This is a genomic window from Bacillus sp. Root131 (genome assembly GCF_001429475.1).
In the GTDB taxonomy this organism is placed as follows: Bacteria; Bacillota; Bacilli; order Bacillales; family Bacillaceae_G; genus Bacillus_A; species Bacillus_A thuringiensis_S.
In genome coordinates, this window is record NZ_LMJQ01000001.1 from 706,913 (window position 1) to 937,598 (window position 230,686).

Below are 230,686 nucleotides of genomic sequence, written 5' to 3' on the forward strand. Positions count from 1 at the left end.
GAGTGATAAGTTGTGAAAAAGTTCAAATGGAGCATCTTGTTGTTTATTATTTTAGCTCTTGTACTATCAACAGGGGTCTCCTATTTAGCATTAAATCAAAATGTTAAGAAAGCTAATGAGAATACTACACCAAAAATGACAGTTGCGTTGGTAAATGAAGATCAGGGCACTGTTTTTGAGGGCAATAAAATAGCATTTGGGGATCAATTTGTTAAAAATGTAAATAAAAATACGAAACAAGAATGGTACGTAGTTAGTCGCGGGGTAGCAGAAAATGGATTGAAAAATAATAATTACAATATGATGATTGTTATTCCAAATGATTTTTCTAGGAAAGCAGTTGCGATTGATTCAGAGATTCCGGAGAAATTAACGTTAAACTACAAAGTAAATGCAACTGGGAATAAGGATTTGAAAGCTGAGGCAGAAAATACAGCTTCTGTTATTTTAGAAGATTTCAATAAGCAAATAATCGACGTTTATTTTGCGAGTATTATCGGTAAGCTACAAGGTGCACAAGATAATATAGGTAAAATAATTGAAAAAGGAAACGTTCAAACAACTATGTATAAAAAAGATATACATAGTCCGTTAGCAAATTACACAAATCAATTTAAAACAGTACAAGATTATACAGGTGTTTCTGTTAATAGTTTCAAAGGATTTCAGGATGTTTTAAAAGGTTTCGGTCAAGCGTTAGATGAAGGGAATAAATCTAACAGTACGTACTTAGATGGTTTTAATAACTTTCAAAAAATGCAAACTGATAACAATTTGTTAGCGAATAATTTCACAAATCAATTCAATCAATATATGAATGATATGAATACAGGCGATGCTTTAAAGCAATTAAGTGCATTGGAATCAGCTAATAAAAGTATTTCAAATCAATTTACGTTTTCAGAGAAAGAACCAAATGTTTTAACTGATGCTTCAGCAGTTCAAAAATATTTAGCAGATGTAAAAAAACAAGTATCTGAATATGATACAGAACTTGCTGGAAAGTTAGAAGGTGATATTCAAGAGACGGTAATTAAGAAGTTAAAGCAATCTATGTCGAATGATGGAAAGCAAGAAATCTTCATAAATACATTAATGAAACAACCAGATGCTCGAATAAAGAAACAAATCGAGAATTTAATTGCGAAATTACCTAGTTTAAACATGGAAGAAATCGGTCAAAGTGATTTACCAGATGCAACGAAATTACAACTGCAAAATGTAATTCAATTTACAAAAAAATATAATAAAGAAAATAATTTTTATTATGATCCTGTAAATAAAATATCTTTAGGAAACGCAATTAAAGAAGTGAAGGATAGACTTTATACAGAGAGAATTACATTTAGTGATACTGCGAAAGTAATTAAAATGGAATCGCCGCAAATTTTGAAGATAAAGATTCCAGAAGAATTTAAATTAGATGGAAGTACAGAAGCTTTATATATTGATGATGTGGATCGTACAAGTGACTTTCTACAAAGCGAAGCAGGAGAAATTACAATAGCTCCTCGTAATGAAGGGGATATAAAGATTGATCTGCATGTGAAGTTAAAAGATCCAAACATCAATATAGATGTTTTCTCTCCTGTAATGTGGCAATGGGAATTGAGTGGGACTCATACAAAAGAAACTAGTCCTGAGAAAGAAGAACCTAATAAAGAAGAACCTAATAAAGAAGATAAAGGAACACAAACGGAAAATAGCAAGGTGGAAAATGTGGTTCATAAATCACAGTATGGCATAATGCCGTTAGTACACAATGCTAAAAAACCTATTATCAAAAAAATGGAAAACACAACAGGCAATAATGAAGGAAACCAAGGAGGCGGAACAGGGAAAGATAACGGAACTGGAGGAAACCCAGGAGGCGGAACGGGAACAGGTAACGGAACTGGAGGAAACCAAGGAGGCGGAACGGGAACAGATAACGGAACCGGAGGAAACCCAGGAGGCGGAACGGGAACAGATAACGGAACTGGAGGAAACCAAGGAGGCGGAACGGGAACAGATAACGGAACTGGAGGAAACCCAGGAGGCGGAACGGGAACAGATAACGGAACTGGAGGAAACCCAGGAGGCGGAACGGGAACAGATAACGGAACCGGAGGAAACCCAGGAGGCGGAACGGGAACAGATAACGGAACTGGAGGAAACCCAGGAGGCGGAACGGGAACAGACAACGGAACTGGAGGAAACCCAGGAGGCGGAACGGGAACAGACAACGGAACCGGAGGAAACCCAGGAGGCGGAACGGGAACAGATAACGGAACCGGAGGAAATCCAGGAGGCGAAACGGGAACAGATAACGGTAAAGTTATTGAAAGTACAACGAATCAAGTTATACATCAAAAAACAGAAAAAATAACAGATATTACTTCTAGTGTATTAATAAAAGAAGCAGTAGATACAGTTGAAAGTTATCAAGGTTTAATGAGCCTTTACGAAATGTATTATGGGATTGATTTAAGAACGAAAGATGTAGGTCCTAAGTTAGAAGAGGGAAGTTTAGATGCAATTGCGACGGACCAATCTTTGTACTACGTATTAAATAAACAAAGCTTAATCGATTTAATTTCAAATCTTGTTTCATCAAGTATTACTACAGAAATAAAGCAAGATATGTCAGGTTTAAAACAAAAAATAAACTCTTATCAACAATCTATTACTAGTGCGGATCAAAATTCTATGCTACTAGCGGAGAAATTAAATGGAACGACGCAACAAGCAACTAGTATGAATGAAAATTTAGGAGAGTATGTAAAAGGTTTAGCGAAATGGCGTGAGAATAGCTTAAAGCTAGTTGAAGAGCAGCAAGTAGTAACAACAAATCATGCTGGTGAGCAAACGGCTGTTTTATCGTTAGATTCTGGTATTAAATCATTAATGATGCAAAGTCAGTCATTGGTCGAAAGTTCGAAGCATAGTTTAGCAACTTCAGACGATGTATATAAAACATTTGATCAAATTAATGGACAAGCAAAAGAAATTCAAGACAGCGGAACGACAATTGTTTCAAAAGCTGATTTATTATTAAATGACTTTACAAAGAAAATGGAAGATGATAAATCATTCTCCAAAAACTTTACGAAAATTTTAGCGAATAGTCGTATTGGAGATCGTCAAAATGAAATGCTATATGACTTTTTAGCTAGTCCAGTTCAAAAGCAAAATGATGGAGTAATTGTAGCAGGTAATGCTTTTACACCGTACTTAATTGTATTAACTTGTTTCATTGTTGCATTATTTACAGCATACGCAATTGCGAATCAAGAAAAGAAACGAATGCAATCGGATCATTTTGAAGAGAAATTCTCATTAATTGATATGAATGTACCAACTACAGTAGTAGCTTTCGGTATATCAATTGTGGAAGGAATTAGTATAGGTATCATTTCTGGGCGTCTTTTAAAGTTCGGTCAGGATCAAAGTTTACTATGGATTGCGTTCATCACATTTATTATGATGGCGTTTGTATTGGTCTCAACCTACTTATTACGACAAATAAAAATGGTAGGAATGTTTATACTATTAGTATTTTTAAGCATGTACCTATTTTTAACTGAGGCAGTTGGAAGTAAAGTAGATCAAATGTCTTCTGTCGGAAAGATACGTCAATTCTCACCGCTTCAGTATATAGAAAGTTTTCTAAATGATTTTATTAGTGGTAAAGATACTGGGAAAGTTATTTTTGTCGTATTGTTTGTAATTGCCATTATTGGATTGGTTAGTAATCTATTTGTATGGCATAAGAAATGGGAGGAAAAAGAAGTAAATGATCAAACAATGGAGCATAGTGGCTAAGTTATCATTTCTCTCTATCCTTTTACTGTTTGTCGCGCTACCGATAAGGAGCGCGGCTGACAGTTATCTTGGTGATGATGGGAAGATTAAGTTTAAAGTGGATCGACTTGAAGAAAGCGACCAAGAAAAAAATAAAAAGGAACATAAGGAAACAGAATTAGATAAAGCATCAATTGAGTTATTTAACCAAGATATAGAAGAAGAAATTGAGAAAAAGAAAAAGAAAGAACAAAAAGATATGGAAGCTCTGCGAGATTCTCTTTTTATAAAACAAAAAGAGAATAATAGTGTTAAAGATACGAAAAATAGTTTGTTTAGCAGTGAATACATTGTCAGAAAAAGTGCAGATGAAGTAGCGAGTAATGAAACAATGAATGAAGAGCCAATTAGTATAACAATAATATTATTATTTGGCGGTGGCATTTTACTTATTTGCATCGGTATTTATACGGTTCTTCGTAAAAGTTGGAGGTAAAGCGATGGCAATACAAACACATATTAATGTCACAGTAGATTTTAATAAATGGAATGGAAATACATACGATTTGCGTATTCCGAATCACCAATCTATTAAATATTTATTGAAAAACTTATTAGATACGCTAAAGATTGATAATCATGAAGGTTCACATTTTGTAATTAAAGTGAAAAATAAGTCAATTGTTTTAACAGATAATGATCGTTTAATTGATCACCAAATAACAGATGGAGATATTTTGCAAGTTTTATAAAGAATATTTTTTACTTTTAGTTATTTGAAAATAAGTTATTACGGGTTATAAAGAAAAGGAGAAGAGGATAAACATGACGGAAAAAATAATTCAAATTGATGCAATGAACTATCAATTTCAAATAGAAAAAGAAAATTGGAAATTGGAGATGACCAAATCTCAAACACGTATAAAAGACTTCCGTCAATTCGATATAATTACGGGCGTATCATCTGAATTTGTACCATTAACAATAGAAGAAGCGGATGATATGTTTACGTTTCTATATCAAGTAGATAAAAAATTATATAAGTGGGACAATCTTAGCCGTTTTGGAAGAAATGAGAAATTAAGACTACTTCGGAATGTTGCGCAGTTTCGTAAATATTTGAATAAACGAATCACGTTCTTTTTACATCCAGACAATATAGTTTTTAATGCTAATTTAATACCAAGTATTATACATAGAGGAATTCGAGATATTGTTCCACCAACCCCGTTATCAGAAGAACAATTTTTAACACAATATAAGTGTCTAATTATTGCTTTATTCTCCCAAAAACATAACTTTGATGATTTGTATGCTGGGTTACTAAAAGATGCAAAAGAAACAACATTTGAACAGACCGTTGCTCAAATGGAAAGCTTAGATGCATTACTGCAGTTTCTTGATGACAGCTTTGAGAAGGAACAAACAAAAACAGAGAAAAATATGCAGTTAGTACCTAAAAAAAGCTATAAATCGTTTAAATACTTAGCTTTTTCCTTCATAGCGGCGACAGTTATTTTAGCTGCTCCTTTAATATATTTCACTTTTATAAAATTTCCTTATCAAAATAAATTGTTAGAAGCAAATGCAAGTTTCATAGCAACTGATTATGACAAAGTCATTACGCAATTAAATGAAGAGGAATTTGAATTATTACCGATTGCATCTAAATATGAGTTAGCATTTGCATACATTACAGCTGAAAAACTAGGTGAAGCTCAAAAGAAATCGATTATGAAAAACATTAGTTTGAAAAGTGATGAAAAGTATTTGCTGTATTGGATGTATAACGGAAAAGGTAATTTTGATAAATCATTAGATTTAGCTAAGACACTTGATGATCCTCAGCTTATTATGTACGGCCTTGTTAAACAAATTGAATCACTGAAAAATAATCCGGATTTATCAGGAGAAGAACGTGATCAAAAGTTAAAAACATATGAGCAACAATTAGATGAATATAAAAAGAAATATGGCAGTTCATCAAGCGATAAAAATTTGTCGGACACAGAGAAAAAAGAGTAAGCACTTGATGAGACAGTTGAAAAGGAGCAGTGAACACGGATGGAGCAACTATTAGTATTGACTTATGGAGACAAAATATATAAGTGCACATTACATCCAAATGAGCAATCAATAGTGTCGATTGGAAAAGAGTGGACAAATGATATTACGAATCCAAGTTTAGAACAAGAAATAGAGTTAAAGTGGAATAATGAAGTAAATGCTTGGATGGTACAGGATCAATTAATAGAATTCAATAAGGAAGTTGAGATTGGAAAAACAAGAGATGTGAGCTTGAAAATCTTTATATCTATTATTGGCACAACTAAAGTGTTTGATATCGGAACGAAACTTTCTCTTACAGTGAGTCGAAACGATTACGATGATATTTCTATTACCGGGACTAGTGTAGATTTAATGCTATCTCGCGAAACGTTGTACGATTCTTTTAAAGTGAACGTGTATGGCGGGGATGTATTTCATAATTATACGAAGTTAAAAGATAGCGTTATGTTGGAATCAGGAGACGTATTATATTTTGATGGTATTTTATTGGAGATTGGTAGTGAAGACATTCAAGTACTTTCTTCAGAAGATAAAGTGAAATCTGCGTTACCTATTTTAGTAGAATCAGAAACGAATTATCAAAGTGGTTATCCAGACTATCATCGTTCACCACGTATTATTTACCGTGAACCAGAAGAGAAAATGACAATTGCAAAGCCTTCAAGTATGCCATCAAAACCAACGGAGCATTTAGCAAGAATCATTGCACCTTCACTTGTCATGATTGTCGTAACTGTATTACTTGCTATTTTCATGAAATATGGAATGTTTATTATCGCATCGATTGCGATGACATTAGTAACAATCATTGTTTCTGTCACATCGTATATTAAAAATTTGAAGCAATATAAAGTCGACATTGTTGAACGAGATAAAAGCTATAGAGAGTATATAAAACAAAAAACGAAAGATTTACATGCAGAAAGTGAAAAACAGCGTCACGCATTACATTATCACAATCCAAATGTAGAAGTAATACGTAATATGGCAGTTCAAGTAAATCCTCGAATTTATGAAAAAACAATGTTACATCATGATTTCTTAACATTTAGCGTTGGAACAGGACAAGCTAATACGAGTTTTGAAATTCAATTTAATGAAGAAGAATTTAGTCAAACGAAAGATGAATTAATTGATATAGCACGTGAACTAAGACAGCGTTATCTATCATTGGAAGATGTACCAGTTGTAACAGATTTAATGAATGGACCAGTCGGTTATATTGGTCAACGCTCTTTAGTGTTAGAGCAATTACAATTATTAGTTGCACAAACGGCTTTATTCCATAGTTATTATGACTTGCAGTTTATTACTATTTTTCCGGAAGAAGAAAAAGAAAAATGGGATTGGATGCGCTGGTTACCTCATGGAAGTGTTCGCGATATAAATGTACGTGGATTTGTATACCATGATCGTAGCCGTGATCAAGTGTTAAATAGTTTGTATCAAATATTGAAAGAACGAAAATTAAAACTAGATGAAAAAAGTTCTACTAATGAAAAAATGTACTTTGCACCGCACTATGTCGTTCTCATTACAGATGAAAAACTAATATTAGACCATGTTGTTATGGAATTCTTTAATGATGATCCGAGTCAATTAGGTGTATCACTTGTATTTGTACAAGATGTTATGCAAAGTTTACCGGAGCATGTGAAAACGGTAATAGACATAAGAGATGCAAAACAAGGGAACATCATCTTAGAGCAAGGAGAACTTGTTAACCGTCAATTTAAACTAAATCATGTGCCAAAAGGATTCAATTTAGAAGATATTTCACGGGCATTAGCACCATTAAATCATTTGCAAAACTTAAAAAATAGTATTCCAGAAAGCGTAACATTTTTAGAAATGTACGGCGTTGAAAAAGTAAAAGAACTGAATATCACAAGTCGTTGGGAGAAAAATGCAGCGCATAAATCTTTAGCTGTACCACTTGGGCTACGTGGTAAAGAAGATATCGTAAACTTAAACTTACACGAAAAAGCACACGGACCACACGGATTAATAGCAGGTACAACAGGTTCAGGTAAATCGGAAATTATCCAATCGTATATTTTATCTCTAGCAGTCAATTTCCACCCGTACGAAGTAGCCTTTTTACTAATTGACTATAAAGGCGGCGGAATGGCGAATTTATTCAAAAACTTACCGCATTTATTAGGAACAATTACGAACTTAGATGGAGCACAAAGTATGAGAGCGCTCGCATCAATTAAAGCTGAATTACAGAAAAGACAACGATTATTTGGTGAAAATGATGTAAACCATATTAATCAGTATCAAAAACTGTATAAAGAAGGCTTAGTAAGTGAGCCGATGCCGCATCTATTTTTAATTAGTGATGAATTCGCAGAACTGAAGTCAGAACAACCAGAATTTATGAAAGAGTTAGTTTCAACAGCGCGTATCGGTCGTTCGCTCGGAATCCATTTAATATTAGCTACGCAAAAACCGAGTGGTGTTGTAGATGATCAAATTTGGAGTAACTCGAAATTCAAACTAGCATTAAAAGTTCAAAATACGTCAGATAGTAATGAAATTTTAAAAACACCGGATGCTGCTGAAATTACATTACCAGGACGTGCTTACTTACAAGTTGGGAATAATGAAATATATGAACTATTCCAATCAGCTTGGAGCGGAGCAGACTATGTAGAAAACAAAGAAGATAAAGAACATTTAGATGCAACGATATATGCAATAAATGATCTAGGACAATATGAAATATTAAGTGAAGATTTAAGTGGACTTGGTAGTAGTAAAGAAGTAATAAGCGTACCATCTGAACTGGATGCTGTCATTGACTACATTCACGATTACGCAGAAATAAATGAAATTGAAGCATTAGCAAGACCGTGGTTACCACCACTTCCAGAAAGCGTATATTTACAAGACTTACATGCTATTCAGTTCAAAGAAGCATGGACGAAAGAAAAGAAACCATTACAAGCAACAATTGGTCTACTAGATCAGCCTGAATTACAATCACAAAAACCATTAACATTAGATATTAGTAAAGACGGACACGTAGCGGTCTTCTCAAGTCCAGGCTACGGAAAATCAACATTCTTACAATCAGTCATTATGGATGTAGCTCGTCAACATAGTCCGGAGCATTTGCATGTGTATTTAGTGGACCTTGGAACAAATGGTCTTCTACCTTTGAAAGGATTACCTCATGTAGCGGATACGATTACGATTGATGAATCTGAAAAATGTTTAAAGTTTGTTGAAAGATTAACTCAAGAAATGAAAAATCGTAAACGATTATTAAGTGAATATGACGTTGCAAATATTGAAATGTATGAAAAGGCAAGTGGGAAAGAAATACCACATATTATTATTGCGATCGACAATTATGATGCAGTAAAAGAAGCGAAGTTCTATGAAAGCTTTGAAATGCTAATTATGCAAATTGTCCGAGATGGTGCAAGTTTAGGAATTCATACCTTAATTAGTGCAGGGCGACAAAATGCACTTAGAATTCAATTGTACAATAATATTAAAATTCAAACTTGCCTATATATGATTGATCAAAGTGAAGTAGCTAGTATTGTAGGGAGATCTGATATAAAAGTGGAAGAAACAGCAGGAAGAGCGTTAATAAAACTAGAATCTCCTACATTATTCCAGATTGCATTACCTACGAAAGCAGAAGATGAATTACAGCAAATTCAATTATTACAACAAGAAGCAAATGATATGGATCGAGAATGGGATGGAGAACGTCCGAAGGCAATTCCAATGATGCCAGAAGTGATTGATATTGCTACTTATCGTAAAAATAAAGACGTTACAAAAGCTCTACAAGCAGCAAGAATTCCAATGGGGCTTGATTTTACAAACGTAGAAGTTGTAGCTCATGATATTGCAGTGAATGATCATTTAATGATTTATAGTGTAGATGATAGTATGAGAAAACAAATTGTATCTAGCATCCTATCTCAATTGAATAAAGATTATTTTGAAAGTGTGACGTTGGTGGATACAGCAGAGTATAGTTTCGTTCAATATAAAGACGATGTGACGCACTACATTGTAGACGAAAATGAAATAAATATGCATGCAAAGTATTGGATGGAAGTAATTCGTGAACGAGCTCTTGAATTAGCACAAGCAAGACAAGAAGGTAGAGAAATTCCTGCATTCACAAAACAACTCATTATCATGACAAATGTTGAAGAGTTTAGTAAATTTGTTTATTTAGAAATGGAAGATGCAGCAACTTTAATTGATCTATCTCGTACAGTAGGCATTTACTTTGTATTAGCAGGTCACCACGACTACATGGACCGAAATCGTGAAGCTCTACCTATGAAAATGAGAAGTAAGCTAACAGCAGCAATTATCGCAATGCCATTAAATGATCAAAGTATCTTCAACATAAAATATATAAGCAACGAAGCGCCATTAGGTAAAGATGAAGTGTATTACTATCAAAAAGGGAACATAATGAAACTAAAAATGCCTAGAGTAACTAACGAGGTGACAGTATGAAATTAAAGAAGAAAGCTAAGGTGATGATAGTCGTGTCAATAGTGGCAAGTTTATTAAGTGGATGTGGTTTTGGGGAAAAGCAAATAGATTATAAGCCATTTGTCAAAGCTTTGGATGAAGGTGACATGAGAAAGGTTATGTCTGCGAGTGATGATGGGTATGCGTATGTGAAGGAACGGGTTATTGATTTTACGACAGAAAAAAATGGTGATGACAGAATTCATAATACACTATATCAAACTACTGAAGGTATATATAATTTGAAAGAAAAATTGTTATATGGAATAACGTCTCAAAAAATAACAAGTAAAACAAAAGATATAAAGGATAGGCATAAGGATATTAATTATAAAGAAGAAGAAAAATATAATACCAACTTTATGTATAAAAACGGAAAACTTCAAGGTTCGGATTCAAATTTAGATATTTCTCCTGTGAAATTGATATTTAATAGATTACAAGGTGTAGGGAATTTAAAACTGAAAGCAGATGGTAATAGAAAAAAATTTAATGAACCAAATTCAGTTGGATTTACTTTAACAGAAGCACAATTTCAAGAAATAATTAATGATAAATTAAAATTGCAATATAATAAATTTGAAAATGCATCAATTGTACTTAACTTTAACGATTCAATAGACAATGAAAAACACCCAATGCAAATAACAGAATTAACAATTTCAATTGACTATGAGAAGAAAAATGATGAAGGTAAAATGTTAACGCATAGTCAACAAATATATGTTTATTTTAGTAGTAAAAAAGATAACAATCAGGAAGCTAAGAAAGAGTTTGTAAATTATGAAAAACAATATAAAAATAAGTAATTAAATGGGAAGGTGAAGTGGTTTGACGAAAGGTGTGGAAAAGACAGAAAATTATAGATTGACTTCGGATTGGGGGAAATTGAAACTAGCAGGAGAAGATATATATAGTTTCAATAACAGCGAAGAGCCATATAATAAAACAGGAGAAAACGGCAGGGAATTAAACATAAATACTTTAGAAGAAAAATTTGGTGCAACACTTATAGAGGTTGAAGTGGATAAAGATACAGGATTTGCAGCTTATGCCTTTAAGGATAATAAAACAGGAGAAGTTGTTATTTCGTATGTTGGAACGGAAGCTGGAAAAGACAATAATAGTGATGTAGTAGTGGATGCGGAGATAGGTGGTCATAATTTAACCAATGCAAATAAATTAGTGTTTAATGATTGGGAACATGAGTTAGAAGTAAAACAATATGATCAAGGAGAGGCATTTTACGAAAAAGTGAAACAATATGCTGATGGTAAAACCATTAGTATAACAGGACATTCTTTGGGCGGAGGTATTGCAAATACAGTAGCATTAAGGCATCAAGAAGACGATATTGATGTTTTGGCGCTAAATCCAGCACCAGTTTTAAATCGAGATGTAGATAAGTTTGGTAATGGCTTTGATATGAAAAATGTTCGGAATATCATTAATCAGAATGATCCACTACATATTGGGATAAAGGCAGCAGACTTCACACTTCCAGGAAGAATGTATAAAATCCCAAATCAAGCAGGACACTCATATGCTTTTACAGCGAAGGATTATGATGAAAGTGGGCACCTAATATGGCTTGATAAACTAGCAAGTGATAATGATACAGGGTGGGATATTATTCCGGGGATTCTGGAGCTTTCCCAATCTACTGGTGCAATATATACAGGAACTATAAATGACGTATTTCATAGAAAAGTTTCTATCCAGGAAGAAAAAATAGCTGGAAATGCAATTAATTTGATACTAAGCGTAACGCCAATTTCTACTATTTTAGGTGGGATATTATGGTACTCGGACGTTATGCAAGGTAGCAAGGAGCTTGAAAAGCTAAAAGATATAGTTCAAGAAGGTTTTTCAAGATTAAATACAAAGTATGAAGGGCTAAAATCCCAAATTACAGCAGAAGCAATTCAATTTAGCCTAATGGCTACAATTGAAATTAAAGGCACAGTAGATACAGCTGTAGAGTGGATTGAAACAACTTTAGCGAAATGTAAGGAAAAAGTTTTAGAAGTATTAGAGTCTGTATTTAATACTGCTATAAATTTTTTGGCTGGAAGTGTTGTAGTATATTTAGCTACAAGTGAAATTTTAGAAATTGCAAAAGAAGTAGCAGCTTCTTACGTGCAAGATTTACTAGATTTGTTTAAAGGAGATTTTGTGGTAGATACAAATGTAGCTGCAATTGTATCTGAACATATATTAAGTCATCGTCACTCATTATTAAATCTCTTTATGAATGATAACAGCAGGGGGATAAACCGTTCTTTATTAGGTGAAATTGCTAAAGATGTAAAGGAGTTATCAAAAGATTTAAAGCAATTAAACAACGATGTTTCAGAGGCAGTATTTTCTATGTTTGCAAAAGATGAAGAATTAGGGGCAGTTTCATATTATTAAAACTCCAAGTTTATAAATTTAAAAGAGAGGGGTATGAAGGTGGATTTACATACGATAATGTCAAGAGTTCATAGTACATTTCCAGCTAGTGGTGGACGAGAACAAATTATAAACGTTGTAGTGCAATTGGAAAAAGCAGCTGCATCTTTAACTGGGGATATTAGAAGGTTAGAGAGTAGTATTGATAGTACATTACAAGGGAAAACACGTGAGGCATTTATTGATCGTATCCGTCAATTAGAGAAAAAAAGACAAAAAATAGAAGAGAAAATTAGCGTACTAAAAGGGACAGTGAATTAATATGAAAGATTATATGGATAGAGTATTACCTTTAGGCAGTGTTGTGAGATTGGCTCTTAAAGAAGGGGAAAATGTAGAGTATGTAATCACTACGAGAGGTTTATTACTTGATGAAAACACATTCTATGATTATGGCGGAGTGTTGCATCCAGTGGGTTTAACCGAAGAGACATATAAATTATTTAACCACGCGGATATTGCAGAGGTTAAATTTGAAGGGTATCGAAATAAAATTGAAGGTCAATTCGCAGCTAAGTTTAAAATGTGGCGGAATGAGTTTGTTGAAAAAGTAATTGAAAAAAATAAAAAGAAACAACAAGAACAAGAGTTAGAAATAAAGGGAAAAAAATAAATTAAAAAGGAAATAAGCTTTCCTCTTCCAAAATGGAGAGAGGGAAGCTTATTTTGATTGATTAAGGGTGTCAGTATGAAGTTAAAGAAGAAAGTTAAGATGATGATAGTTATGTCAATAGTAGCAAGTTTATTAAGTGGATGTGGTTTTGGGGAGACAAAGATAGAGTATGAGAGATTAGTAAAGGCGTTGGATGAAGGGGACATGAAGACTGTTATGTCTGCTAGTGATGATGGGTATGCGTATGTGAAAGAAAGAAGCATATATGGGACTTTTGAGGAAAAAGAAGACGGTACTCATAGTAAAACAATCTATCAAACAACAGAGGGGATTTATAATACCGATGAGAAAAAATTATTTGGAGAAACAACGGAGGAAATAGCTACGAATATTAAAAATGAAAAAGAAAAGGCGGATAATAGTAATTACAAAGAAGAAGAAATTTATCATACTAATATAATGTATGAAGGTGGGGAAGTGAAGACTGTAAAAAAGGTATTTGATGTGTCCTCTGTTAAATTAATTATGGATCGCTTACAGGGAATAAAAGATTTGAAAGCGTCAGAAGATACAAAGGGATTCGATGAACCGAATATTGTTAGTTATAGTCTAACAGAATCTCAGTTTCAACAAGTACTAAACGATAAATTAAAGTTAGAATATGATGAATTTATTGGTAGCTCAATTGGATTGCACTTTAATGCTATAAAAGATTCAAAGAAAGGATCTATGGGACTATTAGAAATAAGAATAGCTGTAAGTGTAAAGAAAGAAAATGTTTTAAAACAACAGCAAATATTTGTAAGCTTTAATGATAAAAAAAGTAATAATAAAATAAAAGAAGACTATTTGAACTATCAAAGACATTTTAATTATGTAGGTGATTAATGTGACCAAAAGATTAATTAATAAAATAATTATTATGATGGTAGTAATGATTCTATTAGGTACGTGTAGTTTTGGTGAAAAAAAGATAGATTATGAGCCGTTTGTCAAAGCTTTGGATGAAGGAGATATGAGAAAGGTTATGTCTGCGAGTGCTGAGGGATATGCGTATGTGAAAGAACGAGTTGTTGATTTTACTATAGAAACAAATGGTGATGAAAACCATTATAATACGCTATATCAAACTACTGAAGGTATATATAATTTGAAAGAAAAACTGTTATATGGAATAACGTCTCAAACAATAACAAGTAAAACAAAAGATGAAGAGGATAGACATAAGGATATTAATTATAAAGAAGAAAAATATAATACAAACTTTATGTATCAAAACGGAAAAGGTCAAGAATCTGATTCGAATTTGGATGTTTCTCCTGTGAAATTGATATTTAATAGATTACAAGGTGTAGGGAATTTAAAATTGAAAGCAGGTGGTAATAGAAAAAATTTAATGAACCAAATTCAGTTGGATTTACTATAACAGAAGCAAAATTTCAAGAAATAATTAACGATAAATTAAAATTGCAATATGATAAATTTGAAAATGCATCAATTGTACTTAACTTTAATGATTCAATAGATAATGAAAAACACCCAATACAAATAACAGAATTAACAATTTCAATTGACTATAAGAAGCAAAATGATGAAGGTAAAATATTAACACATAGTCAGCAAATATATGTGTATTTTAGTAGTAAAAAAGATAACAATCAAGACGCTAAGAAAGAGTATGTAAATTATAAAAAGTAATATGAAAATAATAAATGATTAAATAAGTGATTGAAAGGCCGAAAGTTGAGGAGGATTTAGGCGATAACAATTACTTCTGGTTGTATTATGATGGAATATTTAGAGAGAATAGTATGGTGAATGTTTCATAATTATTTCTAGTTGTAGTGGAAATAATTTGAGAATAAACGCCCCAATTGCTGGAGTAGATGCAACAATTGGGGCGTTTATCCCGCTTTAATGGGCAGTAAGACCCCCACCTCAAAATTCAGCGAAAGCAAAGAAGTTAGGTGGGGGATCAACTGCCCATAAAAGTCCGATTGGTTCAACTAATAATCAGTGGGGGATGGAGAAAACCCCCACTGATTAAAGTTTCACTTTATCTGTCTAAATTTAGTTTGAATGCATACCATTTTTTAGTTAGAGTCCTCGCTCCTCAAGTAGTTTCTTCATAATAACGGTGTGAAGTTTTTGTGTAATCGGCTTTTATTGCTAAGTTACAACTATTTCCTCTTATAGAGTACTTCTTATTATCGATACATCGTCCACATTCCAATGTCTTTAAATCCTAGTCGTTTATAAATTCGTCCAGCAGCTGGATTGTTATAAAATAAACAAAGTGTTCGGCCTTCTTTCGTAAAGTCTTGGATCATTTTTTGTAATATGAGTGAAGCGTAGCCATTTCCACGATAATTCGGGTGTGTACATACACCAACTACCATAGCGGATAATGAATTTTCAGCGGAAGTAGAGGCGGATGTTAAGCCTGATGAGGTGTTATCTATGAGTGACCACTCTTTTAGTTATTCGTTTAGGAAAATTATAGAGGTTACAGACTTGTGAGTCAATAACTATTCAGTTGGAACTTGTGAGATAGTATTCGACAAAAGTAGGAGACTAAAATAGGTGCCGTCTCAGGTGGTATTGATAGGGGGGGAATTGGGAATAAATAGAATAACTATTTATGAAAACTAAGAGGAGGAATATAAAATGTTTAAGTGGTTTAAGAGGTTTGTGAAGTGGGTTAACGGGCCCGTTAATCTAGATCAGGCTGCTATTGAGTTTTATATCGGTGACGATAGAGTCGTTCTCATAGGTGCTGATGCGATGAACTTTGTAGCTAACTTTAATAAGAAATACAAAACTCTATATGTTGAAAATAAATTAACTGGAATGAATATACGATTTAGGGTATTTCATGTGGGTACCTACAAGAGAACAACTTATAAAGCAAGTACTGGGGAGGTAGGAAACTAATGGATATTATGGAGATAGTAATGAAAAAGTGGTTTGCTGGCTCGGTCGCCTTGTTAGTTGTAGCTTATAGGGAGTTGGTTCTTCCCGTGGAGCGATGTACCTAAAAAGAAGTGAGCGAGGTGCAATCTCTAACCAATTAAAGTAACTGTCAGATGATACTAAATAGCAAAACCTCCCCCTCGATGCGATGCTTGTGAGCATATACACAAACAGAGCTATGGCGGTGAACTATCTCCCGAAAGTGTCCGAACTCTAGAGGGCGAAAGTCACTACCTCGAAAGTAAACCCTCCCGAAAGTGAGTGCATACAATCATGCATACTCCTGAGTCATAACCCTATGAGTACGGCATTCCTTGTGTATATCTATACAGGGCTTACCCACAGTTACCATGCAGATAATTATGCAGGCTATACCATAGTAGGTACACTGAGAGCAGGTGGCTCTAGGACTGTAGCTTATTTGTCTGTCTCTATGACTACTTCCTATAACAAGGATTATGTTAACAAGCACCACACTACCCTATGCCTACTCGTTGCACACAGTAGAGATCGCCTACTCGTGCGCTGTGTTGTCTTGCCTATCATGTAACGCTCCTGTGTGTACCTGTGAGGATGACAACACTTGGGTGATACTAACATTACCTCTACACTTATGACTCGTTATGATGGCTCCCGAGCGGTCTGAGGGCATTCTCGTTAGTTTCTCGTGAGCTGGCTGGCTCAAGGGTACCCATATTTTCCTGACAGGGGGGCAGGTAGGCACGCACGCATCGTGTGTTACACAGTAGAAAATATACTAATCAGCGCCCTCCTAGTTATTCCTAATAGTCTCCATATCACTCAGGTGAACTCGTTCGACACACCTTCGGAGTACGATCTCCCAAGACGCTCCCTCATCAGGTCTGATAAAATTTAAAATATTTCTTCCTATTAGCGCCACCTACTGGGTTACACCCATAAGTCACTAACATGTAGAAAACTAGGAGTCAGCCTACTCATGGGTAACCTTGTAGTTCATCTTTAAAGACCTTCCATCTCTAGTATTTAATTATTCAAATGCCTAGTAGTGCTGGCGCAATTTAGCAACAATCTACTCAAGTTGTACACTTATAGTCGCTAACATGTAGGAAACTAGGAGTCGGCTACTTCGGGGTTTACTCAGGGACTATGCTCAACATAGGTCGTCCTCATAAGGTATTTAAATATATTCATATATGAGATAGTAACCCCTAGAGTCGGCAACCTACTTGTATACACCTGTTAGTTTTGCTACCTCGTATCAACTATGTTGTCATTTTATTTCAACCCCTAGTTAACTTGTTAGATGAGATTAACCAGTATCATGACGGTATCACCTCCTAAGTTACCTAATAATCTTCCTTAAGTGTATATATCTTGGAGTGAAATACATGAGATTTACCTAAAATAGTCACACTTTTGTTACTAAACTAATGAGCTTAACTTTAGAGATACATCTGAACAGTTAACCAAGAGTGTCTATCTCGTAAAGAAAATAAACAAATACCTTACGAGATAGCAACTCTATAGCTAACTATCAAGTTTATAACCTAGCTGATTCATCAGCAGATACAATCCTGATAGAAAAGCTATAGAGATACCTCCTCATATAGATTCTAATGTATTTAAATATTTTAAAAACAATAACTCCTAGAGCTGGCATCTGAATAGTTACCGAATAGGATATTTGCTCGTTACCGAGCTAGTAGAACCATTCAGTTAACCTAATAGATTACCATCTCAGGTATTTTATATATTGGAATGAGAAGGGACAAACTCTAGGGGATGTACTAATGGATGGTACACAGAGGAGGGAAACTGTTTTGTACACAGATACAGAAAAACGAACTGATAAAATTGAACGTATCCCTTGGGGGAGTAAGGATGATGGTAAATCAATTGAGGAAATCTCATACACCAAAATGAGGACGACTGCTGTCTTGTCGAAAACCAAAAGTTTAATAAATAAAGAATTTATACATATATCTTGTGTCTTATTTTGAAACGTAATACAATATATAGAGATGGTAAGGTTAACTTATTATTATATTACATGGTTAACTGTCTTGTCAATAAAAAACACCGGAGGGAGAAACGAATGAGTACACCACTAACGATTGACGAACTAAGAGGAATGTCTGTAAAGGAAGCGATATTACTAGGAGCTGACGTTATTTCACCCGCTCAGAAGGAAGCACGAAAAGGAAAACCTAAGGATAATTACAAGGAAGGCAACCGCCAGTTCACTATGGTGAGAGAGGAGATAAAAGAAGTGAATGAATACTTGTCATTAGAAAACTCAGGAGTGATGATGTTCCTATTAGGGTTTGCCAAGCTGGGTGAGAACGGATCTTTATATTACCGTGAGGAAGGTAAAGAATCTGAGTTGCTTTCAGTTAGCAAACTAGCAGATCTACTAGGGAAGACACCTAGAGCAACAAACATTATCCTAGCAGAACTGGAAAAGTTAAGTCTTATCGTTAGAACTAAGAAAGGTCGCAACACAACCATCTCACTAGGAGAACAGTTCTTCAATGTAGGCAGCTACGAGGGTAAAGACTTGTTTACAAAGGTATACAAAGGTAAGTTACTCGAGGTAGCCAAAAAGATTTCCTTCTCGGAGTTAGGACTCTTCTTCAAACTACTTGGTCACTTCCATTACGATCTACACGTACTAGTGGACAACCCTCATGAGGTGAAAGTATCAGAGTTAAATATATGGAGTCGGAAACATGTTGCTCCCTCGGTTGGTTGCTCGGCTGATTTCGCTAAGAGAGCTATCCCTAAGTTAATCAGAGCAGGCTTACTCATGGAGATTAGTTCCGCTAAGAAATTGATTATCTTGAATCCCCTACTTGTAAGTAAGAAACTGAGAACGCCAAACATAAAGGAGCTTGCTGAAGCTATCGAGTTGGCAAGCTTCACACGTGAAAACTTCAAAAAGTGACGATACCTCGTAATGCCTCGAAAGTAACACCCCTAACCTATAACCCCAAGGAGGAAACCCAATGAACATTTACTCAAGAGAAACAATCCTAGAAGTACTAGCTGAATTGAAATACTACGGTAAAAATATAACCGAGGCAGGACTAATGAGAGACCGTCCTCGTTTGTATAACGCCATTAGATGCTATTTTGAAAGCCTAGAAGATGCGATCTCCAAGGTTACACCTATACCGGTACAGACTTACAGATGGACTATTAAGGAGGAATGCTAATGAGCAGAATCAAATGGAGTAAGGAATTAATTCTTAAGAAGATACAGGAGTTAGAAACTCAAGGAGTTAACTTTGGAGGTGGATCTATACAGAAAACTAATCGTTCTCTGTATAGTGCTGGCTGTAGACTCTTTGGCAACTGGTCTAGTGCTTGCGAGGAAGCAGGTGTATTAGTGCCAGCTAACCCTAAAGTAACTACGGCAGAAGTACTCAAAGTGTTTGAACCACCTCAGGAGGATCAAGTGAGCCAGTCTAATAAGGCATATGAGGACTTTAGAATAATAACTCCAGATTATGAAGAGTACACTAGAAAACTAACATGGAGACTGATAGGAACAATCGGATTAGCATCAGATCCGTTTAGTTTCATCCCTGAGAAGACAGGAGTTAACGTGAAAGTCTTCAATGGTTGGCTAAGAGGAAGCGAAACAATGGGGTACGATGATATGGTCACAATAGGGAAATACCTGAGGGAGCTGGCTCAATAGAAGTTGGTTCTCTTTTAGTATGTACATGTATAGACAAGTAACACAATCACTACTATATATGTAGGAAGTTAATTAGCTAGGTTGCTACTTTATATATGAAGCAATTAATTAGGTATTCTCATGAGGTAGCTGATTCGTGGTTTCTGAGGGGTCTCCTGTTTCGGCTATCTCATGAGGGTTCCTTCCCTCCTTCCATGTGTGATTTCATTGTTCATTCTAGCTGACTCTTGCGGAACGGAAAACCCTTGAGTCGGCACCCCTTAGTTACATTGCCTGTAGGGTGTCATTCTCCCTCAAGTATCACCACCACTGATTGCTAAGGAGCTGGCAAACTACAGGGAGTGTAACTCCAAATAATCTCTTGATTGTAACACCTTGATAGCTGCGATCTATCAGGGTGTTGCTCTAAGATTAAATCTGACATGTATATGACCCTCCTGAGGGGTTACATACGAACCTGTATATCCTCCTGAGATATATAGCTTCTTCTGTACAAGCTAGTTGGGGAACTAGTGAGGCAGACAGTGAGGGTTATTCTATTCAGTGGGGACTGAGTAGGGTAATCCTATTTTTTTAAGTATACTAACTTGCATTACCATATAGCGTTAACTATTACGAATAGAAGAGGGGGAAACAAATATGATTAGCAAACAAGAATTAAACGATGAGTTGCGGACTCGGTGGAAAGCTCAACAGGAGCACTACGGAACACCTATTGTGTTCTTTGCTAATAAGATTGGCTTTAGTAAGACGACTGTTAGGAGATGGATTGAAGGATCGTTCGACTTCTCAATGGGTTCGGCTCAAGTGGTACAAGCTTATTTAAATCAATAACGAGAACGCTGACTCCTAAGGCGCTGAAGCCCTAGAGGTGGAGCCTCAGGAGTTATCTTACTCACTATACATATTCAAACAAGTTTTCCATAACGATTCTAGGAGGTAGGACAATGAAGAAATCAGCCAAGTTAGATGCAAGCCAACAAGAAATCGTCCTCAAGTTAAGTCATGTGAGAGACATGTTTGCTCACAGAGTGGCCATGAAAGACAACCTCATGTTAGGAAACCATATGCCAAAGCTAAAGAGATTAGCTAAGGAAAAGGGAGTACTTGGTGAGGACGGTCAAATTCCTGTCGAGTATGCACAAGCGTATTACGATGAGGTCGCTAAAGTGTCCGCTAAAGTGGATAAGGACTTCGAGGAGTTCAAGAAAGCATTCGATAAATATTTTGGAGAGTAATTGTTCTCTATCAATACAGAACATTGAGGTCGCCTAACTAGGTGGCTTATTTGTCGTTCTCGGGGTGGTACTCTCCCAGCTTCTCAGCTAAAGAAGACAAATATACATAGCACCCTAAGAGGTAGCTACAGGAGGAATATACTATATGGCAGATTTAACTTTAGGACAACACCCTTTACTAAAGAAAGCATTCTTGGATGCACGATTCAAACATCTAACAGAGAAACGCTTCATTGCTGACTCTCTATTTATGAAAGTGAGTGCGGATGCTTTAGCGGTTAAATACTTCAAGGACGCTGACGTAGACTCACAAGGACGTTACAACTATGAAGAAGTCCCTGAGGTAGGTGAAGGATCTAGCTACAAGCGTATCGGCTTATCAGAAGTAGCTAAGATTGAGATGATCCGTAAGTACGGCTTAGAGGCAGCTGTCTCTTATGAAATGCAAAAGTGGGGACAAACAGGCGTATTCGAACGAATCTTCCTTAAATTGTCTAACTCAGTAGTGGCTATGGTTAACACTATGGCTTACGACAAGATTCACTCTGAGCCTAACATTGGAGGACGCACAAAGACGGGTGCAGCAGGAGACGAAACTTGGGATAATGCCACTCTAGGCGCTGACAAAATGATTAGCGATATCATTGACGCTAAGGCTTCAGCTAAGAAGTTTGGCTATTCTCTTGATACGATGGTTATCTCTACAGAGACGGAAGCACTGTTCTTGAAGAATAAAGGTATTCGTGATGCTCTACGTGAGAACAACACAGATATCGCTTTACTAAACGGCTACATTGGTAACTTCTTAGGGTTGGACGTTATCGTTGATGAGAACTATAGTGATGACCAAGTGTTAATGTTACAACGTGGAATCCTTGGAGACATCGCCGATGCGGAGCCATTGAAGTCTCATACGTATAACCAAGAGGAAGACTCTACTACGATCTTACGTGTGAGCCGTTTCACTACAGCTTACGTAACAGATCCGAAAGCAGTTTACTTACTTAAGAATATCAAAGCTTAATAGCTTAACACTGGGGGTCGGCTATTGGCTGGCTCCCTATTTTTATTTACCAGGAGGCAGGACAACCATGATAGAAAAATTCAATGAAGGCTCAATCACTGGGGGAGACTTACTCAAAGATGCTGTACTATTTTTGGAGGGAACTCACCGAGGTAAACCATATACAAAGCAAGACTTACATACCCTTGCTAACTCGTTTAACAAGGCTGACAATGTACCAGTCCAGTTAGACCACAGTGAGAGCGCAAAGGACACTGTAGGCTTCTTAGAGAGCGTATCTGCACAGGGTGGCCAACTCTTAGGTAAGCTACGTATCATTGACGAGAAGGTAAAGGAACGAGTAGACAAGGGACTTATGAAGAAGGTCTCCGTGTCATTCTACACAGACACTACCGGTAAGCCTACACGTTTACGTGAAGTTAGCCTAGTAGCTTTCCCACAAGTCAAGGGAGCGGAACTGTTTAACGAATCACTAAGCGAGGACGAACAATTCTATAGAAACTATGTAGCTGGTCTAGGGATTGGCTCAAGAGGGAGGAAACTATAATGGGTAAAGGAATGAAAGGACAGCCTATGGAGTGGAAAGACGAGGAAGCAAAGAAGCGTTCTCTAGCAAACTTACAGCCTAATGCGGCTATGAAGCACGGACTACGTAGCCAGAACTTTGAGGCTACATTAACAGAAGCAGAGCTTCAGCAGATTGCTAAGACAGAGAGCGACATCTTAGCACAGCTAGGAGATTCAGCGACCTCTACAGACAAGATCAATGCAGAGAGATACGCTATTGCACTCATCAAGGTACAACGAGCTGACCAAATTGAGAACGTATCTATCAAGTATAAAGACTTCACAAAGGAGCTTCTTGAGATTGAGAAACAGTTAGGCCTAGACAGACGTTACCGATTGAGTAAGTCTAACACTGAGAATCCTTCTAATACTGATTGGATGCTTAGCTTGTTTGATGGTGCTAACGAAAAACTATAGGAGGCAGTCTCGTATGGATAAACTACATGTATTGTATACTGTGAAAGTTAAGTTTAAGGGAGAAGAAGCTGGGGAGAAAGTCCTGAAAAGGAAGCACCTCTCTAAGTGCGCTAAGGGGAAAGTATCTGACCAGCTCCAGTTTGTCTATGACTTCTATAGCCAACTATATAATACGAATTACACTGAGATGGTAGGACTAGACATGAAGTTTATCTCAGTAGCTGAATACGATGAATTATACCAAGAGGTATACGAGTGAGGAATGAATGCCGATGAGGAAGGAAGACACGGAGTTTAAACTTAGAGTGATGATTCTGCTATGGGTTGTACTATACGGAGCATTCGCTATGTTAGTACTCTTTAATATCTAGAAAGTAAATACCGAGGTAGCGTTCCTGAGTGAGAAAATATCACTTAAAGAATATGCTATCTCTTTTTTTATAACTTTTCGGATGTAACCTTACAGAGAAAATGCATAGTCGTAACATCTGGGTATTACCACAGTAAGCCAGCTTTACAAAAGGTATTTTATTTCTAGATTGACTACTCTATAATCAGATTTGGAAGGTGGTGATAAGATGATACCTATGCTGAAATACAAAGATATTTCAAGGCAAACGCTAGAAGTAGAGTTTATCGTAGGTTCAATGTATTTTACAATTAAGGATGAATACAAACGTTATGTCCATTGTATATTCTCGATTGGAAGAGCTCGTGAGTTTGTGAGAATCTTAAGTAATGGAGAGATGGCTGAGGTGTTTGATCGTGGAGGAGATTTATTGAGAGTTCGTCCTATGAGAGATGACCATCTCGCTATTGAAATTGAATCGAAGGGGATGAGTAAGGGGTTTGTGTTAGATAAACAGCAAACTCAAGAGTTATCTAATTGGTTTCAACGAGTGCACAAACTATAATTTCAATTACCGTAATGGTAACCCCGAGGAAGAAAGCAAAAGAGCCGACTCAATGAGAGCCAGCTCGAGGGTTATTACTTCATGAGTTAAAAGTTCTCCTCAGTTAATTCATTTAAATTAAAACTAAGAGTCTTAGAGATTTTGCCAGCCCGTAAGATAACTACATACGTAAGGCCTAGTTGGAATGTATCTACTTTGCAAACTTTATTAGTAATACGAGATAGTGAGTCTTGGAAGTTAGATACTAGAGTATCGATCTCCTCCATAGCGATATCTAAATTAGTTGGTTGAATAGTGTTTGTTGTCATAAATAATCTCTCCCTTTAGTTTTTATTTATCTACACGAGATAGGTAATACTTACAGGTGTACAATCATGAGTGAAACGATGTAACCGACTGCGTAAAGAAAGGTAATGCTGCCGCCAGCTACCAAGGTTGATTTAACCCACTCTTTAAGTTTCAACTTATTCGCCTCCCGTGAGGTCGAACCTTTACAGCTATTCCTGCTCATGATACTATAGGGAGGAAAGAGCCTTATAGGTTCGACTGAATTGCGTAGCCTTATCCAGTGAACTCGCCAAAGTTTACTACTGGGTAGGGCTATTTGTGTTTCACTTATCTACTATAGACTTTCCTTCATTGATACGCTCAAAGGCTATATCTACGAGTTCTTTACGCTTACTCTGTGGTAACAACTTGAGAGCGCTGAACAGTTTATAAAATCTTTGAGCCTCTTCAATGCTTTCCAGCGAGTAGGCGTTCATAACTCGTGTGAAGTACCTGAGTTGTTTCTCCTGCATGTGTTCACCTCCTTGCTGTTGCATCTATCTTAGCATAGCATAAAACAGTTGCGCAACCGTTTTGTTTAACTTTTTTAGATTTATTTGCTTCGGGTTTAAAATGAACCTCCAAGACTCACTCTGAGAAGGGGAACTCACTAGACCTCACATGAGGTTTGCACAAGTGAGATGGATTAATTAGGTACAAAAACACTAGAGTCGCCCTCGTAGAATCCTGTACAGAGCAATCTGAGAGTCTGTTTCTATCTCGTGTGCTACTATCGAGCATGCTAACTGGCATATACTTGATTGGTTGCCAATAGGTGCAACCCATCGAGCATAGCTAAACAGAACTACCTCAAGGGTGAACAAGAGGGAGGACAGCAACCAGATAGCAGGGATTATTACTCACAGTAATAGCTACTGGAGGAAATTAAACAGACGACACTTAAGAGATCGCTGAGCAGTAGATAACTTCTGGGCCAGAACTCCATAGAAGTAGCCAGTGAAATCACGTACACGTTTAACCTTGCTAGCAAGCACACTAGCTCGTACTGATGAGACAGCGATCTCTACAGTGTCAACTAGATCAGGAGCATGTTTTTTTGCAGCCATTTGTACTTTGCTCCAAAGTTTATAAACAGCTTGTACATCCAAATAAGGTAATGCTGCTATAGAGAATTGAGTAGGTACGCCAATAGCATCCAAGTGAGCTAGTCCTAACTCGTGTGCTACGTAGGTTTTATTATTAGAGCTTTTAGTTTTAGAAATAATTGTATCTGTATGAGCTGGTGACTCCTCAATGCACTCAGGAGTAGGCTCCTCAGCTACCTCGCATTGTGACTCCTCAAGATGACTCTCGAATGGATTAATAACCGTTATAGAAGCACTATAGCCACCTTTAACAGGTTTATACTGAGAGTGTCTTGTGATGATTCCCTTCTCAGCTAAAGACTTGAGGGAGCGCTGTACAGTACGTCTCACGTATCCAGTTAGATCTGCTAGTGTATCTGTCTTAAGGTAACTGACTCCAACGAATTTACAACTATAACTAGCAATCTTCCATAACACAGTTAGATCACGCTCGCTTAGATTGTACTTCTCAATGTATTGCTGGACAGACTTGTCCATCTCGGTTACAGAATTAAATGATTGGTATTTTCGTAGTTCCTTCATAGTTATCCTCCTGAATAGGAGATACTTGCAGATTACACCACGAGATAGTAGAATAAGAGCAAATAACTCCATAGTTATTTTGTGTGAGAGAGTCCTGTCTGGTCGCCAAACTAGAAGCAGGGCTCTTTTATATTGCCTTAAAAGTCGAACCTATTAAGTGGGTTATACTTATCGTTTGATTCAGCTAACGAGTTACCGAAAGCATGTAGGTAAACCTCAGTAGTTCTTATTTGGGAGTGATGCATCAGCTTACTCAAGGTGTATATATCCATGCCAGCTCTTAAACAGTTACTTGCATAGGTATGCCTAAACATGTGAGCTGTAGTTTTGAAACCCATGCGTGAAGACAATCTGGTGAACATTAACTTGACAGCGTTCACTGTGAGTGGGTTACCTCTGTGGTCATTAAACACATGAGCAGGCAACTTAATGTAGTACTTCTCGCAGAATAATCTCCACTCGTACAACTCCCGAGCTACCTTATCCGTTAACGGAGTAGACAGGCTCTTGCGATTCTTCCCAAAGATAGTGATAGTCTTATTGAGTAGATCCACAGAATCCCACCTCATGGATACCAGCTCGCCTAGTCTTATGCCTGTACCCGCGAGGACGACTATCACGGTATGACCTCTGTAGCTGTACAACGTGTTTTCTCGAGAGCGCATCCTCCTGTAGTATCTAAGCATCTGCTTTATCTGTTCATCGGAGTAAACCTTGATGGTCTTGTCCGTCTTAGCCGGCTTAATCTTGTTAGTGGGATTGCTGCGGATCTCTATAATGTCCTCATCCTCTAGGTACCTAAAGAATGTCTTCAAGTGCTGGAGCTTACCATTACGAGTGACCACTGTGTTTCCTCTCTCCTTGGAACAGTAGAGGAGGTAGCCCTTTATAACTGGTGGAGTAATATCCTCGATGTTAATGATCTCCTTCTCAACAACGAGCCAGCGAGAAAACTCATTGAGTGTATCTCCATAGCTCTGTATTGTCCTAGGAGCTAGCCCGCTAAGTTCTTTATCCTCTAGGTAATCCTTAATCATAAATCTAAGTAGTGCCATTTAGTTTCCCCCTTGAGTACGCACAAAAAGACCACCTCCATAGGCTACTTGTGAGTAACCTAGAAAGTGGTCTCTTGTGAGAATATTGTTTCTGTCATAGATAACCATTCAGCTTGACCTTGTGAGGCTTGTCCTGCCTCGGGTGAATTAACTCGCCTGTCCTACCATAGCGGATAATGAATTTTCAGCGGAAGTAGAGGCGGATGCGATGATCACGCCATCTTTTTCAATATAGTATGTGCGTCCTGTATTTGTTTCGATAGTCTGCCTTAATATTTTCTCTGATTCATTGGTAGTCGGAAATTCAGCGATGTCACTTCGTAATTTCATAATTCGTTCTATATCATCGAGTGAGGCAAGTTTAATTGTTTCATGAATTGGTGTGCTAGGTAAGTTGTTGTCATTTAGACATTCGCAAAAATACATTTCATTTTTAGTACCTAGTTGTATATTTGAAGCAGTTTCAAATTGTTCTACGATAGTCGACTTACCAGAGAGTTTAAGTGGCTTATATGCGGAAAGAAGTGCCTCATAATCAGTGGTAATAAATTCTTCTTTACTATAGGGTATAAATGAATCGTGGAATCGGAGTAGAATTGATTTTAATGTTCCATTCTCTTTAAATACTCCCCATAATTCTTGAAAATCTGTGTCATAACCGAAAGCTTCAATATCTCCAATAATAAACAAGTTAAGGGCTGCTTCTTCTTTTAGATAAGCGAATACTTGTTCATGATCTTTCTTTGTTAATTTTCGCATCATAACGAATCGACCTCTTTTTTATTTTTCTAAATATTACAACTTAAGTTTTTTGAAATCAATATAAAATTTTATGTTTAGTTCACAAACTTTCGGAAAAACTAGGAAAGATATGACAAAGGAGGTTATGAACGGTGGATCATCCAATTCAAGGGTTAATGAAAGCAGCAATGGAAAATTTAAAAGAAATGGTTGATGTAAATACGATTGTTGGAGAGCCTGTTCAAACGGCTGACGGTGGTGTGGTGTTAACGGTTTCTAAAGTAGCGTTCGGTTTTGGAGCAGGAGGTTCTGATTTCCAAACGAATGATGGACAAAGAGCGAACGGTAACGCTGCATTTGGTGGCGGTAGCGCGGGTGGTGTTTCGATTACACCAGTAGCATTTCTTGTGGTGAATAAAGATGGAGTAAATATTCTTCATTTACAAAATGCGACACATTTAGCAGAAAAAATGATTGAATTAGCTCCGCAAACAATTGATAAAATTCAATCGATGTTCCAAAAAGAAGAAAAGAAAGAGGGAAATCATCATCCTCAAAACCCTGATGAAATCCTTTAAAAACGCCTGCTTATGAGCAGGCGTTTTTTCTTGTAATCACTATGTAATAAAACACATGAAATTGTAAATAGTTTTTGAAGTTTTTTCTATGTTTCTAAAATTTTTCATGTTAAAATATGCTATAGAATTGAAACATATAAAACGAAGGTGGCTAGGTGCTTTGTCTGGAGGATCTGACCAAGTAAAGAATATGATATATATTAATGGTAATCGTCGAGGTCATTGTTTTATTACATCAGGAATTACGTTTAAAGAGTTTGCGAGTAACATCCCTTCACCGCTTCATCAAGTGTTGCTTTTGAAGCACAACTTTGAATGGACGGATTTTCATTATCATACTTTATTTGAATATGTTGAGGAAGAAAATATACATAAGTTAATTCAAGCAGAGATTGATGAATTTGATGAATTTTGTTGGGTAGATTTTGATGATGCAAGCGATTTAGATGAATTAGAGCCGAAAGAAATTGCAGAATTATTATATTTGGCTCACAAAAAAGAACCACTTGCAAGAACATTCTTTCCGCTGTTGAAAAATCGATTTGTTTATTTTTCACATGATGACGGATGGTACAACAAAGTGTATTATCGTAGAATTGCTGATTTTGTAGGAATGTTAAGTAAAGTCATTCCGTATAAACTCGGTGCTTTCGGTAAGAAACGTTTTTCTTTCTTCCAAAAATCAAAAATTTTCCCAGCAATTTCAAAAGAATTGATCATGGGGCTGATTCCACTAATGGAAGATGGTCTTTACATAGATCTAGCAGGGAAGATTGAGTCAAGAAGAGGTCTTGAAATTCCGGTATATGTAGTTGGTTCGTATGAAAGTACGGATGAGGTGCTAGATAATATCGATGAATTGAAAGAGGAAGCAACAGAAACAGGTTGGCTCATTTTTGATAAGAAAGAACAAGAGTGGCAATGGGTTGTTGACTAAGAAAACTTGGCGCATGAAGTCAAGTTTTCTTGTCATTTGAAAGGAGTACAAATGAAGAAATATTATACAATTGTGGGTATTATAAGTATTATTCTCGTGGCAATATTACTTATAACTTGTCCGAAAGAATCAGATTTTAAAGTGTATGTAGAGGATAAGTATGCGTTGAATTGTAATGAGAGTAGTTTTGAATGCACGCAAAATGTAGATGGTAAAAAAGAAAAACTACAATTTGAAAGTACAGATGCACGAAATGGTGTATTCTTTATGACTGTAAAGCAAACATTTAAAACAGAAGCTGGTGTTTCAAAAGAATATAGCGGAGTAGGAATGTTTGGTACATTTCTTTTTGTTTCAGAGAAGACTTTCTAGTAATAGAAGGTCTTTTTCTTATGCTTATGTTCATATAGATGAAGTAAGACAAGCATAGGAGGGGTAGTAATGAAGAATACATGTATCGTTTGCGGTGGTAAGGAGTTTTTTTCCTCAACTTTGTATGCACGTACGAAACAAGATTGGGCATATGCACAAAATATGTATCGATTTGAAAAAGTATTTATTGAGCATCGAGATGAAGAAAATTATCCAGTGTTTCAAGAAATTACAGCGAAACATTGTTGTGGATGCGGTCATATTATGTTGTATCATGAATGAACACACCAAGTATAACTTGGTGTGTTTTTTTAAAACGCTGACAAAGCAAGCGGATAAAGTAAAGTAAATAAAACAGAAAAACTACCAAAACCAATTGCTGTATATCCAAGTGTTCTTGCTCCGAAATTGACAGCTAATAGGCCAACTAAAATTGCTAGGGAGCCGAGCGTAACGGGATAAAAAGCAATGGAGAATAACGAAAGAAATAAAGCGACATAGCCTACCATTGCACCGGTATTTGTACCTTCTATTTCATTTGCAATTTCTTTACGCTTATGTCTAATTGGTATGCCAGCTGGTGATATTTCAGCTGCATACTCTTCGTTTTTTTCACCACTTTTAAAATGATGATTTCTCTTTCTTCGCATGTACATCCCTCTCTTTCAATTGGGTGTACCTATAGTATCTTACATAAAGAGAAGAACATGAGTATGAGTTAAACCCAAGTAAAGCAAAAATTGGAGAATACGTATTCCATCGTTCGTATGTCCATCACGACTGATTATCAGCCAGCGACAATTGGATTTTTATGAGCAATTCTCTCCCATTAACTGGTCCGCATCCATTGAATTTTGGGGTAGGTGTCTTACTGCAAGCGGGATAAAACAGGAATTTTGGAAAATGATGTAGAATGAAATGAATGATAATACGTGAAGGTAGGGGAATGTATGACAACATTTAATTGGCATGAATCAGCAGAGAAGAAATGGGATAGTAGTGCGGAGTTTTGGAATCAAAATAGTCAGGAAATGTGGGATAGCGGGAGCAGAAGTACAATTATTCCGTTTTTTGAACAATACGTGAAGAAAGAAGCACAAGTGCTCGATGTTGGTTGTGGTGATGGTTACGGTACATATAAATTAAGTCGCGCAGGCTATAAAGCAGTGGGAGTAGATTTATCGGAAGTGATGATTCAAAAAGGTAAGGAGCGCGGAGAGGGACCAAATTTATCTTTTATAAAAGGAGATCTTTCTGCATTACCATTTGAAAATGAGCAATTTGAATCAATTATGGCAATTAATTCTTTAGAATGGACGGAAGAGCCATTACGAGCGTTAAATGAAATAAAGCGTGTGTTAAAGAAAGATGGATATGCATGTATTGCAATTTTAGGACCGACAGCAAAGCCACGAGAGAACAGTTATCCTCGCTTGTATGGAAAAGACGTTGTTTGTAATACGATGATGCCTTGGGAATTTGAACAGTTAGCGAAAGAACAAGGTTTTGAAGTTGTAGATGGCATCGGCGTATATAAGCGCGGAGTAAATGAGAAGATGCTAGGTCAACTACCTACAGAGTTACAACAATCGTTAACATTCTTATGGGTATTTATGTTAAAAAACGTATAAAGAAATGAAAGAATTTTTAGGAGGTAAATAAGTGCAGAAAATACAAAAAACTGATACAATATCATCAGAACCAATTAAAGGGGGACTAGGGTATATGACAACTACTACAACAGTGAAATCCGATATTGAAATCGCACAAGAAGCGAGTATGAAGAAGATTCAAGAAATTGCAGCTGATTTAAATATTTTAGAAGATGAATTAGAGCCATACGGGCATTATAAAGGTAAGTTATCTCTTGATATTTTTAAGCGCTTACAAGATGAGAAAGACGGTAAAGTTGTTTTAGTAACAGCGATTAACCCAACTCCAGCTGGAGAAGGTAAATCAACAGTAACAGTTGGTTTAGGTCAAGCTTTTAATAAAATTGGTAAGAAAACAGTAATTGCACTTCGTGAACCATCTCTTGGACCAACGATGGGATTAAAAGGTGGAGCAGCAGGTGGCGGTTTTTCACAAGTCGTACCAATGGAAGACATTAACCTTCACTTTACTGGAGATATCCATGCGATCACAACTGCCAATAACGCATTAGCAGCGTTTATTGATAATCATATCCAACAAGGAAACACACTTGGAATTGATACGCGTAAAATCGTTTGGAAACGCTGTGTTGACTTAAATGATCGTGCCCTTCGTAATGTAGTAATTGGTCTTGGTGGACCTGTACAAGGTGTACCACGTGAAGACGGTTTTGACATTACAGTAGCATCTGAAATTATGGCCGTGTTCTGCCTTGCAACAGATATTCAAGACTTAAAAGCACGTCTATCTCGCATCGTAGTTGCTTATAACTTTGCAAATCAACCTGTAACGGTTAAAGATTTAGGTGTAGAAGGTGCGTTAACGCTATTATTAAAAGACGCATTAAAGCCAAACTTAGTACAAACGTTAGAAAATACACCAGCTATTATTCATGGTGGACCATTTGCGAATATTGCTCACGGTTGTAACAGTGTTATCGCTACGACAATGGCAGCAAAATTAGGTGATTATGTTATTACAGAAGCTGGATTCGGTGCTGATTTAGGCGCTGAAAAGTTTTTAGATATTAAAGCCCGTGCAGCTGGTATTAAACCAGAAGCAGTTGTTATTGTTGCGACTATTCGTGCGCTTAAAATGCATGGCGGCGTTGCAAAAGATCAATTAAAAGAAGAAAATGTAGATGCATTAGCAAAAGGTATGGAAAACTTACAGAAGCATGTTGAAACAATTCAAAGCTTCGGTGTGCCTTTCGTAATTGCAATTAATAAATTCATTACAGATACAGATGCAGAAGTTACATACTTACAAGAGTGGTGTAATGAGCGTGGCTATGCAGTATCCTTAACAGAAGTTTGGGAGAAAGGTGGCCAAGGCGGAGTTGATCTTGCTGAAAAAGTACTAAAAGAAATCGAAAAAGGTGAAAACAACTACGCACCACTTTATGAGTTAGAATTACCCTTAGAAGAAAAAATTCGTACAATTGCTCAAAAAGTATATGGCGCAAAAGATATTGAATTTGCTCCGAAAGCACGTAAGCAATTAGCTCAATATGAAGGAGAAGGTTGGAGTAACCTACCAGTTTGTATGGCGAAAACTCAATACTCTCTTTCTGACGATGCAACAAAATTAGGTCGTCCATCTGACTTTATCGTTACAATTCGTGAGTTAAAACCATCTATCGGTGCAGGCTTTATCGTTGCGTTAACAGGTACAATGTTAACAATGCCAGGTCTTCCAAAACAACCAGCAGCACTTCAAATGGATGTAAATGAAGATGGAAAAGCAGTAGGTTTATTCTAAAAGGTTGTAATTCATCTCGTTTATCTGTAAACTATATATACATCAAGTGGCGCCTTTCCATCGAAAGGCGCCTGTTTTTTGGAGGAAATTATGTTTGATCCAACTGCTTTTGACAATTTAAAAGTAATCGTAGAAGGTGCTGTGTATGATTTTGATCTACATGGAGATATTCTTGTAACAGATCGAAAAGATATGATGGACCTTGCTTCATTAAGTCGTATATATCATATCTCATTTCAATTAACAGAACCGTTTGAACCATTAGTAGAAGCAACATTTTCATTATCTGTGGATGCAAAGAACTTGTCTGGTGAAATACTAGAAGTGCCTCAGTTTACACCAGGTTGTGAAATGAAGCTAGCATTTTCATTCCCGTTAGAACAACCAGAAGTAGGATGCGAAGAAATTGAAACTTTAATGCGTTCTATATGGGGAAAAGAAAGAATGATTATGCAGAAAGTTTCATACGAATATAATAAGCAAGCGATTTCATATCATAATAAGGTAGAGGTTCTATTTCAAAAAGCGATTACAGAAGACCATGTTGATGATTTAATAGCTGTTATTTCAAACATGATAGAAACGGTGCGAACAATACAGCATTTTCTTCAAAAATAGAGATAAAGGAGAAAAACAAATGATAAAAGATATGCAACCATTTTTACAAGAAGCTTGGGAGAAGGCTGGTTTTAAAGAATTAACTGAAATTCAAAAACAAGCGATTCCAACTATTTTAGAAGGACAAGACGTTATAGCTGAATCTCCAACTGGAACAGGAAAAACATTAGCGTACTTATTACCCCTTTTACATAAAATTAATCCTGAAGTAAAACAGCCACAAGTTGTTGTTTTAGCGCCAACACGTGAACTTGTCATGCAAATTCATGAAGAGGTTCAAAAGTTTACAGCAGGAACTGAAATTTCAGGGGCATCTTTAATTGGTGGTGCAGATATTAAGCGCCAAGTTGAAAAATTAAAGAAACACCCGAGAGTAATTGTCGGTTCACCAGGACGTATTTTAGAATTAATTCGAATGAAAAAGTTAAAGATGCATGAAGTAAAAACGATTGTATTTGATGAGTTTGATCAAATTGTAAAACAAAAGATGATGGGCGCAGTACAAGATGTAATTAAATCTACAATGCGAGATCGTCAATTAGTATTCTTCTCGGCGACAATTACAAAAGCGGCAGAAGATGCTGCACGCGATTTAGCAGTTGAACCACAATTAGTGCGTATAACACGTGCAGAGTCAAAAAGCTTAGTTGAACATACGTATATCATTTGTGAGCGACGCGAAAAAAATGATTACGTAAGAAGAATTATGCATATGGGCGATGTAAAAGCAGTTGCTTTCTTAAATGACCCATTCCGTTTAGATGAAATTACTCAGAAATTGCAATTCCGTAAAATGAAAGCAGCAGCTCTTCATTCAGAAGCAAGTAAGCAAGAGCGTGAAGCGACGATGCGTGCATTCCGTGGTGGGAAACTAGAGATTCTCCTTGCTACTGATATTGCAGCACGCGGTATCGATATTGATGATTTAACACATGTAATTCACTTAGAGTTACCAGACACAGTAGACCAATACATTCACCGCTCAGGACGTACTGGACGTATGGGTAAAGAAGGAACAGTAGTTTCTCTTGTAACAGAACAAGAAGAACGTAAATTACTGCAATTTGCGAAAAAACTAGGCATCGTATTTACGAAGCAAGAAATGTTCAACGGATCATTCGTAGAAACGAAACCGAAAGCACCAAAGAAAAAGAAACCAGCATTTACTGGGAAGAAAAAGCCTAGATAAATAATGGGGAAGGCGTAACTATTTGTAGTTACGTCTTTTTTTATTTGCAATTGAATAATACAAGGAGGTTTATTAATGGTTATTAAAATGTATCTATCATCATTTTTTAAATCAACATATGTAAAAGGAAGTAATATAAAAAAAGTCGAATATTAAATTGATGCGAAATAATAAAAAGAAGGTACATATATGGATAGGAAATTAGGAATGTTTTTGAATACGAAACATATTGAAGTAAACGAAGGAATACAAAAAGCAAGGGAATGGGATTTAGAATATATTCAATTATATGCTATGAATAAAAACTTCAACTTAGCTAATATTCCAGTGGTAGAATGGACTGCTTTAAAGAAAAGCTTATCTTTTAATGGAATAAAGATTCCATCATTAGCAATTAGTTTTGGAGAAAATGGAATTACAGGAACAGAAGTTGACAGTGCAATAGATCAGATTAAATATATTACTGACAGAGGTTTGGAGCTGGGAGCAAAGATAATAACAGCTCATATTGGGAAAGTTCCAGATGATGAAAAAAGTGAGTACTATGATAAAATGATACGGGTTTGTTATGAGATAGGGGAATTAGCATTCAAACTTGGGGGAGTCTTTGCTATTGAGACGGGATCTGAAAAAACAATAGTATTAAAACAATTTTTAGAAACTGTAAACTCGAAAGGACTAGCTGTTAACTTTGACCCAGCAAATTTAATAAGTGATGTAAATGAAAATCCGGAAGAAAGTTTATTACTATTAAAAGATTATATAGTACAAACTCATATTAAAGATTGTAAAGAAGTGAAAAGCGATCGTTCAAGTAAGTATATAGAAGTAGCAGTAGGAAATGGTGAAGTGGATTTCGATATATTTTTCAAAGTATTAGATGAAATTGGATTCGACGGATATAACATGATTGAAAGAAATGATTATTTTGACGAACTGGATGGGATGAGTCAGTCGATAAATTTTGCAAAGAAGTACATACCAACTCAAAAGGAATAACGATAGCACCTGTGGAAACCTACATAGAATATAAAAAACCATTAGGGGGAAATGAAATGATCCATAAAGTTGGACAAATTATGCTGTATGTAAATAATCAAGATGAGGCAGTAAATTTTTGGACGGAAAAGGTAGGGTTTCATGTAGTAGCAGAGGAAGATAACAAGCAAGGAATGAGATGGATTGAAATCGCTCCGACTAATGGTGCTGAAACGAGCATTATACTACATAATAAAGAAGTTATTTCGAAAATGAGCCCAGAATTAAATCTTGGTACACCGTCCTTAATGTTCTTCTCAGAAAATCTGGATCAATTATATGCAGATTTAAAAAATAAAAATGTTACTGTTGGAGAAATGGTAACTATGCCTTCTGGTAAAGTATTTAACTTTGCTGATAGCGAAGGGAATTATTTTGCGGTTATGGAAAAGAACAAATAGTAATATTACTATGTGAAAATCCCCCTCAAATATATTGAGGGGGATTACATGTTTGAAGTGGATTTTTCATTAGAGAATTGATTAATATAAAATACGCCTTTTTCAATGGCTGTCTCAATATAACCAACGATTTGGTCAAACGTAAACACTTGTAAGTCTTCATGCAAATTTTGCTCCGGATACAACATATCTTCAAAAAGATACTTTCGAAAAGAAAAAACGTTTTCTTTAGAAACTTCTTCAATATCCATGATGTGAGCCTCTTGGTTGAGAAGAGAGAAGAGTTGCTGTTCTGTATCGTAATGATGAAGCAACTTTGCATTTAATAATTTAAAATCGTTATAGTACAGGGGTGCGATCGTTTCGTCATTTTCGATTCTATTTTTTAGCCAAGGTAGAAAAAAGCCGCTTAGCCAATTGTCATCGGCAATGAGATGGGTGTAATAGCCTAAGAGAAAAGGGGAATCCATATGAGCTTTATATTTTTGAAAAAAAGAATTGAAATCTATCCTTCTCGTATAGTTTTTCGTTGTACCAGCGTAAAAGTGTGAAGTTCCTTTTTCTTCTGCTGAATGAACCGCATCAGGGGCTACACCTCCAAGTATGAAAGAAGTTTTATCTTGGATATATAGTTTTTCGGCAATCTTGATAGCGATAATAGCATGCATAATTCGTGATCCCATGAATGACACCTCGGTTTCAAGTATTCATTTCAGGAAGAGGACTGAACAGTTAGTATTACTTTCCCTGTACTTTTTCTACTTTCGACCCATTCATGTGCTTTCCCTGCATCTTGAAGCGGAAAAGATTTCGTTGCTTTTACTTTTAGACTGCCATCACGTAAATAACGGAAAACTTCATTTGCAGTTTCTTGGAGTAGTTCAGGACGTTTTTTTCGTGTAGTGCCAAAGCTAAAACCGAGTATAGAGCGACAACTTGCGTGTAAATCTTTCGTTTGGAAATTACCAATTTCACCGCTAGCATTACCGAAATGAATGAGGCGACCATAATAAGCGAGACAATTTAAACTTTTTTCTGAAACCGTTCCAGAAATAGAGTCTAAAATTACATCAACCCCTTCACCGTTTGTCAGTTCGTTGACTTTCTTTACAAAATCCTCATCTTGGTGACAAATAACATAATCAGCTCCAGCATTTAAAGCTATTTTTCTTTTTACTTCACTTCCGACAGTACCAATAACGGTTCCAGCCCCTAATCGTTTTGCAAGTTGAATAGCTGTTGTACCAATTCCGCCAGCCGCAGCATGAATGAGTACAGACTCGCCTTGTTGAAGCCTTGCAACATTTGCGAGTAAATTATAGCTTGTAAAAGATACAATCGGACAAGCAGCTGCAGTTTGAAAATCGACTTCATCAGGTAAAACGAAAGTAAGGTTTTCGTTTGCGACAACGTATTCTGCGTAAGATCCATTTTGAGGAAAAGCAATGACACGTTGTCCAGGATGAATATTTTTCACTTGAGAACCGACACGTTCTACAATACCAGCGGCATCTATCCCTGGTATAAAAGGTAGTGCTTTATTTCCTTTTTTACCATAACGGGATTTAATATCGGCGAAATTCACACTAGTAGCAACAACACGAATTAAAACTTGATCTTCTGAAATAGCGGGTATATCCACATCTGTATATTTCATCACTTCAGGACCACCGAACGACGTTACAACGATAGCTTTCATTATATGTCCTCCTAAATTTGACTATATAAATCATTTTAAATCGTCATTAGAAATTGGAAAATTATATAATAGTTATGTGTGATTATAAGTGAAGCTTATGAACTGATTGAATCATTATATTAATTTATATAAAAAAAATTGAAAAATCGAACGAAATAGTAATTACTTGCCAATATATAGTGTAGGACAAAGGAGGGATGGTATGTGAAGGATGAAACAGTGTATACAAATTTAATCCAATTGACTTTATCAGGAAATAAAGAAGCGTATAGCGAATTGTATGATAAAACGATTCAAGAAGTATATAAAACAGCACATTTTTTAATTGAAGATAAAACAGATGTAGATGATGTCGTTCAAGAAATATACATACAACTATATGAATCGCTTCGTAAGTATGATAGTGAGAAGCCATTTCGTCCTTGGCTAATTGGACTTGCGATTAAACAAATTCACTCTTATAGAAGAAAGAGGTGGATGCGACTACGCATTATAAAAAAAGCAGAAGAGCAAAGAAAACCAGTACAAATTGATTTTTCTAACGATGTTGTAAGTAAAATATCAAACAAAAAACTAATTGAACTCATTCATAAATTACCGTATAAATTGAAACAAGTTATTATCTTAAGATACTTACACGATTATTCACAAGAAGAAGTAGCACAAATATTACATATTCCAATTGGTACTGTGAAATCTAGAATTCATTCGGCATTAAAGAAACTACGTCAAAAAGAGCAAGTAGAAGAAATCTTTTTAGGAGAGGTAGGGAATGTGAAATGAGTTTAGATTGTAGAGTTAGAGAATCTATACGAGAAGAAGCGAAGGGGATTGTTGCCCCGCCGGAGTTAAAAGAAAAAGTAATCGTTCAAATTAAAATGAATCAAGGAGGGCGTAAGAGAAAGAAACATCTTATTGCAGGAGTGCTTGCAGCAGCTCTTTTAATCCCGACGACTGGTTTTGCGTATCAATCTATTATGGCGGATGGTATATACGGATCTTTTGAGAATTTAAAAAAACATGCCGGAGCAATGACATTAGAAACGTATATGCGTTTTAATGCAAAATTATCAGAAGCGAAAGATGAAATGGGTACGAAGGAATATGAAGAGTTTACAAAAGAAATGAAAAAATTAACTAGTGCAAAGCTTGCGTACGGAGATTCGAACGGTAATATAGATTACGATCAATTATCACCAGCTAAAAAAGAGGAATTGAAAAAGGTAGTAATGGAGCTTCATCCGTATTTTGATAAATTAAATGGCCATAAATCTAGTAAAGAAGTACTAACTCCTGAAGAGTATGAACAATATATGGAGGCATTAATGTCATATCAAACTGTGTTAGTAAAAACGAAATCGAGTGGCGGGATAACAGTAGAAGAAGTACCTGAGGCGTACAAAGAAAGATTTATTAAAGCGGAGCAGTTTATGGAGTATGTAGATGAAAAGGTGAGATAAGTAAAAAAGCTCAAAGCTTTCTTTCGTTTAACTATTACATATTGAATATGTAAACAATAAAAAATGAGTATACAATCTACGTGATTGTATACTCATTTTATTATTACTTAAATTTCCTTACCGCATGAATAGCGACTCTTACAAGTAATATCGCACTTATAAATAAACCACCGTAACCAACGACACTTAAAAATTGATCATTTGGCTCTGTCGCACTGTTTGCTAAATGCAATACGCCTACCGAAATCCCACCAAATGCAGTTCCAATAAATGCAATGAGGAATTGTGAGATAAATGTAGTAATAAACGATGCATTTGTTTCTTCAGAGAAAAAGCCAACCTTAACGGATAGTTCTCCGTTTTCTAGTTTTGAACTTAAATCATCTAGTTTTCTAGGAATGCGTCGCATGGCAGGTAACATAGCGAGTAATTCGTTTGTTGCAGCTTCTTTTAAACTAGAATAATTGTTAACTGACATGAAACTAGCTGCATGATCTTTCGCAAAGCGTTTCGCTTCGTCCATTAAATTGAATTCGGGATTTAGTTGCAGCATCGTTCCTTCTAGCGTAATTAGAGAACGGAAAGCCCCTGCAACCATTGGATAAAATGCTAATTCAAACTCAGCGATTATTTGAAATAGCCCCTGAATGAATTCTTCAGAACCATTTGTAGAACCATACGTACTTTGGATTAATAATTGACTGATAGATTGTTCTAATTCCTCTTTATCAACATTTGGCTTCTTTTCAACTAATTGAAGCAGTCCATCAAGCAAGACATAAGAATTTTTGCGCTCAAAGCCGATAAGTAGTCGCTTGAATGCATCTTGTTGTAGTGTTCCTAATCGCCCGACGGAACCGAAATCAAGTAATGCAGGTGTGCCATCACGAAGAACATACACATTACCTGGATGAGGGTCTGCATGGAAAATACCTTTAAAGAAAATTTGCTCTAAAATACAATCAAAGAGTTGTCGTTGTACTTTTTTCGTATCAATTTGTAATTCATTTAATAATGCTGACCCACTTTTAACACTTACTCCATCTAAAAATTCAAGCACAAGTATTTTTGAATTACTGTATTCTTTATATACTTTCGGTATTTTTACTTTCGTTTCGCTATTTTTTAGTGAATCAGACACTTGTTCGAAGTTACGAGCCTCAATTTTGAAATCAATTTCTTCTTTCATTGCGATGGAGAAGCCATGTGCTAAATCAAGAAATCCGATATTTTTAGCCCAAGTTGATTTGTTGGAAATCCATAAAGAAAAATGAATTAAAATATCTAAGTCACGTTTAATTGTCTCAGAAATATTAGGACGTAGTAGTTTAACGACGACATCCTGGTCGTTTTCTTTCAACTTCGCTTTATGTACTTGGCCAATAGAGGCGGCAGCTAACGGTTCCATTTCAAAGGAGCTGAAAATTTCATCTTTTGGTATATGTAGTTCCTTTTTTAATATTTCTTCAACTTGTTTTTGTGATAAACGCGTTACATTTTCCTGAAGGTTTGATAACTCGTGAATAAAAGCAGGTGGTAATAAATCAGAGCGAGTTGATAAAACTTGTCCGAATTTAATAAATACACCGCCGCATTCTTCTAGTGTATTTCGAAGTGAAGTGGCGAGCTTACGATCTGCTTCTGGCGAGCGCTTTAAAGCTAAATATTTACCCATTCCGTGTTTTATTGCAATAGAAGAGACACGCATATATCTTTTTTGTCTACCAACCTTTGCGAAGAATTTTGAAATAGGATTTCGGCTTTCCGTTACTACGTCATCCATTTCGCCTCGTCTAATAGGATCAAATAATTCAAAAACTAGGTAACAAAGCATGGATACAATTAATGAGCTTCCTAGCCAAAAATATCTATCAACACCGACAACCGATTCATCTTGATAGCGTAAATATAAAAACCAATACAGAGCTGACGTAAGTGAAACACCTAAAGTTGCTGCACTTGCTTGTTTGAAAAGATTTAGTTTTGTACCAATTAGTCGACCACTAATAAAAGACATAATGATTGCTAGTAGAAAAAATTGAAAAAACATTGTATCATTCCTCCGAATTTTATTCGATAACTGTATTATACAGGAATATAATTATTCTAAAAACAAGCCAAGGAGGTACAATCCTTGACTTGCACGATTAAATAGAGCATTCAATTATATTTTTTCATCGTTGCATTGTCCTTTTGTATAAAACAATCTAATAGTGAATAACCAGCTATTAAACTAATTATCGTAACAAAAGTTGTATTTATAAGAATAACATTAGCTAAATAAGGTAGGTATTCGCCAAGTGGTGAGAAAAGTAGTGCTGGAGAAAAGGAAATTAATATTGTAGGCACTGTAATAGCGATAAACTTATCCGGTTGAAAACTCCAGTTTTGTTTACTTGTTTCGTGATTAATGGATTGAAGGAATCGTAATAAAATGCCGACCAAAAGAGGAAAGAGTGTAAAGTAGAATAATCTTGGATAAACGTTAAAGTTCACTTGCGCGTCTGTATCTAAATAAAATTGAATCTTCACTCCAACAAATAATAATAAGACGATAAATAATGTGAAGCAGAGGTATAGCATTACTCTTTGCATTATATTCCACCATCCTTTACTCAAAATATATTCAAAAAAAGAAGAGATATACAATAACTACTGTTGTATATCTCTTCTTTTACTGTTAGTTAATAGTGGAGTTTGCTTTTTCTTGCTTCGTGAAATAATCAATAATGCCCATCGCACTAATTTCTATATCTAGATGTAAAATGTTATAAACGGAATGATCTGCTGGAACGTTTAACTTTGTAAGATGAGAAGAGATTTTATCCATTAATAAAGTTTGTAAAGCTTTAGTCGCTTCATCGAAATCATTATACTGTTCAAAGACTTCCTTACCAGTATGAACGAAAATAGGTAGCCAATGTTCCAGTTGATTATATATTTCTGTAACATGAGAGGATGCGCCGTAATGACCGAAATAAATAGTATCTACATTCATGCTTTGAATGTGATTTTTAGAAGCAATCATCGCATCTGGTTGGAATTGTGAAGGGGACGTTGATGGTAGATATAACTCTACATCAACGTCTGCGAGTTCTCTATAATAAATTCCAATTGTATCGCCAGTAAAAATCCCGTTTGTTAATGAATCGTGAATGCTAATATGGTGCTTCGCATGCCCTGGTGTATCATAAAATGTAAGGATGCGGTCTTCTGCAATTTTTAACGTATCACCATGTTGTACAATATGAACACGTTCTTCTTCAATTGGAAGAATTGGATCAAAGAGTTTATCGAAATCTTCTTTGTACACAGCTTTTGCACCTAAAATAAGTTTTGTTGGATCAATCATATGACGAGCACCACGAGAATGCACATATAACGTAGCATTTGGGCATTTTTCCATCATTAAACCAGCAGCACCGGCGTGATCTAAATGAACATGTGTAACGATAATGTTTTTAACTTCGTTTAAATCAATATGTAATTGTTGTAAGCCGTCTAAAATATACGGAAGAGAAGGGGCTGCACAAGTTTCAATTAAAGTAATATCTTCACCTAATAAAACGTACGTACCTGTTCGTTCATTATGCTGTAAATCGAAATCATCAATAAGATATAGGTGAGAAGATAATTGCTCTACTTTTTTCATATTTACCACTCCTTATATATTACATGTTTCTATTATACGCTAAAATAGAAAAAAGGCAGAAAACGAAAGCTCGTCTTCTGCCTTTTGTAATACTATTATTTCGTTTGTTGTTTATTAATAGACATAATGAACAGTCCAACAATCCCACCAACTAATGGAAGCATAATTTCTCCTGCTAAATTAAAGTAGGAGCTTAAGAATAAACCATTTACATCGATTACCCAGCCAGTAACATACAATAACATCATATATAGTACGAAATAAAACTCGCGATTTGAAATCGTTTCATGTTGTGCAGTTTTCATAATGAACACCATCCTTTTCTTTTATAATGGAATATAAACTGTCACATTTTATTCACATTTCGATTGTAAAACTTTCCATCATAAAAGTCTAGTAGTTTGTGCCGAATTTTCGAACGGAAATAAAGCGCTATCATTATAGCGTATAAGTACGTAATAAGAGCTGTATATTCACGAATGTAGTATAGTATAAACATAGAATGATAGTGAAGAGAGGGGCAAAGACAATGACAGTTTATAATTTTTCAGCTAAAACAATTACAGGTGAAGAAAAATCGTTAAAAGATTACGAAGGAAAAGCACTTCTTATTGTAAATGTAGCTAGTAAATGTGGTTTCACACCGCAATATAAAGGATTACAAGAGGTGTATGATAAATATAAAGACCAAGGACTCGAAATACTCGGATTTCCTTGTAACCAATTCGGGGGACAAGAACCAGGTACAGAAGCGGACATTACTAGTTTTTGTGAATTAAACTACGGTGTAAACTTCCCAATGTTTGCAAAGGTTGATGTGAAAGGTGATAAGGCTCATCCTTTATATACATACATGACAGAACAAGCACCAGGTTTACTCGGTATGAAAGCAGTGAAATGGAATTTTACGAAGTTTTTAATCGGAAAAGACGGGAAAGTAGTAGGGCGTTTTGCGCCGCAGACGAAGCCGGTAGATTTAGAGGTTGAGATTGAGAAGGTACTTGGAGAATAATTAGGAGTTTCACTTTATTAAAAAACGTCTCAAAGAACAATGTAGTTCTTTGAGACGTTTTCTTTAAACTCACATTTTCAAGATTAAATAACTGTATCAAAGCCATCTGATTTAGGTAGAGAACCTGCTTTTTTCATAAGCACTTCCCATAAGTGTACGGATGTCTTCCATTCTGCTGCAGCCTGCCCCTGTTGATACATAGCGTTCTCATAACTGGCAGTAAGTTGTTGCATATCGGCCGATTTGTAAAGTGTATCGATATGGAGAGCGTATTCTCGGAATGTTTGACTTTCACCCCGTGGTATGCCAATTCTCGCAAATTGTTTTAAAAGTGCACCGTAAGCTTTTTGATAAACAGCATCATCTTTTCGGTATCTATAGAAATGAATAATAAGAAATGTCATCCATTTCATTCTAGTGATGAAGAGAATGTATCCCATAATACTAATTAGTATCGTAGAGAGGAATACGTACCACCAAGAAAAACTAGTTTTAGAATTTGTGACCTTTTTAGTAGAAGCTTCTTCTGTATGTTCTATTAAACTTTTAAGTTTTGCTTCATTATTTCGTTGGTGTATTTGCTCGTTATTAGAATTATTTGCTTCGCTATTTTGTGAAATAGGAGCAGGCGTATTATTTATAAAATTATAGGGATTGGTAAATCCTTTTGTTGGTTCGAATGGAATCCATCCGTATCCTGGGAAATATACTTCGACCCAAGAGTGTGCGTTATCGTTCGTGATTGTATAAACATCCGCACCTTCTGCAGAGGCAAGTGTATTGTCAAGAGTTCCTTCTGTATAGCCTTTTACCCAGCGAGCAGGAATCCCGGCAGAACGAAGTAGTACAATCATAGACGTCGAAAAATTATTACAGTAGCCGCTTTTTGTATCGAAAAGGAATTGATCTACATAATCTTGGCTTTTGGCAGGAAATAAGACATTCGTTGATTCGTATGTAAAAGAGTTGTCTGTGAAGTAATTTTCAATAGCTAATACTTTATCATATCGGTTGTCTTTATCATTTGTAAGATTGGCAGCCAAGTCTTTTACGCGCTGTGGTAATGACTCGGGAAGTTGTGTGTACTTTGTCATAAAATAAGGATTTGTTTCTTGACCTTCATTTGTTTTTACAGCTTTCAAGTTTTCTATGGAAAACTCAGGGATCTCATATGTTACTTTATACGAATGTAAAGTAGTAGAAGAGTCTCCATTTATTGTATAAATTTTTTCTGAAAACGAGTTAACACTGTATGATACATCAGAAGAAGCCTCAACTGATACTAATCCTGCTGGATAGGTAAGGTGAGGATAACTTTTTAGCATGGTAATTGTTGCCTCAGTCGTTTCCGTTTTTGTATTTTGTTCGTACCAGCTTACGACGTCGTTTTTATTTTTAAAAGAAACCTTTTTCGGATTTTCAGAAATTTCCCAGCCTTTTCCTGTATAAAAATCTTTTGTTTCTACTCGCCAATATTGTTTGTTTTGCGTTCGTGCTGTGAAAACAATTGTAGGATCCGCCTTAAAAGGACCACCTAATCGCGAGTCATCTAAACCATACCCAATTGTAGAAACTTTTTGTTCTTTACTTGCTTCAGATGTGTTGAATTTTAAAAAATCCATTGGGTTTGGCCATTGAGGGCCAAATTTTGGAGCAAAGTATGCGATGGTTGCTAATAATACAATAAATATTGTAAGTGGTCTAAGTAATTTTGAGATTTCCCTAGCATAATTTTGTAAGTGTTCGCGCTCTTTTATTCGTTCTACTTGAAGAAGACTAAGCATAAAAAAGCCGATGACAACAGTACGAATAATAGCGTAGTTTGCATTGTATAAATGTAAGTTATGAAAAGTTGCGATATAAATAATAGTCAATACAAGAAATAAAAACCCACGTTTTTTATGAATAATCCAAAATGAAGTGAAAGAACTCAAAAACCAAAATGAGAGAAAAAATAAAACCGTCGGAAAAACTGGAGAAATATCTAGTAAATTCCCTTGGAAAAATAGGGAGGAATTTCGAGACATATCAGAAAAGAGTGTTGTTAGCCAAGATGGATTTATAAAAGCATTTTTATAATATAGGGAATGAATGATAAATAGGACTGTGACAATTTTTATTGGAATCTGCCACCTCGTTTGAAAAAAAGAGAGAGCGAAGCAAATTCCTATAAATGTTACGAAAATATCTAATCTACCTACATTTGTAATACCTATAAGAGGTCTTATCCATTCTAGTAAAAGAAGAAATACACATGCATGCATGAAGAATTTGTTCGTATCCCACTTGTATTTTGCTTGTAATGTTATCATTTGCTCACCTCAAAAAACACGTTTGTATACCGGTTTTCATAAACCGTGTTTACAAATATTTGTCGTTTTTTTAGAGTTTCTAATATACTGAGTTCTCGGTGTGAAAGTTGATTCGCTTTTTCTTTCACGACAAAAATCATACATTTTCTATTTCTTATAGCAGCACAATCAGCCGCCTTTTGAATATCGGGAGAAAGATTACTTGTCACGAGTATAACCGTGACGGGCTCATAAATTTTTCTTAGTTCTATTTCTACACTCTGGGAGAGCGGGAATACACTGTCTGCTTGTACTTTTGCTAAATGACAAAGGATTTGTTGTAACTGCGTATCTCCATTATCTAAAGGGAAAATAGTTTGTTCTTTTCCGATAGACACGAATGATGCTGGTGAATTTTGTTTCAAGACAGCCCTTACGATAGAGGCAGTAAATGTGACGACTGATTCGAATAGAGGAGACTCGGTTCTGTCTATGAATATCATGATATTATGGCTGCGCTGTTGTTCAAACTCTTTTGTCATAATATTGTTTGTTCGTGCAGTTGCTTTCCAATCAATCCATGAAAAGCGATCTCCAGGTTTATAGTCTCTGACACCGACAGAGATTGTAGAGTCTTTTGCAGAATTTATATTTGCTGAAAGCGCTCCTTGTTCGAAATGATTTTCCAATTGTCGATACGCTATATCTACATACTGGGGATAGACTAAAAATGTATCTGGAACTGAAAAAGTTACTTCTTTCTCCATCATGCCGAATAAATCGCCAGTTTTGACACGAACGCTTGAAAAAGTGTGCTCGCCTCTAGGGATTGTGTCAATAACATATTGAAACGAAATATTTCGTTTCAATCCTGGGAAGAGTACTACCTTATTCATCTTTGTTTGTTTACAACTTATAAATTGTGGTGGCAGTTCATCTTCTATAACTAAATAAAGTAAGGGAAAAGGAAATTTTCTTTTTATTGTAATCGTGCTTACAAATTGTTCTCCTACTACATATCCATTTTGGTTTGTTGTTCGTTTTACTTCAGCGTCCCGTAAAGCGTAGAAGGGGAGTAGTAGTGAATAAAGAGCAATGGGAATTGTGCTGTAAAATAAAAACCAACTTACAAACCCTCCTTGAAACATAGCGTACACAAATGTTAAGACTAGGCATAAAGGGAGTAGCAATAACTTCATAACGTGATATAGCGCTCGCAGCATTTGTTTCATCAAGGGTTCATCGTCCTTTGAGTCGGCACGGTAGTTCGTGCAACGATTTTTGCGATAACTTGTTCTCCTGTTATCCCTTCAAATTTTGCTTCCATTTTTAGAATGAGCCTATGCGCTAAAACGTAAGGAGCTAAAAATTTAACATCGTCTGGAATAACATAATTTCTGCCATGGATAAATGCATAAGCTTGTGAAGCTTTCATTAAAGCAATTGAGCCACGTGGACTTGCTCCTAGCTGTATAGAGCTATACGTACGAGTCTGATTAACAAGCTTTACAATGTAATGCTTAATTGCTTTGTCCATACTTACTACCCGTACGCTTTGTTGTAAATAAAGTAATTCTTCTATTGTAGTAATGGCCTGTAATTGAGAGAGTGGATTTGTTTTTTCCATCCGGTTTAAAATTTCAAATTCTTCTTCTGGTGTAGGATATCCCATTTTTAGTTTCAATAAGAAACGATCGAGCTGAGCTTCTGGTAGAGAATATGTTCCTTCATATTCGACCGGATTTTGTGTAGCCATGACAAAGAACGGCTTTGGTAAAGGCCTTGTAATGCCATCTATTGTAATATTGCCTTCTTCCATACATTCAAGTAAAGCAGATTGTGTCTTAGGAGATGTACGATTAATTTCATCAGCAAGTACAAAATTCCCCATAATTGGTCCAGGCTTGAACTCAAATTGGAGCTCTTTCGGATTATAAATAGAAACTCCTGTTACATCTGATGGCAGTAAATCAGGTGTAAATTGAATTCGCTTGTAATCCGCATCAATGGATTTAGAAAGAGCACGTACTAGCATTGTTTTGCCGACACCAGGAACATCTTCTAATAGCACATGACCTTCAGCTAAGAGAGCTGTCAAAGCTAAGATTGTTTCTTTTCGTTTTCCGACCATTATTTTTTCAATATTATTGATTATTTTTTCTACAGTGGGATGTAATGAATCAAGCTGGGGCATCGTAATCCTCCTAATTTTATTATCGTTTTCTAATCTATTTAGTGGACAAATTTATAATTATATTTGCAGGTAGTAAAAATTTTGTCATTAATTCTAAGAATATTCAGAATATTTATTTCGATTACATCTAGTATAATTGTTTCCGTAACTAAGGGCAATACAGTAAATAATGATTTGTAGTTTTATGTAAAATATGTCTGGATATAAAATAGTATTGTTAAAGAAAAAATTCCTTATATACAATTTCTAAACTCTTTCTTATGGCAGTTTTGAAATAATATCAAAACTCTTTTTTATATATTTATAAAGAAAAACGTAGGAATTTCTCCTGCGTTTTTCTTTTGCAAAATAGTCGATACCTCAAAATACCATTCTCCTAATAATCACGATTAATCATAACCCTTCAAAACGGAATAAAAGATTTTCTCACAAACTTATTTTCTACTGAATTTTTGACAATCTCTTGAACTGTGCGAAATGTCACATCTGTATTTTACAACCTCTCTTATAGTAAGGGTATGTAAGAGAGACGTATTAAAGGAGTGAACAGTATGAAGAAGAAACCTTCAGCACTAATGAGACGTTTAAAATATTTTTCACCAATAGATCGTTATAACGATAATCATACTCAAGAAACATATGAAGATCGTGAATGGGAGAATGTGTACAGAAAGCGTTGGCAGCATGATAAAGTAATTCGTTCTACACATGGTGTGAACTGTACTGGTTCATGTAGCTGGAATATATATGTGAAAGATGGAATCGTAACTTGGGAAGGACAGGAGCTTAACTATCCAACTACAGGTCCAGATATGCCTGATTTTGAACCACGAGGATGTCCGCGTGGAGCGAGTTTTTCTTGGTATATTTATAGTCCACTTCGTGTGAAATATCCGTATGTACGTGGTGTTCTTTGGAGTATGTGGCAAGAGGAATTACAAAATAACAAGTCACCACTAGATGCTTGGAAAAGCATTGTGGAAAACCCTGAAAAAGCACGCAAGTATAAGCAGGCACGTGGTAAAGGGGGATTCATTCGTGCGAATTGGGATGAAGTGTTACAACTTGTTTCTGCTTCATTACTCTACACAGTAATGAAATACGGTCCAGACCGAAATGTTGGTTTTTCACCAATTCCAGCTATGTCGATGTTAAGTCATGCTGCTGGTAGTCGTTTTATGCAACTTATGGGCGGGCCAATGCTTAGTTTCTATGATTGGTACGCAGATTTACCACCAGCTTCTCCTCAAATTTGGGGCGATCAAACAGATGTACCAGAAAGTAGTGACTGGTATAACTCTGGTTACATTATGACATGGGGTTCAAATGTACCGATGACGAGAACACCAGATGCTCACTTTTTAGCAGAGGTTCGATATAAAGGAACGAAAGTCGTTTCTGTCAGTCCTGACTTCGCTGAATCTACAAAGTTTGCCGATGATTGGATTAGTGTAAAACAAGGTACAGATGGTGCACTTGCGATGGCAATGGGGCATGTGATCTTACAAGAGTTTTACGTAGATAATCAAGTGGAATATTTCACAAAGTATGCGAAGCAATATACTGATTTTCCTTTCTTTGTCACATTGAAACAAAAAGGAGATCAATTCGTTGCTGATCGTTTCTTAAACGCTTCTGATATTGGACGCGAAACGAAGTTAGGAGAATGGAAGCCTGTTCTTTGGAACGAGAATACGAATGATTTTGCAACACCTCAAGGCACAATGGGCTCACGTTGGGATAACGAAAAGAAATGGAACTTGCGTTTAGAAGATGAAGAAACAGGTGAAAAGATTGACCCACGTCTTTCTTTACTTGGAATGGAAGAATCGATTGGAACTGTACAAATTCCGTACTTCTCTGATGATGGAAACAAAGTATTAGAACGTACAATTCCAGTGAAAAAGGTTATGACAGAAGAAGGCGAAGTGTTCGTTACAACTGTATACGACTTAACGTTAGCAAATTACGGCGTGAACCGAGGGCTTGGCGGACAAGAGCCGAAAGACTTCAATGATGATGTACCGTTTACACCTGCATGGCAAGAGAAAATGACAGGAGTGAAACGAGAACTAATTATTCAAATCGCTCGTGAGTTCGCACAAAATGCCGTTGATACAAATGGTCGCTCGATGATTATTGTTGGAGCTGGTATTAACCATTGGTTTAATTCTGATACGATTTATCGCGCAGTTTTAAATCTTGTTCTTCTAGTTGGAGCACAAGGAGTAAACGGCGGGGGATGGGCGCATTATGTTGGGCAAGAAAAATTACGACCAGCAGAAGGATGGCAAACAATCGCGATGGCAAAAGATTGGCAAGGGCCACCGAAATTACAAAATGGTACATCTTTCTTCTATTTCGTAACAGATCAATGGCGCTATGAAGATACACCGGTTGGACATCTAGCATCACCAGTAGAAGGCAACTCTCGTTATCAACATCACGGTGATTACAACGTATTAGCGGCACGACTTGGCTGGCTACCTTCGTATCCGACATTCGAGAAAAATGGGATTGAATTATATAAAGAAGCTGTTGCTGCTGGTGCAACAACGCAAGAAGAAATCGGAAAATATGTTGCACAAAGATTAAAAGAAAAAGAACTAAAATTTGCGATTGAAGATCCAGATAACAAAAACAACTTCCCGCGCAACTTATTCGTATGGCGTGCGAACTTAATTTCAAGTTCTGGTAAAGGACACGAATATTTCTTAAAACATTTATTAGGTACAACAAACGGGTTAATGAATGACGATAGTGATTCATTACGACCAGAAGAAATTAAATGGCATGAAGAAGCACCAGAAGGGAAGTTAGATTTACTTATTAACTTAGATTTCCGTATGGCTGGAACAGCGCTTTATTCTGATATCGTCTTACCTGCTTCAACTTGGTACGAAAAACATGATTTAAGTAGTACAGATATGCATCCATTTGTGCATCCATTTAATCCAGCAATCGGTTCACCGTGGGAAGCGCGCTCTGACTGGGATATTTTCACTTCACTTTCTAAAGCTGTGTCAGATTTAGCGAAGAAAATTGATCTTGAACCAATGAAAGAAGTTGTTGCAACGCCACTTCTTCACGATACACCGCAAGAATTAGCGCAACCACTTGGCAAGATTAAAGATTGGAGCAAAGGTGAGTGTGAGCCAATACCAGGTAAAACAATGCCACAAATTCATGTTGTTGAAAGAGATTATAAAACAATTTATGACAAAATGACTTCGTTAGGACCAAATGCGGGAAAACAACCGATTGGTACGAAAGGGATTTCTTGGTCCGCAGAAAAAGAGTATGAGCAATTAAAGAGTCGATTAGGAGTTGTTCGAACGGATTCTATTGCAAAAGGTTGCCCAGACATAAAAGAAGCAATCAATGCTGCTGAAGCGGTATTAACACTTTCTTCTACAACAAATGGTCATATGGCTGTAAAAGCATGGGAAGCACTTGAAAAACAAACGGATTTAAAATTACGTGATTTAGCAGAAGAACGTGAAGAAGAATGCTTCACATTTGAACAAATTACAGCGCAGCCAAAAACAGTAATTACTTCTCCGGCCTTTACAGGTTCTGAAAAAGGTGGACGTCGTTACTCACCGTTTACAACAAATGTGGAACGCCTCATCCCTTGGAGAACAATCACTGGACGACAATCTTTCTACTTAGATCATGACATGATGAAAGAATTTGGTGAAACGATGGCAACGTTTAAACCGATTCTGCAACATAAACCGTTCCGTAAATCACGACCTGAAGTAGAAGGAAAAGAGATTACGTTAAATTATTTAACGCCGCATAATAAGTGGTCCATTCATAGTATGTATTTCGATTCATTACCAATGTTAACGCTGTTTAGAGGTGGTCCAACTGTTTGGATGAATAAAGAGGATGCTGAAGAAGCTGGTGTAGCAGATAATGATTGGATTGAGTGCTTTAATCGTAACGGTGTTGTTGTAGCCCGTGCTGTTGTAACGCATCGTATACCGAGAGGAATGGCGTTTATGCACCATGCACAAGATCGTCACATTAACGTACCTGGTACGAAATTAACAAGTAACCGCGGGGGAACGCATAATAGTCCAACTCGAATTCACGTAAAACCGACACATATGATTGGTGGATATGGTCAATTAAGTTATGGATTTAACTATTACGGTCCGACTGGGAACCAGCGTGACTTAAACGTTGTAATTCGCAAACTGAAGGAGGTAGATTGGCTTGAAGATTAAAGCACAAGTCGGAATGATAATGAATCTAGATAAATGCATCGGCTGCCATACTTGTAGCGTAACGTGCAAAAACACCTGGACAAATCGTCCAGGTGCTGAATATATGTACTTCAATAACGTAGAAACGAAGCCTGGAATTGGTTATCCGAAACAATGGGAAGATCAGGAGAAATATAAAGGCGGTTGGGAATTGAAAAATGGTGAAATTCAGCTGAAATCTGGTTCGAAAATGAAACGTCTTATGAACATTTTCCACAATCCAGATCAACCAACAATTGATGATTATTTTGAACCTTGGAATTATGATTATGAAACGTTAACAAATAGTCCGCAACGTAAGCATCAACCAGTTGCTCGTCCGAAATCAGCAATTACAGGCGAATTTATCGACAAAATTGAATGGGGTCCAAACTGGGAAGATGATTTAGCAGGCGGACATATAACAGGATTGCAAGATCCGAACGTAAAGAAAATGGAAGAAGAAATTAAAACAGATTTTGAAAACGTCTTTATGATGTATTTACCACGCATATGCGAACATTGTATGAATCCCTCGTGCGTATCATCTTGTCCATCTGGTGCGATGTATAAACGTGAAGAAGATGGGATTGTTCTTGTCGATCAAAATGCATGTCGCGCATGGAGATTCTGCGTATCATCTTGTCCATATAAAAAAGTGTATTTTAACTGGCAAACGAATAAAGCTGAAAAATGTACAATGTGTTTCCCACGTATTGAAGCGGGTATGCCAACGATTTGTTCGGAAACATGTGTAGGACGTATTCGGTATATTGGGGTAATGCTATATGACGCTGACAAAGTAAAAGAAGCAGCTTCTGTTGAAGACGAAAAAGATTTATATGAATCTCAGCTTACTGTTTTTCTAGATCCAAATGATCCAGAAGTGGCAGCTGAAGCGAAAAAACAAGGAATTCCTGAAGAATGGATTAAAGCGGCGCAACAATCGCCAATTTATAAAATGATTATCGATTGGAAAATTGCTCTACCTCTTCACCCAGAGTATCGTACAATGCCAATGGTTTGGTATATCCCGCCGCTTAGCCCGATTATGAATATGGTGGAGGGAAAAGGTAGTAACTGGCAAGCAGAAGAGATTTTCCCTGCTATTGATAATATGCGTATTCCAATTCAATATTTAGCGAATTTACTCACTGCGGGGGATGAATCACACATTCGTCTTACATTGAAGAAAATGGCTGTTATGCGAACGCATATGAGAGCACTTCAAATTAATAAAGAGCCAAATGAAGCTGTATTAAAAGAACTTGGTTTAACGAAACAGGATGTAGAAGATATGTATCGTCTTCTTGCTATCGCGAAATATAAAGATCGCTTCGTTATTCCGACATCTCACCGTGAACAAGTGGCAGATTTATATAGCGAACAAGGAAGCTGTGGTTTATCATTCACAGGTGGTCCAGGCTCTTGTATGACAATTTCTTAAATAAAGGGGGCAGAAAATTATGAAACAAAGTTTACAAACAGCTTTTTCTTGTTCTTCTTTTCTTCTCTCCTATCCTGAACTAGGGTGGAGAGAAGCTTTAACTGAATTGCAAGAAGAGGTTGAAACAATAGAACAAGAAGACGTTAAAGCGTCACTTACAGGCTTTATAAAGCAAGCGCTAGATAAAACGAATGATCAATTCATTGATAGTTACGTATATACATTCGATTTTGGGAAGAAAACAAATATGTATCTTACTTATATGAACACTGGTGAACAAAGAGAAAGAGGTATTGAATTACTAGAGTTAAAACAACATTATAAAAAATCAGGTTTTAGCGTAACAGATAAAGAACTACCTGACTATTTACCACTTTTACTTGAGTTTTTTGCAAATGCAAATGAGCAAGACAGTGAACCAATTATGAGTAAATACACGGAAAATATACAAGCATTACATGTTCAATTAAAAGAAGCGGGTAGTATGTATGAACCAATTCTTGCGTCTGTGCTACTCGCTATCGAAACATGGGGTGTACAGACAAATTAGAAAGGAGCGTTGTCAAAATGATGGATCAATTTCTTTGGGTATTGTTTCCCTATATCATTTTTGCGATCTTTATCGGTGGACATATTTTTAGATACAACTATGATCAATTTGGATGGACATCAAAATCTAGTGAACTATTAGAAAAGAAGATGCTCCGGGTCGGAAGTCTATTATTCCACTTTGGGATCATGTTCGTAATTGGCGGCCATGTTATGGGGATTTTAATTCCAGAAGCTGTATATCGTTCAATAGGTATTTCTGAGCATATGTATCATGTAGTAGCAATTAGTTTTGGGCTTCCGGCAGGTATTGCTTCTATTATCGGTTTAATTATATTAACGTACCGCCGTGTAACAGTAAAGCGTATCATTGCAACGAGTACAAAGGGAGATTATATTGCGCTTATTTTATTACTTATCGTAATGCTAGCAGGACTTTCTTCAACATTTTTAAATATAGATTCAAAAGGATTTGATTATCGTACAACGATTGGCCCTTGGTTCCGAAGTCTCTTTATTCTCCAACCGAAAGTTGAATATATGATGGAAGTACCAGTATGGTTTAAAATTCATATTCTTGCAGGAATGGGTTTATTCGCAGTATGGCCATTTACAAGACTTGTACATGTATTTAGTGCCCCAATTAAATATGTAAGCCGTAGTTATGTAATTTACAGAAGACGTATTCCTAATGAGTTGAAAAAATAATACTGCTGTAAACGGATAGGAGCTAATGGTTAAAACGAAACGAGGTCTAATATGGAAGGCCTCGTTTTTGTTTATATAGGGAATAACCGTTAATAAGTAGCTTAAATTGAAAAAAGATTAGCATCTAAATAAGATGCTAATCAATGCTACAAACAGAGGCAGAGCAATCTTCACAAGCAATTTCACATTTTAAAAATTGTAAATCGTGGATTGTAATCTTTCCTTTATGAATAGAAATTGTACCTTGCTTTTTTAATTCATTTAACATTCGATTTACACTTTCACGTGAAGTTGCACAGAAATTAGCAAGTTCTTGATTCGTTAATGGTAAATCGATGAGAATCCCATTTTCTTTTAATACACCGTAACTATTTGTCATTCGTATAAGAGTAGAATACAGGGCACCTTTTTTGCCGTGTAATACTAAATCTCGGAACTTCGTTTGCATTCTTCTTAAATGTTCACTAATCCATTTCATAAATTCAAATACAAGTGCGGGTTTTTGGAGCAATGCTTTTTCTAAGGTTTCACGCTTTATAACCCCTACTTCAACATCTTCAAGGCATTTTGAATTTAATAAATACTTCGCATTGTCCGTGAATAATGTTAATTCTCCAATAATGTCGTATGCCGAACAAATACGGAGTGTTAATTCTTGCCCGTCAGCACTTAATTTACTAATTTGTACTTTTCCTGAGTGGATGATATAGAGCTCTGTTGCCTCCATACCTTCTTGAAAAATAAAACTACCTTTTTTAATTTGCATTTTATATTCAACAGATGCAAGTAATTCTTTTAAATCTTGAGATAATGTCATACTGTTTGCCACAGTGATCACCTTTCTTCTTATAAGCAATACATTTCCTATTTTGAGTGTAAGTATGATGAAAATGCAAGAGCTATTTTAAAAATACATTGAAATTTCAATGACCGTAAGGGGGAAGTGATTTTCAATTTTTAGTTTGAAAAATTCAATAGACAAAGTGGATGAGATTAAAGATGTGAACAAAATTCGAACGGATTTGTGAAGAATTTTTGAATGGGGAAAGTAATGTGAGAAAAGTCACATTGAATATGTAGCTTCTTTTTTATAATGAAGGCAAATAAAAAAATGAAAGCTTACTAAGGATTACAGCAGAAAAGAAGGGATATAGATGCACGAGAACATGAAAGATTCTTTAGAACGGCCACTTCAAGATTTACGTATTTCAGTTATTGATCGTTGTAATTTTAGGTGTACATACTGTATGCCTGCTGAAGTGTTCGGACCTGATTACGCTTTTTTACAGGAAGAGCTTTTATTAACGTTTGATGAAATAGAAAGATTAGCGAGATTATTTATAAGTCTGGGAGTCAATAAAATTAGGCTTACTGGCGGTGAACCGTTATTGCGTAAAGACTTACCGATGTTAATTGCAAGACTTGCAAAGCTAGAAGGCTTAAAAGATATTGGACTCACAACAAACGGTATTCATTTAGCAAAACAAGCAAAGGCGTTAAAAGAAGCGGGATTAAAACGTGTAAATATTAGTTTAGATGCGATAGAGGATTATGTCTTCAAAAAAATTAATGGACGAAATGTAAATACAAAACCTGTACTGAAAGGAATTGAAGCAGCAAAGGCTGCTGGATTAGAAGTAAAGGTAAATATGGTCGTAAAAAAAGGAATGAATGATAGTCAAATTCTTCGTATGGCTCGTTATTTTAAAGAACAAGACATTCAGCTCCGTTTTATAGAGTTTATGGATGTGGGCAGTACAAACGACTGGAACTTTGAACAAGTTATTACGAAGGAACAATTAATAGAGAAGATTAATCGCGTATATCCAGTTGAGCCCGCTCAGCCTCGTTACTTTGGAGAAGTTGCGAAATTGTATCGATATGTAGGGAGCGATGCAGAAGTTGGGTTTATTACTTCAGTATCTGAGTCATTTTGTTCTTCTTGTACGAGAGCTCGTATCTCGGCAGACGGCAAGTTTTTCACGTGTCTATTTGGAACGAAAGGAACGGATTTGCGAACGCTTCTTCGAGGAAATATTTCTGATGCATCACTATTAAAAATTTTACAACATACATGGCGATATAGAACAGATCGATATTCAGATGAAAGAACGGCGGAAAGTACAAATCAACGTCCAAAAGTTGAAATGTCCTACATTGGCGGATAGTGAGAGGAGGATTCCCTATGCAAGAGCGATATGCAAGGCAAATATTGTTTTCTGGAATTGGTGAAATAGGACAAAGAAAAATAAGAGAAAAGCATGTGCTCCTAATTGGTGCAGGTGCATTAGGAGCTGCGAATGCAGAAACACTCGTTAGGATGGGAATTGGGAAATTGACAATCGCTGACCGTGACTACGTGGAATGGAGTAATTTACAGCGGCAACAGTTATACATAGAAGAAGATGCGCAGCAATGCAAACCGAAAGCAATTGCAGCGGCAGAACATGTAAGGAAGATTAATTCTGAAGTAAAAATTGTACCAGTTGTAACGGATGTCACAATGCAAGAAATAGAAGAGTTAACAAAAGAAGTGGATCTCATCATAGATGCGACTGACAATTTCGATACGCGCCTACTTATAAATGACATTTCACAAAAAGAAAATATACCTTGGATATATGGTGGATGCATTGGAAGTTACGGTGTAACGTATACAATTCTTCCTGGGAAAACACCATGTTTTCGCTGTCTAATGGATCATCCTATGGGCGGTGCAACATGCGATACAGCCGGAATCATTCAGCCAGCTGTACAAATGGTCGTTGCTCACCAAGTAACAGAGGCGATGAAAATATTGGTGGATGATTATGAGTCGTTAAGAGGAACGATGTTATCATTTGATATTTGGAACAATCAATATCTTTCATTAAAAGTAAATAGACAGAAAAAAAGTACATGTCCATCTTGTGGGAAATCACGAACGTATCCAAGTCTAGCATTTGAAGCGCAGATGAAAACGGAAGTGCTATGCGGACGGAATACAGTTCAAATCCGTTCAGGAATAAAGAGAGATCTTAATTTAAACGAAATTCAAAAACGATTACAAAAAAGTGTACATGTCCAAAAAACGCCTTACTTACTATCATTTCTAATTGATGAATATCGTTTCGTTTTATTTACAGACGGTAGGGCATTTATTCATGGAACAAATGATGTGAAAATAGCAAAACGATTATACGCAAAATATATAGGATGAACAGAAAGAGCGTTGCCCCTTATTAAAACGAGGTGAAAAAGAATGTTAGAAAAACGTATACCAATTCCGGTGGCAGAAGCAGTGGCACGTGTAATGAAATACGCTCATCAAGGTGAAATAGAAAAGGTTTCTCTTATAGAAAGTTACGGAAGAATTCTTGGAGAAGATGTTATTGCAGATCATGATGTCCCTCACTTTGATCGCTCTCCATACGACGGGTTTGCGATTCGAGCAGAAGATACAAAAGAAGCGAGTAGTAGTAACCCCATTCAGTTTGAAGTGATTGGCGAAATTGGAGCAGGTTTTGTTTTTCCAGAAGAAGTGAAACCATTTCAAACTGTCCGTATTATGACAGGTGCCGCAATTCCAGCCGGATGTAATGCAGTTGTTATGTTAGAGCTAACTGAAGGATTTGAAGAAAGTGAAAAGACTTATATGAAATTGAAACGCTCCTTTATTGCTGGGGATAACATTTCTTTTAAAGGTGAAGATGTAAAACAAAATACCATCCTTGTGAAAAAAGGGACTGTTATTAACCCTGGAGTAGTGGCGCTTCTTTCTACGTTTGGTTATAGTACCGTTTACGTTGTAAAACAGCCGGTTATCGGAATTGTAACGACAGGAAGCGAACTGCTTGAAGTACATGAACAATTAAAGCCAGGGAAGATTCGAAATAGTAACTCCTATATGATAGCTGCTCAAGTTGAACGAGCGGGCGGAGTTGTACAGTATTATGGACAATTCGCTGACGATTTTGAGACGTGTTATAACACTGTGAAAAAAGCGATAAAAGAAGTCGATATTTTAATTACAACTGGTGGCGTTTCGGTAGGAGACTATGACTATTTACCTGCTATTTATGAGGAATTACGAGCTAATGTGCTTTTCAACAAAATAGCGATGCGACCAGGAAGTGTGACAACTGTAGCTGAGCTAGAAGGAAAACTATTATTTGGTCTATCTGGTAATCCTTCAGCTTGTTATGTCGGTTGTGAATTATATGTTCGGCCAGTCATTGGAACATATTTGCATAGAAAAGATTCGCACGTATATCGTACAGAGGCAATATTACAGAAAGACTTTCTGAAAGCAAACCCATTTACTCGTTTTGTACGAGGGAAAGTGGAAATTGTAGATGGAACATTGCAAGCTACACCAGTTGGTTTAGACAAATCTAGTGCAATTTCTTCACTTGCAGGGGCGAATGCATGTATCGTCCTGCCGGGAGGAACGAGAGGATTTAAAGCAGGAATAACTGTCTCGGTACTGTTATTAGAATCAAGCGCCGGAAGTGAGTGGCCGTGGGAAGAACCACTTCGATCATACAAATAATAGAAAAATAGATTGCTAACTTATACAAAGATAAGAGGTGCAAGATGGCACATACGTATTATGAAGTAATTGATACACCTATTTCAATTGAAGAAGTTACAAACAAAGTAATTCGTCGTGAATGTGGCGCAGTTGCGACTTTCATTGGTACTGTTAGAGAATTTACGAAAGGCCGTCGTACGCTATATTTAGAGTATGTAGCATATAAGTCAATGGCGGAGAAACAGCTTAAGAGAATTGGCACCGAAGTAGGAGAGATGTGGCCTGGGACAAATGTCGCCATTACACATCGCATTGGTACATTACAAATTTCTGATCTTGCTGTTGTCGTCGCTGTTTCTACACCACACCGGAAAGCTGCCTATGAGGCGAACGAATATATTATGGAGCGTATAAAACAAATTGTTCCAATATGGAAGAAAGAGTTTTGGAAAGATGGTGAGTCATGGATAGGTGATCAGTTAGAGAAGGTAGCGTATGCAAATGGTGAGCCTGGAAAGGAGATGAGAATATGATTGAAGTACTATTATTTGCACATTTACAAGAAGAAGTAAGTAAGTCAGCATTACACATAGGTTGTGAAAATATTACGGTTGCTGAACTAAAGGAAGTCCTTATTACGAAATACAACGTAGCAATTTCAAGTGAGATAATGGTCGCTATAAATGAAGAGTATGCAAATGAGGATGATATCATTCAAACTGGCGATGTCATAGCAATGATTCCGCCAGTAAGTGGTGGTTGATTCTTTTCAGCCTAATCATGTTAGGACGTGATTAGGCTGGAGGGAATGAATATAACTATGCATACATAGGAGGGAACAGGATGAAAGGTCCTAATTTTCAATTAAGTTTACAAACTTCTAATCTAGTTATCGGTTTTATGGTATGGGTTATTTTATCATCATTAATGCCTTATATTAAAGCGGATATTCCATTAACTGCGGGACAAATTTCTATGGTAACAGCAGTACCGGTTATTTTAGGTTCTGTTCTTCGTATTCCAATTGGCTATTGGACAAATCGTTTCGGAGCAAGAAAATTATTCTTTATTAGTTTTATTCTATTATTATTTCCTGTCTTTTATATTAGTGTTGCCAATTCTATGATGGATTTAATTATTGGTGGATTATTTGTAGGAATTGGTGGAGCTGTATTCTCAGTAGGGGTAACTTCTTTACCAAAATACTTTCCGAAAGAGAGCCACGGTTTTGTAAATGGTATTTACGGTGTCGGTAACGCCGGAACAGCAATCACTTCGTTTTTAGCACCTGTTATCGCAACTTCAGTTGGTTGGAGAACGACAGTACAATGTTATTTAGTTTTACTTGCAGCATTTGCACTTATGAACTTTTTATTAGGTGATCGTAAGGAGAAAAAGGTGAATACACCATTAATGGAACAAATAAAAGGTGTATATAAAAATGAAAAACTTTGGTTTTTATGTATCTTTTACTTTTTAACATTCGGATCATTTGTCGCATTTACAGTATACTTACCAAACTTTTTAGTATCTCACTTCGGATTAGAAAAAGTAGATGCAGGTATGCGGACAGCCGGATTCATTGTACTCGCAACAATTATGCGCCCGATTGGTGGTTGGCTCGGTGATAAGTTTAATCCATTTAAAATATTAATCTTCGTATTTATCGGTTTAACACTTTCAGGTATTATTTTATCATTTATGCCTAGTATGAACGTGTATACATTTGGTTGCCTACTAGTCGCATTTTGTGCAGGGATTGGAAATGGTACAATCTTCAAACTCGTTCCAATGTACTTCTCAGAACAAGCCGGTATTGTAAATGGGCTCGTTTCAGCTTTAGGCGGACTAGGAGGATTCTTCCCGCCACTAATTTTAACATTACTATTCCAATTAACAGGTCATTATGCAATTGGATTTATGGCGTTATCAGAAGTCGCACTTGCTTGTTTAATCATTACAGTATGGATGTATAGCCAAGAGAAATTGTTAGTGATGTTAAAGAATCATTAATAAGGAAAAAGAACCATCCCAAAGTATTTTGGGATGGTTCTTTTAGTAATAGGCTTCAACATGTTTTTATTGCTATCTCAACAAACGCTTGTTTTCTATAAGAATGTGCTTTTAAAATGAAAAACAGAAGGTTGATGGAATTTTATTTTAAAATATAGATGTCAAAAGTTATTTAATTAAAGGGCAGATTAGTTAAGGAAATCTTAAATCTATTCTAAAGATCGAACTCATTTTTAGAATGCAAATATTTAATTGAATCGGGATGTTTAGATGAAAAAAATATAAGTCCACTCAAGATAAACAAGTATCAGGTGTGTTAGGTGACTCAAGCGACAAGTATGGAATTGATGTAAGTATTCTTCGCATAGTAACTGCAGTATCAGATTTTTTTAGGGCAAGATTTTTTGGTAAGGCTAACGGATATTGTGAAAAAAGTACACTTAAACTAAAGAATACAGTTTAGTTCAATAAGATAAAGTTATGAATTTGTATAAATAATCTATAATTTTCTTTATGAGTCATATTTGATATGTTAAAGAAAAGAGAGCGTTTAATCCAACTAAAATATATGTAGAATGAGGTTTTAAATGATTATTTTTATTATATTAGACGTAATATTACCAATATTAATATTGCTGCTAATTGGTGCAATTTTACAAAGGAAGTTCCAATTTAACTTAAAGCAGCTATCTACACTTATTACTTATTGCTTGATGCCAGCGGCTGTATTTATGAATATATATGATATTAGTATAGAGACAGGTTTGTTGCTCCAGATAATATACTATTTAATGCTTTATAGTTTGAGTCTGATCATAGTAAGTCATTTCATTTCAAAAACATTAAAGTTAGAAAAAGGAGAAAGTGCAGCTCTAAAAAATAGTATTTCGTTAATGAATTCCGGTAATTATGGATTACCAGTAAGTCAATTGATTTTCAGTCACAATCCAGTGGGGGTTTCCATTCAAATTTTTATTGTGATTTTCCAGAATCTTTTAACTTATTCATATGGGATATATAACTTACTATCAGCAACAAAAACAATCGGAAGTATTATTCAATCATTTCTAAGACTGCCTGTACTTCATGCGCTTGTATTAGGGGTTCTCTTTCAATCTTTTAAAATTCAAATACCTAATTCTATCTTTCTACCTCTTAATCAGCTTGCGAATAGTTTTGTTGCAATAGCAATCATATTGCTAGGAGCGCAATTATCTAACATTAAGCTTAATTTTTTCCATCGAGTCATAACATGGGCTTTAATTGGAAGGTTACTGATAGGACCATTATTAGCACTTGCCATGATCTATCTACTAAACATTGATGGTATTGTTGCACAATCATTATTTATTGCAAGTTCTTTTCCTACTTCAAGAAATACATCAACCATTGCTATGGAGTATCAAATAGAGCCTGAACTACATGCACAAATCGTTTTATTTTCAACACTTTTCAGCATTGTTACAGTAACTGTCGTTATTTATTTGTCATATATTTTGTTTTGAATATACGTGCAAAAACGAATAGATTTGAGGCGATAAATGATGGACGGAAATCCCATCGATATGAGAAGAAAACAGTCTTAGATATATTGGGTGTCGTTTACAATTGTACCATGTCTGATAATCAAGCAGTTTAATTCAAAAAAAGGAAACGCATTAGGGGTTATTTCGGATGCAAATCTTTAAAGCATCTACATATAGACTTGCGAAAAAAGACACAATTTCGCTTATAATTGACGTTACATGAGCTTAGTTTGATAGCGATGGGGTGGGAGTGTCAAGTAAGAATTTTTTCTTTATTGATTTTATGCGGTTTTTCCGCAAAATTGTAACTAAGGAGGGATTCCAAGTTGAGTAAACAGAATATCAGCACAACAGTTTCAGGAGATATAATTGTTACCCATCTAGTTGGAAATATAAAAACAGATGATGTGTATGAATGGTTTAATGGTTTTGAGCAGGTTTGTCAGCAATTCATTTCTGAAGGGCGGAAATACAAATTGTTGGTGGATAGAAAAGGATACACGCCAAATCATTTTTCTGTTCAAAAAGTATGGAAAGAGAAGTTCTTCAATGAAATCATTTTGAATAACAGTAAGGCAATTGCATTTCTCCTTGAAGAGGGGGAGATAATGGATTATTTACAACAATCTAATACGAAAGAATCTGTGAGATTTTTTGATGATTATGAACAAGCGCTAATTTGGTTGAATGAATATCCAATATAAAACCTGTATTGAAGCAGTTGCTCTCAAGCAACTGCTTTTTTTGTCCGTAATTGTTGCCGCTATTTTTCTTCACAGATTCTTGTCCAATTGTTTGTCTGATCCTAAAAAGCGAAACTAAAGCAAAAGGAACAAACGCCTCTAAAAAACGTTTGTTCAAAGTTAATTACTATTTTAGCTAAGTGATAGATTACATTTTATGAGTACGAGAAAGCTTGTTTATAAGTTTAGGAAATATAGATGTTAGTTCCTGCTTCAAATGCTTCGTAAACGATGGATCTTTACCTGAAGTTGAAATAGTGACAACATATTCATCATGTCGGATGACACCAGGTGTGTGAAACGATGATTTTGTACCATCACTTACGACGTTAACCCACTGGAAATCATGGGCGGCCTGTTTGACCATCATATTTACAGCATGTTGATTTGTAGCTGCATAAATAAGATGAGCATCTTTAATATCATTATTACTAAAAGCTTTTTGCTTCCAAGTAATATAAGGAAGTTCCTTCATTTCCTCGCAAATTTCTGGGCTGATAACGGTGACAAAAGCGCCTGTATCCTTTAATCCGGACGCTTTTCGATATGCGATTTTACCACCACCAACTATAACGACCACTTTTTTATTTAAATTAAACATAAGAGGGTACATGTTATACATATATGCATTCCTCCATTCGTTCTAATAATGTTAACTTCATGTATCTATCAAACTGAAGACAGTTACAAGTTGTAACGTGATCGTATTTTTTTGCATGCAATTTAATTTTTTGAAGTAATAATCCGGTAAAGAGAAGGTACGGCATGACATATACATGGGATGAAGTCGATGTTATAGCCTTGAGCTCAGCAGTAAAAGAGGGAGTTCCTTTCGTTAAAAAGGAGCACGATACTGGCATACTGAGTTTTCGTTCGACGACTGCTCCGATTTGTTGTAATTCATGTAACGGCTGTGGATCACTACTGCCTCTCCCTACGAGTAAAACACTACTACCTTGCATTGGCATAGTTTCACGTATTCTTTTTACTACAAGTTCAACCATATGTGGATGTGTACTAAAAGGTTGTACAACTGAAAATGTTATATGTGGATATTGCTTTTGTATTTTCTCTATCTCAAAAGGAATATCACGTTTATAGTGAGCTGCTGCAAATAATAAAACAGGTACAATCATTATTGCAGTTGCACCCTCTAGTATTGCTTCTGTAACTGCATCCGAAATGGTAGGTGTCGTTAGTTCTAGGAAAGCTATTTTTTGAATCCGTTCGTTACGTTCTTTTATAACAGATTGAATAAAGTGAATGAATTGTTCGTTACCTTTTTGTAAGCGGCTCCCGTGTCCAACATATACAATTCCTTTCATCGTACCACCAAATCTTTCTTCATAATCATGTCTTGTAATTGCTCATCTACATTATGAAAACCGACTTTATTCGCATAGTATAAAGTTGGAACGTCGGTATACGAGAATGGGAGAGTAAGAATATTGATAAAGCCTAGGCGTTTTATTTCTGCTAGAAACGTATCAATAGAAGCACGACCTTCAAATACAATGCTGTCCCATGAGAATTCAGAAAGCATACGGGAATGAATTTCATCGAAGCGATGATCAATTGTGTACTCATGAGTCATCATATAGGAACCAGCACCAATTTTTTCTTGAATAACAGCAATTCGGTTAATGTTTCGTCCTAAATAAATCGTTGAATTCGAAGAAAATTGCGCAGGTTTACTTAACAATCCATATTGCATAAGCTTTTCTTGAATAGAAAGGTTCATATACTGAAGCTCTGCCTGTAAGGAGCGAATATCTTTATGATATTTACTACATGATTGCACTAAGATGTCTACACTCTCAGCGGAACAAAATACAAGACGATCAACGTTAAAAATCTTATTAATTTGTTCAGAGGTTAATGTGTATTCTTTCTTTTGGAAAATTGGAATTTGATATATTTCTGCACCGGACTCTTGTAACATTTGCTTTATTGCGCTTTTTTTATTTGTTGCAGATGCAAGTAAAACTTTCTTGCCGTGCAATGGTTTACGTTCTTTCCAAGCAATTTGATTCCGTAAAGTAACAACATCACCAACAATTGACATAGAAGGGTTAGAAATATTTTCGTCTTTGACGATAGAAACAATGGTGGACAGTGTCCCTGTGACTACACGTTGTTTACCAGTTGTACCCCATTCAATGACGGCTACTGGTGTATCTTTTTTCTTTCCTGCTTGTAGTAAGTTTTCACAAATTGTAGGTAAGTTTTTTATACCCATGTAGTAGGCGATCGTGTCGCTATTATAGGATGAATTATATTTTCCATGATCGGTTAAAGGGCCTTTTGCATGCCCAGTTAATAAAGTGATGCTATTACTGTAGTTACGGTGGGTGAGGGGGATACCTGCATAGCTACTAGCGGCGATGCTAGATGTAATACCTGGTACGATTTCATATGGAACGTTCGCTGCTGCTAAAGTTTCTGCTTCTTCACCAACGCGGCCAAAAATAGATGGATCTCCGCCCTTTAATCGGACAACGATTTTTCCTTCTTGTGCGAATTGAAGGAGGTGGGCGTTAATCATTTCTTGTCGCATAATATGATTCTTTGGCATTTTGCCGCAATACATAAGTTCACATGTTTCTTTTGTATAACTAAGAAAGAAAGGGTTTAATAAACGGTCATATAAAACGATATCTGCACGCTTTAAACAATCTATCGCTTTCTTTGTAATAAGCCCTTCATCACCTGGTCCTGCACCAACTAAATATACATATCCGTTCATAATCGCACCTCTTCTATTTTTATGTAAAAGGAAGCCAGAGGAGGCTTCCTTTCGTAAATTACATGTTTATATAAATGTCACCATCAATAACTTCTACTTCGTATGTTTGGATACAGCCGTCATCAGGTTTTTGCACTTCACCTGTTAGTAATGAAATTTTCCAATCATGCAGTGGACAAAAGACGAATTCTCCAGATACAATTCCTTCTGCTAACGGTCCGTTTTTATGAGGACAACGATTTTCTACAGCTCGAATATCTCCATTTGAAAGGCGGAATAGGGCGATAGACATACCATTCATTTGCACCTCTTTACCGATTTGAATAGGAAGGTCTTCCGCACGCATAACTTTTATTTTTTCTTTCGTTTGTATCATATAGATCACAGCTCCTTATTTCACAGTTTCTACTTCATACATCGCTTTTAATGATTTCGTTTCTAGTGCTTGTCCCCATGCTTCTTTATATGTGCCACGAGCTTTTTGGAAACGTTCATTTAACTTAGTGACCATATTTGCATCTTGCAGTATTTCTTTTATGTGATCGAAGCCTAAACGTTCTGTCCAGTAGGCAGTACGCTCTCCATAAATACCAGTTTCACGATAATATTGCATATAAGCTGTAGCGATGCGAAGGACATCATCTTCAGTAGGGACAATCATTACAAAATCAGCTTCGCGTACTTCCGTACCACCATTTCCGCCAATATAAAGTTGGTATCCATTTTCGACACAAACAACGCCAAAATCTTTCGTCAGTACTTCCGCACAGTTACGCGGACAGCCCGTTACACCCATCTTCATTTTATGAGGTGTATCTACCATTTCTAATGATTGTTCAAGCAACATACCAAGTCCTAATGAATCTTTCGTACCGAAACGGCAGAAGCGAGAACCAACACATGATTTTACATTACGAAGCGATTTTGAATATGCATATCCCGAAGTCATATGTAAGTCAGCCCATACGTTAGGTAAATCTTGCTTCTTAACACCATATAAGCCGATTCGGCTTGCACCTGTAATTTTCACAAGAGGAACATCGTACTTTTTCGCAACTTCAGCAATTTTCATTAAATCATCAGCTGTTGTAACGCCTCCGTACATGCGTGGAATAACAGAGAATGTACCATCGTGCTGGATGTTACCATTCATTCTTTCATTAACGAAACGGGACGATTTATCATCTTCATATTCTTCTGGAATCGCCATACGTAAATAGTAGTTTAAAGCAGGACGACATTTTGAACAGCCTTCTTCATGTATAAAACCAAGAACATTTCGTACTTCTTTTGGAGATTTTAAGCCTTTCTCGTGAATGGCCGCTACGACTTCATCACGGGATAAAGTTGTACATCCACACATACCGGCAGATAGCGCTGAGGCATCAAAAGCATCTCCAAGTGTATGAGATAAAACTTGTTCCACAAGCGGACGGCATTTACCACAAGAACCTGCGGCTTTCGTACAGCCCTTAACTTCTTCAAAAGTCGTTAACTCTTGTTCTAAAATGGCGTGAACGATTGTACCTTTCGTAACACCATTACATCCGCAAATCGTGTCATCCGCACTCATTGTAGCAACGTCAAGTGCACTTTCTTCACCAGCTTTGTGGAGAAGGGAAGCGGCTGTATATTCTTGTATATCCTCTTCTTTCTTTAACATGCTAAAGAGGCGTGTACCGTCAGCTGTGTCACCATATAAAACGATACCGACGACTTTATTGTCACGAATTAATACTTTTTTATAGGAACGTTTACATTCATCAAAGATGGATATTGCTTTCGTTTGGTCATCTTCATAAATTTGGCCAGCAGAGAATAAATCACAACCTGCAACTTTTAATTGTGTACCGACGATACTGCCCGTATATCCATCAGTTTGTAAATTCGTTATATGTTTTGCTAATATCGCACCTTGTTCATAAAGAGGAGCAACAAGTCCATATGCGATACCGTCATGTTCTGCACATTCTCCAACTGCATAAATGGATTCATCATTTGTTAGCATATAGTCATTGACTACAATACTGCGATTTACAATTAAACCAGCATCTTTTGCTATTTGCGTATTTGGGCGTATTCCGACAGCCATTACGATTAAATCACAATCTACAACTTCACCATCTTCAAATTGAATGCCCTCAACATGGTCTGTACCAAGAATTTTTACAGTTTTCTTTTCCATTAGAAATTGCATGCCTTGCGCTTCTAAATCTTCGCGTAATAGAGAAGCTGCTTTGGCATCTAGTTGTTGCTCCATTAAGCTTGGCATTAAATGAACGACATATACGTCCATTCCTAAATCAATAAGACCTCTTGCAGCTTCTAAGCCAAGTAATCCACCACCAATGACAACAGCCTTTTTCTTTTCATTAGCGGTATCAATCATAAATTGTGTATCTTCAATAGTTCGAAATCCTGTTACGCCAGGAAGAGTAGAACCTTCAACGGGCAAAATAAAAGCACTAGAACCTGTTGCGATAATTAGTTTGTCATATGTAAGAGTACGATTTTTTTCTGTGATGATTATTTTTTCTTCTCGGTTAATACTTTGAACCCTTTCATCTGTATACAAAGTTATTTCATTTTCCTCATACCAACTATATTCATTCATAATGATATCTTGCATATTTGTTTTGCCTTGTAAAACATGAGAGAGCATAATGCGATTGTAGTTTGGATGTGGTTCATCTCCAAAAATAGTAATCTCATATGAATCACTATCATGTTTTAATATTTCTTCCATACAACGTATGCCAGCCATACCATTTCCGATCATAACTAAACGTTTTTTCATTTTCGTTTCCCCTTTTTATGTGAAGTATTGAACAAAGGATTATATTTCTATTATAAAAAATTTAAAAAGAGGGAGATGTGATATTTATCACATTTTTACAATGATTCACAAATTGTTAAAATTCGGACTTATTCGAGAGGGATGTGTATATTCTTTACCAAATGAAAAAACAGGACATAAGTATTTACACTCATGTCCTGCACTTAATTTACACTCTCGTAATTGCACGTGGAAATAAAATGTTATTTTCTAAATGAATATGCTCAAATAAATCAGACTCTAGTGCTTCAAGGCGTTGGTAAACAAGTCGATAAGTGCCGCAAGCTCCTTCTGGAGGAGTAAAGTCATTTGTAACTTTACGAAGCTCTTTAATAATGTTGCCTGCGTGGTTATGTTCATTTTCCAACTCATCTACTACTTTACGTAACTTCACATAGTTTTCTTCAGTTGGATTTTGTTCAAATTCTAAAATTAATGGAAAATCTTCTGTTTCTTCTTTAATTAAATGTTGTTCTAGTTCCATCTTTAGTTCATGAAATAGCTTATGAATTTGAGCTAAATGAGGCTGACTTGCCCCATGAACACGTAATACTTTTGTCACATACGGACTTAATTGTGGCAACTCTTCATTTAAATAGCGATGATGCTTATTTATAACATAATCAATCAATTCGCGATAAGAAGCATTTTTCCAATCAATTTCAGATTCATTTAATCGTTTCATATTATTATAAAGCGTATTTAACTCTGTAAGCACTTCAGTAGCTGATAAATTTCTTTCATGAATTGCATCAATAAGCGGTTTATTGCCACCACAACAAAAATCTATTCTATATGATTTAAAAAGATCACTAGCTTTCGGGAATTGTGTAACGATCTCACCGACAATAGAAGTTTCAGTAAATGTATGTTTCATATGAACGCCTCCATAAAGTTTGAATGTAATTACTAAATTAAGAATAGCGATAAATGAAAATCAATGTGGTGATTGAAATCACTTATTATGTGTCATTTTTGAGAATAATAGTATGAAATTTATTTAAGAACACATCTAAATAAGAGAAAGGGATATTAAATGTAAGGCATTACAGTAAAAAAAGAAGCTTTTACTAAGCTTCTTTTTTATTACTATTATTCGCATGCAACTCCATCGCCGTCTCTATCTAGTTTACGACTATATCCTGGTTGATCTTTATATAGAGGAGCTTTCCCCGCAGCTCTAACTGCATCACAATTTTTGTAATATGCACTACTAGTATTTCCTGAGGTAGGTTGTGTTTGAGTTTGCTGTGCTTTTTGCTCTTCTTGTTGCTTACGAGCTTGTTCATCAGCCTGACGTTTTTGCTCTTCTTGTTGCTTACGAGCTTGTTCATCAGCCTGACGTTTTTGTTCTTCTTGTTGTTTACGAGCCTGTTCATCAGCTAGACGTTCTTCATCCTCTTGCTTACGAGCTTGTTCCTCGGCTAGACGTTTTTCATCTTCTTGCTTACGAGCTTGTTCCTCGGCTAGACGTTTTTCATCTTCTTGCTTACGAGCTTGTTCCTCGGCTTGACGCTTCTCATCTTCTTGCTTACGAGCTTGTTCCTCGGCTTGACGCTTCTCATCTTCTTGCTTTTGAGTTTTTTCGTCAGCCTCTTTCTTTTCTAGTTCTTTTTTCTTTTCGCTATCTTTTTGTTCTTCATTGTTAGAGGCAACTTTTGTACTAGTTGCTGTCGTTTTTTCAGAAGAAGGAGCTGAAATACCTAATAGCGCAACAAAAATGACAAATAATACGGCTGTAATAATAAATTGTTTTTTTGCTACACCTGTTTTCTTAATAACAGATAATATTGCAAGTACAAGGAAGAATATAAATAGAATGAAACTTAAAATAGCAAAAAATTCGATGACTGGGTGTTCAGATTTTGTTGTACCAGTCACTATTAATATAATTGAAATCATAAAAAGAATAACGGTAGGACGTCCATATTGTTTTGTTTTTCCATTTTTTTTAAAGAATGAAATGATACATAAGATTAAAAGAATAAAAGCAATAAAAAATAAAGCTGCACCAATATTACTCAAAATCGCCATTTTCATACCTCCATTTGTAAGATTTTTCTTATTGATTATATAGGAACTTATTGGATATTACACGTTTTATATAAATTTAGAAAATTAATATTTTTACTAGACTTATAAAAATTTATTTGTATATAAGGGAAAATAGATATATTTACTATTACTTTTTGAAAGAGATTTCATAAATTATAGTATATCGATTGAAAGGAGGAGATTTGAATGGAATTTCAATTGTTGGTAACTTGTATATTACAAGAAGGTAATGCTTACTTTTTAGTAACGAAGGTAGACGATGTTATTACGTTAAAAGTACCGATTACTGCGGGAGTAGCAGGTTTATTTTTAGCTTTAGGTGTACCAAGATGTTCTTAATTTAAATATCTATAATAGAAGAGGAAGGGACATGCCTTTCTCTTCTATTATTACATAATATAATTATGTAAACTTTAATATCATATTTGTGATAGCACGTTTGAAATGGACATGCATATACTATAATGTTTCATTGGATGTTAGGGGTGGAAGGTAGTTTTAATAAGTGCATCCAGTGATGTTTTTAAGCTATGAAAATAAAAGAGGTGCTATTATATATGAAAAGAAAAACATTTGATATTCCAGTTACATTGCGAAGAGAGTGGTTTTTAATAGAGTTAGCTCATTTAACGAAAAAATATGGAATTGAAATTGCAACTAGCAAAATGGGTGCTGCACCGTTTTTAAGAGATCAAGTTACAGAATCAAAGATAGGGAAAGGGTTACAATACGATAAATATGATGATGAGTATATAATTGAAAATTAAAGGGTAACAACAAAATTAAATTAGTTTATAACAAAATATAAAATAAAGCAGATTCTAAATATAGAATCTGCTTTATTATGAAATACTTCTAGTCAACTAACCTCTTTCTAGTGTTTTTCCTACATATTTCTCTTGCGTTATTCCAAAAGATTCACGAAGAATGCGAGCATAATCTTTAGATTCTATTGGTCGTTTATTTTTGGTGCCTTTAAAGGTTTCTGTGTAATTTTTATTTGTTAACGATATGTGACCATAAGTAGTTAATTTACAAGTGATAGCTCCTTTATTAAAAGGAGATTCTTTATGCTCTACAATCACTTTTTGAATGTTATTCACTTTTTTCTCATCTATTGGATCTAAAGTGAAAGCATAACCTATTTTCCATTCATTTGAAGGTTCAGATTGTAAGAAACTTGTAGATTCTCCGTTAGCTCCTTTTCTCATTTCTAAAATATGCGTACCTTTTCGAGTATTTCGTTTACGAATTCGATATTCTCCTGTTTGAGAGGAGATGGCTTCTCCTTTAAAAGGGACTGGATGTAAAGGGAGATGAGATGCAAAACCTGCATCCACAACATAATCTTTATTCTCATGACTTAATATGATAATGACATGACCATCATCGGGCTTCCATTTATTATCGTAAAGATCATAAACAGTACCGGCTACTTTGTATACTTGAAACCCACAATCAATTAAAAAATAATACAATAAGGAGTTTAATTCATAACAAAGTCCACCTCGTTTTTGAATAAGTAACTTTTCTATTAAGTTATCTTTTGAGATATTTTTAATAGTACCAGCCATAATATCAAGATTTTCATAGGGGAGAATCATTCCCATTTTTAATAAGATTTCATCTAAATCATCAAATGTTATTTCTTTTGCAGGAATTTTTAAGCGTTCAAAAAACTCCTTTTGTAAATTGGTCATCATAAAGTATTCTCCTTTCTTTTTACAGAATTTTCTTCTGCTCACCGATAGGTTAGTACTTCTACAAGGTTAATTCAAGTGCGCGGAAATTATCATAATATATGTTTCTGGAAATATGATTGTTTATTCGGAAATTTCAGTTTGATTTTTAATTGTAGGAAAGCCTTACAATATAGGGTCCTTTAAAATTATTTTGTATTTAATGAAAAGAAAGTACATATCTTTATTATGTTTTTAAATAACTAACTAGTAATAAAATGTTTTTTTACTAAAATTTTTTCAAGATTTGTATGCTTTATATAAACAATAATGATTTAAAAAATATCTGGATGTAGCGAAGTTAACAATTATTGAGAAACTTTTTTGTCGTATTCTATCAAAAGGAAGAGGTAGAAACAAAGAGAATAACGAGAGTTAAGGAAGAGGGTACACAACTAGTAACCTTCTAAAAATAGGGCTAACATCTTTTTAAAATCAAAGATTAGCTATTATTAAGGAAGGGAAAATATAAAATATTATAAAGAACACCTTCTTTCAAAAAAATAGGGGGAGTAATATGAGACTGATGAGAAGATGTGTGGCCTTACTAATTGTATTTTTTATCATGGCTCCAACGATTAGCACAAATGTACAGGCAGAAGTTGTAAAAGAGCTTGGAAAGGGGTTTCCTGACACAGAAGTATTTACACCTGGGGAATGGTTTTTAGGCCAAAAACCTGCTAATTATGATGAGAATAAACCACCAATTCTCTTTGTACAAGGAAGAAATGGTAATGCGGATAGTTGGTATGGAAAGACAGTATATCATGATATAAATGATATGTATGATTATGCTTTGAAAGCAGGCTATCAAACAGTGTTTATACAATTATATGATGCTGCGGGGAAAGGTTCGGCTAGTCAGTGGGATAACGGAAAACTGTTAGCACAAAAACTTGAAGAAATATATAATCATTTCGGTAAAAAAGTTAATATTGTAGCGCATAGTAAAGGTGGTATTGATACACAAGCCGCATTAGTTGAATATGATGCGAATCGATTTGTTGGAAATGTTATTACACTTGCTACACCGCATCACGGCTCAAATTTAGCAGATTTGTCATATAGTTGGTGGGCAGGGTGGCTAGCTTCTATATTAGGTCAAAAAGATGATGGTACGTACTCGTTACAAATAGGTGAAATGGCAAAGTTTCGTTCAACAATAGATAATAACCCAGCAGCTAAATTAAACCGTTACTATACGGCTACTGGGACTAGCTGGGGGCCAACATTTTCTGCATTATCTATGGGCGGGTTATATTTATCATCGTACGGTTCAAATGATGGACTAGTAAATGAATGGAGTGCGAAGCTATCGTACGGTACACATTTATTTACAGATTCCAGATTTGATCATGACAATATAAGAAAAGGATCAGCTGTTTTTACACGAATCGAACCATATTTACGTACGACAAATGTGGAATTACCAGCTTTAGTAGCATCCAGCACTAGTTCAAATGAAAATCTAGAACAATTAAATACAACTTCAAATCAAAATATTTTAGGAGGCGAATTACCACAAAATCAGTGGATAGAGCAAACCGTTACAGTTGATAAAAAAGCGGAAGGAATCGTTTCTGTACTAACTGCTTCTTCTGATGTAGAAGTACAAATGGTATCTCCAAAAGGAAAAATATATGCAAATAAAGATAGCGCTATAACTACTGGTGAAGGCGAATCTTTCTTTAATGGGGCGACAATTAGAACATTTAAGTTTGATAAATTGGAAGTAGGCGAATGGAAAATCAAAATGATGGCGAAGCAGTCGAAAGATGCATATTTAGTTGTAAGCGATTACAAGAATGACGCACCATTTGTTCTTCAAATACCTACAAAAGTTAAAGTAAATAAACCTGAGTATAAACTGAAAAAATCACCAATGGCACCTGAAATGAAAGGGGATCTTTCCATAACAGTAAGAGTCGTTAATAAAGAAGGTAAGTTAGTCTCTGAATTTAATGAATTACAAAATGTTAATACGAATACATTTACAGGTGCTTTGAAAGATATAAAACAACCGGGAGTATATAACGTTACGATGGATATAAAAGGGATGAATAAAGAAGGAAAACCATATAATCGTACGATTGTTAAGTCGGTTTATGTAGAGAAATAAGGAAGAATAAATAAGCATAATATAAAAGTGCAGAAATCTTGTGTTAGAAAGAATTCTGCACTTTTTTTGCGTGATGAGAGATAATAAAAGTCGAAGAAAACTGTTATTCAATAAAAAAAGATGCTGAAATAGCATCTGAATGTGAAGAAATAATATTAACTTAGTTTTGTAACTGTTAATTCAACTGAATTTATACCATTGTCACAAGTTACAATACTTTGACGATTAAAGCCACTATTATTTCTAAGTTGAAGAGTTGAATTAGCTGGCACTGTAACAATCGTTTCGCCAACGAGTTGAAGACATTCGTTATTTGATGAAGTATTCATTTGAATAGCGAAGTCACCTTGACTATTAGCAAGTGGATTGTTATTTAAAAATATAGTTATGACTGGGATATGTGGAAATACAGGATTTAAAGTAGTATTAATACTGGAAATGAACGAAACTCTATAATCACCAGCTTGTCTAAATTGTATAGTAGTAGGGTTTAGTAAGGAAACGCCTCCTGCTAAAGGTCCAACGTGATTAAATGGAAAAGGGTTGCCAAAAGGAACAGTTATAAATTCAGTTTGCCAAAAAGTTCCGTATGCAGGACAGCTTCGTTTATGTGAATGGTCACATGAACATTTTTTATTTGAACTGGAAGAAGATTTGCATGAGCATTTTTTATACGAGTTTGAAGAATGATAGTATGAACCCAATATATTACCTCCTATTCTTAATAAATGTAAAACACATAATAGTTTATGAAAATGAATCACAATTGGCGTGTATGCTTGTACTATAAAAGGAGATAGATTTGGAATATAAAGTGGTCAAATGATGAAATGTAGTATTGGGGTATTACCTTTAACACTTTTTGAAGATGATAAGGTTCAGAATTTGATAGAAAAATGAATGGGATTTCTAAATGGATTGAAGTAACGAGGAAACGTTTATCCCGCTATTTTCCGAGCAGTAAGACTCCCACCTCAAAATTCAGCGAAAGCAAAGAAGTTAGGTGGGGATGAACAAAACCCCCCACTGAGTAAAGTTTCACTTTACTATATTAATTTCGTATGACAAAACAGCAATATTATCTTTTGCTGTATGGATGTTATCGTTTGGTGAAGCTATGATATTTAATCGTATGTATATTAGATTATTTATTTTTTGTTTTTATTTGTGTAGCTGGGCAGGAAGAAGTCAGAAAAAATAGAATAAATGTACATATGAAGCATCGTTTGTTTTTGGTGTGAATAGTAATTAAAGATACGCTAAAATATTTAAAATTGTAACGAAAGAGAGATTAAATAATAGAAGGAGCAACTTACATGGAAAATATATTAAAGGTATCTTCAAAATCAAGCCCAAATTCAGTCGCAGGTGCAATAGCAGGTGTACTAAGAACAAGTGGTAATGTGGAAATTCAAGCGATTGGGGCTGGAGCTATAAATCAAGCGATTAAAGCAATTGCGATTGCAAGAGGGTTCGTCGCTCCAAGTGGTATTGACTTAGCTTTTGTTCCAGCGTTTCAAGAGATTTCTATTAATAATGAAGAGAGAACAGCGATTAAATTAATTGTAGGCCCTAGAAAGAAAAGGTCTTAGTAGAAGAGAGTGTTACTATAAGGGGAAAAGACTAATAGACTTCCCAGGTTAGATACGTTATTTTATGTAACCGATCCTTGGGTGTGGACACGGCATTATACCGGACGCATGTCTGTTAATTTCTCCTTAAATTTAGCAGGTGTTCTAAATACTTAAAAATGCCAAATCCTTTGTGATATAAGGGATTTGGCATTTTTGATGTTTTTAAAAATAAACAACCTTAAAACTGCTCATTTAGAAGATTTAGTTTTAGTAGCGGCCATTGAACGTTTTTATGATAGTTTACCTGATAAATGGAGAGAAATAGTAGCAGACAATATTGATTGTGCTAGTTATGTAGATGGGAAATATGAAGCGCACGTTTTAATGGAAAATGGTATGGAAATAAAAATAGAAATCTTTTATGTGGAAGAAGACAAAGATGAAGAATGGATATATAAAGCTTATAAAGTTTTATTATAGAAATTTCATTTTCATACAAAGGGGAATTGATATGAATTTTGTAAACTTTGAAACACAAGAGCAATTTAAACAGTTACAAAAAAATAATGTTGTAATTGTGAAATGGAAAAAAAGCGTAAGGCAGTACAAGGAATTAGGAGAAATCACACATCATAATTCTTACACAATTAATCGTATAAATGAATTGATTTTGAAAATAGTTTAGATGTTGTTGGAAATATAGTTAGTATATGTCCGAACTGTCATAGGTTGATTCATTATGGAAGAGACAAAGATAAGAAAAAAGTTTTAGAACTTCTCTTTGAACAAAGAAAAGATTCTTTGAAGAAGTTCGGTATTGAGGTATCTCTCAAAGAGCTATTTGGATACTATGGAATTCTAAAATAAGAATATTCATAGCTATAGTGAAGGTAGAATGTTTCATACTTAAACATAGGTATTATTGTGATGGAAATTTAAATTTCGTCTTTTGAAAGTATCAATAATTTGTATTATTTTTATAGGGTTATATATTTTTCTTTTGCTCTGCTGTATAGCAGAGCTCTTTTTTGTCGTACAAAAGCCACCTATATATGTGAAGTGCACCCCAATTGTTAGGCTGTGTCTAACAATTGGGGTGCACTTCAGTACTGTCGGGCGGCTTCTTTTAATTTATATTCACCAATTCATCAAACTTAAACTTAGTATTCAAACCAAAAGCATCTGTACAATATATAGTTTTCGTCATCGGTTCAATATGTAATACATTTATGTACATGTCTTGCACCATTCCATCACGATAGTATGAGGTATGTATTTCTTCTTCCTCGTGAAAAGATTGCATTAACGCTCTTTCTATTCGTTCCATAGTATCTTGTGTTAAAAAAGGTTTAGGTACTTTATATTGTTCCTCAAACATTCTATGTATTTCCTCGTATTGCTCCGGTATTGAAGCAAACGGATTCCATTTCACCATACCTCTTCCACGTACTACAGGAAAGCTGTTATATCCCATGATGTAATACCTCACGTTTGTTTTTTTAACTCCACTACAAATATGTGTTCTTTTTTAAGGTTTGAAAAGGGACCATTTTGTTAACATGAATATTCAAAAATAATTTTTTCAAGTTAGAATATTCAAAAACTTATTTATGCAAACAAGCATGTCATGATAACATTTAACAAAAGGGGGTAGAAGTAGATGAGTGTTGACATTATTTCTAAAGAAGAAATCACAAAATTATTAAACGAATGGTATCAAGCTATGATTTCACAACGTGTATTACAGTCTCAGAAAATAAAAGAAGATATTGCAAATAAAATCAATAATATTAAGGAAGACCAAACAATATTAGTCTACTACGCTTTATTGAATGCACGGTATAAACTGCTAATTCGGGATATGGATAGTACAAAAGATATTCTGGACAAAATCGAGCCTTTACCAGAGTCTACAGAAACATTTTTAGAGTACTATCATCATTTATTTAAAGCAATTTACGCTATTAATAAAGCAAACCATAGTGAAGCAAGAATGCAATTTGAAAAAGCTGAAACGTTTTTAGAGTACATGCATGATGAAATTGAAAAAGCTGAATTTAATTATTGGCTTGCAGTCCATTACTATCACGTATTAAAACCGATCCTAGCAGTTCAATTTGCTACAAAGGCGAATGAAGTATTTTCAATTAGTCCAGGGTATGAATTAAAAACTGCAGCATGCTTAAATACTTTAGGAATGGCACACATTCGACTAAATGAATTCGAAAGTGCAGAGGAATATTTACTTTCAGCACTAGGTACCTTCCAAAAATCTAATGATGAACTTCTTATTAAACGAGTTAAGCATAATTTAGGACTTTTATACGCAAGTCAAAACATGCCAGAGTTAGCAATTAAACACTTAGAGGATTCATTAGAAAATAACGCTAAAACTATGTTTCTTTTAGCAAGAGAACATTTTAAGTTAGGTTATAGTCATATCGCTAATGAATATATTGAGAATGGCTATAAGATTAGCGACTTATGTTATCGTCATCATTTCCGAATTTTAAAAGCAGTACATAACTATGTACCGCAAGAAGAATTAGAAAATGTGGTTATAGAAGGTATTTCGTATTTTGAAAAAGAAGAATTATATGATTGGGTAAAAGAATATGCTTCTCTTTTAGGTGAAAGATTCTATGGTTCAGAAAATCACAGAAAAGCAAGCAAGTATTTGCACATCGCTTTAGATGCAGACAAAAAGAGCATAGAAAGAAGGGCGCTAAAATGAAAAAAGCAATCTTATTAATGATGATGTTATCCGCTGTTTTTACTTTTGGTCTTACTAATGTAAAAGACATACCACAAAACGAAGCAATTGAAGTGTTTATGGATCATGGAGAACATATTTAAAACCTAAGGAAGAGGGCGCTTATAGTGTCCTCTTTTTAATATTTATTATTTATATGATGAGGTTGCAGGTACGTCTTTTGGTTATTGTTTGATAAACGTAAGATGTTTCTAAAAATGTGTATACAAAGGTGTAATTTTGTACTGTATATGTTCACATATTTGCTCACATTTTGTTCACGTACTATATAAAAAAGTATGAAAATCTATAAAAATAATTATTTCAATAAAATTTGTTTTAGATATTAAAAAGTGCCAAAACCCTTGTGGTATAAGGGGTTTGGCACTTTTGTGTTTTTTATATTTTATCAAATAAACAACCCTAAAACTGCTCATTCTTCTCCCAAGATTCAACGATATAATGTGCAATCGTCGGATTGAAGCCTTTACCAACTAAAAACATAATCGCAGCAACTTCTGTTAATGCGTGTTCATGTGATGTATGTTTTGCTTCATTTAAACCGTAATCTACCCATGGTTTTACGAAATCTAGTACGGGTTTCTTGAAAGGTAAAAACTGTGTACCGACAACTTGTTGAATTTGTTGTTGTGTTGGTTCAGTAATTGGTCCAGGTGGCAATATTTGTGGTTGTGTAATGTCTAGTGTTGGTCCAGGCGGTAAAATTTGTGGTTGAGTTGGATCTATTGTTGGTGGTTTAGGTGGTGAGACACGTGCGTCGTAGTTTGGTTGATACATTTGTTGTTGGTATTGCGGTTGTTGTGGTTGAGTTGTGTATGGGTTTTGTGGTGCTGCATATGGATTTTGTTGATATTGTTGTTCTTGGTTTTGTGGTGCTACATATGGATTTTGAGGATATTGTTGTTCTTGGTTTTGTGGTGCTGCATATGGATTTTGTTGATATTGTTGTTCTTGGTTTTGTGGTATTACATATGGATTTTGAGGATATCGCTGTTCTTGATTTTGTGGTGCTGCATATGGATTTTGAGGATATTCATAATTTGGACGTGCGTCATATGGATTTTGTTGAAATTCAGTTTCTTGGTTTTGCGTTGTTGCATATGGGTTTTCGTCATATTGTGGTTCTTGCTGTTGTAACTCTTGTTCTTCGTATTGTTCTGTGTATCTCTGTTCTTGTTGTTGAGGATACAATGGTTGCCTTGGATAAGGCGGTTGATTATTATAGAACATGTTTATTCCTCCTTCATGATGATGCCTACCACCTAGTGTATGGGCGGACAAGAAAATATGTGATGAAAAAATGCGGGCGTGTTACAATAAGTAACTGGGTGAAGATAAAATGACAAAACAAGAAAAAATTCAAAAAACAATTACTTTTGTAAAACATATTTTAGAAAAAGATGCGAGTGGGCATGATTGGTATCATATTGAACGTGTACATAAAATGGCGATTTCTTTATCTGAGCAAGAAGGTGGAAATCGTTTTATAATTGAAATGGCAGCATTACTTCACGATGTGGCAGATGAAAAGCTAAATGAAAGTGAAGAAGCAGGAATGAAAAAAGTTTCTGATTGGTTAGAAGAGCTACGGGTTGAAGAAGAGGAAAGTAAACATATTCTTCATATCATCGCCAATATGTCTTATAAAGGTGGCCATGGCGGCACAGTAGAGTCACTTGAAGGGAAAATTGTTCAAGATGCGGATCGTTTAGATGCTCTTGGTGCAATAGGAATTGCTCGTACATTTGCATATGGCGGGGCAAAAGGGAGATTAATGTATGACCCAACTATTCCGCCGCGTGAAGAAATGACGAAAGAAGAATATAGAAAAAATAATGATCCATCTTTAAATCATTTTTATGAAAAACTTTTGAAATTAAAAGATTTAATGAATACGAATGCAGCAAAACAAGAGGCTGAAATTCGTCATCGTTATATGGAACAGTTTATTGAACAATTTATGAAAGAGTGGAATGCACAAATATGAAAATGTTAACTGTGGAGAACTTATCAAAATCATATGGGGAAAAGCCGTTATTTGATGGATTATCATGTAGTATTACAGAAGGACAACGTGTCGGAATTATTGGTGTAAACGGAACTGGTAAATCGACATTATTAAAAATTATTGCAGGATTAGAAACTCCTGATACAGGTGATATGACGCATTCACGTGGGTATACAATTAGTTATTTATCACAGCAACCAGAGTTTGATGAAAAACTGACAGTATTAGAGCAAGTGTTCCATGGTGATACACCTTTAATTCGTCTTCTTCGTGATTATGAAAAAGCACTATTAAATATTGAAAAAGATCCAAGTAATGAAAAAGTACAGGAACAATTATTTGCAGTGCAGCAACGTATGGATGCAATGAGTGCATGGGAAGCAAATGCAAATGCGAAATCTCTTTTAACGAAATTAGGAATTACGGACTTCACTGCAATTGTTGGGAACTTATCTGGTGGACAGAAAAAACGTATCGCAATGGCACAATGTTTTATTGAAACACCTGATTTATTAATTTTAGACGAGCCTACGAACCATCTTGACCATGAGACAGTTGAATGGTTAGAAGAATATTTAGCGAGATATACAGGTTCGGTATTACTTGTAACCCATGATCGTTATTTCTTAGATCGTGTGACGAATCGTATTTTTGAATTAGATAATGGTAAATTATATAGCTACGAAGGAAACTATAGTACATTTTTAGAAGCGAAAGCACTTCGTGAAGAGCAAGAATTGGCACAAGAATCCAAACGCCAAAATTTATATCGTCGTGAACTTGCTTGGATTCGTCGTGGTGCAAAAGCCCGTTCTACGAAACAAAAGGCGCGTATTCAGCGTTTTGATGAGCTAAAGGAACAAGAAGGACCAGCTGCAAAACAGTCAGTTGATATTGCACTAAGCGGAAGTCGTCTAGGAAAGAAAGTACTTGAGTTAAAAGATGTAACGAAAAAATTTGGCGATAAGACGGTATTACATAATTTTAATCATATTGTGAAACCGGGTGATCGTATCGGAATTATTGGGGCGAATGGAAGCGGGAAATCTTCCCTATTAAATATGCTTGCAGGTAAGTTATCTCCTGATAGTGGTGAAGTTGAAGTAGGACAAACTGTAAAAGTTGCTTATTATACGCAAGAAAATGAAGAGATGAATTTAAATCAGCGTATGATTGAATACATTAAAGAGATTGCAGAAGTTATTCATACGACAGATGGAAAAGTAATTGGTGCATCTCAAATGTTAGAACGTTTCTTATTCCCGACGCATTCACATGGTACACCACTTGGTAAACTATCTGGTGGTGAAAGAAGACGTTTATATTTATTACGTATTTTAATGGGAGAACCAAACGTACTTTTACTTGATGAACCTACGAACGATCTAGATACACAAACATTAACAGTACTAGAAGATTATTTAGAAGATTTCCCAGGTGTCGTTTTAACTGTATCGCATGACCGTTACTTCTTAGATAAAGTAGTAGATGAACTGTTCATCTTTACTGGTGGAGGCGAAGTGCGTGAGTTTTTAGGTAGTTATACAGATTATTTAGAAATGGAAAAAACGAGAGAACTTATGGAGAAAGCGGAAGTTCAAAAAGAGAAAAAAGTTGTAGAAGAAGCTCCAAAACAACAACGTAAACGTAAACTTTCATACAATGAACAGCGTGAATGGGAAACGATTGAAGATACAATTGCCGAACTTGAAGAGAAAATTGAGTCAATTGGAGAAGAACTTGCGAAAGTTGGATCTGACTTCACAAAGGCACAAGAATTATCTGAAGCACAGCAGAAAACAGAAGAAGAGCTAGAAAAAAAGATGGAAAGATGGAGTGAACTATCAGACATCGTTGAAGGATTAAAATAAAAACAAGCTGCATATATTGAAAAGTAAAGAGAAAAACTTTACACTATTGGTAGAACCTATTTTAGGAGGGAAAAAATGAGAACATCTAATCCAATGTTGAAAAAAGAGGCATTCCGTAAAGAGGGAGCAAGCGCTTCTGCGATGACGATTGGCGGAACAGTAGGCAAAACGTTTATTATGCTTATCTTGCTACTTGCAACGTCTGTCTATTCATACATACAAATGATGCAGGGGACGATGAAGATGCCAGTATTAATTGGTGCTTTAATCGTTGCGGCAATCATCGCATTTGCGTCTATGTTCTTCCCGCGTATTTCACCTTTTGGTGCACCAATCTATGCAGCGGTAGAAGGGGTTGTGTTAGGAAGTATTTCAGCAGTTTATACAATGAAATTTGGCGATTCTATCGTTTTAAATGCTGTATTACTAACAATCTCAATTCTATTTGCAATGTTAGTGTTATATGCAACACGCGTAGTAAAAGTAACGGATAAATTCCGTACAGGCGTTATGGCAGCAACACTTGGAATTATGGTTATGTATTTAGTCGTATTCCTACTAAATATGTTTGGTGTAACTGTTCCATACATTCACCAAGGTGGTACAATCGGTATTATTATTAGTGCAGTTGTTATCGTAGTTGCTGCATTAAACTTATTACTAGATTTCGATTTAATCGAAAATGGTGTACGTAGTCAAGCTCCGAAATATATGGAGTGGTATACTGCGATGGGACTAATGCTTACATTAGTATGGTTATACTTAGAAATTCTTCGTTTCGTTTCTTACTTTACGAAAAATGACTAATAAAAAAATCCTGCATGAAAAATGCAGGATTTTTTTATTTTCAAAGATAAATTGAATGTATGGTATAATATAATATGGATGTTATCAACTTGAATTGAATGAGATGGAATATGATGAAAGAGAAGAAAGGGATTATGAAAAAACTATTTTCTAAAAGTTTTTTCATAGAACTAGATGAAACTTTAACGTATCCATCATCAGAAGTTATTACTTCAGTGATTGAAGGATATGCAACTGAATGCAATGAGAGACTAAAATTTGAGAGTAAAGTTAAACTGATTACGTTCTACTTAGAAAATGTAATGTACCGTGCTGAAATAAAGATGGCTCGCGGAGGATATTACATAGCTTGTACTGAAGTGTAATAAATTTTGAAACCATACATGTTCGAACTATGTATGGTTTCTTTTTTTGTTTTGTAGGGTCTAAAATAATACTTTTTACTTACGGATATATCATTTTGTGCTTTTTACTATTCAAATACTTCTCCTTACAATGAAGAAAAATATGTGAGGTGGTATAACTTATGATGAATCGAGTTGTATTAATCGGTAGATTGACAAAGGAGCCAGAATTATACTACACAAAACAAGGCGTCGCTTATGCAAGAATATGTATTGCGGTGAATAGAGGATTTCGAAATAGTTTAGGTGAACAACAAGTCGATTTTATTAATTGTGTCGTTTGGCGCAAATCGGCTGAGAATGTAGCTGAATATTGTAAGAAGGGGTCGCTCGTTGGGATTACAGGGCGTATTCAGACTAGTAATTACGATGATGAACAAGGCAAGAGAATATATAGAACTGAAGTTGTGATTGAGAGTATTACCTTTTTGGAGAGAAGGCGGGAGGGGGCATCGTAATAAAAGGTGATTTTAAGTAATAGCTTCGGAAAAAATTGTGGAAAGTATTTTAATAAACTTAAAGAGGGGATACCGCCAGCTTTTTTGAAAAAACAAGTAAAGAGTATACAAAATTTTAGAACGTTTTTTGGCTAATCCAGTAACAAACGAGAATCGTAAAACCCATCACAGGATAGGAATGTATAAAAAGATGAATCGAGTGATAGAAAATAAAAAAAGGGATTCCTTCTGAGCGTAAGGAATCCTCCTTTTTGTTGCTACCGATAATGAGACGTTATGTTAACTTTACATGAATATGTTATACAATAGATAAAAAAGAGATGGGGAGAACAATGAGTATAAACTATCCATTTAAACCAAAATCAAATCGTTATTTAGTACCAGGACAATTTTGGACTATTCCTTTAGATAACAGTAAATTTGCATGTGGTAGAGTAATTGAAACAGATCCAAATAGTAGAAGGGGATTTTTAGCAGGTTTGATGGACTGGATCGGAGATAGCCCACCTATGGCTGAAAATTTAAAAGGTTGTAAAACGTTAATACAAATAGATGTTCATATTAAAACCATTCATGAAACAGCATTGGATGGTTTTATAAGTGGCTATCGTTCATTAGAATTAGATGGAATTGAAACAGAGTATTTCACTTCACAAATGGTTCATGATGAGAATTGTATGTTAATGAAAGGATATTCAGTACTTAGACAGGCGACCAAAGAAGAAGCAGATACGTATGATCAGTTCGGTTACGCAGGTTACATGATGATTAAATGTTACGCAGAAGATTTATTAGCAAATAAATAACTTCCAATAACGAAAAATATGTAAATAAGCTATCCATATGGATAGCTTATTTACATATTTTTTTGTTTAGCGTGTTTTTTTCAAAAATAATGGCGATGCCTCAAGAAATGGATAAAAAATAAAAATCATCGGAAACGAAAGCTTTTAAAATCCCGTTCCTAATTTAAAATGTAAAAAGAATGAAATAGTATGGTAGCGGGAAGAAAGTAGTAAAATTAAGCATCCGAGTAGGAGTATAGAGTGATAACATGTTACAATACAGCTAAGAACATGCAATAAAGGAGAGTTTTTTACGTGAAGATTAAAGCAATTGAACCGACGCCAAGTCCAAATACAATGAAAGTTATTTTGAATGAAGTATTACCATCAGGAGCGCGTAATAATTATACAAATGAAAATAAAGAACAAGCGCCAATGCAAGTGCAAGAAATTTTGAAAATTGAAGGCATTAAAGGTGTATATCATGTAGCCGACTTTTTAGCAGTGGAGCGAAATGCGAAGTATGACTGGAAAGTTTTATTACAACAAGTTCGTGCTGTTTTCGGCGAAGAAGTAGTGGAAGAAAGTGAAGAACAACAACTTGCTCATTTTGGAGAAGTGAAAGTGTTTGTTCAAATGTTCTTTACAATTCCAATGCAAGTAAAGTTAACAGATGGAACGACGGAAGAACGTGTTGGTTTACCAGATCGTTTTAAAGAATCAATTATGAAAGTGCAAATGTCTGCACCAAACGTTGTAAAAGAGCGTAAATGGGTGGAACAAAGTACACGTTACGGTAACTTTGAAGAAATCGGGAAAGAAGTAGTGGAAGAGATTGTTGCTGCTTATTCAGAAGAACGTGTAAATGAAACGGTTAAAGAATTATTAAATCAAGCAGGTGCTGTTGAAGTAACGATTCAAAAGCGTGAGCCATATAAAGTAACAGAAGAGATGATGAAAGATTCTGACTGGAAAAACCGTTTTGCAGCATTAGAACAAATGGATCCTACTGAAGAAGATATTCCAGTGTTGAAGATGGCGTTAGATGATGAAAAAGTTTCGATCCGCCGTTTAGCAACTGCGTATTTAGGTATGGTAAAAGGTGATGGAGTATTGCCATTATTATATAAAGCGTTATTAGATCGTTCAGTAAGTGTTCGCCGTACAGCAGGCGATTGCTTATCAGACGTAGGTGATCCAGCAGCGATGTTCGTTATGATTAAATCTCTGAAAGATTCAAGTAAATTAGTACGCTGGCGTGCAGCTATGTTCTTATTTGAGCTTGGAGATGAAAGTGCAATTCCAGCATTAAAAGCAGCGCAAGATGATCCAGAGTTTGAAGTAGCGATGCAAGCGCGTCTAGCATTAGAGCGTATTGAAGGCGGAGAAGAAGCAAAAGGTTCTGTATGGAAACAAATGACAGAGTCTCGTAAAGGGGAATAATATATGATTGTTTTCTATGATAGTTGGTGTCCGATGTGTACGGCGGTTGCAGAACGTACGAAAAAATTAGATAAAAAAGGTAAGATGAAATTTGTTTCATTTCGAGATGAAGATGTAGTTGAGAAGTATGAGCTTTCTCAAGAACTACAAAGTAAGATGGAACAAAGACTGTATATTTTTAAAAATAATAAGTGGTATGACGGCATTCAGAGCATAGATGTATTAGCAAAGGCCGTACCATCTTATTGGTTTGCCGTTCCTTTTATAAAGCTATCTATCGTACTTGGTTTTGGAAGTAAAGTATACGATTATATCGCTAATAATAGAAAACTTGTTCCAGTGGGACATTGCCGCGGTGGGGTTTGTGAAATCCCTACAAAAAAATGAAATCATCGTTATCTTTCTTTTGCACCTATTAATAGAGCGTGATATGATGAATTTGGAATGAAAGTTGAAGGAGAGATTACAAGATGTCAAATGCTTATGAAGAATACATGCGCCAAATGGTAATCCCAATGCGCCAAGAGTTAGTGCGTTCTGGGTTTGAAGAGTTAACTACAGAAGAAGCTGTAACAGAATTTATGGAAAATACATCAGGTACAACTTTAGTAGTTGTAAACTCTGTTTGTGGTTGTGCAGCTGGTTTAGCACGTCCATCAGCAGGTCAAGCGGTTGTTCGTGCTGAAAAACAACCTGATCATCTTGTAACTGTATTCGCAGGTCAAGATAAAGATGCTACCGCAAAAATGCGTGAATACTTCGGAGAAATCCCTCCATCTTCACCATCTATGGCATTATTAAATGGAAAAGAAGTTGTTCACTTCATTCACCGTCATGAAATTGAAGGTGCAACTATGGACGAAATTATTACGAACTTAGAGCAAGCTTTCGAAAAGAATTGCTAAAGAAGGGGGAGAGTAAATCTCCCTCTTTTCTTTATATAGAGGTGAAAGAATGATAGTAACAACAGCAGGAAGAACAAATAAAGAAATGACAGCATATGCAAAGGAGGTAGCAGAAGAATTAAATCGTTCTTTTATTTTACGTAATGATATACCAGTGCATAAATTACATGAGCAGTATGAACAAGATGTACTTGTCGTAGGAAAGAACCGATTAGCTATTTATCCGAAAGGTACGGAAGAATCATTTTTCTTTCATCCGAACTCAGCGATGTTTCGTGTGAAAAGGTTAATGCGTGGAGAGCACGATCCGTTTGTACAAGCTGCTAAATTAGAGAGCGGAATGACAGTGTTAGATTGTACGCTCGGTATGGCATCAGATAGTATTGTAGCTAGTTATGTTGTTGGTGAAAGTGGAACAGTAACAGGACTTGAAGGCAATGAATATATGGCTTATATCATGAAAAATGGTTTGAAAACATGGTCTTCATCTGTTTCTGAAATCGATGAAGCAATGCAAAGAATCCTAGTAAAGCAAACGGAGCATTTTTCATTTTTAGCGCAATGTGAAGACGATAGTTACGATGTCGTTTACCTTGATCCTATGTTTGAAGAAACTGTCATAGAATCTGACGGAATTAAAGGATTAAAACACTTCGCTTTGTATCATGATATTACTGATGAAACAATTGCGGAGGCGAAGCGAGTGGCGAGAAAGCGTGTCGTATTAAAAGATCATTTCCGTAGTTCTAGATTTGAAAAACACAATTTTCACGTATACAAAAGAAAAAGTGCTAAGTTTCACTTTGGTGTAATTGACCCTTGCTAATTGTTTGAAAAGATGTATAATAAGCAATAATTAATTAAATATACTGTCTGTGATGAAGAGAGTAGTCTTTTTTAGAAGGAAAGCGAGCTGGGGATGGTGTGAGCCTAGTACGGAAGAAAAAGATGAAGCGCACTTCGGAGATGCTTCTTGAACGAATAGTAGAGAAAGCCGAGGCCCCCTGTCCTCGTTATAAACGGGAAAGTGGTTCGTAACGAACAACAAGGGTGGTACCACGGGTTAAAACTCGTCTCTTTTTTAGAGACGAGTTTTTTGTGTTTTAAAAAATAAGGAGGTTAAATCATGGATTATAAAATGCAGTTTGCGGAAAGTTTATCTAATATTTTCACGAATGAACTAACGCAAAAACAAATTTTAGATTTAATTGAAACACCGAAACAAGATGAATTTGGAGATGCAGCGTTCCCATGCTTTTCATTAGCAAAGAAATACAAAAAAGCACCAGCTATTATCGCAAAGGAAGTTGCTGAGAAATTAAATAATCCGTTTTTTATGAAAGTAGAAGCCGTTGGTCCTTATGTAAATGTATTTTTCAATCGTGAAACTGTAAGTGATGCAGTATTAAAAACAGTTTTAGCGGAGAAAGAAGAGTTCGGTCAAAACCACTTTGGCTGTGAAAAAACAGTAGTAATTGATTATTCCTCTCCTAATATCGCGAAACCTTTTTCGATGGGGCATTTACGTTCTACAATGATAGGAAATTCGCTGAAACATATCGCTGAAAAATGTGGCTATGAAGTTGTAGGGATTAATTATATAGGAGATTGGGGAACACAGTTTGGAAAGTTAATTACGGCTTATAAAAAATGGGGAAATGAAGCAGTAGTTAAAGAAGATCCAATACGTGAGCTATTTAAGTTATATGTCCAATTCCATGAAGAGGTAAAAGACGACGAAGAACTAGAAGAAGAAGGACGTGCTTGGTTTAAGAAATTAGAAGAAGGTGATGAAGAAGCGGTAGAGCTTTGGAATTGGTTCCGTCATGAGTCCCTTAAAGAATTTTCTCGCATTTATGAACTTCTCGGCGTAGAATTTACTAATTTTCAGGGAGAAGCATTTTATAATAATTTAATGGAAGATTTTATTGGGATTTTAGAAGAACATGAGTTGCTTGAAGAATCAGAAGGTGCATTAGTCGTTAATTTAGAAGAAGAAGGAATGCCGCCTTGCTTAATTAGAAAATCAGATGGTGCGACGATTTATGCAACGCGTGACTTAACGGCAGCTTTATATCGTCAAAACACTTATGGGTTTGATAAAGCGCTATATGTTGTTGGTCCAGAACAAAGCTTACATTTCAATCAATTTTTCACCGTATTAAAAAAACTTGGCTATACTTGGGTTGATGGTATGGAACACGTACCGTTTGGCTTCATTTTAAAAGATGGTAAGAAAATGTCGACACGTAAAGGAAGAGTTATTTTACTTGAAGAAGTACTCGAAGAAGCAATCGAACTTGCAAAACAAAATATTGAAGAGAAAAATCCAAACTTAAAACAAAAAGAAGTAGTAGCAAAGCAAGTCGGTGTTGGTGCAGTCATCTTCCACGATTTAAAAAATGAGCGTATGCACAATATTGAATTCTCATTAGAAAACATGCTGAAATTTGAAGGAGAAACAGGCCCGTACGTACAGTACACACATGCACGTGCTTGTTCTATTTTAAGAAAAGAAAGTGTAGAATTTGAAACATGTACATTTGCTTTAAAAGACGATCATAGCTGGAGTGTCGTAAAATTACTAAATAAATTCCCGCAAATAATTGAAGCAGCTTTCAATAAAAATGAGCCATCGATTATTTCGAAATATGTATTAGATGTAGCACAATCATTCAATAAATATTACGGTAATGTTCGTATATTAGAAGAGAGCAAAGAAAAAGACAGCAGACTCGCATTGGTTTATGCTGTGACGGTTGTATTAAAAGAAGGATTACGTTTACTTGGGGTGGAGGCACCTGAGGAAATGTAACATAGTAGTAAACTGACAAACTGGGTCTAGTATAAACCTGGTTTGTTTTTTTATTGGATATATATTTTTTTTGCAAAATCAATTAAAATCTTTTTAGAGAGGGTGATTCATATTGATTCGAACTTTTATTTTACAAATTCCTTGTCATAGAAGATTAGATAGGAGTTTTTTTAAACTACAAAAGTACATACCTTTATGTGCGCGTTGTACAGGCATGCTTATTGGTATTTTAATGTTTCCAATTTATTTTTATATGACACCTTCATTTCTTTTGGCAATCATACTATCATTTTTCGCTCAAATGCCGTTACTTATCGATGGGTTCACCCAAAAGTGGAAATGGAGAAGTAGCTCAAATTTGCTAAGAATAACTACTGGTGTATTAAGCGGTAATGGTATGGGATTATTCATTTCCTCTAGTGTTATATGGATATTATCTTAAGATATATAGTAATGGAGGTATTTACATAGATGTTCTGGATTTATTTAATTCTAATTTTTATTTCAGGCGGAAGTGGAATTGGTTTTATGACTCAAAATAAGTATACAGAAGCAATAATAGCTTTTGTTATTTGTATACTATTGTTTGGGCTACTGTATTATTATCTTAAAAGAAACAAAAGAAAGAGAAAAGCAGATTGTGACGATTTAGACTGTACGGATTGTTTTGATTGTGATTGTACTTGTTAAATTTTTCTTCCAAATAAAAAGCTAGTGTATTATTAAAAATACACTAGCTTTTTTGCTTTGAAATTTTAAGAAAAGTGTAGGAATACGGCTATTATATAGAGAACTTTAGTTTTGTATATAATAGGAGGCGGGAAAATAATCTGTTTTGAACCACATTGGATTTCTAATATGGCTTCTTATTTACTAGATGGGGAGAAACAATCGGAATTTATTCAGCTAGGTGTTTTGCAGAAATTATTTGAAAGTGATACGCAAAGAAATGGTAAAGATGGCAATATAGGCATGAAAATACCGATATATTTAAGTGAATTAGGTGTGAAAAATATTGAATGTAGAGTAAGCGATAAAGTGAACTTTTTAGATTCAAATATGCATCACAATGATAAAAACGATTTGTATCAATCATTAAAAGAAGAGGGGATTGCAGGTGATCCGGGTGATAAGCAACAATTTGTAGAACGTTTAATAGCCAGAGGATTAACATATGATAATGCGCTAGCTCAATATGAAGCTGAACTACGATTTTTTAAGGCATTTCATCTTCATTCTTTTTTAGTATATGCTCCGAATATGAAAATTACATTTGGTGAAATAGAATGTTGAAAGATAGTGATTTATTAAGGAGTGCTACCTTCAATATATGGAACCATGATAGTCTTTGGTTGGAGAGATCAGAAGCTATTTGTGAGGAAATTCGAACTATTTCTCCACATATTCTTGCTCTACAGGAGGTTAGAAGTTGTGTTAATTTGAATTCAAAGAAAAATGTTGCACAGTATATAGCGGGTCAAATAGGGTATCCGTTTTGTATATTTAAGGAGTACCCTGATTTAATGAATGAGAAAAATGTCATTTTTTGTTGGTAAGTCGATATTCACCGTATAATCGCTGATATATCTTGAAAATCGCCGATATATTTTAAGAATCGCTGATATATTTAAATTATCGCCGGTATAATTTCATGTACTGTTTTTAACTGACAAAAGATAGGATACACATGTTACGTTATTCTATATAATCAAACAAAATACAGAGAAAAACAATCATTTTTACTATATTTTGTTATAAATTTGAATAATATTAATTAATACCATCCATTATAAGAGATTTTAGTTGAATACATACTATATGGTGTGTAAAATCTAAGCAAGTAGCAGTATAAATATAAATTCGAGGTGAATGCATGCTAGATTTTAAGCAGTTAGAAACTTGTTTGAAAGATAAGAGATTTGTAGACGGATTACAGGAAATAAATAATGAAATTGCATATATAAAAGAAACGAATACTTTATCCTATGTGAAGAATTGGCTTGCCAATATTCCTTCGCATAAGGAGTTTGATATATTAATTCGCCTTACTGATGAAGGGCTTATGCACCAATACAGTTCATTTCTCATTCGCTACGCTTATAAAAAATTCCCAAATATGAGAACGCTCTCTTTATATTGTGATGAGTTAATTGATGAGCGAAAAATTCTTGAAGCAGAGCAGTTGTTAAAATCTTCTTTAGAAGAGTTAGGTAAAGAAGAAATAGATGCAGATTTTTTAGCGAAAACATATTTTACGTTAGTACGATGTCTTTTAGAAATGAAACGAAACGAAGAAGCGCTAATGTATATGAAAAAAGCAGAGGAGTACAGTACACGTGCAGTCTTTGATAAATGGGGCTACGTTTATATGCATACAGGTGAATGGGAGAAAGCGGAAGAACAATTTATTGCTGGCATACAGCATGAAGATTGTGAAGAGTTATCTACCTATTTATTATCACAATTGTATGCGAATAAAGGGGAACAAAAACGTGCAATACAGTTAATTGATGATGCGATTGTAAAGTTTCCACAAGTACCATATTTTCATTTTGAGAAGGTAAAGTATTTATTAGATTTAGAGCAATATGAAGAAATGTTAGCGGTAATAGATAACATAAATACTCAGCTGCCATATCATGCCTATAATACTTACTTTGTACATTTACGTGCAGAAGCGTTGTACAAAATGAATAAGTTTGCAGATTTACAAAAGCTATTAAGAGAAGAAAAGAGTTTAAAAGAATCTTTATATCATAATTTAGAAAAAAATCCGGATGGAAAAAAGGTTCACTTGCCGATAGTTCCTATTGTACAAAAGGATAATTATTGTGTTCCGACAAGTTTAGAGATGATGTTGCGTATATGGGGAGAGAAACGTACACAAGATGAAATAGCAGAGTTTATTTTTGATATGACAGGTTCGAAGTTTTCAGATACTGTTTCTTATTTAGAAGAATTAGGTTATGAATATCGTTATTTTAAAGGGAATGAAGAGAATTATAAGAGACTGATTGACGAAGGAATTCCTGTTTTATTAAGTATAGATATTGAGCATGCTTCACACGTACAAGTTCTATCTGGATATGATGATACATTGCAAGCTTTCTATGTTCAAGATCCAAACTTTATAGAACCAGTTCTTGTGGAATATAGTAAATTACAAGAAAAATATCGTTATACAGGCTGTTTAGCAATCACGTTTGTTCCGAAAGAAAAGAAGGAGCAACTAGCGTTTCTAAGTGAAGAAGAAAATCGTTATTTTAAATCTATTTTTTCTCTTACGGATCATTTAGATGAACATGACAAAGAGGGAATTAGTAACTTAGTACAATTTTTAAAAGAAACGAGTGATAATCCAAATACGTGGTTATATACGATAAAGCACTTAGATGTTGAAGTAGATAAAGAATTTATTTTATATTGTATCGATAAGTTAATGGAAAAGTTTCCGAACTCGGACTTTGTTAAATTGCATGGTGCACAGTGTTTTATTCGTCTTCAGGAAGTAGACAAAGCCGAGCAAATGCTGACAAGCGTTGAGAAGAAAAATAATCGTGCATTATATCATTTGATAAATGGAAGATATGCTTTTGAGCAGGAAAGTTATATAGAAGCAATTTCAAGCTTTCGTTCATCGTTACAATTAGACGCAGATCAGCCTATTGCTTGGAGTTTTCTCGCTTTATCCTATATGTATATTGATCAATCTGAAAAAGCATTGCAATACTCTCAAGTTGCGTTAGAGCGTAGTCCTGAAAGGTTTACTTTAACGAATCACGGTTTAATATTAATAGATTTAGAAAGATATGAAGAAGCATATGAAATCTTTAATGACTTGTTAAAAGAGTATAAATATGAAGCACATGTATGGTATGAACGAGCGAGATGTGCACATCAACTAGGAAAATTATATTTAGCAATAAAAGGGCTTAAAGTAGCGATTCTTTTGGATAGTAATGCACCTTACATTTATACGAAACTTTCGGAAATATACGAATCTGATTTGAAGGATGAGGAAAGTACGAAAGAAATTTTATTAAACGGTATTGAGAATTGTGATGATAAAGCACCTCTTTACGTAAAATTAGGTGACTATAATTTTCAAAATGATAGCTTGGAAGAAGCAGAAGTATTGTATAAGCGTGCTTTAGAAGAAAATGATGAGGATGTTTATTCTCACTTCGGACTTACACAAGTGTATATGGCAAGAGAACAATACAAGGAAGCAAAAGAATATATTCTTGGTCTTGAGAAGCAAATTGAAAAGAGCCAAGATTTCCTCATGAATGCAGGAATGGTTTTATGGGATGCTGAAATTGAACTTGGTGGAAATGAAGAAGGATTTAAAGTAGCGCTATCTAAGTTAGAAAATGGTATAAAGAAAAGTGATTATAATGTAGCAAGTGCGTTAGATGAATATGTGAATCGAATTAAAGGAACGGAATTTGTACAACGAGGTATAGCGTTTTTAAGAACGTTACACAAAGAAAGAAATGAAGTAAGTGAGTACGGTTGTTATGCAGGTATTTTATATGAATCTATTGGACAGTATGGCCAAGCGATGAAAAGATATAATAAGGCGATAGAACAAAAGGACACGGCATTACCGTATTACCGAATTGGTGAAACACTTATGGCATTAGGGCAATTGACGGAAGCAAAACAAGCGTATGAAACATGTTTAGAGCTTGATGGGAATTTCGTAGGTGTACATTTACAGCTTGCGGAAATATACGAAAAAGAAGAAAACCGTTCTAAAGAACAAAGTCATATGGTTCAGGCGATGAAGGAAGAGCCATTGCATATTAATATGGAATATTTGGCACAGCTTTCAGTAGATATGAATCTTCAGGAAGAATTGCTGACGGAACTAGAACAATTAGCGGACGAAGTACCTGAAATATGGCGTTTAGATGCGATTGCATATGTGCATGGTGTGATGAATGAAATAGATAAAGAACAAGAACAGATTGAATACGCGCTACAATTAGATGGTGAGCATATAGAAGTTCTATATCATTATGCAAAAGTATTAGTGAAAAAAAGAAATGTAAAAGCAATTGAAGTTGCAATGAAAGTAATACAAAAAGATTTTGATAATGAACGTATATTTGATGTTTATGTAAAAGCAGTAGAGCAACATAAAAAATTGTCTAACATACGAGATTTTCTTCATACGTTAAAGGTGAAAAAAGCAGAAAGAAGTACAGCATTCATGTATGCTGCAGCTGCGGTTACGGAAATATGGATTGAACGGCAGCTGCATGAACAGCCAAAACGATCTATCATTACGAGAGCTTTTTATCGTATGAAAAATCGTGCGAAAGAAATTTCAATGGTTACTATGATAATTGATTTATATGAAATCTCTTTAAAGTTAAATCCGAAAAATAGTATGGCAGCACAGCGATTTGCGCTATTTTATGAGAATGTAGAGATGAATAAAGAAGCAATAGAGATTTTGCACACGTCACTAGAAAATAGATGGGATTATGAAGTAGCGAAGCAACTTGTAAATCTTTTCGTTGAGTGCGAGGAAGAAGATATGTTAAGAGATGCTTTGGAATTAACGAAGCAAATGGTTCGAGAACTACCAGATGATTATGATACACTTCTTCTGCAAGCACAAGTATTCTTTAAAGCAGGGGAAGAAAGAAAAGCAGAAAAGATGATCTTACAATTAATGGAGCAAACACCGTTCGTAAGTAGAGCATTTCTTGCTTTAGGAGAAATGTATCAAAGTCAAGAAAGGTTTGAAGAGGCAATTCATCTATTAGAAAATGCTTCTATAAATCATCCAAATGAAACAGCAATTCTCCTTTCTTTAGCGTCTTCATATCATGGTGCCGGCCAAACACTAAAGGCAGAAAAAATAGCAAATGAAGTATTAACAATGGATGCAAGTGATTTGTTAGCAAGATATGATCGTGCTTGTTATTTAGCACAGTTAAATAGAAATGAAGAGGCGAAGAAAGAGCTTGAAATTGTCCTTCGTGAGGATGAATCGGGATTCTTTGCTGAACTTATTGAGGATGATGAAAATTTAGCAGCATTGCGAGAATTTGAAAAGTAATTGTATAAGAATAGGGGAAAAGATAAGGATATATTTTGAATTAGTTGACAATTAGTTGTCAAATGGCATAAAATAACTTTTAACAAAGTATACAAATCTGAAGACGAGAAAGAGTAAAATAGTGAACTGTTCTCCAGAGAGCCGGTATATTGCTGAAAGCCGGTGGGCAGACGTTATTTGAAAATCATCTCCGAGGAGCCGAGGCTGAAAGTGAGTAAGCCCGGACGGATGTCTACCGTTACAAAGAACACGTATGATAGTACGTTGCTAAGCGCTATTAGTGAAAAAGCTAATAGAATTAGGGTGGTAACGCGGGTAAACCCGTCCCTACTTCATAGGGACGGGTTTTTTGTGTGCTTTTAAAACATTCAAAGGAGTGATTGTAGATGAAGAAAGTAGATGTAAAAGAGTCAGCTGTAGGGAGAGAAACACGTATTCGTAAGCAGTGGAACGAACAAAGCATTTTTGAACAATCAATTCAGAATCGAGAAGGCGCGCAATCGTTTGTGTTTTATGAAGGACCACCAACGGCGAACGGTTTACCACACGTCGGCCATGCACTTGGTCGGGCAATTAAAGATTTAGTAGCAAGATATAAAACGATGGCTGGTTATAAAGTAGTAAGAAAAGCAGGATGGGATACACATGGTTTACCTGTAGAACTAGGTGTTGAGAAGCAACTTGGTATTTCTGGTAAACATGAGATCGAAGAATATGGCATTGAACCATTTATTCAAAAGTGTAAAGAGAGTGTTTTCACATATGAAAAGCAGTGGCGTGAATTCACTGAAAGTATTGGTTATTGGGTAGATATGGATGATCCATATGTAACTTTAAAGAATCCATATATCGAAAGTGTATGGCATATTTTGGGAACAATCCATGAAAAAGGATTGTTATATAAAGGACATAGAGTTTCACCATACTGTCCAAGCTGCCAAACCTCATTGAGCTCACATGAGGTTGCACAAGGGTATAAAACAGTAAAAGATTTAAGTGCAACTGTGAAGTTTAAAGTGAAAGATAGTGAAAATGAGTATTTCTTAGGCTGGACAACAACGCCTTGGACACTTCCAGCAAACGTAGCGCTTGCTGTACATCCAAATATGGAATATGTTAAAGCAAAACAAGAAGGTCATGTATACATTGTTGCGAAAGAACGTGTACAAGAAGTATTAAAAGAAAACTATGAAGTATTATCTGTTCATAAAGGCGAAGAATTATTAAACACATCTTATACAGCGCCATTTCCGATGAAAGAAGTTACAAATGGTTACCGCGTTATCGCAGCAGAGTTTGTAACGGCAGATAGTGGTACAGGACTTGTTCATATTGCTCCAGCATATGGAGAGGACGATTATAGAGTTGTTCAAAGTGAAGGATTGTCATTCTTGCACGTTGTAGATGAAAAAGGTGAGTATACAGAAGCGGTACCATTTTTGAAAGGTAAATTTGTAAAAGATTGTGACGTTGACATTGTTCGTTATTTAGCGAAAGAAGGTTTACTATATCATAAAGAAAAATATGAACATAGCTATCCACATTGCTGGCGTTGTGATTCACCACTTCTTTATTATGCAGGAGAAAGTTGGTTAATCCGAACAACTGCAATTAAAGATACATTTTTACAAAATAATGATTCAGTTACTTGGTATCCGGATCATATGAAACATGGACGCTTTGGTAAGTTTTTAGAAAATATGGTGGACTGGAATATTAGCCGAAATAGATATTGGGGAACGCCATTAAACGTATGGGAATGTGAAAGTTGTGATCATCAGTTTGCGCCGAAAAGCATTGCCAAATTAAGAAAGCATAGTACGAAAGAAACACCGGAAGATTTAGAATTGCATAAGCCTTATGTAGATGAAGTTCAAGTCTGCTGCGAAAAATGCGGAGGCACAATGAATCGTACACCAGAAGTAATTGATGTTTGGTTTGATAGTGGTTCCATGCCATTTGCACAATATCATTACCCATTTGAAAATAAAGAGTTATTTGAAGAGCAGTTTCCAGCTGATGTTATTGCAGAGGGAATTGATCAAACACGCGGCTGGTTTTATAGTTTATTAGCAGTCTCAGCACTGTATACAGGAAAAGTACCGTATAAACGAGTGTTATCACTAGGGCATGTTTTAGATGAAGAAGGGCAGAAAATGTCTAAAAGTAAAGGGAATGCACTAGATCCAGTTGATTTAGTAGATAAGTTTGGTGCAGATGCGCTAAGATGGGCTTTACTTGTTGATAGTGCTCCGTGGAATGCGAAGCGTTTTTCTGAAAGAACCGTACTGGAAGCGAAATCTAAATTTGTAGATACATTAGTCAATGTGTATAGCTTCTACGTTTTATATGCAAATTTAGATGAGTATAACCCGAAAGAAACGTATGATGTAAAGCGTACGAAATTAGACGAATGGGTATTATCAAGATTGCATAGTACAACGAAAAAAGTGAGAACAGCACTTGATGATTATCAATTTACGAATGCAGCTCGTGAAATTGCAGCACTTGTAGATGAAGTGAGTAACTGGTATGTAAGACGCTCACGTAATCGTTTCTGGGAATCTGGTATGAACGCTGAAAAAGCTGCTGCGTATGAGACACTTCATGAAGTACTTGTAACAATTAGTAAATTAATTGCACCATTCACACCGTTTGTCGCGGAAGACATTCATCTTAATTTAGAAGGAAGTAGTGTTCATTTAGCTGATTATCCAGTTGTAAATGAATCACTACTTCAGCCGAAATTAGAAGCGGAAATGGATGCTGTTTTACAAGTTGTTGAACTTGGAAGAAGTAACCGTAATCAGCATTCTTTAAAAGTAAAACAGCCGCTAGCAGAACTTGTATTACTTGAGCATAACGAGAATGATATGGATTGGGAATCTTATCGTGATATCGTTATGGATGAGTTAAATGTAAAAGCGTTCCATGTTGAACTCGATGAAACAAAATACACATCATATCAATTGAAGCTTAATTTTAAAACAGCGGGGCCGAAGTTCGGTAAAAATGTGAATGCAGTGAATGGTTGGCTAAAACAATTATCACAAGAAGAAGTGCAAAACTTTGTATCAACAGGAAGAGCAGTTTACGAAGCAACACCAGGAGAAGAAGTAGTTGTAACTGCTGAAGATGTGTTAGTTGAGAAAGTTGCAAAATCAGGATTCTCTAATACGACTAACGGACAATACACAGTTATGTTAGATACGAATGTAACGGAAGAATTGTTACAAGAAGGAGTAGCGCGTGAATTCATTCGTGCGGTTCAAGAATATCGTAAACAGTTGAATTTACCAGTTAATTTACGAGTCGATGTTATTCTCGATACAGAAGTAGAGCTACAGCGAACGTTAACGAACCATAAAGATTTATTGGAAGAAAACTTACTCGTTAAACAATTTACATTTGGTCACTTAACGAACGAAGACGATGAACTTTCTTTAGGTGAGACAAAACTTAGAATTAAATTAAGTGCGGCTAATTAAAGAAAAAAGGAAGTTGGAATGATTCCAACTTCCTTTTTTGTATGATTAGAATTTATTTGACTATACATTCGATAGGATTACTAGCAATTTTCTTTTTTCATAGCGTACCGAAAACAATACTGTAGAAATATATTTCTACAGTATTGTTTTCACTTTACACATAAATATTGAGAAAATTTCACTTACCTCAAATGGAAAGGTAATAGAATTGTCCATAGAGAATTACTCCTAGATTCAATTTTTATCCCTCCATTTTGTGGAGAATGATTGCTGAGTGGTAACGGGATAAGGTTGAGCTACTTTATTAGGGGGAGTGGTTCTATGTTTAATAAAAAAATGGTGGCAATGGCAATGACTGTGCCGTTAGTAATGGGGACGATTTCTACGGTTTCGGCATTGGAAAAACAACAGCAAGTAAAGTTAGAAGCTTATTCGCCACAGAAAAAAGCAACTGAATATTTAAAAGAAAATGCTGCGCAGTATGGATTGAAGGCAGACCTTTCAGACTTGCAATATATTTCTACAACAGAAACGTCAGTAGCTTCATATGTTAGGTTCCAACAAGTTGTTAACGGTGCTCCTGTATTTTCAAAACAAATTACAGTTACTCTTAACGGAGAAGGAAAGGGAGTACTCGCTGTTTCTGATTATCAGCCTGTTACAGGTGTGAAGGAAGTAACGACAAAAATTAGTGAAAAAGATGCAATACAAAAATCAATGGCGTATGTTGGAGAAGCAAGTGAGCAAAACTTATGGGCTCCTACAGAGAAAGAATTCGGATATATTGTTGAAGAAGGAATGGCTCGTCCAGTATATAAAGTTGTAGTCCATTCTAATAATCCATTTGGTGCATGGGAAACATTTATTGATGCAGAAAATGGAAAGTTAATTAAAAAGGTTGATATAAACCGAAAAGCTGAAGGGTCAGGAAAAGTATTTTTACCTAACCCAGTAGTATCTAGCGGTAGTAAAGTAGGCTTAAAAGATAATAACGATGCAGATTCAACAGCTCTAACGAACCAACTGAAAACTGTTACGTTAAAAGGTTTAGATGGAACAGGATTTTTAATTGGAGAATATGTAACGATTTCTTCAAAAGCGAAAACAAAATCTACGAATTTACAATTTAACTATACACGTGCAAATGATAGCTTTGAAGATGTGATGTCGTATTATCATATCGATACATTACAGCGTTACATTCAAGGGTTAGGTTTTAAAAATATTAATAACCGTTCGATAAAAGTGAATGTTAATGGTACAACTGATGATAATTCATTCTATTCTCCATCAACAAAAGCTTTAACTTTCGGTACTGGCGGTGTTGATGATGCAGAAGATGCTGGTATTATCGCACATGAGTATGGGCATTCGATTCAAGATAACCAAGTTCCTGGCTTTGGTAGTTCAGCAGAAGGCGGAGCGATGGGAGAAGGATTTGGCGACTTCTTAGGTGCTACATATGAAGATGCAGTATCGACTACAGGATACGGAAAAGCATGTGTTGGAGAATGGGATGCGACAGCTTACTCTAGTTCAGATCCAACATGCTTACGCCGATTAGATACGAATAAAGTATATCCGAAAGATATAACGAATGAAGTGCATGATGATGGTGAAATTTGGGCACAAGGTCAATACGAAATGGCACAAGCTTTTGGCCGTGATGTAGCAACAAAAATCATTTTACAATCACACTGGTCATTAACACCAAACTCTAAATTCAGTGATGGAGCAAAAGCGATTAAGCAAGCAGATGCTCTTTTATATGGCGGACAACATGCTGCTGATATCGATCGTATTTGGACAGCGAGAGGCATTAGTACGAATTAATATAAAAAGTCGTGGCATTATAAGCCACGACTTTTTAATTTGCTTACGAACTGGTACTAGTAAATAAAGCTATATCAATGATAGTGTGAATATATCCGTATCCCATTTACTTTTTAGCTTCTTTAAAAACAAAATGTTCTTTAAATTTTCTAGATTCAACTTTTTGACCATTTCGCATCAATCGGAATGGGTGTTCTTGCCATGTAATAATAACATCAACCTCATCCGCTTTTGTAGCAACAGGTAAATTAGCGTGTTCAAATCCAGTTTTTCCACTTGCTAAACGACTTTCCTTTAGGGAAAAGAGTTCATATTTCGTTTTCTTATTTGGTTCGTTGCGGAATACTTCGACGTTTACGTTATATACTTCACTATTCCCGATATTCTTTACTGAAAAATGATATGTTTGAAATTCAGTTTTTTTAGCTTGAAGCATATTTTTGTTTGTTTTTTTCGGTTTATCAATATTCACTAGCCATTGACCAGAGTTTTGAGAGATTGGTAAAGATTTTGGTGAATAGGCGTATGTTTCGTTTACTACAATTAGGCAAAACAATAGGAGAAAGAAACTAATTGCTTTTTGCATATGCACACCTCACTTTAAATTTGTTTATTAATATGCGTGAAAAATACGGTTTTTATGTAAAAAATAGTAAAATATTAGATGTGTAATTTCGGATTTGATACATAAGAATATGTATTACAAAATTAACTTTTCCCGTTTTAGAAGCAGTTAGGAGTTAGAAAATCAGAATGTTTCAAAAAAAATCTTGCATTTTATAAAGTTAGAAGTTAAAATACTCTGTAAATATAAAAAGTGATGATCAGGAAAAGTACATGGTGCAAAGGTCTACAGAGAGCAGCCGGTTGCTGAGAAGGTTGTGATACCGCATGATGGAAAGACACCTGTGAGTGTTGCTTTGAACGTGATTATTAGTAAAAGCAAACGGTACCTACCGTTATCAGGGCTAAGATGGTCAGTATGACAATTTGGGTGGTACCGCGGAAAAAAATCCGTCCCTATTTATAGGGGCGGATTTTTGTATTCTTTGAAAGGGGGTGAGTGACCGTGGATGATGACGATGACAACAATAACGTAAATAAATATAAAATTACTGGAGGGAAAAATAATGAATTCAATAATGAAGCGTTCACTCACAAAAGAATGTATGGAACAAAGTGGAAAGGTTGTATTACTTCAAGGATGGGTAAAAAAAATTCGGCATCTTGGAAATGTTAGTTTTTTATTATTACGGGACAGAACAGGAGTAATTCAATGTGTATTAGAGAATGGATTGGCTGGATATAAAGTTGATGTAGAAAGTGTTGTCCATGTAATCGGTGAAATAGTCGAGACGTCGAAAACAGAATTGGGTGTTGAAGTACTTGCTCATGAAGTGAAAGTAATAAACGGTGCAGAACCACTTCCATTTGAAATAAATAAAAAGAAGTTACAAGTGGGCTTAGATCAACTACTTAATGAGCGAGTAATATCATTAAGGCATGAGCGAACCGCAGCGATTTTTAAAGTGAAATCTACACTCGTTCAGAGCTTTAGTGAAATTCTTATAGAGAACGATTTCACACGGATCTTTACGCCAAAAATTGTTTCGCAAGGGGCAGAAGGAGGAGCAAATGTTTTTAAGCTTCCATACTTCCAAAAAGAAGCTTATTTAGCACAATCACCACAGTTCTATAAGCAAATGATGGTGGCAGGTGGGTTAGAACGAGTTTTTGAAATTGCACCTGTATATAGAGCGGAACATCATAATTCTTCCCGTCATTTGAATGAATATATATCGTTAGACGTAGAACTTGGTTTTATTCATGATTTTTATGAAGTGATGCAACTAGAAACGGATGTTTTACGATATATGTTTCAACAAGTAGCGAAAAAATGTGAAATAGAACTACAACTATTACAAATAGAAGTACCTGTTATTACTGAAATACCTAAAATTACATTGTTAGAAGCACAAGAAATTTTGAAAAGTAAGTATCGTAAAGAATCTCCTGTAGGGGATTTAGATACAGAAGGTGAAAAGTTACTAGGGAAATATGTAAAGGAAACATATAATAGTGAATTTGTTTTCATTACACATTATCCGAAAGAAGCGAGACCGATGTATACGATGCAAAATAAAGAGAATCCAGCTATTACTGATTCATTCGACTTATTATATAAAGGGTTAGAAATAACGTCAGGGGCACAGCGAATTCATAATTATGAAATGTTACTCGCTTCGTTTAAAGAAAAAGGATTACACCCAGAGAAATTTCAATCTTATTTAAATACATTCCGATACGGTTGTCCCCCGCATGGAGGTTTCGGAATTGGGTTAGAAAGGATTGTATATAAACTATTAGAATTAACAAATGTACGAGAGGCGAGTGCTTTTCCGAGAGATTGTACTCGTCTTATACCGTAAAAAGATGAAAATATAGACTCTTTCTTTTGCTAATAAGCTTAGTAAAAGTGAGTTATCAATATGAACCATTTCGACAAAAAATTAATATACCCCTTGACAGTTACAAATATAACCGATATACTTCATATTAATTTCAAAAGAAAATATATTCTAAATATTACAATGTGTTGAATAGGAGTAGTAAGGTCATGTATTTGTACAGAGAGCTATGGGTTGGTGCGACATAGTCAAATGACATCCTGAACTCGCCTAGGAGCAGTAAGGTGGAACGGAATCACATTCTTAGTAAATCTTAACGGTTAACCTTCGATATTAGGTTTGTAATCAAACGATTACTACTAAGGTGGATTCATAATGGAATCAATAAGGGTGGTACCGCGTTAAGTAAATGGCTTAGCGTCTCTTTATATAGAGATGCTAGGCCATTTTTTTATTATATGGAAAAAGAAGTGGAGGGTTTATTTGGATAGGTCTATAAAATTTATTTATCTATATAAAAAGATTTAATTAGGAGGAAAATGAGATGAAACAAACGGAGCAATGGACTTCGAAATTAGGTTTTATAATGGCTGCAGCAGGATCAGCAATTGGACTTGGCGCAATATGGAAGTTTCCTTATATCGCCGGGAAGAGCGGGGGAGGAGCATTCTTTTTAATCTTTATATTATTTACTATATTAATTGGATTACCACTACTTATAGCTGAATTTATGATTGGACGTAGTACGCAGAAACAAGCAGTTGGCGCATTTAAAAGTATTGCACCAAATACAGGGTGGCACTGGATTGGACGCCTTGGTGTTGGAACGTGTTTTATACTACTTTCATTTTATAGTGTTGTAGGTGGATGGGTGTTAATTTATTTATTCAGAGGAATTACTGGACAACTAATTGCACCGGGACAAAATTACGGAGCATTATTTACTGAAACAATTGGGAATCCCACTTGGGCTATTATGGGACATTTCGCTTTTATGTTCATTACGATATGGGTTGTATCAAAGGGTGTACAAAACGGAATTGAAAAAGCAAGTAAATATATGTTGCCAGCATTGTTCGTTTTATTTGTCGCTCTTATTATTCGTTCGTTAACACTTGATGATGCTATGAAAGGTGTGAAGTTTTTCTTACAACCAGATTTCTCAAAGATTACTTCGGAAAGTATTTTGTTCGCAATGGGGCAATCATTCTTTGCAATTAGTATCGGGATTTCAATTATGGTTACCTATAGTTCCTATTTAAATAAAAAAGAAAGTTTACCAAAATCAGCAATAACAATTGTTGGATTGAATTTATTTGTTTCTTTATTTGCAGGTCTTGCCATTTTTCCCGCCGTATTTTCATTAGGAATGGAGCCGACAGAAGGACCTGGATTACTATTTATCGTATTACCATCTGTATTTAGTCAAATCCCATTCGGTGGATTTTTCTTAACAGTATTCCTTGCACTATTTACATTTGCGACATTAACATCGGCATTTTCTCTACTAGAAACTGTTGTTTCAGCATTAGCAAATGGTGAACAAGAAAAGAGAACGAAATTATCATGGCTGATCGGTTTCGGCATTTTCTTAGTAGGTATACCATCAGCGTTATCATTTGGAGTATGGAGTGATATTACGATTTTCGGAAAGAATATTTTTGATGCAGTAGACTTCTTATCTAGTAATATATTAATGCCACTTGGAGCACTATTTATTAGTATTTTCGTTTCATTCAAAATGGAAAAGAAGATACTAGAAGCAGAGTTTTTTGTAGGTGGAAATTATGGAAAGAAAGTATTTACTTGTTGGGCATTTTTACTTCGATTTGTAGCACCGCTCGCAATCATTATCGTCTTCTTAAATGTAATAGGGATTATTTAACATTAAATGTTATAATATTCAGTGAAAAAAGAAGATGGTGATGTTTATGGCGAATTTGATAGAAACAGGAGAGTATATGAATATTAGAGGGAAAAAGCTATACGTTGAAACACATGGAAATCCTAAAAATAAGCCAGTCTTATACTTGCATGGTGGACCAGGAGAGAGTTGTTATGATTTTTCATTTCATCAAGCGGAACGTTTAAAAGATTCTCTATATGTAATTATGATAGATCAAAGAGGTGTTGGTCGTTCAGAAAAAATTACTGAAGACGAAGCTTTTGGATTAAATGATTTGATTGAAGACTGTGAGGAATTAAAAAAAGTATTACAAATTGAGAAGTGGTCTATAATTGGACATTCTTTCGGTGGATATGTAGCATTGCTTTATGCGTCGATATATCCAAGTTCAATAGAGAAAATAATATTTGAAGGACCAACTTTTGATTTTGCATTAACAAGTAGAGCTTTGTTGCAAAAGACAGGGCATTTATTAAAAAAGTATGGAAAAGAAGAAGTAGCAAAAGAGTGCTTTGCTTATTCATCTAGCGATGCTAGTTCAGAAGAGTTGTTAGAAGCTTATATAAGATTAAGCGCTGAATTAGAAGAAAAAAGAATGGAGATTTACAATAATAAGGAAGATAGGACAGATGAGAGTTTATACAGTGATGAAGAGTGGGAAATATTTTCAAATCGCTCCAAAATGCACTTTGATAGATTAAAATTAGAGGGAGCATGTCATACATCATTATTATCAAAAATAAAAGATGTACAAAATCTAATGTTATTAATAGTAGGAAAACATGATGTAGTAACGTGTGAAGAACAAATTAAAACATTTAATAAAGATGCCCGAAACGGCAAGTATATCGTATTTGAAGAGAGCGGTCATTCACCTCATTATGAGGAAGCAGATAGATTTGCAGAAACAGTCATACATTTTTTGAAATGAAGAAAAGGGTGCTTCTATAAATGAAAGGCACTCTTTCTAAATTTCTGGATATGTGATTGTGATGTTAGGCCACTTACTTTGCCAATTCTTTTTTATAACTCTGTTTTTGTACATATGTAATCGTTCTTTCGATTTAAGAAAATGAGCTGTTGGTCTCACTTGTAAGGAAAGGACATCTTCAATACCACATGGGGCTGTTAATATAACATTGTTTAGTTCATCAAGTGTAACTCCTAAAGCCGTTGCTGTTTCAGGGAATTTAGAAATAGCATTAACAGAAGAAGAATATGGTGGCATATTATTCACTACATGCATACGAGCTTGATTTTTTACAGACCAAGGAATAGTAGCATCAATATTCATTAATTTCGTTTCTAATGATTGTTCGTATATCTCATCTTGATGTAGACTATCATAATAAATCACATCAACATCAGGCATAGCCGTTTTAGCTTCATAGTCATGTAAAGTATCCCAAATTTTAGAACGAACAAAGCCGGCACAAACCCACCAATCAGGTAACTCTAGTGATTTTGCCATTTGTAATACATTCATCATCCATTCGTCGTTTTCTATTAAGCGAATTATATCTTTCTCTGTTTTGATCTTCATTGATAAATTCACCTTTCTAGTAAATTAATGCATAAGTTCAATAATCCATAAAATCCAGTAAGCACCTGGTACAAATAGTAGTTGTGCCAATAATGTGCCGAGAAGTCTAGAAATCATTAGCCAACCATACATTTTACTCATAGATTCAGCACCGCTTTCTGATTGTAAAGCACGTTCTGTTAAAAGAGCAATGCGTGGATCGAGTAATACAGTTAATAAAATAGTGGCGAAACCATTTACAAGGCCAGAAGCTGTACTTGCATTTGTTGCATAATCTGGATTTAAAAAAGAAGCGTAAAGGGCAGAAAGTACCCCAGCTGTATAAATAGCAGTAGCAAACATGTTAATAAGCATAATACGCTTTGGAATACCACCGATACGCAGTCTATGAATCATTTCTAACTTTGGAAAGCGGACATATTTTTTTGTGTACTTTAATTTTTGAATGTTATTCGTTTTCATCATTCGAATGAAAGAACCGTCTGTTTCAAAGTTTTGAATGACATATCCAAATAGTTTTGTCAAAGTTGGATACAGTATAATCGCAAGCAATGTACCGATAGAAGCAGATAATAGTACAAGACGTATAATATGCTCTAAATCAATAGAAGGATCTAGTTTTGCTTCGTCCACAATCCCGCCAAGTAAAAAGGCTTGTAGTAAGTTTGACGTTCTTGAAATGAGTAATACGATTCCTACGACGGATAATGCGACAGCAATCTTCTTTAAACGAACCCCCGCTAATCGAATACTATAAGAGCTTGTTTCAACTGCGTGGATTACAATTGTGAAAGCCATTATAAAAATTAACGTAATTGACATTTGTTTCACCAGTTTCTATTAAAATAATTGTAACTTTTTTACTTTATCATATCTATCGTATTTTGTAACTGAAAGTATGTGACATATGGAAATTGATTTTTCGAAAAAATAGATAATGATAGTATAATAGGGAGAAGTGGAAGAGATGTTAGCAGTTATTTATACAGCAAATTAAGTGGAGGAATGAAACATGTATAAAACATTTCTATTTGATTTAGATGGAACTTTAACGGATCCGAAAGAAGGGATTGTAAATTCGGTTTTGTATGCGTTAAAAAAAGTAGGAATTGAAGAAGTACATATAAGTGAGTTAGATTCATTTATAGGTCCTCCTATTCAGCAATCATTCGTAGAGAGATATAATATGAGTGAAGGAGAGGTTGAACGTGCAGTTTTTTACTTCCGTGAGTATTTAAAGCAGCGTGGATTGTTTGAAAATAATGTATACGAGGGGATTCTGAAGCTCTTGCAACAATTAAAAAGTTCAGGAAATCGCATATTCGTAGCTACTTCAAAGCCCACTGTATTTGCGAAACAAGTTATAGAGCATTTTCAATTAACGAATTATTTCGAAGATATCCTTGGAAGTAATTTAGATGGTACGAGAATAAAAAAAGAAGAAATAATTGCTCATATTTTACAAACAAATGAAGAACTAAATAAAGAAGAAATGATAATGATTGGTGATAGAAAGCACGATATAATAGGTGCGAATCAGAATGGAATTGCTTCAATTGGTGTTTTATATGGCTATGGCTGTGAGAAAGAACTGACTGAAGTTAGTGCGACTTACATAGTGAAAGATGTTGAAGAACTGTATCATTTTTGTGTAAGAAAAATTTTAATAAATCAGTAAATATAGGTACTAACAATCCCTTTATAACGTATGATGAGGAATTCGTTTCTGTTTAAAGGGATTTTTCATATGTAATCGAATATTTATAATTAGACATTTTTAGCATGAAAAAATTGTATGAATAAGAGGAGGGATGTCAGAATTAAAAGATTAGTAGAAGTTTATCAATAAATTTTAGAATATTCTGTTTAATGGAGGGGTAAAATTGGAGTTAGTTATTATATTATTAGCACTAAGTTTACTTATGTTCGTAGCATATAGAGGCTTTTCTGTTATTTTATTCGCACCGATATTTGCATTATTTGCAGTATTTTTGACAGAACCTAGTTATGTATTACCTTTCTTTTCTAATATCTTTATGGAGAAAATGGTTGGATTTATAAAGTTATATTTTCCTGTGTTTTTATTAGGAGCAATATTTGGAAAAGTAGTGGAAATGTCAGGAATTGCAGATTCTATCGCAAAAACGATTATTGAGTTAGTTGGTGAAAAACGTACTATATTAGCGATTGTATTAATGGGGGCTATTTTAACGTATAGTGGTGTTAGTGTGTATGTAGTAGTGTTTGCTGTTTATCCGTTCGCAGCTAAGTTGTTTCGACAAGCTAATATTCCAAAGCGTTTAATCCCTGGAACGATTGTTCTTGGAGCAGTAACGTTTACAATGGATGCGCTACCTGGATCACCACAAATTCAAAATGTAATACCTACAACATTTTTTAAAACGAATATTTATGCTGCACCGATACTCGGCATTGTAGGAGCAATTTTTGTTCTTACATTAGGTTTACTATATTTAGAGAGTAGACGTAAGAAGGCAAAAGCGGCAGGTGAAGGATATTTTGGTTTTAATGATGGAAATACTGAAATGGCAGCATCTTTGCAATTAGAACAAAAAAATATGCCATTAATTAATAACATTGAAATTACAAGAGCACAACAACTTATTGCATTTATACCACTTATTTTAGTAGGTGTAATGAATAAAGTGTTTACTATTATGATACCAAAGTGGTATCCAAGCGGTTTTGATTTTTCTGCAATTGGTATGAAAGCATTTGGAAAAGTAGAATTAAGTGCAGTAGTAGGAATTTGGTCTGTAGAATTGGCACTTATTATAGGGATCTTAACAACGTTATTATTATATTGGAAGCGAGTAGTAACAGGTTTCCAAGCTGGATTGAATACAAGTATTGGTGGAGCGCTACTTGCAACGATGAATACAGGAGCTGAGTTTGGATTCGGTGGTGTCATTGCAGCACTTCCAGGCTTCGTAATTATGAGAGATGGCATCTCTGCTACTTTCACAAATCCGTTAGTGAATGGTGCAGTAACGACGAATATTTTAGCTGGAATTACAGGCTCTGCATCAGGAGGAATGGGAATAGTATTAAGTGCAATGGGAGATAAATTTATTGCAGCGGCCAATCAATTTGATATTCCATTAGAAGTTATGCACCGTATCGTATCAATGGCATCAGGAGGAATGGATACACTACCGCATAACGGGGCTATTATTACTATTCTTACAGTAACAGGATTAACACATAAACAGTCCTATAAAGATATATTTGCTATTACAATTTTGAAAACGGTTGCTGTATTTTTAGTTATCGCGTTCTATACTTTAACAGGACTCTATTAAAAATTCGAATCGTAAAGATTCATCAAATCGATAATTTATATCATAAAATATTAAATAGGATAAGAAGGGGTGGAGTACTTGCAAGAAGTTTCTGAGTTTCGTATGCCAAAGTCGGTATTATATGGAAGGAATTCGCTTGAAAAACTGGGGGAACAATCAAAAAAGTTAGGGAAAAGAGCTTTTATAGTTACTGATACAATTATGGAGAAATTAGGATATCTTGAAAAGTGTATACAACAACTAAATAAGAAAAGTATTACTGTTAGTACATATAATAAAGTGGATGCTGAACCTACAAATATACACGTGTTAGAAGCCTTATCTCTTTGTAAAGAGGAAAAGTGTGATTTTATTATCGGTATTGGTGGTGGAAGTTGTATTGATGCTGCGAAAGCAGTAGCGGTTTTATATACAAATGGTGGAGAAGTTGAGGATTATGTCGAAAAGGATATTGAAATAGAAAACAATCCACTACCACTTATTGCAATTCCAACAACTTCTGGTACTGGATCGGAAGTTACAAGTGTAGCAGTAATTACGAATAAAAAAACAGATGTAAAAATGATGATGAAGCATCCTAGTTTTATACCGAAAGTAGCAATTATAGATCCAGTTTTGACAAGTTCGTTACCACCACAAATTACGGCAGCAACAGGAATAGATGCGTTATGTCATGCGATTGAAGCTTATATTTCTAAATTTTCACAGCCACTTACAGATGTACTTGCTCTTTCAGCTATTGAAAGTATTATGAAATATTTACGTATAGCATATGAAGATGGACGTAATATGGAGGCAAGAGAAGCGATGATGATTGCTTCCTTACAAGCTGGAATTGCATTTTCTAATGCATCAGTTACATTAGTTCATGGAATGTCAAGGCCAGTGGGAGCATTATTTCATGTACCGCATGGAATATCAAATGCCATACTATTACCTACAGTGTTAGAGTTTACAAAAACAAGTGCAGTGAAAAGGTTAGCAAAAATTGGACGTAGTTTAAATAAGGATTTGTATTCGAATTCTGATGAGGAAGTAGCAGACTACACGCTTGGGGAAATAAAAAAACTTTGCTTTGATCTTCGTATTCCAAATTTAAAAGAATATGGAATCGATGAAATTGAATTTGAAAATGCTATTTCTAAAATGGCATCAGATGCAATTGAAAGTGGTAGCCCAGCTAATAACCCACGTGTTCCATCATATGATGAAATCAAAGCGTTGTATCGAGAGTGTTTTAATTATAAGTATAAAGAATTTATAAAAACATCAGATTGTTAATTTCAGAATATTCTATAAAAATTTCCTTGGAAATGAAAGTACAATTACTCTTTATTATTGCCATATTAAATTTCCGTAAAACAAGACTTTATATTTCAAACTTAAAGTCTTGTTTTATTATGTATAATATATACAATAAAACGTTGTTATTAGTTTTATAAAAAAGTTTAGGTAGGTGTTGTTTATATGAAAACGATAGGTCTTATAGGTGGTATGAGTTGGGAATCAACTTCTGAATATTATCGAATTATTAATGAAGAAATAAAAGAGAGATTAGGAGGGCTACATTCAGCAAAATGTTTGATTAATAGTGTGGATTTTGAAGAGATTGAACGATGTCAGTCTAGCGGAGATTGGGATGGTGCTGGAGAAATTCTAGGGAATGCGGCATATTCATTACAAAAGGGAGGAGCAGACTTTATAATCATTTGTACAAATACAATGCATAAGGTAGTTGGAAAAATAAAGGCGAAAATTGATATTCCAGTCTTACATATTGCTGATGCAACTGCAAAAGCAATTAAAAGAAAAGACATTCAAAAGGTTGGTCTGCTTGGAACTACATATACAATGGAGCAAGATTTCTATAAGTCAAGTATAGAAGAAAATAATATAAAAGTAATAGTACCATCAGAAAAAAATAGAAAAGAAATAAATAAAGTAATATATATAGAATTATGTTTAGGAAAAATAGTATCTCAATCTAGAGAATATTATAAAAGAGTCATCGAAGAGTTAGTGCAAAAAGGAGCACAGGGAATCATATTAGGTTGTACAGAAATAGGGTTATTAATAAAGCAAGAAGACGTATCTGTCCCGATATTTGATACGACTCATATACATGCAATTGAAGCAGTCAAGGTAGCTCTAGATAGAATGTAATTATATTATGTAAACTAAATTCATATATCTGGAAAACATTCAGAAAATATTTTATAATGTAAGTGGTTACATTTAAGGGGGAATGCGCATGTTTTCAGTTCAACCAATCGCATTTGTACATAATGAAAGAAAGGAAATAAAAGATGATGAGTGGGGAGAAGTAAGATCCCGTATAACTTTAACTGAAATGTATGCAGAAGAAAGTATACAAGGGATTGAAGATTTTTCTCATATTGAAGTTGTTTTTTATTTTCATAAAGTAACTGACGAGCAAATTCAGTATTTTGCTAGACATCCTAGAAATAATAAGGATTATCCTGAAGTAGGTATTTTTGCACAGCGCGGGAAAAATCGCCCGAATCGCATAGGTGTAACAATTGTAAAGGTGATCAAAAGAGAAGGTAAATCAATTATTGTTGAGGGATTAGATGCTATTGATGGCACTCCTATATTGGATATAAAACCAATAATGAAAGAGTTTATGCCGAAAGAAGAAATACACCAGCCTAAATGGGCAACGGATATAATGAGACAGTATTGGAAGGGGAATGGAGTAAAATGAGAATATATGAGGCAACAATTGCAGATTTAGATGGACTAGCATCAGTTTTTAATAACTATCGCATGTTTTATAGGCAGGATTCTGATTTAGAAGGGGCAAAAGTATTTTTACGAAACCGAATTGAGAAAAAAGAGTCCGTTATTTTCGTAGCAGTTGAAGACGGCGAATATATTGGGTTCACACAACTATATCCATCATTTTCTTCCATTTCAATGAAAGAATTATGGATTTTAAATGATTTATTTGTACAAGCGGCGAAGCGTGGAGCCGGAACAGGTAAAAAATTATTAGAAGCTGCTAAAGAATACGCATTAGAAAATGGAGCGAAAGGTGTAAAATTACAAACAGAGATTGATAATTTATCAGCACAACGATTATATGCTGAAAATGGTTATTTGAGAGATAATCGTTATTTCCATTACGAATTAACGTTTTAAAAAATTAAGTTGAAAGAGGCATTTTCAAGAAAAAGAATTTCTTTGTAATGAGAAATTCTTTTTTATTTTTGCCTAAATTAAAAAGTATGACAATAACGATAAAACGATATTTATTTATTGTTAAACAATAAATTGTGTGGTAAAATTATGTTGTCATTAAATAAGTGAGTTATTGTAAATGAATCTTAAATGAAGTTCAACAACGTTCTTAAAAGTAATTATTTTTCTTTCTGGAATTGCAGTGCTTGCCTTATGCATATTTTTAGTGCCGGAAATGGCGAATTTTGTAGCGAATTTGTATCCTAATATCGCTCCGATAAAATATCTTGTTTTCATTGTGATGTATGGAGCAGCTGTGTCTTTTTATGTTGCTCTTTATCAGGCTTTCAATCTTTTACAGTATATTGACGAGAACACAGCGTTCTCGGAATTATCTGTAAAGTAGTTAAAGAATATAAAGCGCTGTGCAGTTACAATCAGTGGTTTGTATGTATTAGGTTTGCCACTTTTTCATTTTATAGCGAAGAAAATGGAACCTCCTATTGGGTTAGTGGGACTTATTATCATTTTTGCTTCGTTCGTTAGCGCTGTTTTTACCGCTATCCTTCAACGCCTTCTACAAGAAGCAATTAACATAAAATCAGAAAATGATTTGACAGTTTGAGGTGGCGGATATGACAATTATTATTAATATTGACGTCATGTTAGCAAAACGAAAGATGAGTGTAACGGAGCTTTCGGAGAAGGTTGAAATTACGATGGCGAATCTTTCTATTTTGAAAAATGGGAAAGCAAAAGCGGTTCGTTTTTCAACATTAGAAGCGATATGTAAAGCTTTGGAGTGTCAGCCAGGGGATATTTTGGAGTATAAAAACGATGAGAATACTCAATAAAAACAGATAACAAATGTAAATAATAGAAGTCAATAAAGAAGGGATAGCCACTAAGCTATTCCTTCTTTACGTTAATTGCTGTTAGTAATAAAAAATATAATTTGAATTGCAATGTCTGCTTATCAAAAGGGAACTTGCTACCTTTGTATTATAGTTGATTTAAAACCCAGTTTGTTGCATCTTCAAAGTTATCTGCAATGTAGTTTGGTTCAATATGTGCCCATTTGTTTCGGTACGTATGCAAAGCATCATACCCAGCGCCTGTTCGGACTAGAATCGTTGTCGCATTTACTTTTGCTCCTGCAACAATATCAGTCCAGCGATCACCAACTACAGCACATTGTGTTAAATCAAGCCCATGTTTTTTTGCTGCTTTAAGCAGCATGCCTGTACTCGGTTTACGGCATTCACAACCATCACCGTGTTTATGAGGACATACATAAATATCATCAAAACCGAAGCCTTCTAATTCTTGTACAAAATCGGCTACAGTTGCTATTCCATCTGCAATCCCAGGTTGATTTGTGAAAGAGAAAATTTTTATATTCTTAGCTTTTAGTTTTTGCAAGGATGTTTTTGTAAATGGAAATAATGTAAAAGATCCTGGATAATGTATTGTAGTGTCACCACCAATTGTACCGTCACGATCAATGAAAATTGCTTTAATGTTTGTCATAGTTATAGCCCCTTCAATTTATAAGTAGTTTAAAAATGTTTTACAAATCGGTAGCCATTTACCTCATAGCCTAATTTTTTGTAAAAAGGATGAGCTTCTACTCTTTTTGTTCCACTAACTAGCCATGTGCCAATGCAATTATGTTTCTTTGCTAATTGTTCTGCATAATCCATCAAAACTTGTCCAATGCCTTTACGTCGTATGTTAGAATCAACGCTAATAATTGAAATCTCTCCATAACGTGTTACATCTTCTAAATTTTCACGTATACGAAATCCAAGTAATCCAAATATAGCTTCTTCTTCCTCGTAAACATATAAAAAATCAAACGGACTCATTTGTACGAATTGTAATCGATTGTTCATATCTTCATAGGAAATAGAGGAACCTTTTAATTCTTTCGTTAAAGAACAAAGTGCGTCTATATCATCTATCGTTGCTTCACGAATTTGAAAAGACATATTATCCACTCCAATAAAATGTAATCAAACATTTAGTATTCTGTTAAAAAATGTTTTTTCCTGCCATAAAAATAAATATTTTATAATGATATATAGATAGTTATATGTTATTCTTTTCCTTGATTGTATTGGAAATGGAAAGAGGGGAAATGCATGTTAGAAGTAAATATCCGCTCAGCTGGATATGAAATAGGTGAAAAAACAATTCGTGATATAGCTTTTTCTATCGAAAAAGGTGAACTAGTTGCTCTTATTGGAGCAAATGGTGCTGGGAAGAGTACGACGATAAAAACGATGCTGGGATTACTTGTAAATATGGACGGTGAAATATCATTCGGTGAAAAGAAAAATCCGTATGCATACGTACCAGAACATCCAACATACTATGATTACTTGACGCTCTGGGAACATATTGAATTATTAATGGCAGCTCGTGGAAGTGAAATGGGAAGCTGGGAAGAAAGAGCGGGACAATTATTACATACTTTTCGAATGGATAAGCATAAACATGAATATTTATCAAAGTTTTCAAAAGGTATGAAACAAAAATCGATGCTAATATTGGCGTTTTTAACTGAGCCAGATTTTTATATAATTGACGAACCCTTTATCGGTTTAGATCCAGTAGCTACGAAAGAGTTTTTAAGTTATTTATATAAAGAAAAAGAGCGCGGAGCAGGAATTTTACTTTGTACGCACGTATTGGATACTGCTGAAAAAATTTGTGAAAGATTTTTACTCATTTCACAAGGTACATTAGTCGCAGATGGACATTTAGAATCTATTCAAATGTTAGCGGAAATGCCGGATAGCTCATTACTAGACTGTTTTGATATAATTGTAAGGCGTGAACAACATGATTAAACAACAATTTTATAAAAGATTATGTCATGAGCTCCAGCGGAAGTGGAATTCTATATGTTCGGTAACAGATTGGACAGTCGCGTTATATATTATTATTCCAACACTTATATTTATGGGAATCTATTATAGGTCACTATGGATAAATGAATTATCAATGGAAGAGACGATTTATTTCGGATTAGGATTACTCGCATTTTATCTAGTAACATATCCGAGAGGAGTTCGTTCGTTTTTTGAGCAAGCGGATAGTTTATTTTTAATTTCGTATGCAACACATATGCGAAAATTAGTCCAGTATGGCATGATGTACACATTTGTTCGAATAGCGATAACGAATGTAATAGTAGTCGTTATTATGTTACCAGTGTTGATGAAAAGTATCGGAGTAACAGAGATACAAGTCGTATTATTTTGGGTATTCTTTACTATATTTCGATTTATGTTGTCGTTGTTAACAAGATTTATTCATGTACAGGTGGGGAAACGATGGGTTTTATGGATTGTAAAAAATGTAGTATTTTCTATGAGCTTGTCCTTTTTTGGAATTAGTTTATTTTTTATTTATAAAAATCTATATTATTCAATTCTATTTATCGGTCTAGTAATTTTCTTAAGTAGTGTATTAGTAAAAGAGAAAATGAATTATAAAAAGTTCTTTTTTAAAGAAATCGAGAAAGAAAAAGAGGAAAGCATGCGCTGGACGAGCGGAATTATGCAAGTTGGTGGTCATGCAGCTAAACCGAGTAGCTCGAATAAAAAACCGTGGATGTTTCCGCGTTCTAAAAGACTATTAGGAAAAAAAGCAGATTCTCTTATTATCGAATCTTTTTTGAAAGAATTTTTCCGTACAAGTACTGCACGAATATTTTATATTCAAATTGTATGTATGAGTACTGCAAGTATAATCATGACTCCAAGGTGGATTGCAGCTATTGTTCTTGTATTTACTGTAGTTGCAATTTCTCGCTATGCGCGTGATTATTGGAATGAATTTACGAAAAAAATGTTTCTTCATTTATATTGTGAAGAAGGAAAATTACTTTTGCTAAGGTGGAAGGCAGATCGTTATTTACTACTACCAGCAATACTCTTGTATGCAATAGTTATACTTGCCCAGTTTTATTTATTGCCAGCTGTGATTGGTGGCTTTGTTTTTATTTTATTAATTGTATGGATTGTATTTTTACCATAAAAAAAGAGCCATTGACGGCTCTTTTTCTAGTCTGTAACACATTGATAAATAAAATATACTAAAACGAGTATGCTTGCGGCGGAATACATGACATCTAAAGTCATTCAAGTGCCTCCTCAATATTGTGGTATTAATATTGTATGAAATCTTACAATTTCATATTCAAGTGAAAAATATGTGAACGTTAACAAAATTGTAAAGTGCAAAAATTATAATCATTTTGTATAATAGAAGAAACCACCGTTATATAAAAAATAATGAGTGAAAGGGGAGGGAACATAAATGCCAAATTGGTTTAGAAAAACCTTAGTCGCATTAATTACCGTATTTACATTTGGTTTAGTGACGCCTCCTTCCATATTGCTTGATAATGCCAAAGCTGCGGACAAGCCTACGAGCACAGCTGGGCAACAAAGTTTGGAGAGCACGTCCTATACATATGAAGAAACGAATGACAGGTTAACCACCGATACTTTTATTACTTATGCAATGCAAGAAGCAGAGAAGCAGTCGATGCAAAAGTTTGGTACTAAAATTGGTCCAGTAATTGAAGATGAATTTAAAGATGTAATATTACCGAAAATTGAAGAGGCAATTGCTGAGCTTGCTAGTGATGTACCAGAAGACTCACTACAATCATTAGCGATTTCTCAAAAACCAGCTGGTGGAAATAATGAAAAGATTTTTCACGTCTACGATACGAAATCAGGAAATGATTTATTGCGTTTCCATGTAAGAAGAGATCATCCGCCGCAAGATGGTTATTATTTTAATTTCCATTATCACCGTTTTGATGATGGATACTCTGGACATCATGAGTTAGGAAATATTTATTGGAATACAAATGTACCGCCGAAATGGTTGTCTTAAAAAGAACAAGAGAAAATCTTGTTCTTTTTTATGTTTATAGAAGGGACAGACAACTATGTTGTTGAATAACATAGGTTTAGAAAAAAGAAGTAAAAGGAGTATGGAGATGCAAAAATACATTGTTTTTGACTTTGATGGCACATTAGTAGATTCGCAAAATATATTTGTACCAATTTATAATCAAATTGCTGAAAAGCACGGATATAAAACGGTAAAGGAAGAAGAAATTGAACATTTACGTAAATTAACGATGCCAGAGAGATGTAAACAACTCGATGTACCACTGTATAAATTACCGATATTAGCGTTGGAGTTTTATAAATTATATCAGCCTGCTATAAAAGATCTTGTTTTATTTCATGGGATGAAGGATGTATTAGATGAACTATATAAAAAAGGATACGGTATTGCGGTTATATCATCTAACTCAGAAGAGCATATTCGGGCATTTTTACACAAGAATGATATAGAAAATATACAAGAAGTGTATTGTTCTAAAAATCTGTTTGGTAAAGATAAAATGATAAAAAGATTTTTAAAATCGAAAAAGATAACAGAGCAGGATATGTTATACGTTGGTGATGAACAGCGAGATGTAGCAGCGTGTAAAAAGGCTGGAGTGAACGTGATTTGGGTATCTTGGGGATATGATGTCATTGAAACAGTGAAAAAAGATGCACCAGATTATATGGTTCATAAGCCGATGGAAATTGTGGAAGTAGTACAAGGAGCGTATTCTTAATATGAATACACTTCGAGCAGGCATTCATCATATTGAATTTTGGGTAGCGAATTTGGAGGAGTCCATTTCTTTTTATAATAAGTTGTTTTCCATAATTGGATGGAGAAAGTTAAATGAAGTAGCATATAGCACAGGAGAAAGTGAAATATATTTTAAAGAAGTAGATGAGGAAATCGTAAGGACGTTAGGGCCTAGACATATTTGTTATCAAGCTATTCATAGAGAAGTAGTTGATGAAGTAGCAGATTTTCTTTCTAGTACGAAAGTGAAGGTAATACGTGGTCCAATTGAAATGAATCATTATTCGGAAGGTTACTATACGATTGATTTTTACGATCCGAATGGATTTATTGTAGAAGTTGCCTATACACCAAAGGCAGAAATGTAAGGGGAATAGATATGAAGATAATTACAGCGCAGCAAAACAATATACAAATTGTAAAAGATGCAGTGGATATTAAAGAAATTTCTAAAGGTTTTTCGCCTGACAAGAAATATATAATTATGAGTGCGAATAATGAAAAATATTTATTTCGGACAGGCGATATAAAAGAGTATGAAAGAAAGAAAATAGAGTTTCAAATTTTAAATGAAATGGTAAAATGTAACGTACAGGCACAAAGGCCAATTGAAATAGGTATATTGGAAGAAGAAGGTGTATGCTATAGTATTTTTTCATATTTAGAAGGGGAAGATGCGAAGAGACTATTGTCTACGTATTCACCAAAAGAACAATATGATATTGGCATAGAGGCAGGAAAAGATTTAGCGAAAATGCATACACTTGAAGCTCCTAAGAATATACTTCCGTGGTATGAAAGAGCAATGAAAAAACATAGGAAATATTTAGAGGCGTATAAAACATGCGGAATTAAAATTGAAAATGATGATAAAATTATTAAGTTTATAGATGAAAATGAAATGTATGTAAAGGATCGCCCAAATCGATTTCAACACGATGATTTTCATTTAGAAAATATAATTGTACGGGATGGGAGATATGTAGGTGTAGTTGATTTTAATGGTTATGACTGGGGCGACCCACTGCATGATTTCGTAAAAATTGCACTATTTGCAAGAGACATTAGTATTCCATATTCAATCGGACAAATAGAAGGATACTTTAATGAGAGAATACCAGAGGAGTTCTGGAAATTATATGCGGTGTACGTTGGCATGACAGTTTTCTCATCAGTTGTCTGGACATTACGAGCAGCACCGCATATGTTGGAGGATACGTTAGAGCGTCTTCATATTGTATTAGAAGATCATAAAAACTTTGAACTATTGAAGCCGATTTGGTTTCAACCAGATAAGATGGATATGAAATAGAAAAGGTAGGTGTGATTCGCACCTACCTTTATTTTTTACCATCAAAATAATTATTTGATTTTCTTAAATGTCAGCGGCTGAGTACTTAACATAGCTGGCACATGTAACTGAAGAGATGGGAATTCACCACTCACATTCATTTCATAAGCGAATAATAAACTCATTTTCATTTGGAATAAGTCAATTTTTGCAGAGAAGATGTCGTAGTGATGATGGTGCAATTGAACCTTCATCTCCATAAATTGTACAAATAACGAATCATCTTGTTTGTATACTTGTAATGTTCCGTATGCAGGATGTTCAAAAGTACCAGTATAATCCTCTAACTTGTGAGAAGGTGTAGTCCCTTTAATTTGTTCAGGAAGCGATTCAGTTGCTTCTTTCATCATTTCCTTCATTTTCTCAGTATCTTCTACAGCACGTTTATGCCAATCAATGGATTCTAATTCAAGTAGTTCGTCATAAATTTGATTAGCGAGATAAGTAGGAAGTAATGTTCCTCCAGCATTCGTTAAAATGACAAGGCCTATGTTTTCTGTTGGTATGAATGAAACAAGTGCTGAAAACCCATCAATATTACCGCCATGATGAATTACCTTATTACCACGGTAAGCGCTAATAAACCAACCAAGACCGTAACTATTTAATGGAGATTCAGGAAGTGATAAAACTGGTTGATCTGGAATGGAATTATGTGGTGTATACATTTGTTGTAATAATTCAGAGGAGATTAATTCATGATTTCCAAATTTACCTTTGTTTAAGTGAAGAAGGACCCAATTTGCCATATCTTCAATTGTAGAATTAATACACCCAGCAGCTCCAACTGTATCGATGTTATGGAATGGAACTTCTTTTATTTTACCTTCATTTTCAACGTAAGGTAAAGCATAATCATCTGTAGTTTGTGAATCTGTAACAGAGAAGTTTGTTTGATTCATATTTAAAGGCTCTAAAATATGTTCTGTAACGTATTGTTCCCACGTTTGATTTGTAATATTTTCCACAATGTAGCTGATTGTTGTATACATTAAGTTGTTATATAGAAACGCTGTTCGGAACGGCGCATCAAGTGGTAAATGTTTTATTTTTTCAACGAGATTTTTTCGAGATAAGGAAGAGCTATACCAAAGAGCCTCATGACGGCTTACACCGGTTCGATGAGAAGCTAAATCTCGTCCGGTAACTTGTGAGCTAGCAAGTACTTCAGATAAAGAGAAGTTAGGTATAAAAGACTGGACAGGACTATCCCAATTAAATTTTTGTTGTTGTGTTAACAAACTTAATGAAAGTGTGCCAAAAGCTTTCGTTGAGGAACCGATTGCGAATCGAGTATGCGGTGTAACAGCCTCTTTTGTTTCTATATTACGATAGCCGAAACCTTCTGAAATAATAACTTCACCGTCTTTTATTACAGCGACAGCAGCACCAGGAACATTTAAATCCTTCATCATTTTTTCAACCGTTGTTTGTAAAGAAGTCATAACAGGCGTTCCGAATTTAGACATACTTCTAACCTCCAAATATAAATTTTGTTCTACCGCACTATACTTTCGGTAATAGAAAATGAAAACCTTTTTAAATTTGGAAAGTTAATAATTTTGTAAGAATTAGTGGGAGAAATTTTATTAATTAGGATTATTAACTTTACCATTTTTCATGTTATGATAAATTGCATATACGATTGAAAGAAGGTTTTCCTACATATGAAACATGCTGAAAATGAATACTTAAATTTATGCCGCCATGTAATGGAACATGGTACGAAGAAAGAAGATCGTACAGGGACAGGAACTGTATCTGTATTTGGATATCAAATGCGTTTTGATTTGAGTAAAGGATTTCCTTTATTAACGACAAAAAGAGTACCATTTCGCCTTGTAGCAAGTGAACTACTTTGGTTTATGAAAGGTGATACAAATATTCGCTATTTATTGCAGCATAATAATAATATTTGGAATGAATGGGCATTTAAGAGCTGGGTGGAAAGTGACGAGTATACTGGTCCTGACATGACTGATTTTGGTCTTCGCTCACAACAAGATGAAGAATTTAAAGTACAGTACGATGAGCAAATGGAATTGTTTAAAAAGAACGTTTTAGAAGATGATGATTTCTCAAATAAATATGGTTATTTAGGAGACGTATACGGTAAACAGTGGCGTGCTTGGAAAACGACAGCCGGTGAGACACTTGATCAATTAAAAGATGTAATTGAAATGATTAAAAAAACACCAGACTCACGTCGTTTAATCGTTTCTGCTTGGAATCCTGAAGACGTACCGAGTATGGCATTACCGCCTTGTCATACATTATTCCAGTTTTATGTAGCGGACGGAAAACTTTCTTGTCAGTTATATCAAAGAAGTGGTGACATATTCCTTGGAATTCCATTTAACATCGCAAGTTATTCACTACTAACACATTTAATTGCACATGAATGTGGTCTTGAAGTAGGAGAATTTGTTCATACAATTGGAGATGCACACATTTATACAAATCATTTTGAACAAGTAGAAAAGCAATTGGCACGTGAACCACGTCCGTTCCCGAAACTTACATTAAATTCAGATGTGAAATCTGTTTTCGATTTTGAAATGGAAGATTTAACGATTGAAGGATACGATCCGCATCCAGCAATTAAAGCACCGGTTGCAGTATAATTGTAGAGGAGATGAAAAAATGATTGTTTCATTTATGGTCGCAATGGACGAAAATAGAGTAATTGGTAAAGATAATAATTTACCTTGGCGTTTACCGAGTGAATTACAATACGTGAAGAAAACAACGATGGGTCACCCGCTTATTATGGGAAGAAAGAACTATGAAGCGATTGGTAGACCGCTGCCTGGAAGACGTAATATTATTGTAACTCGTAATGAAGGATATCACGTTGAAGGATGTGAAGTTGTTCATTCTGTAGAAGAAGTATTTGAACTATGTAAAAATGAAGAAGAGATTTTTATTTTTGGCGGGGCGCAAATTTATGATCTCTTTTTACCTTATGTAGACAAATTGTATATAACAAAAATCCATTATGCATTTGAAGGAGATACATTCTTCCCAGAAATGGATATGACAAATTGGAAAGAGATTTTTGTGGAAAAAGGTTTAACGGATGAACAAAACCCGTATACGTATTATTACCATGTATATGAGAAACAACAATAATAAAAAAGGTTGATGTGAGAATTCGCATCAATCTTTTTATTTATATTCACCAATATAAGTTTATAGATGAGATTCGATAGTGCTATAATGATAGGTAGCATGTAAAAAATGCTAAAATTTTCAAAATTACTAATATAGAAAGAGGAGGAGAATGGATTGAGAAAGATATGGGGGATTCTTTTTCTTTGCTTAACATTCATGTTAGTTGGATGCGGTAAAGAAGAAAAACCACAAGAAGCGTTTGATACATATGTAAAAGCATGGAATAAACAAAAATTTGCAGATATGTATGATCAACTATCAAAAAATGCAAAAAAAGATATTTCAAAGAAAGAGTTTACTGAGAAATATGAAAAAATTTATTCTGGTATCGAAGTAAAAGACTTAAAGGTAGAAACAGGGGAAGTAAAAGAAGATAAAAAAGATGAAGGCCCTGTTCCTTTTAAAGTAAGCATGGATACAGTTGGTGGTAAAATTACTTTTGGCCATGAAGCAAAAATGGTGAAAGAAAAAGATGGAGATAAAGAATCTTGGAAAATAGATTGGACTCCTGATTTTATTTTCCCTGGTATGACGAAAGATAGTAAAGTGCGTATGCAGACAACACAGCCAAAACGTGGTGAAATATACGATCGTAATGGAAAAGGTCTTGCAACGAATGGGAAAGCTTCTGAAATTGGAATAGTTCCAGAAAAATTAGACGATACTGCTCCGCAAACGAAAGAGACAGTAGCGAAGTTGTTAAATATGACTGTAGAAGAAATTGATCAAAAATTAGCTGCTAAATGGGTAAAACCAGGGTATCTCGTACCAATTGGAATTTTGCCTGAAGGGGCAACGCAAAATACGTACATTGATTTAGCAGGTGTTTCAACAAAACCTGTAAATGTTCGTACATATCCATTAGGGGAAGCGGCAGCTCATCTAACTGGTTATATCGGAAAGGTAAATGCTGAAGATTTAAAAACGCTTCAAAAGAAAGGCTATCAAGCTGATGATCCAGTTGGTAAAGCTGGTTTAGAGCAAGTATTAGAGGAAAAGCTACGCGGTAAAAAAGGTGGCCGTGTCTTTGTAGAAGATGCACAAGGAAAAGAAATTAAAAACTTGGCAAAAACAGATGCTGTTGATGGAGAAAACGTAACTTTAACTATTGATAGTGCTGTTCAAGAAAAAACGTACAATGAAATGAAGGGCGAAGCTGGTTCAAGTGCAGCAATTAATCCGAAAAGTGGAGAAACAATTGCACTAGTAAGTAGTCCAGCATATGATCCGAATTTAATTGCACGAGGAACATCGAAAGCACAACGCGAAGCTTGGAATAATGATCCGAAAAAACCGATGACGAATCGCTTTACACAATTATCGGTACCAGGTTCTGTATTTAAACCAATTACAGCTGCAATTGGTCTTGAAACGAAAACGATTGATCCAAAAGAAGAGTTAAAAATTGAAGGATTAAAATGGACAAAAGATTCTTCTTGGGGTAATTATTATGTAACGCGTGTGAAAGATGCAAATCCGATTGATTTTGATAAGGCGATGAAATACTCGGATAATATTTACTTCGCACAAGAAGCATTGAAAATCGGAAAAGACAAGTTTATGAGTGAAGCGAAAAAATTCGGATTCGATGAAAAATTACCAATTGAATATGGATTCCCTGCTTCTAAAATTGCAAATGACGGTATTAAAAATGATATTCAAATGGCAGATACAGGATATGGACAAGGGCAAGTATTAATGACTCCTCTTCATTTAGCTTTAACGTATGCGCCAATTGTAAATGATGGAACGATTCCATCACCGTATATTATTAAAACAGATAAACAACCAAAAGCTTGGAAAGAAAATGTAATTTCTAAAGGAAATCAGGATATATTAAAAACTGCTATGACGAAAGTAATTAATGATCCGGATGGTACAGGGAAAATTGCTAAAATTGATGGAATGACTCTTGCTGGAAAAACAGGTACAGCGGAATTAAAAGTATCCAAAGAGGCCGAAGGAAAAGAACTAGGCTGGTTCGCTGCATTTGATTTGAATTCACCAGATATGGTCATTACAATGATGATTGAAGATGTAAAAGGTAGAGGTGGAAGTAACATTCCAGCTGAAAAAGTAAAACATGTTTTTCAAAAATAATATGTAATAAAAGGCTATCTCTATAAATTATAGAGATAGCCTTTTTGTATGAGGAGTCTTAATATCTGTATACTAAATTTTAAAGAAACAAAATAAATCATTAACTTACGAAAAAAAAGTAGCTATTTTTTATTGACATTAATTAAAACTTTTTGTATTATACTTACATAAGGTAAGTTATTAACTTTTGAAAAATAAATCTTGAATTAAAGATAAAGAGAAAAAAGGGAGAGAATACAATGACAAAAGTACTATTTATCACAGCAAATCCAAATTCAGCAGAAGGTTCTTTCGGAATGGCAGTAGGGGAAGCTTTCATCGAGGCTTATAAAAACGAGCATCCACAAGACGAAGTTGTAACAATTGATCTATTCAATACTACTGTACCAGCAATCGATGCAGATGTATTTGGTGCTTGGGGTAAATTTGCAGCAGGTGAAGGTTTTGAAACTTTAACTGAAGTTCAACAACAAAAAGTAGCAGCAATGAACACAAACTTAGAAACATTTATGCATGCAGATCGTTATGTATTCGTAACTCCAATGTGGAACTTTAGCTATCCACCAGTAGTAAAAGCATACTTAGATAACGTAGCAATCGCAGGTAAAACATTCAAATATACTGAAAATGGTCCAGTTGGCTTATTAGAAGGTAAAAAAGCACTTCACATTCAAGCAACAGGTGGCGTATATTCTGAAGGAGCATACGCAGCTGTAGACTTCGGTCGTAATCACTTAAAAACTGTATTAGGATTTGTCGGAGTAAATGAAACTGAATATATTGCAGTTGAAGGTATGAATGCAAACCCTGAAAAAGCACAAGAAATTAAAGAAGCAGCAATTGCTAATGCTCGTGAATTAGCAAAACGTTTCTAATATAGAATGCCTTAAAAAGTCCAAACACTTGATGTTTGGACTTTTTTTCTTCTTTTTCCTTCGTTTGTCTAGTATAATGAAGGTCGGAATGATAATAGGTGGGGGTTCTGTATGATTCAAACGTTTTTTAAAATCTTTTATTTAATTTTAATCGTAATTGCGATTACACCGAGAATGTGGCGTCTTAAAAGACAAGTAAATACGATGGCGCCAAAAGAAAAAGATAATGCTGTGTACAAAACGACAAATTGGTTTGGTAAGAAAATGGTACGTGTAGCTGGAGGGACAGTAGAAGTGAAAGGGCTTGAAAATGTTCCGAAAGACAAGCCGGTACTAGTTGTAAGTAATCACCAAAGTAATATGGATATCCCTGTTTTACTAGGTTACTTAAATAAACCAATTGGATTCGTGTCAAAAGCAGAAATTAAAAAGTTCCCAGTTGTGCCAACTTGGATGGAACTTATGAATTGTGTATTTATGGATCGTAGCGATCGTCGTCAATCTCTTAAAGCAATTAAAGATGGAATCGAGCTATTAAAGAATGGACATTCTATCGTAATTTTCCCAGAAGGGACAAGAAGTAAGGGTGGCGAAGTTGGAGAGTTTAAGGCTGGTAGTTTTCATCTTGCAGTAAAGTCAGGTGTAGCAATTTTACCTGTAACGTTAGATGGTACATATAAGATGTTTGAAGCGAATGGAAATCGTATGAAGCCAGCTCATGCAACAGTAACAATTTCTAAGCCGATTACACCTGAAGATTATGCGAATATGGATATTAAAGAATTAACGAAGCATACACAGGAAGTTATCGCATCACAATTACATAAGTAGTAAAAAAGGTTTCAGCTTATAGTAAGCTGAAACCTTTTTTATTATGCTGTAGGTAAGACATAAAAGAGTACACAAAAGAACATCATCGCACTACCACCTAAAACGAACAGGTGCCATATGGCATGGTTGAAAGGTAGCTTTTCCCAAAGGAAGAATATAGCTCCGACAGAATATAAAATTCCACCTGCTAAAAGTAGTGAAAAACCATGTCCAGTTAGATTTTCATAAAGTGGTTTAATGGCAACGATTATGAGCCAGCCCATAATGATGTAACATAAAGTTGATGCCTTTATAAAGCGACGTACAAAGAAAATTTTGAAGACGATACCTCCGATTGCAAGTGTCCATATAATAGCAAGTAACGTCCATCCTAATGGGCCACGAAGTGTAATAAGTAGAAAAGGAGTATACGTGCCAGCAATCAATAAGTAAATGGCTGAATGATCTAAAATAGTAAATATTTTTTCAACTTTAGGATGATGGATGCTGTGTAGCAATGTTGAAAACAAGTACAGTAAGAACATGCTTACACCATAAACAGTAAATGCAACTACAGCTGATGCGGTACCGTGCTTAGAAGCATGAATAATCAATATGATTAAGGCAGGGATGCTTAAAATGGCACCGATACCATGTGTAATTGCATTTGCAATTTCTTCTTTTACAAATTGGGTCATTCGTGTCATTTTTTCAGTCATAATGCAAATCCTTTCTACTATCATGAAATAATATGTCATTTCCCTTACCATATCATACACAAGGGCAATAGAAAATGAAATTTGTATAATTGATTATATTTTTGAATTTTTTTGACAAAAGGCAATGGATTTGTTGACGTTTTCAAACTTTTTTGACAAAATAAAATTATGTAATAGTAGGACAAGGAAACTACTAATAAAGGGGATGGGGAAATGTTTTCAAATATTGGCTTTCCAGGGTTAATTTTAATTTTAGTAGCAGTACTCATTTTATTTGGGCCTAAAAAATTGCCGGAAATCGGGAAGGCTTTAGGGGAAACGTTAAAAGAGTTTAAAAAATCAACGAAAGAATTGACAGATGACGCATTTCAAGAAAAGGAAAAGAAAGAAAAAATGTAATGTATTTTCCTTGTAATGGATAAATAAAGTGTGGTGAACGAGTTGGAAGATCGGGAAATGAGCGTAGTAGAACATATTGTTGAGCTTCGAAAAAGAGTAATATATACGGTGTTATCCTTTGTACTATTTTTAATTATCGGATTTACTTTTACAAAGGATATTTATTTTTGGCTTGTAAAAGATTTACCAATGAAATTAACTGTTCTCGGTCCAAGTGATGTATTGTGGATTTTTTTCTCGATTGCTACAGTATTTGCTATCGTTTGTACAATTCCTTTTGCTGCTATACAAATTTGGTTATTTGTAAAACCGGGTTTACATCCAAATGAACAAAAGATGACAATAATGTATATACCGGTATTGTCTATATTATTTATTGCAGGTTTATGTTTTGGATACTTTATTGTAATGCCATTTCTATTTCACTTTTTAACTACGATAGGTAATGAAATGTTTAATACGATGTTTACGACAGAAAAGTATTTTCATTTTGTACTTAATTTAACAGTCCCATTTGCTGTGATTTTTGAATTACCAGTCGTTGTAATGTTTTTAACTAGTATTGGAATACTTACGGCGGAATTTTTAATAAAAATAAGAAGATATGCTTACGTAGCACTGATTATCATTGCATCTTGTATATCACCGCCTGACTTTTTATCTCATAGTTTAGTTGCGGTGCCGCTTATTTGTATTTATGAAGTAAGTATTGCTTTATCAAAGGTTGTTAGTAAGAGGAAAAAGAAAAGAGAAGAAATGCAGTCGAAAAGTGCCTCGTTATAAAGGCACTTTTTTATTTATTGGTTATACTATAGCTATAAACGTATACAATATATAGAAGAAAAAAATTATAGAATCTCCAAAATTTAGACAAACTTTGCGCTTTTATAAGCTTATACTAAATGTATTAAACAATTGATGGATAATGAGATTCCCGTCTCGGAGATATTTAGGATGGGAAGATGGATTAGGTGGAGATGAATAGAGTATAAATCTTCTAGCCATAAGGACTACAGAAATCATATAAGTCTGATTTTACTCCACGTTAAACAACGTGTTACAACGCAAAGTAGAGGAAGTTCAAAAATCCAATGAAAAAGAGGATTGATATTGTGATTACGAAAAGTTTTTATTTCACTCATTCAACAGGGGATTGTATTAAAATATTCGAAATCCCTGTCCTACAGGCGCAGCATCCATTATCGTTTCTAATTCAGTCTCGTCTTCAATTATTTATTGCAAAAATTCAAAAACAAAAACATCCAAGATTTGCATATTCTTTCCGTGAATATTTACAAAATTGTTTGAAGTGGAATGATTATTTAAATGTATATAAAACAAATACTCTTGAAAAAAATGCATGATATAGAGTAGAGACAGGGTTAGGAGCTCTGTCTTTTTCATTTTAGATATAAAAATATAATTAATTTGATGAAATTTCGTTCCAAATTGTTGAAAGCAATGGGAATACTAGTATAATAACAAGGAGAGCGTATTGGAAAGGGAAGAATATAATATGCAAAAAATTAAAATTGTAACAGATTCAACGGCAGATTTATCACAAGAAGTAATCGAGAAGTATGACATTCATGTTCTACCATTATCAATCTCTGTAAATGGACAAACATATTTAGATCGCGTTGATCTACAACCAGATGAATTTATTGAAGAAATGCTTAAATCAGAGGAATTACCAAAAACATCGCAACCAGCAATGGGTACATTTGTAGAAATGTATAACAAGTTAGGTGAAGATGGAAGTGAAGTACTTTCCATTCATATGACAAGTGGAATGAGTGGTACTGTAGCAACTGCAAATAGTGCTGCATCAATGACCGATACAAAAGTAACAGTTGTTGATTCTCAATTTATTACACATGCTTTAGCATATCAAGTAATTGAAGCTGCAAAAATGGCAAATGAAGGGCGCTCACTAGAAGAAATTTTAAAACGTGTAGATGAAGTAAGAAAGAATACTCGTTTATATGTAGTAGTAGATACATTAGAAAACTTAGTGAAGGGTGGACGTATCGGTAAAGGAAAAGCGTTTATCGGTTCGCTGCTTAATATAAAGCCAATTGCTAGTCTTGAAGACGGTGTTTATAATCCTGTAACGAAAGTTCGTAGCCAAGGCCAAATTGTAAAAACATTAGCTAAGTTATTTGAGCAAGATACAGCTGGAAAAGTTGTAAAGGCTGTTGCAATTCCACATGCGAAAGCAATTCCTTTAGCTGAAAGTATGAAAGCGGCGGTTGAAAAAGTGAGTGGGTTTGCTCAATCAGAAATTTTCTATACAACGCCTATAATTAGTACTCATACAGGTCCGGGTGCAATCGGATTTATGTATTTAGCAGAGTAATAAAAAAGCTACTTGAAAATATATTTCAAGTAGCTTTTTTATGTAAATAGAAAGTAAGAAATAAGAAGAGCTATACAGGCACTACCGCTAATGATATAGCGAGTCTGTAAATATCTATTCATAGAAAACACCCTTTATCCCGCAATTTGCGGACAGTAAAACTCCCACCTCAAAATTTAGCTGGAGCAAAGAGGTTAGGTAACGGGCTGTCCGTAAAAACCTTCACTATAGGATTTTCTATATTATATGTTAGATGTAGAAAATCAGTCGCTACGTTACACATGTAAAGTTTCAATTTTTTCATTTATTTGCTTATCATTTGTTGCGTTACTATAAATAAAAGTTTGGCCTAAAAAGAGTACATGCAGTTGTTCCCATGGTAACATGCGCAAATTCCAATTATTTCGAAGTCTAGTTATTGCTTCACGAGGTGTTTCATCGGCGAGTGCAAATGCTCCGTAATGCATCGGTATAAAATGAGTAGCGTTTAAATCTAAATAAGCTTGCACAGCCTCTTCAGGTGAAACATGAGATACTTTCATAAACCATTCTGGTTCATAAGCGCCAATGGGCATAAGAGCAATATCAATTAAAAAGCGTTCACCAATTTCTTTGAAACCTTGGAAATAGCCACTGTCGCCACAAAAATATATGGTTTCCATAGTCGTTTCATTATCAATAATCCATCCCCCCCAGTGAGACGTATTCATATCAAATAAGAATCTTCTCGTCCAGTGCTGAGCAGGTACGAAGTGAAAAGAAACTTCGTTAATTATCGTACTTTCCCACCATTTATACTCTTCTACATGTTTAAATTTCTTACGAGTAAATAATTTTTTTAATCCGATAGGTACAAGGTATAGAACATCATCATTCAACTGACGAAGAGTTGAAAAATCTAAATGATCATAATGACCATGTGAAATAAGGACAATATCAATTTTAGGTAGTGCTTCTATAGAGAGTCCAGGTTCTGTAAGTCTTGGAACTAGCTTTAATTTATTGGCCCATACTGGATCTGTTAATATATTAAGTCCATTCGTTTGGATAAGAAAAGTAGAATGCCCAATCCATGTGACAGTCGTTTTTTTTACATTACTTTGCAAAAATGCACTTTGTTTAACGGGTGATTGTTCTACTAAGAAAGAAAAATCTTTTTTGTTTTGCTTTCGTTCTTTACGCCAGCGTAAAAAAGAGCGAATTGATTTTTTTGTACTAACATTATCCATATTTTCATAGCGCTTTGCCATGAACATCACCTCATTTAAAATCGTTGTATTTGTATTGTACCGAAATGTTGTTAAGGAATACAGTGTAAAACATGGATTAATGTTTAAGGAATTGTTAAAAAATAGGGAAAGGTATTTACAAAAGTAACAATAAAAATAGTTTTATCACTTCTATTTATAGAAATAATAGTAAAAAAATATATTTTGTCTAGTAATTCGCTTGAAATAAAGAAGTAACATACGTAAATTCGTACGATTTCGTGAACAAATGTAGTAAACAATTTTCTCGTAGTGTTAACTTTTGTTATTATAAACATAACCTATTTAAATTTAGGATAGAGAAAAGAGGTTTATAAATGAAGCGTTATCAAAAAATAATTGGTCTTATGGTTGTATTTTGTCTCTTTGTACTTGCTGGATGTAGTGGATCAGGTTCAAAGCTTCGTAAACCATTGAATTGGGATTTAGAAACTTTCCAATTTACAAATCAAGATGGAAAGCAATTTGGTACAAAAGATTTAAAAGGGAAAGTTTGGGTTGCAGATTTTATGTTCACAAATTGTCAAACAGTTTGTCCACCAATGACTGCAAATATGGCCAAGCTGCAAAAGATGGCAAAAGAAGAGAAGATAGACGTTCAGTTTGTTTCATTTAGTGTAGATCCAGACCTTGATAAACCAGAAAATCTGAAAGCATTTATTCAAAAGTTTACAGAGGATACTAGTAACTGGAATTTATTAACGGGATATTCGTTAGAAGATATTACAAAGTTTTCAAAAGATAATTTCCAATCACTTGTAGATAAGCCGGAGAACGGTCAGGTCATGCATGGTACATCATTTTATTTAATTGATCAAAACGGAAAAGTAATGAAAAAGTATAGTGGCATTAGTAATACGCCATACGAAGACATTATACGTGATATGAAGCGATTAGTGGATTAAAAATAAGGGTGCATAGCACCCTTATTTTTTTTGCATTAGTCTATGGATAAAATGTCATGTTGTTGGGGAAGTTTCGGCGCCCGAATTTCTAATACGCCGTTTTGATAAGAAGCTTTTGCTGCTTTTTTATTAATTGAATACGGCAACTTAATCAATCTTGATGCTTCTGAAATGGAACGTTCTCGGCGATAATAGTTATGGGATGTTTCTTCTTCCTCTTCGAGTATCTCTTCTTTTACAGAGACTTTTAAGTATTCACTTTGTATTTCAATTTGGATTTGCTCTTTTTGTATACCTGGTAGTTCAGCTGTAACAACGAGTTCTTCACCAACTTCATATAAATCTACAGGGAATGTTAATAAACGGTTTCCTTTTTGGAAAAAATGATTTAAATCAGCGATTACATTGCGAAGAGGTGTTTGCTCGAAGAAATCATCAATTTGCTTTAAGTAATTACGAACCGGTGGGCGAGAAGAATCTTTTTTTTCTTCACTCATGGTATTCCCTCCTAGAAATCAATTTGCAATATCATATGACAAAAGCGGAGAAAGGTGAGTGCCTAGTTTTCATGTTTTCATAAAAAATTGTTAAAAATGTGAAATGGAGTGATTTTTTTATAGTTTTTGGTCGCCATATTCAGTTGATTATGCTAGTATAAATAGGGTTGATATAGTAGTATAGAAACAGAATGAAAACCGAAAGAGGGTAAGAAGTATGTGTGGTTTTGTAGGATGTTTATGTGAAAACCCTAGAGAGTTTTCAGAAACAGAAAAACATCAATTTGAAAATATGAACACGATGATTTTCCACCGTGGTCCAGATGACGAAGGATATTTTCGTGATGAACATGTACAATTTGGCTTCCGCCGTTTAAGTATCATTGACTTAGAGGCAGGACATCAGCCGCTAACTTATGAAAATGATCGATATGTAATTATTTTTAATGGTGAAATTTACAACTATGTAGAATTACGTGAAATGTTACTTGAAAAAGGTGCAACGTTTGCAACGCAATCTGATACAGAAGTTATTATTGCATTGTATGCACATATGAAAGAAAAATGTGTAGACTACCTTCGTGGTATGTTTGCATTTATGATTTGGGATCGTGAAGAGAAGAAACTTTTCGGTGCACGTGACCACTTCGGTATTAAACCTCTATACATCGCACAGCAAGGTGATACTACATTCTTCGCATCTGAGAAGAAAAGTATTATGCATGTGATGGAAGATAAAGGCGTTAATCCAACGTCACTACAACATTATTTTACGTACCAATATGGCCCAGAGCCAGAAACATTAACAATTGATGTTAATAAAATCGAGCCTGGTCATTATTTCGTAAAAGAAATCGGTAAAGAGATGGAAATCCATCGCTACTGGAAACCTTATTTCAATGCTTCAAGTGCAACGAAAGAGGAGCATATCCAAGCAATTCGTGATGTACTATATGATTCAGTAAAAGTGCATATGCGTAGTGATGTACCAGTAGGTTCATTCTTATCTGGTGGTATCGATTCATCTATCATCGCTTCTATTGCAAGAGAAATGAATCCAAATCTTTTAACATTCTCTGTTGGTTTTGAGCAACGTGGTTTCAGTGAAGTTGATGTTGCAAAAGAAACTGCTGAGAAATTAGGCGTTAAAAACCATAACGTATTCATTTCAGCGAAAGAATTTATGGATGAGTTCCCAAAAATCATTTGGCATATGGATGATCCTTTAGCTGATCCAGCAGCTGTACCATTGTACTTCGTTGCTAAAGAAGCACGTAAACATGTAACAGTTGTTCTTTCAGGTGAAGGCGCAGACGAGCTATTTGGTGGTTATAACATTTACCGTGAGCCAAACTCACTAAAAATGTTCTCTTACATTCCTAGCCCAGGTAAGAGTGTTCTAAAAGCATTGAGTGGTGCTCTTAAAGAAGGATTTAAAGGTAAGAGCTTCCTAGAGCGTGGATGTACACCAATTGAAGAGCGTTACTATGGAAATGCGAAAATCTTCCGTGAAGAAGAAAAAGCTGAATTAATGAAGTATTACAATGAAAGTGTTAACTATATGGATATCACGAAACCATTGTATAACGAGATTAAAGATTATGATGATGTAAGTAAAATGCAGTACATTGACATGTTCACATGGTTACGCGGTGACATTTTATTAAAAGCTGATAAAATGACAATGGCAAACTCATTAGAACTTCGTGTACCGTTCTTAGATAAAGAAGTATTCGATGTTGCATCTAAAATTCCAACTGAACTTAAGATTGCTAACGGAACTACGAAAGCTATTTTACGTGAAGCAGCACGCGGAATCGTTCCAGATCACGTATTAGATCGTAAAAAACTTGGATTCCCAGTACCAATTCGTCACTGGTTAAAAGACGAAATGCATGATTGGGCTATAAATATTATAAACGAAAGTAAGACAGAGCATTTAATCGACAAACAGTATGTATTAAACTTACTGGAAGCACATTGTGCAGATAAAGGCGATTATAGCCGTAAAATTTGGACTGTACTTGCGTTTATGGTATGGCACCAAATTTATGTTGAGCATAAATACGATACGAACAAGTTCCATGAAGAAACAAAACGTGCGTATAGCTTAGTGTAATTAGAAAAACCTTAAGATCGCATACGGTCTTAAGGTTTTTTTCATAAATAGGAAGTATTATTGATACAATAATAGTAAAAGGATGGACAACATATGATTACGTTTGAGAAAGTTACTATAGAAAATGAAAGCGTTGTTAAAGAAATGTTTAAATCGCATAGTTTAGGTGAGAAAAAGGTACAGTATTGTGTGAAAGTTGATGATACATATATTGGTGTAATAGATTATAGTGTTCAAGAGGAACGAGCTGTTTTATCACAGCTAATTATTCATTTTGATTACCAAGGTTATGGTTATGGTACAAATACGTATTTTACATTTGAAGAAATGATGAAACAAAGAAATGTGAAAGAAATAAAAGTGCTACAAGAGGAATTAACAGAAAAAGCGCATTCTTTCATAGAGAGTTTTGGCTTTACTTCAGAAGATGGAGCGTATGTGAAGAAAATATAACGATGATTATTTATGCGATACAATAAATATAAGGCAGGTGGATGTATGACAATGACTTCTGGTCTTGTATTAATTGGAGGGTGCTTTATAGTAGCAGAACTATGTCATATAATCATTCGGAAAAGAATGATTAAGAAAAGAAAGCCGTATGAATTACAATACGTCCCTGTCTTTTTCATTATATTTTGTATGCTTAGTACATTACAAAATATAATGAACTTTCCACCACTTGTGAATGTTTTTTTAAAGTTCGGTTTACTTTATAGTGGTGTTGGAATAGTACTTTTATTTATTTTATTTTGCATACGTTATATTCACTATCAATCGTATATATTTATTTTAAATTGGTTAAAGCAAGATGATAGAAACCGCCTTACATAAGGCGTTTTTTTTATTTGTGATTGTAACAGAACTTGTACATTTCACATAAAATAGGACGAGTAGCAATGCTAACATATTACAAGAAAGGGGCGGGGTAGTAAAATGAAACTTGTTATAGACGCAGGGCACGGTGGATATGATTCTGGTGCTGTTGGTAATGGCTTAGTAGAAAAAAACTTAACGCTTCAAATTGCTAGACGCGTTCGAGATATTTTAACGGTAAATTACCCAATTACAATTAAAATGACACGTGATAGTGACGTGTTTATTTCCTTATCGGAACGTGCTAATATTGCTAATGCTTTTGGTGCGGATTATTTTATTTCATTTCATATTAATAGCGGCGGGGGTACAGGTTTTGAAAGCTATATTTATAATGCGTTATCCAACAGCAGCACTGCATATGCAAAGCAACAAAAGATGCATACAGCAGTAAATCCTGTATTAACAAAATACGGTCTTCGTGATCGAGGAGCAAAAAAAGAAAATTATGCGGTATTAAGAGAAACCGCAATGGATGCAATTTTAACTGAGACTGCCTTTATTGATACAACGTTTGATGCAAATTTATTAAAAAATCCACAATTTATTGAAGATCTAAGTCAAGCGTATGCAAATGGAATAGCGGCTATTTTTGGAGTAGCTCCAAATCCACAACCTCCAAACCCACAACCGACACCTCAAACGAAGGGAATCGCTTATATCCTTGGGAAAAATGTAAATTTAAGAAATGGTCCATCAACTTCTTCCTCAGTTATTCGTCAATTAAATTCTCCAGAATCTTACGTTGTATATCAGGAAAGTAACGGATGGTTAGATTTGGGGAATGGACAATGGGTGTATAATGATCCTTCTTACATTAATTTTGTAAAGACAAGCAATAGTGATGGAAGTCCGATTGGGGTTGCATATATACAAGGGATGAATGTAAATTTAAGAAGTGGTCCATCAACTACATCTGCAGTTATCCGTCAATTAAATCCTCCAGAATCTTATTTAGTATATATAAATGAAAATGGCTGGTTAAACCTTGGTGGAAATCAGTGGGTATATAATGATCCATCGTATATTAAGTATACTCAATATTAGGAATTAAAATGATAATGCAATATGGATGCGTATCTTTGTTATGTATAACTCAGATACGCATTGTAATAACAACATAAATTTTCATACTTATACACTATATGTTAAAAAGAAACATTAGAAAAGCCAATAGAATCGAAATGGTATATATTAAAAAAGTTTTCTGATATACATTGACAATGTATGTAGTATACATTAATCTTTAATTGTTAATGATAATCGATTTCATCTAGGGAGGACATATGATACATACTAAAAAACTAATTATGTTCTGCATTATGATACTCATGGTTGTAATTGCAGGATGTAGTAAAGAAGAGAAAAAAGAAAATGATATATCAGCTAAAGCAAAAGATTCATATACGGTCAAGCATGCAATGGGCGAAACGACAGTAAATGGTACACCTAAAAAAGTTGTTGTTGTTTTAACAAATGAAGGTGCAGAGGCTCTCCTAGCTGTGGGCGCAACGCCAGTGGGGACTACGAAACCACGTGCTGGTGATGAATGGTACCCTCATGTAGCGAAAGAATTAAAAAATACGGAAGTTGTAGGAACTGAACGTGATATTAATTTAGAAGCAGTAATGAAGCTTAAGCCAGATTTAATTATCGGAAATAAAATGCGTCACGAAAAAATATATGATCAGCTAAAAGAAATCGCACCAACTGTTTATGCAGAAACATTACGCGGTGATTGGAAAGAAAACTTTACGCTTTATACAAAAGCTGTAAATAAAGAAAAAGAAGGGCAAAAAGCTCTTGATGATTATAAAAAACGTATTGAAGGAATGAAAGAGAAGTTAGGCGATAAATTGAATTCTAAAGTTTCTATTATTCGTTTCGTGCCAGGTGATGTTCGTATTTATCAAAAAAACTCATTCTCGGGAGTTGTTTTAAATGATATTGGATTTAAACGACCACCATTACAAGATAAAGATGATTTTGCGATAAAAGGAATTACAAAAGAGCAAATTCCAAATATGGACGGGGACTACTTATTTTATTTCACGTCTGATAAAGATGCAGATAAGAATAATGAAGGAAATTCGTTAGCAAAGGAATGGACAGAAGATCCACTCTTTAAGCAACTACAGGCTTCTAAAAATAATAAAGTATTCCAAGTGGATGAAGTAATCTGGAATACAGCAGGCGGTATTAAAGCTGCGAATCTTATGTTAGATGATATTGAAAAATATTTCCTTAAATAAATGATAAAATACATCACTTTTACGAAGTGATGAATTTTTTGTTCGTGAAAATACAGAAAATTCCTTCTTTAAGGGTGACATAAGTTGTACAATAAAATCAATCATGTGATAAAGGAGTGGGGAAGAATGAAAGCTACTCATAAAGAGTGGATCTTGTTTAATGGGAGAATGATTAATACGAAGGAAGAACAGCCGATGGTCGCATTAGAAGAGCGCGGCTTCCAATTTGGTGATGGTATTTATGAAGTATTTAGACTATACGATGGCAAGCCTCATTTATTAGATTTACATTTGGAACGATTCTTTAACTCTATGGCAGAAATAAAACTAATTCCACCATTTACGAAGGAAGAATTAGTGGAAGAGTTACATCAAATGATTGAAAAAAATCAATTTCAAGAAGATGGGAATGTATATTTACAAATATCAAGAGGTGCACAACCACGCAATCATGTATATGAATCAGATTTACAACCGACATATTTTGCAAATCTTGTTTCGTTCCCAAGACCAGTTGCTTCAATGAAGGCAGGGATTAAGGTAACGGTAGAAGAGGACATCAGGTGGAAGTTTTGCCATATAAAATCATTAAATCTTTTACCAAATATCATGATTAAAAATAAAATAAATGAACAAGGGTATCAAGAAGCAATATTAGTACGAGATGGCATTGTGACTGAAGGGTGTCATTCGAATTTCTTTATGGTGAAAAATAATAAATTGATTACACATCCGGCTGACAATTTCATTCTACAGGGCATTACGCGGCACTATGTTATTACATTAGCGAAAGAGTTACATATCGAAGTAGAGGAACGAGAGTTTTCATTACAAGAAGTATATGAGGCTGATGAGTGCTTCTTTACAGCGACGCCGCTTGAAATATTCCCAGTCGTTCAAATTGGTGATGAACAGTTTGGAAACGGCGAAAGAGGACCAATTACAAAGAAACTCCAAGTGGCATATGAAGAAAGTATTAGATTGTTTAAAGTTATGAACTAATATTGAAGAAAAAAGCTGATATTCCTTCAGCTTTTTTTCATGATATAATTCAAGCGTAGGAAAAGATTTGAAAACGCTGTAAAAAGGGGATTTAATGTATGAATTATGAAGGTTTTAAAGAAGTAATTCACGGAAGACGAAGTGTTAGAAAGTTCACAGAACAAGAAGTATCTACTAATGATATAAAAGAAATAATTGATTGTGCTCGTTATGCACCGAGCGATACGAACTCACAAACGTGGGAATTCTTGGTCATTATGAACCGAGAGAAGATTAAAGAAATTGAACAAATGACATGGGATGCTTTACATAAACTTGCGGCAAAAGCAACAGATAATGGAGAAGAGAAAGCAGGGAAATTACTTACGCGTTCTTTCGGACCATATGCGACAGCTTTCTCTGAGGCACCAGTATTAATCGTATGCTTGGCAACACCATATGAATCAAAGTTTCGTGAAAAGATATTTGATCCCATTGCTTTTGTTCCAGATTCAGTTTGGGAAGAAGAAGGGATTAAGAGTAGCTGTTTAGCGGCACAAAACTTAATGTTAGCTGCACATGCAAAGGGACTTGGTACTTGTCCAATGACAGGGCCAGTATTGCTAGCTCAAGATGAACTGCGCCAATATTTACAAATTGAGCCTGAAAAACAAATAAATATGGTTATTTCACTCGGATTTCCGAAAGATAAGCCAAAAAAACTTCCAAGAAAAGAAGTAGAAGAAATCACAACATTTGTTTTTTAAAGTGCAAAATAAAAAGACATTGGACATATCAATGTCTTTTTATTTTGGAGCGGGTATTATATCGATTTGTTGGGCTAAAATGATAAATAAGAAGGAATTACTATTTATTTCATAAAAAAAATTAATGTTCTATTAAGGAAAGTATGATACATTAATCGTGAGCAAGCTTCTATATGTTCATAAAAGTTTTAAAAGTTATTTTTGTATAATAAATTATAATCAAATGACAGGGGGGATGAATTTTGAAAAAATTCATAATCACTGGATTGTCTGTATTGTTATTAGTAGGTTGCGGTGCTCCACAGGAAAAAGAGGACGCGCAATCAAAACAGGAAGAACAAGTTGTAAACGCAAGTGATGAGAATATGGTTGTATTTCCTGAAGGCGCAATGTCAATTGGAGAAGGGAAAGTAAAAGTTATTACTCCAGATGGTACTTCTGAAAATGGAAATATACCGACTGTATTCATCAAAAAGGATACTTTAATTCAGCAAGTTGAATTAGAACTTTCTAATTTTCAAAGTGATAAAGAAACATTCATATTTGTAGATCAAATGTATACAGATAAACATCAAGTAACTAGTACAACACAGACAACAGTACAATTAAAAGAAAAGACGCTGGAAACAGGTAGTCATACAATTACTGCAGTTCAGTATGAAAACAATGACCCGAAAGGAAAGGTTATTAGTTTTAATCAAGCAACATTTGAGACAAAGCCTGCGTCTTAATCAGAATAAAAAGTACATTACTCAAAAAAGTAGTGTGCTTTTTTGTTTGGATGGAATGGTGTAATAGGGAATAATTTATTTCGTTTTCTAGTACGATTAAGCAGTAAGGAATCACTTGTTACTACTATGATGGAGAAAAAGGTTGAAGGTATGAATCGATATGTTCGTATCTTCTTGATTAGTATAATCATGTCAGTAATTTGGGTTACTATACAAGACGTTAATCAACTTACGTTTAATTATCAAACTTATGACTTGTTAATGGGAAGTATATGTTTTGTCATTGTGTGCCTGTTTTATGATAAACTTTGATTAAGATAAGTTTTACAAGAAAAATGTAGGTATTTCATTTGAAATGTCGAATAGTACATACGATGTCGTAATAACAAATTTTCTATTGTTTACTGTGAAACAGGAGAAGGGGAGATAGTAGTTATGAAACGAGCTCTTATTAATATTGATTATACATATGATTTTGTAGCGGAAAAAGGCGCTTTAACTTGCGGAAAACCAGGTCAAGAAATCGAACAGGAAATTGTACATATAACGAAGCAATATATTGAAAATGGAGATTACGTAGTGTTTGCAATTGATAAACATGAAGAAAATGATGAATATCATCCCGAAGCGAAATTATTCCCTCCTCATAATATAGCAGGTACAAATGGTAGAGACTTATTCGGTGAGTTACAAGAAGTATACGAAACATATAAAAATGCTGAGAATGTATATTATATGGATAAAACGCGATACAGTGCGTTTGCTGGAACAGATTTAGAGATGAAGTTAAGAGAAAGAGGAATAGAAGAAGTTCATCTTGTAGGTGTTTGTACTGATATTTGCGTTCTTCATACAGCAGTAGATGCGTATAATAAAGGATTTAAAATTGTTGTTTATGAAAAGGCAGTTGCATCTTTTAATGCGCAAGGGCATGAATTTGCACTTGGACATTTTAAATCTTGTTTACATGCAGAAGTGAAATGAAAAAGAGGCCTTTAAAAAGGTCTCTTTTTTGCGTTTAAACCGAGACGACATTTTGCTCAATTAATTTTTTTATGAATGGACTAATATTTTGTGGTAGCTCATTTAAATTAAAAAACTGTACATGTAATGATTCGACTCGATCAGCTTGTAGCGAGCCACCTGTAATATCTTTGCAAAGGTAAGCGATTGTCATAGGGTAAAATTCATCTCCGTTCGGTAATTTCACAAAAAATTCTTTACCTGAAAATACACTTACCAGCTGAAGTGTACCAATTTCAATTCCTGTTTCTTCAAGTACTTCTCGTCTTCCAGCTTCTTCTGTAGATTCACCAAGTTCCACAAAACCTCCTGGGACACCCCACATGCCATTTCGCCTTTGTTGTAGTAATATTTGTCCTTGTTCATTGAAAACAGCTACCGCAACGCCTGCTAAATTGAGTGGCCTTGATCCAACAACTTCTCTTAGTTCTTCAATATATCCCATTGGTTGTAACCTCCGTGAGTAATAATATTTTCAAATGAACTATTCGATATAATGTAAATGTTTTCCTTTTGTTGAGATGAGTAGTGTAGTTTTAAAGTAAAGTCATAAAAAATTTCAATTGCCAGCTCCCTTTAGGTTATGAAAAAGGGTATATTTATAGAAGAATGTCTAATGAATTTAAAAAATATAGCGGCTTTGTATAGAATTTTTATTAGTTAAGGAAGTGGATGGATGAGTTTATTAACGTATACTGAAGAATTTTTTAATTATGTAAGGGAGTTTTTACTTTTAAGATTTTTGCTATTTGCTTTAGTTTTAATCATTATTTCGTTTGTAATAAACCGTATTATTGATTGGTTTTTTAGGAAATCAAGCTTTTTTGATGAAGAGGTAGAGCAGACAATTCAAAGTGTAATTCGATCTATTTTTAGATATATCATTATCATCAGTCTTATCATATATTTAATTAGCCAATTTGTAGATATAAAAAGTATTATTGCAGGTGCAGGGATAGCTGGAGTTGTCATCGGTTTTGCTGCACAACAGATGCTAAAAGATGTTATATTAGGCTTTGCAAGATTAGCGGACAAAGAGTTTCGAGTTGGTGATTTTGTAACTTTTAACGGAACAAATTCAGGAACTATTGAAGAGATTAGTATTCGTTTTATGCAAATACGTGAATGGTCAGGAAAATTACTTACCATCCCACACGGAGAGATTAGAACGATACAAAATTTTAATAAAGGATGGATGCGTGTAATTGAACGTATCACGGTAAGTTATCAGGAAGATCCAACAAGAGTGAAGGAATTGTTAGAAGAAGTATGTGTTATATGCAATGAAAAATTGGATCAAACTCTTTATAGAGTAGAGGATGAGGCTGTTGAACCATTTAAATACGTCGGTGTTACAGACTTAAATCCTAACCTGAAATATGTTGGCTATGAATTTTGTATTACAGGTTTAATAAAGCCAGAAGATTATTTTGAAACTTCTAGACAAGTAAGATTTGAATTAATGTCTATATTCCATAAGAATCAAGTGCAAATGCCGGCAGCGAATATGGTTGTTACTACTGAAAGTTTACAGCATATTCATGGTGGAAAATCTTTATCGGACAGCTAAAGTAGAATCGCTTGTTAACAAAAATTCTGATTCCAACATTGGATAGAATAACAATAATAAAATGATTGATATAAAGAAAGGGCTGAAGGAATTCGGTTCTTTTTTTATTTATAGAATTTAGAAATTTCTTAATGTTATAATTGTAGTTGGTGATGAGAATGAACTTTGAAGAAAAAGAGATGCATCGTTTAGAAGCATTAAAAGAAATTGCTGAATTATTAAATGAAGCAACAAACTTACAGGATATGTTAGAAAAAGTGTTGCATACATTGTTACAAGTAATGAATTTACAAACAGGGTGGATATTCTTTATTGATGAAAGTGGAAAGCATAGCATGCTTGTAGACGAAAATTTACCAGAGGCTCTTACGTGGCAAGAGAAGAAGCCGATGTGTGAAGGAAACTGTTGGTGTGTAGAACGTTTTGTGAATGGGAGATTAGAAAAAGCGACTAATATTATTGAATGTAAGCGAATAGAAGATGCAATTGAATGTAATTGGGGAGAGACAGAAGATGTTACACATCATGCGACAATTCCGCTTAGGTCTGGATCAGAGAAATTTGGCCTATTAAATGTAGCCGCGCCTCATAAGACACATTTTTCTGAGGAAGAGTTAGCGTTATTAGAATCAATTGCATTTCAAATTGGAACGACAATACAACGTATTCAATTAGTTGAGAAAGAACGTAAATATGTAGTGGTAGCGGAAAGAAATCGACTTGCACGTGATTTACATGATTCAGTAAAACAATTGTTATTTTCTATTATGCTAACAGCAAAAGGTACTTTGAATATGACGCAAGATAGAGAATTGCAAGAGATGTTAAGTTATATTGGAGAATTATCACAAGAAGCATTACAAGAGATGACGTTATTAATTTGGCAATTAAGACCTGAAGGATTAGAGAAAGGATTAGCAGAAGCAATTCAAAATTACGGGAAGTTGTTAGGAGTTCAAGTGGAAGTTCGAATTGATGGGATGGTTTCAATTGGGGATGAAATAGAAGAAGTTTTATGGCGTATTAGCCAAGAGGCGCTACATAATTGTAAAAAGCATGCTTCGTGTGAAAAGGTACATGTTCTTTTAAAAATAGAAAATAACCAGTTATTTTTTTACATAGAAGATAATGGAATAGGATTTATACAAGATCAAGTAAGGGAGTCAGCACTTGGCCTGAAAAGTATGAAGGAACGTATTCAATTAATGAAGGGATCGTTTCAAATTATAACAGAGCTGAGAAAGGGTACAAAAATAGAAATTCAATTGCCGATTTGAAGGGGAGAATAAGATTGAAGATTAAATTGCTATTAGTTGAGGATCATCATATCGTTCGAAGAGGACTTGTATTCTTTTTGAAAACGAGAGGAGAATTTGAAATTATTGGGGAAGCGGAAAATGGCGAAGAGGCATTACATTTCGTGCAAAAAGAAAAACCAGATGTCGTACTAATGGATGTATCAATGCCGAAAATGGATGGAATTGAGGCGACAAAACGTCTAAAGCAATACGATGAGACGATAAAGGTACTTATATTAAGTAGTTTTTCAGAGCAAGATTATGTTATACCAGCACTTGAAGCTGGAGCAGATGGTTATCAATTAAAAGAAGTACAACCTGAGCAACTTGTCGCTTCTATTATTGCAGTACATCAAGGAAATGCGAATTTTCACCCGAAAGTAACACCTGCATTAATGGGGCGTTCCGCAGTAAAGAAGGAAATAGAAAATCCTTTTTCAATGTTAACGAAAAGAGAGCAAGAGGTACTTCGTGAAATTGCGAAAGGAAGAAGCAACAAGGAGATTGCAGCAGAACTTCATATTACAGAACAAACTGTGAAAACACACGTTTCAAACGTTTTAGCTAAATTGGAAGTGGATGATCGTACGCAAGCCGCATTATACGCAGTGAAACATGGGGAGAATTATTCATAAGTATGAATAATTCTGTTATATCGTATGACAGAATACATAGGAGCAATTAAAATTTATAGTAATCCCTAATATAGGTTTTTCTTCTTTTAATAATTAGGTACAATAAAGTGAAACTCTAATCAGGGGGGACCATCCCCACTGATGATTAGTTTAACTAATCGATTTTTACAGGATAAAGCTACGATGGAAGGGGAAGATATGCTATGCCTGGTACAAGAAGTGGGATTGGAAAGATTCAGGCTTCGTTAAATGGTTTATCACCGAAATTGCGAAGTATTGCCGAACATATTTTGAAACATCCACAAGATGTTGTACATAAATCTATTACAGAATTAGCTGAAGTTACGAATAGTTCCGAAGCTACGATATTCCGCTTATGTAAACACCTTGGTTTGCAAGGTTTTCAAGATTTAAAGATTACATTAGCCCGTGAAATTGTACATACACCAATGCAAAATATTCATGAAGAGGTATCAGCAGAAGATAGTATGGTAACTGTTGCTAAAAAAGTTTTTCATTCGCATATTACAGGACTGCAAGATACTTTACATTTGCTAAATGAAACAGCACTTGAGCAGGCTGTACGAGCCTTGCAAGAAGCAAGTCGAATTGAGTTTTATGGAAATGGTGGCTCTGGTATTATTGCGATGGATGCGTATCATAAGTTTATGAGAACGGGTATTTCTTGTATCGCTCATACTGATTCGCATTTTCAAATTATGGGAGCAGGTTTACTCTCGAAAAATTCAGTTGTTATTGGCATTTCTCACTCTGGTAGCAATAAAGGATTACTTGAAGCATTAGAAGTAGCGAAAGCAAGAGGGGCCAAAATTATTGCGATTACGAGCTATAAGAAATCAGCATTAAGTCAACTTGCTGATATAACGTTATATACATCAACACGTGAGACTGAGTTCCGCACAGAAGCAAGTTCATCACGATTAGCACAGTTAAGCTTATTAGATACTTTGTATGTAGGGTTGTCGTTGCAGCGACAAGAGGAAACGCTTAAAAATTTACAAAGTATACGTGAAACGATTTCGATGAAGCGAATATAAAAAAGCTCTTCAAATGAAGAGCTTTCAGACTGTAGACAAACTATTTTTGGAGAGTTCAAATGCTAAAAATAGTTTGTCTCGTATTATATGGATAATTTATCCAATTACATTTATATGTAGTGCTTTCTATATATAATTTACTATAAGTGAGGAAGGTGTCTTATGAAAATATCCGTTTATGTTGCAAGTGCATTTAGCAAGGATCATAAAGGCGGAAATAAAGCAGGAGTGGTATTTATTGAGAATACAAATACATTGACCACTACTCAAAAAATGACAATAGCGAAACAACTGGGTTATGCGGAAACCGCATTTATATCAGAATCTGAAATTGCTGATTATAAATTTGAGTATTTTACTCCAAAAGAAGAAGTTGATTTATGTGGTCATGCCACAATTGGCTCTTTCGCGATACTGATGCATTTAAATAAAATTTTCAAGAATCGCTATACGATTGAAACGAACAGCGGTGTTCTTACTATTACCATAACAGATGACATCATATTCATGGAACAAAATAAACCGATATTCTATGATGTTGTATCTCCAAATGAGTTCACCGACTGTTTTGACATTAAAGATATAGACAATAAATACCCAATCCAAATTGTCTCCACGGGCTTAAAAGATATTTTAATTCCTATAAAAAGCGAAACACAATTACATGCACTGCAACCTAATTTTGAAAAAATTAAAGAAATCAGCAAGTATTATAATGTTGTTGGGATGCATCTATATACTTTTAATGACAATCGAATTATATGCAGAAATTTTGCTCCACTATACGACATTAATGAAGAAGCAGCGACTGGAACTTCAAACGGTGCATTAGCTTGCTACCTTTATGAACAGCACTATTTGCAAAAAGAAGTCTATGTATTTGAACAAGGTTATTCTTTACACTCGCCTTCCGAAATATTAGTTAAATTAGCAACCAATAGCAAAAATAAAATAGAAAAAGTTTATGTTGGCGGTAAAGGCTATTACTGTGAAACTAAGTGTTTAAATGTAGAAAATATTGAGTAAAGAGCTTTTTTTTATCGTTGAGAAGTTTGTTAATTTATTTTCTTTTAGAAATGTATGACTTACATATAGTCAGTGATAAACTCTCATTTTTAAAAATTAAAAATAAAGACCGATTTGTGTAATGATTCAAATATTGTTCATAATTTCACAATTTGTTTATGAAGTGTCATGTTATGATGAACATGTAATGATGATTGAATACTTAAATTTGGTACGGTAACTAGCCAAAGTAGTGAGGAAAGTAGTTGTGAGATAAACTCATTAAAACGCTAGAACACTAAAGGGGAGATCACATATGAAAGCAGTAGTGGTTAATAAAAACAGCAAAGCAAACATCGAAGTGGTTGAAAAAGAATTACGTCCGTTACGCTCAGGTGAAGCGTTAGTAGATGTAGAGTATTGTGGAGTTTGCCACACTGATTTACACGTTGCGAATCATGATTTTGGTAACACTGATGGCCGTATTCTTGGTCATGAGGGTGTAGGTATTGTTACGAAAATAGCTGATGATGTTAATTCGCTAAAGATAGGTGACCGTGTAAGTATTGCATGGATGTTCCAATCTTGTGGACGTTGTGAATATTGCGTAACTGGTAGAGAAACATTTTGCCGTGAAGTTAAAAACGCAGGTTATTCAGTAGATGGTGGTATGGCTGAACAATGTATCGTTACAGCTGATTATGCGGTAAAAGTACCAGAAGGATTAGATCCTGCTCAAGCATCATCAATTACATGTGCTGGTGTAACTACATATAAAGCTATTAAAGTATCAGATATTAAACCTGGTCAACCTATTGTAATCTATGGCTGCGGTGGATTAGGTAACTTAGCTATCCAATATGCTAAAAATGTATTTGGTGCAAAGGTAATCGCAGTAGACATTAATGACGACAAATTAGCCTTAGCGAAAGAAGTTGGTGCTGATATGACTATCAATCCAATTTCTCAAGGTCCTGCTGATAAAATTGTTCAAGAGGAGCTTGGTGGCGCTTATGCTGCGGTAGTAACAGCAGTCTCTAAAGTAGCCTTTAACTCAGCAGTTGATGCAGTACGTGCTTGCGGTAAAGTAGTTGCAGTAGGGCTACCAGTAGAAACAATGGACTTAAACATCCCGCGACTTGTACTGGATGGAATTGAAGTAGTTGGTTCTCTAGTTGGTACTCGTAAAGATTTGGAAGAGGCGTTTATGTTTGGGGCAGAAGGAAAAGTAGTGCCGGTTGTTCAAACTTGTTCGCTAGATAAAGTACAAAATGTATTCGAAGAAATGGAACAAGGTAGAATTCAAGGGCGTATGGTAATTGATTTTAAAAAACATAATTGTGATTGCAAATAATTCACTTTAAATATAAAAATTGTGAGTCTAGCAAAGGACATGTAAAAAAAGTTAGACGGCATAAAAAGATGATCCCTGTATTTAATAGGGATCATCTTCTTTATTTTCTACTAATATCGATGCCAATTAATACTTGATTAATGAGAAACGATTAAAGGTTTACTTTATTTGCAAACGAAAAAGAATCTTTATGTTTAACAAATTTTTTATGATCTGGAACGTTTTGAATTGCTACAATTTGCGAATCTCTTGCTTTCAGTGCATCTTGAATCCCGATGGTCATAAGCTTAATAAATAGAATCGTAATAAAGAATGAAGCGAGAGTATAAAAAATAATCCACCATGAAAGATTCATTTCATTACGATTTAATCCAATAAGGCCTGCCCAATCATTAGATAGAGAAACAGGTTTGAGCACTCCGTCATAGAGTTCACGCATTTGTATGCCGCCAATTACAATGTTAAGCAACGCTAAATGGATAACGAGTATGAGTGTTTGGACGATATGTTCCATAAATAATACAAATAAGCGGTCAAGTAATAAGACTCGTAAGTGTTTTTTAATAATATGAAAACGACTAGCCCCCAGTAATTGTGAACTTAAGATGTAATCTTGTTTCATAAATTCATCAACCTCTGAGGATATGTATAAAGAAAGTGTAGGCAGAGCGACGAAAATAAGTACGAGTACTTGATAAAACGTAAATGAAATATTTGGATCTACCCCATCAGCATTTGACGTGATTACAATATTAACGGGCGTGATAAGTATGAATGCGATAAATAGAGTTGGAATATAATAAAAAACTTCTGAGCATGACTGGAAAAATCTCTTGAGTTTTGGAGCAAATAAACTTAAGAGGATTCCTATACATGTTCCGCATAAAATTCGAAAGAAGCTAATTGCCACGGCTAATAAAATAGTAAATTTTGCTCCTTCTACAATTTGTAAGAAAACAGACTCTCCAAAACGATCAGATCCAAAAGGTGGAATTAACGATGGTGGAAAGGGAGCCTTTCCAAGTAATTCGTTATTTTCATTGTAAAGTAACTGAGGAGGTTTTGGGATGTTATCTTTAAAGAACCAACTATAAATAAAACTAGCTGAAATAAGTATGAATAAATAAGTAAAGCCGATTAAAAAGCGTTTTGATTTCCAAATAGATTTCATAATGATACTCCTTTCAATTGCTTTTTCCATCTATTCATCATGAATGAGATTATTTGGAAAATGGCGTAAAACGGTAAAATAATCATAACAAGTATAATAAATGTAGCTGGAGGTGAAACAAACGCCTTATTAAATAAAAATTGAATAATGCCTTCCATATTAAAAACAAATTCTAAAATGAATAAATTAGAAAGTAAGAAAACAAAAATCGTTTTTAAATGGTGGAAGAAGTGGATAGATATATTTTTGAATAAATGAATGCATAATATATAACTTGATGAAAGGCCTTTTCCATATGCAACCTCTACGTAATGTTTTCCTTGTTCTTCTTTTATGTATAACACCATCATCCGAAACATTTGTAATGTAGGTAAGACAGCTAATGATAAAATAGGGAGTAAATAAGCTCGATTTTCATTAAAAGAAATAATAGTGACAGGAGATTCCCCAAATTTCTGAAGTACCCATATGAAAAATATTTGCAAACAAATCATCATCATCATATCAGGGACAGCTTCTAATATGAACACAATTCGGTTTATCCATTTTTTTATATAATCTTTTGCTAAAAAATAAAAAAATGCCATGCTAGATGATAAAAAGAGAGCAAGAAAAAAGGCTGAAAATAATATAGTAAATGAATATAGGTAAGGTTCTAAAACAGTTGGAAATAATGGTGTTTTTTTGAAATGGCCAAACTTCGGGTCTGATCCTATAATCACTAATGATTCAAGGGAGAAGACCTGTTTTAACATGGTAACGATCTGATTAAAAAAATAAATTGGTTGAAAGGTAAATCCTTGTTGAGTGATAAATAAATAAGGTAAATTTAATAATAGTAAGAGTGATAAAAGAATTGATGAAAGCTTAATTGTGAATTGAGATATTGTATTTAACATTAAATCCCTCCGACATCTTTTTACAACATTATACAATAAATTCTATATTATTGTTTTATTTTTCTGAAAAATAAAAATACTGTTGAATTTTATAGTATGCAAGATATATTTACAAGATAAAAAAGTAATAGTAGGGGCCGCGCTCTATTTTTATCAAGACAAAAGGACTAGTGAACTTAAAACAATAAACAAGAGCAAAATGCACAGAATTTTCATTCTGCGGGTAGTTACTTTTCTTGGCTTGATAGCGATATTACGTGACCGCTAAAAATGAATATTGCTTTTCAACTCTTTCTTCATGCAAATGAGTAGAACGTATGGAGGACTATGTATGTGTTGTTAATGAGAGGAAAGAGTGTATTGCGTAACGAATATAACGTAATTTTACCGCAAGGAGTAGCTAAATTTAGTGTATAAGTGAAATGGAATGAGTAGATTTATTTTTTTATATGAAAAAAATTTTCTTTTTATAACTTGATAAATGAAAAAATATTTTATATACTAATTCATGTAAACGGTTTACTAAATCGTATTTTGCTAGAAATGAAGGGAAGATTCGCATGGAAACAAGGGGGAGAGTAATCGGGATTGATATCGGTACCACAAGTACGAAAACGGTTGTGTTCACAGAAAAAGGAAAAGTCATTGCATCACATGCAATCGATTACCCAATTATTCAACCGAACGTCGGATGGGCTGAGCAAGATCCTGATGTAATATGTGCCGCTGTATACAAAAGTGTAAGCGTTGCCATCGAAAAGGGTAATGTATTACCAGAAGATATTTCTTCAATCGGTATTAGTACAGCTATGCACGCATTAATTGCAGTAGATGAAAATGGTGCGCCATTAACGCGTTCTATCATTTGGGCAGATAATCGAAGTACGAAGCAATCAGAAAAATTATTACAACAAATGAATGGGCATGAAATTTATAGACGTACAGGTACACCAATTCATCCGATGTCACCACTTTCTAAATTGTTATGGATGAAAGAAGAGGAACCAGAGTTATATACAAGTGCTTATAAATTCATTTCCATTAAAGAGTATGTGATTTACCAATTATTTTCACGCTACGTAGTTGATTATTCGATTGCTTCTGCTACGGGGTTATTTAATTTAGAAACATTAAACTGGGATGAAGATGTTTTAACTATGTTACATATGTCACCAGAACAATTATCAACCCCTGTACCAACTACATATATTTTATCAGGTATGAAGCCAGAATTAGCACAGAAGATGGGGATAAGTGCAGAGACACCAATTGTCATAGGAGCAAGTGATGGGGTTCTTGCAAATGTAGGAGTTGGGGCGATATCACCGGGTGCGGCTGCAATTACCATTGGAACGAGTGGTGCGGTTCGAACAATCTCATCAAATATAAATACAGATGAGAAAGGGAGAACGTTTTGTTACGCATTAACAGATGAGCACTGGGTAATCGGTGGTCCAACGAATAACGGCGGAATATTACTGAGATGGTTACGTGATGAATTTGGTAGTCCAGAGCAAGAAGTAGCAAGAAAGCTCGGAATTGATCCTTATGATTTATTAATTAAATATGCAGAAAGCGTACCAGCTGGAGCGGATGGGCTATTGTTCTTACCTTTCTTATCTGGAGAACGCGCACCTTACTGGAATGCAAATGCTCGTGGTACATTCTTTGGAATCAATCTTCAACATAAGCGAGAACATTTTATACGTGCAGTGATGGAAGGTGTTTGTATGAGTGTATATTCAGTAGCACTCGCAATTAGAGATTGTACAGGGCCACTTACTGAAATACGAGTTTCAGGAGGGTTTGCGAAATCTGCATTTTGGAGACAAATGTTGTCCGATATGATGGGGAAAGAATTGCTTGTACCTGAAAGTCATGAAGCATCTGCGCTTGGGGCAGCGGCAGTTGCTTTATATGCTGTAGGAAAAATTGATTCTCTTGAAGAGGTAAAGGATTGGATTGATATTGTTCATCACCATGTACCGAATAAAGAAAATACGGCTATATATTTAGAAATGTTTTATATGTATGAACGACTTTACAATCGCTTGAAAGAAGAATTTGATTGTATAGCTGCTTTCCAACGTAAATAATAGGGGGATTGGGAGAAATGGTAGTTGGGATCGTACTAGCGGCAGTTGTCATACTACTTTTACTTATTACGGTAGTAAAATGGCATCCATTTGTCGCATTAATTTTAACAGCAATTGGTGTAGGATTAGCAATGGGAATGCCTTTAATTGGAACTTCACCAAAAGATCCAGGAATTATTGATTCTATTAAACTAGGGCTTGGTAATACGTTAGGATTTTTAGCAATAGTTTTAGCACTAGGAACGATGCTTGGAAAAATGATGGCCGAATCTGGTGGTGCTGAACGTATCGCTAACACATTAATTAATCGTTTTGGGAAGAAACGAGTTCACTGGGCGATGATGTTCGTTGCATTTTTAGTAGGGATTCCGGTATTTTTCCAAGTTGGATTTGTCCTATTAATTCCGTTAGTATTTACAATTGCGTTAGAAACTGGGGTATCACTTATTACAATCGGTATTCCGCTAGTAGCAGGACTGTCAGTCGTACACGGACTTGTTCCACCGCATCCAGCGGCAATGGCGGCAGTTGGTATTTTTAAAGCAGATGTAGGGAAGACAATTTTATATGCGTTAATTGTCGGACTTCCAACTGCAATTATTTCAGGTCCACTTTACGGGAAATGGATTGGTGCTCGTATCCATAAGGAAGTACCATTAGATATAGCGGAGCAATTTATTGAAAGAGATAAGAAGAAAGAACTTCCTAGCTTCGGAAATACATTGTTTACTATTTTACTTCCAGTATTTCTTATGCTTGGTGCATCCATTGCTGAAGTAGCGTTACATAAAACGAGTCAACTTGCACAAGTGTTACACTTTATTGGAGATCCAATAGTCGCTTTATTAATTGCAACGATTTATTCTTTCTTTAGCCTTGGTTATGCAAAAGGATTTTCTAAAGATAAAGTATTACAATTTACAAATGATTGCCTTGGGCCAATTGCAAACATATTGTTAGTGATTGGTGCAGGCGGCGCATTTAATAAAGTACTATTAGATTCTGGAATTGGAACGACAATTGCAGATATGGCGAAAGAATCGCATATTTCACCGATATTATTAGGGTGGGGAATTGCGGCACTAATCCGAATCGCAACTGGATCGGCAACTGTTTCTATGATGACAGCAGCTGGAATTGTAGCACCGATTGCAGCAAGTACACCTGGTGTAAATGTTGAACTACTAGCACTTGCAACAGGCGCAGGGTCATTAATTTTATCACACGTGAATGATTCGGGATTTTGGATGATTAAAGAATATTTCGGAATGACTGTGAAAGAAACATTATTAACATGGACCGCAATGGAGACTATACTATCAGTTGTAGCACTTGGATTAATTTCGATATTAAATATATTTGTATAGAATGGGAGATTGATTAATATGAAACTAGGTTTAATTGGATTAGGAAAAATGGGATTCCCATTAGCTGAACACTTACATGAAGACAAGCATGAAGTAGTTGTATACGATGTAAATAAAGAGCTTGTAGAAAAGGCAGGAAAACTAGGAATTACTGCACGTCATACATTAAAAGAAATGATCGCTGAATTAGAAGCTCCTCGTACGATCTGGGTAATGGTGCCTGCAGGAGAAGTTGTAGAGTCAGTATTAAAAGATGTGTATCCGTTATTAGATGAAGGTGATATCGTTATTGAAGGCGGAAATTCATTCTATAAAGATACGTTACGCCGTGCTGAAGAAGCGAAAAGCTTTGGGTTACATTATGTAGATATCGGTACATCTGGCGGTGTAGAAGGAGCTAGATACGGTGCTTGTTTAATGGTTGGTGGAGAAAAAGAAATTTATGACCAATTAGAACCTTTATTTAAAGATTTAGCAGTAGAAAATGGCTATTCTTATGCTGGCCGCGTTGGTAGTGGTCATTTCTTAAAAATGGTTCATAACGGTATTGAGTACGGCATGATGCAAGCAATCGCTGAAGGATTTGAAGTACTAGATAAGAGTGACTTTGATTTCAATTATGAAGATGTTGCAAAAGTATGGGCGAACGGATCAGTAATCCGCGGTTGGTTAATGGACTTAACTGAAAAAGCATTTGCAGATGATCCTAAACTTGATGGCATTAAAGGTGTAATGAACTCTTCAGGAGAAGGGAAATGGACTGTTGAAACTGCGCTTGAGTTACAAGCAGCGGCACCAGTAATCGCGATGTCATTATTTATGCGCTATCGTTCTCAGGAAGATGATACATTCCATGGAAAAGTAGTTTCAGCACTACGTAATCAGTTCGGTGGACATGAAGTTGTAAAAAAATAAGGATGTTTTTGAAAAGAAACTTGTGCATAAGCGCAAGTTTCTTTTTTATAGTTTAAGAAATTACTAATTTACAAATACCAATCAATCATCGTTTTTTTGTCACAAATGACAGCTTCAACATTCATTGATTGAACAATATATTCTATATTTTCTTCTTTAGCTAATAATAAGGTTGTAAAGGAATCGTATATACTCATAAACGCATACTCATTGTCTTCGCCAGTAATAATTAACTCATTATTGCTAATGTCCCAAATATCTAATGGAGTAGTATTATTTACCTGTAATAATCCGTTTGTATCAAGAATTGGTTCAGAGAAATATAGATTTCTTGCACCTTTAGAACCGAGGAGTTTAAGTAATTTGTGTAATAAAAATATAGACGTATAATCTTCTGTTGGATAATAAAGATCTTTTTTTAAGTTTGAATGTAGCTTTTCAGCTAAATCCTCTCTTTTATATTCTTCTGAAAGGGCACTAATGGAAGTCAACATGGCCATTGCTAATTCTGCGTATGAATGTAATCCACTACAAGACATCATTTCCTTCCAAGAAACGGATTTCCCATTATGAATGATTTCTTCAGTGCTAGGATAGATGTGCTCATATGGTCTTTTTCTCACAGACTTTTCCCATCCTAAAGGCATTTGGATAAAAGGATGTAGCAATATAGCTGCAGATTTAAAGTTTCTTGGTAGTTGTTCTAAAATTGGTGATTTGTCATCTAGCCAAATGTAATCCAACAAAATATAACCTCCCCTTAGACTTTGAAATGTACGGATTCCCATATTATATTTTTTGGCATTGATTGTATCAAATATAAAGCGAAGTATGAAATATGTCCCAACATAAAAGTAAGAATAAATAAAATGAAGTTTTCATAAATAGTAAAAGGGTGCTTATGTCATCAGTATAGCTAAAAAATGTTGTTACATATGAGAAGAGCGTGCTAATAAAATATGAGGTGGTTAAATGGGAAATGAGCAAGTGAAGTCTGTAAAGGAAGAAAAAAAGTTATGTCTTTGTATGATCGTCAAAAATGAGTCTAGAATTATGGAAAGATGTTTAAATGCAACAAAATCAATTGTAGATTTTGTTTCTATTTGTGATACTGGATCGACGGATAATACGCCTGAAATTATTGAAAATTGGTGTAAGGAAAATGAGATACCTGGAACGGTTCATCATGAGCCGTTTAAAAACTTTGGTTATAACAGAAGCTTAGCTGTTTCATTAGCGCAAAAAACATATCCAGAAGCGGATTATTTATTAATATTAGATGCAGATATGATTTTAGAGGTTGATCCGAATTTCGATAAAACGAGCTTAACGGAAGATCATTATCTTACATTGCAATATGATGTTCATATTAAATATTGGCTTACACGTCTTTTGAAAGCTTCTTTACCATGGAAATCTGTCGGTGTTACTCATGAGTATTGGGATATAGATCGTTCAAAAGTTGGAGTGAATTACAATACGAGGGTAGATCGGTTAGAGACTCTTGTCGTGAATGATCCTGGAGATGGCGGGAGTAAAGCTGATAAATTTGAAAGAGATGAGAGGTTGTTATTACAAGGAATAAACGACCCAGAAACAACGCCGGATTTGCATATAAGATATTTATTTTATTTAGCGCAGACTTATTTTCATTTAAGTCAATTTGAAGATTCGATTAAATGGTATAAAAAACGAGTGGAAGCAGGGGGATGGGTTGAAGAGGTATTCTATTCGTTATTGCGAATAGGATTTTGTTATGAGCAGTTAACAAATCGTTCAGCAAATAAACAAAATGAAGTGACAGATGCTGATGAAAAAGAAACTGTTAAAGGGCAAGAAGAGCAATATTTAGCATTAGCTGTTTTTTATTTTCAAAAAGCGTGGGAATATAGACCAACCCGGGCTGAACCATTATATCAACTTGCAAGGTTGTATCGATTACGATCTCAAAACAATATTGCTTTGATGTATGCTCTGCAAGGGAAGGAAATTCCTTTTCCAAAGGATGATCTTCTATTTGTAGATTATCATGTGTATGATTACTTATTTGATTATGAAATTTCTATTAGTGCTTTCTATATACCTCATAAAAAACATTTAGGGGCCGTTTCGCAAAAATATTTGAAATCGATTAAAGAAGAGATTCCATTTCATATAGCAAATATAGTAGAGAATAATGCAAAATTTTATTAAATACATTTTCGGTTAAAGGAGTAGTGGAGTAATCATGGAATTAATGCGATGGGCGATTGAACTAGGAGAATCGGTGCATGGAAATACGTATGAAGAATTGATGCCACTACTAGACTATTATTATGATCGTGATCATTTAAAAGCGTATTGTATCGCAAATCTTCTTTTAAACATGGATGTATTAGATGAACATCGGGAAAGAATCGAATTAAGAAGATGCATTGCTGCTTATTATGCTGGATTATATAAAGTAGCAAGAAAACATGCAAATGAGTTAGTACTTAAACATCCGGATGTAGATTTATATAAAAATAATCTAAAATTAATGGAAGCTTATTTGAATAAAGAATATGATTATTGTCTTTTTATATGCCCAAAGACATACGGTAGTTTCATAGATGTTGCGCGAGCTTTAAAGTGGCGGTTGGAGCAGGAGGGGAATACAGTAATTATATCAGAAACAATACTGGGAAATGTAAAGAATACAATTGTTTTTGGAGCGCATACATATGCATATAACCCGAACCTTCTTCCGAAAGACGCAATTATTTATAATTTAGAACAGCTATACGAAGGAAGTCCATATGCGCACCCCCTTTATTTAATATTATTAAAAGATAGAGTGATTTGGGATTATAGTAAACAAAATATAGAATGGTTAAAACAAAAAGGGGTAGGAAAAGAAATAAAACATGTAGAAATGAACTATGCTCCAACTTTGGAAATAAAAAAAGATGCATTTGAAGATGAGATTACTGAAGATATTGATATTCTGTTTATAGGTGCTCTTAATCCGAGGCGGCAAGCTATTTTTGATCACCTAAAAGCGATTGCCCCGAATTTAAATATAGTTTTTAAAAATAATGCGTGGGGAATTGTTAGAAATGAATTGATTGCTAGGTCGAAAATTATATTAAATATTCATTTTTACTTATCAGGAATTCTTGAAACACCTCGCGTGTCTTATGCAGTCGCAAATAAAAAATTTATTATTTCCGAAAATAGTAATCCAGAAGATGAGGTAGAGTGGCCGGGAATTGTATTTACTCCGTACGAAAAAATAATTGAAAACGTAATGAAATATATAGAATTACCAGAAGAACGGAAAAGATTAGCGGAAAAAGCATATAATCATTTTGAAGCAAATGAAAGTTTAGGTACATTGAGTCTGAGAGATGAAACGAAGTAATTGTACGAAACTCATACGAAAGTATGAGTTCTTTTTTGTTTATCATACTATTTTATGAAACAAGTTAACTCTTTATATTGTATTTTGTATAGAAATTTCTGATAATATATAAGTAGAACTTAAAAACAAAGGGGAGAAATAATCATGAAACTAGTCGTTATTAACGGTACACCAAGAAAATTTGGCAGAACTCGCGTGGTGGCAAAATATATTGCGGATCAATTTGAAGGGGAATTATATGATTTAGCAATCGAGGAGTTACCTTTATACAATGGAGAAGAGTCACAACGTGATTTAGAGGCAGTAAAAAAATTGAAAACGTTAGTGAAAGCTGCGGATGGGGTTGTATTATGTACACCAGAATATCATAATGCGATGAGCGGTGCGCTGAAAAACTCTTTAGATTACTTAAGTAGTAGTGAATTTATTCATAAACCAGTTGCGTTGTTAGCGGTTGCTGGTGGCGGTAAAGGTGGAATAAATGCATTAAACAGCATGCGAACGGTCGCTAGAGGTGTTTATGCAAATGCAATTCCAAAACAAGTTGTGCTTGATGGATTACATGTGCAAGATGGGGAACTTGGGGAAGATGCGAAACCATTAATTCATGATGTAGTTAAAGAGTTAAAAGCATATATGAGCGTATATAAAGAGGTGAAAAAGCAACTAGGAGTGGAGTGATATGTCCTCCCTTTATCATGATTCTCGCTTGTATTACATTCTAGGGGCCAATAGTCTATCTGCTATTGGTTCCGGAATTGTTATGATAACGATTCCGTGGCTGTTAATTAAAGAGAGTGGAGGAGAGACAACATTTGGTTATGTTTCTATCATTGCAACCCTCATTATGTTTTTATTAACACCATTCATTGGGCAAAGTATTGATCGTTTTTCAAGAAAATCTTTATTGCTATGTAACGAAGGAATCGGAATAGCTGTAATTGGAATAATGTTTATATGGGGATTTGCTGGGCAACCTTATCATTCTATTCACTATATTCTTATTTATATAGCCGGATCATTCTACTATTTATTATTTTATCCTACAATATTTGCGTTCAACCAAGAGATATTTCAAGCGGAACATTATAAAAGTTTAAGTGGAACGATGGAAATACAAGGACAGTTAACACAAGTTATTTCTGGAGCGGCCGCGAGCTTCTTAATTGAAATTGTATCTTTGAAGTGGATTTTGTTAGTAGACATGTTAACTTTTGCTGGAGCATTTTTTCTTTTCTTATGTATACCGTACGTAAAGAAAAAAGAAGTGAAAAGAAAAATAACATTTAAGAAGCAATTATTTGAAGGAATTCACTTTATGAAAAAACGTCCTAAGCTCTTTTGGTTCTTACTGGCCACTTATATGCCGTTTATAGGTGTTATGATGGCAAATTATTTAATACCAGTTTATATTTCGGATATACTTAAAGCCAATGCCTCTGTATACGCAATAGAGGGGATGATGTACGGTGTTGGAGCGGTTGTTGCAGGAATCTGTATTCCACTCATAATGAAATATGTAAAAACAGAAGTTTCAATCGTTATGACGATGTTCATTTATGTAATTTCAATTACCGCAATGAGTATTGAACCTTCCGTAATTTTCTTATATGGACTTGCAATTTTTCATGCAGTTGGAAATGCGGGTACAAGAGTGGCGAGAAATGTATTGATGATGGAGGAAATTCCAAATGAAGTAATGGGACGTGTAGACAGCTTATTTCGCCTAATTGGTACTGGAATACGAATTTTATTATTAATGTTGTTTACAGCGGGTGTATCTAAAGTTGGAGTCATGCTGCCGTTTTACGTATTAAGCTGCATATTGATCTTCTCATTAGGAATCGCTATTTATTATGTACTATCACAACGTAAAGTAGCGGCGCATGTTTCTAATAAATCAATCGTTTGAAAAAACACTTCTGCCTCCCTTTCTTTTTCTATATAATCAAAAGAAAGGGAGTGAATACTTATTTATGAACAAATGGATCTTTCTTATAATTTTATTATTACCGCCACTATACATCATTTATATGACGTTTCGAATGAACAAAGTTGCTCGTGAAAAATTGAGCTATCACTCTCCGTACGTTCTTATACTGGGTGCAAAGTTATTTGGAGATAGACCGTCTTTATCTCTTCAAAATCGTTTGGATGTAGCGTTGGAGTATTTATTTTCCCATCCTGAAGCGAAAGTAATTGTTTCAGGTGGTCAAGGAGAAGATGAAGATATATCGGAAGCTCACAGCATGAGAAACTATTTAATGGTACATGGTATAGATGAGAGTCGTATTTTAATAGAAGATCAATCTACAAATACGTATGAAAACTTAAAGTTTAGTATGGATTTATATAATGTGAAACATGCGGTAGTTGTAAGTAATACGTATCATTTATATCGAACGAAAATAATTGCAAAGCGTTTAGGCATGAAGATGGAGGCACTAGCTGCTGAAACACCAATTCGTTCTAAGAGAAAAATGTATGTTCGCGAATATGCTGCTATTATGAAAACAATATTGTTCGATCGTTAGAGCTCAAATGCGAGCTCTTTTTTAATTTAAAAGCGTATCATTTGAAATGAATGCCATATTCCATCAAAATAAAGGAAACAACAGTAAAGGAGTTGTATTTGTGATTCAATTTAATCATGTGTCAAAATCGTATGAAGATGGCACGAAAGCAGTGGATTCATTGCATTTAGAAATTAAAAAGGGAGAATTTTTTGTTCTCATCGGTCCGAGTGGTTGCGGGAAAACAACGACAATGAAGATGATTAATCGTTTAATCGAAACGACTGAAGGGTCGATTTTAATCGATGGAAAAGATATTCAACAATATAATATAAACGAATTACGTTGGGATATAGGATACGTGTTGCAACAGATTGCTTTGTTTCCTCATATGACAATCGCTGAAAATATTGCAGTTGTTCCTGAAATGAGGCAATGGAGCAAAAAGGAAATAAAAGCACGCGTCGATGACTTGTTACATATGGTTGGATTAGATCCGGATATATATCGAGATCGTATGCCTGATGAATTGTCAGGAGGACAAAAACAACGTGTCGGTGTCGTGCGAGCATTAGCCGCAAACCCGAAAATCGTTCTTATGGATGAACCATTTAGTGCGTTAGATCCATTAAGTAGGGAACAGCTTCAGAAGGATATTGTACAGTTGCAAAAAAAGATTCAAAAAACAATCGTGTTCGTAACACATGATATGCAAGAAGCATTATCACTTGGAGATCGCATTTGTATTATGAAAGAAGGAAAAGTTGTTCAACTAGATACACCAGAAGGAATTATACATAATCCGAAAAATGAATTTGTAGAGGAGTTCATTGGAAATCGTGGACGAACTTGGTATGAGGAGAAAAGTGTAGCAGATGTATTGCCGCTTGATCAAAGTGTGCAATTAGAAGGGCAGGCACTATCATTACATTCTTCTTTAGAAGAAGCGCTAGTTCGTGTGCGTGACGAGGAGGTCGTTCCAGTTGAAGAAAACGGTCAATATATTGGAGCGTTAACAAGTCGTCATATTGTCAATTACATTGTTGAACAAATGAAGGAAAGAGGTTAAACAGTGACTAATTTTATACAAACGTTCCAAGAACGAAAAATAGAATTACTAACTGCATTAAGTGAGCATTTACAAATATCGCTTATTTCATTATTTTTTGCAGTAATTATAGCGGTGCCACTTGGCATTTTATTAACAAGAAAAGAACGAATGGCTGAATTTATAATAGGAACTTCTGCGGTAATGCAGACAGTGCCATCACTTGCATTACTTGGACTATTAATTCCGTTAGTAGGAATCGGAAAACTTCCAGCGATTATCGCATTAGTTGTGTATGCACTATTACCTATTTTACGAAATACATATACAGGAATAAGGGAATTAGATGAATCACTAATAGAAGCCGCGAGAGCTATGGGGATGAATAGTTGGAGAAGGTTGTGGAAGGTAGAACTTCCTCTTGCATTGCCTATCATTATGGCCGGTATTCGTACAGCGATGGTATTAATTGTTGGAACGGCTACATTAGCAGCTCTCATTGGTGCTGGTGGGCTAGGTAAGCTTATATTATTAGGTATAGATCGAAATGATCATGCACTTATCATTTTAGGGGCCGTACCAGCCGCGTTACTCGCTTTATTCTTTGATATAGTACTTCGCATGCTTGAACGACCGAAACGCTCTTCTAAGCGTGTTATATTGACGATATGTATAGTTGTAGTAATGATTGCTTCTCCATTTCTTTGGAGTACAGAAAAGAAAGATATTGTTATTGCGGGCAAACTTGGATCAGAACCTGAAATTTTAATTCAAATGTATAAGCAGCTTATTGAACAAGATACCGATTTACACGTACAATTAAAACCAGGTCTTGGGAAAACAGCATTTGTATTTGAAGCGTTGAAATCAGGTGAAGTAGATGTGTACCCAGAATTTTCAGGAACAGCGCTATCTACTTTCGTGAAAGAAGAACCAAAGAGTACAAATCGTGATGAAGTATATGAGCAGGCTCGCGTTGGACTGGAAAAGAAATATAATATGATTATGTTGATGCCAATGGAGTATAACAATACATATGCACTAGCCATGCCGAAAAAAATAGCAGATCAAAAGAATATAAATACTATTTCTGATTTAGGGAATGTTGCGCAGGAAGCCAAAGTAGGATTTACATTGGAATTTGCTGATCGTGAAGATGGTTATAAAGGAATGCAAAAATTATATAACTATAAGTTCTCGAATGTTAAAACGATGGAGCCGAAGCTGCGTTATAGCGCAATTCAATCTGGAGATGTTAACGTAATTGATGCATATTCAACAGATAGTGAATTGGAGCAATACGGACTAAAAGTGCTAAAAGATGATAAAGGGTTATTCCCACCTTATCAAGGAGCACCATTATTAAGAAAAGAAACGTTACAGAAATATCCTGAACTTGAAAAGGTATTAAATAAATTATCTGGAAAGATTACAGATGAAGAAATGCGAAAAATGAATTATGAAGTTAATGTGAATGGTAAAAGTAGTGAAGAAGTCGCAAAACAATTTTTACAAAAAGAGAATTTACTTCGTTAAATTTACAAGAAATATACAAATTTATATGTTTGAAATGACCGTTCATTACAAAATGAGCGGTTTTTTTGTGCATACTTATACATTTTTTCAAAAAAGTATTCCATTTTTGTTCATTTTCTTTTAGAATAAGTAATGTTTTCCTGAAAAAATATAAGAGAAACGTCTATTAGAGAAAAAGGTGACTTTAATAGTTGAACGAACATAACACCTAGAATGACAGATGGGGTGGTACAAATAGAAAAGAAATTAGGATTCTTTCCATTAATCGCATTAGTAGTTGGAACGATGGTTGGTGGCGGTGTTTTTAGTTTACCGCATGATTTAGCAGTAGGAGCAAACAGTGGCGCAATAATAATTGGCTGGTGTATTACAGCGATGGGAATGATTCCACTTGCGCTCGTATATCAAACGTTAGCAAGACAAAAACCGGAACTTGAAGGTGGAATTTATAGTTATGCACGTGCTGGTTTCGGTGAATATATTGGGTTTAATAGTGCTTGGGGATATTGGCTAGCAGGAATCTTAGGTAATGTCGCAACAATTATGTTACTGTTTAGTACATTAGGTTATTTCTTTCCAATTTTCAAAGGAGGAAATAATGTTGCATCTATCGTTGGGGCATCACTTTTATTATGGACACTTCATTTTCTAATTTTATTTGGAATCCGTGAAGCTTCTATTATGAATGTTATCGCAACAATAGGGAAGTTAGTTCCAATCGTTTTATTTATTGTTGTAATGGTAACAGCCTTTCGCTGGGACACATTTACACATGATTTTTGGGGAGAAGGAACAATCTCAGTTTCCGCTATACTTGGTCAAGTGAAAAATACAATGCTTGTAACACTTTGGGTTTTCATTGGAGTTGAAGGAGCGGTTGTATTATCCGGAAGAGCGAAGAATAGCCGAGATGTTGGTAAGGCAACAGTAATGGGGCTTATTTTAGTAATGTCCATTTATATTTTAATTTCTGTCCTATCAATGGGAGCTATGACAAGAGGCGAACTTTCTGTGTTAGAAACTCCGTCAATGGGACATGTATTAGAGCATGTTGTTGGTCCATGGGGGGCAGGTGCGATTAATATCGGGTTAGTTGCTTCACTTGTCGGTACATTAATTGGCTGGTTTTTACTTGTTTCTGAAATTTCTCATGTAGCAGGAAAAGATGGCGTATTTCCAAAAGTCTTTACGAAAACAAATAAAAAGCAAACACCGCACATGGCATTATGGATTTCAAATGGTGTTGCTCAAATTATATTTATCATCGTTCTGTTTTCAGAATCAACATATCAAATTATGTATTTCATTGCATCAACATCAATTTTATTACCATATTTATTATCAGCGTTATTCCAATTAAAATTAGTCATTACAAACGAGCTAAAAGACGCTAAATTAAAAAATGGAGCGTTAGCTTTAATTGCTTCGATTTACTCTGTATGGCTTCTTTATGCAGCTGGTTTAAAGAATTTACTACTCGTTTCAATTGTGTATGGAATTGGAATTATTGTTTACACGTTTGCAAGAAAAGAACAAGGGAACCGTTGTTTTGCAGGTGCAGAGAGATATGTGATGTGGGCAATTATTGTTGCGGCTATCACATCCCTGTATATGTTATTAACTGGAAATATAAAAATGTAAAAAGTCCTTTTTATTTAAAGGGCTTTTTTCTTTGTTTAGAGAATATTTACTACATAAGATATTCAGGAGGGATGAGAATGGAAGAAAAAGAACAGTTGTCTAGAATAATTGATTTAGCTAGTGAGTTAAGGAAAGTATTAGTGCAAGAATCTTTTTTTAATCATCATCCTGAATTGAGAGGAGTCATTGAAAATTTAGCAAGTTCTGTTGAAAATTTGGCGGAATTACAAAAAAGTAAAGATGAAAATGCTGAAGATCGATTACGTTACGTACTTGCTAAAATGAAAATTGCTCATAATGCAATTTTACAAGAGAAAAAAGCATTTCCTTCTCATTAATATACGTTTTAATTTTGAACCTGGCGGATAACGTCAGGTTTTTTATTTCTAGTTTTTCGTTTCTTTCATACACTAAGAATAGTATGAAAAAAGAAGGTGACTAAGGTGAGATTACATAAAGCTCTTCAGCCAAGTTTTATAAAACGAATGTACTATATGAGATTTTTAGGGAAATTTACAAAAGCTGAGAAAGAGAAGAGTGGAGAGAATTTCTTTGTACAATGCTTATCGCCAATACCATTCACTTTACAGGAACAATTTGCAAATGAACCATATGTATTTGAAGGGGTATGTAGTAATAAAAAGAATGAAAAAATCTTTTCGGAATTAAAGAAGAGGAAATTAGAAAAGCAATTAGTGATGTTTCGTCTTTATTATGAAAGAGGAAATGTATACGTGGAGTTAATATGTACAGAAGAACCGAAAGAAATAGCAAGCAGCTATAAAATGATTCCTGCACCTAAAGTTACAAATAATAAAAAAAGAGAGTCTTTAGAACGAAAACTTAGCAACGGTTATTTATCATTTCTTATGCCAAAATTTCCGAAAGACTTTGAGCCTCCCGAATTATTGTGGCATGATGGAAGACTGTATGGAAACATATCCTTAAAGTCATCAATTAGCTCAATCGCATATTTTGAACAGAAACGGGAATGTAAATATATAAACTGCAGTGACTGGACGAAGTATGTAGAAATAGCGGTAGAAGATCAATTATATTTTGTAAGTGATCATGTGTATGAGCAATTAAAAAAACGAATGCATGAAGAAGGTAAGATAGTTGAAGTAGAGGATATAAAAGTGCAAAAAGAGGAATGGGAATGGGATGAGCGTGAATCATCCTTTTTACAGTATGTACAAAGTATGGTGCATAATAAAGGGCTATATTTGGATGAAACGGATATTTATAATTTCCATATAAGTGTAAAAACAAATATGTTAACGATTCTTGGTGGTATACCGGGCGTTGGGAAATCACGTTTTGTGCAAACTTATGCAGAAGCATTAGGGTTACAGTATGGGGAGGAATTGGTTTGGATTCCAATTTCGCCATCGTATCAAGAACCACATGATTTACTTGGTTACCTTCATCCGAATGGTACTTTTATTGAAAGTGAAACGAAGTTAGTTAGGACGTTAATGAAGGCGAAAGAAAATCAAAATCAACTGTATATAATCGTTTTTGATGAAATGAACATGTCTCATATTGAGCATTGGTTTACTCCATTTCTCTCTGTTCTTCAACTTGAAACAAAAAATCGTATTTTAAACTTGTATGAGGGTGTTCAGGACATTGAGAATTCAATTCCATCAACAATTGAAATTGGAGAAAATATTATATTTGTAGGTACTGTGAATTTTGATGAAACAACGAAAGAGCTCTCCGATCGATTATTAGACCGAACGAACCTAATAACGTTACAGAAAATTCCGTTTTGTGAGATGGGCATGGAACAGGGGAAAGTCGTATTACACCCACCTTTGAAAGTAACAGCGGGAGAATTTCGGATAAATTGGATGAGAAATAAAGCGATGATTGAAGTGTTTTCTGAAGAAGAATTAGAGCTATTAGATAAGTTGCATGTCGTATTGTCATCACATGATGCGTCTAAGGGAATTTCTTTCCGATGTGCAAATGCAATTGCGACTTATTTGCAAAACATACCGTTCCAAAATAACCATACCTATATGATCAGTAGAGAAGAGGGGTTTGATTTACAAATAAAGCAGCGTGTATTAACGAAAATCAGAGGGACCGAAATGATGGTTGGGTCTTTACTTTCTGAAGAAGCAAAAAGGGGAGCGACCTTAGTACCTCTTTTGCAATCTGCACTTGCAAACAGAGTATCTACATTTGAACATTCTTTAGCATATATACGAGAAAAACGTAGGGAACTGGAGCTGTATGGATATGCAAAATGAAGGGCGTTACGAAACAAAAATCGTTGATACGAATGAAACGCTCCCTTTTGTATTAAAGTTAATCATTGGAAATGAGGGGAAAGGAGATTATATTTTATTAAATCGTCTTTGTACATCTACTACAGCATTGGTTCAATGTATTTATAAAGTACAAGAATTAAAACCAATTAGATTGCAGTATAATTATGAAATCCCAATGAATATTACTTTTATATGGAATAAAGTATATGAGGGACAGAAAAATATGAAAGAGGCTCAATATGAAATAAATGAAAAAAAACAAAGAGTATTAATATATGAACATGGGAAAACAGAATTCTTTTATCCATGGCGCTGCGGTTTATACCATTTTGAAGTGCGCATAGAAGATACAACGTATTATGGCGCTTTTCAAATCGTACCGAAAAACTTTTTTGATGATCAATTTGAAATGATTCAAGACTATGTGAAGTCAATTTTAAATGAGTTGATTTTGGATAGAGGTTATTATAAAAAGACTTTCTCTGCACTTAGCGATATTGAGGATTCTTCTTATTTAGTGTTGCTTAGAAAGTTACCCCAAAAAATGAAAATGATAAAGCAAATCTTTAAGAAAATAGAATCAAGTTCAAAATTTATAAATGCATATAAATGGGAAGGAAAAGAGCGAAAGCCAACAAGAAGAGGAACTATAGTGGCAGAAAGAAAACCTTATGCCAAACATTATAATCGTAAGTTTATGGAACAAAAAAATAGTAAGGAAAATGCATTTCTTAAATATAAAGCGATGCAATTTTATCATTATTTAATTGAAGCTAAAAGTTTTTTACGTCAAACAATTGAAATCTTAGAAAGAGAAAAAAAGAAAAAATCAGAAGAGTTTCAAGCCGTAAAAACGATTATACAAACAATTGAGCGAAATGGATCGGTAACCGATAGAGAGAAGCAAAAATATAAAAATATACATTTACTAAAAGAAGCCGATTTACGAAAGAGCTCAATGAAAATACAAGAATATAAAATATTGGCGCATATCGTGCATGAAAATGTACAATACTTTCAAATGTTAATGCACTCTTCGTTTTGGATGGAAGTTACTGAAACAAGTAACATGAACTTACATGATTTACCGATACCACATCAACAATTACTACATCATTTAGAAGTACTCCCGCAATATACGGATCAATCTCCATCGTTATTATTTGTTTATAAGCCAACGTTTTTAGTGTATGAATATTACGCTTTTTTTATCGTTATTTCAATTTTAGAGCAAATTGGTTTTGAGGCTAGAAACTCAATTCGTGAACAAATACAAGAACATTTTTATGTAGATGGATTACAAGATGGAACGACAGTAGTTTTAGAACGAGATGATATAAAGGTGCATGTCGCATTTAATGATTTAATTGAAACACATCCTCTTATTGCATTAAGTAAAGGTAGTAATTTTTACAATGGTGAGGATACGAAGAAGCCAGATATTCGCTTAGACTGTTATGTAAAAGAAGATGGGAACTACGTATATAAATCTTCTATTATTATTGAAGTGAAATACAGTCCAATGTACAATATTTTTCAGCATGTCGGAAATACAAAAGCAACTGAGCAAATGTATAAGTACTGGTCTATAAAGTATGTAGAAGAACAGGATGGAAAGCGAGTCTATTATCGAAGGTCAATTTATGAAGTCATTTGTGTATATCCAGGAAGCCATATGCATAGTAAAAAAATTGAGTCTGGATGCGGTGTTTTCTTGCAGTTATATCCATATAAGACGAAACAAGGGGAAGAGAAATTAGCTGGAAAACATGGGATGGTACAAATTTTTGAAAAATGGTTAAAAAGCATTCAGAAGTAAAAGAAATCCTTTTTCATAAAGGATTTTTTTAGATTAAGAAGAATTATATGCTGTATGGAAAGAAACATAATGTAATTTAGGTTTGAAAAGTGATACGAATGTGTTATTAAAAGGAATGTGAGCGCGGGATAAAAGTCGATTAAATTGGAATCTAATTCACTTTGCAGAATATAATAAGTCATAAATATTTTTAGTTGCATACGAAGATTTGTTCTTATATGATAGATAGCGAAAGCGTTATCAAAAACAGAGCGGCGATGGGAAAGGCGGTTAAATATGTTCCAGCGTGTTCAAACAAAGGAAGAACATTTTGGGTTCGAGCAACTATGGGGAGATTTTTGTGAAGAAAGAAACTTAATGTTTGTAGAACGTAATTTAAATCCATCACGATTTTTATTAATAGAAGATGAACATCCTATTGGTACAGTAGAATGTATTAAGTATACGGTACCTGAACAATCAAATTCTGAGTTTTTCTATCCGTTTTCTAAAAATGATTTAGTAAAAGATTTGAAGAATGTGTATGAAATAGGCAAGTTAAGTATTTCGAAAACATCTCGTGGGAGAGGACATTTCAAAAGGTTAACAGCTATTTTATTTATACATGCGTTAGAAACAAAAGCTGAATGGTACATTGCAGCAGTGACAAAAAGAATGTATATGTATTTACTTACACTCGGTTTTCCAATTGAACCGATAGATAATCCATTTCAGTTTCATGATACTTTACAAGGTGTACCAGTAAGAATTCATGCTCGAAAAGGGGTTACGCATTTGTATTCTTTAAAAGAATTTCGTGATGTGATTCAAGGGAATGCTCATGCACAGGCATTAATTGCAGAATACAGTAAAAATATTATGTTAACGAAATAAAACGAAGTGAATATGTATAATAAAGAGAATAATATTTTTATAAGATATAACTCTTCATTAAAAAAGACCCTTATTATTTTAATAAGGGTCTAAAAATTATAATCCAAATATACTAAAAATCATTTTGCGGCGCTTCGGTTTCTTTTCTCGTTCGTATGTTGGTTTTGAATCAGGAGTAATATAAATGGGTTCTTCTTTCGTTAGCGCAGCTTCTAACTTTTGAATTCGCTCTAACATTTCCTCCATTTCACGACGGTGTTGTAAAAGTTGGTATGTGACGACATCATTTGCCTTATCTTGCATTTGTTCTTCCATTCGATCGAGCCTTCTTGTAATAGTGTTTAATTGATTAGCTAATTGCTCAAAATCATTCGATGATATGTTTTGAACAATTGTATTGACTTGAGTTTTTAATTCTTCAACCTCATTTGAGGAAGCCTTTTGAGTAGGTTGAGGATTTTGAGACTGCTCTATTTGAAATAGATGGTGTTCTAACATTTGATCGACATCATCTTGTGTGAAAATAAAGTGGCCATATTTGTTTTTTTCTATCGTAAGATTTAATTGTTGCGCGATCCGGACAACAGCCTTTGGGCTAACACCTAATTTTTTTGCGATAAATGGTGTTTTATATTCCAAAATAATCCCTCCTATATATATCCTGTTGAATGATTTCGAGCTATGAAGTAAGTTCCCTTCTAGTGCGACAAAAGAAGTGTGGAATCGGCAAAGAAAGTGTTTTTTCACGAAATTGAGTTGAGAAGAATAGTTCGTTTAAATAAAAATGTTTTATCGTAACATTTAGAATAATTTGACTATTGTAAATGAATTAGATTATCATAATGATAAATATCTTTTTTATGTATGCATATAATATATAAAAAGGTGGTTGCTAATGTAGAATTTTGTTAGAGTATTAGAATGCTTACTTCACTTGAATATAATTAAGTAGGAGGTGGCTTCCTTGCTTACAATGTAAGTAAGGAAAAGTATTTGGACATATATAGTATAAGTATAGTGATTGTTTTAATTGCCTTAACGGCATTTTTCGTTGCAGCAGAATTTGCAATTGTTAAAGTGAGAAGTTCACGAATTGACTATTTAATTGCAGAAGGAAATAATCGTGCAACATCGGTCAAAACAGTCATTACAAACTTAGACGAATATTTATCTGCTTGTCAGCTAGGAATTACTGTTACAGCTTTAGGAATTGGGTGGTTTGGTAAACCTGCGTTAAAGCAAATGTTTGATACGCTTTTTGCAAATTGGAATATCTCTACTCAACTAGCAGACATTTTTGCTGTAATTTTAGTATTTTTTTTAATTACTTTTTTACATGTTGTAATAGGGGAATTGGCCCCAAAAACATTTGCAATTCAAAAATCTGAACAAGTAAGTTTGCTTGTTTCTAAGCCGTTAATTTTCTTTTATCGTATTGCATTCCCATTTATTTGGATATTAAATGGTTCAGCTCGAATCATTACGAAGCTGCTAGGGTTGAAACCGCCGAAGGGGCATGATGAGGTTCATTCAGAAGAAGAATTACGGTTGTTAGTTTCAGAGAGTTATAAAAATGGTGAAATTAATCAATCTGAATATAAATATGTAAATAAAATTTTTGAATTTGATGATCGGATTGCAAAAGAAATAATGGTACCTCGAACCGAAATGAATATTATAAGTAAAGAAATGCCTGCTGAAGAAGCTTTGCAAAAAATGTCTCGTGAAAAATATACAAGGTATCCAGTTGTTGATGGCGATAAAGACCACGTAATAGGTTTTGTGAATTTTAAAGATATTTTTACTGAGTTTGTACAACATAAAGCTGTTAATAAAAAGACAGTAGAGCAATATATGAGACCAATTATTTTAGTTATCGATTCTATCCCAATTCATGATTTGTTTTTAAAAATGCAAAAAGAAAGAACACATATTGCTATATTGATAGATGAATATGGTGGGACATCTGGACTTGTTACTGTTGAAGATATTCTGGAAGAAATTGTTGGAGATATTCAGGATGAGTTTGATACGGATGAGCAGCCAGAAATTCAACAAGTTAGTGAAACGAAGACGATACTAGAGGGAAAAGTACTTGTTAGTGAAGTGAATACGTTATTTGGTTTAGGGATTGATGATGATGGTGTTGATACAATTGGTGGTTGGATTTTAACGAAGAATATAGAGATTGCTGAAGAGGATTCCATTGAAATTGAAAATTATAAGTTTTGTGTGAAAGAATTAGATGGACACTATATAAAAAGATTGGAAGTTACAAAGATAGTAGAATCGATTGTTATTTTAGAAGATGAAAAACAAATTTCATTACAAGAGCAAATTAGCTCGTAAACTCTGCTAAATAGCAGAGTTTTTTTGAGCATAATGTTTTTTGAGGGATAGGGGCTATGATACAATGGCATAAGCCAGACCTTTCACTAGGTGAATTATTGTTGTATACATATATTTGGAAGGAGAAGAAGTATGAAAAAGCATTTATATATAAATGGAGATTGGAAATCTGTAAACACGTATAAACCATTATACGCACCATATTCTGAAGAAATATTAGCAGAAATTGCACAAGGAACGGAAGAAGATGTAAAAGAGGCTGTTATTGCTGCAAAAAATGCAATGACAAAAATGAATAAATTATCCGCATATGATCGTGCGATTATTTTAGAGAAGGTTGCACAAAAAATGGATGAAAGAAGAGAAGAATTTGCAGAGATTATTGCAAAAGAAGCTGCAAAACCAATACGTGCTGCTAGGGGAGAAGTGGATCGTACTGTTCAAACATACAAATTTGCAGCTGAAGAAGCGAAGCGTATATATGGTGAGACATTGCCATTAGACGCCGCACCTGGTGCGGATGGGCGTATTGCATATACAATCCGAAAGCCGATTGGTGTAATAGGGGCTATTACACCATTTAATTTCCCATTAAATTTAGTTGCGCATAAAGTTGGACCTGCAATTGCTGCCGGAAATACAGTTGTGTTAAAGCCAGCTGATCAAACGCCATTATCATCTTATGCATTAGTTGAGTTATTTGAAGAGGCAGGATTGCCAAATGGAGCTTTAAATATCATTTCTGGTCCTGGCTCCACGGTGGGTGAGGCAATCGTTAAAAATGATTATGTTGCTTCTATTACTTTTACCGGAAGTCCAAAAGTTGGAATCGGAATAAAACAAAAGGCTGGGTTAAAACGAGTTACGTTAGAACTAGGATCAAATGCTGCTGTTATAATTGATGAAGATGTAGAGTTAACAGATGAAATCATTGAACGTGTAAAATGGGGAGCATTTGTTAATAATGGGCAAGTTTGTATTTCCGTACAACGTGTTTTTGTACATGAAACGAAAATGCATGAATTTCTTTCGAAGCTAAAGAAAGCGATGGAATCAGTAGTTGTTGGTGATCCACTGCTTGAAGAAACGGATGTATCAGCTTTAATTTCAAAAAAAGATGTAGAGCGAATTGATATGTGGGTTCAAGAAGCAATCAAGGAAGGAGCAACTATTTTACACGGTGGTAAGAAGCGGGATGCAAGAATTTTTGAACCGACTGTATTAACAAATGTTCCAAATCATGTATCTGTGCAGTGCCAAGAAGTATTCGGTCCACTCATGACAGTAAATACATTTAAAGAATTTGATGAAGCGATTGAGCAAGTAAATAATTCGCGTTACGGCTTACAGGCAGGAGTATTTACAAATAATTTATTTAAAGCAATGCGTGCAATCGATGAGTTAGAGGTTGGTGGTGTCATGATTAATGATATTCCAACGTTCAGAGTAGATCATATGCCTTATGGTGGTGTGAAAGAAAGTGGCACGGGGCGCGAAGGAATTAAATATGCAATAGAAGAAATGACAGAAATGAAATTAGTATGTATTAAAAAATAAATTAGAAAAACTTAAACTTTGCGCTAAAAAAACGAGTAGGAAATGTTTACGATTCCATACTCGTTTTTTACGCTTCTAGTAACTATTTAATTAAGTGTAACTTTTACTTCATTTCTTGTTTGAAAATAGTATCTTCTACATAAATTTGTTCTTTATCTACAGCAGTAGCATGAGTTAATACTAAACCGATTGGTGTTTTTGTATCTTTATTTTGAACAATTGTAAAAGGAACATTTTTTTCGTTTGCTAATTTAATGTATTTTGATAAATGTGGGTAAGCAATGCCACCATTTAGGAGGAGTTGTAATGATTGAGAAGAGCGCATGCTACCCGCCACTTCAGAGTATACATTACTTTGCATTACTTGACCGATCGTTAAAGCGATTTCTACACGCTCACGTAATGTAGTTAAATACATATTACGTTCTTCTGGTTTGTTTTGCTTTTGGCCGTAAATGCCTTCTTGGAGATAATCTTCCACATTTTTATTTACCATATTTTTCACACCTTTCATTTTCTATTGTACGCAAGAATTAAAAATGATGCAAAAAAAAGTCGTGTTGACTACGGAAATAATGAAAATGTGTGAAGGAAAAAGGGTATTTGCATACAATTAGTTAAATAAGAAAGAAAAAAATAATTTTATCAACAGAAATTAACAAAATGTGACAAAAATCTATTAACGAATCATCTTTTTTGTGTTAATATTCAAAATATAAAGGGTATTCGTCGTATGGAAATGGAGGGAATGGAGGTTTTTCCAATCGATAAGGATATTAAAGAAATATTTTGTTCACACTTGAAAAACAATAGGCACCAATTCGTAGAGAACTGGAAAAACAAAATGATAATTTCCGAAAAAGATCCATTTAAACTAGAAGTAGTTCAAAATGGAGAGGATTTACTAGAGTTGATTATCGAACTTACTATGGAAGATAAAGATATAAATTATCTTCAACCGTTATGCGAGAAAATTGCTATTGAACGTGCTGGAGCAGATGCGAATATTGGAGATTTTGTTTATAACGCAAACGTGGGAAGAAATGAACTTTTCGAAGCGATGTGTGAATTAGATGTTAGCGCTCGTGAATTGAAACCAATTATGGCAAAAATACATACTTGTTTTGACAAATTAATTTATTATACCGTTTTAAAATACTCGGAAATTATATCGAAGAATTTAGAGGAAAAACAGCAATATATTAATGAAACACATAAAGAAAGGCTGACGATTTTAGGGCAAATGTCAGCTAGTTTTGTACATGAATTTCGTAATCCGCTTACTTCCATTATGGGATTTGTCAAACTATTAAAGGCAGATCATCCGAGTTTATCGTATTTAGATATTATTTCGCATGAATTAGATCAATTAAATTTTCGTATTTCGCAATTTTTACTCGTATCGAAAAAAGAAATGTGGAATGAATCGGAACGGTTTTGGCTTAATGACTTGTTTCAAGACATTATACAATTCTTATATCCGAGTTTGGTCAATGCGAATGTTTCAATTGAAAAGAATTTACCGTATCCAATTCCGCTTGTTGGTTATCGAAGTGAAGTGAGACAAGTATTTTTAAACATATTAATGAATTCAATTGATGCTCTTGAATCAATGAAAGAAGAACGAAAAATTATCATTGATGTATTTGAAGAAGATCAAGCTATTCGAATTGTGATAAAAAATAATGGACCAATGATTCCAGCTGAAAATGTAGAAACGATTTTTGAACCGTTTGTAACTACTAAAAAGTTAGGAACTGGTATTGGCTTATTTGTATGTAAACAAATTGTGGAAAAACATAATGGGTCCATTATGTGTCGATCAGATAACGATTGGACAGAATTTCAAATTGCATTTCAAAAATAAACAGTCTACACCAAATGAATGGTGTAGACTGTTTTAATTTGTGAGTATAACGGCTTCTAATTTAGGATCTTTAGTTGAATAACCTACTATTGAAATTGTATAAATAACATTTGGTTCAACATTGAATTTCGGTATAGTCAATAAAACGTTTTTATTATTTGCGAGTGAAATTTCAATATCCGCTGTACCGGGGCTAACTTGCAAAAAATCTGTTATCTGTTTAAAGAGTACATTTTCAAATAAATGATCTCCATCTTTTAAATCGACATTTACAACAGGGGTATCTGGAGAGAAATGTGCAAAGCGTATTTTGGCTTGACCAGCTGGTAAATGTGTATTATCAAGTATAGGTTGTAATTGTAGGTGATTATCACTATTTATTGCAGCAAGAGTATAAGTATGATTTCCCATTATTGGTACCAATGCTGAAAAGATTGGAGTTTCATTTCCGACAGGGACAATATCTATACGGTATTTACCTTGTACTAATGATAAATAAGGGCTGAATTGCTTAAATGAAATATTTTTAATAACTTTTTGTCCGTTTACTAAAATGTCAACCGCCGGTATATTTGGATCGGCATGAAAAATTCTTATATGTGACGGTAAAGTAGCTTCTTGTGAATCCCTTGTTTCATGCGCCTGTACAAGTTTTGAAAGTGCATCGCAATATTTCATATATAATTCTATATATTTTTTAGGATTACGAAACTGATAGTAACGTGCGAGCTGTTCGTATTGCGTAACTTCTTGTCCATATTTTTCAATTTCAGATTGAGACATGAACATTCCTCCTTTGTCATCATTAAAATTATATGCGAAGCAAGAAAGCGGTTATGCGAAAAAATGATTTTATAAAGGGGAAAATTAAAAATTTACAACAAATATGTTGTCATAAAGAGGTGCTTGTGCTTACGAGTATTTTGCAGAGTAAAGCAGTACATATGATTGCACGAAAGTAAAATAAATGCCAAATTGAAAGTGCATTTCAATAACATATTGAATACATGTCCAGCAATCGCTAGAAAACTAGGGTTTTTTTTAATTATAGGCAAATACACATACAAAGTGATAATTGTCCTACATAAATTATAAAGGAAAGGTAGTTTGAATCTGAGGAAAGGGGTGCCACTTCGGGATAGGGATATCCTGATAGTAATTGTGAATGAAGTTATGAAAAGGTTTTGTGTTATAGGCTGTAGGATGAATTTGTAAACTTGATTTTTCTATTTATTTTAGCAATTGACAGTATTAACCCATAAGAGAGCGTCATGACGAACTGATTAATGTGGTTAATCGGTTCTTTTTTTATAGTTTAAAAATGAAAAATTCACATATTAAATATGAATCTGAACTGATTAGAAAGGTGTAGCGTTGTCGAAATTTGTTTTAAAATATGCAATTTAAAGTAGGATAATAGGAAGGAGTTTAACGGGAGTTCCGTCGAAGTGTACAGAATGTCGGCATTTGAGGGCAGCTGGCATTATGCTATAAAAACATTTGGTGATGTAGTCATTTCAGATAAAAGGGAGGGTTACTTGGGCGTATAGAAAAGGGTTGGTCTTCATTTTTAAGTTCTGAATTTTCTGTTTTATAGGTATTTTTAAGCACTCATTTGTATATTTTATAATAGTTTTTTGATAAATTCACTGCTTTTGCAGAGGATTCTTTTTTATGAAAGAAACGTCAATTTTCTTCATATATATATACAAATTGGAGAAATGGGGGAGCGCTATGCGCGATTACTTAATTAAACCACTTGTTGGTCAGCCATATCCAATGATTTCACATGGAAAAGGTGTTTATTTGTATGATCAAAATGGTAATAAATATTTTGATGGTTCGTCAGGAGCAATTACGGCAGGTATTGGGCATGGCGTAAAGGAGATTGCAGACGTTATTAAAAAGCAAGCTGAGGAGATTGCTTTTGTTTATAGATCACAGTTTACGAGTGAACCAGCTGAAAAATTAGCGAAGAAGTTAAGTGATTTAAGTGTAGGAGATTTGAACTGGAGTTTCTTTGTAAATAGTGGTACGGAAGCAAATGAAACAGCTATGAAAATTGCAATTCAGCATTTTCAAGAGCGAGGTATTCAAGGTAAGCATAAAATTTTATCGAGATGGATGAGTTATCACGGTATTACGATGGGTGCGTTATCGATGTCTGGTCACCCACTACGTAGACAACGTTTCGTATCTATTTTGGAAGATTATCCGACTATACCAGCTCCATATTGTTTCAGGTGTCCTGTTCAAAAGGTATATCCAACTTGTCAGCTGGCATGTGCGACTGAATTAGAAAGATCAATTGAAAGAATTGGTGCAGAGCATATTGCTGCTTTTATTGCTGAGCCGATTATCGGAGCAGCTGGAGGTGCGGTTGTTCCGCCAAAAGACTATTATAAAGTCATTAAAGATATTTGCAACCATTACGATATTTTATTTATTGCGGATGAAGTAATGACTGGGCTTGGTCGTACGGGAGCATGGTTTGCGATGGAGCATTGGGGTGTAGAACCTGATATTATGACACTTGGTAAAGGGCTAGGAGCGGGATATACACCGATGGCAGCGACAGTTGTAAGTGATCGTGTTATGGAACCAATATTACGTGGATCACGTTCAGTAATGAGCGGTCATACGTTAAGTGCAAATCCATTGTCTGCAGCAACGGCTTTAGCTGTTATTGAATATATGGAGAAACATAATCTCCCTGAAAAAACAGCAGAAAAGGGAGAATATTTAATAAAAGGCTTACAGAAAGTTCAACAACAATCGACAATCATTGCTGATGTGCGCGGAAAAGGGTTGCTAATTGGAGTAGAATTGCAACCGTTTACAAAAGCGTCGGAGCTTATTTCGGTTGCAGCTAAAAATGGCCTGCTTTTATACCAAGCAGTTTCAGGGCAAGCAGGAAAAGAAGATAGTGCACTGCTAGTAGCACCGCCAATGACAACTACATATTCCGAGTTAGATGAATTACTTTCAATTTTCTCTAAAAGTGTGGAAGAGATGATGCAAAAAGGAGGGCATAGTATCGCATGACAACTATTACAAATACATTCGGTAAATTAAAAGAAATTGAGGAAGTAATTTCTTTGTTCCATGATGATATGACATTAATGTTTGGGGGATTTGGAGGGATTGGATCCCCTCCATCTTTAATACAGGCAATTTTAGAAAAAGGCGTTACAAATTTAAATTTGGTTGGAAATGACACTGGATTTCCTGATGTAGGTATCGGTCGTCTTGTTACAAATGAAAGAGTTAAATCACTAATTACTTCTCACATTGGCTCCAACCCAAATGCAGGAAGGCAACTAAACGAGGGAAGATTACAAATTGAGTTTTCTCCGCAGGGAACATTAGCAGAGCGCATTCGTGCTGGTGGTGTTGGTCTTGGTGGTATTTTAGTTGATGTAGGTGTTGATACGATTGTGGAAGAGGGAAAACGAACGGTTGAAATGAATGGTAAGACATATTTAGTTGAAACAGCATTAACTGCTGAAGTTTCAATTGTATATGCGAAAAAGTCAGATCCGTTTGGTAACCTTGTTTTTGACAAAAGTGCACGAAATATGAATCCTCACGTAGCAATGGCTGGGGATATAACAATTGTAGAAGCAGAAGAAATAGTCCTGCTAGGAAGTTTAGATCCAGAGGAAATCGTCGTTCCAGGTGTTTTCGTAAATTATATTGTACCGTCGGAAGGAGTGAACTGGAAATGGGTATGGGCGTAGAAGTGAGAGATAAGATTGCTAGGCGAGCGGCGAAAGAAATACAAAATGGCATGATTGTAAATTTAGGTATTGGCATACCATCGCTTGTACCAAATCATTTGCCTGACGATATAAATGTTATGTTTCATGCGGAAAATGGAATCGTCGGAATGGGACCAACACCAAGTAAAGGGAATGAAGATGAAAATTTGTGTAACGCAGCAGGTTTACCAACTTCTCTTATAACAGGAGCGAGTTATTTCGATAGCTGTACAGCGTTTGGTATGATTCGAAAAGGTTTGCTAGATATAACGATTCTTGGTTCATTACAGGTAAGTGAAAATGGTGATTTAGCAAACTGGATTGTACCTGGAAAACGTGTTCCAGGCATTGGTGGAGCAATGGATTTAGCACAAAAAGCGAAGCGGGTCGTTGTTGTGATGAATCATGTTGATAAGTATGGAAATGCAAAAATTGTTTCAGAGTGTACATTGCCATTAACTTCAAAGAAATGTGTAGATTTAATTATTACTGATATGGCGGTCATGGAGGTAACTCCGAGTGGACTTATATTACAAGAATTAATGAGTCCATACACAGTAGAAGATGTAAAACGACATACAGAAGCTGATTTTCAAATTAGTTCTAACTTACTAGTAATTGAATGAGGGGAGATGTAATATGTGGAGCAATTAAAAAAGCAAGTTTGTGATTATATTGAGAGTCATGAAGAAGAAAGTGTAAAATTTTTAAAGCGATTAATTCAAGAAAAGAGCGTATCTGGTGATGAAAGCGGTGCGCAGGCGATTGTGATTGAAAAATTACGTGAATTAGGTTTAGACCTCGATATTTGGGAGCCTTCTTTTTCTAAAATGAAAGGTCATCCTTATTTTGTATCACCCCGTACAAGTTTTTCAGATAGCCCAAATATTGTAGCAACTTTAAAAGGAAGTGGCGACGGGAAATCTATGATATTAAATGGGCATATTGATGTAGTTCCGGAAGGGGATGTGAATCAGTGGGAACATCATCCTTATAGTGGTGAGAGAATAGGAAATCGTATATATGGCCGTGGAACGACGGATATGAAAGGCGGAAATGTCGCACTCATGCTTGCGATGGAAGCGATTATTGAATCTAGCATTGAATTAAAAGGAGACATCTATTTTCAAAGTGTAATAGAAGAGGAAAGTGGCGGAGCAGGGACATTAGCAACTATATTACGAGGATATAAGGCAGATGGTGTCATTATTCCAGAACCTACTAATATGAAGTTTTTCCCGAAACAACAAGGTTCCATGTGGTTTCGTCTACGTGTAAAAGGGAAAGCAGCACACGGTGGAACGCGTTATGAAGGGGTTAGTGCAATTGAAAAAAGTATGTTTGTTATAGAACATGTAAGAAAGCTAGAGGAGAAAAGAAATAGTCGAATCACAGATCCGTTATTTAAAGGAATTCCGATTCCAATTCCAATTAACATTGGGAAAATTGAAGGAGGGAGTTGGCCAAGTTCTGTTCCCGATGAATTAATTTTAGAAGGAAGATGCGGTGTTGCGCCGAATGAGACTATAGAGGCGGCAAAAGAAGAATTTGAGAATTGGATTGCTGAATTAAATGATGTGGACAATTGGTTTGTTGAAAATCCAGTAGAAGTAGAATGGTTTGGAGCGAGATGGGTTCCTGGTGAATTAGAAGAAAATCATGAACTTATTACCGCACTTCATCATAACTTTGTTGAAATCGAAGGGAACGAACCAATTATTGAAGCATCTCCTTGGGGGACTGATGGAGGTTTATTTACACAAATCTCAGGTGTACCAACTATAGTATTTGGTCCAGGAGAGACAAAAGTAGCACACTATCCAAACGAGTATATAGAAGTTGATAAAATGATAGCTGCCGCAAAAATTATTGCATGTACATTACTAGATTGGTGTGAGGTGAAAAAATGAAATACTATGAATCTTTTAGAGAACAGACGAATTGTTATACAGTAGAAGGCGTTTTAGATTATTTTAATAAACGTATCCGAGTAGACCACTATACAGGAAATGTTGAAAGTATTATACAGACAATTGACGAACTAGCAGAGAAACATTCTTTCACTAAATGTATTATTAAAGGAAAGGGAGAGCATGTTTCAACATGGCTCTCTTTCGGTTTTTTGTTGGAAGCAACGATACCTCATTATTTTCAAGGACACGATGCATACTTTTTTGTGAAATATAATAATGATGAAAGACGAAATAGTATGCATTGGACTGAGGAAGATACTATATTAAGCGGTGTAAAAGGAAAAGAAATAAAAGAAAAAGTAGTTCCAGAGAAATTTCTGCTGAGAAAAGCGACTGAAGAAGATGCAGAAGAATTAGCAACTGTATTCGGAAAAGTATTTGAAGTGTATCCGACACCTTTAAATGAAGCGAGTTATGTATTACAGACGATGAAAGAAGACGATACAATTTACTACGTGTATGAATTTGAGGGGGAAATTATTAGTACAGCATCTGCAGAAATGAATATAAAAGAAGGGAATGCAGAATTAACAAATTGTGCTACTTTACCTGAATATCGTAAACATGGATTTATGAAAAGTTTACTAATTAAATTAGAGGAAGAGCTCCGAGAAAAATCTATTTTCTGTTCCTATACAATTGCTCGATCGCTTTCTTTCGGAATGAATGCTGCATTTCATCAATTAGGCTATACGTATAAAGGAAGACTGGCGAATAATTGCTACATTTTCGATAAGTTGGAAGATATGAATATATGGGTGAAAGATTTATCTAGCTATTCGAAAGCAGTAAAAATTCCGCCTCAAAATTCGGCTGTAAAGCAAAATAGTTAGGTGGAGCTGGGTGTTCGAAAAAGCCGTACTAATTAAAATATAAAATTGATCAAAATTATAGAACGGAATCGTCATGCTTACAATCGCACATAGGTATGCCGAAAATTCGGCATGTAATTGCTGGATTTTCGGCAAAAGGGGGGATGACATTGCTAGCAGTTTCGACACAAGAAGTCATTGAAGCGATTTTGGGCAGCATTGATGAGGCTATACACGCTGTAGATGAAAATGGAATTACAATATTTTATAACTCTGTAGCTGCAAAACACGATGGATCCAAGATTGAAAAAGTGTTAGGGAAGCATTTGTTAGAAGTGTTCCCGTCTTTATCAAGGGAAACGAGTACATTGATGAAAGTATTAGATACAAAAAAACCTATCGTACATCAAGTACAGCATTATCAAAATTTAAATGGTGAAGATGTTTGTACAGTAAATACGACGTTACCTATTTTTATAGATGGGAATATTGCCGGGGCTGTTGAAATTGCAAAGGATTACTCTACAATTCAAAAACTTACTGACACAATTGTTGATTTACAGTCGAAAATAAAACGGTCATCTAGAAAAAAATTGATTAAAAAGCATGCTGCATTTGAGACGATAGTGACAAATGATACGCGGTTTAAACAGACGAAAGAGCTAGCACAAAAAGTAGCACCAACAGACGCAAATGTTTTAATATATGGTGAAACAGGAACAGGAAAAGAACTGTTCGTACAAGCAATTCATGAAGCTTCTAAAAGAAAAAACAAGCCATTTATTGCACAAAACTGTGCAGCTTTACCAGAGTCGTTATTAGAAAGTTTATTGTTTGGAACGACAAAAGGAAGCTATACAGGAGCGATTGAAAGAGCTGGGCTATTTGAACTTGTTGATGGTGGTACATTATTTTTAGATGAACTGAATTCAATGCCTCTTGATTTGCAAGCAAAAATGTTACGAGTGTTAGAAGATGGAGTCATTAGAAGAATTGGTGATAATAAGACGAGAAAAGTAGATGTTCGCGTTATTACCGCAATGAACCAGCCTCCAGAAATATGTTTACGAGAGAATAAAATTCGCACTGATTTATATTATCGCTTAAACGTATTTTCATTATATATCCCACCGCTTCGTGAAAGAACTGAGGATGTACTATTATTAGCATCTTATTTTTTGAAAGAATATAATAAAAGTTATAAAAAAGGTGTACTTCAAATTGATGAGGAAGCGAAAGATAGACTGCAAGCTTATCAGTGGCCTGGAAATGTCCGGGAGTTAAAACATACGATTGAACATGCTGTCATAATTGCAGAAGGTAATACATTAACAGCTAATTGTTTACCGCGTACATTTCGGAAAGAGAATCTTCCGAAGAAGAAGAGCATATTGCCACTTAGAGAAGCACTTCATCAAACAGAAAAAGAATTAATAGATCAAGCGTTGATTGAAACGGAAGGGAATATATTACAAGCCGCAAAAATGTTAGGTATCCCTCGTCAAACGCTTCAATATAAACTGAGCAAGTACGACAAAACCGCCGAATAATCGGCGGTTTTTGTGTGTTTGCACGAATAAAAGAGCGTTTACATATATAAAAAGTAATGAATATAATGTTAAGTATTGATTTCATACAACGCTTAAAAATATTTTTTCGCTTATGTAATAGGGTTCTCCGCATATTTACTTATCAACAATGTAAAGTTGGCATAACTATTGCTTATATAAAGGATGAGCGTATAAAAAGGGGGAATAGCAATGTTACATGATGTATACAAACCAAATCGTCACTGGAAGGATATCGAATTATGGAAAGATGTTACTGAAGAGCAATGGAATGATTGGGTTTGGCAATTAACGAATACGATCAAAACGTTAGATGACTTAAGAAAAGTAATTAACTTAACACCTGAAGAAGAAGAGGGCGTTAAAATTTCAACGAAAACGATCCCGTTAAACATTACACCGTACTATGCTTGGCTAATGAATCCTGATGATCCACGCTGTCCGATTCGGATGCAATCAGTACCGATTTCGGAAGAGTTATATAAAACAAAATATGATTTAGAAGATCCGCTTCACGAAGATGAAGATTCACCAGTTCCAGGGCTAACACATCGTTATCCAGACCGTGTACTATTCTTAGTAACAAATCAATGTTCTATGTATTGTCGTTACTGTACACGCCGTCGTTTTAGTGGACAAATTGGAATGGGTGTACCGAAGAAACAATTAGATGATGCGATTGCTTATATTAGTGAAACACCACAAGTACGAGATGTATTAATCTCCGGTGGTGATGGACTTCTAATTAACGATAAAATTTTAGAATATGTATTAAAAAATTTACGAGAGATTCCGCATGTTGAGATTATTCGTATCGGAACGAGAGCACCAGTAGTATTCCCGCAACGTATTACAGAAAATTTATGTAACATTATTAAAAAATACCATCCAGTATGGTTAAATACACATTTCAATACATCTATTGAAATTACTGAAGAATCGAAAAAGGCATGTGAAATGTTAGCGAATGCTGGTGTTCCAGTCGGAAACCAAGCAGTAATTTTAGCTGGTATTAACGACAGCGTTCCAATTATGAAAAAACTTATGCATGACTTAGTAAAAATCCGTGTACGTCCATATTACATTTATCAATGTGATTTATCTGAAGGTATCGGTCACTTCCGTGCACCAGTATCTAAAGGTCTTGAAATTATTGAAGGTTTACGTGGACACACATCTGGTTATGCTGTTCCGACATTCGTTGTTGATGCGCCAGGTGGAGGCGGTAAAATTGCACTTCAACCAAACTATTTAATCTCACAAAGTGCAGATAAAGTTGTACTTCGTAACTTTGAAGGTGTTATTACGACGTATCCAGAGCCAGAGAGCTATATTCCAGGAAGAGCGGAAGGATACTTTAAAGAGATTTATCCGAACTACGAAGAAAAACGTTCAGATGTTGGTATCGCAGGTCTTATGAGCGATAAGAAATTTAACCTCGTTCCAGACGACTTACAGCGTATGAACCGTCGTAAAGACTACGAAGATAATGATACTCATGCATCTTTAAAAGATAAACGTGATAAGCGTGATCAATTAAAAGATAAAAAATATCAAGCACAAATGGCTAAATTAGAAGAAAACGACAAAAAAACTGAGGGTGATGCAGTATGAATTGTATGTGGTGTGACAGTACAGAAGCGAAAGAAAGCTTGAATACTGTATATTGGGAATTACCAGATGGTACGAAAGCCATTGAAATCCAAAAGACACCATGTATTTCTTGTTCCTCGTGCGGGATGGACTATCAATCAGACCATACAGTAAAAGAAATTGAAGATCAGTTATTTTTAATTTATACGAAAGATTTACCAAAACAACTAACATATGAAGAATTAATGGGAAGACCACGTCTATTAAAAAGAAATTACTTCGACTTTTAACCAGCTTTTATGCTGGTTTTTTTCTTTTTTGCCTTGTATAATGTACCCAAGTTAGAAAGGTAGGGAATATTTTTGAAAAAGACATTTTACCATTATATGATGAAGCATCGTGCAGCTTTATTTAGAAATGAAATTTCAGATTTAGCAGAGGCGATGTATGATGATTTAAGTTTTCCGAAGCAATCTGAAGACTATGATGAAATTAGTTCATACTTAGAGTTGAGCGGAATGCTAGAAAGTATGTCTATATTTGATGAAGCCTGGGATTTATACATACAAGATAGATAAAAACTATTTGAAAACATACAGAATACATTACTTTGTTTAAAGTGAAGTATTCTGTATGTTTTTTTATATGAAATTTGTTGATTTGAAGCTAGTCTAGTTACTAGCTTTTTTTTGAGTGTAACGTAAATTTTATAAGATTATAATTTTTATTGAAAAAATTTATGAATATAAGCTTCTGTGATAAGCGTTTTTATGTAGGTTGCATATACTGATATCAAAATCACGACGTCAAAAAAAGGAGAGATAGAGATGGCAAGAAAAAAACAACCTAAATACAACGTAGGGGACATAGTCGTGATTACGCTATATGGAACCGTTGGGAAAATCACAAATATGAAGGTTTTAGATGGAGTTTATGTATACGAAGTCAATAATCACGATGGATTTTACGTAGAGCAAACGCTGCAGCACGTTACAGAGCAAGATATGAAAAAGGGCGATACGGAGTGGATTGAATTAAATTATAATTTCACGTTTGGTGATCTTGTGCAAGTAACTGGATATGATAAAGATGTTTTCCGTATTGTTGGTTTTCGTACAGAAGTATGGAGATATAAGAATGACGCATGGGAAGATACAATTTATGAATTGTCACGGATTACGGATGGTGAATGGTTAGAAGCGGATGAGTCAGATTTAACGTTACTTGCCAATGCTCAAACGGCAAATGCAATTTTGAAGAAACTGAAACAAGATAAAGCAGGTATGAATAAATTAGATTTAGGTAAGTTAAAGTCAATTAACAACTCGAAAAAAGTGAGTGTTAAGACGAATCGTCAAGAAATCATTGATGGATTACTTGATATTTATAACGATTATCAATTATTGTTCGATACATTTAAAGATGAAGAATATAAAATTGTAATGGATGTTGTTCATAATTATTTAGTTAAATTGACAGAGAAAAAATAGTTAACTAGAAAGAGAGAATAAATTGAACAACAACATATGCAGTATAAGGTATGCCTACAATTATTAAAAAAATAAAAAGCCACTTTATAAGAGAGTCTGCCCATTGATCTTCATGCATGAACTCTTCTTTTGTTTGTCCTACTTCATATTGATTTTCCATTATTATTTCCCCCTTTGAATAGCTTGTACTACAATCGTATGCATCTCGTCCAAAGCTTATGACCTATAAAAAAATAAAATCTATTTTTCTAATCTCATATACATAATTTTGAGATTTTTTCATAAAACAGAAATAAAGGAGTGATGCTCATGAAGGAAATTGAAGTCGTGATTGATACGGAAGAGATTGCGGAGTTTTTTTATGAGCAACTAATTGAAAGAGGGTACGTCCCGAAACGAGAAGAAATTGAAGATCTCGCAGATATTACATTTGAGTATTTATTAGAGAAATGCATGATTGATGAAGTTTTTGATGAAGAGGATGAATGAAAGTAACGACGGGCATAACTCGTCGTTTTTTTACTCTTTACAAACCTGTCACAAATATAGTCAATAATTATTGGTATAATTAAAATGAAATTTTACTCAAGAGGTGAAGGGATGTTCAAAAAAATTATTGATTCTTTATTAGGAAAGAAAAAATATCGTTCGTATTCAAGTAGTGATTACCGTCGTAGAGGGCGCTCGTATTCAAGTAGCGATTATAAACGACGTTCATCTGGTTATGGACATCAACATTATAAAAGAAAACGTAAAAGCCGTAGCTTCTTTTCAAGTAGCTGATGAAATGGCGTCGTGTACTAGCATTATTTGATAGACCACTGCGGAAAAATACAATTGTTGCAGAACGTTATAAAATTGAATCAGTAATTGGAATGGGCAGTTATGGGGTCACATATGTCGTTAATGATTTACAAGTAAATAGATATAAAGTCTTAAAACAATTAAGACAAAGTAAACAAAGATATGAGTCTGGTAGAAAATCATTTGAACAAGAGAAAATGATTTTACAAACATTAAATCATCATGCAATTCCTAGTCTGTATGATCATTTCATATGGGAGAAAAAGAGCTTCTTTGTGATGGAGTACATGCCTGGTAAAAATTTTGAAGATTATATTTTCATAGATGGGTATGTATATACAGAACGTGAAGTTTTTGAGATTTTATATGAAATATTAGAAATTGTATCGGTGTTTCATAGTGAAGGCATTATTCACCGAGATTTACGCATTCCAAACATATTAATGAAAGAAAATCAAATTAGTATTATTGATTTTGGATTGGCTAAATGGAAAGGTGAGGGTGATGAGAGAGCTACAACTTACGAAGGTGAACAAGCTTTGATGCGAGAAGTCCACTTTCGTAGCGACTTTTATGCACTCGGTCATTTCTCGTTATTTTTATTATATGCAGGATATGAATCTAATGAAAAACAGGAAAAACCATGGTACGAAGAATTAACTTTGGAAAATTATAATCGCGAAATGCTTATGCGAATGTTACAAATAAAAACGCCGTACTATGAGAATGTACAAGATTTAAAACAAGATGTAGCTTCTGCTTTAGAAAGGATGGAGACTCCATGTTTCAAAAGTTTTTAGCAAGCGTTGGTATTGGGAGTGCAAAGGTAGATACTGTTCTTGAAAAAGATGAGTATATTGTTGGGGAAGAAATAGTTGGAAAGGTTCATATAACTGGAGGTTCAGTTAGCCAGCAAATTGAAAGCATTTACTTAACATTATCGACGTCGTATGTACGAGAAGTGGATGATAAAAAAGTAACATCAACGTATGATTTAGAGCGAGTACGCTTAACAGAACCATTTTCTATAGAACCGAATGAAAAAGTTGAAATTCCATTTTCTTTTCCAATGCCAATTGAAGCACCACTTACACTTGATATGAAAACGGTTTGGATTCATACAGGTCTTGATATTAAACATAGTATAGACCCAAGTGACCGCGACTACGTTCAAGTGTTACCCAATGCATTATTAAGTAGTGTTTTAGATAGTGTAAATGAATTAGGGTTTAAAGCACGTCATATAGAATGTGAAGAATTACCGCATCGATTACGTAAGCAAGTTCCATTCGCACAAGAATTTGAGTTTATTCCAGTTTCTGGAGAGTATTATGGGAAATTAGATGAATTAGAATTATTAATCTTGCCACGTGCATACGATCGACTAGAAATTATTATGGAAGTAGATAGAAAATCTCGTGGTTTAGCTGGATTATTCGCTGAGGCGCTTGATCTTGATGAGAAGGTGATTCGTTTTACCGTAACAAGAGAAGATATCCCTGAGATGAAGCAAAAAATTAATAATTATATTTTTTAATAAACTATGCATAAAAAAGAAATGGAGAGGAAAACTAAAACAACCGCTCCATTTTTTTGCATAGTGAGGTTATGTATGTGAAACGATATCGACATTTATACTTGCTAAGTTTTACGTTACTCATTTGTTTTGTCGTATTATCACTTTCGTATCATACCGCTTGTATTGAGAATTTTGACAATATAGTCGCACATTTTATTCAAAGCTTTCGAAACGATTATTTGACGACCTATTTTACTTGGGTGTCTTTTATCGGTTCCAAAAGGATATTTTTCCCATTACTCATTATTCTTGTAATGTATTTTCTCGTTAGAAAAAAGTTGCTTAGTGCATTGCTTCTAACAATTAATTACTACGGATCTCGTTATTTAAACAGTCTGCTTAAACTATGGTACGAACGAGCAAGACCTGATGTTACGCAGCTTGTTACTGCAACTGGATATAGTTTTCCGAGCGGTCATACGATGAATGCTACGGCTTTTTTAGGATTTATTGCATACGTCACAATTACTGAAGATCGTATTTCGTTGCATAAAAAATTGCTAATTATTCTTATAGCAAGCTTTGTTGTATTATCTATTTCAGTTAGCCGAATATATCTTGGCGTGCACTATCCATCTGACATATTAGCAGGATGGGCAGCTGGCGGTAGCTGGCTCGTTTTATGTGTTATATTCCATAAAACGTTCATAAAAAAAGAACCTATGTCATAATAGGTTCTTTTTTCATTGGCTCAACATGAATGTGTGCATGGTAAATTCCAAACTTTTTGCGAAGCATAGCTTCGATGTTGTCGGTAATACAGTGACTTTCTCCAACATCCATACGAGCATCTACTTCAATTGTAATATCAACGTACGTTTGATTCCCGTACATACGTGCTCGAATATCTACAATGTTTTCCACACCGCCAATATGCTCAATAGCATCAGCGTATTCCTCCATTTTATCAGGATCAATTCCATCTGTTAGCATATGAGAAGATTCTACGAAAATCTCCCATGCAGTTTTACAAATAATAAGACCAACAATTAAAGCGGCAATAGGGTCTAAAATAGGCATTTGGAACTGAGAACCGACAATACCTACTACAGTACCGATACTTACGAGTGCATCTGATAAATTATCTTTTGCAGCAGCTTCTAGTGATTTACTTTTTGTTCGTGCTGCAATTTTTTTCGTATACAAATACACGCAGTACATAACGACAGCAGAAAATAAAGCAACCCATGCAGCGAGTACATTAGGTGCTGCTTGTTTCGGATTTAAGAAAGATTGAATGGCACTAATAACAACTTCTAATCCGACTGTTGCCATAATGAAGGACGCAACAAGTGATGCGATTTGTTCGGCCCGTGAATGCCCATACGGATGATCTGGGTCACGAGGTTTACGAGATATTTTTAGACCAATTAATATCGCTAAAGAAGCACCGATATCCGTTAAGTTATTTAAACCGTCAGCACGTAATGCGCTAGAGAGGGTAATATAACTGATGATGATTTTCATAGAGGATAAAAATATGTAGGCCATAATGCTGACAATAGCACCTTTATCAGCTTCTTTATGAGAAAGAGTATCCATTTTAATCACTCACCTTTCTTTAAAGGAATTTCTTTCTATAAATAGAGTATCAAACGAAAGTCGTGTGGGTCTATACAAACATTGTTGACGTTTTATAGCTTTTTAAGAAGGGGATAACAAAGTTTCGTGAAGGAAAAATATGTTGAAAAGTACAAAGTCAGGGTGTGAACCTAATTAGAGTTTATTTACTAAAGAGATAGAAGGGTAGATGGATGAAGAAGCGAATACTTTTCTTACTATGTACTATTCTTATAATGACAGGGTGTAATTCATTAAACGATGAAAAACATCAAAAGATAATTGTGAAAACAGATAAAAGCCCTCTGAAAAATATTTTCCAGAGGGCTTTTATTTTAGTATGCTTCTAAAAACTCAGTAACTTGCTCTTCAGTTTTTGCATTAGCACTATGTAAGTGGCCTAGCTTCTCACCATTTTGGTATACAAGTAAACTTGGAATACCCATTACTTGATACTCTTCAGCGATACTTGGAAACTCATCTTTATTAATAGAATACCATTCAAATTTATTGAACTCTTCCATTACATCTCCGATAAAGTTGTCCATACGTACGCAATCTGGGCACCATGTAGTAAAGAACTTAACAACTACTGGCTCCTCGCTTGCGATGATGTCTTTGAATTCTTGTTCTGTTTTAATTTCTTTCATAAGTAAAACTCCTTTCAATATTACACGAATTTATATGCAAAATTCGTATTTGCAAACATGTTGCAAACTTATTATTTGTTTTTTAGTTTTGTAGTTCGTTCACACTTATAAAACTGTATTTTAACTTGTATATAACATGACTGCACTTCTAAGTGTGAAAATAACGGAACCTCACTTTTCTTTATAAGCTTTTTCCAGGATTGTGTCAAACTTCTGAATTGCAGGGTTACCATTTACATTAAATCGTCTGTTTTTATTATTAGAAAGTTTCGCCTATTTAAAAAGAAAACAAGAAAGAAAAAACAAATAATTGAATTCTAGATTATTTACTGCAATAAATAACCTAAGCTTGAATAATTCTCTATCATGGGAAGATAAAGATGTTTCTTGTATGTTTCATAAACTTAAGGATTCTATCGCTTGTATCAGATGCGGCATCGCTATTTTAACAGTAGAATTGTATTAAAAGATAAGTAAAGGGCATCTAATTAAGATGCCTTTTTATTTTAATTACAAAAATTGAATAAGGTTAGAAATCATATGATTGTAATGGGAATTAAGGGATATTAATAAAAAAATTTTATTAGGGATTTGCCTTAAACATTTATTGCAGTTAAGAATATTTATAATAATATGAACTAAAAAAGGTCCGATTTTTGTAATGTTGGAGGGGATTATTGTGGACATAACTCAAAGCGTATCAAGAATAGTGGTTAATGGAAAAGATCTTTCTTTCACTTCAGTTCAAACCTCTGCATGGAATCATGGACCTGTAAATGATTTAATTGTTACGACGAATCAGAGAGTGAATGAGCTTTATCAATTCATGTGGTCACAAGTACCGGTTACGATTTCGGTATATTTTCTTCAAGGGGCGGATTTACTGAGGTTCGTTAGGGTTGCGGGAATTGATGAGCGTGTAACAGGAGAATATGTATATCATTTCATTTGGTGATAAGAAGAATTCGAGGTAGTCTAGCAGCTACTTTTTTATTTTGTCATTTGAATATAAGCGAGCGGACTAGCTTTATAGTACCCACTGAAATAAAGAATCATAATATAATTTGTAACAAATTATATGGAAGTGAGTTGAAAATCATGTTTTATTCATATTTTAATTCTCAAGCTGGCATGCGACCAGCGTATGGTACGTCTATAACGTATAGTGGAGCACAAAGTACAGTCCAAGCTATTCAACAAGCATTACAAATGCAACAACAAATGCAAATGCAGCAGCAAGGAGTACAACCATATTACTCATCCGTAGAGTATTTTTACCCAGTACATCATGTTACACCGTATGGAAGTTCTTTTCTTACTATTCCATATGGAACTGTATACAACTTATAACTAGTAAGGAATGAAGTGGTGTATATAAATAAGGGTGCAGGTTAATAGCGCCCTTATGAACAATAAAAATAGCTAGTCCAAACCTTATAAATCAATCTTACATAATATGTAGTAATAAGTTTGAAAGGGGAATTAGTATGTCTTGTTATTACTACTGTAAGTATTGTAAGGAGTATAAAAAGAAGCACCATGATTGTTGTAAGAACACTAGTAAGTGCCATGATAACAAGGACAATCTTGTTAGAGCATCGGCATTTAGAGCTAGAAATACTGTGAATCAAAATGTTCCTGCTAATACTTTTGTGAAAGTGTTATTTCAAAATGAACAATTTGATTTAGCGAATGAGTATAATCCAGCAACATCTATTTTTATGCCGAAGACTAAAGGAGTATATTCTATTATTGGAACGATTGGTTTCTTTCCAAACGATCCAACTTTAAATTATAGAGCGCGTGTAGAAATTCGTGTGAATGGAAACGCAGCGATAGCTATAGATAATGACTTTTTTGGTCCAATAAGTTTTGGAAATGTAGTAAGTGTTTCGACGATTGTTCAATTGAATGCAGGGGATGAAGTTGAGGTTTATGCACAAAGTAGTATAGATGGAGTTTTAAGTCCTTTAGAAGATGGTGCACATTTTGAAGTAGCAAGATTTCCTTCTCCGATTAAATAAAGTCATTAAACATTGAGTTTACAGAAGCTTAAAGGTAAATCCTCACCGAAATGGTGAGGGTTTTTTACTCTATTAAAAATAGTAACAGGTCGTCCAAGCTATTCTAATCTATATAGCATACTATATAAAAATAAGTGTAAAGGGGGACTAACTATGTCTTATTATTACTGTAAGTATTGTAAAGATTACAAAAAGGAAAGTCATGATTGTTATAGAAAAAGTAGTAAATGTGATAGGAAGTATGTAAAGGTGAAGTGTTGTGATGATAAGAAAGAGGAGCTTGTAAGGGCATCGGCATTTAGAGCTGTGAATACAGTTAATCAACCTGTTCTAGCAAATACTCCTGTTAAAGTATTATTTCAAAATGAACAATTTGATCTAGCGAATGAATATAATCCAGTAACATCCATTTTCACTCCGAAAACTAGAGGGGTATATAGTGTATTAGGAAATATAACATTTTCTCCAAATGATTTTAATGTGAATTACAGAGCTAGAGTAGAAATTCGTGTAAATGGAAATCTAGCAATAGCGATAGATAATGATTTCTTTGGAACAGGAGTATTTTTTAATAATGATGTTTCAGTAACTACTATTCTTCAATTAGAAGCAGGAGATTCAGTTGAAGTTTTTGCAGAAAGTAGTATTGCGGGCGTAATTGTACAAAATGTTAATGGTTTAAATACGGTTCACTTTGAAGCGGCAAGATTTCCTTCTCCAATTAAATAAAACAGATCATTAAATGTTTTTTAGTAGGTTTAGTTAATCCCCTTACCAAATGGTGGGGGATTATTATTGTTTTTCTAAAATATATAGGTAAACAGGTAAAGTGTAGTTTAATTTGTAGAGGCTTTAACCTTATTCAGATAATGAAAAAAATAATATGTAAATAAGTAACATGCTTGTGAAAACTCAGTGTTAGTAAGTTTACTAGTTTTTTTATAGAACAAGAAAGACGAAATACATAAAAGATCGCATCATTACGTTTTTTCTTTACTATATAGAAATTACATATTGAACATAAATTTGTGTAGGGAATGCTAGTACACTGAAAAGAATAACATAAAGGCGATTACACTATATAAAAACAAAATCAATCCTAAGATGAGTAGTATTGGATGCAGCTTGAACATATTTGACCTCCTTGAGTACATAAAGAATTTTAATATATTGTTGGTCAATTTAGAAGGGGACGGTTACATAAAAAAAGAGCATACATAATAAGTACGCTCCAAAGAAAGATAGGTTTTATGAGTGGATAATCTCCATACGATAATATATGTCCTTTTAATAAAAACGTGTAAAAAATCAATGAATTATCAATGGAATATCATAAAATGAGTAATTTTAGTCTAGGAATGCAGTCATTTTCTTTCTCAGTTATTTTAGGTAACAAAGTTGTGAAAATCGTGCATTATGCGGACTAACAACGGGATAACGATCGTACTTCAGTTACATATTTCTTAAAGTCTGGATATTGCGTGATAGTTTGACATTTTGGGGTGCATAGTTGATTAATAATAGACACATTTGTAATTACTTCGTTACAAGGACCGAAAAATGTAACTTTTAGCTTTGAATTTGGTGGGATTTTGAACACGATAGGCTTTTTTTCCATGAAATCAGCTCCTAATATTGAGTATTATAATTTAATGGATATAGAGTCGTATTAGTATAATATGAAATTTCAGTGGATTTGCTTATAATAAAGAATTTCATAGTAGTAAAAGTGCTTAAAGATGTAAAAGGGAAATTGAGAATGCGAAATAAAATGTTTAATTAATATAATCAATAAATACGAAAATAGTTAATATAACTAATACATTTTTTAATTTGTTACATATCATGTTAGTAAGAATTGTATAAGGAGGTAGTATAAAATAGTGGAAGAAAATGTACAAGCTCAGCTTTCGCCACCGTGGATCACATATTTTAATGAATTAAAAAATTCAATAGGTGCTGATCCAACTGTTACAGTTGGGCCACTTATTCCTGTTGGTGGTAATTATATTATTTTAGTGCATGCGTTAAGTAATGAAAAAGCGAGAGCGTTAGCAACGTTTTTAAAATCTTTTGTACAATTTGGGAATGTAAGTGTGACAGTTATTGTAACGAATAATGAGAATGAAATTGTAAATCCATTTCCTTGTCCACTAGATGCATTTGAAATAGCTCATTTATTTCAAGTAGCACTAGAAAACAATCCTTATTTTGAACAAGTTGTGGTACAGCCTCAGTTCCCTGGCGGACCGAATGTTGTCTTTCCGGTGTTCACTGCGGAAGTCATTCAGTTTTTCAATGACGATATTTCTAACTTATGTCAAACGTTTACAGGTGTTGCTGCCAATGTATTTCGTGATGTAATGAATGATGAGGTTTGTGATAGCCCAATATTATTTTCTACAAGTTGTGTTATGAACAGTGAAAATACACAATTACAAAATAAAGATTTAACACCAAAATTGTTTTATTAGACTATAAAAAGACATTTTCAGTAATAGAAAATGTCTTTTTTATGCACCAATAGTGTTCAGGTTGGACAATTGTAGGTTAACAGGAATAATTTTCAATTAATTAAAATTTTTCTAAATCTCATATTTCATGGAAAGATAGTAATTTTGATTTAAGAATATATAGAAAATGAGGAATGATTTTTATTAACTGAAAGGGAATTGATACTGGAAGTTTTAAGTTAATACTATAGGAGGATTTTTTCTAATATCCGTAAAAATGATCAATACCTAAATTGATAGGATGAGACTACATAACAAATAGTAAGGTATATTTCGAATATGATAATATCTTTTGTGACATACATGTTAAAGCTAATAGAAATATTTCTGAAAGAGAATATATTTTGAAAAACAGTAACGATTCTTTTTATTTATATTATAGATAGCTAGTTTTAGAGAGATAAGGCTTACAATAAAACAAGCTATGAATAAGACATTAAAAAGGAGCTGGAATGTATGGGTTATATTGTAGATATTTCAAAATGGAATGGAACTATCAATTGGGATATTGCAGCATCTCAGCTAGATTTAGTGATAGCTAGAGTTCAAGATGGCTCTAATACGGTGGATTTTATGTATCGAAATTATGTTAGTGAAATGAAAAAGTATAGTATCCCATTCGGTAATTATGCTTTTTGCCGTTTTATATCTATTGCTGATGCAAAGAAAGAGGCACAAGATTTTTGGAATCGTGGTGATCAATCAGCTAAGTTTTGGGTGGCGGACGTAGAAGTTCAAACGATGGCAGATATGCAAGGCGGGACACAGGCATTTATTGATGAATTACGCCGTTTAGGTGCGGAAAAAGTAGGATTATATGTAGGGCATCACATGTATTTATCATTTGGAGCACGTAATATTGAAGCTGATTTCGTATGGATCCCTCGTTATGGAGGGAATAAGCCAGCATATCCATGTGATATTTGGCAATATACGGATTCAGGGAATGTTCCTGGGGTTGGGAAATGTGATCTGAATCGATTAGTAGGAAATAAGTCACTTTCTTGGTTTATAGATTCGAACAAAGCAAATCAACCTAACATAGTGTATACACAGCAACCGAATGGCATTGGTATTGCAGTTTCGAAATATCCTGATGGATACGGAATAAATTTATATGAGAACCCCATGAATCCTCAATTTACAGGTGCACTCACTCAGAAAATTCCATATTTAATCTTAACAGGTTATTGGGGAGGCGGTGAGCAAGATATGATTTGTTTAGGGAACGATAAGCAGTGGGCATATTTAAAACATTTTAAGGTGAAATGGTTTTATGCAACTTCGAAATATCCTGTCGGCTACAGAGTAAATTATTATGAAGAGCCTGAATGTATGAATTATAAAGGAAATATAGATGGATCGACATCTTTTCGAGTGTGGGATAGAGTGGGAAATGCGGTAGATATCGGGCAGAATAGTTGGATACCTGAAGAACATGTAATTATTAAGTAACTATAGAAGTTATATTTTTTTGGAGCATATAAAGAGTTTTCTTACTATACATAGTAAGAAAACTCTTTATATTTAAAAATGAAAATACATGATGCATAATCTACTCATATGAAATGAATTACATGTAGAAAACACACTGTTTTCACAATGACTGTGTATAGTTAATTTGCATAATGATAAAAGTGAGGTATTTGAATTGAAAAAGAAAAAGATATTTATTGGAACGATTATTTCATGCTTGATGCTAGCATTATCTGCATGTGGTTCCTCAGACAACGTAGTAACATCAAAAGTAGGAAATGTTACAGAGAAAGAATTAAGTAAAGAATTACGACAACAATATGGAGAAAGTACTTTATATCAAATGATGTTAAGTAAGGCATTGCTAGATAAATATAAAGTTTCAGATGAGGAAGCAAAAAAGAAAGTAGAAGAAGCAAAAGATAAAATGGGTGAGAACTTTAAATCGACTTTAGAACAACTTGGATTGAAAAATGAAGATGAATTAAAAGAAAAAATGAAGCCAGAAATTGCATTTGAGAAAGCAATCAAAGCAACAGTTACAGAAAAAGATGTGAAAGATAACTATAAACCAGAAATGAAAGTAAGTCACATTTTAGTGAAAGATGAAAAAACGGCTAAAGAAATAAAGGAGAAAGTAAATAATGGTGAAGATTTTGCTGCCTTAGCAAAACAGTATTCAGAAGATACTGGTTCAAAGGAACAGGGCGGGGAAATATCTGGTTTTGCTCCTGGGCAAACAGTGAAAGAATTTGAGGAAGCTGCGTATAAATTAGATGCAGGCCAAGTAAGTGATCCAGTTAAAACAACTTACGGTTACCATATTATTAAAGTGACGGATAAAAAAGAATTGAAGCCATTTGATGAAGTAAAAGATAAAATTCGTAAAGATTTAGAACAACAAAGACTAGAAGATACGACAGGTAAATGGAAACAACAAGTAGTCAATGATTTATTGAAAGATGCTAATATTAAAGTGAATAATAAAGAATTTAAAGATACATTTAAATTTCTAGAAAAGAAATAATGACTGTAATCATAACTAGAAAAGGGAACTCATATAGAGTTCCCTTTTCTAATTAGTGTGTGAGTTATAAATAGATAGTAAGACAATACAATATTACATTTAAATATTAAGAATTACAATGGGAAATTATGGGTTTAAATTAAAGGGATTATAATTATTTCAATGGAAGTAGATATGATACGGTTTTCATTATGCAAGTTTGTTACATATATTTACTCTTTAATAATGGGTATCGAACATAATTTACAAAATAATACATATAATGTTTTTGAATAAATATTTAACGTGGATAATTAGTAAAAAGCTGAGCATTTGATTGGAAAGGATGTTCTTTTTAGTATGAAAATTTTAGGATAAAGAATGAATCGCTTTAAACGCGTCATTTACCATATCAATAAATTAAGGTGGAGAGAATATATGAAAGTAATCTTTCAGGGAGAGGGCGGCGCGAAAATTTTTGAGTCATATGATGAAAATATAAGTGATTTATTAGCAATATTAAAAGAAACGAAAGGGATTAAAATAGGGATGGTTGAGTATAAAGTGTTAAAGTACGAACTTAATTATTTTCGTCATCCGAAAAAATCGGATACAGAGAGAGAGTTACATATAATAGTACAACCTATGTATATGTAATAAAATATAATAATAAAAATCACTGATTCAGTTTTGCAAAGTTTCATAGAGTATGTAAGAAAAGAGAGTGTTGTAAATGTTCTCTTTTCTTATGCTTTGTGAGTTCGTTCATCATAGTATATGTTTTCAGTTATAGATGGTTAATAAACGAAAAAATTTAAAACTTTTTTGTTTGGGTAGGGATTTTATATATGAATAAATATACTATGAAGTATTTTTTATACGAATATTGGAGGAGTATAAAATGAGTTTAGCTAGTTACATAGGCTGTAATGTAGAAATTCCGTTAACGGTTCCAGATTCTAATGATGTAATTGTTTTTGGACCGTGTTTTTCAGATGAAAGTATGCTTGAAATTGTACAAGAGTATCAATTCCAAACAAATTTCACATATGAGGTTTCAACTAGTTGGGGAATTGAACTTGTCGAGTGGCAAAACGTAAAGGAAAAAAAGAAGCGAAAGAAAAACTTTTAACTTTATGCAAGATTATGGAAGGCTATTTGGAAGATGGAGACTATTTCGAATTATTTAGTTGTTGGGTTGGTGATGAAGGTAAGGAACGAGTAGGGGAATTGAAATTAAAAATAAATCATTTTAATATAGATGAATTATGTATTCCAGAAAGAACATTAGTTAGGATAGAAAAATAAAATTTGAAATATTTTTTAGAAAAAGGCGATTTCACTTTGTGTGAAGTCGCTTTTTAGTTGTTATATGTATTTCATTTTACATAAGAAATGAGAAGTTTATTTGATAAAGGAAAAAGAAAGTATAGAGGTAAATAAAATTGTGTTTTTTGTTAAAAAATAATAAGTATGGCTCTTCTCAAAAGAACGTAAGTTCGTGTATAATAAGAACTAATGTTCCTTAGAGGGATAACCTAATTATAATTTAGAAGTAAATCCGAGTTTAGTGAGTATTAAAAATAACTAAGGGATAGTATGACTAAATAAATGTATAAATGATCAAGGAGATAAAAAATGAACGATGTAAAGATACAAAAAGAAGAAAGAGAGTGGGTTCCGTTTACAGTAATATCGGAACAACTTTTAAATATGAGAAAGATTATTGGAGAGAAATTAAAAGTACAAAAACCGCTTTTAACAAATGAAGCAAAAGAGAGAATTTCTGATAAATTATTAAATTCATTACTGTCTGAGAAAGAAATATTGGTAACATATTTTGAAGATGGCTACATATTAACAAGCTACATGACAGTTGTACATATTAATCCGGTAAAACAAATTGTAATTTGCACAGACGCCTTTTATAAAACTTACGTATTTAACGCTATGGATATTATTGAAATAACGTAAAAGAAGCTGAATATTAAATGGCAGCTTCTTTTATTTCTGATTTATGAAATAAATAATACAAGAAAAAGCAGCTAGCTTCGTGCTAGCTGCTGAGCCCCAGGGAAAGGGAGAAAAAGATAGGGTACTCCAAAATCAACAAGAGCTGTCAAACAGCCTGATTATAGTATAGACAAATTAAAATTTTCTATACAGAAAGTTAAACATAAGATTAGGCTGTACCCACTTGGTTTTGATCTGCAAGGTCAGAATCAAATGTATTGGTCGCGCTAACACCGCTAAAAGTATTAACAACAAAACCAACGTTTGATGCGCCGGAGCCATTATAAGCTTTCGTATTTTCTTTCGGAGAAACGTTGTAGAAATCACCTAAGTTAAATGAACCATTACTATTTTGTACAACTAAATTTCCTACAACTGATGGCATAATTTTCACCTGCTTTATAATAAGTTGTTAACATTACTATATGGAGTTATAGTCCAGATGGTTCATACAATAAAAATTGTGGGATAGTAAAACGTTTGGAGCATGGATTTCAATAAAAGTGTGTTAAAATTAATATAATAAAGTTGAGTATTTTTTTGAAAAATTTATATAATTAATATATATGAAAATAAAGGAGGCAAAATGTAATGAAAGATATTATGAAAAAAGTTGATTTAACAGATGCCAAATCAAGTAATCTTGTTGCACTAATTTATAGTAATGAAGTTATATTAGTTGAAGACGCATTTTGTCCAAATGAAATAAAATTAAAGTTTAATGAAATTGCAATTTTATCTGCAATTAAAACAGCTCATATTGCGAAAGTTTCTATTAGGAAAGAACTTGAAGCGCTTTTTCATGATACGGGTGTTATATTAGTGAAACAAAATGTTGATTATGGTAGTAGTCAATCTATTACCATGCATTTTGAGCAATTTAAAAAATTGCAATATGAGATTGAACATTTAAATAAAAGTATGTCATAAGGCAGCTAAATAAAGGTTCTATCATAAAGGTGGAATGTGTTGTGTTGAAAAAGTGGTTTAAAAATTATTTGGGTGAATCGCATTGTAAACATAAATATATTTTTATTAAGATGCAGGATAATGAGGATTTTAAAAAAAAGTACATTAGGTGTAGTTTATATTTACCAGTGTGAGAAATGTGGAAAAGAGAAGTTGAAATGTAAAAACAATAATGAAATAAACAATGAATTTTTAGATAGGTAGCAAAAAGTAACCATGATGGTTACTTTTTTTGTTTATGTATGCAATATCAAAACTATTACTAAAGTATGAGTTGAGTTGATACTATAGTAAATGGCTGAATAAAAATGAAGAGAGTAATATATAGGGAAGGAGGATGAGCGAAATGAAGAGAAAAGAAATTGGTAAGTCTGTAATTATTACAGGTGTGACACAAGGGTTAGGACGTGCGATGGTTGATCGATTTCATGAATTAGGGTGGAACATATATGGTTGTGGACGCTCAAAAGATAAAATTGAAGAACTAAAAAAACAGTACAGTAAAATACATGATTTCCAAGTAATTGATATTTCAGATTCTCAGCAAGTTAACAATTGGGCAAATTATATACTTAATAGACATAAGGCTCCCAATCTGATAATAAATAATGCATCGATTGTAAATCAAAATGCACAACTTTGGAAAATTACGGCTCAAGAATTTGAAAATGTAATGAATGTAAACGTGAATGGTGTAGTAAATGTAATAAGAGCGTTTGTTCCAGCAATGGTAGTTAGGAAAGAAGGGATTATCATTAATATGAGTTCTAGTTGGGGAAGAGAAGGTGAGGCTGAGCTTGCGCCATATTGTGCCTCGAAATTTGCTATTGAAGGTATCACTAAATCTATGGCCCTGGAATTACCCTATGGCATGGCTGTAGTTGCTTTAGATCCTGGAGGGAGTATTAGTACTCCAATGCTGAAGTCATGTGCTCCACAATATATAAATGAATCACCTACACCTGAAACTTGGTCACATAAAGCAATTCAATATATATTGAATATAACAATAGATAAAAATGGAGATTCGTTGACATGTCCAGCATGCATATAAAAAAGCACCTTTAAGGTGCTTTTTTATATTGGTAGTACATTATATCATTCACAAAATCACATATGAAAAATAAAATAAACGATTAAGGGTGAGATTTGTTTGTTTTGAAAGCTTTAGAAAATATTTAAATAGGTGATAAAAATGAATCCACGCGGTTTAAAAGTGACAGGGGCATGGTTTCAAGTGGGAGGGAACCTTACAGCTGCTATTGGGACGACAAGAGGATTTATTGGAGAAGAGAAAGTTGAATCGGACCTTGTTATTGTAGGGAGCTCATTACAAGCCCTCGGGTATATATTACAAATCATTGCGAGCAAGTATGATGACGGGGAAGAAAAAAGAGAAAATCAAAATATAGGCTTAGAGAATCAAAGTAAATTACTTGATAAAATAGGAATTGAGTTATTAGCATTAGGGAATATATCAAATGTAATAGGAACATATTTTAATATAAATGAACAATTGAAAGAAAATGATTTTCTTATTATTATAGGGAACAGTTTACAATCAATCGGTGCTTTTTTAGGAGTAGAAGCAGCTTTGATGGATATAAATGTACTACAGAAAATTATTATACTAGGTAACTCCATGCAAAGTTTAGGAGCTGGATTACAAGCGTATCAAGGCGTTTCAAATTTATTGAAAGATGAGAGAGAAAATGAAGATAGTATTTTTGATAAGAAGGATGAGAGAATAATTGCACTCATTGGTATTTGGATACAAGCGCTTGGAACGTTAATTTCTGCAATTGGAGTAACTGCAATAGAGGAAGAAAATAGGCTAGCAAACAATGAAAAGTCTGAAATACTTATATAAGTAGAAGGAGAGACATTGATTTTAGAGGCAAGTTAAGATTAAAATAGTAGTAGGTTTCTTTGCGTATATTTTGAAAAGTGATATATAAAATACAAAATAAGGAGTTTTCAAGGGATGATGTATTTATTAGCAATTTTTCTTCCGCCTGTTGCTGTATTATTTTGTGGAAAACCAATTCAGGCAATAATAAATTTCATATTAACACTAATATTTTGGGTTCCAGGAGTTATACATGCAATTCTTGTAGTGCATGATAAAAAAGCTGATCGGCGTTTGAAAAAACAAATTCAAGCATATGATGAAATTAATAAGAGGAATCGAAGGTAATTTATCTGTAAAATATTTTTTAAAAAAAGGAGGATTAACCTCCTTTTTTTAGTGGGTGTTAAGTTTAAATTTTTGTGTGGCGGAAAGAATTTTTAATGTAAGTTTTATGATAATAACTTTTAGATTGTGCATGTAATAGGCCAGTATAGATACTTTCTGGTACATTAAAGAAATCGTACATACCATTCTTTAATTGGATTCGCAAAATCATAGAAAAAGGATTGTAGCCAACAGCAACTATATTTTTTGAAATCACGGGAGATAGCTTCATCATTACGCAACTCCTCACTTTTCATTTTTAATAATTTCTTGTAGATGTTGAGGTTATGAAGTTGAAATCCTTATAATTTAAGAGGTATTATACTTATATGCAATATATTAAATGTTTGTTATACGTAATTATAAGGAAGTTCACACGAAGTACATATCGTTGTGCTATTTTTATTTCACCTTTGATTTATAAATAAGAAAATATTGACCATTTGAAAAAAAGGTATATTATTTATACGAGGTATTAAAAATTCACTTTTTACATTCTATGCTTAAAGGGGCAGCGTTATTAGGAAAAATAGAAGTGAAAATAGTTTGTATAAGAAGTATTCTAAAAAATATAATCTGTGAATTGGGAAAATATTGAATGCTCCAGGTCAATATACTTTCTTAATCAAATTCATTTTAGAAAGTGACCTCAATATTTTTAAGTAAATCAACGGGAGAATTGAAAGGCAGGAGAAAGTAACATGTCAGAAAATTATCGTTCTCGAGAGGAACGACGACAAGTTAAAAAGAAAAAACAGCCAGCGTCTAAAACACAAAAACCAAAAGGTAAAACATCATTCTTTCGCAAGTTTTTAATTACTTGTTTATTACTTGGTATTGTTGGTTTAGTGGCGGGGGTTGCTACCTTTTTTGTAATGATTAAGGATGCACCAAAACTTGAGAAAGCAAAACTTGTTAATCCGTTATCCTCAAAAATTTATGATAAAAACGGGGATTTGGTATATGAATATGGAAAAGAAAAAAGGACGAATGTTACGTATGAGCAAATACCTAAATTAGTAGAAAATGCATTTTTAGCGACAGAAGATTCACGTTTTTATGAGCATAGCGGAGTAGATTTTAAAGGTACTGCCCGTGCTGTTCTAGTAAGTCTTAAAGGAGATTATGGTTCTCAAGGTGGAAGTACGATAACACAGCAAGTTATTAAAAACTACTTCTTATCAATGGACAAAACACCAAAGCGTAAGGCACAAGAAATATATTTAGCTTATAAGCTAGAACAACAGTATTCAAAACATGAGATATTAGAGATGTACTTAAATAAAATTAACTTAGGAAACCGTTCATATGGGATCGCAACAGCAGCACAAAACTACTATGGTAAAGAATTGAAGGACTTAACATTACCAGAAGTTGCGATGCTTGCAGGTTTACCGAAAGCACCGAATAACTATGATCCAACGAAAAAAGAAAATGTTCAAAAAGCAACAGAAAGAAGAAATGTTGTTCTAAACTTAATGAATCGACATGGATATATAACAAAACAGGAAATGGAAGAAGCATCAAAAGTTGACGTAGAAAAGGGACTCAAGCCTGCAACTCAACTACAAACAATGCCATATCCTGCATTTATGGATGCAGTTGTGAAAGAAGTAGAAAAAGAATTGCCAGATGCTAATATAGGTTCTGACGGTTTAGAAATTTATACAACGTTAGATCCGAAAGCACAGAAACTTGCTGATAATATTTTAAATAATAATATCATTGATTATCCGAACGATAAATTCCAAGGTGCATTTACATTTATGGATACCAAAACAGGAGAAGTTCGTGCTATAGGTAGTGGCCGTGGAGAAAATAAAGCTGTATTTAAAGGGCACAATATGGCAATTGAATTAGATCGTGCAGCTGGTTCAACGATGAAGCCGATTTTCGACTACGCTCCTGCAATTGAATATTTAAAATGGGCTACGTACCATCAAATTGATGACTCTCCATTTAAGTATTCAACGGGACAAGAAGTACGAAATTCAGATAGAAGTCACATGGGTCCAATTACAATGCGTGTAGCATTAGAAAAGTCACGAAATATCCCAGCAATTAAGACTGCGAAAGAAGTCGGAATTAATAAATCAAAAGACTTCTCTGAGAAATTAGGCATTACATTTAATGCAGCACCGACTGAATCAACAGCGATTGGTACAAATGAAGTATCACCAACTGAAATAGCGGGCGCTTATGCGGCATTTGGTAATGATGGTAAATATACGAAACCGCATTTTGTTAAGAAAGTCGTTTATCCAGATGGTAAGTCACAAAGTTTTGGACAAAAACCAAAACAAGTTATGACAGATTCTACAGCATATATGATTACAGATATGCTTCGTTCTGTAGTTAGATCAGGTACTGGTACATCTGCAAATGTAGCATCTTTAGATGTAGCTGGAAAAACGGGTACGACAAACTACTCATCAAAACAATTAGCTCAATATAAAATTCCAGAAAGTGCAACTCGTGATAGTTGGTTTGCTGGATATACACCGCAATATACGATGGCAGTATGGACTGGGTATATGAAAGATGGCAAAGACGAGTATATTAGTAGTAAAAATACGAAAATTGCACAGTTGATCTTTAAAGAAATGATGAGCGAAATGGCTACAGATAAATCACGCTTTAAAATGCCAAGTAGCGTCATTCAAGAAGGTAGTGAGCTACGTATAAAAGGTGAAAAACGTGATTCATCGCCAAATACTAGCGTACCGGATACAACGGAGCAACCAAAACAAGATCAACAGCAAAAAACTGAAGAAGAGAAAAAGCAAGAAGAATTAAAGAAACAAGAAGAACTGAAAAAACAAGAAGAACAAAAGAAACAAGAGGAACTTAAGAAGCAAGAAGAACAAAAGAAACTAGAAGAGCAAAAGAAACAAGAAGAAGAAAAGAAACAAAATGAACAAAATAACGGAGGAGGCCAAGGAACGACACCTCCAGCGAATAACGGAGGAGGCCAAGGAACGGCACCTCCAGCGAATAACGGAGGAGGTCAAGGAACGGCACCTCCAGCGAATAACGGAGGAAACCAAGGAACGACACCTCCAGCAAATAGCGGAGGAGGCCAAGGAACGGCACCTCCAGCGAATAATGATGGAAGTCAAGGAACTCCAACCCCACCTGCAACAGTACAACCAAATAATGGTGGAAATGCAGGAGAGGTTCCTGCCAATAATGGACAATAAGAAAAATTTATAGAAAAGTTTTCAAAAAAGCACTTAAGATTTGTGGGAATTTACAATCTTAAGTGCTTTTTTCATTTTGCTATAGAAAATTTTATGTTAAGGGCCGGATAGAAGAAAAAGAGTGAATGTAGTTTATGTGAAATGTAACGTAAAGAGAGAAATGATTGTACGTATGGGTTATTCCGGAAAGGGACTAACTGTAATGGATTACATAAAGCATTAAATAAGTGGGAATTATATTCAAGTCTTTAATAAATGTCTTTCTTTAACGGTTACTTTCGTTTGGAAAACAATAAAAAAGTCGAATTTCTTATTTAAGAAATTCGACTTTTTATGTTGAAACTGGATTAAAGGTTCGCTTTATTAAGATGTAGGGTAATACAGTGATAGCTATTAAATGTTAAACGTACCATAAAAATTTTGGAAATAAATTGAAGGGAAATGATAAAAGACTTGAGTCGGAGGTAGTGGAGGATAACTATGGCTATAAATGGTAGTACTACTTGGGTGTGCACCATGATGCCAAAATGAGGGGGTAACTTGACCGGGAATTTGATATTGTTGCCAAGTTGCGGGAAGTTCAATTCCTACATCGGAGCTAGCTGTATGAACTGCAGGAACATGTATCCCAGGAGTCGAAGGAACTACGGCAGTTACTCTTAATGATACCCACATAAAATATTCACTCCTAAGTTGTGTTAATAAATTAGTATATTCTTTTCACACGTATAAAGGTACATATATAGGACTTTCGTTTAAAACATGCGTACAAAGTCTTAAGACTAATGTAAGCTGATGGTGGACTATTTAATATGAAAAGATACGTCTATTTGCGGAGGGAAAAGAGATCAATAAAATGTACAATGAGGTTGTTAATCGTAATATTTTACGAGTGTATGGAGGTATTTTTATGGAACGATTATGGACGAAATCATTTATTAAAATGACTTTCGCAATGTTATTTTTATTTACAGGATTTTATTTACTTGTTCCAACGCTACCGCTCTTTATTAAAGAGATAGGTGGCAATGAATCGCAAGTTGGACTCATGATGGGGATGTTTACGATAGCTGCTGTAGTAATACGACCGATTATTGGAGGAATGCTAGATCAATATGGTAGAAGATCCTTTATTATTTTCGGACTTATCTTTTTTGGATTAACGATGTATTCCTATAATATAGCATCGACTATTGTCCTTTTAGCTGTTTTACGTGTTATTCACGGAGTAACATGGGCTGTTTCTACAACAGCTGTTGGAACAGCAATAACTGATATTATTCCAGATTCACGCCGTGGAGAAGGAATGGGCTGGTACGGGATGGCGATGACAATTGCAATGGCCATCGGACCTATGATTGGATTATGGGTTGTGCAAAATTATTCATTTAATGGTCTATTTTTATTAGCGACGTTGTTATCTTTTATGGCAGTCGTATTATCACTAATAACGAAGATGCCATTTACGCTACAAAAAGAAAAAGGAAAAATTCAGCTATTTGAGAAATCCGTATTAACAATCACGATTGTAGTATTCTTTTTATCGTTTGCATATGGAGGAATAACAACCTTTTTACCGTTATTTGCATCATCAATTCATGTAAATCCGGGAACTTTCTTTCTTGTATATGCAATTGCATTAACAATTGTAAGACCAATTTCAGGGAAACTATTAGATAAGTGTGGAGAAGTATTCATCATACTCCCAGCATTATGTATTACTATTTTAGCTATAGTTGTTTTAACTATTTCAAATGGTTTGATAGGTGTAATTATCGCAGCAACATTATACGGTATTGGATTTGGTTCAGCGCAGCCAGCTTTGCAAGCGGCAATGCTTACAATTGTCGATCCGAGTAAAAGAGGAGTTGCAAATGCTTCATTTTTTACAGCGTTTGATTTAGGAATCGGGTTAGGTGCTATTGTACTTGGAGTTGTTTCACAAATGTTTGGTTATCGTATTTTATTTTCAGGGAGTGCAATTTCAGCATTGATAGCCTTAATTATTTTCGTCTTCTTTGTAAAACAACGATTAGGAAAAAAAGAGTTTGTGTAAACTGGAGGAATAAAGATGGAAATTTCAATTGATCGTAAAGCTCTGCAATGGTTCCAGGAAGAATTACGTATAAAGCACGGTGAATCTGTACGTTTTACTGTAAGGTACGGAGGGGATAGTTCAATTCAGCCCGGATATTCTTTAGGGGTTGTTGCTGAGAAACCAGATGGAGAAATAGTGTCAGTTGAGAAGGAAGGTATTATATTTTTTGTAGATTGTGATGATCTTTGGTATTTTCAAAACTATGATTTATTTGTAAGTTATCATGAGGAAATGGAAGAAATTCAATTTAATTATGTAAAATAATAACTTTATTAAAAATGAATAAGTTTTATATAAAAATTATATTTAAGAGATAGTGAAATAAATATCATATAGTAACGAGCTGTATTTATGTATAGCTCGTTTTTTTTATTTCTCAAATAAAATTAGAATAATTGTATATTTGGCGGTGTTATATGAAAAATCTTTATATCTTGTTTTTTAAAATACGCAAAGAAGTCTATTCTTTCTTTATAAAACATAAGAATTATTTTCAAAAAATTGTATTGTTACAGTAAGAAAAGTGTAGGAAACTTATCATTATAAAATAAATTGAAATCTTCTAAAAACTCTGATACATTGAAGTAGAAATGTAGTTTCACAATATTGTAAAGGCTTACAGTTATGTGCACGAAGATCTATTAGGATTGGAGGAAATAATGATGAAAGCTGAAGAAAAATTTTCCCCGGGATTAGATGGTATAGTGGCAGCGGAGACGAAAATTTCGTTTCTTGACACAGTAAAAGGTGAAATTGTAATTCAAGGGTATGACTTAATCGAACTCTCAAAAACAAAAGAGTATTTAGACATTGTGCACCTTTTATTGGAGGAACACCTACCGAATGAAGATGAAAAAGCAACACTTGAAAAGAAACTAAAAGAAGAATATGCAGTACCAGAAGGTGTATTCAACGTACTAAAGGCATTGCCTAAAGAGACGCATCCCATGGATGGATTACGTACAGGTGTGTCAGCGTTAGCTGGTTACGATAATGATATCGAAAACCGCTCGTTAGAAGTGAATAAAAGCCGAGGGTACAAGCTGTTAAGTAAAGTGCCAAACATTGTAGCGAATAGCTATCATATTTTAAATAATGAGGAGCCAATTGAACCTCTTAAAGAATTATCTTATAGTGCGAATTTCTTCTATATGTTAACTGGTAAAAAACCAACTGAACTTGAGGAAAAGATCTTTGATCGTTCCCTTGTTTTATATAGTGAGCATGAAATGCCAAACTCTACATTTACAGCTCGCGTTATTGCATCAACACAATCAGATTTATACGGTGCTTTAACAGGTGCAGTTGCATCTTTAAAAGGAAGTTTACATGGCGGTGCAAATGAAGCGGTTATGTACATGCTTTTAGAAGCTGGTAATGTTGAGAAATTTGAAGAGTTATTACAGAAGAAACTATATAACAAAGAAAAAATTATGGGCTTTGGACACCGTGTTTATATGAAGAAGATGGATCCAAGAGCACTTATGATGAAGGAAGCTTTAAAACAGTTATGTGATGTAAAAGGTGATTATACACTATATGAAATGTGTGAAGCTGGAGAAAAGATTATGGAAAAAGAAAAAGGAATTTATCCAAATCTTGATTATTATGCAGCTCCAGTATATTGGATGCTAGGTATTCCAATTCAACTTTATACACCAATCTTCTTTAGCTCTAGAACAGTGGGGTTATGTGCGCACGTTATTGAGCAACATGCAAATAATCGTTTGTTCCGTCCACGTGTAAATTATATTGGCGAGCGACATGTACTTAGTAAATAAGAACAACTGGGGAGTTGTTAGCGCCGCCCGCCAGATGGGTGTTTGACCGACACCCATCATTAATAATAACGAATTTTCGACAGAAAGGGAAGGATAGCATGATTAAAACAAATGAAATTAAGCAAAAAGATGCATTATTAGAAGAGATTACCGATTATGTATTAAATAAAGAGGTTACTAGTGCAGAAGCATTCAGTACAGCTCGTTACGTATTACTTGATACACTTGGATGTGGAATTTTAGCACTGCAATATCCAGAATGTACGAAATTACTAGGACCAGTTGTGCCAGGAACAATCGTGCCAAATGGTACACGTGTACCAGGTACGTCTTATGTACTAGATCCAGTAAAAGGTGCATTTAATATCGGATGTATGATCCGTTGGTTAGACTATAACGATACTTGGCTTGCAGCAGAGTGGGGACATCCATCTGATAACCTAGGCGGAATTTTAGCGGTTGCAGATTATATTAGCCGTGTTCGTATTTCAGAAGGAAAAGAAGCTTTAAAAGTACGTGAAGTATTAGAAATGATGATTAAAGCACATGAGATTCAAGGCGTGCTCGCTTTAGAAAACAGCTTAAACAGAGTTGGTCTTGACCATGTATTATATGTAAAAGTAGCAACAACTGCAGTAGTTGCGAAAATGCTTGGCGGAACACGTGAAGAAATCTTTAATGCATTATCACATGCGTGGATTGATAATTCTAGTCTTCGTACATATCGTCATGCTCCAAATACGGGCTCACGTAAATCATGGGCTGCAGGTGACGCAACGAGCCGCGGTGTTCATCTTGCAATGACTGCTCTAAAAGGTGAAATGGGTTATCCAACGGCCCTATCTGCACCAGGATGGGGATTCCAAGATGTATTATTCAATAAACAGGAATTAAAATTAGCAAGACCACTAGAGTCATATGTAATGGAAAATGTATTATTTAAAGTGTCATATCCAGCAGAATTCCATGCACAAACGGCTGCAGAATGTGCAGTGAAGTTGCATCCGGAAATTAAAGAGAGATTAGATGAAATTGACCGTATTACAATTACAACTCATGAATCAGCAATTCGTATTATTGATAAAGAAGGTCCATTAAATAACCCAGCTGATCGTGATCATTGCTTACAATACATTACGGCAATTGGTTTATTAAAAGGAGATATCGTTGCAGACGATTATGAAGATGCAGTAGCAAACGATCCACGTGTAGATGAATTACGTAATAAGATGGTTGTTGTTGAAAACAAACAGTACAGTTTAGATTACCTTGACCCGAACAAGCGCTCAATCGCCAACGCTGTTCAAGTTCACTTTAAAGATGGCACAGTAACAGAAAATGTGGAATGTGAATATCCACTTGGTCACCGTTTCCGTAGAGACGAAGCAATCCCAAAAGTTGTTCAAAAGTTCACTGCAAATATGGCAGGTCATTATTCTAGTAAGCAACAAGAACAAATTCATGAAGTTTGTTTAAATGAAGAAAAACTAGAAAATATGAATGTAAACGAATTTGTAGATCTATTCTTAATTTAATAATAGGGGGAATTTAGAATGGCTTGGGTTGTGAAAAAGCAGTCAACACAAGAGGAGCTTGCGAATCGATTCCGAGCTTTAGTAGAAGCAAATGAAATTTTGCAAATTCCAGGTGCTCATGATGCAATGGCGGCTTTAGTTGCAAAAAATACAGGTTTTTCAGCTCTTTATTTATCCGGAGCTGCTTATACTGCAAGTAAAGGGTTACCAGATTTAGGTATCGTGACGTCTACTGAAGTGGCTGAGAGAGCAAGAGATTTAGTAAGAGCTACAGACTTACCTGTTCTTGTTGACATTGATACAGGATTTGGTGGTGTACTAAATGTAGCGAGAACAGCTGTAGAAATGATGGAAGCGAAAGTAGCAGCTGTCCAAATTGAAGATCAGCAATTACCAAAAAAATGTGGACATTTAAATGGTAAGAAACTTGTTACTACAGAAGAATTGGTTCAAAAAATTAAAGCAATTAAAGAAGTTGCACCGAGCTTATACATTGTAGCACGTACTGATGCTCGCGGCGTTGAAGGATTAGATGAAGCAATTGAAAGAGCAAATGCATATGTAAAAGCCGGTGCAGATGCAATTTTCCCTGAAGCGCTTCAATCAGAGGAAGAATTCCGTCTATTTAATAGTAAGGTAAATGCACCTTTACTTGCGAATATGACTGAATTCGGAAAAACTCCATATTATAGTGCAGAGGAATTTGCGAATATGGGCTTTCAAATGGTTATTTATCCTGTAACTTCACTTCGCGTTGCAGCGAAAGCGTATGAAAATGTGTTTACTTTGATTAAAGAAACAGGTTCTCAAAAAGATGCACTTTCTAATATGCAAACGAGAAGTGAATTATACGAAACAATTTCATATCATGACTTTGAAGAGTTAGATACTGGTATTGCAAAAACAGTATTATCAGAAGATCAATAGATAAAGCAGTGAAGGCGATGAAAATACATCTTTGGCAAAATAAAATGCTTGATGTGAAAAATCATCGCCTTCTATTTTCAAAAAAAGATATTCCACTCATCGTAGACGAGCATAAGCAAAAAGCTATGAAAGCCGAATGATAGGGGGATACATATGGAGAAAACGAAGTTACCATGGGATGAATTTTTTTCACTCAATAAAGATATAAATCATACTTACTTTACACCAGAAGATTTTTCAGGTGATGAAGATTTAATCGCAAAAACGACAGAACAATTCGTTAAACAAGAAATTGTTCCACAAATGGAGAATATTGAACAACATAACTATAAAGTTTCTCGTCAATTATTTGAGAAAGCTGGGGAACTTGGATTATTAGGCATTGAGGTACCAGAAGATTATGGCGGGTTCGAGTTAGGAAAGGCTGTCTCAGGTCTTGTAGCAGAGAAAATGGGTTACGCTGGTGCATTTAGCGTTTCATTTAATATACACGCTGGTGTCGGTACATTGCCTTACATATATTACGGAACGAAAGAACAGAAAGAAAAATATTTACCAAAAATCGCATCGGGAGAATGGATTGGGGCTTATGCTTTAACTGAGCCAAATGCTGGTTCGGATGCATTAAGTGCAAAAACGAGCGCAGTATTGAATGAAGAGGGAACAGCTTGGAAGTTAAATGGTGAGAAGCAATGGATTACAAATGCTCATATGGCAGATGTATACGTTGTTTTTGCAAAGACAAATAAAGGAATGACAGCATTTATTGTCGAAAGAACATGTGAAGGTGTATCCATTGGGTTAGAAGAAAAGAAAATGGGTATTAAAGGTTCTTCAACGGCGACTCTTATTTTAGAAGATGTTGTCATCCCTGTTGAAAATGTTTTAGGGGAAGTTGGGAAAGGGCATCACGTAGCTCTTAATATTCTTAACTTTGCTAGACTTAAACTTGCTTTTGGAAATATTGGAACAGCAAAACAAGCAATTGGTTTGTCGGTTCAATATGGAAAAGAGCGAAAACAGTTCCAAACGGAATTAGTAGACTTTACGATGATTCAAGAGAAAATTGCAAATATGATTATTGCTACATATGGAGCCGAAAGTGCAGCTTACCGTACAGCAGGTGTAATTGATGAAGCAATTCATGAGAGCGATGAAGATCTTATGAAAAAAATGTCTCAATTTGCAATTGAATGTGCACTAAATAAAGTAAATGCTTCTGAAACACTTGCTTATATTGTAGATGAAGCTGTACAAATTCATGGTGGTTACGGTTATATGCAAGAGTACGAGGTAGAACGATTGTATCGTGATGCTAGAATTAGTCGTATTTTTGAAGGAACGAACGAAATTAATAGATTAACAGTTGCCAAAATGTTAATGAAGCAAATCGAACAATTAGAAGATACTGAAGTAGAAAGTGATGTAGCAAATGTCGAAAGAAACCATCGTTACATTTTATTAGCGAAAAAATTGTTGAAACAATCTTTGAAAACGCTCTCTAAAACTCCAAGTCTAAAAATCGACCAAGAACAAGAATATTCACGTGTAATATCAAATATGTTGACGGACGTGTACGTCATGGAATCAGCGTTTTTACGTACGAGAAAAGCAGTAAGTAAAAATGGTGAGGAAAAAGAACGTACGAAGCAACAAATAACGGATGTTATTTGTGAAGAAGGATATCGTAAAGTAGAAGAAGCGGCGATTTCTGTACTTTCAGCGGCTGTCACAGAAGAAAAAGATAGACATGTGATTTTAGCTGAAATCCGTCAATTATTAGTACCTTTATACACGAACGTATTTATGAAGAAGAGAGAAATTGCGAAAGCTATTATAAATCGTGGGAAATATATTGTGTAAATAGGAGGAAAGCGATATGAAAAAGATTGGTTTTATCGGTTTAGGTAACATGGGTCTTCCGATGTCAAAAAATCTAGTTAAATCAGGTTACACAGTATATGGCGTGGACTTAAATAAAGAGGCAGAAGCGTCCTTTGAAAAAGAAGGCGGAATTATCGGTCTATCAATCTTAAAACTAGCAGAAACATGTGATGTAGTTTTTACAAGTTTACCTTCACCTCGTGCTGTTGAAGCGGTATATTTTGGAGCAGAAGGATTATTTGAAAATGGTCACTCGAATGTAGTTTTCATTGATACAAGTACGGTATCGCCGCAGTTAAACAAACAATTAGAGGAAGCTGCAAAGGAAAAGAAAGTAGACTTTTTAGCAGCACCTGTGAGTGGTGGAGTAATCGGAGCCGAAAACCGTACATTAACGTTTATGGTTGGTGGATCAAAAGAGGTATATGAGAAAACGGAATCTATCATGGGCGTACTAGGCGCGAATATTTTCCACGTTAGTGAGCAGATTGATAGTGGTACAACTGTTAAGTTAATTAATAACTTATTAATTGGTTTTTATACAGCTGGAGTGAGTGAAGCTTTAACATTAGCGAAAAAGAACAATATGGATTTAGATAAAATGTTTGATATTTTAAATGTAAGTTACGGTCAAAGTAGAATTTATGAACGTAATTTTAAAAGTTTTATAGCACCTGAAAACTACGAGCCAGGATTTACTGTGAACTTATTGAAGAAAGATTTAGGATTTGCAGTTGACTTAGCTAAGGAAAGCGAACTCCATTTACCGGTAAGCGAAATGTTATTAAACGTATATGACGAAGCTAGTCAAGCTGGATATGGTGAAAACGATATGGCTGCTTTATATAAGAAAGTTAGCGAGCAATTAATTTCTAATCAAAAATAAATTATACAAAGGAGAGAATACAATGATTACAACTGAAATTAAACGAGTAAAAAATCACATTAACGGTGAGTGGGTTGAATCGACAGGTACGGAAGTAGAAGCAGTTCCAAATCCAGCGACTGGAAAAATTATCGCTTACGTTCCACTATCTCCAAAAGAAGATGTTGAAAAAGCTGTTGAAGCGGCAAAAGCAGCATTCGAAACGTGGTCTAAAGTACCAGTTCCGAATCGTTCAAGAAATTTATATAAATATTTACAGCTATTACAAGAAAACAAAGATGAGCTTGCGAAAATCATTACGCTAGAGAATGGTAAGACGCTAACGGATGCAACAGGTGAAGTACAGCGTGGTATTGAAGCAGTGGAACTTGCAACATCGGCACCTAATTTAATGATGGGTCAAGCGCTGCCGAATATTGCTAGTGGAATTGATGGATCAATTTGGCGCTACCCAATCGGAGTTGTTGCTGGTATTACGCCGTTTAACTTCCCAATGATGATTCCGTTATGGATGTTCCCACTTGCAATTGCTTGCGGTAATACATTCGTATTAAAAACATCGGAAAGAACGCCACTTTTAGCGGAGCGACTTGTAGAATTATTCTATGAAGCAGGTTTCCCAAAAGGCGTATTAAATTTAGTACAAGGCGGAAAAGATGTTGTAAATAGCATTTTAGAAAATAAAGATATTCAAGCTGTTTCGTTCGTCGGTTCTGAGCCAGTAGCTCGTTACGTATATGAAACAGGTACGAAACACGGAAAACGTGTACAAGCGTTAGCGGGTGCAAAAAACCATGCGATTGTAATGCCAGATTGCAATCTTGAGAAAACAGTACAAGGTGTAATTGGATCTGCATTTGCAAGTAGTGGAGAGCGCTGCATGGCATGCTCAGTAGTAGCAGTAGTGGATGAAATTGCTGATGAATTCATTGATGTATTAGTAGCAGAAACGAAAAAATTAAAAGTAGGCGATGGCTTTAACGAAGATAACTATGTTGGACCATTAATTCGTGAATCTCATAAAGAGCGTGTTTTAGGCTATATTAATAGTGGTGTAGCAGATGGGGCAACTTTATTAGTAGATGGCCGTAAAATTAATGAAGAAGTTGGAGAAGGTTATTTTGTAGGTGCGACAATCTTTGATGGCGTGAATCAAGAAATGAAAATTTGGCAAGATGAAATTTTTGCTCCAGTATTAAGCATTGTACGTGTTAAAGATTTAGAAGAAGGTATTAAACTAACAAATCAATCTAAATTTGCAAATGGTGCGGTTATTTATACGTCAAATGGTAAACATGCACAAACATTCCGTGATAACATCGATGCTGGTATGATTGGTGTAAATGTAAATGTTCCAGCACCAATGGCATTCTTCGCATTTGCAGGAAATAAAGCTTCATTCTTTGGTGATTTAGGTACAAATGGTACAGATGGCGTTCAATTCTATACACGTAAAAAAGTTGTAACTGAGCGATGGTTTTAATAAAGAGTAGACTGTCAAATTAGTTGTGAAATGAAAAACACCACTATTAATAGTGGTGTTTTTCGTTTTTATCAATTACTTTTTTCAAAAGCTAGTTTAACACCAAATCCAATTAGGACGATTCCTGTTAGCCCTTGAATATAACGTTGCGTTTTCGGTTTTTTCATAAAAGCACTAATTTTATCAATTAAAAATATATAAAACGCAAACCAAAAGGCGGTTAAAACGAGGTAAGTAAGGCCCATTACAAGAAGTTGAATAAATGTATTATGATTTGGATTTAAAAATTGCGGTAAAAAAGTTAAAAAGAAGACTGCTATCTTAGGATTTAATAAATTCGTTAGAAATCTTTGGCGAAAGCAAGAAGTATGTTTGTTTTCATTATTTAAAGATATATCATTTGTATCTACGCCTTCTTTATTTCTTACTGCTAAAAGGGCTTTAATACCGATATATATTAAATAGAGAGCCCCAACGTACTTGAAAATAGAAAATAAAAGAGCTGACTTTACAATAAGTGCAGAAAGACCAATTACAGCAGCTAAAGTATGAATTAATAGCGCGATACATGTACCGAACACTGTTTTTACTCCACCGACTTTACCGGCAATCAATGTATTTTTCGTAGCCATTGCTGTATCTGGACCAGGTAAAATGATAAGACAAATAGACATAATGATGAAAAGAAGATAATTTTCTATCATAGCCGTCCCTCCTTTTTATTTTTAGAATATTTGATTAAAATTAGTGTAGCACAAAAGTGGATTTAATAAAATTAAATCTTATTAAAAATCATTAAATAAAAAGGCTATATAGTAGCTGTAATTACACTACTATATAGCCTCGATTTTATCCAGCTATTTGCGGGTAGTAAGATTTCCACCGCACAAGATTTAGCTGAAGCAAAGAAGTTAGGTGGGGGATGAACAAAACACCCACGCATTACAGTTTCATTTTATGCATTAAGTAAGTTAAAGAAACGATTCACATCTTCTTCTGAAACGTCACTTAACTGTTTATATTTATAATTCGGATTTTGATCTTTATCAACGACAACGGAGCGTACTCCTTCGAAGAAATCTTCATGTCTCATGAAATTTTTAGCAAGTATAAGGTCCGTAGCGAAGCATTCTTCAACGGATTTATCTTGTCCATCAATAAACTGTTTTAAGGTTACTTTTAGTGAAATAGGGGATTTTGATAACAGTGTTTCTTTTGTTTTTAGAGCAAAGGAACTTTCATCTTTCTCCAATGAATGGATGATTTCTTCAATTGTATCGAAAGCAAAATGTGAATTGATTGCTTCTAATGAAGGAGTCAGCTCGCTTTCTAAGTTTGGAGCAGTTGCAAATGTACGAATAACTTCTTTTAAATTAGTATGTACATCATCTTCTTTATGCCAATTTACACTTTCAAGTTCAGTAAGAAACTCTGGTAATGAATCAGATGTCATAAAGTAATCAGCAGCATTAATAAATAATACGTCAGAAGCTTTTAAAATAGATGCTGTTAAAGCAACGAAGCGTCCTGTATATCCAGGTGCTTTATTTAAGAAATATGCAGCTCCGACGTCTGGGAAGAAGCCGATATTCATCTCTGGCATTGCCCATTTCGTACGCTCAGTTACAATGCGATACTTCGCACCATTTGTAAGACCGACACCACCGCCCATTACAATTCCATCTAAACAAGCAATAATCGGTTTTGTATATTGATAAATATATGTATCAATTTCATACTCTTCTTCAAAAAAACGTTCTGCATGTTGCAATGCCACTTCATTGGAACGCGCTTCATAAAGAGTTTTAATGTCGCCGCCTGCACAAAAACCTTTTGTGCCAGCACCTTTTAACACGATAAGTGCAATACGCTCATCGTGTTCCCACTCTTTAAGTTTTTGTCCGATAGGTTGTAACATGTCATAAGATAAAGAATTAAGTGCTTTTGGACGGTTTAAAGTAATTGTTGCAACGCCGTTTTCACTAATAGAAAATAAAACGTGTTCAGTCATAATGCATCCTCCCTTACATATCTTCTTATTCTTAATTCTTGATATGTACTGAAATGTCCTTTATAAATTTTGTCAAAAGTTGACGGTAAATATTAATTTGGTCACCGCATATTTTGACGAGTTATCTTTGCAGGATTTCAGAGACTAAGGGGGAATATTACAACATTACTGTAAGTGTAATTATTTGAAGTTATAATAATAAAAGCGCTATTATATAGGTGTGAATTGTTCATTATCAATTCTAAAAAGAGTGTTTGAAGAAAAAATGAATCGTACAATTGTAATAAAAAACTTTACACTGAATTAGAAATAGAGAAAGGAGAAATCGGAATGCCAGGACCTTTACTATTGTCGGTTATTATTTTGTCTTTTTTAATGATAGGAATAACGCAGTATTTTCATCATACAGATACGACAGAAGAAGTGAAGGATAAAGTACGTCTCGTATTTCCGATTTTTATAATATCTATTTCATTCTGTATTTTATTAAATAAAGATGGGTACATTGTCGCAGTGTTCTCATTTTTCGTCGCAATCGTTTTAATTACCGTTTTATATTATGTAATGAAAGACTTTATACAAAAATAAAGATGTCACAATAGACATTTTTATTTTGGGGAAAATATAAAATTTCACATACCGTATTTTATATAAAATACATAAAACATATAACAATAGAAAAGTGTGTACTTTGCTGTGTATGTACTTGTCAATCTTGCATAGCCACTATACTATTAAAATGTAGAGATTATAAAAAGGGGTTGTATCTATCATGAAATTTGAGATGCACACAAAAATTATTTCAAATGAAAAAGAAGTAAGATTACATATTGAAGAAAATATATTTCAATTAATATTGGATGGTTATCACTTATTTACAATTCAAGAAATATTGCCTTTATATAAATCAAATGAAGAAAGAATTGGAAGTGCAACGATATTGAAGCTAGAGTGGGAGAACGGAAAAACTACAATAAACTATCAACTCGTTTCACTAAAATCAGTAAATTAAAAGGAGTAGAAAAATATGAAGTTATTTCATACAGCGGATTGGCATTTAGGTAAGCTTGTTCATGGCGTGTATATGACTGAAGACCAAAAGATTGTATTAGATCAGTTTGTACAGGCGGTTGAAGAAGAAAAACCAGATGCCGTAATTATTGCAGGGGATTTATATGACCGAGCAATTCCACCTACAGAAGCAGTAGACTTATTAAATGATGTGCTGCAAAAAATAGTTATTGAATTACAAACACCAGTTATTGCAGTAGCTGGTAATCATGATAGTCCGGATCGTATCCATTTTGGAAGTGGTTTAATGAAAAAACAGGGATTACATATTGTAGGTCAATTTCAATTCCCGTATGAACCTGTCGTACTAAATGATGAATATGGAGAGGTTCACTTCCATCTAATACCGTATGCAGACCCAAGCATAGTTAGACACGTGTTGAAAAATGAAGACGTACGTTCTCATGATGATGCGATGCGCATTTTTATGAATGAGCTCTCTGAAACGATGGATAAAGAAGCTAGACATGTATTTGTTGGACATGCATTTATAACTTCTTCAGGAGAAGCGGAGGAGAATACAAGTGATGCAGAACGACCACTTTCAATTGGTGGTGCTGAATATGTAAATAGTCATTATTTTGATAAGTTTCATTACACAGCGCTTGGACATTTACATCAAGCGCATTTTGTACGTAATGAGACGATTCGATATTCTGGTTCACCACTTGCCTATTCTATTTCTGAAGAGAAACATAAAAAAGGTTATTACATTGTAGAAATGAATGAAACCGGTGAAGTAGCGATTGAAAAAAGGTTACTTTTACCACGTCGTAAAATGCGAACAGTAGAAGCGAAAATAGATGAATTATTACAGCACCCAGTAAGTGAAGATTACGTATTTGTAAAATTATTAGACGAAAATCCTGTCTTACAGCCAATGGAGAAAATACGATCTGTATATCCAAATGCAATGCACGTTGAAAGAGCGATGCAACGGCGAGAACTCACAGATACAAATGAAGTAACTGTTTCAAGACATAAAACGGATGATTTATCTCTTTTAAAGGCTTTCTATAAAGAAATGAAAGGGTTAGATTTATCAGAAGAGAAAGAAAGCCTATTTATAGATGTATTACAAACAGTGCAAGAGCGGGAAGGTGAACGAGGATGAGACCGATTCAGCTTATTATGACAGCATTCGGGCCATATAAACAGAAAGAAGTAATCGATTTTGAAGATCTTGGAGAACATCGTATTTTCGCTATTTCTGGGAATACGGGAGCTGGAAAAACAACGATTTTTGATGCGATTTGTTATGTATTATATGGTGAGGCTAGCGGAGAAGAACGTAGTGATACGAGCATGCTTCGAAGTCAATTTGCTGATGATAATGTTTATACAAGTGTTGAACTAACCTTTCAGTTAAAAGGGAAACGCTATGAAATAAAACGACAACTTGGACATAAAAAACAAGGGAATAAGACTATTACAGGACATGCAGTAGAATTATATGAAGTTATTGATGGAGAAAACGTTCCAGCCGTCGATCGTTTTCATGTAACAGACGTAAACAAAAAAATGGAAGATTTAATTGGGTTAAGTAAACATCAATTTAGCCAAATTGTTATGTTACCCCAAGGGGAATTCCGAAAACTATTAACATCTGAGACGGAAAATAAAGAAGAGATTTTACGTCGTATTTTTAAAACGGATCGTTATAAATTAATGCGTGAGTTACTTGATCAAAAGAGAAAACAATGGAAAGACGTCTTGCAAGAAAAACAAAAAGAGAGAGAGCTCTATTTCCGTAATGTTTTTAAATTACCAATCCGTGATGGAGCATTATTAGAGACATTAGTGGCACAAGAACATGTAAATACGCATCAAGTAGTAGAAGTGTTAGAACAAGAAACAACCGTGTATAAGGCAGAGGTTGAGCAATTACAAGTAGAACAAGATGTTCAAACGAAGCAATTAAAGGATGCAGAAACACGTTTTCATGCAGCAAAATCTGTAAATGAGAAATTTATAGATTTACAACAAAAGAATGAGAAATATAACACTTTACAAGAGAACCGTGCAGCAATTGAAGGGAAAGAAAAATCCTTTAAACGTGCGGAACAAGCAAAACGCTTATTACCATTTGAACAATGGTATGAAGAAGCGATGCAAAATGAGCAGAAAGCTGAAAGTTTGTTAAAACAGATAATCGTCAAACAAGAACAGATAATGAATAGTTTTGAGCTTGCTCAGGAGAAGTATGAAGTAGTAAAGAATAAAGAACTTGAACGAGAAGAGGCTAAAAAACTTGTTCAAAGATTAGAAGAGTTACAAGCGATCATTGAATCATTAGCTGAGAGAAAGCTGAATTTACAAAATGCCGAAATTCAAATAGGGAAATTAAAAGAAAGTATGCAAAAGTTGGATCAACAACTAGAAGAGCATACAAGTCAAAAACAGGGAATGTCTGATGAATTGCAGCAATTAGAACAAGCACTTGAGCAATATGTAGCTAAAGTAGAAGAACTAACCAATATGCGAGAAGATGCAAAAGTTTTAAAGCAAGCATATGATGTTTGGCAAGAAAAACAAAAATTTGAGCAAGAAAAAGAAGCGGCAAATAATAAAATGCAAGTGGCAGTTCGTGCGTATGAAAACATGGAGCGCCGCTGGTTAAGTGAACAAGCTGGTATACTAGCTCTTCATTTACATGATGGTGAATCTTGTCCGGTATGTGGTAGTACGAATCATCCACAAAAAGCTACAGAGCAAAGTAATGCGATCGATGAAAAAGAGTTAAACGATTTAAGAGATAAGAAGAACATTGCTGAAAAATTAAATGTGCAAGTAGAGGAGAAATGGAATTTTTATCGACTACAATATGAACAAGTGATAGAAGAAGTTGTGAAGCGCGGCTACAACTCGGAAAAATTAGCTGAAACATATAGTGCACTTGTTCAAAAAGGAAAACAATTAGCAGCAGACGTGAATACGTTAAAAGCAAGTGAAGAAACACGTAAGCAGATTGCTGTGAACATGAAAAGCGTAGAAGAAAAAATAGAAGAACTTCAGAAACAAAAACGGGAAGTAGAAACAATGCAGCACCGTACAGAAATGGAGTGCATGCAACTTCGTACGTCATATGAACATGATAAACGAAATATTCCAGAAAACTTACAAACAGTACAAGCTTGGAAAGCACAGTTGGACCAAGCTATGCAGGAACTTAGGTTAATGGAGGACGAATGGAAGAAAGTGCAGGAAGCGTATCAGCATTGGCAAAATGAAAATATACGTATTCAAGCTGAACAGAAAGGTGCTTCTAATCAATTTGAAAGTGCAAAATTGAAGAAAGAAGAAACTTTCGCACGCTTTATGAAAGAGCTAGAACAAAGCGGGTTTACAGATCAATTCACGTATAAAGAAGCCAAATTAAGCGATGCCCAGATGGAGATGTTACAAAAAGAAATTCAAGGTTATTATTCATCTCTCGAAGTGCTTGCAAAACAAATTGAAGAGTTAAACTCAGAATTAAAAGATAAAGAGTATATGGATATTACATCTTTAGGTGAACACATAAAAGAACTAGAAATTAATCTCGATATAATTAAAGAAAAACGTCAACGTGCGCAAAATGCGGTAACATATATTTCTGATTTACATGAAAACATTAGACGTATTGACGAACAAATTCACGATGAAGAGAAAGCTTTCCAAGAACTTGTTGATCTATATGAAGTAATGAAAGGTGATAACGAAAGTCGTATATCATTTGAACGTTACATCCTAATTGAGTATTTAGAACAAATTGTTCAAATCGCAAACGAACGACTACGTAAATTATCAAATGGACAATTTTATTTAAAACGAAGTGAGCGAGTTGAAAAGAGAAACCGTCAAAGTGGATTAGGATTAGATGTGTACGATGCATACACTGGTCAAACACGTGATGTAAAAACATTATCTGGCGGAGAGAAATTTAACGCATCACTTTGCTTAGCGCTAGGAATGGCAGATGTAATTCAAGCATATGAAGGTGGTATTTCCATCGAAACGATGTTCATCGATGAAGGGTTCGGTTCATTAGATGAAGAATCATTAACGAAAGCAGTAGATGCCTTAATTGACTTACAAAAATCAGGCCGATTTATCGGTGTCATTTCACACGTACAAGAGCTGAAAAACGCAATGCCGGCTGTATTAGAAGTAACGAAGCAGAAGGATGGGTGTAGTCAGACTAGGTTTGTGGTGAAGTAAGCCTAGAAAATGGAGTAGGGAACCTACCGATACTTTTAGTGTCATATGTATGAATAATAAAACGTGGTCTCTTCATTGGAGACGACGTTTTATTTTATAAAATATCTATGAATTATCTGTAGAAGGCGGCGTATTCTCTAAACGATTATAAGTTTTAAAGGCTGAAATTGCCGAGATAACTCCGCCTACTAAAAATAAAGCGGATCCTCCAACTAAGATGATACGACTGACATATGTTTCCCGTGCTTCTTCGACTTCTTCTTGTAACGCTGTAGGCATATGAATTCCCCTTTATAAAAGTTGTTTTATAAATAGTATATACAAACGCCTAAAATGTGTTAAAATAACTGATGATTTTATGCAGTGGGTAATTAGATGAGTAGGATGCGAGTGGCTAAATAAATCTTCATCACAAATTTATGCGAACTTCACATAGAGCACATATTAACATTGTATTATGTATATGTACCAAATAAATAAATAAAGTGAATGTAAGTTCTGTTTTCAAAAATTTAAAATCCTTTTATTTCTATATGAAAGTTTTAATCAAGGGTTTTAAAAAATTTGGAAATAGATCTTATGAATATGGAATTCATATAAAAGGGGAATGTCTTATGACAACATATACGAGTGAAATGAGAAAAACTTTAGTTTCAGAAGAAGATGTAGATATTTTAAAAATTATGGCGCATCCAATCCGCCTGCAAATTGTAAATGAATTAAGTACGAGAAAAACTTGTAATGTAACACAATTAACAGAGTTACTGAATATTCCGCAATCTACTGTTTCACAACATTTATCAAAAATGAAGGGTAAAGTGTTACGAGCAGAGAGAAGAGGTTTAGAAATTTATTATCATATTAACAATTTAAAAGCGAGTAAGATTGTTAATGTTTTAGGGTATATAAACTAGTGAAATATTTTTATATAAAATGGCCCCTGCTGTTGAGCAGGGGCTATTTTGTGTTGTTTTATGTATTTGTATTTAAAACTTTATAGTTTTTATGATTTACAATTGTTCGATCAAATTCAAAAGTACCACCGCTTACATTTGTAATTTCAACTAAGACCGATTCAGTATAAAGTTTTAGTACAGATCCTGTAATCTTTAAATTGTTTCGTTGAAAAAGTATAGTATCCCCTACGTTTGCTTTCATAGTACCTCCTTAAAGACAGAAATATTTTTTATTATATATATTAAACCACGGATAGATATATTAGTGAATATTTAGTTTTATTTATTGGAAAAAAATTTGTGATTTTATAAAAAATAAGGTACATCGAAGTATAAAAATTTTTTCTACTTGTAAAGGGAAATTTTAATTTAGCAATTGTATAACATGAGACATAATTTTTATAAAAGAAGATGATAAAACAGTTGTAAGTTGTATTGAAGCTAAACATTATAAAAGCTACTTATGTATTTAATCAGTAGTTTTTTGTATTTCGTCCTTCGTTTTCTGTAACTGATTCCATGTTTTTGACGCTCTATCTTGTAAGTGCTTACATAGGCGGAAACATCTTATACAATGAAGGTGTTAAATCAAAAGAGGTGACCAAAATGAACATAAAAAAAGTAAATTTAGCGAATAGCATTGAAATAGAAAGAGGAGGCGGAAAGGTATGAAAAAATCAACTGTTAATCCATGGTTTGTTGTTCTTGGCACAGTTATAGTACAGATGGGGCTTGGAACGATATATACATGGAGTTTATTCAATCAGCCTTTAGTTAGTAAATATGGTTGGAGTCTTAACGCTGTTGCGATAACTTTCTCAATTACTAGTCTTTCTTTAGCATTTTCAACTTTATTTGCGAGTAAATTGCAAGAAAAATGGGGACTTCGTAAACTTATTATGATAGCTGGATTAGCATTAGGACTAGGATTAATACTTAGTTCACAAGCGTCCTCATTAATATTGCTTTATGTACTAGCAGGAGTTGTTGTAGGTTATGCAGATGGTACAGCATATATCACTTCACTATCAAATTTAATAAAGTGGTTTCCGGAGCGTAAAGGTTTAATTGCTGGTATTTCTGTCTCTGCATATGGTTCAGGTAGCTTAATTTTTAAATATGTTAATGCACAGTTGATTGAATCAGTTGGTGTATCGCAAGCATTTATATACTGGGGTTTAATTGTTACAGCTATGATTGTAATTGGTGCTTGTTTAATCCATCAAGCCGCAGATCAAGGAGCAGTTCATGAAACAAAAACTAAGGAATACACAACGAAAGAAATGTTAGGCACAAAACAAGTATACTTATTATTTATAATGTTATTTACATCATGTATGAGTGGCTTATACTTAATTGGTATGGTAAAAGACATTGGTGTTCAACTTGTGGGACTTAGCGCAGCAACAGCAGCTAATGCGGTGGCTATGGTTGCAATCTTTAATACATTAGGTCGTATTATTTTAGGACCGTTATCGGATAAAATTGGTCGTTTAAAAATCGTTACTGGTACTTTTGTTGTTATGGCGAGTTCAGTTTTAGTTCTAAGTTTTGTAGATTTAAATTATGGTATTTACTTCGTATGTGTAGCAAGTGTAGCGTTTTGCTTTGGTGGAAATATCACTATTTTCCCAGCTATTGTTGGTGATTTCTTCGGTATGAAAAACCATAGTAAGAACTATGGAATTGTGTATCAAGGATTTGGATTTGGGGCGCTTGCAGGTTCCTTTATCGGTGCACTTCTGGGTGGATTCAAACCAACATTCATGGTGATTGG

General features: G+C 34.6%; 229 protein-coding genes, 8 pseudogenes and 4 other annotated features (1 of these 241 only partly in view). Of the genes and pseudogenes, 182 read left to right on the forward strand and 55 right to left on the reverse strand.

Annotated elements, in window-relative coordinates; translation table 11 throughout:
- The first annotated feature begins 39 nt into the window (after positions 1-39).
- The 11 genes and pseudogenes from esaA to ASE54_RS03680 all read left to right on the forward strand — a co-directional run bounded on the left by esaA (position 40) and on the right by ASE54_RS03680 (position 15,136).
- The gene (gene esaA, locus ASE54_RS03630) at positions 40-3,804 is read left to right on the forward strand and encodes a type VII secretion protein EsaA (RefSeq protein WP_033795232.1); all 3,765 of its coding nucleotides are present in this window, start codon (positions 40-42) and stop codon (positions 3,802-3,804) included.
- Positions 3,776-4,279: a type VII secretion protein EssA gene (gene essA, locus ASE54_RS03635; protein ID WP_000595661.1), complete on the forward strand. Its 504-nt coding sequence runs from the start codon at positions 3,776-3,778 to the stop codon at positions 4,277-4,279. The genes esaA and essA overlap by 29 nt, the downstream gene beginning before the upstream one ends.
- Positions 4,280-4,283: 4 nt before the next feature.
- On the forward strand, positions 4,284-4,535 hold the full coding sequence (locus ASE54_RS03640; RefSeq protein WP_001007566.1) for an EsaB/YukD family protein: 252 nt from the start codon (positions 4,284-4,286) through the stop codon (positions 4,533-4,535).
- A 73-nt stretch (positions 4,536-4,608) separates the two neighbouring features.
- Complete coding sequence (gene essB, locus ASE54_RS03645) at positions 4,609-5,808, forward strand: type VII secretion protein EssB (RefSeq protein WP_000136615.1); 1,200 nt, start codon at positions 4,609-4,611, stop codon at positions 5,806-5,808.
- A 39-nt stretch (positions 5,809-5,847) separates the two neighbouring features.
- On the forward strand, positions 5,848-10,353 hold the full coding sequence (gene essC / locus ASE54_RS03650) for a type VII secretion protein EssC (protein ID WP_000436724.1): 4,506 nt from the start codon (positions 5,848-5,850) through the stop codon (positions 10,351-10,353).
- Positions 10,350-11,180: a DUF3952 domain-containing protein gene (locus ASE54_RS03655; protein WP_000768472.1), complete on the forward strand. Its 831-nt coding sequence runs from the start codon at positions 10,350-10,352 to the stop codon at positions 11,178-11,180. The genes essC and ASE54_RS03655 overlap by 4 nt, the downstream gene beginning before the upstream one ends.
- Before the next feature lie 22 nt (positions 11,181-11,202).
- Positions 11,203-12,786 carry a lipase gene (locus ASE54_RS03660; protein ID WP_000160311.1) on the forward strand — a complete coding sequence of 528 codons (1,584 nt, stop codon included), beginning with the start codon at positions 11,203-11,205 and terminating at the stop codon, positions 12,784-12,786.
- A gap of 39 nt (positions 12,787-12,825) precedes the next feature.
- On the forward strand, positions 12,826-13,086 hold the full coding sequence (locus ASE54_RS03665; RefSeq protein ID WP_000363098.1) for a hypothetical protein: 261 nt from the start codon (positions 12,826-12,828) through the stop codon (positions 13,084-13,086).
- A gap of 1 nt (position 13,087) precedes the next feature.
- Positions 13,088-13,438 carry a DUF4176 domain-containing protein gene (locus ASE54_RS03670; RefSeq protein ID WP_000656385.1) on the forward strand — a complete coding sequence of 117 codons (351 nt, stop codon included), beginning with the start codon at positions 13,088-13,090 and terminating at the stop codon, positions 13,436-13,438.
- A gap of 75 nt (positions 13,439-13,513) precedes the next feature.
- Positions 13,514-14,326, forward strand: a complete 813-nt coding sequence (locus ASE54_RS03675; protein WP_000768495.1) for a DUF3952 domain-containing protein — start codon at positions 13,514-13,516, stop codon at positions 14,324-14,326.
- A 34-nt stretch (positions 14,327-14,360) separates the two neighbouring features.
- Positions 14,361-15,136, forward strand: a pseudogene (locus ASE54_RS03680) (DUF3952 domain-containing protein).
- A 509-nt stretch (positions 15,137-15,645) separates the two neighbouring features.
- Here ASE54_RS03680 and ASE54_RS33575 read toward each other — a convergent pair.
- Positions 15,646-15,867 (reverse strand): annotated as a pseudogene (locus ASE54_RS33575) (GNAT family N-acetyltransferase); the annotation flags it as partial.
- Between the two features lie 238 nt (positions 15,868-16,105).
- Here ASE54_RS33575 and ASE54_RS03685 point away from each other — a divergent pair.
- From ASE54_RS03685 to ASE54_RS03740, 12 genes are all read left to right on the forward strand, one after another.
- Complete coding sequence (locus ASE54_RS03685) at positions 16,106-16,372, forward strand: hypothetical protein (protein ID WP_000477564.1); 267 nt, start codon at positions 16,106-16,108, stop codon at positions 16,370-16,372.
- Positions 16,373-18,183: 1,811 nt separating this feature from the next.
- Complete coding sequence (locus tag ASE54_RS03690; RefSeq protein ID WP_000349196.1) at positions 18,184-18,393, forward strand: hypothetical protein; 210 nt, start codon at positions 18,184-18,186, stop codon at positions 18,391-18,393.
- Between the two features lie 95 nt (positions 18,394-18,488).
- Positions 18,489-19,337, forward strand: coding sequence for a hypothetical protein (locus tag ASE54_RS03695; protein ID WP_000106779.1), 849 nt, complete (start codon positions 18,489-18,491; stop codon positions 19,335-19,337).
- Between the two features lie 61 nt (positions 19,338-19,398).
- Positions 19,399-19,608, forward strand: coding sequence for a hypothetical protein (locus ASE54_RS03700; protein ID WP_001029000.1), 210 nt, complete (start codon positions 19,399-19,401; stop codon positions 19,606-19,608).
- A complete protein-coding gene (locus tag ASE54_RS03705) occupies positions 19,608-20,096 on the forward strand; it encodes a hypothetical protein (RefSeq protein ID WP_000086792.1) in 489 nt (162 codons plus the stop codon). Before ASE54_RS03700 ends, ASE54_RS03705 begins: the two co-directional genes overlap by 1 nt.
- 639 nt (positions 20,097-20,735) lie before the next feature.
- Positions 20,736-20,930, forward strand: coding sequence for a hypothetical protein (locus ASE54_RS03710; RefSeq protein ID WP_000624047.1), 195 nt, complete (start codon positions 20,736-20,738; stop codon positions 20,928-20,930).
- A 113-nt stretch (positions 20,931-21,043) separates the two neighbouring features.
- A complete protein-coding gene (locus ASE54_RS03715; RefSeq protein WP_000747852.1) occupies positions 21,044-21,334 on the forward strand; it encodes a hypothetical protein in 291 nt (96 codons plus the stop codon).
- A 145-nt stretch (positions 21,335-21,479) separates the two neighbouring features.
- Entirely contained in the window at positions 21,480-22,358 is an 879-nt protein-coding gene (locus ASE54_RS03720; protein ID WP_000774583.1) for a hypothetical protein, read from the forward strand.
- Between the two features lie 67 nt (positions 22,359-22,425).
- The gene (locus tag ASE54_RS03725) at positions 22,426-22,905 is read left to right on the forward strand and encodes a hypothetical protein (protein WP_000570350.1); all 480 of its coding nucleotides are present in this window, start codon (positions 22,426-22,428) and stop codon (positions 22,903-22,905) included.
- Between the two features lie 11 nt (positions 22,906-22,916).
- Positions 22,917-23,342, forward strand: a complete 426-nt coding sequence (locus ASE54_RS03730) for a hypothetical protein (protein WP_226790182.1) — start codon at positions 22,917-22,919, stop codon at positions 23,340-23,342.
- Between the two features lie 13 nt (positions 23,343-23,355).
- Complete coding sequence (locus tag ASE54_RS03735; RefSeq protein WP_000359324.1) at positions 23,356-23,601, forward strand: hypothetical protein; 246 nt, start codon at positions 23,356-23,358, stop codon at positions 23,599-23,601.
- A gap of 319 nt (positions 23,602-23,920) precedes the next feature.
- Entirely contained in the window at positions 23,921-24,256 is a 336-nt protein-coding gene (locus ASE54_RS03740) for a hypothetical protein (RefSeq protein WP_000612710.1), read from the forward strand.
- An 86-nt stretch (positions 24,257-24,342) separates the two neighbouring features.
- Here the strand turns inward: ASE54_RS03740 and ASE54_RS03745 are convergent, their stop codons facing one another.
- The 5 genes and pseudogenes from ASE54_RS03745 to ASE54_RS03765 all read right to left on the reverse strand — a co-directional run.
- The gene (locus ASE54_RS03745; protein WP_000210746.1) at positions 24,343-24,564 is read right to left on the reverse strand and encodes a hypothetical protein; all 222 of its coding nucleotides are present in this window, start codon (positions 24,562-24,564) and stop codon (positions 24,343-24,345) included.
- 303 nt (positions 24,565-24,867) lie between these two features.
- Complete coding sequence (locus tag ASE54_RS03750; RefSeq protein ID WP_001156721.1) at positions 24,868-25,056, reverse strand: hypothetical protein; 189 nt, start codon at positions 25,054-25,056, stop codon at positions 24,868-24,870.
- A gap of 399 nt (positions 25,057-25,455) precedes the next feature.
- Positions 25,456-26,211, reverse strand: a complete 756-nt coding sequence (locus ASE54_RS03755) for a helix-turn-helix domain-containing protein (protein WP_000661518.1) — start codon at positions 26,209-26,211, stop codon at positions 25,456-25,458.
- A gap of 137 nt (positions 26,212-26,348) precedes the next feature.
- Positions 26,349-27,266 (reverse strand): tyrosine-type recombinase/integrase, encoded by a 918-nt coding sequence (locus ASE54_RS03760; protein ID WP_001196722.1) that lies wholly within the window; start codon positions 27,264-27,266, stop codon positions 26,349-26,351.
- A 162-nt stretch (positions 27,267-27,428) separates the two neighbouring features.
- Positions 27,429-28,028, reverse strand: a pseudogene (locus tag ASE54_RS03765) (GNAT family N-acetyltransferase); the annotation flags it as partial.
- 131 nt (positions 28,029-28,159) lie between these two features.
- Between ASE54_RS03765 and ytfJ the strand changes: the two are divergent.
- The 4 genes from ytfJ to ASE54_RS03785 all read left to right on the forward strand — a co-directional run bounded on the left by ytfJ (position 28,160) and on the right by ASE54_RS03785 (position 30,176).
- Entirely contained in the window at positions 28,160-28,585 is a 426-nt protein-coding gene (gene ytfJ / locus ASE54_RS03770) for a GerW family sporulation protein (RefSeq protein ID WP_000349986.1), read from the forward strand.
- A 160-nt stretch (positions 28,586-28,745) separates the two neighbouring features.
- Positions 28,746-29,522: an oxalate:formate antiporter gene (locus ASE54_RS03775; RefSeq protein ID WP_000014087.1), complete on the forward strand. Its 777-nt coding sequence runs from the start codon at positions 28,746-28,748 to the stop codon at positions 29,520-29,522.
- A gap of 51 nt (positions 29,523-29,573) precedes the next feature.
- Positions 29,574-29,894 (forward strand): hypothetical protein, encoded by a 321-nt coding sequence (locus ASE54_RS03780; RefSeq protein ID WP_000761171.1) that lies wholly within the window; start codon positions 29,574-29,576, stop codon positions 29,892-29,894.
- Between the two features lie 69 nt (positions 29,895-29,963).
- Positions 29,964-30,176, forward strand: coding sequence for a hypothetical protein (locus ASE54_RS03785; RefSeq protein WP_000798749.1), 213 nt, complete (start codon positions 29,964-29,966; stop codon positions 30,174-30,176).
- Between the two features lie 29 nt (positions 30,177-30,205).
- Here the strand turns inward: ASE54_RS03785 and ASE54_RS03790 are convergent, their stop codons facing one another.
- A complete protein-coding gene (locus ASE54_RS03790) occupies positions 30,206-30,544 on the reverse strand; it encodes a hypothetical protein (protein ID WP_001253201.1) in 339 nt (112 codons plus the stop codon).
- A 300-nt stretch (positions 30,545-30,844) separates the two neighbouring features.
- Between ASE54_RS03790 and ASE54_RS03795 the strand changes: the two genes are divergently transcribed.
- From ASE54_RS03795 to ASE54_RS03820, 6 genes are all read left to right on the forward strand, one after another.
- On the forward strand, positions 30,845-31,525 hold the full coding sequence (locus tag ASE54_RS03795; protein ID WP_000206579.1) for a class I SAM-dependent methyltransferase: 681 nt from the start codon (positions 30,845-30,847) through the stop codon (positions 31,523-31,525).
- 94 nt (positions 31,526-31,619) lie between these two features.
- Positions 31,620-33,308 (forward strand): formate--tetrahydrofolate ligase, encoded by a 1,689-nt coding sequence (locus ASE54_RS03800; protein WP_014482011.1) that lies wholly within the window; start codon positions 31,620-31,622, stop codon positions 33,306-33,308.
- A 90-nt stretch (positions 33,309-33,398) separates the two neighbouring features.
- On the forward strand, positions 33,399-33,926 hold the full coding sequence (locus tag ASE54_RS03805; protein ID WP_000460217.1) for a hypothetical protein: 528 nt from the start codon (positions 33,399-33,401) through the stop codon (positions 33,924-33,926).
- Between the two features lie 19 nt (positions 33,927-33,945).
- Positions 33,946-35,115 (forward strand): DEAD/DEAH box helicase, encoded by a 1,170-nt coding sequence (locus tag ASE54_RS03810; protein ID WP_000588600.1) that lies wholly within the window; start codon positions 33,946-33,948, stop codon positions 35,113-35,115.
- A gap of 189 nt (positions 35,116-35,304) precedes the next feature.
- Positions 35,305-36,114 carry a sugar phosphate isomerase/epimerase family protein gene (locus tag ASE54_RS03815; protein WP_000375201.1) on the forward strand — a complete coding sequence of 270 codons (810 nt, stop codon included), beginning with the start codon at positions 35,305-35,307 and terminating at the stop codon, positions 36,112-36,114.
- A 56-nt stretch (positions 36,115-36,170) separates the two neighbouring features.
- The gene (locus tag ASE54_RS03820; RefSeq protein WP_000581472.1) at positions 36,171-36,554 is read left to right on the forward strand and encodes a VOC family protein; all 384 of its coding nucleotides are present in this window, start codon (positions 36,171-36,173) and stop codon (positions 36,552-36,554) included.
- A gap of 44 nt (positions 36,555-36,598) precedes the next feature.
- On the opposite strand, the gene ASE54_RS03825 is transcribed toward ASE54_RS03820, so the two are convergent.
- Positions 36,599-37,237: a zinc dependent phospholipase C family protein gene (locus ASE54_RS03825; RefSeq protein ID WP_000535582.1), complete on the reverse strand. Its 639-nt coding sequence runs from the start codon at positions 37,235-37,237 to the stop codon at positions 36,599-36,601.
- Positions 37,238-37,266: 29 nt separating this feature from the next.
- Positions 37,267-38,253, reverse strand: a complete 987-nt coding sequence (locus tag ASE54_RS03830) for a quinone oxidoreductase (protein ID WP_000644643.1) — start codon at positions 38,251-38,253, stop codon at positions 37,267-37,269.
- Positions 38,254-38,457: 204 nt separating this feature from the next.
- Here ASE54_RS03830 and ASE54_RS03835 point away from each other — a divergent pair, with 204 nt between their 5' ends.
- Positions 38,458-39,036 (forward strand): sigma-70 family RNA polymerase sigma factor, encoded by a 579-nt coding sequence (locus tag ASE54_RS03835; RefSeq protein WP_000651123.1) that lies wholly within the window; start codon positions 38,458-38,460, stop codon positions 39,034-39,036.
- A complete protein-coding gene (locus ASE54_RS03840) occupies positions 39,033-39,713 on the forward strand; it encodes a DUF3600 domain-containing protein (protein WP_000050700.1) in 681 nt (226 codons plus the stop codon). The genes ASE54_RS03835 and ASE54_RS03840 overlap by 4 nt, the downstream gene beginning before the upstream one ends.
- A gap of 103 nt (positions 39,714-39,816) precedes the next feature.
- On the opposite strand, the gene ASE54_RS03845 is transcribed toward ASE54_RS03840, so the two are convergent.
- The 4 genes from ASE54_RS03845 to ASE54_RS03860 form a co-directional block, all read right to left on the reverse strand.
- Complete coding sequence (locus ASE54_RS03845; RefSeq protein WP_000466001.1) at positions 39,817-41,763, reverse strand: AarF/UbiB family protein; 1,947 nt, start codon at positions 41,761-41,763, stop codon at positions 39,817-39,819.
- Positions 41,764-41,873: 110 nt separating this feature from the next.
- On the reverse strand, positions 41,874-42,308 hold the full coding sequence (locus ASE54_RS03850; protein WP_001190002.1) for a hypothetical protein: 435 nt from the start codon (positions 42,306-42,308) through the stop codon (positions 41,874-41,876).
- Positions 42,309-42,393: 85 nt separating this feature from the next.
- Entirely contained in the window at positions 42,394-43,365 is a 972-nt protein-coding gene (locus ASE54_RS03855; protein WP_000755005.1) for an MBL fold metallo-hydrolase, read from the reverse strand.
- A gap of 95 nt (positions 43,366-43,460) precedes the next feature.
- Complete coding sequence (locus tag ASE54_RS03860; protein WP_000844984.1) at positions 43,461-43,670, reverse strand: DUF3925 domain-containing protein; 210 nt, start codon at positions 43,668-43,670, stop codon at positions 43,461-43,463.
- 224 nt (positions 43,671-43,894) lie between these two features.
- On the opposite strand from ASE54_RS03860, the gene bsaA reads away from it, so the two are divergent.
- Positions 43,895-44,377 (forward strand): glutathione peroxidase, encoded by a 483-nt coding sequence (gene bsaA, locus ASE54_RS03865; RefSeq protein WP_000219526.1) that lies wholly within the window; start codon positions 43,895-43,897, stop codon positions 44,375-44,377.
- 83 nt (positions 44,378-44,460) lie between these two features.
- On the opposite strand, the gene ASE54_RS03870 is transcribed toward bsaA, so the two are convergent.
- The 3 genes from ASE54_RS03870 to ASE54_RS03880 are packed head-to-tail and all read right to left on the reverse strand — an operon-like array spanning position 44,461 to position 48,862.
- Positions 44,461-46,689, reverse strand: coding sequence for a transglutaminaseTgpA domain-containing protein (locus tag ASE54_RS03870; RefSeq protein ID WP_000631744.1), 2,229 nt, complete (start codon positions 46,687-46,689; stop codon positions 44,461-44,463).
- Positions 46,686-47,900, reverse strand: coding sequence for a DUF58 domain-containing protein (locus ASE54_RS03875; protein ID WP_000812152.1), 1,215 nt, complete (start codon positions 47,898-47,900; stop codon positions 46,686-46,688). Before ASE54_RS03875 ends, ASE54_RS03870 begins: the two co-directional genes overlap by 4 nt.
- Positions 47,900-48,862 (reverse strand): MoxR family ATPase, encoded by a 963-nt coding sequence (locus ASE54_RS03880; protein ID WP_001135803.1) that lies wholly within the window; start codon positions 48,860-48,862, stop codon positions 47,900-47,902. Before ASE54_RS03880 ends, ASE54_RS03875 begins: the two co-directional genes overlap by 1 nt.
- 551 nt (positions 48,863-49,413) lie before the next feature.
- On the opposite strand from ASE54_RS03880, the gene ASE54_RS03885 reads away from it, so the two are divergent.
- From ASE54_RS03885 to narI, 4 genes are read left to right on the forward strand one after another with little or no spacing between them, the layout of a single operon-like run.
- Positions 49,414-53,097 (forward strand): nitrate reductase subunit alpha, encoded by a 3,684-nt coding sequence (locus tag ASE54_RS03885; protein ID WP_000729100.1) that lies wholly within the window; start codon positions 49,414-49,416, stop codon positions 53,095-53,097.
- On the forward strand, positions 53,087-54,562 hold the full coding sequence (gene narH, locus ASE54_RS03890) for a nitrate reductase subunit beta (protein ID WP_000692656.1): 1,476 nt from the start codon (positions 53,087-53,089) through the stop codon (positions 54,560-54,562). The genes ASE54_RS03885 and narH overlap by 11 nt, the downstream gene beginning before the upstream one ends.
- Before the next feature lie 19 nt (positions 54,563-54,581).
- Positions 54,582-55,112 carry a nitrate reductase molybdenum cofactor assembly chaperone gene (gene narJ / locus ASE54_RS03895; RefSeq protein WP_000814226.1) on the forward strand — a complete coding sequence of 177 codons (531 nt, stop codon included), beginning with the start codon at positions 54,582-54,584 and terminating at the stop codon, positions 55,110-55,112.
- A 17-nt stretch (positions 55,113-55,129) separates the two neighbouring features.
- Entirely contained in the window at positions 55,130-55,819 is a 690-nt protein-coding gene (gene narI / locus ASE54_RS03900; protein ID WP_000969224.1) for a respiratory nitrate reductase subunit gamma, read from the forward strand.
- 136 nt (positions 55,820-55,955) lie between these two features.
- Here the strand turns inward: narI and ASE54_RS03905 are convergent, their stop codons facing one another.
- The gene (locus tag ASE54_RS03905; RefSeq protein WP_000013863.1) at positions 55,956-56,648 is read right to left on the reverse strand and encodes a Crp/Fnr family transcriptional regulator; all 693 of its coding nucleotides are present in this window, start codon (positions 56,646-56,648) and stop codon (positions 55,956-55,958) included.
- A 325-nt stretch (positions 56,649-56,973) separates the two neighbouring features.
- On the opposite strand from ASE54_RS03905, the gene moaA reads away from it, so the two are divergent.
- The 8 genes from moaA (at position 56,974) to ASE54_RS03945 (ending at position 64,575) form a co-directional block, all read left to right on the forward strand.
- The gene (gene moaA / locus ASE54_RS03910; RefSeq protein ID WP_000545009.1) at positions 56,974-57,987 is read left to right on the forward strand and encodes a GTP 3',8-cyclase MoaA; all 1,014 of its coding nucleotides are present in this window, start codon (positions 56,974-56,976) and stop codon (positions 57,985-57,987) included.
- A 17-nt stretch (positions 57,988-58,004) separates the two neighbouring features.
- On the forward strand, positions 58,005-59,018 hold the full coding sequence (locus tag ASE54_RS03915; protein WP_001158062.1) for a molybdopterin-synthase adenylyltransferase MoeB: 1,014 nt from the start codon (positions 58,005-58,007) through the stop codon (positions 59,016-59,018).
- 42 nt (positions 59,019-59,060) lie between these two features.
- The gene (gene glp / locus ASE54_RS03920; protein ID WP_000890797.1) at positions 59,061-60,350 is read left to right on the forward strand and encodes a gephyrin-like molybdotransferase Glp; all 1,290 of its coding nucleotides are present in this window, start codon (positions 59,061-59,063) and stop codon (positions 60,348-60,350) included.
- Positions 60,351-60,394: 44 nt separating this feature from the next.
- Positions 60,395-60,865, forward strand: a complete 471-nt coding sequence (locus tag ASE54_RS03925) for a molybdenum cofactor biosynthesis protein MoaE (protein WP_000951544.1) — start codon at positions 60,395-60,397, stop codon at positions 60,863-60,865.
- The gene (moaD, locus tag ASE54_RS03930; protein WP_000573687.1) at positions 60,862-61,095 is read left to right on the forward strand and encodes a molybdopterin converting factor subunit 1; all 234 of its coding nucleotides are present in this window, start codon (positions 60,862-60,864) and stop codon (positions 61,093-61,095) included. Before ASE54_RS03925 ends, moaD begins: the two co-directional genes overlap by 4 nt.
- 80 nt (positions 61,096-61,175) lie before the next feature.
- Positions 61,176-62,345: a nitrate transporter NarK gene (gene narK / locus ASE54_RS03935; protein WP_000678170.1), complete on the forward strand. Its 1,170-nt coding sequence runs from the start codon at positions 61,176-61,178 to the stop codon at positions 62,343-62,345.
- A gap of 587 nt (positions 62,346-62,932) precedes the next feature.
- Positions 62,933-63,850 carry an AEC family transporter gene (locus tag ASE54_RS03940; RefSeq protein ID WP_000583193.1) on the forward strand — a complete coding sequence of 306 codons (918 nt, stop codon included), beginning with the start codon at positions 62,933-62,935 and terminating at the stop codon, positions 63,848-63,850.
- Positions 63,851-64,197: 347 nt separating this feature from the next.
- Positions 64,198-64,575, forward strand: coding sequence for a hypothetical protein (locus ASE54_RS03945; RefSeq protein WP_000043368.1), 378 nt, complete (start codon positions 64,198-64,200; stop codon positions 64,573-64,575).
- A 187-nt stretch (positions 64,576-64,762) separates the two neighbouring features.
- Here ASE54_RS03945 and ASE54_RS03950 read toward each other — a convergent pair whose 3' ends face one another.
- From ASE54_RS03950 to tolA, 7 genes are all read right to left on the reverse strand, one after another.
- On the reverse strand, positions 64,763-65,236 hold the full coding sequence (locus ASE54_RS03950) for a precorrin-2 dehydrogenase (RefSeq protein WP_000282583.1): 474 nt from the start codon (positions 65,234-65,236) through the stop codon (positions 64,763-64,765).
- On the reverse strand, positions 65,229-65,939 hold the full coding sequence (locus ASE54_RS03955) for a sirohydrochlorin chelatase (RefSeq protein ID WP_000676489.1): 711 nt from the start codon (positions 65,937-65,939) through the stop codon (positions 65,229-65,231). The genes ASE54_RS03950 and ASE54_RS03955 overlap by 8 nt, the downstream gene beginning before the upstream one ends.
- On the reverse strand, positions 65,936-67,360 hold the full coding sequence (locus tag ASE54_RS03960; protein ID WP_001014924.1) for a uroporphyrin-III C-methyltransferase: 1,425 nt from the start codon (positions 67,358-67,360) through the stop codon (positions 65,936-65,938). The genes ASE54_RS03955 and ASE54_RS03960 overlap by 4 nt, the downstream gene beginning before the upstream one ends.
- Positions 67,361-67,418: 58 nt before the next feature.
- Positions 67,419-67,736, reverse strand: a complete 318-nt coding sequence (nirD, locus tag ASE54_RS03965) for a nitrite reductase small subunit NirD (RefSeq protein ID WP_000616697.1) — start codon at positions 67,734-67,736, stop codon at positions 67,419-67,421.
- A 15-nt stretch (positions 67,737-67,751) separates the two neighbouring features.
- The gene (nirB, locus tag ASE54_RS03970) at positions 67,752-70,157 is read right to left on the reverse strand and encodes an NADPH-nitrite reductase large subunit (RefSeq protein ID WP_000746935.1); all 2,406 of its coding nucleotides are present in this window, start codon (positions 70,155-70,157) and stop codon (positions 67,752-67,754) included.
- A gap of 208 nt (positions 70,158-70,365) precedes the next feature.
- Positions 70,366-71,073, reverse strand: coding sequence for an iron-sulfur cluster repair di-iron protein (gene ric / locus ASE54_RS03975; protein ID WP_000683171.1), 708 nt, complete (start codon positions 71,071-71,073; stop codon positions 70,366-70,368).
- Positions 71,074-71,288: 215 nt separating this feature from the next.
- Positions 71,289-72,230 (reverse strand): cell envelope integrity protein TolA, encoded by a 942-nt coding sequence (tolA, locus tag ASE54_RS03980; protein WP_043333378.1) that lies wholly within the window; start codon positions 72,228-72,230, stop codon positions 71,289-71,291.
- Positions 72,231-72,437: 207 nt separating this feature from the next.
- Between tolA and exsG the strand changes: the two genes are divergently transcribed.
- Both exsG and ASE54_RS03990 read left to right on the forward strand, forming a co-directional pair.
- Entirely contained in the window at positions 72,438-72,590 is a 153-nt protein-coding gene (exsG, locus tag ASE54_RS03985; RefSeq protein WP_000395679.1) for an exosporium protein ExsG, read from the forward strand.
- Positions 72,591-72,808: 218 nt separating this feature from the next.
- Positions 72,809-73,018 carry a hypothetical protein gene (locus ASE54_RS03990; protein ID WP_000824195.1) on the forward strand — a complete coding sequence of 70 codons (210 nt, stop codon included), beginning with the start codon at positions 72,809-72,811 and terminating at the stop codon, positions 73,016-73,018.
- A gap of 96 nt (positions 73,019-73,114) precedes the next feature.
- Here ASE54_RS03990 and ASE54_RS03995 read toward each other — a convergent pair whose 3' ends face one another.
- Positions 73,115-73,954 (reverse strand): arylamine N-acetyltransferase, encoded by an 840-nt coding sequence (locus ASE54_RS03995; protein WP_000988895.1) that lies wholly within the window; start codon positions 73,952-73,954, stop codon positions 73,115-73,117.
- Between the two features lie 553 nt (positions 73,955-74,507).
- Here ASE54_RS03995 and ASE54_RS04000 point away from each other — a divergent pair.
- Positions 74,508-76,109 (forward strand): hypothetical protein, encoded by a 1,602-nt coding sequence (locus ASE54_RS04000; RefSeq protein ID WP_001238698.1) that lies wholly within the window; start codon positions 74,508-74,510, stop codon positions 76,107-76,109.
- 155 nt (positions 76,110-76,264) lie between these two features.
- Here ASE54_RS04000 and ASE54_RS04005 read toward each other — a convergent pair whose 3' ends face one another.
- Positions 76,265-76,813 (reverse strand): hypothetical protein, encoded by a 549-nt coding sequence (locus ASE54_RS04005; protein WP_000536156.1) that lies wholly within the window; start codon positions 76,811-76,813, stop codon positions 76,265-76,267.
- 612 nt (positions 76,814-77,425) lie between these two features.
- Between ASE54_RS04005 and ASE54_RS04010 the strand changes: the two genes are divergently transcribed.
- The 4 genes and pseudogenes from ASE54_RS04010 to ASE54_RS37500 all read left to right on the forward strand — a co-directional run.
- Positions 77,426-77,701: a stage V sporulation protein S gene (locus ASE54_RS04010; RefSeq protein WP_000427801.1), complete on the forward strand. Its 276-nt coding sequence runs from the start codon at positions 77,426-77,428 to the stop codon at positions 77,699-77,701.
- Between the two features lie 198 nt (positions 77,702-77,899).
- The gene (locus tag ASE54_RS04015; protein WP_000478848.1) at positions 77,900-78,163 is read left to right on the forward strand and encodes a hypothetical protein; all 264 of its coding nucleotides are present in this window, start codon (positions 77,900-77,902) and stop codon (positions 78,161-78,163) included.
- A 31-nt stretch (positions 78,164-78,194) separates the two neighbouring features.
- Positions 78,195-78,368 (forward strand): hypothetical protein, encoded by a 174-nt coding sequence (locus ASE54_RS36200; RefSeq protein WP_001012095.1) that lies wholly within the window; start codon positions 78,195-78,197, stop codon positions 78,366-78,368.
- Positions 78,350-78,550: pseudogene (locus tag ASE54_RS37500) on the forward strand (restriction endonuclease); the annotation flags it as partial. The gene ASE54_RS36200 and the pseudogene ASE54_RS37500, both read left to right, overlap by 19 nt.
- A 259-nt stretch (positions 78,551-78,809) precedes the next feature.
- Here the strand turns inward: ASE54_RS37500 and ASE54_RS04020 are convergent.
- Complete coding sequence (locus ASE54_RS04020) at positions 78,810-79,157, reverse strand: YolD-like family protein (RefSeq protein WP_000541075.1); 348 nt, start codon at positions 79,155-79,157, stop codon at positions 78,810-78,812.
- 186 nt (positions 79,158-79,343) lie between these two features.
- Between ASE54_RS04020 and ASE54_RS04025 the strand changes: the two genes are divergently transcribed.
- On the forward strand, positions 79,344-80,417 hold the full coding sequence (locus tag ASE54_RS04025) for a tetratricopeptide repeat protein (protein WP_000109862.1): 1,074 nt from the start codon (positions 79,344-79,346) through the stop codon (positions 80,415-80,417).
- On the forward strand, positions 80,414-80,539 hold the full coding sequence (locus ASE54_RS04030; RefSeq protein ID WP_000709202.1) for a hypothetical protein: 126 nt from the start codon (positions 80,414-80,416) through the stop codon (positions 80,537-80,539). Before ASE54_RS04025 ends, ASE54_RS04030 begins: the two co-directional genes overlap by 4 nt.
- A 319-nt stretch (positions 80,540-80,858) precedes the next feature.
- Here the strand turns inward: ASE54_RS04030 and ASE54_RS04035 are convergent, their stop codons facing one another.
- Positions 80,859-81,686: a hypothetical protein gene (locus ASE54_RS04035; protein ID WP_000499713.1), complete on the reverse strand. Its 828-nt coding sequence runs from the start codon at positions 81,684-81,686 to the stop codon at positions 80,859-80,861.
- 109 nt (positions 81,687-81,795) lie between these two features.
- Between ASE54_RS04035 and ASE54_RS04040 the strand changes: the two genes are divergently transcribed.
- The 18 genes and pseudogenes from ASE54_RS04040 (at position 81,796) to ASE54_RS04125 (ending at position 103,349) form a co-directional block, all read left to right on the forward strand.
- Entirely contained in the window at positions 81,796-82,443 is a 648-nt protein-coding gene (locus ASE54_RS04040; protein WP_000165966.1) for an HD domain-containing protein, read from the forward strand.
- Complete coding sequence (locus ASE54_RS04045; protein WP_000783172.1) at positions 82,440-84,335, forward strand: ABC-F family ATP-binding cassette domain-containing protein; 1,896 nt, start codon at positions 82,440-82,442, stop codon at positions 84,333-84,335. Before ASE54_RS04040 ends, ASE54_RS04045 begins: the two co-directional genes overlap by 4 nt.
- Positions 84,336-84,410: 75 nt before the next feature.
- Positions 84,411-85,142, forward strand: coding sequence for a Bax inhibitor-1/YccA family protein (locus tag ASE54_RS04050; RefSeq protein ID WP_001260655.1), 732 nt, complete (start codon positions 84,411-84,413; stop codon positions 85,140-85,142).
- Positions 85,143-85,252: 110 nt separating this feature from the next.
- Entirely contained in the window at positions 85,253-85,507 is a 255-nt protein-coding gene (locus ASE54_RS04055) for a DUF4318 domain-containing protein (protein ID WP_014895230.1), read from the forward strand.
- A 161-nt stretch (positions 85,508-85,668) separates the two neighbouring features.
- Positions 85,669-86,004, forward strand: coding sequence for a single-stranded DNA-binding protein (locus ASE54_RS04060; RefSeq protein WP_000982011.1), 336 nt, complete (start codon positions 85,669-85,671; stop codon positions 86,002-86,004).
- A gap of 332 nt (positions 86,005-86,336) precedes the next feature.
- Positions 86,337-86,810, forward strand: a complete 474-nt coding sequence (locus tag ASE54_RS04065) for an Imm26 family immunity protein (RefSeq protein WP_000026686.1) — start codon at positions 86,337-86,339, stop codon at positions 86,808-86,810.
- 294 nt (positions 86,811-87,104) lie between these two features.
- Entirely contained in the window at positions 87,105-88,232 is a 1,128-nt protein-coding gene (locus ASE54_RS04070; RefSeq protein ID WP_000692582.1) for a conserved virulence factor C family protein, read from the forward strand.
- A gap of 3 nt (positions 88,233-88,235) precedes the next feature.
- Entirely contained in the window at positions 88,236-88,619 is a 384-nt protein-coding gene (locus ASE54_RS04075; protein ID WP_000634874.1) for a DCC1-like thiol-disulfide oxidoreductase family protein, read from the forward strand.
- Between the two features lie 83 nt (positions 88,620-88,702).
- Positions 88,703-89,137 (forward strand): BrxA/BrxB family bacilliredoxin, encoded by a 435-nt coding sequence (locus ASE54_RS04080; protein ID WP_000063708.1) that lies wholly within the window; start codon positions 88,703-88,705, stop codon positions 89,135-89,137.
- 49 nt (positions 89,138-89,186) lie between these two features.
- Complete coding sequence (locus ASE54_RS04085; protein WP_000637432.1) at positions 89,187-89,963, forward strand: class I SAM-dependent methyltransferase; 777 nt, start codon at positions 89,187-89,189, stop codon at positions 89,961-89,963.
- A gap of 40 nt (positions 89,964-90,003) precedes the next feature.
- Positions 90,004-90,218 (forward strand) — a binding site (T-box leader).
- 45 nt (positions 90,219-90,263) lie between these two features.
- Positions 90,264-91,952 carry an arginine--tRNA ligase gene (gene argS / locus ASE54_RS04090; protein WP_000384899.1) on the forward strand — a complete coding sequence of 563 codons (1,689 nt, stop codon included), beginning with the start codon at positions 90,264-90,266 and terminating at the stop codon, positions 91,950-91,952.
- A gap of 112 nt (positions 91,953-92,064) precedes the next feature.
- Positions 92,065-92,394: a DUF2085 domain-containing protein gene (locus ASE54_RS04095; protein WP_000621478.1), complete on the forward strand. Its 330-nt coding sequence runs from the start codon at positions 92,065-92,067 to the stop codon at positions 92,392-92,394.
- A gap of 29 nt (positions 92,395-92,423) precedes the next feature.
- Positions 92,424-92,642 carry a hypothetical protein gene (locus ASE54_RS04100; RefSeq protein WP_000498604.1) on the forward strand — a complete coding sequence of 73 codons (219 nt, stop codon included), beginning with the start codon at positions 92,424-92,426 and terminating at the stop codon, positions 92,640-92,642.
- A gap of 126 nt (positions 92,643-92,768) precedes the next feature.
- A pseudogene (locus tag ASE54_RS04105) lies at positions 92,769-93,245 on the forward strand (methyltransferase); the annotation flags it as partial.
- Positions 93,239-93,472: pseudogene (locus ASE54_RS37505) on the forward strand (hypothetical protein); the annotation flags it as partial. The pseudogenes ASE54_RS04105 and ASE54_RS37505, both read left to right, overlap by 7 nt.
- 353 nt (positions 93,473-93,825) lie before the next feature.
- On the forward strand, positions 93,826-98,028 hold the full coding sequence (locus ASE54_RS04115; protein WP_000883842.1) for a bacteriocin-processing peptidase family protein: 4,203 nt from the start codon (positions 93,826-93,828) through the stop codon (positions 98,026-98,028).
- 91 nt (positions 98,029-98,119) lie between these two features.
- Positions 98,120-98,360: a binding site (T-box leader), on the forward strand.
- 54 nt (positions 98,361-98,414) lie between these two features.
- Positions 98,415-101,516 carry an isoleucine--tRNA ligase gene (gene ileS / locus ASE54_RS04120; RefSeq protein ID WP_000754898.1) on the forward strand — a complete coding sequence of 1,034 codons (3,102 nt, stop codon included), beginning with the start codon at positions 98,415-98,417 and terminating at the stop codon, positions 101,514-101,516.
- Positions 101,517-101,837: 321 nt separating this feature from the next.
- Entirely contained in the window at positions 101,838-103,349 is a 1,512-nt protein-coding gene (locus tag ASE54_RS04125) for a M36 family metallopeptidase (protein WP_000482264.1), read from the forward strand.
- Positions 103,350-103,455: 106 nt separating this feature from the next.
- Here ASE54_RS04125 and ASE54_RS04130 read toward each other — a convergent pair whose 3' ends face one another.
- Positions 103,456-103,935 (reverse strand): hypothetical protein, encoded by a 480-nt coding sequence (locus tag ASE54_RS04130; protein WP_001167924.1) that lies wholly within the window; start codon positions 103,933-103,935, stop codon positions 103,456-103,458.
- Between the two features lie 225 nt (positions 103,936-104,160).
- Positions 104,161-104,374, forward strand: a binding site (T-box leader).
- A 105-nt stretch (positions 104,375-104,479) separates the two neighbouring features.
- Here ASE54_RS04130 and aspS point away from each other — a divergent pair.
- The 3 genes from aspS (at position 104,480) to ASE54_RS04145 (ending at position 108,594) form a co-directional block, all read left to right on the forward strand.
- Positions 104,480-105,778, forward strand: a complete 1,299-nt coding sequence (gene aspS, locus ASE54_RS04135; RefSeq protein ID WP_001084710.1) for an aspartate--tRNA(Asn) ligase — start codon at positions 104,480-104,482, stop codon at positions 105,776-105,778.
- A gap of 158 nt (positions 105,779-105,936) precedes the next feature.
- Positions 105,937-106,185, forward strand: a binding site (T-box leader).
- Positions 106,186-106,301: 116 nt separating this feature from the next.
- Positions 106,302-107,642: a sodium-dependent transporter gene (locus ASE54_RS04140; RefSeq protein WP_000814513.1), complete on the forward strand. Its 1,341-nt coding sequence runs from the start codon at positions 106,302-106,304 to the stop codon at positions 107,640-107,642.
- 46 nt (positions 107,643-107,688) lie between these two features.
- Complete coding sequence (locus ASE54_RS04145) at positions 107,689-108,594, forward strand: alpha/beta hydrolase (protein WP_001284944.1); 906 nt, start codon at positions 107,689-107,691, stop codon at positions 108,592-108,594.
- A 36-nt stretch (positions 108,595-108,630) separates the two neighbouring features.
- Here ASE54_RS04145 and ASE54_RS04150 read toward each other — a convergent pair whose 3' ends face one another.
- Positions 108,631-109,206, reverse strand: a complete 576-nt coding sequence (locus ASE54_RS04150; RefSeq protein WP_000695364.1) for a nucleotidyltransferase family protein — start codon at positions 109,204-109,206, stop codon at positions 108,631-108,633.
- 24 nt (positions 109,207-109,230) lie between these two features.
- Positions 109,231-110,028 carry a lipid II flippase Amj family protein gene (locus ASE54_RS04155; protein WP_000028912.1) on the reverse strand — a complete coding sequence of 266 codons (798 nt, stop codon included), beginning with the start codon at positions 110,026-110,028 and terminating at the stop codon, positions 109,231-109,233.
- A 190-nt stretch (positions 110,029-110,218) separates the two neighbouring features.
- Between ASE54_RS04155 and ASE54_RS04160 the strand changes: the two genes are divergently transcribed.
- From ASE54_RS04160 to ASE54_RS04190, 8 genes and pseudogenes are all read left to right on the forward strand, one after another.
- Positions 110,219-110,884 carry an HAD family hydrolase gene (locus tag ASE54_RS04160; protein ID WP_000278489.1) on the forward strand — a complete coding sequence of 222 codons (666 nt, stop codon included), beginning with the start codon at positions 110,219-110,221 and terminating at the stop codon, positions 110,882-110,884.
- 205 nt (positions 110,885-111,089) lie between these two features.
- Positions 111,090-112,529 (forward strand): GntP family permease, encoded by a 1,440-nt coding sequence (locus ASE54_RS04165; RefSeq protein WP_000424339.1) that lies wholly within the window; start codon positions 111,090-111,092, stop codon positions 112,527-112,529.
- A 78-nt stretch (positions 112,530-112,607) separates the two neighbouring features.
- Positions 112,608-113,810, forward strand: coding sequence for an iron-containing alcohol dehydrogenase (locus tag ASE54_RS04170; protein WP_001158664.1), 1,203 nt, complete (start codon positions 112,608-112,610; stop codon positions 113,808-113,810).
- A gap of 186 nt (positions 113,811-113,996) precedes the next feature.
- Positions 113,997-114,692 carry an aspartate/glutamate racemase family protein gene (locus ASE54_RS04175; RefSeq protein WP_000848567.1) on the forward strand — a complete coding sequence of 232 codons (696 nt, stop codon included), beginning with the start codon at positions 113,997-113,999 and terminating at the stop codon, positions 114,690-114,692.
- Between the two features lie 88 nt (positions 114,693-114,780).
- Entirely contained in the window at positions 114,781-115,254 is a 474-nt protein-coding gene (locus tag ASE54_RS04180) for an SAM-dependent methyltransferase (RefSeq protein WP_000493250.1), read from the forward strand.
- Positions 115,251-115,691, forward strand: coding sequence for a GNAT family N-acetyltransferase (locus ASE54_RS04185; RefSeq protein WP_001223866.1), 441 nt, complete (start codon positions 115,251-115,253; stop codon positions 115,689-115,691). Before ASE54_RS04180 ends, ASE54_RS04185 begins: the two co-directional genes overlap by 4 nt.
- A gap of 217 nt (positions 115,692-115,908) precedes the next feature.
- Positions 115,909-116,355 (forward strand): annotated as a pseudogene (locus ASE54_RS33590) (DUF2975 domain-containing protein).
- A gap of 10 nt (positions 116,356-116,365) precedes the next feature.
- A complete protein-coding gene (locus ASE54_RS04190; protein ID WP_000152531.1) occupies positions 116,366-116,584 on the forward strand; it encodes a helix-turn-helix transcriptional regulator in 219 nt (72 codons plus the stop codon).
- A 148-nt stretch (positions 116,585-116,732) separates the two neighbouring features.
- On the opposite strand, the gene ASE54_RS04195 is transcribed toward ASE54_RS04190, so the two are convergent.
- Positions 116,733-117,260, reverse strand: coding sequence for an HAD-IIIA family hydrolase (locus tag ASE54_RS04195; RefSeq protein WP_000181783.1), 528 nt, complete (start codon positions 117,258-117,260; stop codon positions 116,733-116,735).
- Positions 117,261-117,289: 29 nt separating this feature from the next.
- Positions 117,290-117,721, reverse strand: a complete 432-nt coding sequence (locus tag ASE54_RS04200) for a GNAT family N-acetyltransferase (protein WP_000009776.1) — start codon at positions 117,719-117,721, stop codon at positions 117,290-117,292.
- Positions 117,722-117,874: 153 nt separating this feature from the next.
- Here ASE54_RS04200 and ASE54_RS04205 point away from each other — a divergent pair, with 153 nt between their 5' ends.
- From ASE54_RS04205 to ASE54_RS04230, 6 genes are all read left to right on the forward strand, one after another.
- A complete protein-coding gene (locus ASE54_RS04205; protein WP_000895248.1) occupies positions 117,875-118,585 on the forward strand; it encodes an ABC transporter ATP-binding protein in 711 nt (236 codons plus the stop codon).
- On the forward strand, positions 118,578-119,777 hold the full coding sequence (locus ASE54_RS04210) for an ABC transporter permease (RefSeq protein WP_000595437.1): 1,200 nt from the start codon (positions 118,578-118,580) through the stop codon (positions 119,775-119,777). Before ASE54_RS04205 ends, ASE54_RS04210 begins: the two co-directional genes overlap by 8 nt.
- A gap of 282 nt (positions 119,778-120,059) precedes the next feature.
- Entirely contained in the window at positions 120,060-120,647 is a 588-nt protein-coding gene (locus ASE54_RS04215) for a YpjP family protein (RefSeq protein ID WP_001134421.1), read from the forward strand.
- Between the two features lie 106 nt (positions 120,648-120,753).
- Positions 120,754-121,389, forward strand: coding sequence for an HAD family hydrolase (locus ASE54_RS04220; RefSeq protein WP_001174980.1), 636 nt, complete (start codon positions 120,754-120,756; stop codon positions 121,387-121,389).
- Between the two features lies 1 nt (position 121,390).
- Positions 121,391-121,777: a VOC family protein gene (locus tag ASE54_RS04225; protein ID WP_001094667.1), complete on the forward strand. Its 387-nt coding sequence runs from the start codon at positions 121,391-121,393 to the stop codon at positions 121,775-121,777.
- 11 nt (positions 121,778-121,788) lie between these two features.
- A complete protein-coding gene (locus ASE54_RS04230) occupies positions 121,789-122,721 on the forward strand; it encodes a phosphotransferase (protein ID WP_000692069.1) in 933 nt (310 codons plus the stop codon).
- Between the two features lie 50 nt (positions 122,722-122,771).
- On the opposite strand, the gene ASE54_RS04235 is transcribed toward ASE54_RS04230, so the two are convergent.
- Positions 122,772-124,229 (reverse strand): serine hydrolase, encoded by a 1,458-nt coding sequence (locus ASE54_RS04235; RefSeq protein ID WP_000032719.1) that lies wholly within the window; start codon positions 124,227-124,229, stop codon positions 122,772-122,774.
- A gap of 198 nt (positions 124,230-124,427) precedes the next feature.
- Here ASE54_RS04235 and ASE54_RS04240 point away from each other — a divergent pair, with 198 nt between their 5' ends.
- The 5 genes from ASE54_RS04240 (at position 124,428) to ASE54_RS04260 (ending at position 129,740) form a co-directional block, all read left to right on the forward strand.
- Positions 124,428-125,384: a thymidylate synthase gene (locus ASE54_RS04240; protein ID WP_000679602.1), complete on the forward strand. Its 957-nt coding sequence runs from the start codon at positions 124,428-124,430 to the stop codon at positions 125,382-125,384.
- Positions 125,385-125,403: 19 nt separating this feature from the next.
- A complete protein-coding gene (locus ASE54_RS04245; protein ID WP_000637208.1) occupies positions 125,404-125,892 on the forward strand; it encodes a dihydrofolate reductase in 489 nt (162 codons plus the stop codon).
- Between the two features lie 156 nt (positions 125,893-126,048).
- Positions 126,049-128,034: a penicillin-binding protein 3 gene (gene pbpC / locus ASE54_RS04250; protein ID WP_001227237.1), complete on the forward strand. Its 1,986-nt coding sequence runs from the start codon at positions 126,049-126,051 to the stop codon at positions 128,032-128,034.
- A 239-nt stretch (positions 128,035-128,273) separates the two neighbouring features.
- Entirely contained in the window at positions 128,274-128,909 is a 636-nt protein-coding gene (locus ASE54_RS04255) for an FMN-dependent NADH-azoreductase (protein WP_000170033.1), read from the forward strand.
- Between the two features lie 111 nt (positions 128,910-129,020).
- A complete protein-coding gene (locus tag ASE54_RS04260; RefSeq protein WP_000616579.1) occupies positions 129,021-129,740 on the forward strand; it encodes a lysophospholipid acyltransferase family protein in 720 nt (239 codons plus the stop codon).
- Positions 129,741-129,781: 41 nt separating this feature from the next.
- On the opposite strand, the gene ASE54_RS04265 is transcribed toward ASE54_RS04260, so the two are convergent.
- The gene (locus ASE54_RS04265) at positions 129,782-130,438 is read right to left on the reverse strand and encodes a hemolysin III family protein (RefSeq protein ID WP_000136889.1); all 657 of its coding nucleotides are present in this window, start codon (positions 130,436-130,438) and stop codon (positions 129,782-129,784) included.
- Positions 130,439-130,651: 213 nt separating this feature from the next.
- On the opposite strand from ASE54_RS04265, the gene ASE54_RS04270 reads away from it, so the two are divergent.
- From ASE54_RS04270 to ASE54_RS04285, 4 genes are all read left to right on the forward strand, one after another.
- Complete coding sequence (locus ASE54_RS04270; RefSeq protein ID WP_000492443.1) at positions 130,652-130,837, forward strand: twin-arginine translocase TatA/TatE family subunit; 186 nt, start codon at positions 130,652-130,654, stop codon at positions 130,835-130,837.
- A 57-nt stretch (positions 130,838-130,894) separates the two neighbouring features.
- The gene (gene tatC, locus ASE54_RS04275) at positions 130,895-131,620 is read left to right on the forward strand and encodes a twin-arginine translocase subunit TatC (RefSeq protein ID WP_000117643.1); all 726 of its coding nucleotides are present in this window, start codon (positions 130,895-130,897) and stop codon (positions 131,618-131,620) included.
- 329 nt (positions 131,621-131,949) lie between these two features.
- A complete protein-coding gene (locus ASE54_RS04280; protein ID WP_000629010.1) occupies positions 131,950-132,201 on the forward strand; it encodes a DUF2535 family protein in 252 nt (83 codons plus the stop codon).
- 152 nt (positions 132,202-132,353) lie between these two features.
- Positions 132,354-133,196, forward strand: a complete 843-nt coding sequence (locus tag ASE54_RS04285; protein ID WP_014894780.1) for a DegV family protein — start codon at positions 132,354-132,356, stop codon at positions 133,194-133,196.
- Between the two features lie 275 nt (positions 133,197-133,471).
- Here ASE54_RS04285 and ASE54_RS04290 read toward each other — a convergent pair whose 3' ends face one another.
- Positions 133,472-134,446, reverse strand: coding sequence for an MBL fold metallo-hydrolase (locus ASE54_RS04290; protein WP_001129637.1), 975 nt, complete (start codon positions 134,444-134,446; stop codon positions 133,472-133,474).
- Between the two features lie 335 nt (positions 134,447-134,781).
- On the opposite strand from ASE54_RS04290, the gene ASE54_RS04295 reads away from it, so the two are divergent.
- Positions 134,782-135,369, forward strand: a complete 588-nt coding sequence (locus ASE54_RS04295) for an SCO family protein (protein ID WP_000833341.1) — start codon at positions 134,782-134,784, stop codon at positions 135,367-135,369.
- 35 nt (positions 135,370-135,404) lie between these two features.
- Here ASE54_RS04295 and ASE54_RS04300 read toward each other — a convergent pair whose 3' ends face one another.
- Entirely contained in the window at positions 135,405-135,866 is a 462-nt protein-coding gene (locus tag ASE54_RS04300) for an Hsp20/alpha crystallin family protein (protein WP_001288086.1), read from the reverse strand.
- A gap of 217 nt (positions 135,867-136,083) precedes the next feature.
- Between ASE54_RS04300 and asnB the strand changes: the two genes are divergently transcribed.
- The 9 genes from asnB (at position 136,084) to ASE54_RS04350 (ending at position 144,576) form a co-directional block, all read left to right on the forward strand.
- Positions 136,084-137,985, forward strand: a complete 1,902-nt coding sequence (gene asnB, locus ASE54_RS04305) for an asparagine synthase (glutamine-hydrolyzing) (protein ID WP_000333819.1) — start codon at positions 136,084-136,086, stop codon at positions 137,983-137,985.
- Positions 137,986-138,078: 93 nt separating this feature from the next.
- Positions 138,079-138,438 carry a GNAT family N-acetyltransferase gene (locus ASE54_RS04310; protein ID WP_000627501.1) on the forward strand — a complete coding sequence of 120 codons (360 nt, stop codon included), beginning with the start codon at positions 138,079-138,081 and terminating at the stop codon, positions 138,436-138,438.
- A 51-nt stretch (positions 138,439-138,489) separates the two neighbouring features.
- Positions 138,490-138,819, forward strand: a complete 330-nt coding sequence (locus ASE54_RS04315) for a hypothetical protein (protein ID WP_000200457.1) — start codon at positions 138,490-138,492, stop codon at positions 138,817-138,819.
- Between the two features lie 102 nt (positions 138,820-138,921).
- Positions 138,922-139,908 carry an N-acetylmuramoyl-L-alanine amidase gene (locus tag ASE54_RS04320; protein WP_000779884.1) on the forward strand — a complete coding sequence of 329 codons (987 nt, stop codon included), beginning with the start codon at positions 138,922-138,924 and terminating at the stop codon, positions 139,906-139,908.
- A gap of 239 nt (positions 139,909-140,147) precedes the next feature.
- A complete protein-coding gene (locus ASE54_RS04325; protein WP_000581986.1) occupies positions 140,148-141,113 on the forward strand; it encodes an iron-siderophore ABC transporter substrate-binding protein in 966 nt (321 codons plus the stop codon).
- A 126-nt stretch (positions 141,114-141,239) separates the two neighbouring features.
- Positions 141,240-142,115 (forward strand): D-amino-acid transaminase, encoded by an 876-nt coding sequence (gene dat, locus ASE54_RS04330; protein ID WP_000648395.1) that lies wholly within the window; start codon positions 141,240-141,242, stop codon positions 142,113-142,115.
- Between the two features lie 98 nt (positions 142,116-142,213).
- Positions 142,214-142,861: a nitroreductase family protein gene (locus ASE54_RS04335; protein WP_001105348.1), complete on the forward strand. Its 648-nt coding sequence runs from the start codon at positions 142,214-142,216 to the stop codon at positions 142,859-142,861.
- 242 nt (positions 142,862-143,103) lie between these two features.
- Positions 143,104-143,592, forward strand: coding sequence for a hypothetical protein (locus tag ASE54_RS04340; RefSeq protein ID WP_000713494.1), 489 nt, complete (start codon positions 143,104-143,106; stop codon positions 143,590-143,592).
- A gap of 435 nt (positions 143,593-144,027) precedes the next feature.
- Complete coding sequence (locus tag ASE54_RS04350) at positions 144,028-144,576, forward strand: isochorismatase family cysteine hydrolase (RefSeq protein WP_000816791.1); 549 nt, start codon at positions 144,028-144,030, stop codon at positions 144,574-144,576.
- A 34-nt stretch (positions 144,577-144,610) separates the two neighbouring features.
- Here the strand turns inward: ASE54_RS04350 and ASE54_RS04355 are convergent, their stop codons facing one another.
- Positions 144,611-145,060, reverse strand: coding sequence for an NUDIX hydrolase (locus ASE54_RS04355; RefSeq protein ID WP_000540506.1), 450 nt, complete (start codon positions 145,058-145,060; stop codon positions 144,611-144,613).
- A 231-nt stretch (positions 145,061-145,291) separates the two neighbouring features.
- On the opposite strand from ASE54_RS04355, the gene ASE54_RS04360 reads away from it, so the two are divergent.
- From ASE54_RS04360 to adhP, 6 genes are all read left to right on the forward strand, one after another.
- Positions 145,292-146,185 (forward strand): mechanosensitive ion channel family protein, encoded by an 894-nt coding sequence (locus ASE54_RS04360; RefSeq protein ID WP_000055428.1) that lies wholly within the window; start codon positions 145,292-145,294, stop codon positions 146,183-146,185.
- Between the two features lie 179 nt (positions 146,186-146,364).
- Entirely contained in the window at positions 146,365-147,462 is a 1,098-nt protein-coding gene (gene casK, locus ASE54_RS04365) for a two-component system sensor histidine kinase CasK (RefSeq protein ID WP_170264794.1), read from the forward strand.
- Positions 147,463-147,476: 14 nt separating this feature from the next.
- Positions 147,477-148,118 (forward strand): two-component system response regulator CasR, encoded by a 642-nt coding sequence (casR, locus tag ASE54_RS04370; RefSeq protein WP_000694653.1) that lies wholly within the window; start codon positions 147,477-147,479, stop codon positions 148,116-148,118.
- A 203-nt stretch (positions 148,119-148,321) separates the two neighbouring features.
- Positions 148,322-149,176, forward strand: coding sequence for a MurR/RpiR family transcriptional regulator (locus ASE54_RS04375; protein WP_001119645.1), 855 nt, complete (start codon positions 148,322-148,324; stop codon positions 149,174-149,176).
- A gap of 162 nt (positions 149,177-149,338) precedes the next feature.
- The gene (locus ASE54_RS04380) at positions 149,339-150,202 is read left to right on the forward strand and encodes a PhzF family phenazine biosynthesis protein (protein ID WP_000704327.1); all 864 of its coding nucleotides are present in this window, start codon (positions 149,339-149,341) and stop codon (positions 150,200-150,202) included.
- A gap of 295 nt (positions 150,203-150,497) precedes the next feature.
- Entirely contained in the window at positions 150,498-151,535 is a 1,038-nt protein-coding gene (adhP, locus tag ASE54_RS04385) for an alcohol dehydrogenase AdhP (RefSeq protein WP_000649140.1), read from the forward strand.
- A 151-nt stretch (positions 151,536-151,686) separates the two neighbouring features.
- Here the strand turns inward: adhP and ASE54_RS04390 are convergent, their stop codons facing one another.
- Positions 151,687-152,706: an ABC transporter permease subunit gene (locus tag ASE54_RS04390; protein WP_000836579.1), complete on the reverse strand. Its 1,020-nt coding sequence runs from the start codon at positions 152,704-152,706 to the stop codon at positions 151,687-151,689.
- A complete protein-coding gene (locus ASE54_RS04395) occupies positions 152,703-153,605 on the reverse strand; it encodes an ABC transporter permease subunit (RefSeq protein ID WP_000935302.1) in 903 nt (300 codons plus the stop codon). The genes ASE54_RS04390 and ASE54_RS04395 overlap by 4 nt, the downstream gene beginning before the upstream one ends.
- Positions 153,606-154,165: 560 nt before the next feature.
- Here ASE54_RS04395 and gntK point away from each other — a divergent pair.
- Genes gntK through gnd form a run of 3 tightly spaced genes read left to right on the forward strand, consistent with a single transcriptional unit; the run spans position 154,166 to position 157,983 of the window.
- Positions 154,166-155,701, forward strand: coding sequence for a gluconokinase (gntK, locus tag ASE54_RS04400; RefSeq protein WP_000449998.1), 1,536 nt, complete (start codon positions 154,166-154,168; stop codon positions 155,699-155,701).
- 17 nt (positions 155,702-155,718) lie between these two features.
- The gene (locus ASE54_RS04405) at positions 155,719-157,068 is read left to right on the forward strand and encodes a GntP family permease (RefSeq protein ID WP_000260204.1); all 1,350 of its coding nucleotides are present in this window, start codon (positions 155,719-155,721) and stop codon (positions 157,066-157,068) included.
- An 18-nt stretch (positions 157,069-157,086) separates the two neighbouring features.
- Positions 157,087-157,983: a phosphogluconate dehydrogenase (NAD(+)-dependent, decarboxylating) gene (gene gnd / locus ASE54_RS04410; RefSeq protein WP_000765981.1), complete on the forward strand. Its 897-nt coding sequence runs from the start codon at positions 157,087-157,089 to the stop codon at positions 157,981-157,983.
- Between the two features lie 68 nt (positions 157,984-158,051).
- On the opposite strand, the gene ASE54_RS04415 is transcribed toward gnd, so the two are convergent.
- Positions 158,052-158,816 (reverse strand): DUF2711 domain-containing protein, encoded by a 765-nt coding sequence (locus ASE54_RS04415; protein ID WP_025989024.1) that lies wholly within the window; start codon positions 158,814-158,816, stop codon positions 158,052-158,054.
- Positions 158,817-158,955: 139 nt separating this feature from the next.
- Between ASE54_RS04415 and ASE54_RS04420 the strand changes: the two genes are divergently transcribed.
- The 12 genes from ASE54_RS04420 (at position 158,956) to ASE54_RS04475 (ending at position 173,077) form a co-directional block, all read left to right on the forward strand.
- Complete coding sequence (locus ASE54_RS04420; RefSeq protein WP_000526225.1) at positions 158,956-160,176, forward strand: glycosyltransferase; 1,221 nt, start codon at positions 158,956-158,958, stop codon at positions 160,174-160,176.
- Positions 160,177-160,210: 34 nt separating this feature from the next.
- Positions 160,211-161,365 (forward strand): hypothetical protein, encoded by a 1,155-nt coding sequence (locus ASE54_RS04425; protein WP_000422336.1) that lies wholly within the window; start codon positions 160,211-160,213, stop codon positions 161,363-161,365.
- A gap of 144 nt (positions 161,366-161,509) precedes the next feature.
- Positions 161,510-162,046: an NADPH-dependent FMN reductase gene (locus ASE54_RS04430; RefSeq protein WP_000780355.1), complete on the forward strand. Its 537-nt coding sequence runs from the start codon at positions 161,510-161,512 to the stop codon at positions 162,044-162,046.
- A 1-nt stretch (position 162,047) separates the two neighbouring features.
- Positions 162,048-163,277 carry an MFS transporter gene (locus tag ASE54_RS04435; RefSeq protein WP_000097155.1) on the forward strand — a complete coding sequence of 410 codons (1,230 nt, stop codon included), beginning with the start codon at positions 162,048-162,050 and terminating at the stop codon, positions 163,275-163,277.
- Positions 163,278-163,341: 64 nt separating this feature from the next.
- Positions 163,342-163,899, forward strand: a complete 558-nt coding sequence (locus ASE54_RS04440; protein ID WP_014895232.1) for a YdcF family protein — start codon at positions 163,342-163,344, stop codon at positions 163,897-163,899.
- A 100-nt stretch (positions 163,900-163,999) separates the two neighbouring features.
- On the forward strand, positions 164,000-164,947 hold the full coding sequence (locus tag ASE54_RS04445) for an ABC transporter ATP-binding protein (RefSeq protein ID WP_000614075.1): 948 nt from the start codon (positions 164,000-164,002) through the stop codon (positions 164,945-164,947).
- Between the two features lie 3 nt (positions 164,948-164,950).
- Positions 164,951-166,462 carry an ABC transporter permease/substrate-binding protein gene (locus tag ASE54_RS04450; protein WP_000181023.1) on the forward strand — a complete coding sequence of 504 codons (1,512 nt, stop codon included), beginning with the start codon at positions 164,951-164,953 and terminating at the stop codon, positions 166,460-166,462.
- A gap of 213 nt (positions 166,463-166,675) precedes the next feature.
- Positions 166,676-168,103 (forward strand): basic amino acid/polyamine antiporter, encoded by a 1,428-nt coding sequence (locus tag ASE54_RS04455; RefSeq protein WP_000129453.1) that lies wholly within the window; start codon positions 166,676-166,678, stop codon positions 168,101-168,103.
- A 77-nt stretch (positions 168,104-168,180) separates the two neighbouring features.
- Entirely contained in the window at positions 168,181-168,441 is a 261-nt protein-coding gene (locus tag ASE54_RS04460) for a hypothetical protein (RefSeq protein WP_000391447.1), read from the forward strand.
- Positions 168,442-168,546: 105 nt separating this feature from the next.
- On the forward strand, positions 168,547-170,364 hold the full coding sequence (locus ASE54_RS04465; RefSeq protein ID WP_001236574.1) for an AAA family ATPase: 1,818 nt from the start codon (positions 168,547-168,549) through the stop codon (positions 170,362-170,364).
- On the forward strand, positions 170,354-172,204 hold the full coding sequence (locus ASE54_RS04470) for a hypothetical protein (RefSeq protein WP_014895233.1): 1,851 nt from the start codon (positions 170,354-170,356) through the stop codon (positions 172,202-172,204). The genes ASE54_RS04465 and ASE54_RS04470 overlap by 11 nt, the downstream gene beginning before the upstream one ends.
- 276 nt (positions 172,205-172,480) lie before the next feature.
- Positions 172,481-173,077, forward strand: coding sequence for a hypothetical protein (locus ASE54_RS04475; RefSeq protein ID WP_000487795.1), 597 nt, complete (start codon positions 172,481-172,483; stop codon positions 173,075-173,077).
- 96 nt (positions 173,078-173,173) lie between these two features.
- Here ASE54_RS04475 and racA read toward each other — a convergent pair whose 3' ends face one another.
- Complete coding sequence (racA, locus tag ASE54_RS04480; RefSeq protein WP_000456012.1) at positions 173,174-173,716, reverse strand: chromosome-anchoring protein RacA; 543 nt, start codon at positions 173,714-173,716, stop codon at positions 173,174-173,176.
- Positions 173,717-174,070: 354 nt separating this feature from the next.
- Here racA and ASE54_RS04485 point away from each other — a divergent pair, with 354 nt between their 5' ends.
- On the forward strand, positions 174,071-175,426 hold the full coding sequence (locus tag ASE54_RS04485) for a hemolysin family protein (protein WP_000356245.1): 1,356 nt from the start codon (positions 174,071-174,073) through the stop codon (positions 175,424-175,426).
- A gap of 132 nt (positions 175,427-175,558) precedes the next feature.
- Positions 175,559-176,983, forward strand: a complete 1,425-nt coding sequence (locus ASE54_RS04490) for an aldehyde dehydrogenase family protein (RefSeq protein ID WP_000716437.1) — start codon at positions 175,559-175,561, stop codon at positions 176,981-176,983.
- Positions 176,984-177,086: 103 nt separating this feature from the next.
- Here the strand turns inward: ASE54_RS04490 and ASE54_RS04495 are convergent, their stop codons facing one another.
- A complete protein-coding gene (locus ASE54_RS04495) occupies positions 177,087-177,479 on the reverse strand; it encodes a YueI family protein (RefSeq protein ID WP_000247560.1) in 393 nt (130 codons plus the stop codon).
- Between the two features lie 237 nt (positions 177,480-177,716).
- On the opposite strand from ASE54_RS04495, the gene ASE54_RS04500 reads away from it, so the two are divergent.
- Complete coding sequence (locus tag ASE54_RS04500) at positions 177,717-178,850, forward strand: BA2291 family sporulation histidine kinase (protein ID WP_000425087.1); 1,134 nt, start codon at positions 177,717-177,719, stop codon at positions 178,848-178,850.
- A 33-nt stretch (positions 178,851-178,883) separates the two neighbouring features.
- Here the strand turns inward: ASE54_RS04500 and ASE54_RS04505 are convergent, their stop codons facing one another.
- Entirely contained in the window at positions 178,884-179,633 is a 750-nt protein-coding gene (locus ASE54_RS04505) for a DUF4397 domain-containing protein (protein WP_000083279.1), read from the reverse strand.
- 951 nt (positions 179,634-180,584) lie between these two features.
- Between ASE54_RS04505 and ASE54_RS04510 the strand changes: the two genes are divergently transcribed.
- From ASE54_RS04510 to ASE54_RS04555, 10 genes are all read left to right on the forward strand, one after another.
- Entirely contained in the window at positions 180,585-181,895 is a 1,311-nt protein-coding gene (locus tag ASE54_RS04510) for an aspartate aminotransferase family protein (protein ID WP_001205879.1), read from the forward strand.
- Positions 181,892-182,590, forward strand: a complete 699-nt coding sequence (atoD, locus tag ASE54_RS04515; protein ID WP_057187498.1) for an acetate CoA-transferase subunit alpha — start codon at positions 181,892-181,894, stop codon at positions 182,588-182,590. The genes ASE54_RS04510 and atoD overlap by 4 nt, the downstream gene beginning before the upstream one ends.
- The gene (locus ASE54_RS04520) at positions 182,575-183,237 is read left to right on the forward strand and encodes a CoA transferase subunit B (protein WP_000525278.1); all 663 of its coding nucleotides are present in this window, start codon (positions 182,575-182,577) and stop codon (positions 183,235-183,237) included. The genes atoD and ASE54_RS04520 overlap by 16 nt, the downstream gene beginning before the upstream one ends.
- Before the next feature lie 15 nt (positions 183,238-183,252).
- A complete protein-coding gene (locus ASE54_RS04525; protein ID WP_000436696.1) occupies positions 183,253-184,521 on the forward strand; it encodes a peptidase in 1,269 nt (422 codons plus the stop codon).
- Positions 184,518-185,417 (forward strand): putative beta-lysine N-acetyltransferase, encoded by a 900-nt coding sequence (gene ablB / locus ASE54_RS04530; protein WP_000878598.1) that lies wholly within the window; start codon positions 184,518-184,520, stop codon positions 185,415-185,417. The genes ASE54_RS04525 and ablB overlap by 4 nt, the downstream gene beginning before the upstream one ends.
- A 143-nt stretch (positions 185,418-185,560) precedes the next feature.
- On the forward strand, positions 185,561-186,946 hold the full coding sequence (gene rocR, locus ASE54_RS04535) for an arginine utilization transcriptional regulator RocR (protein ID WP_014895234.1): 1,386 nt from the start codon (positions 185,561-185,563) through the stop codon (positions 186,944-186,946).
- Between the two features lie 210 nt (positions 186,947-187,156).
- Complete coding sequence (gene ablA / locus ASE54_RS04540) at positions 187,157-188,578, forward strand: lysine 2,3-aminomutase (RefSeq protein WP_000902145.1); 1,422 nt, start codon at positions 187,157-187,159, stop codon at positions 188,576-188,578.
- A complete protein-coding gene (locus tag ASE54_RS04545) occupies positions 188,575-188,847 on the forward strand; it encodes a YokU family protein (RefSeq protein ID WP_000995766.1) in 273 nt (90 codons plus the stop codon). The genes ablA and ASE54_RS04545 overlap by 4 nt, the downstream gene beginning before the upstream one ends.
- Before the next feature lie 72 nt (positions 188,848-188,919).
- Positions 188,920-189,135 (forward strand): YozE family protein, encoded by a 216-nt coding sequence (locus ASE54_RS04550; protein WP_000750717.1) that lies wholly within the window; start codon positions 188,920-188,922, stop codon positions 189,133-189,135.
- A 249-nt stretch (positions 189,136-189,384) separates the two neighbouring features.
- A complete protein-coding gene (locus ASE54_RS04555; protein ID WP_000101498.1) occupies positions 189,385-190,047 on the forward strand; it encodes a hypothetical protein in 663 nt (220 codons plus the stop codon).
- A 4-nt stretch (positions 190,048-190,051) separates the two neighbouring features.
- On the opposite strand, the gene ASE54_RS33595 is transcribed toward ASE54_RS04555, so the two are convergent.
- Positions 190,052-190,207, reverse strand: coding sequence for a DUF3930 family protein (locus tag ASE54_RS33595; protein ID WP_000431485.1), 156 nt, complete (start codon positions 190,205-190,207; stop codon positions 190,052-190,054).
- Between the two features lie 149 nt (positions 190,208-190,356).
- Between ASE54_RS33595 and ASE54_RS04560 the strand changes: the two genes are divergently transcribed.
- The 5 genes from ASE54_RS04560 to ASE54_RS04580 all read left to right on the forward strand — a co-directional run bounded on the left by ASE54_RS04560 (position 190,357) and on the right by ASE54_RS04580 (position 193,101).
- Positions 190,357-190,536 carry a YozD family protein gene (locus ASE54_RS04560; protein WP_000658451.1) on the forward strand — a complete coding sequence of 60 codons (180 nt, stop codon included), beginning with the start codon at positions 190,357-190,359 and terminating at the stop codon, positions 190,534-190,536.
- Between the two features lie 111 nt (positions 190,537-190,647).
- Positions 190,648-190,830, forward strand: a complete 183-nt coding sequence (locus ASE54_RS04565; protein WP_000473371.1) for a hypothetical protein — start codon at positions 190,648-190,650, stop codon at positions 190,828-190,830.
- Positions 190,830-191,651: a protein kinase gene (locus tag ASE54_RS04570; RefSeq protein WP_000872072.1), complete on the forward strand. Its 822-nt coding sequence runs from the start codon at positions 190,830-190,832 to the stop codon at positions 191,649-191,651. The genes ASE54_RS04565 and ASE54_RS04570 overlap by 1 nt, the downstream gene beginning before the upstream one ends.
- Positions 191,633-192,388, forward strand: a complete 756-nt coding sequence (locus ASE54_RS04575) for a sporulation protein (protein ID WP_000486634.1) — start codon at positions 191,633-191,635, stop codon at positions 192,386-192,388. The genes ASE54_RS04570 and ASE54_RS04575 overlap by 19 nt, the downstream gene beginning before the upstream one ends.
- A gap of 77 nt (positions 192,389-192,465) precedes the next feature.
- Positions 192,466-193,101, forward strand: a complete 636-nt coding sequence (locus ASE54_RS04580) for a phosphatase PAP2 family protein (RefSeq protein ID WP_002082842.1) — start codon at positions 192,466-192,468, stop codon at positions 193,099-193,101.
- On the opposite strand, the gene ASE54_RS04585 is transcribed toward ASE54_RS04580, so the two are convergent.
- Positions 193,091-193,972, reverse strand: coding sequence for a cation diffusion facilitator family transporter (locus ASE54_RS04585; RefSeq protein ID WP_000380385.1), 882 nt, complete (start codon positions 193,970-193,972; stop codon positions 193,091-193,093). The two genes, ASE54_RS04580 and ASE54_RS04585, sit on opposite strands and share 11 nt — an antisense overlap.
- A 353-nt stretch (positions 193,973-194,325) precedes the next feature.
- On the reverse strand, positions 194,326-194,640 hold the full coding sequence (locus tag ASE54_RS04590; protein WP_000658787.1) for a thioredoxin family protein: 315 nt from the start codon (positions 194,638-194,640) through the stop codon (positions 194,326-194,328).
- Positions 194,641-195,319: 679 nt separating this feature from the next.
- Between ASE54_RS04590 and ASE54_RS04595 the strand changes: the two genes are divergently transcribed.
- From ASE54_RS04595 to ASE54_RS04610, 4 genes are all read left to right on the forward strand, one after another.
- Positions 195,320-195,595: a hypothetical protein gene (locus tag ASE54_RS04595; RefSeq protein ID WP_000355694.1), complete on the forward strand. Its 276-nt coding sequence runs from the start codon at positions 195,320-195,322 to the stop codon at positions 195,593-195,595.
- A gap of 143 nt (positions 195,596-195,738) precedes the next feature.
- Positions 195,739-195,990, forward strand: a complete 252-nt coding sequence (locus tag ASE54_RS04600) for a DUF3947 family protein (RefSeq protein ID WP_000500101.1) — start codon at positions 195,739-195,741, stop codon at positions 195,988-195,990.
- 137 nt (positions 195,991-196,127) lie between these two features.
- Positions 196,128-196,664 (forward strand): hypothetical protein, encoded by a 537-nt coding sequence (locus ASE54_RS04605; protein WP_002162813.1) that lies wholly within the window; start codon positions 196,128-196,130, stop codon positions 196,662-196,664.
- Between the two features lie 153 nt (positions 196,665-196,817).
- The gene (locus tag ASE54_RS04610; RefSeq protein WP_000122940.1) at positions 196,818-197,393 is read left to right on the forward strand and encodes a hypothetical protein; all 576 of its coding nucleotides are present in this window, start codon (positions 196,818-196,820) and stop codon (positions 197,391-197,393) included.
- Positions 197,394-198,087: 694 nt separating this feature from the next.
- On the opposite strand, the gene ASE54_RS04615 is transcribed toward ASE54_RS04610, so the two are convergent.
- Positions 198,088-198,282, reverse strand: coding sequence for a hypothetical protein (locus ASE54_RS04615; RefSeq protein ID WP_000412557.1), 195 nt, complete (start codon positions 198,280-198,282; stop codon positions 198,088-198,090).
- A gap of 265 nt (positions 198,283-198,547) precedes the next feature.
- Here ASE54_RS04615 and ASE54_RS04620 point away from each other — a divergent pair, with 265 nt between their 5' ends.
- From ASE54_RS04620 to ASE54_RS04645, 7 genes are all read left to right on the forward strand, one after another.
- On the forward strand, positions 198,548-199,138 hold the full coding sequence (locus ASE54_RS04620; protein WP_000392278.1) for a hypothetical protein: 591 nt from the start codon (positions 198,548-198,550) through the stop codon (positions 199,136-199,138).
- Between the two features lie 495 nt (positions 199,139-199,633).
- Positions 199,634-200,632, forward strand: a complete 999-nt coding sequence (locus ASE54_RS04625; protein WP_000540673.1) for a glycoside hydrolase family 25 protein — start codon at positions 199,634-199,636, stop codon at positions 200,630-200,632.
- Positions 200,633-200,828: 196 nt separating this feature from the next.
- Positions 200,829-201,680 (forward strand): peptidylprolyl isomerase PrsA, encoded by an 852-nt coding sequence (locus ASE54_RS04630; RefSeq protein WP_000727339.1) that lies wholly within the window; start codon positions 200,829-200,831, stop codon positions 201,678-201,680.
- 417 nt (positions 201,681-202,097) lie between these two features.
- Positions 202,098-202,316, forward strand: coding sequence for a hypothetical protein (locus tag ASE54_RS04635; RefSeq protein ID WP_000864273.1), 219 nt, complete (start codon positions 202,098-202,100; stop codon positions 202,314-202,316).
- Between the two features lie 244 nt (positions 202,317-202,560).
- Positions 202,561-202,791: a hypothetical protein gene (locus ASE54_RS36690; RefSeq protein WP_014895236.1), complete on the forward strand. Its 231-nt coding sequence runs from the start codon at positions 202,561-202,563 to the stop codon at positions 202,789-202,791.
- Positions 202,746-202,967 carry a hypothetical protein gene (locus tag ASE54_RS36695; RefSeq protein WP_003264217.1) on the forward strand — a complete coding sequence of 74 codons (222 nt, stop codon included), beginning with the start codon at positions 202,746-202,748 and terminating at the stop codon, positions 202,965-202,967. Before ASE54_RS36690 ends, ASE54_RS36695 begins: the two co-directional genes overlap by 46 nt.
- A gap of 330 nt (positions 202,968-203,297) precedes the next feature.
- Positions 203,298-203,633 carry a YolD-like family protein gene (locus ASE54_RS04645; RefSeq protein WP_002082834.1) on the forward strand — a complete coding sequence of 112 codons (336 nt, stop codon included), beginning with the start codon at positions 203,298-203,300 and terminating at the stop codon, positions 203,631-203,633.
- Positions 203,634-203,841: 208 nt separating this feature from the next.
- Here the strand turns inward: ASE54_RS04645 and gerPF are convergent, their stop codons facing one another.
- Entirely contained in the window at positions 203,842-204,057 is a 216-nt protein-coding gene (gene gerPF / locus ASE54_RS04650; protein ID WP_001141569.1) for a spore germination protein GerPF, read from the reverse strand.
- A 206-nt stretch (positions 204,058-204,263) separates the two neighbouring features.
- Here gerPF and ASE54_RS04655 point away from each other — a divergent pair, with 206 nt between their 5' ends.
- The 5 genes and pseudogenes from ASE54_RS04655 (at position 204,264) to ASE54_RS04675 (ending at position 206,838) form a co-directional block, all read left to right on the forward strand.
- Positions 204,264-204,602 carry a hypothetical protein gene (locus ASE54_RS04655; protein WP_000651908.1) on the forward strand — a complete coding sequence of 113 codons (339 nt, stop codon included), beginning with the start codon at positions 204,264-204,266 and terminating at the stop codon, positions 204,600-204,602.
- 41 nt (positions 204,603-204,643) lie between these two features.
- Positions 204,644-204,845 (forward strand): annotated as a pseudogene (locus ASE54_RS37510) (hypothetical protein).
- Between the two features lie 142 nt (positions 204,846-204,987).
- Positions 204,988-205,695, forward strand: coding sequence for an SDR family oxidoreductase (locus ASE54_RS04665; protein ID WP_000823053.1), 708 nt, complete (start codon positions 204,988-204,990; stop codon positions 205,693-205,695).
- Positions 205,696-205,836: 141 nt separating this feature from the next.
- On the forward strand, positions 205,837-206,511 hold the full coding sequence (locus ASE54_RS04670) for a hypothetical protein (protein ID WP_001069566.1): 675 nt from the start codon (positions 205,837-205,839) through the stop codon (positions 206,509-206,511).
- Positions 206,512-206,625: 114 nt separating this feature from the next.
- Entirely contained in the window at positions 206,626-206,838 is a 213-nt protein-coding gene (locus ASE54_RS04675) for a YqaE/Pmp3 family membrane protein (protein ID WP_000990219.1), read from the forward strand.
- 64 nt (positions 206,839-206,902) lie between these two features.
- Here the strand turns inward: ASE54_RS04675 and ASE54_RS04680 are convergent, their stop codons facing one another.
- Positions 206,903-207,112 carry a KTSC domain-containing protein gene (locus tag ASE54_RS04680; RefSeq protein ID WP_000977080.1) on the reverse strand — a complete coding sequence of 70 codons (210 nt, stop codon included), beginning with the start codon at positions 207,110-207,112 and terminating at the stop codon, positions 206,903-206,905.
- A gap of 466 nt (positions 207,113-207,578) precedes the next feature.
- Here ASE54_RS04680 and ASE54_RS04685 point away from each other — a divergent pair, with 466 nt between their 5' ends.
- Positions 207,579-210,077, forward strand: coding sequence for a PBP1A family penicillin-binding protein (locus ASE54_RS04685; protein WP_001293952.1), 2,499 nt, complete (start codon positions 207,579-207,581; stop codon positions 210,075-210,077).
- A gap of 393 nt (positions 210,078-210,470) precedes the next feature.
- On the opposite strand, the gene ASE54_RS04690 is transcribed toward ASE54_RS04685, so the two are convergent.
- Positions 210,471-210,752, reverse strand: a complete 282-nt coding sequence (locus tag ASE54_RS04690; protein ID WP_000270162.1) for a hypothetical protein — start codon at positions 210,750-210,752, stop codon at positions 210,471-210,473.
- 235 nt (positions 210,753-210,987) lie between these two features.
- On the opposite strand from ASE54_RS04690, the gene ASE54_RS04695 reads away from it, so the two are divergent.
- The 9 genes from ASE54_RS04695 to ASE54_RS04730 all read left to right on the forward strand — a co-directional run bounded on the left by ASE54_RS04695 (position 210,988) and on the right by ASE54_RS04730 (position 220,671).
- Positions 210,988-212,133: an MFS transporter gene (locus ASE54_RS04695; protein WP_000440639.1), complete on the forward strand. Its 1,146-nt coding sequence runs from the start codon at positions 210,988-210,990 to the stop codon at positions 212,131-212,133.
- Positions 212,134-212,148: 15 nt separating this feature from the next.
- Positions 212,149-212,439 (forward strand): iron-sulfur cluster biosynthesis family protein, encoded by a 291-nt coding sequence (locus ASE54_RS04700; RefSeq protein WP_000406140.1) that lies wholly within the window; start codon positions 212,149-212,151, stop codon positions 212,437-212,439.
- Between the two features lie 395 nt (positions 212,440-212,834).
- Positions 212,835-213,956, forward strand: coding sequence for a citrate synthase (mmgD, locus tag ASE54_RS04705; RefSeq protein WP_001987369.1), 1,122 nt, complete (start codon positions 212,835-212,837; stop codon positions 213,954-213,956).
- A 98-nt stretch (positions 213,957-214,054) separates the two neighbouring features.
- The gene (gene prpD, locus ASE54_RS04710; protein ID WP_000598123.1) at positions 214,055-215,491 is read left to right on the forward strand and encodes a 2-methylcitrate dehydratase; all 1,437 of its coding nucleotides are present in this window, start codon (positions 214,055-214,057) and stop codon (positions 215,489-215,491) included.
- A gap of 18 nt (positions 215,492-215,509) precedes the next feature.
- Positions 215,510-216,418: a methylisocitrate lyase gene (prpB, locus tag ASE54_RS04715; RefSeq protein WP_000312638.1), complete on the forward strand. Its 909-nt coding sequence runs from the start codon at positions 215,510-215,512 to the stop codon at positions 216,416-216,418.
- 17 nt (positions 216,419-216,435) lie between these two features.
- A complete protein-coding gene (locus ASE54_RS37355; protein WP_000690878.1) occupies positions 216,436-216,558 on the forward strand; it encodes a hypothetical protein in 123 nt (40 codons plus the stop codon).
- A 13-nt stretch (positions 216,559-216,571) separates the two neighbouring features.
- Positions 216,572-218,281 carry an acyl-CoA dehydrogenase family protein gene (locus ASE54_RS04720; RefSeq protein WP_000416004.1) on the forward strand — a complete coding sequence of 570 codons (1,710 nt, stop codon included), beginning with the start codon at positions 216,572-216,574 and terminating at the stop codon, positions 218,279-218,281.
- A gap of 16 nt (positions 218,282-218,297) precedes the next feature.
- On the forward strand, positions 218,298-219,188 hold the full coding sequence (locus tag ASE54_RS04725) for an NAD(P)-dependent oxidoreductase (RefSeq protein WP_000719402.1): 891 nt from the start codon (positions 218,298-218,300) through the stop codon (positions 219,186-219,188).
- 22 nt (positions 219,189-219,210) lie between these two features.
- A complete protein-coding gene (locus ASE54_RS04730; RefSeq protein ID WP_000633339.1) occupies positions 219,211-220,671 on the forward strand; it encodes a CoA-acylating methylmalonate-semialdehyde dehydrogenase in 1,461 nt (486 codons plus the stop codon).
- Between the two features lie 71 nt (positions 220,672-220,742).
- On the opposite strand, the gene ASE54_RS04735 is transcribed toward ASE54_RS04730, so the two are convergent.
- Positions 220,743-221,375 carry a LysE family translocator gene (locus ASE54_RS04735; RefSeq protein ID WP_000572347.1) on the reverse strand — a complete coding sequence of 211 codons (633 nt, stop codon included), beginning with the start codon at positions 221,373-221,375 and terminating at the stop codon, positions 220,743-220,745.
- A 251-nt stretch (positions 221,376-221,626) separates the two neighbouring features.
- Positions 221,627-222,682: an enoyl-CoA hydratase/isomerase family protein gene (locus ASE54_RS04740; RefSeq protein WP_000134894.1), complete on the reverse strand. Its 1,056-nt coding sequence runs from the start codon at positions 222,680-222,682 to the stop codon at positions 221,627-221,629.
- A gap of 330 nt (positions 222,683-223,012) precedes the next feature.
- Between ASE54_RS04740 and ASE54_RS04745 the strand changes: the two genes are divergently transcribed.
- From ASE54_RS04745 to ASE54_RS04760, 4 genes are all read left to right on the forward strand, one after another.
- Positions 223,013-223,270 carry a hypothetical protein gene (locus tag ASE54_RS04745; RefSeq protein ID WP_001119404.1) on the forward strand — a complete coding sequence of 86 codons (258 nt, stop codon included), beginning with the start codon at positions 223,013-223,015 and terminating at the stop codon, positions 223,268-223,270.
- A 184-nt stretch (positions 223,271-223,454) separates the two neighbouring features.
- Positions 223,455-223,694 (forward strand): DUF2584 family protein, encoded by a 240-nt coding sequence (locus ASE54_RS04750; protein ID WP_000667344.1) that lies wholly within the window; start codon positions 223,455-223,457, stop codon positions 223,692-223,694.
- A gap of 15 nt (positions 223,695-223,709) precedes the next feature.
- On the forward strand, positions 223,710-224,867 hold the full coding sequence (locus ASE54_RS04755; RefSeq protein ID WP_000765156.1) for an exonuclease SbcCD subunit D: 1,158 nt from the start codon (positions 223,710-223,712) through the stop codon (positions 224,865-224,867).
- Complete coding sequence (locus tag ASE54_RS04760; RefSeq protein ID WP_001247459.1) at positions 224,864-227,953, forward strand: SMC family ATPase; 3,090 nt, start codon at positions 224,864-224,866, stop codon at positions 227,951-227,953. Before ASE54_RS04755 ends, ASE54_RS04760 begins: the two co-directional genes overlap by 4 nt.
- A 105-nt stretch (positions 227,954-228,058) precedes the next feature.
- Here the strand turns inward: ASE54_RS04760 and ASE54_RS36205 are convergent, their stop codons facing one another.
- Positions 228,059-228,232 carry a hypothetical protein gene (locus ASE54_RS36205; protein ID WP_001141667.1) on the reverse strand — a complete coding sequence of 58 codons (174 nt, stop codon included), beginning with the start codon at positions 228,230-228,232 and terminating at the stop codon, positions 228,059-228,061.
- Positions 228,233-228,567: 335 nt separating this feature from the next.
- On the opposite strand from ASE54_RS36205, the gene ASE54_RS04765 reads away from it, so the two are divergent.
- Entirely contained in the window at positions 228,568-228,867 is a 300-nt protein-coding gene (locus ASE54_RS04765) for a metalloregulator ArsR/SmtB family transcription factor (protein ID WP_000214801.1), read from the forward strand.
- A gap of 58 nt (positions 228,868-228,925) precedes the next feature.
- Here the strand turns inward: ASE54_RS04765 and ASE54_RS04770 are convergent, their stop codons facing one another.
- On the reverse strand, positions 228,926-229,111 hold the full coding sequence (locus tag ASE54_RS04770; RefSeq protein ID WP_000646793.1) for a YkvS family protein: 186 nt from the start codon (positions 229,109-229,111) through the stop codon (positions 228,926-228,928).
- 466 nt (positions 229,112-229,577) lie between these two features.
- On the opposite strand from ASE54_RS04770, the gene ASE54_RS04775 reads away from it, so the two are divergent.
- On the forward strand, positions 229,578-230,686 hold the 5' portion of the coding sequence (locus ASE54_RS04775) for an OFA family MFS transporter (RefSeq protein WP_000750108.1). The gene runs 94 nt beyond the window's last position; only the first 1,109 of its 1,203 coding nucleotides appear in the window; the start codon lies at positions 229,578-229,580; its stop codon lies beyond the right edge, outside the window.

What these genes read in the sequence shown, in the direction of transcription:
- ASE54_RS03685 (WP_000477564.1), top strand. Translation starts at nt 16,106, where the DNA reads ATGTTTAAGTGGTTTAAGAGGTTTGTGAAGTGGGTTAACGGGCCCGTT.
- ASE54_RS04290 (WP_001129637.1), bottom strand. Translation starts at nt 134,446, where the DNA reads ATGGCAAAGCGCTATGAAAATATGGATAATGTTAGTACAAAAAAATCA.
- ASE54_RS04285 (WP_014894780.1), top strand. Translation starts at nt 132,354, where the DNA reads ATGCAAAAAATTAAAATTGTAACAGATTCAACGGCAGATTTATCACAA.
- ASE54_RS04645 (WP_002082834.1), top strand. Translation starts at nt 203,298, where the DNA reads ATGAACGATGTAAAGATACAAAAAGAAGAAAGAGAGTGGGTTCCGTTT.
- ASE54_RS03750 (WP_001156721.1), bottom strand. Translation starts at nt 25,056, where the DNA reads ATGCAGGAGAAACAACTCAGGTACTTCACACGAGTTATGAACGCCTAC.
- ASE54_RS36205 (WP_001141667.1), bottom strand. Translation starts at nt 228,232, where the DNA reads ATGCCTACAGCGTTACAAGAAGAAGTCGAAGAAGCACGGGAAACATAT.
- ASE54_RS03690 (WP_000349196.1), top strand. Translation starts at nt 18,184, where the DNA reads ATGGATGGTACACAGAGGAGGGAAACTGTTTTGTACACAGATACAGAA.
- prpD (WP_000598123.1), top strand. Translation starts at nt 214,055, where the DNA reads ATGATTAAAACAAATGAAATTAAGCAAAAAGATGCATTATTAGAAGAG.
- ASE54_RS04635 (WP_000864273.1), top strand. Translation starts at nt 202,098, where the DNA reads ATGAAAGTAATCTTTCAGGGAGAGGGCGGCGCGAAAATTTTTGAGTCA.
- ASE54_RS04265 (WP_000136889.1), bottom strand. Translation starts at nt 130,438, where the DNA reads ATGACTGAAAAAATGACACGAATGACCCAATTTGTAAAAGAAGAAATT.
- ASE54_RS04765 (WP_000214801.1), top strand. Translation starts at nt 228,568, where the DNA reads ATGACAACATATACGAGTGAAATGAGAAAAACTTTAGTTTCAGAAGAA.
- ASE54_RS04000 (WP_001238698.1), top strand. Translation starts at nt 74,508, where the DNA reads ATGAGACTGATGAGAAGATGTGTGGCCTTACTAATTGTATTTTTTATC.
- gntK (WP_000449998.1), top strand. Translation starts at nt 154,166, where the DNA reads ATGGAAACAAGGGGGAGAGTAATCGGGATTGATATCGGTACCACAAGT.
- ASE54_RS04020 (WP_000541075.1), bottom strand. Translation starts at nt 79,157, where the DNA reads ATGGGATATAACAGCTTTCCTGTAGTACGTGGAAGAGGTATGGTGAAA.
- ASE54_RS04690 (WP_000270162.1), bottom strand. Translation starts at nt 210,752, where the DNA reads ATGTGGGTATCATTAAGAGTAACTGCCGTAGTTCCTTCGACTCCTGGG.
- ASE54_RS36200 (WP_001012095.1), top strand. Translation starts at nt 78,195, where the DNA reads ATGAATTTTGTAAACTTTGAAACACAAGAGCAATTTAAACAGTTACAA.
- ASE54_RS03730 (WP_226790182.1), top strand. Translation starts at nt 22,917, where the DNA reads ATGAAAGGACAGCCTATGGAGTGGAAAGACGAGGAAGCAAAGAAGCGT.
- ASE54_RS03810 (WP_000588600.1), top strand. Translation starts at nt 33,946, where the DNA reads ATGATAAAAGATATGCAACCATTTTTACAAGAAGCTTGGGAGAAGGCT.
- ASE54_RS04150 (WP_000695364.1), bottom strand. Translation starts at nt 109,206, where the DNA reads ATGAAGATCAAAACAGAGAAAGATATAATTCGCTTAATAGAAAACGAC.
- ASE54_RS04430 (WP_000780355.1), top strand. Translation starts at nt 161,510, where the DNA reads ATGAAACTAGTCGTTATTAACGGTACACCAAGAAAATTTGGCAGAACT.
- ASE54_RS04195 (WP_000181783.1), bottom strand. Translation starts at nt 117,260, where the DNA reads ATGACAAACATTAAAGCAATTTTCATTGATCGTGACGGTACAATTGGT.
- ASE54_RS04300 (WP_001288086.1), bottom strand. Translation starts at nt 135,866, where the DNA reads ATGAGTGAAGAAAAAAAAGATTCTTCTCGCCCACCGGTTCGTAATTAC.
- mmgD (WP_001987369.1), top strand. Translation starts at nt 212,835, where the DNA reads ATGATGAAAGCTGAAGAAAAATTTTCCCCGGGATTAGATGGTATAGTG.
- ASE54_RS03815 (WP_000375201.1), top strand. Translation starts at nt 35,305, where the DNA reads ATGGATAGGAAATTAGGAATGTTTTTGAATACGAAACATATTGAAGTA.
- ASE54_RS04575 (WP_000486634.1), top strand. Translation starts at nt 191,633, where the DNA reads ATGTTTCAAAAGTTTTTAGCAAGCGTTGGTATTGGGAGTGCAAAGGTA.
- ASE54_RS04565 (WP_000473371.1), top strand. Translation starts at nt 190,648, where the DNA reads ATGTTCAAAAAAATTATTGATTCTTTATTAGGAAAGAAAAAATATCGT.
- ASE54_RS03735 (WP_000359324.1), top strand. Translation starts at nt 23,356, where the DNA reads ATGGATAAACTACATGTATTGTATACTGTGAAAGTTAAGTTTAAGGGA.
- ASE54_RS04615 (WP_000412557.1), bottom strand. Translation starts at nt 198,282, where the DNA reads ATGGAAAAAAAGCCTATCGTGTTCAAAATCCCACCAAATTCAAAGCTA.
- ASE54_RS04045 (WP_000783172.1), top strand. Translation starts at nt 82,440, where the DNA reads ATGAAAATGTTAACTGTGGAGAACTTATCAAAATCATATGGGGAAAAG.
- ASE54_RS04205 (WP_000895248.1), top strand. Translation starts at nt 117,875, where the DNA reads ATGTTAGAAGTAAATATCCGCTCAGCTGGATATGAAATAGGTGAAAAA.
- ASE54_RS37355 (WP_000690878.1), top strand. Translation starts at nt 216,436, where the DNA reads ATGAAAATACATCTTTGGCAAAATAAAATGCTTGATGTGAAAAATCAT.
- ASE54_RS04375 (WP_001119645.1), top strand. Translation starts at nt 148,322, where the DNA reads ATGCCTGGTACAAGAAGTGGGATTGGAAAGATTCAGGCTTCGTTAAAT.
- ASE54_RS04335 (WP_001105348.1), top strand. Translation starts at nt 142,214, where the DNA reads ATGAATTATGAAGGTTTTAAAGAAGTAATTCACGGAAGACGAAGTGTT.
- ASE54_RS03885 (WP_000729100.1), top strand. Translation starts at nt 49,414, where the DNA reads ATGAAGAAGAAACCTTCAGCACTAATGAGACGTTTAAAATATTTTTCA.
- ASE54_RS04755 (WP_000765156.1), top strand. Translation starts at nt 223,710, where the DNA reads ATGAAGTTATTTCATACAGCGGATTGGCATTTAGGTAAGCTTGTTCAT.
- ASE54_RS03855 (WP_000755005.1), bottom strand. Translation starts at nt 43,365, where the DNA reads ATGAAAAAAGTAGAGCAATTATCTTCTCACCTATATCTTATTGATGAT.
- ASE54_RS03830 (WP_000644643.1), bottom strand. Translation starts at nt 38,253, where the DNA reads ATGAAAGCTATCGTTGTAACGTCGTTCGGTGGTCCTGAAGTGATGAAA.
- ASE54_RS03820 (WP_000581472.1), top strand. Translation starts at nt 36,171, where the DNA reads ATGATCCATAAAGTTGGACAAATTATGCTGTATGTAAATAATCAAGAT.
- ASE54_RS04670 (WP_001069566.1), top strand. Translation starts at nt 205,837, where the DNA reads ATGAATCCACGCGGTTTAAAAGTGACAGGGGCATGGTTTCAAGTGGGA.
- ASE54_RS04050 (WP_001260655.1), top strand. Translation starts at nt 84,411, where the DNA reads ATGAGAACATCTAATCCAATGTTGAAAAAAGAGGCATTCCGTAAAGAG.
- ASE54_RS04390 (WP_000836579.1), bottom strand. Translation starts at nt 152,706, where the DNA reads ATGAAATCTATTTGGAAATCAAAACGCTTTTTAATCGGCTTTACTTAT.
- nirB (WP_000746935.1), bottom strand. Translation starts at nt 70,157, where the DNA reads ATGAAAAAACGTTTAGTTATGATCGGAAATGGTATGGCTGGCATACGT.
- narI (WP_000969224.1), top strand. Translation starts at nt 55,130, where the DNA reads ATGATGGATCAATTTCTTTGGGTATTGTTTCCCTATATCATTTTTGCG.
- essC (WP_000436724.1), top strand. Translation starts at nt 5,848, where the DNA reads ATGGAGCAACTATTAGTATTGACTTATGGAGACAAAATATATAAGTGC.
- ASE54_RS04675 (WP_000990219.1), top strand. Translation starts at nt 206,626, where the DNA reads ATGATGTATTTATTAGCAATTTTTCTTCCGCCTGTTGCTGTATTATTT.
- ASE54_RS04750 (WP_000667344.1), top strand. Translation starts at nt 223,455, where the DNA reads ATGAAATTTGAGATGCACACAAAAATTATTTCAAATGAAAAAGAAGTA.
- ASE54_RS04735 (WP_000572347.1), bottom strand. Translation starts at nt 221,375, where the DNA reads ATGATAGAAAATTATCTTCTTTTCATCATTATGTCTATTTGTCTTATC.
- ASE54_RS04270 (WP_000492443.1), top strand. Translation starts at nt 130,652, where the DNA reads ATGTTTTCAAATATTGGCTTTCCAGGGTTAATTTTAATTTTAGTAGCA.
- ASE54_RS03940 (WP_000583193.1), top strand. Translation starts at nt 62,933, where the DNA reads ATGATTATTTTTATTATATTAGACGTAATATTACCAATATTAATATTG.
- ASE54_RS04200 (WP_000009776.1), bottom strand. Translation starts at nt 117,721, where the DNA reads ATGTCTTTTCAAATTCGTGAAGCAACGATAGATGATATAGACGCACTT.
- ASE54_RS03760 (WP_001196722.1), bottom strand. Translation starts at nt 27,266, where the DNA reads ATGGCACTACTTAGATTTATGATTAAGGATTACCTAGAGGATAAAGAA.
- ASE54_RS04225 (WP_001094667.1), top strand. Translation starts at nt 121,391, where the DNA reads ATGAATACACTTCGAGCAGGCATTCATCATATTGAATTTTGGGTAGCG.
- ASE54_RS04260 (WP_000616579.1), top strand. Translation starts at nt 129,021, where the DNA reads ATGATTCAAACGTTTTTTAAAATCTTTTATTTAATTTTAATCGTAATT.
- ASE54_RS04100 (WP_000498604.1), top strand. Translation starts at nt 92,424, where the DNA reads ATGTTCTGGATTTATTTAATTCTAATTTTTATTTCAGGCGGAAGTGGA.
- ASE54_RS04295 (WP_000833341.1), top strand. Translation starts at nt 134,782, where the DNA reads ATGAAGCGTTATCAAAAAATAATTGGTCTTATGGTTGTATTTTGTCTC.
- ASE54_RS04140 (WP_000814513.1), top strand. Translation starts at nt 106,302, where the DNA reads ATGAAACAAACGGAGCAATGGACTTCGAAATTAGGTTTTATAATGGCT.
- ASE54_RS03695 (WP_000106779.1), top strand. Translation starts at nt 18,489, where the DNA reads ATGAGTACACCACTAACGATTGACGAACTAAGAGGAATGTCTGTAAAG.
- ASE54_RS03995 (WP_000988895.1), bottom strand. Translation starts at nt 73,954, where the DNA reads ATGATGACCAATTTACAAAAGGAGTTTTTTGAACGCTTAAAAATTCCT.
- ASE54_RS04600 (WP_000500101.1), top strand. Translation starts at nt 195,739, where the DNA reads ATGTTTTATTCATATTTTAATTCTCAAGCTGGCATGCGACCAGCGTAT.
- ASE54_RS04700 (WP_000406140.1), top strand. Translation starts at nt 212,149, where the DNA reads ATGGAAATTTCAATTGATCGTAAAGCTCTGCAATGGTTCCAGGAAGAA.
- ASE54_RS04190 (WP_000152531.1), top strand. Translation starts at nt 116,366, where the DNA reads ATGACAATTATTATTAATATTGACGTCATGTTAGCAAAACGAAAGATG.
- ASE54_RS04180 (WP_000493250.1), top strand. Translation starts at nt 114,781, where the DNA reads ATGTTTTCAGTTCAACCAATCGCATTTGTACATAATGAAAGAAAGGAA.
- ASE54_RS04380 (WP_000704327.1), top strand. Translation starts at nt 149,339, where the DNA reads ATGAAAATATCCGTTTATGTTGCAAGTGCATTTAGCAAGGATCATAAA.
- essB (WP_000136615.1), top strand. Translation starts at nt 4,609, where the DNA reads ATGACGGAAAAAATAATTCAAATTGATGCAATGAACTATCAATTTCAA.
- ASE54_RS03710 (WP_000624047.1), top strand. Translation starts at nt 20,736, where the DNA reads ATGATTAGCAAACAAGAATTAAACGATGAGTTGCGGACTCGGTGGAAA.
- ASE54_RS04055 (WP_014895230.1), top strand. Translation starts at nt 85,253, where the DNA reads ATGATGAAAGAGAAGAAAGGGATTATGAAAAAACTATTTTCTAAAAGT.
- nirD (WP_000616697.1), bottom strand. Translation starts at nt 67,736, where the DNA reads ATGATACAAACGAAAGAAAAAATAAAAGTTATGCGTGCGGAAGACCTT.
- ASE54_RS04545 (WP_000995766.1), top strand. Translation starts at nt 188,575, where the DNA reads ATGAATTGTATGTGGTGTGACAGTACAGAAGCGAAAGAAAGCTTGAAT.
- ASE54_RS03825 (WP_000535582.1), bottom strand. Translation starts at nt 37,237, where the DNA reads ATGGGATCACGAATTATGCATGCTATTATCGCTATCAAGATTGCCGAA.
- ASE54_RS04355 (WP_000540506.1), bottom strand. Translation starts at nt 145,060, where the DNA reads ATGGGATATATTGAAGAACTAAGAGAAGTTGTTGGATCAAGGCCACTC.
- ASE54_RS04460 (WP_000391447.1), top strand. Translation starts at nt 168,181, where the DNA reads ATGGAAGAAAAAGAACAGTTGTCTAGAATAATTGATTTAGCTAGTGAG.
- ASE54_RS04740 (WP_000134894.1), bottom strand. Translation starts at nt 222,682, where the DNA reads ATGACTGAACACGTTTTATTTTCTATTAGTGAAAACGGCGTTGCAACA.
- ASE54_RS03705 (WP_000086792.1), top strand. Translation starts at nt 19,608, where the DNA reads ATGAGCAGAATCAAATGGAGTAAGGAATTAATTCTTAAGAAGATACAG.
- ASE54_RS04030 (WP_000709202.1), top strand. Translation starts at nt 80,414, where the DNA reads ATGAAAAAAGCAATCTTATTAATGATGATGTTATCCGCTGTTTTTACT.
- tolA (WP_043333378.1), bottom strand. Translation starts at nt 72,230, where the DNA reads ATGGCGATTTTGAGTAATATTGGTGCAGCTTTATTTTTTATTGCTTTT.
- ASE54_RS04510 (WP_001205879.1), top strand. Translation starts at nt 180,585, where the DNA reads ATGCGCGATTACTTAATTAAACCACTTGTTGGTCAGCCATATCCAATG.
- ASE54_RS04320 (WP_000779884.1), top strand. Translation starts at nt 138,922, where the DNA reads ATGAAACTTGTTATAGACGCAGGGCACGGTGGATATGATTCTGGTGCT.
- ASE54_RS04155 (WP_000028912.1), bottom strand. Translation starts at nt 110,028, where the DNA reads ATGTCAATTACGTTAATTTTTATAATGGCTTTCACAATTGTAATCCAC.
- ASE54_RS04605 (WP_002162813.1), top strand. Translation starts at nt 196,128, where the DNA reads ATGTCTTGTTATTACTACTGTAAGTATTGTAAGGAGTATAAAAAGAAG.
- ASE54_RS04665 (WP_000823053.1), top strand. Translation starts at nt 204,988, where the DNA reads ATGAAGAGAAAAGAAATTGGTAAGTCTGTAATTATTACAGGTGTGACA.
- ASE54_RS04685 (WP_001293952.1), top strand. Translation starts at nt 207,579, where the DNA reads ATGTCAGAAAATTATCGTTCTCGAGAGGAACGACGACAAGTTAAAAAG.
- ASE54_RS04425 (WP_000422336.1), top strand. Translation starts at nt 160,211, where the DNA reads ATGGAATTAATGCGATGGGCGATTGAACTAGGAGAATCGGTGCATGGA.
- ASE54_RS03845 (WP_000466001.1), bottom strand. Translation starts at nt 41,763, where the DNA reads ATGTTTTTTCAATTTTTTCTACTAGCAATCATTATGTCTTTTATTAGT.
- ASE54_RS03640 (WP_001007566.1), top strand. Translation starts at nt 4,284, where the DNA reads ATGGCAATACAAACACATATTAATGTCACAGTAGATTTTAATAAATGG.
- ASE54_RS04025 (WP_000109862.1), top strand. Translation starts at nt 79,344, where the DNA reads ATGAGTGTTGACATTATTTCTAAAGAAGAAATCACAAAATTATTAAAC.
- ASE54_RS03850 (WP_001190002.1), bottom strand. Translation starts at nt 42,308, where the DNA reads ATGCAAAGAGTAATGCTATACCTCTGCTTCACATTATTTATCGTCTTA.
- ASE54_RS04505 (WP_000083279.1), bottom strand. Translation starts at nt 179,633, where the DNA reads ATGTCTCAATCTGAAATTGAAAAATATGGACAAGAAGTTACGCAATAC.
- ASE54_RS04420 (WP_000526225.1), top strand. Translation starts at nt 158,956, where the DNA reads ATGGGAAATGAGCAAGTGAAGTCTGTAAAGGAAGAAAAAAAGTTATGT.
- ASE54_RS03720 (WP_000774583.1), top strand. Translation starts at nt 21,480, where the DNA reads ATGGCAGATTTAACTTTAGGACAACACCCTTTACTAAAGAAAGCATTC.
- dat (WP_000648395.1), top strand. Translation starts at nt 141,240, where the DNA reads ATGAAAGCTACTCATAAAGAGTGGATCTTGTTTAATGGGAGAATGATT.
- ASE54_RS04145 (WP_001284944.1), top strand. Translation starts at nt 107,689, where the DNA reads ATGGCGAATTTGATAGAAACAGGAGAGTATATGAATATTAGAGGGAAA.
- ASE54_RS03800 (WP_014482011.1), top strand. Translation starts at nt 31,620, where the DNA reads ATGACAACTACTACAACAGTGAAATCCGATATTGAAATCGCACAAGAA.
- ASE54_RS04395 (WP_000935302.1), bottom strand. Translation starts at nt 153,605, where the DNA reads ATGTTAAATACAATATCTCAATTCACAATTAAGCTTTCATCAATTCTT.
- ASE54_RS04235 (WP_000032719.1), bottom strand. Translation starts at nt 124,229, where the DNA reads ATGTCTAAATTCGGAACGCCTGTTATGACTTCTTTACAAACAACGGTT.
- ablB (WP_000878598.1), top strand. Translation starts at nt 184,518, where the DNA reads ATGAAATACTATGAATCTTTTAGAGAACAGACGAATTGTTATACAGTA.
- ASE54_RS03925 (WP_000951544.1), top strand. Translation starts at nt 60,395, where the DNA reads ATGGCACATACGTATTATGAAGTAATTGATACACCTATTTCAATTGAA.
- ASE54_RS03950 (WP_000282583.1), bottom strand. Translation starts at nt 65,236, where the DNA reads ATGTATAACATGTACCCTCTTATGTTTAATTTAAATAAAAAAGTGGTC.
- ric (WP_000683171.1), bottom strand. Translation starts at nt 71,073, where the DNA reads ATGAAACATACATTTACTGAAACTTCTATTGTCGGTGAGATCGTTACA.
- ASE54_RS03785 (WP_000798749.1), top strand. Translation starts at nt 29,964, where the DNA reads ATGAAGAATACATGTATCGTTTGCGGTGGTAAGGAGTTTTTTTCCTCA.
- moaD (WP_000573687.1), top strand. Translation starts at nt 60,862, where the DNA reads ATGATTGAAGTACTATTATTTGCACATTTACAAGAAGAAGTAAGTAAG.
- ASE54_RS03960 (WP_001014924.1), bottom strand. Translation starts at nt 67,360, where the DNA reads ATGAACGGATATGTATATTTAGTTGGTGCAGGACCAGGTGATGAAGGG.
- ASE54_RS33595 (WP_000431485.1), bottom strand. Translation starts at nt 190,207, where the DNA reads ATGGAAAATCAATATGAAGTAGGACAAACAAAAGAAGAGTTCATGCAT.
- ASE54_RS04610 (WP_000122940.1), top strand. Translation starts at nt 196,818, where the DNA reads ATGTCTTATTATTACTGTAAGTATTGTAAAGATTACAAAAAGGAAAGT.
- moaA (WP_000545009.1), top strand. Translation starts at nt 56,974, where the DNA reads ATGCACGAGAACATGAAAGATTCTTTAGAACGGCCACTTCAAGATTTA.
- ASE54_RS04075 (WP_000634874.1), top strand. Translation starts at nt 88,236, where the DNA reads ATGATTGTTTTCTATGATAGTTGGTGTCCGATGTGTACGGCGGTTGCA.
- ASE54_RS04325 (WP_000581986.1), top strand. Translation starts at nt 140,148, where the DNA reads ATGATACATACTAAAAAACTAATTATGTTCTGCATTATGATACTCATG.
- ASE54_RS04175 (WP_000848567.1), top strand. Translation starts at nt 113,997, where the DNA reads ATGAAAACGATAGGTCTTATAGGTGGTATGAGTTGGGAATCAACTTCT.
- ASE54_RS04625 (WP_000540673.1), top strand. Translation starts at nt 199,634, where the DNA reads ATGGGTTATATTGTAGATATTTCAAAATGGAATGGAACTATCAATTGG.
- ASE54_RS03870 (WP_000631744.1), bottom strand. Translation starts at nt 46,689, where the DNA reads ATGATAACATTACAAGCAAAATACAAGTGGGATACGAACAAATTCTTC.
- ASE54_RS04760 (WP_001247459.1), top strand. Translation starts at nt 224,864, where the DNA reads ATGAGACCGATTCAGCTTATTATGACAGCATTCGGGCCATATAAACAG.
- ASE54_RS04360 (WP_000055428.1), top strand. Translation starts at nt 145,292, where the DNA reads ATGAGTTTATTAACGTATACTGAAGAATTTTTTAATTATGTAAGGGAG.
- gnd (WP_000765981.1), top strand. Translation starts at nt 157,087, where the DNA reads ATGAAACTAGGTTTAATTGGATTAGGAAAAATGGGATTCCCATTAGCT.
- ASE54_RS04475 (WP_000487795.1), top strand. Translation starts at nt 172,481, where the DNA reads ATGTTCCAGCGTGTTCAAACAAAGGAAGAACATTTTGGGTTCGAGCAA.
- exsG (WP_000395679.1), top strand. Translation starts at nt 72,438, where the DNA reads ATGGAATTTCAATTGTTGGTAACTTGTATATTACAAGAAGGTAATGCT.
- ASE54_RS03755 (WP_000661518.1), bottom strand. Translation starts at nt 26,211, where the DNA reads ATGAAGGAACTACGAAAATACCAATCATTTAATTCTGTAACCGAGATG.
- argS (WP_000384899.1), top strand. Translation starts at nt 90,264, where the DNA reads ATGGATTATAAAATGCAGTTTGCGGAAAGTTTATCTAATATTTTCACG.
- ASE54_RS04245 (WP_000637208.1), top strand. Translation starts at nt 125,404, where the DNA reads ATGATTGTTTCATTTATGGTCGCAATGGACGAAAATAGAGTAATTGGT.
- ASE54_RS03780 (WP_000761171.1), top strand. Translation starts at nt 29,574, where the DNA reads ATGAAGAAATATTATACAATTGTGGGTATTATAAGTATTATTCTCGTG.
- ASE54_RS04065 (WP_000026686.1), top strand. Translation starts at nt 86,337, where the DNA reads ATGAGTATAAACTATCCATTTAAACCAAAATCAAATCGTTATTTAGTA.
- ASE54_RS04590 (WP_000658787.1), bottom strand. Translation starts at nt 194,640, where the DNA reads ATGAAAGAAATTAAAACAGAACAAGAATTCAAAGACATCATCGCAAGC.
- ASE54_RS04035 (WP_000499713.1), bottom strand. Translation starts at nt 81,686, where the DNA reads ATGTTCTATAATAATCAACCGCCTTATCCAAGGCAACCATTGTATCCT.
- ASE54_RS04570 (WP_000872072.1), top strand. Translation starts at nt 190,830, where the DNA reads ATGAAATGGCGTCGTGTACTAGCATTATTTGATAGACCACTGCGGAAA.
- ASE54_RS04220 (WP_001174980.1), top strand. Translation starts at nt 120,754, where the DNA reads ATGCAAAAATACATTGTTTTTGACTTTGATGGCACATTAGTAGATTCG.
- asnB (WP_000333819.1), top strand. Translation starts at nt 136,084, where the DNA reads ATGTGTGGTTTTGTAGGATGTTTATGTGAAAACCCTAGAGAGTTTTCA.
- ASE54_RS04185 (WP_001223866.1), top strand. Translation starts at nt 115,251, where the DNA reads ATGAGAATATATGAGGCAACAATTGCAGATTTAGATGGACTAGCATCA.
- ASE54_RS03745 (WP_000210746.1), bottom strand. Translation starts at nt 24,564, where the DNA reads ATGACAACAAACACTATTCAACCAACTAATTTAGATATCGCTATGGAG.
- ASE54_RS04130 (WP_001167924.1), bottom strand. Translation starts at nt 103,935, where the DNA reads ATGCAAAAAGCAATTAGTTTCTTTCTCCTATTGTTTTGCCTAATTGTA.
- ASE54_RS04720 (WP_000416004.1), top strand. Translation starts at nt 216,572, where the DNA reads ATGGAGAAAACGAAGTTACCATGGGATGAATTTTTTTCACTCAATAAA.
- ASE54_RS03875 (WP_000812152.1), bottom strand. Translation starts at nt 47,900, where the DNA reads ATGAAACAAATGCTGCGAGCGCTATATCACGTTATGAAGTTATTGCTA.
- ASE54_RS04210 (WP_000595437.1), top strand. Translation starts at nt 118,578, where the DNA reads ATGATTAAACAACAATTTTATAAAAGATTATGTCATGAGCTCCAGCGG.
- aspS (WP_001084710.1), top strand. Translation starts at nt 104,480, where the DNA reads ATGAATTCAATAATGAAGCGTTCACTCACAAAAGAATGTATGGAACAA.
- ASE54_RS03700 (WP_001029000.1), top strand. Translation starts at nt 19,399, where the DNA reads ATGAACATTTACTCAAGAGAAACAATCCTAGAAGTACTAGCTGAATTG.
- ASE54_RS04455 (WP_000129453.1), top strand. Translation starts at nt 166,676, where the DNA reads ATGACAGATGGGGTGGTACAAATAGAAAAGAAATTAGGATTCTTTCCA.
- ASE54_RS04125 (WP_000482264.1), top strand. Translation starts at nt 101,838, where the DNA reads ATGTTTAATAAAAAAATGGTGGCAATGGCAATGACTGTGCCGTTAGTA.
- ASE54_RS03670 (WP_000656385.1), top strand. Translation starts at nt 13,088, where the DNA reads ATGAAAGATTATATGGATAGAGTATTACCTTTAGGCAGTGTTGTGAGA.
- ASE54_RS04730 (WP_000633339.1), top strand. Translation starts at nt 219,211, where the DNA reads ATGATTACAACTGAAATTAAACGAGTAAAAAATCACATTAACGGTGAG.
- ASE54_RS04010 (WP_000427801.1), top strand. Translation starts at nt 77,426, where the DNA reads ATGGAAAATATATTAAAGGTATCTTCAAAATCAAGCCCAAATTCAGTC.
- ASE54_RS04310 (WP_000627501.1), top strand. Translation starts at nt 138,079, where the DNA reads ATGATTACGTTTGAGAAAGTTACTATAGAAAATGAAAGCGTTGTTAAA.
- ASE54_RS03675 (WP_000768495.1), top strand. Translation starts at nt 13,514, where the DNA reads ATGAAGTTAAAGAAGAAAGTTAAGATGATGATAGTTATGTCAATAGTA.
- ASE54_RS03990 (WP_000824195.1), top strand. Translation starts at nt 72,809, where the DNA reads ATGAAAAGAAAAACATTTGATATTCCAGTTACATTGCGAAGAGAGTGG.
- ASE54_RS04585 (WP_000380385.1), bottom strand. Translation starts at nt 193,972, where the DNA reads ATGGATACTCTTTCTCATAAAGAAGCTGATAAAGGTGCTATTGTCAGC.
- ASE54_RS03740 (WP_000612710.1), top strand. Translation starts at nt 23,921, where the DNA reads ATGATACCTATGCTGAAATACAAAGATATTTCAAGGCAAACGCTAGAA.
- ASE54_RS04115 (WP_000883842.1), top strand. Translation starts at nt 93,826, where the DNA reads ATGCTAGATTTTAAGCAGTTAGAAACTTGTTTGAAAGATAAGAGATTT.
- bsaA (WP_000219526.1), top strand. Translation starts at nt 43,895, where the DNA reads ATGACAGTTTATAATTTTTCAGCTAAAACAATTACAGGTGAAGAAAAA.
- essA (WP_000595661.1), top strand. Translation starts at nt 3,776, where the DNA reads ATGATCAAACAATGGAGCATAGTGGCTAAGTTATCATTTCTCTCTATC.
- ASE54_RS04215 (WP_001134421.1), top strand. Translation starts at nt 120,060, where the DNA reads ATGCCAAATTGGTTTAGAAAAACCTTAGTCGCATTAATTACCGTATTT.
- ASE54_RS04495 (WP_000247560.1), bottom strand. Translation starts at nt 177,479, where the DNA reads ATGGTAAATAAAAATGTGGAAGATTATCTCCAAGAAGGCATTTACGGC.
- ASE54_RS03725 (WP_000570350.1), top strand. Translation starts at nt 22,426, where the DNA reads ATGATAGAAAAATTCAATGAAGGCTCAATCACTGGGGGAGACTTACTC.
- ASE54_RS04490 (WP_000716437.1), top strand. Translation starts at nt 175,559, where the DNA reads ATGAAAAAGCATTTATATATAAATGGAGATTGGAAATCTGTAAACACG.
- ASE54_RS03795 (WP_000206579.1), top strand. Translation starts at nt 30,845, where the DNA reads ATGACAACATTTAATTGGCATGAATCAGCAGAGAAGAAATGGGATAGT.
- tatC (WP_000117643.1), top strand. Translation starts at nt 130,895, where the DNA reads ATGAGCGTAGTAGAACATATTGTTGAGCTTCGAAAAAGAGTAATATAT.
- ASE54_RS04695 (WP_000440639.1), top strand. Translation starts at nt 210,988, where the DNA reads ATGGAACGATTATGGACGAAATCATTTATTAAAATGACTTTCGCAATG.
- ASE54_RS04015 (WP_000478848.1), top strand. Translation starts at nt 77,900, where the DNA reads ATGTTTTTAAAAATAAACAACCTTAAAACTGCTCATTTAGAAGATTTA.
- gerPF (WP_001141569.1), bottom strand. Translation starts at nt 204,057, where the DNA reads ATGCCATCAGTTGTAGGAAATTTAGTTGTACAAAATAGTAATGGTTCA.
- ablA (WP_000902145.1), top strand. Translation starts at nt 187,157, where the DNA reads ATGTTACATGATGTATACAAACCAAATCGTCACTGGAAGGATATCGAA.
- rocR (WP_014895234.1), top strand. Translation starts at nt 185,561, where the DNA reads ATGACATTGCTAGCAGTTTCGACACAAGAAGTCATTGAAGCGATTTTG.
- ASE54_RS04080 (WP_000063708.1), top strand. Translation starts at nt 88,703, where the DNA reads ATGTCAAATGCTTATGAAGAATACATGCGCCAAATGGTAATCCCAATG.
- ASE54_RS04040 (WP_000165966.1), top strand. Translation starts at nt 81,796, where the DNA reads ATGACAAAACAAGAAAAAATTCAAAAAACAATTACTTTTGTAAAACAT.
- ASE54_RS04470 (WP_014895233.1), top strand. Translation starts at nt 170,354, where the DNA reads ATGCAAAATGAAGGGCGTTACGAAACAAAAATCGTTGATACGAATGAA.
- ASE54_RS04405 (WP_000260204.1), top strand. Translation starts at nt 155,719, where the DNA reads ATGGTAGTTGGGATCGTACTAGCGGCAGTTGTCATACTACTTTTACTT.
- ASE54_RS04060 (WP_000982011.1), top strand. Translation starts at nt 85,669, where the DNA reads ATGATGAATCGAGTTGTATTAATCGGTAGATTGACAAAGGAGCCAGAA.
- narK (WP_000678170.1), top strand. Translation starts at nt 61,176, where the DNA reads ATGAAAGGTCCTAATTTTCAATTAAGTTTACAAACTTCTAATCTAGTT.
- adhP (WP_000649140.1), top strand. Translation starts at nt 150,498, where the DNA reads ATGAAAGCAGTAGTGGTTAATAAAAACAGCAAAGCAAACATCGAAGTG.
- ASE54_RS04255 (WP_000170033.1), top strand. Translation starts at nt 128,274, where the DNA reads ATGACAAAAGTACTATTTATCACAGCAAATCCAAATTCAGCAGAAGGT.
- ASE54_RS04725 (WP_000719402.1), top strand. Translation starts at nt 218,298, where the DNA reads ATGAAAAAGATTGGTTTTATCGGTTTAGGTAACATGGGTCTTCCGATG.
- ASE54_RS04560 (WP_000658451.1), top strand. Translation starts at nt 190,357, where the DNA reads ATGAAGGAAATTGAAGTCGTGATTGATACGGAAGAGATTGCGGAGTTT.
- glp (WP_000890797.1), top strand. Translation starts at nt 59,061, where the DNA reads ATGTTAGAAAAACGTATACCAATTCCGGTGGCAGAAGCAGTGGCACGT.
- ASE54_RS03880 (WP_001135803.1), bottom strand. Translation starts at nt 48,862, where the DNA reads ATGCCCCAGCTTGATTCATTACATCCCACTGTAGAAAAAATAATCAAT.
- ASE54_RS04770 (WP_000646793.1), bottom strand. Translation starts at nt 229,111, where the DNA reads ATGAAAGCAAACGTAGGGGATACTATACTTTTTCAACGAAACAATTTA.
- ASE54_RS03655 (WP_000768472.1), top strand. Translation starts at nt 10,350, where the DNA reads ATGAAATTAAAGAAGAAAGCTAAGGTGATGATAGTCGTGTCAATAGTG.
- ASE54_RS04230 (WP_000692069.1), top strand. Translation starts at nt 121,789, where the DNA reads ATGAAGATAATTACAGCGCAGCAAAACAATATACAAATTGTAAAAGAT.
- ASE54_RS03715 (WP_000747852.1), top strand. Translation starts at nt 21,044, where the DNA reads ATGAAGAAATCAGCCAAGTTAGATGCAAGCCAACAAGAAATCGTCCTC.
- ASE54_RS03955 (WP_000676489.1), bottom strand. Translation starts at nt 65,939, where the DNA reads ATGAAAGGAATTGTATATGTTGGACACGGGAGCCGCTTACAAAAAGGT.
- ASE54_RS03805 (WP_000460217.1), top strand. Translation starts at nt 33,399, where the DNA reads ATGTTTGATCCAACTGCTTTTGACAATTTAAAAGTAATCGTAGAAGGT.
- ileS (WP_000754898.1), top strand. Translation starts at nt 98,415, where the DNA reads ATGAAGAAAGTAGATGTAAAAGAGTCAGCTGTAGGGAGAGAAACACGT.
- ASE54_RS04745 (WP_001119404.1), top strand. Translation starts at nt 223,013, where the DNA reads ATGCCAGGACCTTTACTATTGTCGGTTATTATTTTGTCTTTTTTAATG.
- ASE54_RS04520 (WP_000525278.1), top strand. Translation starts at nt 182,575, where the DNA reads ATGGGTATGGGCGTAGAAGTGAGAGATAAGATTGCTAGGCGAGCGGCG.
- narJ (WP_000814226.1), top strand. Translation starts at nt 54,582, where the DNA reads ATGAAACAAAGTTTACAAACAGCTTTTTCTTGTTCTTCTTTTCTTCTC.
- ASE54_RS04085 (WP_000637432.1), top strand. Translation starts at nt 89,187, where the DNA reads ATGATAGTAACAACAGCAGGAAGAACAAATAAAGAAATGACAGCATAT.
- ASE54_RS04440 (WP_014895232.1), top strand. Translation starts at nt 163,342, where the DNA reads ATGAACAAATGGATCTTTCTTATAATTTTATTATTACCGCCACTATAC.
- ASE54_RS04680 (WP_000977080.1), bottom strand. Translation starts at nt 207,112, where the DNA reads ATGATGAAGCTATCTCCCGTGATTTCAAAAAATATAGTTGCTGTTGGC.
- atoD (WP_057187498.1), top strand. Translation starts at nt 181,892, where the DNA reads ATGACAACTATTACAAATACATTCGGTAAATTAAAAGAAATTGAGGAA.
- ASE54_RS03915 (WP_001158062.1), top strand. Translation starts at nt 58,005, where the DNA reads ATGCAAGAGCGATATGCAAGGCAAATATTGTTTTCTGGAATTGGTGAA.
- ASE54_RS04435 (WP_000097155.1), top strand. Translation starts at nt 162,048, where the DNA reads ATGTCCTCCCTTTATCATGATTCTCGCTTGTATTACATTCTAGGGGCC.
- ASE54_RS03790 (WP_001253201.1), bottom strand. Translation starts at nt 30,544, where the DNA reads ATGCGAAGAAAGAGAAATCATCATTTTAAAAGTGGTGAAAAAAACGAA.
- casK (WP_170264794.1), top strand. Translation starts at nt 146,365, where the DNA reads ATGCATCGTTTAGAAGCATTAAAAGAAATTGCTGAATTATTAAATGAA.
- ASE54_RS04655 (WP_000651908.1), top strand. Translation starts at nt 204,264, where the DNA reads ATGAAAGATATTATGAAAAAAGTTGATTTAACAGATGCCAAATCAAGT.
- ASE54_RS04160 (WP_000278489.1), top strand. Translation starts at nt 110,219, where the DNA reads ATGTATAAAACATTTCTATTTGATTTAGATGGAACTTTAACGGATCCG.
- ASE54_RS04555 (WP_000101498.1), top strand. Translation starts at nt 189,385, where the DNA reads ATGGCAAGAAAAAAACAACCTAAATACAACGTAGGGGACATAGTCGTG.
- ASE54_RS04240 (WP_000679602.1), top strand. Translation starts at nt 124,428, where the DNA reads ATGAAACATGCTGAAAATGAATACTTAAATTTATGCCGCCATGTAATG.
- prpB (WP_000312638.1), top strand. Translation starts at nt 215,510, where the DNA reads ATGGCTTGGGTTGTGAAAAAGCAGTCAACACAAGAGGAGCTTGCGAAT.
- ASE54_RS04350 (WP_000816791.1), top strand. Translation starts at nt 144,028, where the DNA reads ATGAAACGAGCTCTTATTAATATTGATTATACATATGATTTTGTAGCG.
- ASE54_RS04500 (WP_000425087.1), top strand. Translation starts at nt 177,717, where the DNA reads ATGGAAATGGAGGGAATGGAGGTTTTTCCAATCGATAAGGATATTAAA.
- ASE54_RS03860 (WP_000844984.1), bottom strand. Translation starts at nt 43,670, where the DNA reads ATGAAAACTGCACAACATGAAACGATTTCAAATCGCGAGTTTTATTTC.
- ASE54_RS03840 (WP_000050700.1), top strand. Translation starts at nt 39,033, where the DNA reads ATGAGTTTAGATTGTAGAGTTAGAGAATCTATACGAGAAGAAGCGAAG.
- ASE54_RS04315 (WP_000200457.1), top strand. Translation starts at nt 138,490, where the DNA reads ATGACTTCTGGTCTTGTATTAATTGGAGGGTGCTTTATAGTAGCAGAA.
- ASE54_RS36690 (WP_014895236.1), top strand. Translation starts at nt 202,561, where the DNA reads ATGAGTTTAGCTAGTTACATAGGCTGTAATGTAGAAATTCCGTTAACG.